At 38.6% G+C, this 230,686-nt stretch carries 187 protein-coding genes, 1 tRNA gene and 1 pseudogene (1 of these 189 cut by a window edge); 103 read left to right on the forward strand and 86 right to left on the reverse strand.

Annotation, left to right across the window (positions count from 1 at the left end):
* The first annotated feature begins 718 nt into the window (after positions 1 to 718).
* From KYH19_RS22815 to KYH19_RS22845, 7 genes are all read left to right on the forward strand, one after another.
* Positions 719 to 1,780 carry a helix-turn-helix domain-containing protein gene (locus KYH19_RS22815; RefSeq protein ID WP_219076899.1) on the forward strand — a complete coding sequence of 354 codons (1,062 nt, stop codon included), beginning with the start codon at positions 719 to 721 and terminating at the stop codon, positions 1,778 to 1,780.
* 211 nt (positions 1,781 to 1,991) lie between these two features.
* A complete protein-coding gene (locus KYH19_RS22820) occupies positions 1,992 to 2,561 on the forward strand; it encodes a hypothetical protein (RefSeq protein WP_219076900.1) in 570 nt (189 codons plus the stop codon).
* Between the two features lie 158 nt (positions 2,562 to 2,719).
* The gene (locus KYH19_RS22825) at positions 2,720 to 3,334 is read left to right on the forward strand and encodes a hypothetical protein (RefSeq protein ID WP_219076901.1); all 615 of its coding nucleotides are present in this window, start codon (positions 2,720 to 2,722) and stop codon (positions 3,332 to 3,334) included.
* A 308-nt stretch (positions 3,335 to 3,642) separates the two neighbouring features.
* On the forward strand, positions 3,643 to 5,778 hold the full coding sequence (locus KYH19_RS22830; RefSeq protein WP_255562503.1) for a S9 family peptidase: 2,136 nt from the start codon (positions 3,643 to 3,645) through the stop codon (positions 5,776 to 5,778).
* A 563-nt stretch (positions 5,779 to 6,341) separates the two neighbouring features.
* Positions 6,342 to 6,707 carry a hypothetical protein gene (locus KYH19_RS22835; RefSeq protein ID WP_219076902.1) on the forward strand — a complete coding sequence of 122 codons (366 nt, stop codon included), beginning with the start codon at positions 6,342 to 6,344 and terminating at the stop codon, positions 6,705 to 6,707.
* Between the two features lie 109 nt (positions 6,708 to 6,816).
* Positions 6,817 to 9,843, forward strand: coding sequence for a SusC/RagA family TonB-linked outer membrane protein (locus KYH19_RS22840; RefSeq protein WP_255562504.1), 3,027 nt, complete (start codon positions 6,817 to 6,819; stop codon positions 9,841 to 9,843).
* Positions 9,844 to 9,861: 18 nt separating this feature from the next.
* Positions 9,862 to 11,370, forward strand: coding sequence for a RagB/SusD family nutrient uptake outer membrane protein (locus KYH19_RS22845; RefSeq protein WP_219076903.1), 1,509 nt, complete (start codon positions 9,862 to 9,864; stop codon positions 11,368 to 11,370).
* 132 nt (positions 11,371 to 11,502) lie between these two features.
* Here the strand turns inward: KYH19_RS22845 and treF are convergent, their stop codons facing one another.
* The gene (gene treF, locus KYH19_RS22850; RefSeq protein ID WP_219076904.1) at positions 11,503 to 13,077 is read right to left on the reverse strand and encodes an alpha,alpha-trehalase TreF; all 1,575 of its coding nucleotides are present in this window, start codon (positions 13,075 to 13,077) and stop codon (positions 11,503 to 11,505) included.
* Positions 13,078 to 13,214: 137 nt separating this feature from the next.
* Between treF and KYH19_RS22855 the strand changes: the two genes are divergently transcribed.
* Positions 13,215 to 13,886, forward strand: coding sequence for an NAD-dependent epimerase/dehydratase family protein (locus KYH19_RS22855; protein ID WP_132398121.1), 672 nt, complete (start codon positions 13,215 to 13,217; stop codon positions 13,884 to 13,886).
* 87 nt (positions 13,887 to 13,973) lie between these two features.
* Here the strand turns inward: KYH19_RS22855 and KYH19_RS22860 are convergent, their stop codons facing one another.
* Positions 13,974 to 14,732 (reverse strand): M57 family metalloprotease, encoded by a 759-nt coding sequence (locus KYH19_RS22860; RefSeq protein ID WP_219076905.1) that lies wholly within the window; start codon positions 14,730 to 14,732, stop codon positions 13,974 to 13,976.
* A 309-nt stretch (positions 14,733 to 15,041) separates the two neighbouring features.
* On the opposite strand from KYH19_RS22860, the gene KYH19_RS22865 reads away from it, so the two are divergent.
* Positions 15,042 to 15,359, forward strand: a complete 318-nt coding sequence (locus KYH19_RS22865) for a hypothetical protein (protein WP_132398125.1) — start codon at positions 15,042 to 15,044, stop codon at positions 15,357 to 15,359.
* A 219-nt stretch (positions 15,360 to 15,578) separates the two neighbouring features.
* Positions 15,579 to 15,818: a phage tail protein gene (locus KYH19_RS22870; protein ID WP_132398127.1), complete on the forward strand. Its 240-nt coding sequence runs from the start codon at positions 15,579 to 15,581 to the stop codon at positions 15,816 to 15,818.
* 54 nt (positions 15,819 to 15,872) lie between these two features.
* Here the strand turns inward: KYH19_RS22870 and KYH19_RS22875 are convergent, their stop codons facing one another.
* Both KYH19_RS22875 and KYH19_RS22880 read right to left on the reverse strand, forming a co-directional pair.
* The gene (locus tag KYH19_RS22875; RefSeq protein WP_090765130.1) at positions 15,873 to 16,052 is read right to left on the reverse strand and encodes a hypothetical protein; all 180 of its coding nucleotides are present in this window, start codon (positions 16,050 to 16,052) and stop codon (positions 15,873 to 15,875) included.
* Positions 16,053 to 16,307: 255 nt separating this feature from the next.
* Positions 16,308 to 17,009, reverse strand: coding sequence for an SAM-dependent methyltransferase (locus KYH19_RS22880; RefSeq protein ID WP_219076906.1), 702 nt, complete (start codon positions 17,007 to 17,009; stop codon positions 16,308 to 16,310).
* A gap of 278 nt (positions 17,010 to 17,287) precedes the next feature.
* Between KYH19_RS22880 and KYH19_RS22885 the strand changes: the two genes are divergently transcribed.
* Positions 17,288 to 18,967 (forward strand): DUF6600 domain-containing protein, encoded by a 1,680-nt coding sequence (locus KYH19_RS22885; RefSeq protein WP_219076907.1) that lies wholly within the window; start codon positions 17,288 to 17,290, stop codon positions 18,965 to 18,967.
* A gap of 275 nt (positions 18,968 to 19,242) precedes the next feature.
* Here the strand turns inward: KYH19_RS22885 and KYH19_RS22890 are convergent, their stop codons facing one another.
* Positions 19,243 to 19,869 carry an HAD family hydrolase gene (locus KYH19_RS22890; RefSeq protein WP_219076908.1) on the reverse strand — a complete coding sequence of 209 codons (627 nt, stop codon included), beginning with the start codon at positions 19,867 to 19,869 and terminating at the stop codon, positions 19,243 to 19,245.
* 79 nt (positions 19,870 to 19,948) lie between these two features.
* Here KYH19_RS22890 and KYH19_RS22895 point away from each other — a divergent pair, with 79 nt between their 5' ends.
* The 3 genes from KYH19_RS22895 to KYH19_RS22905 all read left to right on the forward strand — a co-directional run bounded on the left by KYH19_RS22895 (position 19,949) and on the right by KYH19_RS22905 (position 22,688).
* Positions 19,949 to 20,176 (forward strand): YtxH domain-containing protein, encoded by a 228-nt coding sequence (locus KYH19_RS22895; RefSeq protein WP_121287508.1) that lies wholly within the window; start codon positions 19,949 to 19,951, stop codon positions 20,174 to 20,176.
* Between the two features lie 63 nt (positions 20,177 to 20,239).
* On the forward strand, positions 20,240 to 21,640 hold the full coding sequence (locus KYH19_RS22900; RefSeq protein WP_219076909.1) for an MBL fold metallo-hydrolase RNA specificity domain-containing protein: 1,401 nt from the start codon (positions 20,240 to 20,242) through the stop codon (positions 21,638 to 21,640).
* Positions 21,641 to 22,001: 361 nt separating this feature from the next.
* Positions 22,002 to 22,688, forward strand: coding sequence for a bifunctional 2-polyprenyl-6-hydroxyphenol methylase/3-demethylubiquinol 3-O-methyltransferase UbiG (locus KYH19_RS22905; protein WP_219076910.1), 687 nt, complete (start codon positions 22,002 to 22,004; stop codon positions 22,686 to 22,688).
* A gap of 69 nt (positions 22,689 to 22,757) precedes the next feature.
* Here KYH19_RS22905 and KYH19_RS22910 read toward each other — a convergent pair whose 3' ends face one another.
* From KYH19_RS22910 to KYH19_RS22940, 7 genes and pseudogenes are all read right to left on the reverse strand, one after another.
* Positions 22,758 to 23,897 carry a M28 family metallopeptidase gene (locus KYH19_RS22910; RefSeq protein ID WP_219076911.1) on the reverse strand — a complete coding sequence of 380 codons (1,140 nt, stop codon included), beginning with the start codon at positions 23,895 to 23,897 and terminating at the stop codon, positions 22,758 to 22,760.
* Positions 23,898 to 24,109: 212 nt separating this feature from the next.
* Positions 24,110 to 25,467: pseudogene (locus KYH19_RS22915) on the reverse strand (IS3 family transposase).
* Positions 25,468 to 25,688: 221 nt separating this feature from the next.
* A complete protein-coding gene (locus KYH19_RS22920) occupies positions 25,689 to 26,627 on the reverse strand; it encodes a DUF6607 family protein (protein WP_219076912.1) in 939 nt (312 codons plus the stop codon).
* 23 nt (positions 26,628 to 26,650) lie between these two features.
* Positions 26,651 to 27,856 (reverse strand): PepSY domain-containing protein, encoded by a 1,206-nt coding sequence (locus tag KYH19_RS22925; RefSeq protein WP_219076913.1) that lies wholly within the window; start codon positions 27,854 to 27,856, stop codon positions 26,651 to 26,653.
* A gap of 73 nt (positions 27,857 to 27,929) precedes the next feature.
* Entirely contained in the window at positions 27,930 to 28,640 is a 711-nt protein-coding gene (locus KYH19_RS22930) for a DUF4198 domain-containing protein (protein WP_219076914.1), read from the reverse strand.
* Between the two features lie 66 nt (positions 28,641 to 28,706).
* Positions 28,707 to 31,124: a TonB-dependent receptor gene (locus tag KYH19_RS22935; protein WP_219076915.1), complete on the reverse strand. Its 2,418-nt coding sequence runs from the start codon at positions 31,122 to 31,124 to the stop codon at positions 28,707 to 28,709.
* Positions 31,125 to 31,148: 24 nt separating this feature from the next.
* A complete protein-coding gene (locus KYH19_RS22940; protein ID WP_219076916.1) occupies positions 31,149 to 33,587 on the reverse strand; it encodes a TonB-dependent receptor in 2,439 nt (812 codons plus the stop codon).
* Between the two features lie 469 nt (positions 33,588 to 34,056).
* Here KYH19_RS22940 and KYH19_RS22945 point away from each other — a divergent pair, with 469 nt between their 5' ends.
* The 4 genes from KYH19_RS22945 to KYH19_RS22960 are packed head-to-tail and all read left to right on the forward strand — an operon-like array spanning position 34,057 to position 40,511.
* Positions 34,057 to 37,266 carry a SusC/RagA family TonB-linked outer membrane protein gene (locus KYH19_RS22945; RefSeq protein WP_219076917.1) on the forward strand — a complete coding sequence of 1,070 codons (3,210 nt, stop codon included), beginning with the start codon at positions 34,057 to 34,059 and terminating at the stop codon, positions 37,264 to 37,266.
* A 12-nt stretch (positions 37,267 to 37,278) separates the two neighbouring features.
* On the forward strand, positions 37,279 to 38,796 hold the full coding sequence (locus tag KYH19_RS22950; protein ID WP_219076918.1) for a RagB/SusD family nutrient uptake outer membrane protein: 1,518 nt from the start codon (positions 37,279 to 37,281) through the stop codon (positions 38,794 to 38,796).
* Positions 38,797 to 38,823: 27 nt separating this feature from the next.
* Complete coding sequence (locus KYH19_RS22955; RefSeq protein WP_219076919.1) at positions 38,824 to 39,510, forward strand: hypothetical protein; 687 nt, start codon at positions 38,824 to 38,826, stop codon at positions 39,508 to 39,510.
* Between the two features lie 17 nt (positions 39,511 to 39,527).
* Positions 39,528 to 40,511: a DUF5007 domain-containing protein gene (locus KYH19_RS22960; RefSeq protein ID WP_219076920.1), complete on the forward strand. Its 984-nt coding sequence runs from the start codon at positions 39,528 to 39,530 to the stop codon at positions 40,509 to 40,511.
* A gap of 113 nt (positions 40,512 to 40,624) precedes the next feature.
* On the opposite strand, the gene KYH19_RS22965 is transcribed toward KYH19_RS22960, so the two are convergent.
* A complete protein-coding gene (locus KYH19_RS22965; protein ID WP_219076921.1) occupies positions 40,625 to 41,326 on the reverse strand; it encodes a DUF4397 domain-containing protein in 702 nt (233 codons plus the stop codon).
* A 272-nt stretch (positions 41,327 to 41,598) separates the two neighbouring features.
* Here KYH19_RS22965 and KYH19_RS22970 point away from each other — a divergent pair, with 272 nt between their 5' ends.
* From KYH19_RS22970 to KYH19_RS23055, 18 genes are all read left to right on the forward strand, one after another.
* Complete coding sequence (locus KYH19_RS22970) at positions 41,599 to 42,141, forward strand: hypothetical protein (protein ID WP_193422163.1); 543 nt, start codon at positions 41,599 to 41,601, stop codon at positions 42,139 to 42,141.
* A gap of 364 nt (positions 42,142 to 42,505) precedes the next feature.
* Positions 42,506 to 43,207, forward strand: a complete 702-nt coding sequence (locus tag KYH19_RS22975; RefSeq protein WP_121287544.1) for a GNAT family N-acetyltransferase — start codon at positions 42,506 to 42,508, stop codon at positions 43,205 to 43,207.
* A 1-nt stretch (position 43,208) separates the two neighbouring features.
* Entirely contained in the window at positions 43,209 to 44,399 is a 1,191-nt protein-coding gene (gene argG, locus KYH19_RS22980) for an argininosuccinate synthase (RefSeq protein ID WP_219076922.1), read from the forward strand.
* 87 nt (positions 44,400 to 44,486) lie between these two features.
* Entirely contained in the window at positions 44,487 to 44,837 is a 351-nt protein-coding gene (locus tag KYH19_RS22985; protein WP_219076923.1) for a cupin domain-containing protein, read from the forward strand.
* Positions 44,815 to 45,300, forward strand: a complete 486-nt coding sequence (locus tag KYH19_RS22990) for an N-acetyltransferase (protein ID WP_255562505.1) — start codon at positions 44,815 to 44,817, stop codon at positions 45,298 to 45,300. The genes KYH19_RS22985 and KYH19_RS22990 overlap by 23 nt, the downstream gene beginning before the upstream one ends.
* Before the next feature lie 2 nt (positions 45,301 to 45,302).
* Entirely contained in the window at positions 45,303 to 46,286 is a 984-nt protein-coding gene (gene argC / locus KYH19_RS22995; protein ID WP_219076924.1) for an N-acetyl-gamma-glutamyl-phosphate reductase, read from the forward strand.
* Between the two features lie 59 nt (positions 46,287 to 46,345).
* Entirely contained in the window at positions 46,346 to 46,714 is a 369-nt protein-coding gene (locus tag KYH19_RS23000) for a four helix bundle protein (protein WP_132398163.1), read from the forward strand.
* Between the two features lie 52 nt (positions 46,715 to 46,766).
* A complete protein-coding gene (locus tag KYH19_RS23005) occupies positions 46,767 to 47,915 on the forward strand; it encodes an aspartate aminotransferase family protein (RefSeq protein WP_132398165.1) in 1,149 nt (382 codons plus the stop codon).
* A 71-nt stretch (positions 47,916 to 47,986) separates the two neighbouring features.
* Positions 47,987 to 48,292 carry a four helix bundle protein gene (locus tag KYH19_RS23010; protein ID WP_255562642.1) on the forward strand — a complete coding sequence of 102 codons (306 nt, stop codon included), beginning with the start codon at positions 47,987 to 47,989 and terminating at the stop codon, positions 48,290 to 48,292.
* A gap of 29 nt (positions 48,293 to 48,321) precedes the next feature.
* Positions 48,322 to 49,293 (forward strand): acetylornithine carbamoyltransferase, encoded by a 972-nt coding sequence (locus KYH19_RS23015; RefSeq protein WP_219076925.1) that lies wholly within the window; start codon positions 48,322 to 48,324, stop codon positions 49,291 to 49,293.
* Positions 49,294 to 49,387: 94 nt separating this feature from the next.
* Entirely contained in the window at positions 49,388 to 50,218 is an 831-nt protein-coding gene (argB, locus tag KYH19_RS23020; RefSeq protein ID WP_132398169.1) for an acetylglutamate kinase, read from the forward strand.
* A gap of 359 nt (positions 50,219 to 50,577) precedes the next feature.
* Positions 50,578 to 51,390, forward strand: a complete 813-nt coding sequence (gene proC, locus KYH19_RS23025; RefSeq protein ID WP_132398171.1) for a pyrroline-5-carboxylate reductase — start codon at positions 50,578 to 50,580, stop codon at positions 51,388 to 51,390.
* Positions 51,391 to 51,508: 118 nt separating this feature from the next.
* Positions 51,509 to 52,576: a M20 family metallo-hydrolase gene (locus tag KYH19_RS23030; protein ID WP_132398173.1), complete on the forward strand. Its 1,068-nt coding sequence runs from the start codon at positions 51,509 to 51,511 to the stop codon at positions 52,574 to 52,576.
* A 158-nt stretch (positions 52,577 to 52,734) separates the two neighbouring features.
* Positions 52,735 to 54,066, forward strand: a complete 1,332-nt coding sequence (argH, locus tag KYH19_RS23035; protein ID WP_219076926.1) for an argininosuccinate lyase — start codon at positions 52,735 to 52,737, stop codon at positions 54,064 to 54,066.
* A gap of 20 nt (positions 54,067 to 54,086) precedes the next feature.
* Positions 54,087 to 54,275 (forward strand): hypothetical protein, encoded by a 189-nt coding sequence (locus tag KYH19_RS23040; RefSeq protein WP_132398177.1) that lies wholly within the window; start codon positions 54,087 to 54,089, stop codon positions 54,273 to 54,275.
* Between the two features lie 153 nt (positions 54,276 to 54,428).
* Positions 54,429 to 54,605: a hypothetical protein gene (locus KYH19_RS24280; protein WP_255562643.1), complete on the forward strand. Its 177-nt coding sequence runs from the start codon at positions 54,429 to 54,431 to the stop codon at positions 54,603 to 54,605.
* Positions 54,606 to 54,708: 103 nt separating this feature from the next.
* The gene (locus KYH19_RS23050) at positions 54,709 to 55,962 is read left to right on the forward strand and encodes a pyridoxal phosphate-dependent aminotransferase (RefSeq protein WP_219076927.1); all 1,254 of its coding nucleotides are present in this window, start codon (positions 54,709 to 54,711) and stop codon (positions 55,960 to 55,962) included.
* Positions 55,963 to 56,032: 70 nt separating this feature from the next.
* Entirely contained in the window at positions 56,033 to 56,884 is an 852-nt protein-coding gene (locus KYH19_RS23055; protein WP_219076928.1) for a hypothetical protein, read from the forward strand.
* Positions 56,885 to 57,045: 161 nt separating this feature from the next.
* On the opposite strand, the gene KYH19_RS23060 is transcribed toward KYH19_RS23055, so the two are convergent.
* The 4 genes from KYH19_RS23060 to KYH19_RS23075 all read right to left on the reverse strand — a co-directional run bounded on the left by KYH19_RS23060 (position 57,046) and on the right by KYH19_RS23075 (position 61,455).
* Positions 57,046 to 58,470, reverse strand: coding sequence for an RtcB family protein (locus KYH19_RS23060; protein ID WP_219076929.1), 1,425 nt, complete (start codon positions 58,468 to 58,470; stop codon positions 57,046 to 57,048).
* Between the two features lie 12 nt (positions 58,471 to 58,482).
* Positions 58,483 to 59,544 (reverse strand): DNA polymerase beta superfamily protein, encoded by a 1,062-nt coding sequence (locus tag KYH19_RS23065; protein ID WP_219076930.1) that lies wholly within the window; start codon positions 59,542 to 59,544, stop codon positions 58,483 to 58,485.
* Positions 59,534 to 60,295 (reverse strand): nucleotidyltransferase domain-containing protein, encoded by a 762-nt coding sequence (locus tag KYH19_RS23070; protein ID WP_219076931.1) that lies wholly within the window; start codon positions 60,293 to 60,295, stop codon positions 59,534 to 59,536. The genes KYH19_RS23065 and KYH19_RS23070 overlap by 11 nt, the downstream gene beginning before the upstream one ends.
* 62 nt (positions 60,296 to 60,357) lie before the next feature.
* Positions 60,358 to 61,455 (reverse strand): slipin family protein, encoded by a 1,098-nt coding sequence (locus tag KYH19_RS23075; RefSeq protein WP_255562506.1) that lies wholly within the window; start codon positions 61,453 to 61,455, stop codon positions 60,358 to 60,360.
* A gap of 1,026 nt (positions 61,456 to 62,481) precedes the next feature.
* Here KYH19_RS23075 and KYH19_RS23080 point away from each other — a divergent pair.
* Positions 62,482 to 63,528 (forward strand): YafY family protein, encoded by a 1,047-nt coding sequence (locus KYH19_RS23080; RefSeq protein WP_219076932.1) that lies wholly within the window; start codon positions 62,482 to 62,484, stop codon positions 63,526 to 63,528.
* Between the two features lie 17 nt (positions 63,529 to 63,545).
* Here the strand turns inward: KYH19_RS23080 and KYH19_RS23085 are convergent, their stop codons facing one another.
* Positions 63,546 to 64,526 carry a thiol-activated cytolysin family protein gene (locus tag KYH19_RS23085; protein WP_219076933.1) on the reverse strand — a complete coding sequence of 327 codons (981 nt, stop codon included), beginning with the start codon at positions 64,524 to 64,526 and terminating at the stop codon, positions 63,546 to 63,548.
* A gap of 160 nt (positions 64,527 to 64,686) precedes the next feature.
* Complete coding sequence (locus tag KYH19_RS23090; protein ID WP_121287591.1) at positions 64,687 to 66,270, reverse strand: peptide chain release factor 3; 1,584 nt, start codon at positions 66,268 to 66,270, stop codon at positions 64,687 to 64,689.
* 834 nt (positions 66,271 to 67,104) lie between these two features.
* Here KYH19_RS23090 and KYH19_RS24320 point away from each other — a divergent pair.
* The 3 genes from KYH19_RS24320 to KYH19_RS23105 all read left to right on the forward strand — a co-directional run bounded on the left by KYH19_RS24320 (position 67,105) and on the right by KYH19_RS23105 (position 70,510).
* Positions 67,105 to 69,372 carry a helix-turn-helix domain-containing protein gene (locus KYH19_RS24320; protein ID WP_219076934.1) on the forward strand — a complete coding sequence of 756 codons (2,268 nt, stop codon included), beginning with the start codon at positions 67,105 to 67,107 and terminating at the stop codon, positions 69,370 to 69,372.
* A gap of 97 nt (positions 69,373 to 69,469) precedes the next feature.
* Positions 69,470 to 69,823 (forward strand): GxxExxY protein, encoded by a 354-nt coding sequence (locus KYH19_RS23100; RefSeq protein WP_255562644.1) that lies wholly within the window; start codon positions 69,470 to 69,472, stop codon positions 69,821 to 69,823.
* A gap of 78 nt (positions 69,824 to 69,901) precedes the next feature.
* Positions 69,902 to 70,510 (forward strand): SprT-like domain-containing protein, encoded by a 609-nt coding sequence (locus tag KYH19_RS23105; RefSeq protein WP_255562507.1) that lies wholly within the window; start codon positions 69,902 to 69,904, stop codon positions 70,508 to 70,510.
* A 107-nt stretch (positions 70,511 to 70,617) separates the two neighbouring features.
* On the opposite strand, the gene ade is transcribed toward KYH19_RS23105, so the two are convergent.
* The 20 genes from ade to pdxA all read right to left on the reverse strand — a co-directional run bounded on the left by ade (position 70,618) and on the right by pdxA (position 89,007).
* Positions 70,618 to 72,255, reverse strand: a complete 1,638-nt coding sequence (ade, locus tag KYH19_RS23110; RefSeq protein ID WP_219076935.1) for an adenine deaminase — start codon at positions 72,253 to 72,255, stop codon at positions 70,618 to 70,620.
* Positions 72,256 to 72,346: 91 nt separating this feature from the next.
* Positions 72,347 to 74,323 (reverse strand): thiamine pyrophosphate-dependent enzyme, encoded by a 1,977-nt coding sequence (locus KYH19_RS23115; protein WP_219076936.1) that lies wholly within the window; start codon positions 74,321 to 74,323, stop codon positions 72,347 to 72,349.
* 30 nt (positions 74,324 to 74,353) lie between these two features.
* Positions 74,354 to 75,742 (reverse strand): LutB/LldF family L-lactate oxidation iron-sulfur protein, encoded by a 1,389-nt coding sequence (locus KYH19_RS23120; protein WP_219078992.1) that lies wholly within the window; start codon positions 75,740 to 75,742, stop codon positions 74,354 to 74,356.
* Between the two features lie 138 nt (positions 75,743 to 75,880).
* Positions 75,881 to 76,267, reverse strand: a complete 387-nt coding sequence (locus KYH19_RS23125; protein ID WP_219076937.1) for a type II toxin-antitoxin system VapC family toxin — start codon at positions 76,265 to 76,267, stop codon at positions 75,881 to 75,883.
* A complete protein-coding gene (locus KYH19_RS23130; RefSeq protein WP_132398207.1) occupies positions 76,267 to 76,476 on the reverse strand; it encodes a DUF2281 domain-containing protein in 210 nt (69 codons plus the stop codon). Before KYH19_RS23130 ends, KYH19_RS23125 begins: the two co-directional genes overlap by 1 nt.
* A 105-nt stretch (positions 76,477 to 76,581) precedes the next feature.
* On the reverse strand, positions 76,582 to 78,216 hold the full coding sequence (locus tag KYH19_RS23135) for a M28 family peptidase (protein WP_132398209.1): 1,635 nt from the start codon (positions 78,214 to 78,216) through the stop codon (positions 76,582 to 76,584).
* A gap of 27 nt (positions 78,217 to 78,243) precedes the next feature.
* Positions 78,244 to 78,681, reverse strand: a complete 438-nt coding sequence (rpiB, locus tag KYH19_RS23140) for a ribose 5-phosphate isomerase B (protein WP_132398211.1) — start codon at positions 78,679 to 78,681, stop codon at positions 78,244 to 78,246.
* Between the two features lie 45 nt (positions 78,682 to 78,726).
* Positions 78,727 to 79,608, reverse strand: a complete 882-nt coding sequence (tatC, locus tag KYH19_RS23145; protein ID WP_219076938.1) for a twin-arginine translocase subunit TatC — start codon at positions 79,606 to 79,608, stop codon at positions 78,727 to 78,729.
* A gap of 116 nt (positions 79,609 to 79,724) precedes the next feature.
* Entirely contained in the window at positions 79,725 to 79,910 is a 186-nt protein-coding gene (locus KYH19_RS24300) for a Txe/YoeB family addiction module toxin (RefSeq protein ID WP_370630321.1), read from the reverse strand.
* Between the two features lie 69 nt (positions 79,911 to 79,979).
* Positions 79,980 to 80,048 carry a hypothetical protein gene (locus KYH19_RS24435; protein ID WP_370630322.1) on the reverse strand — a complete coding sequence of 23 codons (69 nt, stop codon included), beginning with the start codon at positions 80,046 to 80,048 and terminating at the stop codon, positions 79,980 to 79,982.
* 8 nt (positions 80,049 to 80,056) lie between these two features.
* The gene (locus tag KYH19_RS24440) at positions 80,057 to 80,176 is read right to left on the reverse strand and encodes a DUF2683 family protein (protein ID WP_370630268.1); all 120 of its coding nucleotides are present in this window, start codon (positions 80,174 to 80,176) and stop codon (positions 80,057 to 80,059) included.
* A 96-nt stretch (positions 80,177 to 80,272) separates the two neighbouring features.
* Positions 80,273 to 81,613, reverse strand: coding sequence for an acetyl-CoA carboxylase biotin carboxylase subunit (accC, locus tag KYH19_RS23155; RefSeq protein ID WP_132398213.1), 1,341 nt, complete (start codon positions 81,611 to 81,613; stop codon positions 80,273 to 80,275).
* 217 nt (positions 81,614 to 81,830) lie between these two features.
* The gene (accB, locus tag KYH19_RS23160) at positions 81,831 to 82,307 is read right to left on the reverse strand and encodes an acetyl-CoA carboxylase biotin carboxyl carrier protein (RefSeq protein ID WP_121287613.1); all 477 of its coding nucleotides are present in this window, start codon (positions 82,305 to 82,307) and stop codon (positions 81,831 to 81,833) included.
* A 109-nt stretch (positions 82,308 to 82,416) separates the two neighbouring features.
* The gene (locus KYH19_RS23165) at positions 82,417 to 83,415 is read right to left on the reverse strand and encodes a beta-ketoacyl-ACP synthase III (protein WP_219076939.1); all 999 of its coding nucleotides are present in this window, start codon (positions 83,413 to 83,415) and stop codon (positions 82,417 to 82,419) included.
* 18 nt (positions 83,416 to 83,433) lie between these two features.
* The gene (gene plsX / locus KYH19_RS23170) at positions 83,434 to 84,372 is read right to left on the reverse strand and encodes a phosphate acyltransferase PlsX (protein WP_121287617.1); all 939 of its coding nucleotides are present in this window, start codon (positions 84,370 to 84,372) and stop codon (positions 83,434 to 83,436) included.
* A 101-nt stretch (positions 84,373 to 84,473) separates the two neighbouring features.
* Complete coding sequence (rpmF, locus tag KYH19_RS23175) at positions 84,474 to 84,665, reverse strand: 50S ribosomal protein L32 (RefSeq protein ID WP_025143959.1); 192 nt, start codon at positions 84,663 to 84,665, stop codon at positions 84,474 to 84,476.
* A gap of 15 nt (positions 84,666 to 84,680) precedes the next feature.
* On the reverse strand, positions 84,681 to 85,211 hold the full coding sequence (locus KYH19_RS23180) for a DUF177 domain-containing protein (protein WP_121287619.1): 531 nt from the start codon (positions 85,209 to 85,211) through the stop codon (positions 84,681 to 84,683).
* 294 nt (positions 85,212 to 85,505) lie between these two features.
* Positions 85,506 to 86,345, reverse strand: coding sequence for a sulfurtransferase (locus tag KYH19_RS23185; RefSeq protein WP_219076940.1), 840 nt, complete (start codon positions 86,343 to 86,345; stop codon positions 85,506 to 85,508).
* A gap of 197 nt (positions 86,346 to 86,542) precedes the next feature.
* Entirely contained in the window at positions 86,543 to 87,715 is a 1,173-nt protein-coding gene (locus KYH19_RS23190; RefSeq protein ID WP_219076941.1) for a nitrate/nitrite transporter, read from the reverse strand.
* Positions 87,716 to 87,927: 212 nt separating this feature from the next.
* Entirely contained in the window at positions 87,928 to 89,007 is a 1,080-nt protein-coding gene (pdxA, locus tag KYH19_RS23195) for a 4-hydroxythreonine-4-phosphate dehydrogenase PdxA (RefSeq protein ID WP_219076942.1), read from the reverse strand.
* A gap of 170 nt (positions 89,008 to 89,177) precedes the next feature.
* Here pdxA and rsmA point away from each other — a divergent pair, with 170 nt between their 5' ends.
* Both rsmA and KYH19_RS23205 read left to right on the forward strand, forming a co-directional pair.
* Complete coding sequence (rsmA, locus tag KYH19_RS23200) at positions 89,178 to 89,963, forward strand: 16S rRNA (adenine(1518)-N(6)/adenine(1519)-N(6))-dimethyltransferase RsmA (RefSeq protein WP_193422102.1); 786 nt, start codon at positions 89,178 to 89,180, stop codon at positions 89,961 to 89,963.
* Positions 89,964 to 90,322: 359 nt separating this feature from the next.
* Positions 90,323 to 90,922 carry a thioredoxin family protein gene (locus tag KYH19_RS23205; protein WP_219076943.1) on the forward strand — a complete coding sequence of 200 codons (600 nt, stop codon included), beginning with the start codon at positions 90,323 to 90,325 and terminating at the stop codon, positions 90,920 to 90,922.
* Between the two features lie 132 nt (positions 90,923 to 91,054).
* On the opposite strand, the gene KYH19_RS23210 is transcribed toward KYH19_RS23205, so the two are convergent.
* Complete coding sequence (locus KYH19_RS23210; RefSeq protein ID WP_029274160.1) at positions 91,055 to 91,336, reverse strand: ATP-dependent Clp protease adaptor ClpS; 282 nt, start codon at positions 91,334 to 91,336, stop codon at positions 91,055 to 91,057.
* A gap of 170 nt (positions 91,337 to 91,506) precedes the next feature.
* Here KYH19_RS23210 and KYH19_RS23215 point away from each other — a divergent pair, with 170 nt between their 5' ends.
* The 3 genes from KYH19_RS23215 (at position 91,507) to KYH19_RS23225 (ending at position 94,136) form a co-directional block, all read left to right on the forward strand.
* Positions 91,507 to 92,553, forward strand: coding sequence for a 3-oxoacyl-ACP synthase III family protein (locus KYH19_RS23215; protein WP_219076944.1), 1,047 nt, complete (start codon positions 91,507 to 91,509; stop codon positions 92,551 to 92,553).
* Between the two features lie 148 nt (positions 92,554 to 92,701).
* Entirely contained in the window at positions 92,702 to 93,199 is a 498-nt protein-coding gene (locus KYH19_RS23220; RefSeq protein ID WP_219076945.1) for a hypothetical protein, read from the forward strand.
* A gap of 376 nt (positions 93,200 to 93,575) precedes the next feature.
* Positions 93,576 to 94,136, forward strand: a complete 561-nt coding sequence (locus KYH19_RS23225; RefSeq protein WP_219076946.1) for a DUF4256 domain-containing protein — start codon at positions 93,576 to 93,578, stop codon at positions 94,134 to 94,136.
* Between the two features lie 7 nt (positions 94,137 to 94,143).
* On the opposite strand, the gene KYH19_RS23230 is transcribed toward KYH19_RS23225, so the two are convergent.
* Complete coding sequence (locus KYH19_RS23230; protein ID WP_219076947.1) at positions 94,144 to 94,644, reverse strand: GNAT family N-acetyltransferase; 501 nt, start codon at positions 94,642 to 94,644, stop codon at positions 94,144 to 94,146.
* A 358-nt stretch (positions 94,645 to 95,002) separates the two neighbouring features.
* Between KYH19_RS23230 and KYH19_RS23235 the strand changes: the two genes are divergently transcribed.
* The 7 genes from KYH19_RS23235 to KYH19_RS23265 all read left to right on the forward strand — a co-directional run bounded on the left by KYH19_RS23235 (position 95,003) and on the right by KYH19_RS23265 (position 104,893).
* The gene (locus KYH19_RS23235) at positions 95,003 to 98,266 is read left to right on the forward strand and encodes a TonB-dependent receptor (RefSeq protein WP_219076948.1); all 3,264 of its coding nucleotides are present in this window, start codon (positions 95,003 to 95,005) and stop codon (positions 98,264 to 98,266) included.
* Between the two features lie 57 nt (positions 98,267 to 98,323).
* Complete coding sequence (locus KYH19_RS23240) at positions 98,324 to 98,671, forward strand: FAD-binding oxidoreductase (RefSeq protein WP_219076949.1); 348 nt, start codon at positions 98,324 to 98,326, stop codon at positions 98,669 to 98,671.
* Positions 98,672 to 98,875: 204 nt separating this feature from the next.
* Complete coding sequence (locus tag KYH19_RS23245; RefSeq protein ID WP_219076950.1) at positions 98,876 to 100,057, forward strand: thiol-activated cytolysin family protein; 1,182 nt, start codon at positions 98,876 to 98,878, stop codon at positions 100,055 to 100,057.
* A 22-nt stretch (positions 100,058 to 100,079) separates the two neighbouring features.
* Positions 100,080 to 101,324: a thiol-activated cytolysin family protein gene (locus KYH19_RS23250; RefSeq protein ID WP_219076951.1), complete on the forward strand. Its 1,245-nt coding sequence runs from the start codon at positions 100,080 to 100,082 to the stop codon at positions 101,322 to 101,324.
* 8 nt (positions 101,325 to 101,332) lie between these two features.
* Positions 101,333 to 102,955: a S41 family peptidase gene (locus KYH19_RS23255; RefSeq protein WP_219076952.1), complete on the forward strand. Its 1,623-nt coding sequence runs from the start codon at positions 101,333 to 101,335 to the stop codon at positions 102,953 to 102,955.
* Between the two features lie 2 nt (positions 102,956 to 102,957).
* On the forward strand, positions 102,958 to 104,589 hold the full coding sequence (locus KYH19_RS23260; protein WP_219076953.1) for a thiol-activated cytolysin family protein: 1,632 nt from the start codon (positions 102,958 to 102,960) through the stop codon (positions 104,587 to 104,589).
* Between the two features lie 227 nt (positions 104,590 to 104,816).
* Positions 104,817 to 104,893, forward strand: a tRNA-Asn gene (locus KYH19_RS23265).
* Positions 104,894 to 105,223: 330 nt separating this feature from the next.
* Here KYH19_RS23265 and KYH19_RS23270 read toward each other — a convergent pair.
* From KYH19_RS23270 to KYH19_RS23310, 9 genes are all read right to left on the reverse strand, one after another.
* On the reverse strand, positions 105,224 to 106,117 hold the full coding sequence (locus KYH19_RS23270; RefSeq protein WP_219076954.1) for a serine protease: 894 nt from the start codon (positions 106,115 to 106,117) through the stop codon (positions 105,224 to 105,226).
* Between the two features lie 2 nt (positions 106,118 to 106,119).
* On the reverse strand, positions 106,120 to 107,211 hold the full coding sequence (locus KYH19_RS23275) for a thioredoxin family protein (RefSeq protein WP_219076955.1): 1,092 nt from the start codon (positions 107,209 to 107,211) through the stop codon (positions 106,120 to 106,122).
* 19 nt (positions 107,212 to 107,230) lie between these two features.
* Positions 107,231 to 108,577 (reverse strand): TlpA disulfide reductase family protein, encoded by a 1,347-nt coding sequence (locus KYH19_RS23280; protein ID WP_219076956.1) that lies wholly within the window; start codon positions 108,575 to 108,577, stop codon positions 107,231 to 107,233.
* Positions 108,578 to 108,634: 57 nt separating this feature from the next.
* Positions 108,635 to 109,555, reverse strand: coding sequence for a hypothetical protein (locus KYH19_RS23285; RefSeq protein WP_219076957.1), 921 nt, complete (start codon positions 109,553 to 109,555; stop codon positions 108,635 to 108,637).
* Positions 109,556 to 109,566: 11 nt separating this feature from the next.
* Positions 109,567 to 111,147 (reverse strand): RagB/SusD family nutrient uptake outer membrane protein, encoded by a 1,581-nt coding sequence (locus KYH19_RS23290; RefSeq protein ID WP_219076958.1) that lies wholly within the window; start codon positions 111,145 to 111,147, stop codon positions 109,567 to 109,569.
* Positions 111,148 to 111,159: 12 nt separating this feature from the next.
* Complete coding sequence (locus tag KYH19_RS23295) at positions 111,160 to 114,825, reverse strand: SusC/RagA family TonB-linked outer membrane protein (protein ID WP_219076959.1); 3,666 nt, start codon at positions 114,823 to 114,825, stop codon at positions 111,160 to 111,162.
* A 132-nt stretch (positions 114,826 to 114,957) separates the two neighbouring features.
* Complete coding sequence (locus tag KYH19_RS23300) at positions 114,958 to 116,112, reverse strand: FecR family protein (RefSeq protein WP_219076960.1); 1,155 nt, start codon at positions 116,110 to 116,112, stop codon at positions 114,958 to 114,960.
* A 68-nt stretch (positions 116,113 to 116,180) separates the two neighbouring features.
* Entirely contained in the window at positions 116,181 to 116,774 is a 594-nt protein-coding gene (locus KYH19_RS23305) for an RNA polymerase sigma factor (protein ID WP_219076961.1), read from the reverse strand.
* A 528-nt stretch (positions 116,775 to 117,302) separates the two neighbouring features.
* On the reverse strand, positions 117,303 to 117,716 hold the full coding sequence (locus tag KYH19_RS23310) for a VOC family protein (RefSeq protein WP_219076962.1): 414 nt from the start codon (positions 117,714 to 117,716) through the stop codon (positions 117,303 to 117,305).
* Between the two features lie 255 nt (positions 117,717 to 117,971).
* Between KYH19_RS23310 and KYH19_RS23315 the strand changes: the two genes are divergently transcribed.
* On the forward strand, positions 117,972 to 119,126 hold the full coding sequence (locus KYH19_RS23315; protein ID WP_219076963.1) for an aspartyl protease family protein: 1,155 nt from the start codon (positions 117,972 to 117,974) through the stop codon (positions 119,124 to 119,126).
* A gap of 346 nt (positions 119,127 to 119,472) precedes the next feature.
* Here KYH19_RS23315 and KYH19_RS23320 read toward each other — a convergent pair whose 3' ends face one another.
* Positions 119,473 to 120,087 carry a hypothetical protein gene (locus tag KYH19_RS23320; RefSeq protein ID WP_219076964.1) on the reverse strand — a complete coding sequence of 205 codons (615 nt, stop codon included), beginning with the start codon at positions 120,085 to 120,087 and terminating at the stop codon, positions 119,473 to 119,475.
* A gap of 279 nt (positions 120,088 to 120,366) precedes the next feature.
* Here KYH19_RS23320 and KYH19_RS23325 point away from each other — a divergent pair, with 279 nt between their 5' ends.
* The 16 genes from KYH19_RS23325 (at position 120,367) to KYH19_RS23400 (ending at position 147,309) form a co-directional block, all read left to right on the forward strand.
* Complete coding sequence (locus tag KYH19_RS23325) at positions 120,367 to 121,428, forward strand: sensor histidine kinase (RefSeq protein WP_219076965.1); 1,062 nt, start codon at positions 120,367 to 120,369, stop codon at positions 121,426 to 121,428.
* Positions 121,425 to 122,117 (forward strand): LytTR family DNA-binding domain-containing protein, encoded by a 693-nt coding sequence (locus tag KYH19_RS23330; protein ID WP_219076966.1) that lies wholly within the window; start codon positions 121,425 to 121,427, stop codon positions 122,115 to 122,117. Before KYH19_RS23325 ends, KYH19_RS23330 begins: the two co-directional genes overlap by 4 nt.
* Before the next feature lie 17 nt (positions 122,118 to 122,134).
* On the forward strand, positions 122,135 to 123,889 hold the full coding sequence (locus KYH19_RS23335; protein WP_219076967.1) for a CocE/NonD family hydrolase: 1,755 nt from the start codon (positions 122,135 to 122,137) through the stop codon (positions 123,887 to 123,889).
* Between the two features lie 594 nt (positions 123,890 to 124,483).
* Complete coding sequence (locus tag KYH19_RS23340; RefSeq protein ID WP_132398275.1) at positions 124,484 to 126,019, forward strand: SulP family inorganic anion transporter; 1,536 nt, start codon at positions 124,484 to 124,486, stop codon at positions 126,017 to 126,019.
* A 524-nt stretch (positions 126,020 to 126,543) separates the two neighbouring features.
* Positions 126,544 to 129,558 carry a SusC/RagA family TonB-linked outer membrane protein gene (locus tag KYH19_RS23345; RefSeq protein ID WP_219076968.1) on the forward strand — a complete coding sequence of 1,005 codons (3,015 nt, stop codon included), beginning with the start codon at positions 126,544 to 126,546 and terminating at the stop codon, positions 129,556 to 129,558.
* A 34-nt stretch (positions 129,559 to 129,592) separates the two neighbouring features.
* Positions 129,593 to 131,098, forward strand: coding sequence for a RagB/SusD family nutrient uptake outer membrane protein (locus KYH19_RS23350; RefSeq protein WP_255562508.1), 1,506 nt, complete (start codon positions 129,593 to 129,595; stop codon positions 131,096 to 131,098).
* A gap of 11 nt (positions 131,099 to 131,109) precedes the next feature.
* Complete coding sequence (locus KYH19_RS23355) at positions 131,110 to 132,219, forward strand: discoidin domain-containing protein (protein WP_255562509.1); 1,110 nt, start codon at positions 131,110 to 131,112, stop codon at positions 132,217 to 132,219.
* 3 nt (positions 132,220 to 132,222) lie between these two features.
* The gene (locus KYH19_RS23360; RefSeq protein WP_255562510.1) at positions 132,223 to 133,347 is read left to right on the forward strand and encodes a DUF5007 domain-containing protein; all 1,125 of its coding nucleotides are present in this window, start codon (positions 132,223 to 132,225) and stop codon (positions 133,345 to 133,347) included.
* Between the two features lie 21 nt (positions 133,348 to 133,368).
* Entirely contained in the window at positions 133,369 to 136,515 is a 3,147-nt protein-coding gene (locus KYH19_RS23365; protein WP_219076970.1) for a SusC/RagA family TonB-linked outer membrane protein, read from the forward strand.
* An 11-nt stretch (positions 136,516 to 136,526) separates the two neighbouring features.
* Positions 136,527 to 138,047, forward strand: a complete 1,521-nt coding sequence (locus tag KYH19_RS23370) for a RagB/SusD family nutrient uptake outer membrane protein (protein ID WP_219076971.1) — start codon at positions 136,527 to 136,529, stop codon at positions 138,045 to 138,047.
* A gap of 19 nt (positions 138,048 to 138,066) precedes the next feature.
* Complete coding sequence (locus KYH19_RS23375) at positions 138,067 to 138,807, forward strand: fasciclin domain-containing protein (protein ID WP_219076972.1); 741 nt, start codon at positions 138,067 to 138,069, stop codon at positions 138,805 to 138,807.
* A 34-nt stretch (positions 138,808 to 138,841) separates the two neighbouring features.
* On the forward strand, positions 138,842 to 140,461 hold the full coding sequence (locus KYH19_RS23380) for a DUF5008 domain-containing protein (RefSeq protein WP_219076973.1): 1,620 nt from the start codon (positions 138,842 to 138,844) through the stop codon (positions 140,459 to 140,461).
* A gap of 39 nt (positions 140,462 to 140,500) precedes the next feature.
* The gene (locus tag KYH19_RS23385) at positions 140,501 to 142,195 is read left to right on the forward strand and encodes a DUF4983 domain-containing protein (RefSeq protein WP_219076974.1); all 1,695 of its coding nucleotides are present in this window, start codon (positions 140,501 to 140,503) and stop codon (positions 142,193 to 142,195) included.
* A 31-nt stretch (positions 142,196 to 142,226) separates the two neighbouring features.
* Positions 142,227 to 143,663, forward strand: a complete 1,437-nt coding sequence (locus tag KYH19_RS23390; protein ID WP_219076975.1) for a PA14 domain-containing protein — start codon at positions 142,227 to 142,229, stop codon at positions 143,661 to 143,663.
* Between the two features lie 13 nt (positions 143,664 to 143,676).
* The gene (locus KYH19_RS23395) at positions 143,677 to 144,510 is read left to right on the forward strand and encodes a PKD domain-containing protein (RefSeq protein ID WP_193423078.1); all 834 of its coding nucleotides are present in this window, start codon (positions 143,677 to 143,679) and stop codon (positions 144,508 to 144,510) included.
* 324 nt (positions 144,511 to 144,834) lie between these two features.
* Positions 144,835 to 147,309, forward strand: coding sequence for a glutaminase family protein (locus KYH19_RS23400; protein WP_219076976.1), 2,475 nt, complete (start codon positions 144,835 to 144,837; stop codon positions 147,307 to 147,309).
* Positions 147,310 to 147,762: 453 nt separating this feature from the next.
* On the opposite strand, the gene dinB is transcribed toward KYH19_RS23400, so the two are convergent.
* Both dinB and KYH19_RS23410 read right to left on the reverse strand, forming a co-directional pair.
* Positions 147,763 to 148,863: a DNA polymerase IV gene (dinB, locus tag KYH19_RS23405; RefSeq protein ID WP_219076977.1), complete on the reverse strand. Its 1,101-nt coding sequence runs from the start codon at positions 148,861 to 148,863 to the stop codon at positions 147,763 to 147,765.
* A gap of 242 nt (positions 148,864 to 149,105) precedes the next feature.
* Positions 149,106 to 149,465: a PleD family two-component system response regulator gene (locus tag KYH19_RS23410; RefSeq protein ID WP_219076978.1), complete on the reverse strand. Its 360-nt coding sequence runs from the start codon at positions 149,463 to 149,465 to the stop codon at positions 149,106 to 149,108.
* A gap of 293 nt (positions 149,466 to 149,758) precedes the next feature.
* On the opposite strand from KYH19_RS23410, the gene KYH19_RS23415 reads away from it, so the two are divergent.
* From KYH19_RS23415 to KYH19_RS23465, 11 genes are all read left to right on the forward strand, one after another.
* Entirely contained in the window at positions 149,759 to 150,775 is a 1,017-nt protein-coding gene (locus tag KYH19_RS23415) for a LacI family DNA-binding transcriptional regulator (protein WP_219076979.1), read from the forward strand.
* A 429-nt stretch (positions 150,776 to 151,204) separates the two neighbouring features.
* Positions 151,205 to 154,192, forward strand: coding sequence for a SusC/RagA family TonB-linked outer membrane protein (locus tag KYH19_RS23420; RefSeq protein WP_219076980.1), 2,988 nt, complete (start codon positions 151,205 to 151,207; stop codon positions 154,190 to 154,192).
* Between the two features lie 15 nt (positions 154,193 to 154,207).
* Entirely contained in the window at positions 154,208 to 155,791 is a 1,584-nt protein-coding gene (locus KYH19_RS23425) for a RagB/SusD family nutrient uptake outer membrane protein (protein ID WP_219076981.1), read from the forward strand.
* Between the two features lie 18 nt (positions 155,792 to 155,809).
* On the forward strand, positions 155,810 to 156,820 hold the full coding sequence (locus tag KYH19_RS23430; protein ID WP_219076982.1) for a SusE domain-containing protein: 1,011 nt from the start codon (positions 155,810 to 155,812) through the stop codon (positions 156,818 to 156,820).
* A 71-nt stretch (positions 156,821 to 156,891) separates the two neighbouring features.
* Positions 156,892 to 158,826, forward strand: a complete 1,935-nt coding sequence (locus KYH19_RS23435; RefSeq protein ID WP_219076983.1) for a glycoside hydrolase family 13 protein — start codon at positions 156,892 to 156,894, stop codon at positions 158,824 to 158,826.
* Between the two features lie 88 nt (positions 158,827 to 158,914).
* On the forward strand, positions 158,915 to 159,601 hold the full coding sequence (gene pgmB / locus KYH19_RS23440) for a beta-phosphoglucomutase (protein ID WP_219076984.1): 687 nt from the start codon (positions 158,915 to 158,917) through the stop codon (positions 159,599 to 159,601).
* Positions 159,602 to 159,702: 101 nt separating this feature from the next.
* Positions 159,703 to 162,021, forward strand: coding sequence for a glycoside hydrolase family 65 protein (locus KYH19_RS23445; protein ID WP_219076985.1), 2,319 nt, complete (start codon positions 159,703 to 159,705; stop codon positions 162,019 to 162,021).
* A gap of 20 nt (positions 162,022 to 162,041) precedes the next feature.
* Positions 162,042 to 163,862, forward strand: a complete 1,821-nt coding sequence (locus KYH19_RS23450; protein ID WP_255562511.1) for an alpha-amylase family glycosyl hydrolase — start codon at positions 162,042 to 162,044, stop codon at positions 163,860 to 163,862.
* A gap of 955 nt (positions 163,863 to 164,817) precedes the next feature.
* Positions 164,818 to 166,194 (forward strand): MFS transporter, encoded by a 1,377-nt coding sequence (locus tag KYH19_RS23455; RefSeq protein ID WP_219076987.1) that lies wholly within the window; start codon positions 164,818 to 164,820, stop codon positions 166,192 to 166,194.
* A 309-nt stretch (positions 166,195 to 166,503) separates the two neighbouring features.
* A complete protein-coding gene (locus KYH19_RS23460; protein WP_219076988.1) occupies positions 166,504 to 168,063 on the forward strand; it encodes a S10 family peptidase in 1,560 nt (519 codons plus the stop codon).
* 496 nt (positions 168,064 to 168,559) lie between these two features.
* Positions 168,560 to 169,522, forward strand: coding sequence for an acetyl-CoA carboxylase carboxyltransferase subunit alpha (locus KYH19_RS23465; RefSeq protein ID WP_121287702.1), 963 nt, complete (start codon positions 168,560 to 168,562; stop codon positions 169,520 to 169,522).
* 201 nt (positions 169,523 to 169,723) lie between these two features.
* On the opposite strand, the gene KYH19_RS23470 is transcribed toward KYH19_RS23465, so the two are convergent.
* The 3 genes from KYH19_RS23470 to KYH19_RS23480 all read right to left on the reverse strand — a co-directional run bounded on the left by KYH19_RS23470 (position 169,724) and on the right by KYH19_RS23480 (position 176,809).
* Positions 169,724 to 170,278 (reverse strand): transposase, encoded by a 555-nt coding sequence (locus KYH19_RS23470; protein WP_219076989.1) that lies wholly within the window; start codon positions 170,276 to 170,278, stop codon positions 169,724 to 169,726.
* A gap of 249 nt (positions 170,279 to 170,527) precedes the next feature.
* Positions 170,528 to 173,566 (reverse strand): DUF2723 domain-containing protein, encoded by a 3,039-nt coding sequence (locus KYH19_RS23475; protein ID WP_219076990.1) that lies wholly within the window; start codon positions 173,564 to 173,566, stop codon positions 170,528 to 170,530.
* Positions 173,567 to 173,782: 216 nt separating this feature from the next.
* On the reverse strand, positions 173,783 to 176,809 hold the full coding sequence (locus tag KYH19_RS23480) for a DUF2723 domain-containing protein (RefSeq protein WP_219076991.1): 3,027 nt from the start codon (positions 176,807 to 176,809) through the stop codon (positions 173,783 to 173,785).
* Between the two features lie 370 nt (positions 176,810 to 177,179).
* On the opposite strand from KYH19_RS23480, the gene KYH19_RS23485 reads away from it, so the two are divergent.
* The 3 genes from KYH19_RS23485 to pth all read left to right on the forward strand — a co-directional run bounded on the left by KYH19_RS23485 (position 177,180) and on the right by pth (position 179,633).
* Positions 177,180 to 178,121 carry a ribose-phosphate pyrophosphokinase gene (locus KYH19_RS23485; protein ID WP_029278327.1) on the forward strand — a complete coding sequence of 314 codons (942 nt, stop codon included), beginning with the start codon at positions 177,180 to 177,182 and terminating at the stop codon, positions 178,119 to 178,121.
* Between the two features lie 154 nt (positions 178,122 to 178,275).
* Positions 178,276 to 178,860: a 50S ribosomal protein L25/general stress protein Ctc gene (locus KYH19_RS23490; protein WP_121287705.1), complete on the forward strand. Its 585-nt coding sequence runs from the start codon at positions 178,276 to 178,278 to the stop codon at positions 178,858 to 178,860.
* A 212-nt stretch (positions 178,861 to 179,072) separates the two neighbouring features.
* Positions 179,073 to 179,633 carry an aminoacyl-tRNA hydrolase gene (pth, locus tag KYH19_RS23495; RefSeq protein WP_025144146.1) on the forward strand — a complete coding sequence of 187 codons (561 nt, stop codon included), beginning with the start codon at positions 179,073 to 179,075 and terminating at the stop codon, positions 179,631 to 179,633.
* Between the two features lie 1,029 nt (positions 179,634 to 180,662).
* Here the strand turns inward: pth and KYH19_RS23500 are convergent.
* Together KYH19_RS23500 and KYH19_RS23505 are read right to left on the reverse strand one after the other, a co-directional pair.
* On the reverse strand, positions 180,663 to 181,328 hold the full coding sequence (locus KYH19_RS23500; RefSeq protein WP_121287707.1) for a tetratricopeptide repeat protein: 666 nt from the start codon (positions 181,326 to 181,328) through the stop codon (positions 180,663 to 180,665).
* Between the two features lie 123 nt (positions 181,329 to 181,451).
* Complete coding sequence (locus tag KYH19_RS23505; RefSeq protein ID WP_219076992.1) at positions 181,452 to 181,859, reverse strand: hypothetical protein; 408 nt, start codon at positions 181,857 to 181,859, stop codon at positions 181,452 to 181,454.
* 105 nt (positions 181,860 to 181,964) lie between these two features.
* Between KYH19_RS23505 and KYH19_RS23510 the strand changes: the two genes are divergently transcribed.
* Positions 181,965 to 183,068: a DNA replication/repair protein RecF gene (locus tag KYH19_RS23510; RefSeq protein ID WP_219076993.1), complete on the forward strand. Its 1,104-nt coding sequence runs from the start codon at positions 181,965 to 181,967 to the stop codon at positions 183,066 to 183,068.
* The gene (locus KYH19_RS23515; protein WP_121287710.1) at positions 183,061 to 183,351 is read left to right on the forward strand and encodes a DUF721 domain-containing protein; all 291 of its coding nucleotides are present in this window, start codon (positions 183,061 to 183,063) and stop codon (positions 183,349 to 183,351) included. The genes KYH19_RS23510 and KYH19_RS23515 overlap by 8 nt, the downstream gene beginning before the upstream one ends.
* A 98-nt stretch (positions 183,352 to 183,449) precedes the next feature.
* Here KYH19_RS23515 and KYH19_RS23520 read toward each other — a convergent pair whose 3' ends face one another.
* The 3 genes from KYH19_RS23520 to KYH19_RS23530 form a co-directional block, all read right to left on the reverse strand.
* Complete coding sequence (locus KYH19_RS23520) at positions 183,450 to 183,623, reverse strand: hypothetical protein (protein ID WP_255562512.1); 174 nt, start codon at positions 183,621 to 183,623, stop codon at positions 183,450 to 183,452.
* Between the two features lie 269 nt (positions 183,624 to 183,892).
* A complete protein-coding gene (locus tag KYH19_RS23525) occupies positions 183,893 to 184,663 on the reverse strand; it encodes an FKBP-type peptidyl-prolyl cis-trans isomerase (RefSeq protein WP_132398339.1) in 771 nt (256 codons plus the stop codon).
* Positions 184,664 to 184,797: 134 nt separating this feature from the next.
* On the reverse strand, positions 184,798 to 185,217 hold the full coding sequence (locus KYH19_RS23530) for a nucleoside-diphosphate kinase (RefSeq protein ID WP_025144153.1): 420 nt from the start codon (positions 185,215 to 185,217) through the stop codon (positions 184,798 to 184,800).
* 244 nt (positions 185,218 to 185,461) lie between these two features.
* On the opposite strand from KYH19_RS23530, the gene KYH19_RS23535 reads away from it, so the two are divergent.
* The 3 genes from KYH19_RS23535 (at position 185,462) to KYH19_RS23545 (ending at position 188,682) form a co-directional block, all read left to right on the forward strand.
* The gene (locus KYH19_RS23535) at positions 185,462 to 186,472 is read left to right on the forward strand and encodes a bifunctional oligoribonuclease/PAP phosphatase NrnA (protein ID WP_219076994.1); all 1,011 of its coding nucleotides are present in this window, start codon (positions 185,462 to 185,464) and stop codon (positions 186,470 to 186,472) included.
* Between the two features lie 48 nt (positions 186,473 to 186,520).
* On the forward strand, positions 186,521 to 187,516 hold the full coding sequence (locus tag KYH19_RS23540; RefSeq protein ID WP_132398343.1) for an FKBP-type peptidyl-prolyl cis-trans isomerase: 996 nt from the start codon (positions 186,521 to 186,523) through the stop codon (positions 187,514 to 187,516).
* A gap of 197 nt (positions 187,517 to 187,713) precedes the next feature.
* Positions 187,714 to 188,682, forward strand: coding sequence for an FKBP-type peptidyl-prolyl cis-trans isomerase (locus KYH19_RS23545; RefSeq protein ID WP_219076995.1), 969 nt, complete (start codon positions 187,714 to 187,716; stop codon positions 188,680 to 188,682).
* Between the two features lie 294 nt (positions 188,683 to 188,976).
* Here KYH19_RS23545 and KYH19_RS23550 read toward each other — a convergent pair whose 3' ends face one another.
* The 10 genes from KYH19_RS23550 to eat form a co-directional block, all read right to left on the reverse strand.
* Positions 188,977 to 189,447, reverse strand: a complete 471-nt coding sequence (locus KYH19_RS23550; protein ID WP_219076996.1) for a CYTH domain-containing protein — start codon at positions 189,445 to 189,447, stop codon at positions 188,977 to 188,979.
* Positions 189,448 to 189,495: 48 nt separating this feature from the next.
* Positions 189,496 to 191,445 (reverse strand): beta-N-acetylhexosaminidase, encoded by a 1,950-nt coding sequence (locus tag KYH19_RS23555; RefSeq protein ID WP_219076997.1) that lies wholly within the window; start codon positions 191,443 to 191,445, stop codon positions 189,496 to 189,498.
* A gap of 362 nt (positions 191,446 to 191,807) precedes the next feature.
* Positions 191,808 to 192,197 carry an STAS/SEC14 domain-containing protein gene (locus KYH19_RS23560; RefSeq protein WP_132398351.1) on the reverse strand — a complete coding sequence of 130 codons (390 nt, stop codon included), beginning with the start codon at positions 192,195 to 192,197 and terminating at the stop codon, positions 191,808 to 191,810.
* 3 nt (positions 192,198 to 192,200) lie between these two features.
* Complete coding sequence (locus KYH19_RS23565) at positions 192,201 to 193,565, reverse strand: aldehyde dehydrogenase family protein (RefSeq protein ID WP_219076998.1); 1,365 nt, start codon at positions 193,563 to 193,565, stop codon at positions 192,201 to 192,203.
* Positions 193,566 to 193,592: 27 nt separating this feature from the next.
* A complete protein-coding gene (locus KYH19_RS23570) occupies positions 193,593 to 194,312 on the reverse strand; it encodes a gamma-glutamyl-gamma-aminobutyrate hydrolase family protein (RefSeq protein ID WP_132398355.1) in 720 nt (239 codons plus the stop codon).
* A gap of 120 nt (positions 194,313 to 194,432) precedes the next feature.
* Complete coding sequence (locus tag KYH19_RS23575; RefSeq protein WP_219076999.1) at positions 194,433 to 195,581, reverse strand: iron-containing alcohol dehydrogenase; 1,149 nt, start codon at positions 195,579 to 195,581, stop codon at positions 194,433 to 194,435.
* A gap of 243 nt (positions 195,582 to 195,824) precedes the next feature.
* On the reverse strand, positions 195,825 to 196,742 hold the full coding sequence (locus KYH19_RS23580; protein WP_132404431.1) for an IS3 family transposase: 918 nt from the start codon (positions 196,740 to 196,742) through the stop codon (positions 195,825 to 195,827).
* Positions 196,685 to 196,975 (reverse strand): transposase, encoded by a 291-nt coding sequence (locus KYH19_RS23585; protein ID WP_132404428.1) that lies wholly within the window; start codon positions 196,973 to 196,975, stop codon positions 196,685 to 196,687. Before KYH19_RS23585 ends, KYH19_RS23580 begins: the two co-directional genes overlap by 58 nt.
* A 174-nt stretch (positions 196,976 to 197,149) precedes the next feature.
* Positions 197,150 to 198,511, reverse strand: coding sequence for a glutamine synthetase family protein (locus KYH19_RS23590; protein ID WP_132398359.1), 1,362 nt, complete (start codon positions 198,509 to 198,511; stop codon positions 197,150 to 197,152).
* The gene (gene eat / locus KYH19_RS23595) at positions 198,511 to 199,824 is read right to left on the reverse strand and encodes an ethanolamine permease (protein WP_132398361.1); all 1,314 of its coding nucleotides are present in this window, start codon (positions 199,822 to 199,824) and stop codon (positions 198,511 to 198,513) included. The genes KYH19_RS23590 and eat overlap by 1 nt, the downstream gene beginning before the upstream one ends.
* A 210-nt stretch (positions 199,825 to 200,034) precedes the next feature.
* Here eat and KYH19_RS23600 point away from each other — a divergent pair, with 210 nt between their 5' ends.
* The gene (locus KYH19_RS23600) at positions 200,035 to 202,107 is read left to right on the forward strand and encodes a M48 family metallopeptidase (RefSeq protein WP_219077000.1); all 2,073 of its coding nucleotides are present in this window, start codon (positions 200,035 to 200,037) and stop codon (positions 202,105 to 202,107) included.
* 36 nt (positions 202,108 to 202,143) lie between these two features.
* On the opposite strand, the gene yiaA is transcribed toward KYH19_RS23600, so the two are convergent.
* Positions 202,144 to 202,551, reverse strand: a complete 408-nt coding sequence (yiaA, locus tag KYH19_RS23605; RefSeq protein WP_132398365.1) for an inner membrane protein YiaA — start codon at positions 202,549 to 202,551, stop codon at positions 202,144 to 202,146.
* A 325-nt stretch (positions 202,552 to 202,876) separates the two neighbouring features.
* Between yiaA and KYH19_RS23610 the strand changes: the two genes are divergently transcribed.
* Positions 202,877 to 204,373, forward strand: a complete 1,497-nt coding sequence (locus tag KYH19_RS23610; protein WP_255562513.1) for an NAD(P)H-hydrate dehydratase — start codon at positions 202,877 to 202,879, stop codon at positions 204,371 to 204,373.
* 128 nt (positions 204,374 to 204,501) lie between these two features.
* Positions 204,502 to 205,203 (forward strand): AIM24 family protein, encoded by a 702-nt coding sequence (locus KYH19_RS23615; protein ID WP_219077001.1) that lies wholly within the window; start codon positions 204,502 to 204,504, stop codon positions 205,201 to 205,203.
* Between the two features lie 522 nt (positions 205,204 to 205,725).
* Here KYH19_RS23615 and KYH19_RS23620 read toward each other — a convergent pair.
* The 4 genes from KYH19_RS23620 to KYH19_RS23635 form a co-directional block, all read right to left on the reverse strand.
* Positions 205,726 to 206,583: an anti-sigma factor domain-containing protein gene (locus tag KYH19_RS23620; RefSeq protein WP_219077002.1), complete on the reverse strand. Its 858-nt coding sequence runs from the start codon at positions 206,581 to 206,583 to the stop codon at positions 205,726 to 205,728.
* Positions 206,584 to 206,585: 2 nt separating this feature from the next.
* Positions 206,586 to 207,137, reverse strand: a complete 552-nt coding sequence (locus tag KYH19_RS23625; RefSeq protein WP_132398371.1) for an RNA polymerase sigma factor — start codon at positions 207,135 to 207,137, stop codon at positions 206,586 to 206,588.
* 109 nt (positions 207,138 to 207,246) lie between these two features.
* Positions 207,247 to 208,140 (reverse strand): lipoyl synthase, encoded by an 894-nt coding sequence (gene lipA / locus KYH19_RS23630; protein ID WP_132398373.1) that lies wholly within the window; start codon positions 208,138 to 208,140, stop codon positions 207,247 to 207,249.
* Positions 208,141 to 208,333: 193 nt separating this feature from the next.
* Entirely contained in the window at positions 208,334 to 208,765 is a 432-nt protein-coding gene (locus KYH19_RS23635; protein WP_219077003.1) for a GNAT family N-acetyltransferase, read from the reverse strand.
* Between the two features lie 495 nt (positions 208,766 to 209,260).
* Between KYH19_RS23635 and cysS the strand changes: the two genes are divergently transcribed.
* The 6 genes from cysS to KYH19_RS23665 all read left to right on the forward strand — a co-directional run bounded on the left by cysS (position 209,261) and on the right by KYH19_RS23665 (position 215,165).
* Positions 209,261 to 210,721 carry a cysteine--tRNA ligase gene (gene cysS / locus KYH19_RS23640; protein ID WP_219077004.1) on the forward strand — a complete coding sequence of 487 codons (1,461 nt, stop codon included), beginning with the start codon at positions 209,261 to 209,263 and terminating at the stop codon, positions 210,719 to 210,721.
* A gap of 37 nt (positions 210,722 to 210,758) precedes the next feature.
* Positions 210,759 to 211,439, forward strand: a complete 681-nt coding sequence (locus tag KYH19_RS23645; RefSeq protein WP_219077005.1) for an aspartate/glutamate racemase family protein — start codon at positions 210,759 to 210,761, stop codon at positions 211,437 to 211,439.
* Positions 211,440 to 211,628: 189 nt separating this feature from the next.
* On the forward strand, positions 211,629 to 212,018 hold the full coding sequence (locus tag KYH19_RS23650; protein WP_219077006.1) for an endonuclease domain-containing protein: 390 nt from the start codon (positions 211,629 to 211,631) through the stop codon (positions 212,016 to 212,018).
* A gap of 135 nt (positions 212,019 to 212,153) precedes the next feature.
* Complete coding sequence (locus KYH19_RS23655; RefSeq protein ID WP_219077007.1) at positions 212,154 to 213,134, forward strand: M28 family peptidase; 981 nt, start codon at positions 212,154 to 212,156, stop codon at positions 213,132 to 213,134.
* An 89-nt stretch (positions 213,135 to 213,223) separates the two neighbouring features.
* Entirely contained in the window at positions 213,224 to 214,081 is an 858-nt protein-coding gene (locus tag KYH19_RS23660; RefSeq protein WP_219077008.1) for a nuclear transport factor 2 family protein, read from the forward strand.
* Between the two features lie 196 nt (positions 214,082 to 214,277).
* Positions 214,278 to 215,165, forward strand: coding sequence for a glycerophosphodiester phosphodiesterase family protein (locus tag KYH19_RS23665; protein ID WP_219077009.1), 888 nt, complete (start codon positions 214,278 to 214,280; stop codon positions 215,163 to 215,165).
* Between the two features lie 67 nt (positions 215,166 to 215,232).
* Here KYH19_RS23665 and KYH19_RS23670 read toward each other — a convergent pair whose 3' ends face one another.
* From KYH19_RS23670 to KYH19_RS23695, 6 genes are all read right to left on the reverse strand, one after another.
* Positions 215,233 to 215,421 (reverse strand): hypothetical protein, encoded by a 189-nt coding sequence (locus KYH19_RS23670; RefSeq protein WP_090502258.1) that lies wholly within the window; start codon positions 215,419 to 215,421, stop codon positions 215,233 to 215,235.
* Between the two features lie 141 nt (positions 215,422 to 215,562).
* A complete protein-coding gene (locus KYH19_RS23675) occupies positions 215,563 to 216,084 on the reverse strand; it encodes a hypothetical protein (protein ID WP_219077010.1) in 522 nt (173 codons plus the stop codon).
* A gap of 259 nt (positions 216,085 to 216,343) precedes the next feature.
* Complete coding sequence (locus KYH19_RS23680; protein WP_219077011.1) at positions 216,344 to 216,790, reverse strand: DinB family protein; 447 nt, start codon at positions 216,788 to 216,790, stop codon at positions 216,344 to 216,346.
* 521 nt (positions 216,791 to 217,311) lie between these two features.
* A complete protein-coding gene (locus KYH19_RS23685) occupies positions 217,312 to 218,274 on the reverse strand; it encodes a MoxR family ATPase (RefSeq protein ID WP_132398392.1) in 963 nt (320 codons plus the stop codon).
* 5 nt (positions 218,275 to 218,279) lie between these two features.
* Positions 218,280 to 219,638 (reverse strand): peptidylprolyl isomerase, encoded by a 1,359-nt coding sequence (locus KYH19_RS23690; protein ID WP_132398394.1) that lies wholly within the window; start codon positions 219,636 to 219,638, stop codon positions 218,280 to 218,282.
* 54 nt (positions 219,639 to 219,692) lie between these two features.
* Positions 219,693 to 220,217 (reverse strand): hypothetical protein, encoded by a 525-nt coding sequence (locus KYH19_RS23695; RefSeq protein WP_255562514.1) that lies wholly within the window; start codon positions 220,215 to 220,217, stop codon positions 219,693 to 219,695.
* A gap of 167 nt (positions 220,218 to 220,384) precedes the next feature.
* Between KYH19_RS23695 and KYH19_RS23700 the strand changes: the two genes are divergently transcribed.
* Both KYH19_RS23700 and KYH19_RS23705 read left to right on the forward strand, forming a co-directional pair.
* Positions 220,385 to 221,038, forward strand: a complete 654-nt coding sequence (locus KYH19_RS23700; protein WP_132398396.1) for a hypothetical protein — start codon at positions 220,385 to 220,387, stop codon at positions 221,036 to 221,038.
* 117 nt (positions 221,039 to 221,155) lie between these two features.
* Positions 221,156 to 221,728 carry a non-canonical purine NTP diphosphatase gene (locus tag KYH19_RS23705; protein WP_219077012.1) on the forward strand — a complete coding sequence of 191 codons (573 nt, stop codon included), beginning with the start codon at positions 221,156 to 221,158 and terminating at the stop codon, positions 221,726 to 221,728.
* A gap of 132 nt (positions 221,729 to 221,860) precedes the next feature.
* Here KYH19_RS23705 and KYH19_RS23710 read toward each other — a convergent pair whose 3' ends face one another.
* Entirely contained in the window at positions 221,861 to 224,281 is a 2,421-nt protein-coding gene (locus tag KYH19_RS23710; RefSeq protein ID WP_219077013.1) for an OstA-like protein, read from the reverse strand.
* Positions 224,282 to 224,346: 65 nt separating this feature from the next.
* Here KYH19_RS23710 and tilS point away from each other — a divergent pair, with 65 nt between their 5' ends.
* From tilS to KYH19_RS23730, 4 genes are all read left to right on the forward strand, one after another.
* The gene (tilS, locus tag KYH19_RS23715; RefSeq protein WP_219077014.1) at positions 224,347 to 225,678 is read left to right on the forward strand and encodes a tRNA lysidine(34) synthetase TilS; all 1,332 of its coding nucleotides are present in this window, start codon (positions 224,347 to 224,349) and stop codon (positions 225,676 to 225,678) included.
* Positions 225,679 to 226,167 carry a hypothetical protein gene (locus tag KYH19_RS23720; protein ID WP_029282618.1) on the forward strand — a complete coding sequence of 163 codons (489 nt, stop codon included), beginning with the start codon at positions 225,679 to 225,681 and terminating at the stop codon, positions 226,165 to 226,167.
* Between the two features lie 189 nt (positions 226,168 to 226,356).
* On the forward strand, positions 226,357 to 227,499 hold the full coding sequence (gene bshA / locus KYH19_RS23725) for an N-acetyl-alpha-D-glucosaminyl L-malate synthase BshA (RefSeq protein WP_219077015.1): 1,143 nt from the start codon (positions 226,357 to 226,359) through the stop codon (positions 227,497 to 227,499).
* Between the two features lie 254 nt (positions 227,500 to 227,753).
* Entirely contained in the window at positions 227,754 to 228,200 is a 447-nt protein-coding gene (locus tag KYH19_RS23730; protein WP_029279950.1) for a KTSC domain-containing protein, read from the forward strand.
* 286 nt (positions 228,201 to 228,486) lie between these two features.
* Here KYH19_RS23730 and KYH19_RS23735 read toward each other — a convergent pair whose 3' ends face one another.
* The 3 genes in view from KYH19_RS23735 to KYH19_RS23745 are tightly spaced (at most 18 nt apart) and all read right to left on the reverse strand, a layout consistent with a single transcriptional unit that may run on beyond the window.
* Complete coding sequence (locus KYH19_RS23735) at positions 228,487 to 229,218, reverse strand: phytanoyl-CoA dioxygenase family protein (RefSeq protein WP_219077016.1); 732 nt, start codon at positions 229,216 to 229,218, stop codon at positions 228,487 to 228,489.
* A 4-nt stretch (positions 229,219 to 229,222) separates the two neighbouring features.
* Entirely contained in the window at positions 229,223 to 229,717 is a 495-nt protein-coding gene (locus KYH19_RS23740) for an SRPBCC domain-containing protein (RefSeq protein WP_219077017.1), read from the reverse strand.
* Between the two features lie 18 nt (positions 229,718 to 229,735).
* On the reverse strand, positions 229,736 to 230,686 hold the 3' portion of the coding sequence (locus tag KYH19_RS23745; protein WP_219077018.1) for a lactonase family protein. The gene runs 159 nt beyond the window's last position; 951 of the gene's 1,110 nt are visible here — the last part of the coding sequence; its start codon lies off the right edge, out of view — the gene reads right to left on this strand; it ends in the stop codon at positions 229,736 to 229,738.

Consider the following 230,686-nt stretch of genomic DNA (forward strand, 5'->3'; position numbering starts at 1 on the left):
TCTTTATCATTTCTCAAAATTTTGCATCATTTTTTTCTGATTTCCGCTACGCATGATTCCATTAAATAGGAATTTTTTAATGGCTTGATTGTATTTAAAATCTGATCAGTTCTCAGGAATGTGCAATATTCAAGATAAAATAATATTTATGCTTCATTATTTTAATTTAAATGAAATCGATTTAGTAAGCTGTATTTGATTATATTTATTAAGGTTATTGACCTTTATCAACAATTGCTTTGATATAAGTCAATATATATTGGTTTTTTATTGACAACCTTTGAGAATAACTATCATTAAAACTGAGTTAACCAAATGGATAGTTTAAATAAAATAGCTCCACATCAAAAAAAATAAGTTATCAAATGCGCGCCAGTCAAGATAGACAGATACTCTTTAACTCCGATTTTTAGCCTACCCCGTCAAAGACACTTCTCAGCGGAGTTAAATGCCCAAATTTTCACATCAAAAGTGCATATTGTAGGCTTGCTATGTTAGATTGTCTGAAGTCGTTTTAAAGAAACCCTATCATCACGCCAGGCTTATTAAAGTGAGTTGTTTTGATGCTGAAAAGAGTAGTTCTGTTAGGGTTTTGCCTATTCAAAGGAACTTTGCTGTCGTCGGCAAAAAACTCTTCATCAGGTAGTTTTGATCAGTAATAAACAATCACCGATATCGCAAAGTGATTGGCGGTCCAAAAGATAAAAAAAAATATTGAATGGAAGGATCTAAGATATTGATTATTCTCAAAGATTCCGGGCTAAGGTCCAAAATTTCAGACATACTACTGTTCAGTAAGTATGTAGTTGAATTAACTGATAGTGGAAAGCAAGCGATGGAGATAGTTAAAAGCCACCGTATCGACTTAATTATCTGTGGAATTGAGTTATATGGAATTGATGGGTATGGCGTTGTGAGAATGCTAAACAAATTTGTGGATACTGCAGGGATTGGGCTGATTATGTTATTAGAAACCGGGGATCAGACCGCATTGCGCAGGGCAATGGAAATCGGTGCAGACGGTTATCTGTCAACTAGTTTTGATGATGCTGAACTTTTGAACCAGGTGGAGGTAAGGTTAAAGAAAAAGAGATTTCAGCAAGAACTTTTTTTAAAACAGCATTTTCAGGAAAGAAGCATGATCAAATCTAGCAACGAAATGTTTTGGCTGGATGAGAAATTGGACCGGCTGAAAGCTCGCTTCTTTAGAAAGAACCAGACTATTTATTATCAGGGGGAATATCATTCAGGTCTTTACTATCTGGTATCTGGCAATGTTAAGACATTTATCTCAGATAGCTCAGGAAATCTCTTAATCACCGACATCTATGGACCAGGGGAGTATTTTGGACTTCAGGATTTTGCTCTGGGTTCTCATGCTTTTCACACCTCAAAGGCGATATCAGACGCTGAAATTATCGCAATTCCGCTGAAAGATGTTAATGAGCTTATAGTTGAATATCCGGATATACTAAGAGTTTTTGTTAAAAAACTTGCAAAGTCGGTAAGGGATATGGAAGAAAAGGCAATGGCACTTGCTCATGCCTCAGTACGAGAGCGGGTGGCAGCTGCCATTATCAGACTTGCAAAGCAGGGGAAGAACTCTTCAGATAAAATTCGTGTCAGTCTCCCCAGAACTGATCTGGCAAATATTGTTGGCATAGCTTCAGAGACTTTGAGTAGGATTCTTAGTGATTTTGCCAGGGATGGGCTGATAGAAAAAGACGCGAATGACATTCTCCTTAATAGTATAGAGAAACTTCGGAAAGTAAATAAGTAGTAGAATCATGGGGTGTATTTACAGATTTTAACCAAAATTTTCCAGTTAGGTGTAATTCTGAAAAGAATCAAGGTTTCAATTGTCGATGGTCATGTTATCGCCTTCGCTAGATAAGGAACTTAGATCAATTGACTTAAAGCCCCATATACATTCAAAGGGAAGAGAATTGTTTTTGCAGTTGTTGAGCATGCTAACAGATAGGTTAAATACAATGAAAATAAAATCAATAAAAGAAATTAAATTATTCCTCAATTTTTTTCTGCCAATTATAAACAATAACCACCGCCACGCATTGCGTTATGTTTTCAGGCATTCTATCTTTGCAGAGATTCCGACTGGTAATAAAATTTCCGTAAGTAGCTTTTTGGGTTATTCAGATAGCTTTATTCTAGTATTACAGGGATTTGTGAGTGGATATATTCTTGAGTTTCCGATGCCAAGACGTGATGTTTGGTTAGGAGTATCTGGTAGCGTATACTTTAACGAAAGCCTGATAAACGAAGTTAAGGGATTCAATCTTGAGGCTCTGGAAGATTCCTGGCTATTGATAATACCCCGCAAAGAACTTGAAAAGGGCTGTGATGATTACCCAATATTAAACCGACTTTTTAGTCATTTGTTATTTCCAAATGCAATAAGAGATCTCAACAACATAACACTGCTCTCTAAACTGGATGGCCCCGAAAACAAGTTAAGGTATTTCAAAACGATTTATCCTAAGGTCTGGAAACAGGTGCCTGAAAGGATTTATAGAACTTACCTCATTCAGCCAGACCTTTAGTCGTGAGCTTGGAAAAAGCAAATTTGATTCTTTATACGCTATGACAATTTTACTTTGTTTTAATGGCTAATTAACATAACCTGAAGTACTTCCAGTAATCGATATTATCTACTATGACCCGGCTATTCTTTACCTATTTTTTTTTATCCATAGTGTTTTTGGCAGCACTAAATTTTTATGGAGAGTTACATTATTTCCGAAGTTTTAAAATCGACATTCTAGGTTTTGCCGACACCACTGATCTTTTGATCTCTGAAAGGGGTTTCTCCATAACAAAAGAGTTAGCAATTTCATTTTTAATGCCCTTTATTATTTGTTTGATATTTATTGGTTGCAGTTGGGCTAAAGACACATGCTCCGAACTGGTTTTTAGAAATTTATGCTTAATTATCGGACTTGTTCCAATTATACTTTTTTTCTGCTTATCCTTTCAGTCTGGTTTAGAAGAGGTCTTAGTTCCATTCCTTGTTACCTTGGTGTTATTCTTGTTTTTGTGGATTGTTGTATTTCATGTAAGGCTATTTCAACTTAAATGTGTCTGCATGCATCTATTTTTGAGCTCATGTATTTTAGTGGGATTTTTTAAAATTGCCAGTATTGACAGGCATATCAGCACCAAAATGACTTCAATTAAAGTATCTCTACCATATAATGATATGGTTACGGCTGAATTTTACAAACACTCAATTTTTTTGGGAAGTACTGAGGATTTTGATTTTTATTACGATATAAGTAATGAAAGGGGGATAATTGAACCAAAAGGCAATATGTAGCCAGGAGTTTTGCAGCATATTTTTTGATATCATTTGTCCATGTTGTACCGGAATGAGTGTCCTGTTGTCGAATATCTGGATTCATTTTGTTTATCAATACCGCTTTTATCGCTAAATACAATGTTTTTTAGTCAACATATATAGTTGAAAAGAGAAATTGCAGTTAAGTATCAGGTCAGGTGTCCAAAAGTCTGAGGTAATTTGTCTGGCTCTTTGCACGCTCCTCTGCGGCCTATGCCCATTTTGTATCATGATTAATACCAATCGTTTGCCAAAACAGTATTATTTTTATCGCAAGATTAACTAACATGATGAATAAATATTGGCTTACCGTAACGGCTTGTACTTTGGCCATTACGGCAAATGCTCAGCAGAAGGCTTTAACCGTTAAAGATTATGAAAAAGCGGAAAGTTTTATGAGCTATAACACCGCAAAGTATATCGACCACGCCAATGTACAGCCGAACTGGCTCGAAGGTGATAAATTTTGGTATAGCACAAAAAACAATGGTACTGAACAGGCTTTTCTGGTAGATCCTGCAAATAAAACCAAAACAGCCACTACTGATTATAAAGGAGGCGAAATGCCATCGCGACGCATGGGTGGCCACAACGAGGTATTATCACCTGATGGAAAAAAAGCCATTTTAATTAAAGATTATAATCTTTTTGTGAAAGATGTGGCCTCAGGCAAATTAATACAGCTCACCACCGATGGCATTAAAGACTATGGTTATGCTACCGATAACGCAGGCTGGAAACACAGTGATGCCCCAATTTTACGTTGGTCGCCCGATTCAAAAAAGATAGCGACCTTTCAGCAAGATCAAAGAAATTCAAAAGATATGTACCTTGTAACCACTAATGTGGGTGCACCGGTACTAAAAGCCTGGAAATATCCTTTGCCTGGCGATAAGCAGATTGCAACCATCCGTAGAGTGGTTATCGATGTAGAAAACCCGAAAGTAATTTCGCTTAACATTCCTGCAGATCAACATCGGGCAACTTTGAGTGATGATATATCAAGCAGTGGTACTTTTGATGATATCGATTGGAAAGCAGATGGATCGGAAGTTGCTTTCGTGTCGACTTCACGAGATCATAAAAACGAAAAGTTCCGTATTGCCAACGCCACAACAGGTGCTGTTCGCGAAGTTTTCGAAGAGACTGTAAAAACACAGTACGAATCGGGGCAAGGAGCTATCAACTGGCGTTATCTTCCTGCTTCAAAAGAAATCATCTGGTATTCGGAAAGAGATAACTGGGGACATTTGTATTTGTACGATTCAAGTAACGGAAAATTGAAAAACCAGATTACCCAAGGCGATTTCGTAGTTTCTCGTTTGATTAAAGTTGATGAAAAGACACGTACGCTTTACTTTTTTGCAAACGGCCGTGAGAAAGGAAATCCTTATTTTAGTTACCTGTATAAAATTGGTTTCGACGGGAAAAATTTAACCAACCTAACTCCTGAAGTAGGAAATCATGTTGTATCACTATCTCCTTCAGAAAAATATTTTATCGATAGCTATTCGCAGCCTGATGTGCCAGCAGTTACTGTTTTGAGAAGCATTGACGGAAAACTGATCAATACTTTAGAAAAAACAGATGTTTCGAGATTAATCGCTACAGGTTGGAAAGCGCCCATTTCGGTTTCGGTGAAAGCCAAAGATGGTAAAACAGATATCTATGGTCTGGTTTTTACACCAACAAAAATGGATGCCAGCCAGAAATATCCTGTTATCGATTATATTTATCCTGGGCCACAGGGTGGTAGCGTAGGCAGCTGGGCATTTGCAGCTTCGCGTGGCGATAATCAGGCCTTGGCCGAACTGGGTTTTATTGTTGTGGTAATAGAAGGAACCAGTAACCCCGACCGCTCTAAAAGTTTTCACGATATGAGCTACGGCAACATGGCAGAGAACACCTTGCCTGATCAGATTGCGGCCATCAGACAACTTTCTGCAAAATATCCTATCGACACGACAAAAGTAGGTATTTGGGGGCATTCTGGTGGTGGTTTTGCTACTGCTGCGGCAATGTTCCGTTATCCGGATTTCTTTAAAGTGGGTATTTCTGAATCAGGAAACCACGACAACAGAAATTACGAGGACGATTGGGGCGAACGCTATAACGGCCTGGTAGAAAATTCAGATTACGGAGTTCAGGCGAATCAAAATTATGCTAAAAATTTAAAAGGTAAATTGATGCTGGTTCACGGCTTGATGGATGATAATGTGCCACCATACAATACGTTATTGGTAGTAGAGGCGCTTGAAAAAGCAAACAAATCATTTGATCTCGTTATTTTTCCAAACAGTGCACATGGTTACGGTGCTTACTCGCCTTATATGATGCGCCGCCGCTGGGATTACTTTGTACAAAACCTTTTAGGTGCAGAACCACCTAAAGATTACCAGATGAAAGGCCCAACAGCAAGATAATTTTTTTGAGGCTGTATGCAACTGCATATAGCCTCAATGTTTTTTAACATCACCCAAATCCGCTCACCACAAAAACAGATTCTTCAGTTATGTTTTCATGAAACAGAATTTTCTGAAAAAGCATCACCTTTTTAAAAGACTATTTATAATTTAAATGCTCAATTAAAGGATATCCCAAATCTTCTCAATCAGGTCAATTGGCTAATACTCTCCTTTCCTAATCATTTATTAAGCTTTTGATTCCATATTTCTCAAGTGTAGTCTTTGTAGGTTTCGATAGTTCTATCTGTATCGTTTAACTGTTTTCTCGGCTAAAAACAGGTGTCTTTTTGCAACCCCAACATCAGTTTCTTGCGGGTCGTAAAGAATACATTATGCAATTTATAGCTACAAATAATTTTAATTTTTATGGTTTTATATGATTTATGAGTTATATTCATACTATAAATTTGATATTTCGGGTAATTTTAACTGCTCGCTTTTGACGATTAATCATTATACTAAACTAAATGACAATAGCTTTGGAGCCATTATATGGACCGGACTTATTGTATCAAAAAATTATGGGACAACAAGAACTGTTTATCATTTTAGAGCCCCCATTCTATGTCATTACAGGCCAGCTGCAGGCCATAGCCAAAAATATAGTATATCCAAAAACAAAAATACCAGCCTGGCAGAAAGATGCCGTAGTTTATTGCCTTAACAAGATAAGTTTTATAGTCCATCGAAATGGTGTTAACGATTACCAAAATGTGCTCGTGGAATCCTATTCGCCCATTAATAGGAACCGATATGAGTTAAAAACAGCTTATTGTTTTGATGTCATAAATATCGGGAACGATCCCAGAGATTTTGAATTGCCAAATCAAGAGCGGGCATTTATCATTGGAGTTATTCATTGGCACCAGTTATCAATTACAGTGTAATCAAGTAAATATCAATATAAAACCAAAAACCATGAAAAAGAGTCCGCCCTAAATTCCAGCACTAACACCTCTTAAAAAACTAATTTCTAACCAATTATAATAAATTACTATGAACATCACTTTACCAGGCAATTGGTCTGTTTTGTCTTTGAAACAGAAATTGTATTCACTAAAGAAACTCATCAGTTTAAGTCTCTTAATTCTTTTATCCAGTACGGCAGCTTTTGCCCAGATCACTGTAAAAGGTATGATATACGATACCGATAAAACGCCTTTAGCCGGCGCAACCTTGCAAATAACGGGTACGAACACCAGAACACAAAGCGATGCAGAGGGTAAGTATCAGATCACTGCCCCAAACGGAACAAGCCGGCTAACGGTAAGCTTTGTAGGTTACGAATCGCAAACGGTAAGTATCAACAATCAAACCCTGCTTAACATTACCTTAAGTTCGCTTAATAACCTCGAAGCTGTTGTGGTTATCGGTTATGCTTCAGTAAGAAAAAATGATTTAACAGGTGCCGCAACAACCGTATCGGCCAAAGATTTTAATAAAGGCCCGCTAAATGCACCTGATCAATTGATACAGGGTAAAGTTGCAGGTGTACAGATGATCAATAACAGTGGACAACCGGGTGGTGCCTCTACTGTTAGGATAAGGGGTAATTCTGCCATTACCGGAACAGGGCAGCCCCTTTATGTAGTAGATGGGGTAGCGCTTGACGGAAGATCGGCCAGGCCATCAACAAGCGCAGGTATTGGTACAGCGCCTGATGGCAATCCTTTAAACTTTATCAATCCGGCTGATATTGAGTCGATGGAGATATTGAAAGATGCATCGGCTACGGCAATTTACGGTTCGCGTGCTGCCTATGGTGTGGTTTTAATTACCACAAAAAGAGGAAAATCCGGTGAGACCAAAATCGATGTAAGTGCATCTGCAGGCGTAAGTAACATTGCAAAGCGGGTTGATGTTTTAACGGGCGATGAATACCGTGCAGCACTGCAGAAATATAGCCTTACAACCGGTAATTTCGGAAACAGTGTTGACGCTTTGGATGCGATTACCAGAACAGCATATAACCAAAATTACTCAATTGGTATTAGCGGCGGTACCAATGGTAATACATTTCGTGTTTCACTTGGCTACCAGGATCAACAGGGGATCATCAAAACAACCGATTTTAAAAAATACAGTGCCGGCTTTAATGGTAATTTCAAATTTCTGGAAAGTAAAAAGCTGGGAGTGGATATTAACATGATCAGCAACCAGTACCTGGAAAGTGTAGCGCCAATTACCACTGATGCGGGGTTTACAGGAAGCTTAATTTCGCAGGCATTATCGTGGAATCCCACACAATCTTTCTATAATCCCGATGGTAGTTTATTTATAGATTACGGTTCTACCACCATCAATCCTCTAGCTGCCCTGGCTGCAAATAACGATAAATCGAAAGTGTCTACCATTTTGGGCAGCGTTTCGCCATATTACAAAATTACGCCCTGGTTAGAGTACCGCATGCTTGCCAGCGTAAATTATAGCGCGGGTATCAGAAGGGCATCTACCAGGAGCACTTTAAACCTGCAGGGCATCCAGCCATCCGGAACTTTTCTCGGCGGTTATGCCAGCTACTCCAACAACGAATTGATTACCCAACAGTTTACCAATACCTTAAACTTTAATAAAGAAATTGCAAGCAAGCTAAACCTGAACGCGATTTTAGGTTATGAGTATTCAAACTTTATCAACAAAGGGGCAACCAATACCGCAACAGGTTTTGGCGATATCGCTGCCGATTATACCGATGCTTTTCAAACCACGGCACCAGCCAACCGTACATTTTCGACCTTTAATAACCCTATAACAGAATTACAATCTTATTTTGCAAGGGCAATTTTTAATTATGATAACAGGTATATCTTAACTGCCACTTTCAGGGCAGATGGTTCTACCAAATTTGGTAAATCTAACCGTTATGGTTATTTCCCTTCTTTTGCCGCCGCCTGGGATATCAGAAAGGAAAGTTTCATGTCTGATACCCAATGGTTAGATCAGTTAAAATTACGTTTAGGTTATGGTAAAACGGGTAATCAGGACTTTCCATCTGGTTCTGCCCAGCTCCGTTACGATTTTGGAAATGCGAACGGTTCGCCTATCCTAACGCCGATCAATAATGAAAATGCCGATTTAAAGTGGCAATCGGATAAACAGGCGAACGTAGGTATCGATTTCGGACTGTTTAAAAACAGGTTAACTGGATCACTAGATTATTTTAATAAAAAAACAAACGATTTATTGTTCCCGCAAATTGCATTTTCTCCGGCAGTTGGTGGTAATGTGCCTACCTGGGTAAATTTACCGGGTCAGATCATCAATAAGGGATTGGAGTTAACGTTAAATGGTACAATTATCGATAAAGATAACTTTACATGGTCTTTAGGCGGTAATGCCACTTTTATCAACAATAAAGTTCAGAACATAAATGGCATTATTAAAACAGGTTCGCTAAACGGCCAGGGTTTAAGTGGTGTCACAACCGAAGTGATCCAGAATGGTTTACCACTTTTTGCCATGGTTACCCGCCAGTATAATGGTTTGGATGCGAGTGGCTTTTCGCAATATACCGATGATGGCTTTACCGCTTATTATGTGGGTAATCCCAATCCGAAAGTGATTTTAGGTTTAAGTACCAATTTAAGGTATAAGAAATTCTCGTTTACGGCAAACTTAAATGGTTCATTTGGTCAGGATATTTATAACAACACCGCAAATTCTGTATTGGCCATTTCCAACCTGGGTGCCCAGCGGAATATTTCTGCCGCCTTGGTTAACTCACCTATTCAAGAGTCGCTTGCAAATCCAATTGCGGCTTCATCAAGGTATATCGAAAAAGGTAATTACCTAAAGTTGGCTAATGCCACCCTTAATTATAATATCGGGAACATCGGTAAATCAATAAAATCTTTAAACGTTTATGTTAACGGCCAAAACCTATTTGTAATTACAAAATACACCGGTTTTGATCCAGAGGTGAATGTAAACAAAGGTGTTAGCGGGGTTCCTTCTGCCGGGATAGATTATACGGCTTATCCAACAGCAAGGACCTTCAATTTTGGTGTTAATTTTTCCCTTTAATCTTTTAACTATAATAACATGAAAAATAAATATATTTTCAGTTTCGCTGTGGTTGCCCTAAGTTTTTCAGGCTGTACCAAGCTGGATGAAAACCTGAATGGCCAGGTTGGTAGTGGAGCAGTATCATCAAATAATGTTGCCGGGGTATTGGGTGCTACATACGCCGCAATGATCGGTCCTTACCAGGCACCATGGAATTGGGCTGCTTTGCAGGAAGTAACGTCTGACGAAATTATAGTGCCCACACGTGCAGGCGATTGGGACGACAATGGTGCATGGCGCGCATTACATTTACATAAATGGGCACCAGATCATACCCGGATCTCGGATGTGTTCAGGGATTTAAATAGTATTTCTTATGTGGCTACAAGTGTTTTAAATGCAAGTCCAAATGCGGGGCAGGCCGCGCAGGCGCGTTTTTTACGTGCATTTGCCCAATTTTCTGTGCTGGATGGCTGGGGGCAGGTGCCTTATAGGGATCCCGGTGAAGGTGTTACCAAACCATCCCGTGTAAGAAATGCAGCATATGAAATTACTTACCTCATTAGTGAGTTAACGGCAATAATTCCCGATCTGCCTGCCGGACCTGCAAATGTTGCCAATAAAAATGCGGCCAGAACACTTTTAATGAAACTTTACCTTAACAAAGGAGCTTTCCTGAACCGCAATACACCAACTTTTGATGCTGCAGATATGGCCAGGGTAATTTCGCTTGCCGATGAAATAGCAGCCGGAGGTTATGTGCTCACGGCAAACTACTTTGATAATTTTGCCCCAACAAATGATGTGCTTTCAACTGAAAACATTTTTACTGCACAAAATTTAGGTGGTGTAAATGGCAGCGATCTGGATGGTCAGTGGAAATGTACCACACACTATAACCAGGACCCGAGCGGTTACAACGGTTTTTCGACCCTATCAAACTTTTACGCAAAATTTGAAGCTGCTGATAAACGAAGAGGCGGATCTTATACTGGCCAAACCAATATTGCAGGTGTTAGGGTGGGGTTTTTAGTTGGTCAACAGGTAAACCAGAATGGGGTAGCCTTAAAAGATAGAAAAGGCAATCCATTGGCCTTTACGCCAGAGGTAAGCATTATAGAAAGAGACCCTAACCATTTGGAAGTGGCAGGTATCCGTGTGATCAAATATCCGATTGATTATGCCAACTCCGGATCTAAAAAACCTGATAACGACTGGGTTTATTTCCGTTATGCCGACGTATTATTGATGAAAGCCGAAGCCCTGTTAAGAACATCGCAGCCAGCAGCTGCCTTAACCATTGTGAATTCGATCAGAACGGTTAGAGGTGCTTCAATTTTACCAAGTTTAACATTGGATATATTATTGGATGAGCGTGGCCGTGAGTTATATTGGGAGAGTTTTAGGAGACAGGATTTAATCCGTTTTGGTAAATTCCTTGCTGCATGGCAGGAAAAACCGGCAAGTGAAGCTAAATACTTACTTTTTCCTATCCCCGATAATCAGCTTGGTAATCCAAATCTTATACAAAATCCAGGATATTAAAATTTAGTAGACATCGACGGGGCCTAACCCTTAACAGGTTAATTATTTCTGTTAAGGGTTAGGCCTCTTCTTTTTATTAAAACCGATAGTATTTATCAAAATGGATGAAAAGAGTAATTCTCATCTCAATAGTTATTTTTTCATCAGTTTTAAAAGTACACCATTTGTCCAGCCAAAACCATCCTGTAGTGGATATTCGCCACCACCACCCTTACTGTCCGTTTCTACCACATTATACTTTTCCATTAATTTCCCGGTTTCTTTAAATACCGAAATATTAAGGCTTATCCACCTTGTACTAATGGTATCAGCCAGTTTATCATAGCCATAATTGCGCAACCCAATAATGCTGATATATTGCAGCGGTGCCCATGCATTTGGCGCATCCCACTGTTGTTTTGTTGTGGTTAAGGTTGTAATTAAACCGCCGGTTTTAAAAAAATCCTTTGCTAACTTCTCTTTAACAGCTTTCGCCTGTTCGTTTGTTGCCAGCTTAAAATAAAGAGGAAAAGCTGCCGCAAGCGTAAGCTGATTGGATAAAGAGCGTTTTTTCCAGTTATAGTCGGTAAAAAAGCCCTGTTTTTTGTTCCAGAAATATTTAAGGATAGCAGTTTTACGCTTAAGCGCCTTTTTGGCAAATGCAGCGGCCTTTGCATTATTGCCCGCCTCTATGTTTGCCGCCGAAATTGTAGTTTCCAGATTGTACAACAATGTATTTAAATCAACAGGAAGCAGATCTGTAGTAATAATCTGGCTATAGTTTTTACCGTCGGCAAACCACCTGCTGCTAAAATCCCAACCCGATTCTGCAGCAGAACGTACATTTCTCAGGAATGTGGATGGAACTTGCTTTGTTGATTTTGCTGCTTCAAAATCTTCCCTGTACGATTCTTCACGTGGCTGATCGCCGGCATCGTAATAGCGGTTTAAAATGGTGCCATCTGTTAATTTTACCACGTGGTTAATGGCTTTTCCGTTACCTATATTACTGGCACCTTTCATCCAGAAATTGTACTCTTTCTCCAATGCATCCCTATAATCCCTAAGTTTTACATCCTTACTATGCTTTGTTAGCAGTTGAACCATAGCAGCAAAAAACGGGGGTTGCGAGCGTGTTAAGTAATACGTGCGGTTCCCATTCGGGATAAAACCATATTTATCGATAAGGAAAGCAAAATTATCAACCATATCTTTTATGGTTTCTGTTTTATCTGCCTTTTGCAGGCCCAACATGGTGAAATAAGAATCCCAGTAATAAACTTCCCTAAAACGGCCACCCGGAACAATGTAGGGTTTTGGCAATGGCAGTAACGAAGTTTGATAAGTGGAAACCGTATCCGGATTTCTTTTTAAAACCGTCCACAACGTGTCTAAATGTTTTTCGATACCTGCATTGATATCCGAATGGTAAGCTGCGTGATGGTTTTCGGGCAGGCTAAAGTATTCGCTTACAAATGCTTTTAAATCAAAATTTTTGTCATTTTTGTGCGTGATATAAGCGTTCATGATTTCTGAAGGCTTCCTTTTTGGGATGGCATCCACGAAAGATTTACTATCAGGATAAATTCCTGCCATCTGAACTTGCTCAAATAAATTAGGATAGGTTTGCCTCGGACTCAATTCCTGCTGTGCAAATAACTGACAGGAAATAAATAATAACCAGGTAAGTACCATTATTTTAATGCACGGCAGGTTCTGACTTTTCATATGGCTGGTGTTCTTAATAAGAATTAATTATCATAAAAATATCTCTTTTTTGACATAATCAGGTGAAAAGAATCTATCTGGATCTTATTAGCAAACAAAGATTAACTTACATTCGTTTTAATTATTAAACAACTTTCATGGGAAAAACCAGAGATCAAAATAATGTTATCATTACCGGTGCTACTGGAATGGTTGGAGAAGGGGTATTGATGCAATGCTTAAATAGCCCTGAAATAGATGGGGTTTTAGTCATCAATCGCAAACCTTCTGGTTATAGCCATGCAAAGCTGAAAGAGATTATCCATCCTGATTTTTTCGATTTCTCGGCGATAGAAAGTCAGCTGATTGGTTATAATGCCTGTTTCTTCTGTTTGGGCATTACTTCAGTAGGCGCTGATCAGGAAACCTATTATAAAATGACTTATACACTTACCATGCATGTTGCACAAACGTTGAGCAAACTCAATAGCGATATGACTTTTTGTTATGTTTCTGGTGGAGGAACCAATGCGCATAGCCGTTTGAAATGGGCACAGGTAAAAGGCAAAACGGAAAGCGATTTAACAAAATTACCTTTTGAACAGGTGTTTAATTTCCGTCCGGGTTTTATCAAGCCATTGCCAGGTCAGAAATATGCACATAAATTTTATACCTATATCAATTGGTTATTTCCGCTTGGAAGGGCTGTTTATCCAGGTGGATTTTGCACAATGGCTGAACTGGGCGATGCGATGATCAATACTTTGAGCCACACTAATGAGCGGCGGATTTTAGAAGGGAAAGACATCATTGCCTTATCAAAAGAATAAGCCCGGGCGCTACAATGTGCTCCCGGGCTTATTAATTATCAGCCCCTTACAGATCGGTTTAGGTTTGTTTATTGTTTTTAGCAAATTTTAATATAATACAGCAGTGGCATCTTTATCTTTTTGTGATAATACCGTGGCACCTGAGCCACATTGGCCGCCATTCATGATCGACGATGCATCGGTTCCGGTTACGCCAGGTACATTTGTTGCACTTGATTCACCGATAGCTGACCAGTTAGTATGTCTGAATGAGATACAGTGACCAAACTCGTGACAAATTGTTCTGGCACGTTGTGCAAAAGAATTACCGGCAATGTAATTTTTATTGATTTTAACCAAAGCACCTGCACTTCCTCCCGAAGGGAACTGTCCCTGGCCACAAACACCATTTCCTAAATTTTCATTTTTGATCAGAATGTCGTAAGGTGCTGTTGTTACAACGCTAAAGCGTAAGGTCGAATTTGGAACAGCATTCCATTGGGCAATGGCACTATTGATCTCACTGCTCATAGAGGTCATAGATGCATCTACAAAAATCCTGATATTTAATTTTTTCGTTGCATTTACGATGCTTCCGGTATAATACTGTTCGGTTTTTAGCCCCGTATTTGCAGGAATTTCCATGTTTTTAGGGAATATAATATCTTCCTCAACAACATATTCATTTCCATTATCAACAATACTCGATTCAGGGAAGCCTAAATTTTTAATGTGCTGTAAAACCTCATCGGTGTTTTTTACAGTTTCTTGTGGTTCTGGTGTTAATGTTTCCTGGTTTTTTTTACATGCTGCAACTACTACTGCAACCATCGCTACGATCGCGATTCTTTTTAGGTTTTTTTTCATGGGATATAGGTTAGTTAATCCTTAAGAGCTGATGAAACAAATGTAACAGAACATGTTACATTATTTTTTACCTGTAGGGTAATTTTACACCAAGACTTAACCAATATGCTTTGTAATGTTTTAAAGCTGTATTTGTATTTAAAAATTTACACAAACAGTCTGTTTTACGGGTGTTTCTTTGATTTAAATTAAAGTTTTAAAGAAGATGAATAGTTAATTCCATATCGCTCACTAATTAAAAAAGGGCACTACCAGTTTTATTCTTCTTACCTTACCGAATTATGGCCAGAAAGGCCCAAATTTTATAGTATGCAAAATGAGAGTATAGCCTTACAGGCGAAAGTGTTTTTATATCATTTAAATAATGCTAACAACGAAAATGGTTTTCGGGCTACAGAATCGTGGAAATTTAGCCAGGTAAATGAGGAGGGAAAGGCCGCAATCGAGCACGATTTCTTTCCTACAGTTTCTTTTCATGTAGATCCCAAAAAGATACACGATTTTACAGCCAGTGTATTATCGCAGCTCAAAGAGCAGCCCAAAGTTAATGTGCCCGATCTTAATGTTAGTATCCAAACCGGGTCTGAATATTTTATTGCCTTTTCTCCTAATAGGGTGATTAGATAAGATTGGTATTGCTTAAAGTAGATTAGCGCATTCTTTTAAAGAATATATCTTCAATTGGAGGAAATTTAGCTGGTGAATAATATTTTCAGCTAAGTTTTTACGCTATTATAATTTAGGAATAACCGGTGCACTCACGACGGATTATAATCTTTATAATGTAATGGCGAAATAAGAATTATTTTATTTATTTAGTAGTATAAAACAATAAATAAAAACGCTATGAATTTAATGCTAGGGGCAATAACCCTTTTTGCCGGCGATTATGCGCCTGTAGGGTTTGCGATATGTGATGGCTCGCTGCTATCAATCACTAAAAATACGATGTTGTTTTCTATCCTCAAAACAAGGTATGGCGGCGATGGCAGGTCGAATTTTGCCCTGCCTAAACTTCCGTCGGTAGAAGGTGCAATATATATCATTGCTACAGAGGGCTATTATCCCGCACATCCCATGGATTAGAAATTTATGATTTAACAAAAAAGGTGATGATCTTGCAAGATCATCACCTTTTCATTATTTCTTATTATCGTATTTCCGCTGGTTGTCCTTGTTCGAAGTCTGATCAGATCGTTGTCCGCCGCCGTTGGTAATGCCCTGGATTTTTTTATCCGTTTTAACATCATGATTTGCCCGATCTGCTATTGAACTGCCCTGAACTGTGGGGTTGTTTTTTGGTGTGCCCGTATTTTTCATAATTATAAAATTTAGTGAATAATATTACAGAACGCTACATTAACAACCAATCTGGTGCGGGATATGTTTTGATTTTTTTGAGTTATTACTTCAATTAATCGTCATTTCGAACAGAATGCATTGCAGCCGAGAAATCTAAGAAGAATAGATCTCTCCATTTCGCTACGCTTCAGTCGAGATGACGAAGATTTGAAAGGCATACGTGACCAATGTAAATCACCAATGAACCAATGGCTACTGAACGAATGAACAACTTTAGTACAACAAAAATATAGTTGGCTGTTTATGCAAGTCTATTTCCTCTTTTCGCCAGTTGTAAACACTTTGGGTCTTAATAAATTCATCTGCTGCGGTAAGGTTGCTAGCTACACACACTTGTGTATTGGGTTTGCAGCTTTTCAGCACTTCTTCAAAAAGCTGGTTATTGCGGAAAGGTGTTTCGATGAATATCTGTGTTTGTTTATAGCGGCTTGCCGATAAATCCAGGTCTTTAATCCTTTTGGTGCGTTGCTCTTTATCGATTGGCAAATAACCCCAAAAGGCGAAACTTTGTCCGTTAAAACCTGAAGCCATTAAAGCTAACAAAATTGAACTTGGTCCTACCAATGGTACCACTTTAATACCGCGTTTATGTGCTTCGGCAACAATATCGGCTCCTGGATCGGCAATGCCAGGGCAACCTGCTTCGCTCATCAAACCTACATCTTTTCCGGCATTAAGCTCCACAAAAAACTGACCTAAATCGGTACGGTTATGTTTTCCATAATCGTGTACGATCAGATCTTTTTGAGGGGTTTTTAATCCAGCCTCCTTTAAAAACTTACGGGCTGTTTTACTGTTTTCTACAATGTAGGTGTCAATCTGGTTAATGGTATCAACCAAATAAGGGGTAAACGTTTTGTGTGCTACCTCTTCAGCCAATGGTACGGGAATAAGGTATAAAGTGCCTTTTTGCATGCTACAAAAATACTCACAATAAATAGAATTTAAGTTCTAAAGTTTGCGGTGCTCGCAATATAATCTCTTTTATAAGCAAAGGTGTAGCAAATTTTATTTCTAACTGACTAATTTTCTGCACAATTAAACTTCACTTAAAACGTTAAATATTAGTTAAATATGCCCTGCAACGCAATATTTGAAGGAAAACGCTAAAACTATGCTTGCATATTAAACCTTCTGTAATTTTGGTTCTCTAATTGATACACACACGTTAGGTTATTAAAATAAACACACAAATGAAAACACTGAAATCTACGGCACTTGTGCTGGGGCTCTTTGCGCTCCTTGCCGGAACCACAACCCTTGTCAGGGCACAAGACTATCAAAACGATTACCAGAATGATGGTTACAGTACTGGCAATATCTCTTTACAGACTTTTTACGACGAACTTTCGCCCTATGGTACCTGGATTCAGGATCCACAATATGGTTATGTTTGGCGACCAGATGTAGATCAAAACGAATTTCGTCCATATTACACAAACGGGCGTTGGGCAATGACAGAATATGGCAATACCTGGGTTTCTAATTACGATTGGGGCTGGGCGCCTTTCCACTATGGCCGTTGGGTAATTAACAGTTACAGGCAATGGATCTGGTTACCTGATACCAATTGGGGACCGGCTTGGGTAGATTGGAGAAGTGGCGATGGTTATTACGGATGGGCACCTATGGCACCAAGCATCAGTATTAATTTAAGCTTTGGCCGCCGCTATGCAGTACCAGAATTTTGCTGGAACTTTATTCCACAACGTAATATTTATATCAATACTTTCCCAAGATATGATTACGGTCGCAATAATGTATACATCCGCAACACCACCATCATCAATAATACTTATGTATATAACAGAAGAACTTATTATGGCGGTCCAAGGGTTGAAGATATCAGACGTGCAACCAATAGAGATGTAACAGTTTATCGTTATGCGCAAAGTTCAAGGCCTGGCGCAAGCAGGGTTGGTGGCAGAGAGGTTTCTATTTACAGACCAAGACCTGAACGTAATGCACCAGATAACCGTAATGCTGCACCAAGAAGATTTGAACAAGGTAATGCTGGTATTAGCAGAGGCGGAAGAAACGAAGGATATACCAACCGCGATCAAAGAGGCGGTAACCCGGGCAATAACGACAACCGTTTTGGATCAAGAGATAACCGTACTTCTACACAACCAAATAATGGTAATGTAGGTCGGGATAATAACAATCAGCCAAATAACAGGGGCGAGGCTTATAATAGGGATGCAAACGGACGTATTAGTCGTGGTGGCACTAACGGAATTGATAATGGAAACAGGCAGGATAATGCAAATCGTGGCCAGGATCAACAACGTTTAGATCAGATCAGACAGCAGCGTAATCAAGACCGCATGAGCACAGATCAACAACGTAACCAACGTAATATGCAGCCACAGCAGAATGATCAGCAACGTGCTCAAATGGATCAACAAAGAGCACAACGTAATGAACAGATGCAACAGCAACGTGCGCAACAAGTGCAGCAGGAAAGAACCCAACGCGATGCACAGGCTCAGCAACAACGTAACGAGCAGATGCAGCAGCAACGTACACAACAGGCTCAACAACAACAGCAGGAAAGGACTCAGCGCGATGCTCAAGCTCAACAACAACGTAATGAGCAAATGCAGCAGCAGCGTGCGCAACAAGCCCAGCAGCAACAACAAGAAAGAGCACAACGCGATGCGCAGGCTCAACAACAACGTAATGAACAGGCACAACAGCAACGTGCCCAGCAAGCGCAACAACAGCAACAAGAGCGTGCACAACGTGATGCTCAGGCTCAACAACAAAGAGCTCAGCAGCAGCAACAAAGACAAGAACAAAGAAGAGAAGCTCCACCACAACAAAGAGGTGGAGGTGAAAGTGGAAGACCATCAAGAGGTGGTAGAGGATAAATGGAAAGTCCCGATGAAAATCGGGACTTTTTTATTGATGAACTTTTCTGAAGTGTGTTTAGGTGTCTAAGGTGGTCATAATAATGCAAAAACTGTTTAGTAATATCTGGTTTTAAGCATTTCATTTTAATGTTGACCACCTGAGTCACCTTAGAACATTTAAGTTTTAAGTACGATTGTCATCCTTAGAGTACAGCGCAATGGAGGGATTTATATAAGTTAGTTTTAATATTTAGATTTCTCGGCTACGTTGCACTCCGCTCGAAATGACGTAACTAAGCTTGTCCTGCGGCTGCATGAAGGCCACTTAAATCATTCCCCCTAAAAGTGCTTTCGGCATTTGGGTGCAGGTTTTCGGGATCGAGTAAAAAAGTGCTGATTCCCAGTTCCAGTCCAAATTTGATTTCCGATTCGGCATCATCGCCAATAATTAAAATATCATTTTTATCAAGGTGATGTTGATGGATCAATTTTTCAAAAGTTTTTTTCTTGTCCGCTATAGAAACATCTACCACATGCACTTCTTCAAAATCATCTGCGATGCCCAGCATCTTTACTTTTGAAAGCTGTTGTTTTGGAAAACCGGCCGTTACAATAAATTTCCGTCCGATTAAACTTTTGATGTGGTGATAATCGTCGCCCGGCTTTAAAGGCCTGGTTACTTCTCTGTTTTGGAGATAAGAAATCAAATCAGGCATTACTTCTTCTTTAAAACCGTATTTTTTTGCCACTTTCAGAAACGGCGTTTTTAACATTTCCTGCTTGGCAAGTTGGAAATCATCTTTACTAATGCCTAAATCCATACTTTCCAAGAAACGGTATAATTCACCCATCAACTGTTCTTCATTCGGTTTGGTAAAATAAATGGTATTGTCAAGGTCTATAAAAAATATGCGCTTCATTGTGGATTGGTTTTTGTAAGATGAAAAAAATAAAAACACCTGTGGGTTAAATATGTTTAATAACTAAATCACTAAGATCATGAAAAAAGAGACAAAAATTATAGTAGGCGTATTAGCCGGAGCAGCATTAGGAGCAACCATCGCATTGGCATTATCATCAGATTCGACCAGCGATCTGAAAAGTAAAGTATCAGATTTTTTTGCTGATCTTTTAGATGCTTCTAAAGATAAATTAGCAGGTTTGGCAGATAAAGCCACAAGCGTTGCAGATAAGGTTAAAGATAAAGTAGCAGAAATAAATGCGTAAAGAATTGGAAGTGCCGGAAATATCCGGCATTTTTATTCTATATATTTTCTAACCAACATCTTGATGAACATTGCTTTTCATGGTGCTGCCCGTACGGTTACGGGGAGTAAGCACCTTATTACCTTAAAAAACGGTACCCAAATATTATTAGATTGTGGCTTATTCCAGGGAATGGGCCATGTTACCGATAAATTAAACGATTACTTTGGTTTCGATGCCAAAAAAGTTACCTATCTCGTTTTATCACACGCCCATATTGATCATTGCGGTTTATTGCCCAAACTGGTTGCAGAAGGTTTTGAAGGTAAGATTTTTTGTACCCCGGCCACTATGGATCTCGCCCGCATTTTAATGATGGATTCTGCCAAAATCCAGATGCAGGACGCTGAATATGCAAACCGCCACCTCCGCCACGGCGAAGAAATGGAAGAAGCGCTTTATACAGAAGAAGATGTTATCAAAACACTTAGTCTGATGAAGATTGTGGAGTATGAAGAAGATTTCGAGATTGAGGAAGGCATTCGGCTGAAGTTTACTGATGCAGGTCATATTTTAGGCAGTGCTGCAGTCCACCTTACCATTACGGAAGATGGCAAACCAACCCGGATTACCTTTTCCGGCGATGTTGGCCGTTATGGTGATCTGCTTTTAAAAAATCCCCAGCAGTTTGATCAGGCCGATTATATTCTAATGGAATCTACTTATGGCGATTCACTGCATAAAGATCTCGATCCGATCGAAGATCTGCTTTTGGAAATCATTAATAATACCTGCAAAGTAAAAAAAGGGAAAGTAATTATTCCGGCTTTTGCTGTTGGCCGTACACAGGAACTGCTTTATGCTTTAAACGGATTGGAACTAAAAGGTAAATTACCTGATGTTCCTTACTATGTAGATAGTCCGTTATCGTCAAAAGCAACCGAAATTCTTAAGAATCACCCAGAAGTGTATAATAATGGGGTTAAAGAAACCTTAAGAATAGACCATGATGTGTTTGGATTTAAGGGCCTGCGTTTTATTGAGAGTGTAGAAGAATCGAAAGCTTTAAATGAAGATCCAAGGCCATGTGTAATTATTTCTGCATCGGGTATGGCAGAGGCTGGTCGAGTGAAACACCACATCAGAAACAATATCGGTAACCAGAAAAATACGATTTTAATGGTGGGTTATTGTGAGCCAAATTCACTTGGCGGCAGGTTAATCGCCGGACAAAAAGTAGTTGAAATTTTCCGTGATGAATACGAAGTGAAAGCTGAAGTACAATCGATAAAATCGATGAGTGCACATGGCGATTATGAAGATTTATTACACTTTTTATCTTGCCAGGATCCGGCGAAAGTGAAACAATTGTTTCTGGTTCATGGAGAGTATGAGGTACAACAGCATTTCGCAACGAGGTTAAAAGATAATGGTTTTAAACATGTAGCCATACCAGAATACCATCAGGTGTTTGAACTTGAGTAACGGTTAAGCGTTGGTCTGGATTTGAGATCTATACCCTTATTCTCCATGTTTACGTTTGATTTTACTAGGATTACAAATCCTTAACTCTTTTAGACGGGATTACAAATCCCGACTAGCAATGAGTTTGATTTTATTAGGATTAATCGTTGGTCTGGATTTATAATCCAGACCGTTGTTTGCCAGATTTCAATCTGATTTTATAAGGGTAACAAATCTCCTAGTCGGGATTACAAATCCCGACCAACTGCGAGATGCTTCGTACCTCAGCATGACAACTTAATTTTTGCCTCGGGATGATCATCATATCATTCCATTTCCCATCTTCCCTCATACCTCTTCCATTTTCCCTATCTTTGCTCCCATGGATGTTTTTGGTAAAGCGCTAACAGATATTTATAGAACGGGAGAGGCAGAAACTCTTTGGCTGCATAATTCGTATGGTGAACCAGAAGAAATGCCTTTAGAGTTTTTCTTTCGTGATGATGAAGACATGCCTGTTTTAGAACTTCAGGCTTTGCACATGTGCAGTGGCAAGGTGTTGGATATTGGCGCCGGTGTAGGTAGTCATGCCCTGCTTCTACAGGCTTTTAATATTGATGTTACGGCTATTGATATTTCTGAAGCAGCAGTGAACATTATGAAAGACCGTGGTGTGAAAAAAGCATTCGTACAGGATGTTTTTACCTATGAGGAGAAATTCGATACCATTATTATGCTGATGAACGGTATCGGTTTAACAGGGAATTTGCCTGGTTTTAAAGATTTTCTGATCAAGTTAAAAGACCTGATCAATCCTCAAGGGCAGGTAATTTTCGATTCTTCTGATATTGCTTATTTATATGAAGATATGCCCAAGCCGCAAAACCAATACTATGGTGAGGTATCTTACCAGTATGAATATAAGGGCGAAAAAGGCAATTGGTTCAACTGGATTTATATAGATGAGGGAACTATCAAACGTACCGCAAACGAAACGGGATGGAATGCTGAATTGATTTTTGATGATGGAGAAGATCAGTATTTGGTAAAACTAACGCTAAAGGCATAATCAAAAACTAATTTTTACGCTTCTGCGGATACTAAACGAGAAATTACATTGACTAATCCAAAAAGAGAACTATTCCATCAGTTTTTGATAAAATCCAACAATTAATTTGAACAGATCTTTGTACTCGGTAAGGGGTAATGTTTCAGGTTTATCGAATACATCGTGGTAGGCTGAAGGGCCGCCTTGAGTGTAAATAAAGAATGCAGGAACACCTTTTTCAGTAAAGAAATAATGATCACTGTTGGCTGCTTTACCTCTCTGGTTTATTTTTGAGATATACTGATTTTTATTGTTAATGGCGTTGAGCATAGCAAATGCTTTAGGGTAAACAGATGCATTAACCACGGTCATCCCAGCTTCGCCAGTTCCAACCAGATCGAGGTTAAGGAGGAATTTTATATTACTTAAGGGAACCAAAGGGTTCTCTACAAAATATCTTGATCCTAATAATCCGGCTTCTTCAGCTGCAAAACAGATGAAACCAATGGAGTAGGGTTGAGGATGGGCAGCATAATATTTGGCTAAACTTAATAGGGTAGCCACGCCAGCCGCGTTATCATTTGCTCCAGGGAAAAAGGTATCAGCCCCCATACCACCCAAATGATCGTAATGTGCGGTAATGATTAAAATGGAATCGGGGAATTTAGTGCCCTTAACTAAACCGCAAACGTTAGCAGCCTCAAAGTTTCGAATGAATTTGTTTTCAATATCAACACTGATTTTTTTTGGTATTGAGGTAAAATTCTTCTTATCGAGCTGGATGGTGGTTACTTCTCCAACTTCAGTAGCTACAGACCAGGTTAATTTATCTTTTAGTGAAACTTGTAGTGATGACGAAGCCCGATAATTAAGGCTATCATTTGGAGTTAAATTTGCTACTTGTTTAATACCCGGACTTTCATTATTTACAATGAAATCTTTACCAGGAACAAGTTTTTGTCCATTGATGGCTACCATCATTTTTCCAGGGAAGGTGTTTACAGGAAAATTAAAAGGCTGCGTATAAGAATTACCTATTGGCAGCAGACCAATTTTTTGATATTCTGCTGTAAGATATTCTGCTGCTTTTTTCATCCCATCTTTGGTATAACCTCTACCCCAAAATTCTTTTGAGGTAATGGTATTTACTACATTTCTGGTATAGGTAGAATCTTGAGCGAAGCTGTTAACGGTTAGAAATAAAAAGAAAATGAAGCCAAATTTTTTCATCCCGAAATTTAATAAAATAAAGTAATTGTTAGTCGGGATTTGTAATCCCGATTTTGGAATCAAAAATTCATCTGGTCGAGATTACAAATCTCGACTAACATTACATTTGGTCTTTAATCCAAAGAACTACAGATCCAAGTTAAATAAACCTGATAGAGCGTAAAGCCCGGAACGAGGCACGTGGACTGCCCCCAAAAAGTTGGACAAACTTATTAATTATTTAAGACTTGTGTCCGGTATTCAACCGGGCTCATTCCATTTAAGTTCAATCTTATCCTTTTATTGTTATAATAACTAATATACTCATCAACATCACCCTTCAGCTCCTCCACCGACAGGTATTTTTTGCGGTAGAACATCTCAGACTTTAGCGTACCAAAAAAGTTTTCCATTACAGCATTATCCAGGCAGTTGCCCTTTCTCGACATACTCTGTATAATTCCATTCTTGAGCAGGATTCCCTGGTAACTCTTCATCTTATATTGCCATCCCTGGTCGGAATGCAGCATGGGTTTGGCATTACCTGGCTTTTTTTTCAATGCCTGGTCCAGCATATCAGTAACCTGCCCGAAGTCCGGCCTTAGGGATTGCGAATAACTTATAATCTCTCCATTGAACAGATCAATTATGGTAGAGAGATACAGTTTCTTACCGGTTACATTGAATTCTGTGACATCGGTCGCCCATTTTTCAAACGGCCTGTCAACGTTAAACTCCCTGTTGAGTATATTTGGGACTGTTTTGTTCTCTTCTTCTTTATATGATCTGTATTTCTTAAGTCTGACGGCACTTTTCAGGCCCATCTCTCCAGTCAGCCTCAATACCGTCTTATGGTTGATGATGTGCCCTTCCTTTTTCAGCTGGAGCAGCATCCGCCTATAGCCATATCTACCTTTATGCTGCTTGTAGAGTTCATTGAGGCGGCCCCTAACCACTCCGTACCTGTCGGCCGTACCATTACATTTCATATGGTAATAAAATGAGCTCCGTGCCATACCGGCCACCTCTAAAAGCACTGGCAGGTCAAACATATTCCTTAATCCGTGAATGATCAGCGCTTTTTGTTTTTCTTTGATTCTTCTTTCTGGATTAAGGCCCGTAACTTTTTTAAAAACGCGACCTCCGCACGTAAACGATTGTTTTCTTCCAGGACCTGTTCATGATCTGTCAACAGGGAAGGTGCTTTTTTCGGAATCTTTGGCTTCATGAGTCGATGTTTTCCTCTTGTTGTTTCAGACAGTCCCTCGGCTCCAGCAGATTCGTATATCCTTAACCAATTGGATAGGACACTGTTACATCTGATGTTAAAATGAAGGCATGCCGCCCTCAAAGATACCTTATTGGAAATAAAGTAACGGATAACCTCAAGTTTGTTTTCCAGTGAATAGTCTGTCGACTGGGGGATTAGTCCGGCCTCGCCAAAACGTTGATAGAACTGTACCCACTGATAGACCATACGCCGTTCGATACCATTTTCCCTTGAGATTGAATCCAAAGGTTTCTCTCTACTTAAGACCTGACCGATGATAGCCAGTTTAAATTCCAAGCTATACTTAATTTTTCTGCTCATAAAATGCTCCTCTTAAAGTGTCCAACTTTTTGGGGGCAGTCCAACGAGTGAGGACTTGCAACGATAGCAGGACTTTAGTAACCGAAGTGCGCCAGACTTCGATTTTCATAAAATATTACCTACACACCCAAGTGATACGGCATCGTTTAACATGAAAAATGGCTGACAGTTAATAGACCATTGCCATTAACCATCAACCATTCATTATAATTTTAACTGCTTTACTTTACCAAATATGGCTGTAAAGCGGTTTTAATTTTTTCTTTGTTCTGGTTTGCTGACCATTTTTCTTTAACAGATTGATCGCCCAAGCTAAAAAGTGTTTCGTAAAGCAACTTGCCATTGGCCGTGGTTTGTACTTTGAAAGTGTTTTGAGATCCGATAATATCGGCCCAAACGCCACGTACATCAGCCCAGTAAGATTTTTGGCTGGCCCACCATTTTTGTGCATTGGCAAAAGTTTTAGGGTCTATTTTAGTAAATTCCTCATAACCTTTTTCAACGGCTAAAAGTTTATCGCCACTGGCAGAGCGCACAATTTTTTTATTGTCCTGCTCAAACATCCAACCATCTTTGGTAACGGTTATTCTGCTGCCGCGGTTTAATACATTGTAATCTTTACGTACGGTAGATTCTCTTCTCGGAAGTGGGGAATCGGTTTCGCTAGACCAGGAATCGTGACCACCAACATGGCTCCATGTTCCATAGCCCTGGTAACGTGGACTATCATCAACCTGATAAACTTTTTGGGTCCATTTGCCTTTTACATCTGCTGGTGTTAAATTGCCTTTTTTCCATGCATTACCTTCGGTATAAAGCATAATGTCGGTATCTTCATAAGTCCAGTCCTGACGCCAGTGTTTAATAACCGTAGTATCGTTAATGGCCAGCATGTGTTGTATCACAATTCTTTTCGGTTCGTCAACAATAATTTCGGCCCATTCGTTACCATGGCTTTCGTAAGGTTTGCTGAATTTGTAATTTGGATCAGGTGCGGTTACTTCGCCATAATTGAAATTCACCTCATAAAAACCGGCTAAAGATTTTATTGCTTTCCGATCCTTTTCCAGCTTTTCTTCCGGCGAGTCAACTTTTGTTTGCGCATTAGCATTAAGGGTAATTAAACCGCTTAAAACTAAAAATAGATTTAAAAATTTCATGTTTATTAATAATTAGGATGTACTTATTTTTCCGCTATTGTGGGATTTTTTTTCTTTTTTCCTTTTCCCCACCAGATAATAAATCCGGTTATAGGTAAACTTGCTGCAATAAGACTGGCAAAAAATGCCATTATTTTTCCGGGAAGGCCTAAAATAGCACCAACGTGGATATCGTAATTCATGCCAATTATAGTTTCACCTCCGTTTTTTTCTGATTGGTTTGTTCTATGTAATAATTTGCCCGAGTACTGATCGAACTGTAAAATATCATAATTCCAGTAAGTTTCTTCACCACGGTAACCTGTGGCATAAATAGTTGCTGTACCGCCACCCGCCAGCGACATACCAATGCGGTCTTCGTTTTTAAAAATCTTTTTGGCCTGATCAAAGGCAATATCGAATGGAACAGCATTACTGGTTTTTGTTGAGTCAGATTTTATTTCTACCACTTTTGGTGGGGTAGTGGTTCCTGATGCGACAACATAAACTGCTCCCTGAAACCATTGAAAAGCCCACACCAGGCCCGTTAAAGCCAGCATCAGGGATATGATCATGACATAAAAGCCCAGTACATTGTGCATGTCGTAATTAATGCGCTTAAATTTGGCTTTCCACTTTACTTTAAAACTCTTATCGAAGTTCGATTTTTTGAGATTTTTTGGCCACCACATCACCATGCCTGAAATGAGCAGGAACACAAAAATAAAAGTAGACCAACCGATAACCTGTTGACCAACCGGATGATTGATCAGCAAACTCCAATGAATCATTTTAACTACTGCAAAAAACTCATATTTATGATCGGCCACCAGGGTTACTTTTCCTGTGTAAGGATTTACCAGTACCAGATCGTAATAATCAACTGAGTCGAAGTACCAGAAGGCTTTAGGATTACCAGCTTTATAAGTGCCAAATTCCCATGCTCGCTCCGGCGCTTTATAAGTAGAAATAAAATCAATTTTCTTTTTATTTCCCAATGCTTTTTCGGCATTGGTTTGCAGCAAACTTAATGGCAGGGTTTTAGGGTTTGACGGAACATTAACAAAATATGCTTTGCGGTGAATCAGCTCAGTAATTTCCTTTTGAAAAACATATATACATCCGGTAATGCCCAACATCAATACGATCAGACCCGATGCGATACCTAACCACAGGTGCAGCCAGTCACTGATCCGTCGTAACCGCGATTTTTTATTCTTTGATTTTATTGATGTTTTTGTTAGTGTCATTAGCAAGCTGAATAAAAAGAACCAATTAGGCTTTTTCAAGACGAATTGGCTTTAAATTTTGTAAAATTTACGACTACTTAACCTCAGTAGTATAAGTCACTAAATGCCAAACTTTGTCGTAATCTTTTCCATTTAATTTTCCAGGTGTTTTATCTTCTGTAAAGGCTTCCAGAAAATAATTTCCTTTTTGTTCTGGCTTGAAAGTGAATTTTCCTTCTGCATCGGTTTCGGTAGGCTGTGCTTTTCTTTCAGCATTTACAACCGTTAACTGCTGTTTTGCAAAAGGTGTTTTGTTATAAATTACCTGATGAATTGATGTTTCGCCTACACTTAAAGCATGTTTATCTGGTCTGATGGTTAGTGCTGCGGTAGCGGGGAAAGCGGTATTAATTTTTGCATTTCCTACTGCAACATCTGCAAAAGCATAATATTCAATTTTAGCTTTCTCATAAATGTCAGCAACTTCATGAACCACAGAAAGTTTATAAGTGCCTTCCTGATCTGGAGTGAAGCTTGCTTTAAAGAAACTTACATCGGCAGCAGTAGTTAAAACTTTCGTTGTTCCGTTTGGAGCAGTTACAACCAGCTTAAATTCTTTTAAGTTGCTAAACCATTTTGCGGCAGAATCAGGTTCGTTGCTTTCATATTCTCCGAAGAAAACTTTCACTTCCTGTACCTGCCCTTTTTTGCCTGTTGAAGCTGTTTCTATCCATAAAGCATGTGCAAATGCACTCGAAATGCTAAAGGCTAGAAATAAAAATAGTAATGAGATTTTAGTTTTCATGTTTTCTAGTTGGGTTTTAAAACCAGGAGAAACTGATCTGATCCAGCTTCTCCTGATTAATTTAATTTAAAATTTATAGGCTACGCTTACTCTGTAGTTTCTTGGTGCTTCGGCCTGCCATGAGTAAACCGGTTGGTTGTAAGTTGGGGCGTTCCAATAGTTGGTATAATACGCACCGCTGTATAAATACTTATCCAAAATGTTAAATACATTTGCAGTGACTTTTATTTTTTTATTCGACCAGAATAAACCTCCATCAAGTTTAAAATAGTCGGGAAGATTTTCATTTGCATTTTCTCCACTGTAGGTGCCAACAGCCCTGTCGACAAGATAGGTGAAGCCTCCTGAGATGCCGAATCCTTTAAGCACTCCGTTCTGTAATGAGTAGGTTAACCATGCGTTAGTGGTATGTTTTGAAAAACCCGGTACCACCTGACCAACAAAAACGCCTTCAACTCCATCTGCTGCCTTTGTTACTTTCGCATCGGTATAGGCATAGTTTGCAATTAAGTTTAATCCTTTGGCCAATTCGCCACGAACATCAAACTCTACGCCCTGTGCTCTTTTTTCGCCAATTACGATGCTAAAAGTTTCTCCTGCCTTATTGGTAGGATCCCCGGTAATCTCGTTTTGTTTGGTAATCCTGTAAAGGGATAGGGTGGTGTTCCAACGGCCGTCAAACCAGTCTTTTTTGATGCCAAATTCTTTATTGTTACCGGTAATGGGTTTTGCGGTACCAACATCGCGGAAAAAGCCGGTTTGTGGAGTAAAGGCTTCGTCATAAACCGCGTAAACAGAGGTGTTTTTATCAACTGATACACTTAAACCTACCCTTGGGGTAACATGCTTTGCTTTATCTGCCGGGCTTCCGTATGCCGATTGGTTAACATAGGTATAACGGCCGGCAAGGGTTAAACGAACAATATTATCGAAAAATCCTAATTCATCCTGCACATAACCACTCAGGTATTTTTGATCCATTAAACCGCCTGCTGCAATTGCCCTTTCTTCTAACGGAGTAACACGGTCGAAATTTGGATACCCGTTTGATGGAAAGCCATAATCAGGGTTATATACATTAAATGGAGAACTGGCCAGGTCTAAATCGTGAGATTGACCCCAATCGGCTATATAATTTTTCTTGCCCCCATCAAAACCAGCTAAAATCCGATGTGTAATACCTCCGGTTTTAACTGTTCCATTCACAAATAACTGCGCTAATTTCATGCTGCTTTCGGCATCCCATATCCCAACATTACGAATGATAGTGCCATTTGGATATACCGCTGATGGCCATGAACTTGTACCATTTTGTAGATATTTGTAATAAGCTGCCTGAGCAGTTAATTTCCAATTTTGACCTAGTTGTTGTGTTAGGTTTAATGTTATACTATGATCATTGATTCGGGTAGGCTGTACCCCAGGTTGTGTTAAGGTAAATTCTCTTGGTAAGCTGGCATACCCGGCGGTATTAAAAATGTAATAAGACCCCACTTCGGTCATTTTTGCATTTTGCAAAGTATATTCTGCTGTTAGCTTAGTGCCTGGCGTGATCTGATAGCTCAGTACAGGTGCAAAACTATAACGGTCATTTTTTTCGTATGGTCTAAATGAAGCTTTGTTTTGCGCCGCAGCGTTTAACCGGAATAAGAATTTGCCATCTGCTGTTAGCTTATGGTCAAGGTCGATTGTTGTCCGGTATAAATCAAAGCTTCCGGCAGTAAACGAAACCTCTCCCTGGTTTAAACCAGTAGGCTTTTTGGTTACCACATTATACATTCCGCTTGGATCGCCATTGCCAAGCATAAATCCGGCAGGGCCCTTAACAAACTCAATATGATCAACAAAACTCATGTCTTCCGTCAGTGGTCCCCAGGAAGAAGAAACTACATTAAAACCATTACGCATGGCCTGAATTTGTGATCCACGCATTAAAATATTGGTGTACATGTCTCCCCAGTGTTCAAGGCGAACTGCGCCGCTTACATTTCTGATCAATCCATCACTCATACTAATGATCTGCTGGTCTTTAAGGATTTGATTACTTACGATTTGAATGTTTTGTGGCGCCTCTAGTAATGGCTCGTTTAACCTAAGTGTAGCAGAAGGTAAGCTTACTTTGTATTTTTGATTAATACCTGCTATTGTAATTTCCTCCAGCGCCTGATCATTTTCTTTTAATACGAAATCGATAACTTTCGTTTCTCCTGCAGCGATTGTAACGCTTTTTTCTGAGGCATCGATACCAACTGCAGAAGCTTTAATTGTATAAGTACCGGCTTTAACACGGTGAATGGTATATAAGCCATTATCATCTGATGTAGTGCCCTGCCCCTTGCCCTTTAATCCAATTGAAATATAAGCAGCAGGTTTTCCGTTAGAGGTGGTAACCTTTCCCTTTATTGTTCCAAATTGTTGTGCAAATGAAAATAAGCTAAAGAGAGAGAGTAAGAACGTTAAGCCAATAGGTTTAATTTTATTCATTTTTTAATTTTATTGTTGTTTTTATTAAAATTTATAAGTCATGCTACCGGTAAAGGTTCTTAAGTCCTGTGGATTCATTGTGCTGTAGCCTGTCCAGTATTTTTGGTTGGTAAAGTTGTCTACTTTGGCACCAATCCTGAATCTTGGGTGATCATAGAATACTGATGCATTAAAGATTTCGTAAGCTGGCAATATAAATACACCCTGACTTAAGCTGTTTACAATTTTGTTATCGCTGGCGTAGTTACCACCGGCACCTAAACCAAAGCCTCTTAGCGAACCTGCAACAAATTTATAACTGATCCATAAGTTTGCAGCGTACGGTGAAGCTGAATAAGCATCTCGTCTTCCTTCAACATCAGCAGAAGCATTTTGTAAGTGGTTATCGTTATAGGCAAAACCCGCAATAATGTTTAAACCATTTAAAGGGTTGGCTACAATTTCGGCTTCTATACCTTTGCTGATTTTGTTACCATCCTGGATCTGGGCATTGGGATTACTGGCATCTTGATTATAACCCCTTACAATATCTTTTACTTTGATGTAATAATAAGATACCGATCCTGTCAGCCTACCATTAAACAGGTTGCTTTTAACACCGCCTTCTATTTGATTAGCTCGCTCTGGCCTAAACGCATCACCTTTATAATCTATGCCGTTAATGTTGTTAAAGCCGTTTTGGTAGTTAGCAAATAGCGATAACTGATCTTTAATAGGTTGAAATACCAAACCGAATTTTGGCGAGAAAACGGTCTGTTTATAGGCACCAACTGGTGCAGCACCCGCTCGGTTTGAATTTCCTTTGTTATCAAAACGGTCTACCCTTATAGCCGCCAAAGCAATTAACCTGTCTGTTAAATTAATCACATCAGAAGCATAAGCACTATAAGTGTTCGATTTAAAATTAACCGGATATTTAGAATAAGCATTAGCTGTATAAAAGGCAGCTAAATTGTGCTCGGTGAAATTATTATAGTTGGCACCGGTTCCGTTTTTGTTGGTTAGATCGAAAGTATCGATCGAGTAAAATAACTGATCAGAATTTTGGCGTAAATAATCCAAGCCCAAAACTAGTCTGTTCTTGATTGAACCCAGGTTAAAAGTACCATTAAAGTTTTGTTGGATTTCGTAAGTATAAGCCTTACTGTTGTCGGTAGATTGATCTGCCCTTGATATTAAATCGGCACCTGGAGCAGCTGTTGGATTGCCCAAGGGCGGATAATTGTTTGGAACTAAGAACAGATAAGTACCACGGCCGTTAGAAAAACTATAGCTTGATGAAAAACTGGTGTGTGATGACCAGTTGTCATTAAATTTATAATTGGCCTGACCGAAGAAATTTGTACTGTTATATTTTTGCTTCATTGCATCACCGGTGAAGGATTTATCGTAAGGTATGCCAGATTGATCAGCCCGATCAAATCCAAGGTCTTTTACCGGGAAATAGAAGAATACAAATGGTTTTAAGGTGTTTTTACCATTTGCAATTTCAGCATCAAAAGTAAAATCTAACTTATCGTTTACCTTATAGGCTAAACTCGGTGCAACAAAGAAACTCCTGTCAAATACATTTTCCTGAAAAGAGCCTTTGTAGTTATAAGATGCGTTGATGCGTGCATAAATATGGTTGGCTTTATCAATCGGAAAATTGAAATCGGTACTAACCCTGTTTAAATCATAGCTACCTGCCGAATAGGTAACCTCTCCGCCTAATCCTTCAAAAGGTTTTTTGGTGATGCGGTTAATCAAACCTCCGTAAGAGGTTAGCGTACTGCCGAATAAGGTTGCAGACGGACCTTTAATTACTTCAACACTTTCAATGTTTGCCGCATCGTTACGGCTGGTTACGTTACCTGCAATTCCGTTTCTCAGTTTCGATTGAACAATAAAGCCCCTTGATGCATAGTATGCGCCACCGTCGCCTCCACGGCCGGTTGATTCCCACATCTTTTGGATTCCTACTGCGTTACGTGTTGCATCGTCGACCGAGAATATCAATTGATCGTTAAATGTTTCTTTAGTAATGGTGGTATAAACCTGTGGGTTTTCTAAATTGCTTATTGGCATTTTAGATACATAATCGCTCTTTTGAGCGCCATATTTATTGGCTTTGCCTTTATTGATATTGACCTCACTAAGCTGATTTGAATTTTGGCTGATCACAAAATCAATTGTTTTGTTTTCTCCTGCTGTGATTATAACTGGTTTTTCTATGCTCTGAATGCCAACACCCGATGCACGGATGATGTAAGAACCAGGTTTAACTCTTTGTATTTCGAAAACACCTTTATCATTGGTAACATTTCCAAGTCCTTTTCCTTTTAAACCTACCGATATATAAGCAGCAGGTTTTCCATCAGACGTAGTAACCGTACCGCTAATCGTCGAGAACTGCTGGGCGAAAGAAATTAGGCTGATAAAGGTTAATAGAAATGTTAAACTGGATAGTTTGATTTTAAACATGGTAATATTTATTTGGATTAATTCTAAACAGTTGCAAAATAACGTTAGAAAATTGTATAATCCAAATTATTTTGAACTATTCTAAATAGGGTGAAATAGTAGGTGTTTATGGGAAGTTTTAGTTTTTGGAACTTTTTTGTGCTAAAAAAACAGTTTAACGTTTTAGCTGCTATTCTCATGCAGATTTTACTTGATATTTCTTTATTAAAATCTATCTGATAAGTAATTAGCTATCCCTATTCTAAAAATGACTGAAAATGTGATTTTATTTGATTTAAATATGCCGTTTGGTGCAATAGCGCCATGTTTTAAATTGCAAAAGTCAGGTGTTGAAGAGTTAAATGTTAATTAATGTTAATTTTTTAAGTTAAAATATGGTTTTAGTTAGCTAAAAAGCAGCTAAATAAGAGGTAAAAATGTTGATACTTTTAGGTTATAGTCAAACTAACTAACCACTAACTAATCATCAATGGAAAAAACTTCTACAAAACATTGCTATGTGAAATTTTTAACGGCAACATTATTTTATCTACTCATCCCCTGGCTGGCCTTCGCCCAGAAAACCATTAAGGGAACAGTTGTAGATCAAGCCAACAAACCCATACCGGGGGTTTCAATCATCGAAAAAGGTACCAAGAATGGCACCGCTACCAATGGTGATGGGAAGTTCAGCTTAACGGTACAAAATAATAATGCGATAATCACGGCCAGGATTGTAGGTTATCGTTCACTGGAAAAACCAGCATCCACAAGCGGTACATTAAACTTTTCTCTGGAAGAGGATAATAATACACTGAATGAAGTGGTTACGATCGGTTATCAAAAAATTACCAGAAAGAAAACTACAGCTGCGATTTCCAGTATTTCAGGTAAAGAGCTGGCTAACTTACCTGCGGCAAGTTTTGATCAGTTGTTGCAAGGTCGTTTATCCGGAGTAAACGTTCAAAACTTTACTGGTCAGCCGGGTGTAGCCCCTACAGTATCTGTAAGGGGTAACTCTACAGGTAGCACAGGTTACGATCAATATAATGTAGTGAGATCACCGCTTTATGTGGTAGATGGTGTTCCTCAATCATCTGACGATCTTGTTCCGCCAGGAACTGGTACGGGCACCAACTACATGGCCGGCCTTAATCCGAACGATATTGAATCTATTGATGTGTTAAAAGATGCCTCAGCAGCAGCTATTTATGGTTCAAGAGCAGCCAATGGTGTAATTTTAATTACAACGAAAAAAGGTGTTGGCGGCGATACAAAAGTAAGCTTTAACTCTTATTACGGTATGGTGCAACGTCCTAACTTAAGGCAGGCTACCATGGGGACTACAGAACGCAGGCAAAAAATGGAGGTACTTCAAAGACAGCTTAGTTACGATCAGCGTGTACAACTGCCCTATATACTCACAGATAGCTTAAATCCGGCTTTTAATGGCCATACCGATTGGCAGGATTTATTTTTTCAGACTGGTAAAATCAACGATAATAACCTGAGTATAAGCGGTGGGAGCGATAATGGAACAACTTATCGCTTTAGTGGAGGTTATTATGATGAAGATGGTATTGTAAAAGGAACGGGCTATAAACGTTACACTACACGTTTAAACCTTACCTCAAGAGCAATGAATAAAAAATTGATGATCAACCCAATATTTTATTATTCAAGTTCCAGCAGGGGTAGAGGAAACGAAGATCCAAACGATCCGTCCAAGCCTACTAAAATTGGTTCGGGGAATTTACCTTCCTCGCTTTTCAGCATATCTCCGGAAAAATTGGATTATTATGTAAGTAAAGATGGTGAAAACCTAAATAAAAATGTGGCAAACCAGTTTGGTGTAAATCTGAATTTATCCTATGAGTTCAGCAAAAATTTCACTCTAAACTCACAATCTTCTTACACTAATGACAACACCCGAAGAGATGTGAGCATGAGTAATGTGCTAAACAGTGGTTTTGGCAACAGTTCTTCCAGTTTCTCTTCGAGTGCAATGGGCTTAAGAACATCGAATTATCTGGCTTATAATGGTTCGATTAAAAAACATTCTTTTAGTGCGGTAGCCGGTCAGGATATTGAGTATAGTTTGTTTCAAACTACCCAGGCCAGTGGCTACGGTGGTGCATCAGATTATATTCAGACCGTTAGTGGTTTTAAACAGGAGAACATTTATGGCTATTCAAATTACATAGCACATGGACTAGTAGCTTATTATGGTCGTTTTAATTATGATTATGATGGCAAGTATCTTTTATCCGGAACAATACGGACGGATGGTTCATCTGGTTTTGGTGAAAATAATAAATATGGAGTATTTCCTTCCATTTCAGCAGGCTGGCTTCTTTCAGAAGAAAATTTTATGAAAAACTTATCCAATAACCCTTTCACGCTAATTAAAATTAGAGGAAGTTATGGGGCCACAGGTAATGAAGATCGCAGAAATGCTTATGTACAATACAACCGCTATCTTGTAAATAATGGTGGATTTGAGGGAAATGGGACTGCTAACGGTGTGTTCTACGGCATTACGGGAGCTACTTCTTACAACGGTGTTACCGCTATCACTCCTAATTTTGTAAATGGTGTTGCGCAGAAGGATTTAAGCTGGGAGAAATCTACACAATGGAATATCGGTACCGATATGGAAATTGACAACGGTAGGTATGCCATTTCATTCGATGTGTACAATAAAGAAGTAAAACAAAAGCTTTTCAATGTTGATTTGCCGGTTACATCAGGTTATAGTAATGCCTATACTAATGCTTTTGCAGTACGTAATGCAGGTATGGAGTTGACTTTAACTGCTAATCCTATCCGCAAGGAATTTAAGTGGTTTAGCTCTTTTAATATTTCCTACAATAAAAACCAGATCATGAGTTTGCCAAACGGTGGCCGTGACATTATCTTAAGTGGAGATCGATTTGATAAAACCCATGTGCTTTCTGTAGGTAGTCCAATCAACGCCTTCTATTTATACCGTACAAAAGGTGTATTTTCTACTTCAGCAGATATTCCTCAGAATCCTTATACGGGAGAACTATATAGAAATAGTAACGGAACGTTTAATGCAGGAGATTTTTATCTTGCTGATTTGGATGGAGATTATTTTCTGGATGTTTTCAATGATGGTATTAATCCGGATAAAGCGCCAGTTGGTGATCCAAATCCACGTTTTACCGGTGGTTGGACAAATAACTTTTCGTATAAAAACTTTTCTTTGGGGATTTTTGTATCCTTCACTTTGAAACGTGATGTATTAAATCTATTTGATTCAGATCGTTTTGCAAATTCTCAGGCTGGTGGAGCAGTAAACAATTTTGCCTACTTCTCAACACCGGATTTGGATCGCTTGAATATCTGGAGAAATCCTGGAGATCAGGCTGAATATGCCAAGTTCGACTTGGGAACCTATCGTTATTATTACACAGGCGCACAAACCTTCTTCCTGGAAAAAGGTGGTTATGCAAGGATCAGAAGCATCAATCTTGGTTATGATTTTAGCCCTAAACTTGTAAGGAAATTGGGTTTAAGTCAGCTGAAATTATACGCAATTGCTGATAACGTATATATGTTCCAGCAATCAAAAAAATTACCAGATGCAGAAGCCGTAAACGGATATGGGGAGTATAATGGAACAGGGTACCCTATTCCAAGAAAATATACGCTAGGTGTACAAGTTCAATTTTAATATCGTCAATAAATGAAAAATATAATCACAAAAATCGGTGTACTTATTACAATAGCTACGATGGTTACCGTAAGTTCCTGTAAAAAGTTATTGTATGAAGAACCTAAAGATGCACCTTATGAGCAAACATTCTGGCAATCATCCAGGGATGTTAAAAGTGCTATCGCTGGTAATTATGCAATAATGCGTAGTGCTATTACCAGTAAAAATAATCGTTATTTTATGTATGGTGATGCTATTGCCAAAAACTATTTTACGATACAATATGGAGGAGACGGTTTAGAAGGGATTCAGGGCGGAGATTTTACCTTTCAATACAATATCAATACGCTGGCAAATTATACGTTGTACTATAAAAGTATTGCGATGTCTAATCTGCTTTTGAAAAAAGTTAATGCCATGAGCGATGCGCAATTTTCAACTGAAGACGATCCTGCTCAATTCCGAAATTCGGCGATTGGTCAGGCATATTTCCTTCGTGCATTAAGTTACTTTATGATGGTGAGGGTATGGGGCGATGTACCATTGGTTACAGAGGTTTATGAAGATCCGATCAATGCACCTCAATTGCCAAGAAGTCCAAAAGCTGAGGTCATGAAATTGATTGAAAATGATTGCCACAAAGCAATTAATTTATTAAGCTGGAGTTATGCCAATACCGGAGACGCAAAGGTTACTGCAAATAAGGGCTCGGCATATGCCCTTTTAGCTCATTTGTATCTTTGGAGAGCAACAATGTCTGATGTTTCAGTTGATGCGCCTAATTTGACTGATGTAAATAATGCTGATACGACAATAAATACATTAATTAACAAGGGAGGTTATGCTTTAACAGATACGGCTAATTATAAAAATACTTTTATTGGTCGATCTTCAGAAGGAATATTTGAAATTAACATTAGCGAGAATACATTGGAAGGTTCTAATAGTTCTATAGGCGCGTATTTTTTAAATGAGAATTATATAAAAGGTAGTGGAAACAATCCTCGTTTTTACACCAATCCTTCGTATCTTAAAGATCATTTCAAAACCAATACCGATATACGTTATAAAAAGGGCTTTGACTTAACCAATCCGGATAAGCCAATGAGTGTAAAATACAGTAATGTAACGTACAGAAATCCTGGAGAGAAGTTAAACCCTTATCTGAGTAATAACATTATCATTTTCAGATTGAGTGATATGAAACTACTTAAGGCCGAGATTGCGCTTTACAAAAAGGATGCGGCTACAGCAGCTGGTATTATTAATGATTTCAGAAAAAGAAATGATCCAAATCCGGTATTAATCCCTGTCGGGAGCTCTGTAGATCAGGTAATGGATGAATATGCTTATGAGCGTGGTAAAGAAATGTACCTGGAAGGACATCTGTTTTATGATTTGCTTAGGACCAGAAGATACGGCCTCATTGTGGATTGGCTTACAGAAAGCAGGTTCAGAAAAGAAGGTTTTTATTGGCCTGTAGATCCTGCATTGTTTAGAAACAATACCTTATTGAAACAAACACCATATTGGTTGGGGAAAGTATAAGTTGTTTTTATTAGAGATTAAAAAAATATGAAAAATAATATATTAGTATATCTTTCATTACTATTACTGGCGCTAACGGCTTGTAAAAAAAATGATTATAAAAGGGATGGCGGCCCAAGTGATCCTAAAGTAAACTTAAGTACTTACGATTACTTAAAGTCTAACCGCAATTTCGATTCCTTAGTGAAAGTGATAGACAGGGCAGGTTTAAAAGAAGCTGTAAATGGTGATGTAACCTTTTTTGCAACAACAAATTATGGAATAGCAGAGTATGTAAAAGCCAAAAAATATCAGAAATCGATCGAACTTGGCGAGGAAAATTTTGATTTTGGTATCAAAGACATTCCAGTAAAGGAACTGAATGATTCGTTAAAGACCTATTTATTTGCGGGTAAGATCAACAGAGACCAGATGACAGTTGGTGGTAAACTTTATAATAGTTTATTGGGGGCTGTTCCAAATGTTCAATACATGATTAAATTAAGACGCTCTTATGACTACACAGAGATTGTTAATTATGTAGATTATGTAACTTATACTAAAGTAATCGGAACCCGTGATGATAAGGAAACGGATCAAAGTGCTATTCCCGACTCAGAAAAAGACAAGGCTGTGGATTGCCAGACATCAGGAATCATAACAACCACTGGCATTGTCCATGTATTAAATGGATATCACAGGTTGTTTTTTAATGCGCAATCGTTGGGCAATTAATTTAATCGCAATTAATTATGAAAATTAGATATATTTTAGGCTTATTACTCTTATCATTAAGTGTAATAGCATGTAAAAAAATAGTAAATGGCTTTCTAAGTGATTCCATTCGATATAAAGACAACAATATTTATGCAAAGAGAGGATTGCCTCTTTTTCAATCAGATAGAATTAATGCAGATGGTTCTACGCCACCGTTTACCTATAAATTGCTCAATTTGAGAAACGAAGATGGTTCCCCTGCGCCTGCCGAGTTCTCTAAAGAATATGAAATCACTGTTTTTAAAACTGGTGCCAATTTTGATCCTGAAACAGATGTAACCCTGGAGTTGTTAAATAAGAAAAGAGAGGTAGTTAAAAAGAAACCAATGGAGTTTAATGAGTTGAGTGGTCAGCTTACCTTTAACAAAGCGTCTGGTTTCTTACCCTTGGGAAGATATGTATATGATGTAGAAATGACGAATGGTACTGGTACTAAGTTGTTTCCTAAGCTAGCGACTATTAACGTGGTGGAGCCCGCAATAGATGATTTATTCGAAATTACTGATAATGTTGCTAATGCATTTAATGATGATACTGGTGTTGCGACACTTATGAAAAAGCCAACTATTACCTGTACAAAAATTTCATCTTCAGGTGCAAGAGCGATACTGAAAATGGTAGATAAGAACGGAAAAGTCTTTAATCCGAAAGCAGGAGAAATCATACAAAGAGGTGATCGACCGGTTTTTGAAAACTATGCAAAGTTTAACCCGGTTATAAAGACTGATACAGCAATGATCTGTGATTTTGAATTAGCGCCTTTTCCACTTACCAAATATGTAACACCAACAACAGATTGGGGATTTTTAATGTATTACCGTATTCCAAGCCAATTTGTAACTGTTGATGGTTTTCCTTCATCGCCAGGTTTTTCTGTAAACCCAAGGTGGTCTTGGAGACTTAAAATGGAAGGTACTTATATTGTAGAAGTTAAATTCCCTGATGTAACTAAAAAATAGAGGAGAATACCATTTTCCTGAAAGGAAGATAGTTCCTGTTTAATACAACTAAAAACGGCAATTTTCGATTTGAAAATTGCCGTTTTTATGAAAGGCGAATACTACAAATTATTTTATTTGATCGGAATAACCTGTAAACTTAGTGGTCGTTCTGTATCATTTGCAGGTGCTACCAAACCACCACAAATAATGTCATAATGATACCCTGCTGTAAAACTGGTACTCTCGGAAGTAGCTTTAACTGCTCCCGATGAAGTTTCTTTTGCATCCAATGTGTAAGTTCCGGCATCTACAGCAACGAAACCGCTTGCGTTTTTGTAAGCTTTATTGGTAACCAGCATGGTCGTTGCGCTGGTTTTTGCCAGATCCAGAGCAGGGGCATCAGGCGATAAGTTAATAAAACGGATGTAAGCTTTATCGGTTGATGGGATAGAAAGGTCATCACTAATGGTATAAACATCCAATGCAGCAGGTTTATTAATCAAATAAGAAGAGTAATAGGTGCTTGCATTCAAGGTAATCGTTTTGGTTAATAAGCTCTCGGTACTGCTGGCCGTTGTAAATTTTAAACTGTAAGCTTCAGCTGCGTAGGAAACATAATTAACAGTGCCTCCAAATGGTAAAGCTGCTGAATTAACCATATTACCGTTAAAATAAGCATTGTATGTTGCCAAAGATGGTGATGCATTGATTATCCTTAAATAAGAGATGATAGGATCGGCAGTTTCGGTTTTTTTACATGAAGTTAGTGCGGTGAAAGCAATTAGAACAAATAAAGTGATCGATTTGAAATGAAATGTGGTAAAATTCTTCATTGGTTTAAATTTTATTTAATATTTAAGGAGTACCCATAAAACGATAGTCAGACCGCATTCGCTACAGGCATGTAAATATTAGATTTAAGCAGCATAGAAGGATGTTAAATGTTGTTAAACAGATGTTAAAATTATTAACGGAATGATGAAGGTGAGATGAAAACAAAAAATGGAATTAACTGTTCATATGGAGTTTACATAAACGTTTAATAATTTTAATGTTAAATAACACTTATAAGTTTAATTTTGATTAACCACTAAACCTTTTAAAAATGATAAAGAACATCTCAAAATTAGCAATCATCTCTGCTGGCGTATTTGCATTTTCTTCTTGCAGCAATTCGTCAAAAGATAAACCGGCGGATACAACCATTACTAAGACAGAAACAACAGTTAGTATTCCGGCGAAAGAAGAAAATGCGCCTGACGGTACTGAATTCACTGTTTCTCCTGATAGCGCAATATTAGGTAAATCAAAAGAGGCGTTAGTTAAGGTTACTTCTGCATCATCTATTGATTTAAAAGATGCAGAAGGAAAAGCGACAGGTGCAGAGTTGACAATTAACTTACAGGTAACAAATAAAAGTACCTTAGAAGCTAAGAAATTTTTTGCCGTATCGAGCTCTGATGCAAGATTAGAATTGGATAATGGAACTTCAATAACGGGAACAGAGCGTTCAGGAAGTACCAATCCTGAACCTGAAGCATCATCACAAGCGGTATGGTCGTTTCAGCTTCCACCAAATTCCAGCCCTAAAAAATTAAATTTCTTTTTGGACGGAACGAGGGTTTCAGTCGGCCTATCCAAAAAATAACAAATCAAAGCCCCGAAATTTCGGGGCTTTTTCTTTTCCCGTAATAATTATAAAAATGTAAAAAAGTTAAAAAATATTGTGTAACTCGATTTTTATTTAAACCTTTGCACCTCAATAGAGTTAAAGCCGTTTTAATACGCAATAAATGATTAAACAGATTTTATGTAAACTTTCAGTTTCCTCAACACAAATGGTGTCTGGGAAAGGCTTGTTTATTAATCATTTTCAACCCGTATTTTATTGTCCCGCAAGCCGGCAAAATTTCACTCCACGTATTTAGTACCTACGCTAAACGTAACGAGGAATTGATCCTCTCTAAAAACCCAATTAACAAGAATACTTATAATTTTTCGTTAGAAAACGAATGGATATTAACGAATTTATAGTGCAGGTTGCACTTCCTGAACATCGTGTATTTGCAGAAGAAATAGTAACCGAGATGGCCGAATCGGCAAAAGCTCGTGGAACAGGCATTGCCAAGCGCTCGCCTGAATACATTTCCAATAAAATGCAAGAAGGTAAATCGGTTATTGCTTTCAACAAAGATGGTTCCTGGGCAGGATTTTGCTATATCGAAACCTGGAGCCACGGCCAGTTTGTAGCCAATAGTGGTTTGGTAGTAAGCCCTAAATACCGCAAAGCCGGATTAGCAAAAGCCATTAAAAATGAAATTTTCGGTTTATCGAGAAAGTTGTATCCAAAGGCAAAAATCTTTGGTTTAACAACTGGTTTAGCGGTGATGAAAATAAATTCAGACCTGGGTTACGAACCAGTAACTTACAGCGAACTTACCCAGGATGAAGAATTTTGGAAAGGCTGCCAGAGTTGCGTAAACTTCGAAATTTTAAAAATGAAAGAACGTAAAAACTGCATGTGTACTGCCATGCTTTACGATCCGGCTGAGAAAAAACACGAAGTAGCTAAGCAATTTGCTGAAGAACTGCAAAAGAAACCTAAGTTATACGAGCGCTTTATGCGCATTAAACAACGTTTAGTTGTTAAACCTAAGCCCAAAACAGGCTTAAAAGCCCTTTTATTTTTATTTACCTTTTTATTTAATAAATAGCATGAAAAAAGTTGTTTTAGCATTTAGCGGAGGATTAGATACCTCATTTTGTTGTATTTACCTAGCACAGGATCGCGGATTGGAAGTTCACTCGGTAATTGTAAACACCGGTGGTTTCACTGATGAAGAATTGCAGGAAATTGAGAAAAGAGCATATGCTTTAGGCGTAAAATCTCATGCTGTTGTAGATGAAACTGAAAGTTATTATGAAGGTTGTATTAAATACCTGGTTTTTGGTAACGTACTAAAAAATGCAACTTATCCATTATCGGTTAGTGCAGAGCGCGTAAGTCAGGCTACTGCAATTGCAAACTACGTGAAAAAAATCGGTGCAGATTATGTGGCTCATGGTAGTACAGGTGCAGGTAACGACCAGGTACGTTTCGATATGATTTTCAATATCCTTATTCCAGAGGTTGAAATCATTACGCCAATCAGAGATTTAAAACTATCCCGCGAAGCGGAAATTGAATATTTAGCACAACATGGTGTAGAGTATAGCGCTGAAAAAGCAAGATACTCAATTAACAAAGGTTTATGGGGAACTTCAGTAGGAGGAAAGGAAACTTTAACTTCTCACGAAACGTTACCGGAAAGTGCCTGGCCAACCCAGGTTTCTGAAACCGAATCGCGTAAAATTGAACTTACTTTCGAAAAAGGTGAACTGGTAGCGATTGATGGTGAAACATTAGCACCTGTAAGGGCAATTCAAAAATTACAGGCCATTGCGCAACCTTTTGGCATTGGTCGTGATATCCATGTGGGTGATACCATCATTGGTATTAAAGGTCGCGTAGGTTTTGAGGCTGCTGGTCCTATTATCATTATCAAAGCGCACCATACTTTAGAAAAACACACCTTAACCAAATGGCAGTTAAGCTGGAAAGAACAATTATCATCTTTCTATGGCAACTGGTTACACGAAGGCCAGTTTCACGATCCGATTATGCGGAATATTGAGGCTTTTTTAGCTGACACCCAAAAATTTGTGAGCGGTAAAGTGTTTGTTGAATTGTTGCCATACCGTTTCCAGATAATTGGTATTGAATCTAACCACGATTTAATGAGCAATAAATTTGGTAGCTACGGCGAAATGAACAACGCCTGGAGCGGAGAAGATGTTAAAGGTTTCTCTAAAATATTTGGTAACCAGGTAATGATCTGGCACAAGGTGAATGGTGAAGAAGCCTAGTTTTATGTAAGATGTATGATGGAAGAGGTAAAATGTAAATCCATATCCTCTCTTGATACTTGGTACTAACTACTTGATACTTAAAAAATGAGCGAAATCCTTTCTAAAGATAATTGTTTAAGCCACTATAAATGGGGCGATAATTGTGATGGATGGAATTTTGTAAGCAAGCCTGATGCAGTAATTAAACAAGAGTTAATGCCGCCTCAAACTGCTGAGAAATTACATTTTCATACTTATGCAGAACAGTTTTTCTTTATATTGAAAGGGAAGGCAACATTTTTAATTGAAGGCGAAACATTTACTGTTGACACCAACAAAGGTTTACAAATTAAAGCGGGCGATAAACATAAAATTTTGAATGATGGCGTAGATGATTTAGAATTTATACTTTTTTCCTATCCATCAACCCAAAATGACAGAACTGATTGTGAATAATATAAAGATAAAACAAATAGGATTAACAGAATCCCATCTCGTAGTTGGACTGTTTAACCAGTATCGCATATTTTATAAACAGTTTTCAGATATCGGCATGGCCAAAGCTTTTATTGATGAGCGCTTGCAACATAATGAATCGGTCATTTTTATAGCGATAGACGAGGATACTGAAAAATCGGTGGGTTTCACGCAGTTATATCCTAAATATTCTTCAATAAGATTAAGCAAAAATTGGATTTTGAACGATCTGTATGTTGATGAGGTTTACCGCAAGCAGGGAATTGGCGAAAAGTTGATTAAAACTGCTATGGATTTTGCCAAAGCCAATGGATCTACGTTTGTACAATTGGAAACTGCTGTAGATAATTACACCGCACAGCACTTATACGAAAACATAGGCTTTGAAAAACAAGGCAATGACGAAGAATTTTTTCTTTATAAAATAGCATTAAACTCATAGAGATGAATAAAATTAAAGCAGGAATAATTGGCGGGGCGGGTTACACTGGCGGCGAAATGCTGCGTATTTTGGTTAACCACCCAAATGTTGAAATTGCTTTCGTAAATAGTACCAGTAACGCCGGAAACCTGATCTCAGATGTACATACTGATCTGATCGGTGATACAGATTTAAAATTTGTAAGCGATATTCCACAAGATATTGACGTATTATTTTTATGTGTTGGCCACGGCGATGCTAAGAAATTTTTGGCTGCTAACCCAATCAACGAAAGCATTAAAATTATAGATTTATCTCAGGACTTTAGGTTACATGAAAAAGCTAAATTCGAAAACCGCGAATTTGTTTATGGATTGCCAGAACTGAACCGTGATAAAATTAAAGCAGCTAAAAATATTGCAAACCCGGGTTGTTTTGCAACTTGTATCCAATTGGGTTTGTTGCCATTGGCCGCTAAAGGCTTGATTCAAAATGAGGTTCACATCAATGCTACTACCGGATCTACCGGTGCGGGACAGAGTTTATCTACTACTTCGCACTTCAGCTGGAGAACTAACAACCTTTCTATTTATAAAGCTTTTGAGCATCAGCATTTAAACGAAATCAGCGAGAGTTTGTTGCAGTTGCAACCCTCACTATCTGAAGCTTTAAATTTTATCCCACAGCGTGGTGCATTTACCAGAGGTATTTTAGCTGCCATGTACCTGGAAAGTGATTTAAGTTTAGAAGAAGCGCAAAACATTTACGAAGATTATTATAGTGCTCATCCTTTTACGCACGTAAGTCGGAAAAATATCGATCTAAAACAGGTCGTGAATACCAACAAGGCATTGGTACATACAGAAAAACATGATGGCAAATTATTTATCATTAGTATTATTGATAACCTGTTAAAAGGTGCCAGCGGACAAGCGGTTCAGAATATGAACTTAATGTTCGGCTTAGATGAAACAGCGGGACTTAAGTTAAAAGCAGCCAATTTCTAGGCAGAGGGCAGGAAGGCAGAAGGCAAAAAGGTCTGGATTCAGATCTAAAATTTAAATGTATGAGAGATTATCAAAAACTAGATGTTTGGAAAAAGGCTCACTTATTTACTTTACAGGTTTATAAGGAAATCCTCCCTATAATGCCTATTGAAGAAAAATTTGCTTTAACCCAACAAATTCGGCGGGCCACCTATTCTATCCCTTTAAATATTGTAGAAGGAAGCGGTAAAAACACAGATAAGGATTTTGTCCATTATCTTGATAATGCACTTGGCTCTACAAAAGAAATAGAATATACTTTTATTCTCATCCGTGATTTAGCTTACATCAGTTTAGCGGTTTATGAGGCTGTGAATAAAAGTGTTAATGAAGTTAAGGCGATGTTAATCGCATTTATTAAATTTTTGAGAGGCGGTGGAAAAGGTTAGGCTATACAAACCCTCAACCTTCCGGCCCTCAACCTTCAAACCTTATTAAAAAATGAACTTATTCGACGTTTACCCACTTAACGATATAGAAATTACCAAAGCAGCCGGCAGCAATGTTTGGGATGCTAACGGACAACAATATTTAGATTTGTATGGCGGTCATGCTGTAATTTCAATCGGGCATACTAACCCACATTATGTAAACCGTTTAACTGATCAGTTAAATAAAGTTGGTTTTTATTCAAATTCAGTAAAAATTCCTTTGCAGGTACAACTGGCACAGAAACTGGGCGAAGTATCAGGCAAAAAAGATTTCCAATTGTTCCTGTGTAATTCGGGAGCTGAGGCAAATGAAAATGCTTTAAAACTGGCTTCATTTTACAATGGAAGAAAAAAGGTAATTGCTTTTACGGGGGCTTTCCACGGACGTACCTCTTTAGCGGTTGCCGTAACCGACAATCCTAAAATTGTAGCACCGGTTAATCAGACCGAAAATGTAATCTTTTTGCCTTTCAATAATGAAGTCGCTTTAGAAGAAACTTTCAAATCACAGAGTAATGATATTTCAGCGGTGATTATTGAAGGTATTCAAGGCGTTGGTGGCATTAAAGAAGCCTCTAAAAGTTTCCTTCAAAAAATACGTTCACTTTGTGATGAATATAATGCCGTTTATATTGCCGATAGTGTTCAGTGCGGTTACGGACGTACAGGGTCGTTTTACTCGCATGATTACTCAGGTGTAGAAGCAGATGTGTATACGATGGCAAAAGGAATGGGTAATGGATTTCCGGTAGCGGGAATCTCAATTGCACCGAAATTTAAACCTTGGCACGGAGAGTTGGGTACAACTTTCGGTGGTAACCATTTAGCTTGCGCTGCGGCTTTAGCTGTTTTGGAAGTGATGGAAAAAGATAACCTGATCAAAAATGCTGAAGAAGTTGGGAACTATCTCATTACTGAATTAAAGAAATTTGAGCAGGTGAAAGAAGTTCGTGGCCGTGGCTTAATGATTGGTATCGAATTGCCAGAAGAACTTGCCCATGTTAAAAAGGAACTTTTGTTTAAGCATTTTATTTTTACTGGGGAGGCAAAACCCAATGTAATCCGTTTATTGCCGGCATTAAATTTAACGAAAGCACATGCTGATGAGTTTTTGGTAGCTTTTGAAAAAGCGGTAAAAGGCGTAGGGTATAAGGTTTAAGGTGATGAGAGACTATAAAAAACTTGACGTTTGGAAAAAAGCACATGAATTAAATACTTATTAAGAAGGATATTGCTGTTAAATTTCCAAAAGAAGAAAGGTTTGAATTAACGTCTCAACTTACTAGAGCATCATTATCTATTCCTTTAAATATTGTTGAAGGATGTGGGAGATTTACTGATAAAGATTTTGCCCATTTTTTAGATACTGCGTTAGGCTCAACCAATGAAATTGATTATTGTTGTTTATGTGCCTCAGAATTAAAATACATAAGCGAAGAAGAATATTTAAAAGTTAACCAAGCAATTAATGAAGTTAGGGCAATGCTAATTTCTTTTTTGAAATTTTTAAGAGCGGGTGGAAAAGAAAAACCTTAAACCCTACACCTTAAACCTTATACCTTAATATGAAACTTTTCACTTCCGTACACGATGTCCCAAGCATCAAACAGTTTGTAAATGATGCGCTTGCATTAAAAGCGAATCCTTATGCGCACCAGGATTTAGGTAAAAACAAAACCTTAGGTTTAGTTTTTATGAACCCAAGTTTACGTACCCGCTTAAGTACCCAAAAAGCGGCCTTAAATTTAGGTATGAATGTGATGGTAATGAACATGGATAAAGAAGGTTGGGCATTAGAAACGCAGGATGGAGTGGTAATGAATGGCTCTACTGTTGAGCATATTCGTGAAGCTGCTGCGGTAATGGGCCAGTATTGCGATATTTTGGGCTTGCGTTCTTTTCCAAAGCTGAATAACCGTGAAGAGGATTATAGCGAAGATTTCTTCAATAAATTTGTGAAATATTGTGCAGTACCTGTGGTGAGTTTAGAAAGCGCAACACGTCACCCTTTACAAAGCTTCGCCGATATTATTACCATTCACGAAACCTGGACAAAGAAACCGGATGGCCGAAAACCTAAGGTAGTTTTAGCCTGGGCACCCCACGTTAAGGCATTACCTCAGGCGGTGCCAAATTCTTTTGCAGAGTGGATGTGCAAAGCTCAGGCAGAAGGAATGATCGATTTTACCATCGCCCAGCCAGAAGGTTATGAACTTTCCAATGATTTTACGCCTAATGCCGATATTCAGTATAATTTGGAAGAAGCTTTAGTTGGTGCTGATTATGTGTATGTGAAAAATTGGAGTAGTTATAAAGAGTATGGGAAAGTATTAACTTATCCTGATGGCTGGATGATGAACAACGAAAAGTTAAAATTCACAAATGATGCTAAAGTGATGCACTGTTTGCCTGTTCGTCGTGATCTGGAATTATCATCAGAGATTTTGGACGGACCAAATTCATTGGTTATTCACGAAGCCGGAAACCGTTTATGGGCAGCACAGGCGGTAATTAAAGCGATGTTGGAGGAATTGTAAGTGATGTCCCTTTGCCTGGGTTTGTGTCCTCACGAACCGAAATTATTAACTATTAATATGGTTCGTGGAGACACGAACATGGTAAGAATAAACTATGAAACAACTCACAATCATAAAAATCGGTGGAAACGTAATCGATAATTCAGAAAACCTTCATCAGTTTTTGCTGGATTTTACTGCATTGCCGGGAGATAAAATTTTGGTTCATGGTGGCGGTAAAATTGCAACTGAGCTTGGCGAATCGCTCGGCATTGAAGCCAAAATGGTTGAGGGCAGAAGAATTACCGATATTGAAACATTGCGGATTGTAACCATGGTTTATGCCGGACTGATCAATAAAAATATGGTTGCCCAGCTACAGGCCAAGGGTAGTAATGCTATTGGTTTAAGCGGTGCTGATGGTAATGTGATCAAAGCAAAAAAACGGCCGGTTAGTACCAAAACTTATGGTGCGGATGCGGGACCAATGGCAGGAGCCGTAATTGATTATGGCTTTGTGGGTGATTTGGATGAAAATTCTGTTTCTTCAACGACTTTAGATAGTTTGCTTCAGGCCGGATTGGTTCCTGTTTTATGTGCCATTACACACGACGGTGCTACACAACTTTTAAATACCAATGCCGATACTATTGCATCTTCTGTTGCGGTGGCGATGTCTGCTTTATATGAAACACGTTTGGTATATTGCTTTGAGAAAAAAGGTGTACTTAAAGATGTGAATGATGACGGTTCTGTAGTGAGAGAAATCAAAGCTGATGAGTTTGAAAGTTTAAAAGCAGATGGAACGGTGCAGGGTGGAATGATCCCCAAATTACATAACGCTTTTGAAGCAATTAAAAAAGGAGTTTCGGCAGTATACATCGGTAAAGCCGATGAACTTTCTGAACTTGCAGAAGGCACTTTTGGAACCAAGATGCTGAAGTAAGGTTTGAGGGAAAAGAGGTAGAAGGTAGGAAGGCTGAGGGTGTAAGGTTTTTGGTTAAGTGCATAAACTCATCGCTAAAAGATTTTAACACCAAGATACAAAGACACTGATTGAATTTGTAATTCTTTGTTTTGCTAGCTTTATGAATGTAGATTTATAGGCATTTATAGGGGGAAAGAAACCGATTAACCGCTGCTTTTGCAAACTAAACCTGATAGTAGTAGAAAGCTCCCGATTTTTCATCGGGACTTGTAACGGATAGCAGGACTGAACGTCAATAGCATTACTGCAATTGCTTTTCGAAAACCGAAGAAAAAAAATATAATCTGTGTAATTAACCCGAAGGAAAATTAGTAATCATGTCAAAAAAAATAGCCATAATTGGTAGCGGAAATATTGGTTTATCTTTAGCAAAAGGTTTGGTGAAGGCCGACTTTGCTCAAGCAGGCGACATTACGCTTACCCGTAGAAATACCGATCATTTAAAATCATTTGCAGAAGTGGGTTTTAATATCAGCAATAACAATAAACAAGCCGTGGTTGATGCTGATGTTGTAATTTTAGCCGTTCTACCCCAGCAATTAAATACGGTTTTAGACGAAATTCAGCCTTCAATTATTCCCGCTAAACATTTGGTTATTTCGGTAATTTCAGGTGTAAGCTGCGCTGCGGTTAGGGAAAAATTAGGCGAAAATGTTGAAGTGGTTCGTGTAATGCCTAATACGGCAATTGCCATCGGGCAATCCATGACTTGTATGGCCAGCGATAATGCATCAGTAGAGCACATTGCAGATGTGACGAAAATGTTTGAAACGGTTGGTTCAGTTGTTAAAATCAATGAAGATTTAATGACTTCTGCAACGGCATTATGTGCTTGTGGAATTGCGTTTTTCTTAAGGGCAATCAGAGCAGCATCACAAGGTGGTGTAGAAATTGGTTTCCATGCCGATGAGGCTTTGAAAATGGCCGTTCAAACGGCTAAAGGAGCAGCCGATTTGCTTTTATTACACGGCACACACCCGGAATCAGAAATAGATAAAGTAACTTCGCCGAAAGGTTGTACCATTGCCGGTTTAAACGAAATGGAACACAATGGTTTTAGTTCTTCCTTAATAAAGGGTATTAAACTTTCAGCTTTAAAAGCAGGAAATTTATACACTAAAGAAGGTTAGAGGTGTAAGGTTTAGGGCATAAGGTCTTAATCGCAAACATAAAATTGAAAGCAAAATAAAAGGTAGAAAGTTTAAAGATGAGGTTATTCATGATACTTGCTACTAATTACTTGATACTATGTTACTAGAAAATATACAAAAAGAAAGTCTGGATTTATTGCGACAGTTGATCCGTATTCAGTCTTTTAGCAAAGAAGAAGACCGGACGGCGAATTTAATTGCGCAGTTTTTGGAGGAGAGAGGGATTAAAACTCAACGTAAAATGAACAACGTTTGGGCTTACAACAAACATTTCGATGCGACAAAGCCAACATTACTTTTAAACTCGCATCACGATACGGTTAAGCCTAATTCTGGTTATACCCGCGATCCATATGACGCTGCGATTGAAGGAGACAAACTGTTTGGTTTGGGTAGTAACGATGCAGGTGGTTGTTTAGTTTCGCTAATTGGTACATTTTTATACTACTACGAGCAAGAAAATTTAAAATATAACATCTGTTTGGCCGCAACTGCCGAGGAGGAAATTTCGGGTAACAATGGTTTGGAATTGGTGTTGCCTGATTTGGGTGAGCTTGAATTTGGCATAGTAGGCGAACCAACAGAAATGAATTTAGCCATTGCTGAACGGGGTTTATTGGTATTGGATTGTGTATCACATGGAAAAGCCGGTCATGCGGCACGTGAAGAAGGCGAAAATGCCATTTACAAAGCATTAAAAGATATCGAATGGTTCAGAAATTATCAGTTTCCTAAAGTATCTGAGGTTTTTGGTCCGTTGAAGATGACGGTAACGATTATCAATGCAGGTTCGCAACATAATGTTGTACCTGCAAACTGTACTTTCACAGTTGATGTACGTGTAACTGATGCTTACACCAACGAAGAAGTTTTAGAGATTATCCGGGCGAATGTTGATTGCGATGTTACCCCGCGTTCTATCCGTTTAAAGCCATCGTCGATTGATAAAAACCATCCGGTTGTTCAGGCTGGTGTTGCACTGGGAAGAACTACCTATGGTTCGCCAACTACATCCGATCAGGCTTTGTTGGATATTCCTTCCGTAAAATGTGGACCGGGTTTTTCTGGCCGCTCGCACATGGCTGATGAGTTTTTATATGTACGCGAAGTAGCTGAAGGTGTTGAAGGATATGTAAATATGCTCAAACCGGTTATTCAAGGTTGATGGTTTTAAGGTTGAGGGCGTAAAGTTCGGATGTGTAACTTAAATGCCCCTTTATCTTTTAAAAGATTCAAAACCTTTGTGCTTAGTGTCTGTGTGGTAAAAATAGCCTTGTGTGCTTTGTGAAAAACTTAGCGCCCTTCGCGGTTAAATAGATTATAATGAAAATTTGGCAAAAAAATATAGATGTAAACAAATTCGTAGAAACCTTTACGGTTGGTAAAGACCGCGAACTGGATCTGCAAATGGCAAAATTTGATGTTTTGGGCTCTTTGGCACATACCCAAATGCTCGAAACCATTAATTTGCTAACTGTTGAGGAATTGAAAACCGTTCAACAAGAGCTGAAAAATATTTACGCTGAAATTGAAGCTGGAAATTTTACCATCGAAGACAGTGTAGAAGATGTACACTCGCAGGTAGAATGGCTGCTTACCCAACGCATTGGCGAAGCGGGCAAAAAAATTCACAGTGGCCGTTCGCGTAATGATCAGGTTTTGGTTGATTTAAAATTATTCTTCAGGGCTTGTATTGAAGATATGGTTAACCAAACTTCAACTTTGTTCAATCAATTGATCGAACTGAGCAATACACATAAAGACAAATTAGTGCCGGGTTATACGCATTTGCAGATTGCCATGCCATCATCTTTCGGTTTGTGGTTTGGTGCTTATGCTGAAAGCCTTGCCGATGATATGGAATTGATGCTCGCCGCCTGGAAAATCACCAATAAAAATCCATTGGGTTCTGCTGCTGGTTATGGTTCATCATTTCCTTTAAACAGAACTTTAACAACCGAATTATTGGGCTTTGAAAGTTTAAACTATAATGTGGTTTATGCACAGATGGGCCGTGGCAAAACCGAAAGGATTTTGGCGCAGGCGATGAGTGCTGTAGCTGCAACACTAGCTAAAATGGCGATGGATGTTTGTTTATTCATCAACCAGAATTTTGGCTTTATCAGTTTTCCGGCAGAACTGACCACAGGTTCGAGCATTATGCCGCACAAAAAAAATCCGGATGTTTTCGAACTGATCCGTTCGCGTTGTAATAAAATTCAGGCTTTGCCAAATGAAATAGCCATGATGATTACCAATTTGCCGTCGGGTTATCACCGCGATTTACAACTGTTAAAAGAAAATTTATTCCCGGCGATTACTTCTTTAAACGAATGTTTGGAAATCGCCACTTTTATGTTCCAGAACATCACCATCAAGGATGATATTTTGAAAGATAAAAAATATGACTACCTGTTTAGCGTTGAAGTAGTGAACGATCTGGCGCTACAAGGTGTTCCATTCAGAGAGGCATATAAAATTGTTGGCGAACAGATAGAAAATGGTACTTTTGCACCTTCTGGCCAGATACATCATACACACGAAGGAAGCATCGGCAACCTTTGTAATGAGCAAATTGCTGCAGCAATGCATGATGTTTTGTCTCAATTTGGTTTCGGAAAGGTGAATAAGGCAATTGAAGATTTGGTTAAATAAATTTTGCTAATTTTGTAATTATGACAACTTTAACAATAGAAATTAAGGATAAAGACGCAGGTTTCGTAAAAGAGTTCCTAAGCAAAATTGGCGCTAAAGTTAAAGTAGAACCAACAAGTCAGATTACTTCTGAAATTGCTCAGGCTTTAAAAGAAATTAAGGAAATGCAGCAAGGAAAACGTAAGCCTTTAAGCCTAAAAGATATTTGATGGCTAATGAGGTTATCTATTCCGCCGTTTTTATCAAAAAAGCTAAAATTTACAAAAAGAAATATCTTTCTTTAGTAGACGATCTACGAACTAGAAGAAAAACTTTTAGAAAATCCTGAACAGAGAAATGATCTGGGTGCAGGTTTATACAAAATTAGACTTGCTGTAAAAAGCAAAGGAAAAGGTAAAAGCGGAGGATTTAGGATAATAACTTATTTAGTTTCAAATATGCCAGATGGCGTCATTATCAATATGCTTACTCTATATGATAAATCAGAGGAAAGTACTATTAATAAAAAAGAACTTCAGAAAATAATTAAGGCATTATAATTTCCTAATAACAGTTTTAATATACATGAAGCCATCCTGATTTCCACAAGGAATAATTACAAATCATGATCGTTTCATCACCAGAGAAATAAAATATAAACAAATGAAAGTTTCAGTATTGGCCAGTTCATTAATCGGCTCAGAAATTATAAAAATCGGTAATGAAGTTAACGAAATGAAGCGCAAAGGTGCTTCGATCGCTAATTTAACCATAGGCGATTTTGACGCAAACATTTATCCGATCCCAACCGAATTAAAGGCTGGAATCGTTGATGCTTACCATGCCAACCAAACCAATTATCCACCAGCTGATGGAGTTTTGCCTTTACGCGAAACGGTTTCAGAATTATTGAAGGATAGATTCGGATTGGAGTACAACACCAATAGCATTTTAGTTTCTGGTGGTTCGCGCCCTTTAATTTATGCTACTTATCTGGCGTTGGTTGATCCGGGAGATACCGTGGTTTTTCCTGCTCCATCCTGGAACAACAACCATTATTCTCATTTAACATCTGCCAAAACCATCGCAGTAGAAACCGATGCTGCGCATAATTTTATGCCAACAGCTGCGCAATTGAAACCGCATTTAAAGGGGGCAACTTTATTGGCTTTATGTTCGCCATTAAATCCAACCGGAACCATGTTCGATGCAGATTCGCTGGCTGAAATCTGTGATGCGGTATTAGCAGAAAATGCTTCGCGTGGTGCCAACGAAAAGCCATTATACATGATGTACGATCAGATTTATTCGCTTTTAACTTTCGGAAAAGAGCATGTAAATCCAGTTTCTTTGCGCCCGGAGATGAGACCGTTTACCGTTTTTGTTGATGGTAGTTCGAAATGTTTAGCGGCAACCGGTGTGCGTGTAGGATGGGGCTTTGGTCCGGAGGATATTATCAATAGAATGAAAGCTTTGGTAGGTCATATGGGTGCCTGGGCGCCAAAAGCCGAGCAGGTTGCCATGTCTAATTATTTTAACGATAAAGCACAGGTTGATACTTTCTTAACCAGTTTTAAAGGTCAGATTCAAGATAGCTTAAATGCACTTTATAATGGTTTTAACGAATTAAAAGCAGAGGGTTTTAATGTTGATGCTGTTGAGCCAATGGGCGCAATTTATCTGACTATTAAAATCGATTATATCGGAAAAACCACTGAAGATGGTCAAGTTTTAAAAGACAGTGCAGATGTGAATTTCTATCTGATTAAAGAAGCTGGGGCAGCTTTAGTTCCATTCTCTGCATTTGGGAATGAAGATAGCATGCCTTGGTTCAGGGCATCAGTAGGGGCTTGTACTTTACAAGATATTAAAGATATGTTGCCAAGGATTAAAAAAGCATTAAGCAAGTTAAAATAGATAAAATTGGACACCCATTCAAACAATTACGGGAGATGGGTGTTCAAATAAAAATCTCATTTTACGCTTTATGGAACCCAAATATACGCCTCAAGGATACGCTTCCCCATCAGCTATTCTTACTTCTCTTGCCATCGGTATTTTGGCATCTTTTATTCTGCCTCTTTTTTATATTATTCTTGGTAGACTGATTCCCAATATTTGGTTCATCGCTATTATCGCTGTGTTTTTGGGAATGGGATTGGGTTTTAGTATTGATATTGGTGTCAGAATCGGAAAGCTCAGGAATAAAAAGATCGTTACCATCATTGCAATCTTCTGTGGACTGTTTGCCTTTTATATTCAATGGGTATTCTTCGATACCTTAGCCTACAGTAATAAGGGTTTTACCTTTAACCTGGATAGCGCAGATTTAAAGATTTTGGCTTCTGATTTCTTTTTCCTTTTTACCCATCCTAATATTTTGATTCAGGAAATTATTAATCTGAATAAAATAGGTACATTTCGCATCGAAAGTACAGGTACCATTAGTGGCGTATTGTTGTGGATTATTTGGGCTGGAGAGTTTGTCGTTATTCTTGGGGGCGCCATTTTTGCCGTTCTCAATGGTCAGGCAAGCATGCCATACTCGGAAATAAATGACCAGTGGATGAAAAGACGTAAAATCCATAACCGTATTCCTGTAGTTGTAAATAAAGAAGAAATTTTAAATGAGCTTGTTAAAAGAGATTTTACAGTCTTGAATGATCATCCTTCCTTGCATAGCGAAACAAATTATGCCGAAGTAATTATTTTCGAATCAACAGGAGATTCGACAAAGTATATCAATATAATTAACGTGACCAACCTAACCGGTAAACCAAAAGATAAAAAAGTGAAGAGTATAATTAAATATTATGCGCTTCAGAATGCGAATATTTAAATAAGGCTATTTCAGGTCAAAACCATAATTCTAGGCAAGAACCAATGTTTTTCTATTTTTTTTATTCGATATAACATAAAAAACCTCGCAGGTTTTAAAACCAACGAGGTCAATTTACAATTTTGACTAAGGACTAAGGACTAAGGACTAAGGACCCCCAACTAATCTTCCCTGCTTCCATCATCAGCCATCCTTACCATTTTAGGCTCAAATTTAGCCACTACATCAACAAGTTCAGTTTGTGCGGCCATTACTTTGTGGATGTCTTTATAAGCCATTGGTGCCTCATCTAAGCCGGCTCCAATTAAAGTAACATTATGATCCTTTAAAATGGCTTTCATATCCGATTTGGTAATCGATTGAATCGCTTTGGTTCGGCTCATTTGTCTACCTGCGCCATGTGATGCTGAATTGATTGCATTCATATCACCTTTTCCCCTAACCAGAAATCCTGGTGCTGTCATACTGCCGGGGATAATCCCCATTACGCCTTTACCAGCCGGTGTAGCTCCTTTACGGTGAACAATCACTTCTTCACCATTAAACATTTCTTTCCAGGCAAAATTATGGTGGTTTTCTACTTTCGCCAAAACTTTAGCACCAATGGCTTTAGTCAACCTTTTATGGATCACTTCATGACAGGCAGAAGCATAATCACCAGCTAAATTCATGGCAATCCAATACTCTTGTCCTTCGGCAGAATTTAAATCCAAATAAGCAAGGTTTGCAGCCTCTTTAGGAAGTTTACAGATATCTTTTGCCAGCTTGGTATAATGTCCTGCAACAGTCGCACCAAATCCACGGGAACCTGAATGGGTTAACAATGCTACGTAACGGCCCTTATCGATATTTAAAACCTCATCACGTTCCGCAAAGTCGATAATTCCCCATTCTACAAAGTGGTTTCCACCACCCGAAGTGCCCAATTGAGCCCAGGCTTTTCCATGTAGATTTTTTAGGAAAGGGGTGCTGCTGAAAGCCTCATTCTCTAAAACATCATGATCAGCTTTTTCATTACCTGTAAAATTTTGACCTGCACCAAATTTGGTAAAGGCAATTAATTCACGTTTGTACATCGCATCCTTCCCGAAATAATGTTTTTCTGGGATATCGAAAATACTCAAAGCCATACGGCAACCGATATCTACTCCGACACCATATGGAATAATCGCATTTCTCGTAGCCAATACGCCGCCGATGGGCAAACCATAACCTTGGTGGGCATCAGGCATTAATGCACCTGCTACAGTAACCGGTAATTTCATAGCAATATCCATTTGATTTCGGGCGCCTTCTTCAATATAATCAGGGCCAAATACCGAGTAGGGTTTCACATGGTTTACCAGTTTTATAGTTTCATCTTTTTGTGCATTGGCTTCTTCAATCACAGCAGTTGCAAGTGGGTTTAATACTTCGTCATCCAAAAAACTTTCCGGATAATCTTTTACTTTTTTAAATAAGGCTAATAATTCTTTTTCTTCAATATCCGCAAAATTTTCTTTCAGGATAGCTAAAGCCAGGCCTACTACTTTTCCTTCGGTATAACCTATTTCGATCAGGTTATTACCTGTTATGTTGTTGTTCATTGTTTTGTTTTTTTAATTGGCATAAAGTGCTGCTCGCATTTCTACAAGTAAACATTCAATTTGTCGCTCATCTGGTTTATCCTGAAGTTTACTTGTAAGCGTTTCTTGCTCAATTTGTAGCATCAGTTTTTCTGCCATTTTTAATACTTCATCATAATCAAAATCTCCTCTTTTTATCGAAAGAAGTTCATCTCTGTTTTGCCGTTTCACGGTAAGTTTTCCATCACGCGCAATTTCTAGTGCCACTTGCAAAAGCCTTATGGTATGCATCATGTTTTTCGCGTCGTAATCTTTGCCATGTGTCTTATTTAACTTATATCGTTCCTCATTCCGTTTTTCTACCCATTCCCAATATTCGTTATGTTCCTTGCAATAGGAGGAATAACTATCCTGATTGAAAAACAAATACCCAATTTCTTTTTCTCCGTTAGGTATAGAGGATACTGAGACATCATTAGCGTTTTCCTTATTTGCAATCCCTTTGTAACCAAATCTCTTTTCTGCATCATAAAATAGCGCATAAAGGTTTTTAGCATTTGGAATTTTAGATAAGCCGCAATCCACCTTAGAAATATTATGTTTTTTAATCCACGTATTTGCTTTAACCGATGAATAATTCTCTGTAATGAAACAAAAATCCAAGACCGTTTTTCTCTTTTTTGGCATCGGGTTTAATATTTTCTTGTTCAAGCCCTTTGCTTTTCTGATCTGTGTCAAGGCATATCCACCAAAGGTATCTTTGCATAGTTTCGACAAAATCATATCGATATTTAGCCTATTCATTATGGGATGCTTGTATAAGATGCATTCTTCTGGAGTAGCTAAAATTTCTACGATGTTTGGGTTGTTCTTGATCAATAACTCGACAAACCGGCCGATTTCATAATATACTTCGTCGTTGCTTTCATTGCTGATCTGAGGGATATATCTCAACCCAAAAAACATTTCTTTTGGCATATAATATATTCCTTTAAGATCAGTGTCTGACTGTGGCGTATCCAATCCGTAAGCTTTGCTGCCGCTTAAACATTCAAATAAAAGTAGGTTCTGATCTTTTAAATCTTTAATCGTCATAATGGCTTATTGTATTTCTAAAAAAGGTATCGAGCATTTCGGTATCAAAACTTTCTTTCGGCAAATCTTTAGCTCCTTCAGTACAGCTTTTAAATTCATCATCAATATACCTTCGCAAGTTGGGGTCTATTTTGATGATAAAAGCCTCTGCGGAAGTAGATTTTAGCACAATCAGATCTTTAACCAATGTTTGAAGGTACTCTGGCATTATCGTTAAAAGTGGACCAATGGTCATTGGAGCAATTGTATTTTTCTCTAAACACCATTTTGCCGAAAGTAAAGGTCGCAGTACGTAAAAAAGTTTTTTGATCTTAATTTCGTCACCATTTATTATCGTATCCAATGCACTATGTGCTATTCCTAAATAATGATTAATATTCGTTTTTCTATAAAAATAAGACTGGCACAATGTCCATAGTTCGTTTCTAAAATCATCTTGTTCTCCGTATATAATAGGCGATTGCAGCCATTCGAAAGGAGTAGTGTTCGATTTCCGGATCAGTTTAAGTACCTTTTTTATATCCCAACCATAAATATCAAGTTCGTCGTTGATCGGAAAACCCAATTGATCATCCTTTTCTGAAACAGAAAGATAGTAGTTAAGCGGGCGAACATAAATAAAGCGAACATCAAAATCGCTGTCCGGTGATGGAAATTCCCATCCGCGACTTCCCGATTCGCAGGCAAATAATATTTTGATATCATTTGATCGTTCGATTTCTGCAAGTCTGTTTATTATGTTGGTTTTCATTTCATTCTTAATTAATCCCCGGCAGGCAACATTCACCTGACCGAGGGGTTTCTAAATTTAGTTTATTTTACGAAAATCTGTTTCAATTGATCTACAATTTGTCCACTGCCCGATAAGCTGATGTTATTGATTTTCTCCGCGATTTTCTCAACGTATTCCATCTCTTTCAACTTATACAACATGTTATTGTCTTCCATCAATTTAGCAGTATTCAGCAAACTTCTGGTCGAGGCCGTTTCTTCTCTTCGGGTAATGATATTGGCTTGTGCCCTTTTTTCGGCAACTAAAACCTGGTTCATAATCTCCTTAACGTCACCAGGTAAAACAATATCTTTAACACCACAGTTCGTTAATTTTACACCCAGGTTTTCAACTTTATCCAAAGTGATGGCCATTACCATTTCGGCAATTTTTTCTTTGCTTTCCATCAATTCGTCAAAAGTCATAAGGCCAATAGATTCTCTTAACGCTAATTGCATAGTGATATACAATTGTTTTTCGAATTCTTTGTTCTCCAATAAGGCTTTGATGATGTCATCAACTTTATATTGAGTGCTGAAATTCACCCTCAATTGTGCTTTATCCTTTGTTAAGATTTCTTGTCCGATGATTTCCATATTCAATTGCCTCATATCGGTTTTCAAAACTTGAATGGTGGTACTGTTTTTCCAGTAAACATAGTTTCCGGCTTCCAATACGTGTTCAAATTTACCATCAATAAATAACAAGGCCTTTTCGAAAGATTCTACCTTATAGGCTCTGATGTAATTTAATAATGGTGCTTTCTCCAACAAGTTTTTATCAATTGCTTGGTCAATATTAATGTTACTGATGTCTACCTTAACAAAATCATATGTTGACAAACCTTTCCAGATGGCATGTCTGCCAGCGGTTAAAACAGATTTGAAATTTTTGTTTTGATAAAGCAAGGCCAATTCGTTGTCGGCAACGCTTACTAAGTGAATCAAATTCACAAAATCTGCATTTTCCAGCAAAATATCCAATTCGGCAACCGAGTAATAGTACTCCTTGGCCATGTCGTATAATGTCATACTTTCGCCAAAACCTAACCAGTAAGTTCCAGCTGTTAAAACGTTTTTTAATTTTCCTTTTTTAAACACCAATCCAACATAATTGGTGTTAATACTTACTCTTTTCATGTTTTTTGATGTTAAGATTTATAATTATTTGATTTTTTCTTTACAAAGCATTGCAAAAGCGCATTCATTTGTTTCTTGCGGAAGTAAGAAGAATTATGATGTTTTTAAGAATGAAATCAAGCTTTATTAAGTAGGTAAATCCGAGGATTTAAATAAATTTTTCGGCGAGATTTGATTTTTAAATCAGCTCTTTCATCGTTTTTACTTACAAAGCAAAAGGCAAATTGCGTTTCAGATTTATCAAAAATCTTAAAGCCGAATTCGGTTTTACAATGCTGTTCTTTCGAGCGATTTTAAAAGTTGCTCCTCTTTTTGTTTTGGAGTTTAAGTCCTAAACGCTTACCAATTAGCTATTCCAAGTGACGGTTGGAAGCAGGATTCGAACCTGCATGGTTTGGTTGTTATTCTACCCCTGAATTATTCCGATTGCTCGGAAGTGGGATTCGAACCCACGACACACAACGTGTTTAGACAGTCTATCATAATTCTTGTCAGCATATTCTACGCAAATTGCCCGAATACTTTGGGGCTATTCTGAAACCCGCAACAATGGATAAGTTTTATTTAGTATTGCCATTCCGATTATTCATCGGAATTTCTTTATATATATTGATTTACCTAAACTGTTTAATTGCTGCCATTAACCCTGTTCCGCATATACGGAACAGGGGCTTCATATTTTGCTGTTCTAATTGATCAGCATGGCGGAGAGCGCGTATTATTGAAACAGTTTAATTGTATTGTAAATCAGTTATTTATTATTCATATTTTTCAAAGAACTTCATTATCGACTGGCGACATTACAAAGATGCTACTACCACTACGCGGCTGATTTGCGTAGTAAAAATTATTTTGCCTATAATGTGTCAATTGCTTGATAACTAGAGTGATAATTTTAATTTTTCCATCATATTATTTCTTTTATCCTCCAATTGCGCAGTTGTATTGCGTAGATGATAAATGCTTTGCTATATTTAGTTAAGTTTTCCGATCAGATTTTTAGCTTTAAACTCAAATTGATTAAAAATGGCAGTAAATAAATTAGCACTTATCCGGTATAAAACCATCGACGATTGTTTGAAAAACCGTTTTCGTAAATGGACATTGGAAGATCTTATAGAAAAGGTGTCTACAACCCTCTACGAACTCGAAGGCATTACCTCAGGAGTAAGCAAGCGGACCATCCAGGCGGATATTCAACTGATGCGAAGCGATAAGTTGGGCTACAATGCGCCGATTATAGTGAAGGATAAACGCTTCTATGCATACGAAGATGCTGGTTTCAGTATTACCAAAGCGCCGATCAATAACGCTGATGTAGATAAGATGAAAGAAATTGTTGGTGTACTGAAACAATTTAATGCTTTTAATTATTTCGACGAAATGAGCGATATGATTGCCCGATTGGAAAATAACCTCTACAAATCAACCAAACAAAGCGGTAATAACATCCAGTTGGAAAGTAATAAGTTGGTAAAAGGATTGGAATGTATTCCGCCATTGTACCAGGCGGTTTTAAATAAGCGTTCGTTATTGATTGAATATAAATCGTTCAAGGCGCAACAATCGCAACAGGGGATTTATTTTCCGTATCTATTAAAAGAGTACAGAAACAGATGGTTTTTGATCTGTAAAGCAAAAAAAAGAGCAGGAATTTTAAACTTAGCTTTAGATCGAATCATAGAATTTCAGGAACTGCCCAACGAAGAATTTGTTGCTTACAAAGGGGTAGATTTCGACCGCTATTACGATGATTTAATCGGCGTAACCAAAAATGAAAGCGACCGGGCTCAAAAGGTCATTCTGGAATTTACCAATGACCATGCGCCTTATGTGGTTACCAAACCTTTACATTCTTCGCAGGTGGTGTTAAGTAAAAACGACAAAACAACAACGTTTAGGATTGATGTGGTTTTGAACTACGAACTGGAGCGTGAAATTCTGGGCTTTGGTGAGTGTGTTAAGGTGCTTTCCCCAAGATTGTTGATTTCGAAAATTAAAAGAAGATTGGCGCAAACTTATAAGCAATACGCAATGAATGAAAGTACCAATGCCGAAATATTGAACCCCTAAGATTCGGACATTAACCGTTAATTAATAATGTTAACCGTAATCTGATGTTTAAACAAGGTAAAATCCTTCACCGAGTGTAATGAATAAGATACGGGATAAGCAATAGCTGTATTGTTAAATGCCTCAAATTCCTGCACCAGTGCTTTGATCTCGTTCAGATTTTTAGCAATCCTGATAAACGATTTTTCGCTTCCTCCCCTGGCATAAAAAGTAACTTTTGCTGTGCTTAAAGATTGAATTTGTGCGGATGTTAACTCCTGTTTTAAAAGCACGGCTTTTAATGCAGTTTTCAATGCGGCAAAATCGGCATCGGCTTCTGCTAAAATCAAGGTGTTATTGCCATATACAACACTATTAATGTAATACGCATTGTTCGTTTCATTAATTTTGGCTGCATCTTCTACAGATAACAATTCTGTTTTACCGGGAAGGTTCATATCAAGCGAAAATTTCCCATTATTGGAGAAAAAATAAGTAGCATGCTTTTTGGCGATCCTGGTGGATGTAGTGATTCCGATTTTTTCAAAGATTGCTTTTACATCTTCATTGTTTGAAAGGAAGTATTTTACTACATTATAATCCTTAAATTCTTGTTCCGAATAAGCCTGGCTTTCAGAGGTATTTTTGAAGACCAGATTTTTCGTATAAGCAGAAATCTTTTCCGCAGACGGAATATCGTTAAAGAATTTGTTTGCCGTGCCAGTAATTGAGGTTGAGGCCGTTATGGGCAATTGAGTGTATTTATCTTTTAGGGAAACGAATTGAAGATCGTTTCCGTTTTTTTTGATGTTAAATATTGCCCCGGGAAATATCTGTGCTACATTACTGTCATCAACAATAAAAGAATTGAACTCCCAGGTTAAACTTTCTGTTTTATCTATTTGGGTAGGGATGACAGGATCAGGAACAGGATCAGGAATTGTATCGTTAGTTTTCTTACAGGAAACAGCAAATAAAAGCATAGATACAGCCAAAAAGTAATTTATTTTATTTTTCATCAAGCTAAGTGTAAATGCCCGAATCTACACAGTTTTTAGGTTCGGGAAGTTGTTTTTAGGTTATGATTGTGTTGCCATTGCGTAAACAAATAAACCTCGCAGGTTTTGAAAAACCAGCAAGGTTTATGTTGTTATTAAAAGCTCTTCCGGCAATCTTGAATTAGCTTTTAAACTCGCTCGTTTTGTGGAATTCGATATCAGGATAATCCTGTTTTGTTAAATTAATCATATACTCACTATCGGCCAGATAAACCGGGTTGGCTTCTTTATCAAAACCGATGTGCTGTTGTTTACGTTTCACAAATTCATCCAGTTTTTTTCTATCAGTAGAGGTTACCCAGCTCGAACGGGTATAGCTCAAGGTACGGAAACGACATTTTGCGCCATACTCATGCTCTAACCTGAAGTTGATTACCTCAAACTGAAGTTCACCAACTGCACCGATTACTTTCCTGTTTCCGGGTTGCATCACAAATAACTGTGCAACTCCTTCATCGGTTAGCTGTTCAATACCCTTTTCCAATTGTTTGGTACGCATAGGGTCCATGTTTTCTACTTCTTTGAATATAGATGGAGAGAAACTAGGGATTCCTTTAAACTGCAGTTTTTCACCTTCGGTTAAAGTATCGCCGATTTTAAAGTTTCCACTATCGTATAAACCTACCACATCGCCCGGCCAGGCCTCTTCAACAATACTTTTCTCATTGGCCATAAAATCCATCGGGTTAGAGAATTTTAATTTCTTATCCTGACGGGTATGGTAGTAGAATTTATTGCGCTCAAACTTGCCGGAACAGATCCTTAAGAAAGCAATCCTGTCGCGATGTTTGGGGTCTAAGTTGGCGTGAATCTTAAACACAAAACCACTAAAATTTTTCTCATCTACCAATACATCACGTTCTTCCGCTTCTCTATGACGTGGGCTTGGTGCAATATCGATAAATGTATCTAAAAGTTCTTTTATCCCGAAGTTGTTAATCGCACTGCCAAAAAAGACAGGGGCAACCAAACCATCGGTATATAAATCTTTATCAATTTTGCCGTAAATGCCGTCAACCAGTTCTACGTCGTCTTTCAACGTATTGATCTCGTTTTCTTTTAAGTAATTCAATAAAGATGGATCATTTAAATCGCTTGCCGCCACAACCGAATCGGTTACTTTAGTTTTGTCGGAATTGAATAAATTTAAATGTTTGTTGTAAATGCTGTAAACGCCTTTAAAGGTATGTCCTTGGCCAATTGGCCATGAAAGCGGGCATAGGCTGATGTTTAGTTTTTCTTCAATTTCATCCAATAAATCGTAAGCCTCTTTACCTTCACGGTCCATTTTGTTGATGAAAATGATTACCGGAGTATTACGCATACGGCAAACCGACATCAGTTTTTCAGTCTGTTCCTCCACACCCTTTACACAGTCTACCACCAAAATCACACTATCCACAGCCGATAAAGTTCTGTAAGTATCTTCCGCGAAATCCTTGTGACCAGGCGTATCCAGAATATTGATACGTTTACCGCTGTATTCGAAACCCATTACAGAAGTCGCAACCGAGATACCACGCTGTTTTTCAATCTCCATAAAATCGGAGGTATTGCTCTGGTTCGCTTTGTTCCTTTTTACCGCACCAGCAGTATTAATGGCACCACCAAAAAGCAGAAATTTTTCTGTTAGTGTGGTTTTACCTGCATCGGGGTGACTAATAATGGCAAAGGTTTTACGTTTTTCTATTTCAGGGTTAAGCATAATAAAATTTTGGGTGTAAAAGATGATGAAACCGGGTTAAAGGAATTTAACAGCGATAAGATTTGAATATTGTTGTTTCATCAGGACGCAAAGATAATAAAAAGCTTTATCATTAATTGTTAGGTTGTTGTATTGTTTTATTGTTGAGGTGAATAGATTTAAAGAATGATTTGGAAAAGTAGTGATAGCTGTTCTTTCGTTATTGCAGTCCTGCCATACACTCTAATCCCGACCTTTCTTCCTTCTGTGTGGCTCCATCTTTTTAAGGCGTTACGCTAGCTTGCTTTGAAAGTAAACAGGTTTTACCGAAGAAGGCCCGTCAATCCCAAGAGCCGGGAAATCAAAAAAACAGTTGCATTTCAGGTAAATTGGCACTAACAAACCTGAAACGCAGTGGTTTTGTGTTTCATGTTTTCAAAACCTTTCACCTCCCCCGTAACTAACAAAACAAAGTGCCACTGTTTTTTTGATGCGTAAGGGATTTGTGTAAAAGGCCCCTTGCCGGATTGACAAAGCGCTTTGGGCACTTTGGCGCTCCAAAGTACCATGCCCCGCGGCATAGAGCGGTAGAAGAATGTTAAAATTAATTGTTTTCACACGCTAGGATGTAAACTCGGAACAGAGCTACCGTTTCTGTCAGGTTTAGGTTGCTTCTGCAGTAATTCTATTAAGGTTTTTTATTCCGCTAATCAAGAAATTATTGATTAAATAAACGTGGTGACGAAAAATATCCACTTAAAATTAAAATTTCTCATCAATCATTCTTTAGTTTTGTGCTAAAATGTTTAGCTTTATTCATCCCTCCGTTTATTGCTAACTAAAATTTTACTGCCGATGCCTACTTTGGAAGAAACTTCTATGCCCGCAGAAATTGCGGCTAAATTTGTTAATTATACCTCAAAACACGTTTTCTTGACGGGAAAAGCCGGAACAGGTAAAACAACTTTTTTGCGGAAACTCATCCAGCTTACGCATAAAAAGGCGCTAATTGTTGCACCCACGGGTATTGCAGCCATTAATGCATCAGGAGTAACCATTCATTCCCTTTTTCAGCTTCCTTTTGGAGCATTTTTCCCTGATGCTGCCGGAGCTTTGATCAATGAAAATATCAATTTTAACTTCAATACGCCCAAAACTTTAGTAAAACACTTAAACATGCAGGGCAATAAACGCCGCATGTTGCAGGAACTGGAATTGCTGGTAATCGACGAGGTGAGTATGTTACGTGCCGATATGCTCGATGCCATCGATTTCGCTTTACGCTATGTACGCCGTAACAGGAATCTTCCATTCGGTGGGGTACAGTTATTATTCATTGGCGATTTACACCAGTTGCCACCCGTGGTAAAAAATGATGAATGGCGTATTATGGCCAAGTTTTATAAGAGCATTTATTTCTTCGATGCCTTAGCCCTGCGGGATAATCCACCGGTTTATATCGAACTGGATAAAATTTACCGCCAGGATGATGCTGTTTTTATTGATCTGCTGAACAACCTGCGGAACAATAAAATTACTGCTGAAGATACCGCATTGCTCAGGCAACATTTTAAGCAGGATTTTAAACCTTCTGCCGATGAAAATTACATCACTTTAACCACCCATAACAATAAAGCCGATAACATTAACCGCGAAAGGTTGACCCAACTGAAAACAAAATCATATTTTTTCGGAGCAAAAGTTCAGGGAGAATTTAATGAATATGCTTACCCGAATGATAAAAGTTTAGAGCTCAAGGTTGGCGCGCAGGTAATGTTCATTAAAAATGATATGACGGCCGAAAAGCGCTATTACAATGGTAAAATTGGCGTGGTACACCATATCGAAAAAGATGTAATTGAAATTGAGTTACCGGAAGATAAAGTGGTGATCCAGATTTCGCCCTACACCTGGGAGAACGTAAAATATAAACTGGACGAAGCAACGAACGAAATTAAGGAAAATGTTGCCGGTTCATTTATCCAATATCCCATTAAACTAGCCTGGGCCATCACCGTGCATAAAAGTCAGGGTTTGACTTTCGATAAGGCCATTATTGATGTAGGTGATGCTTTTGCACCTGGTCAGGCTTATGTGGCCTTGTCGCGTTTACGCTCATTAAAGGGTTTGGTTTTAACTTCTCATCTTCGCGATAGTGGTTTGCAACAGGACCAGAATGTACATTACTTTTCTAAAACAAAACAATCTTCTGAAGTGCTGAATGAGCAGATTAGTATAGAAAGTTATACTTTTATCCGCAGTTACCTGCTCGCGGCATTCGATCTGAACCTGATCCGCTACTACTTAAAAGAACACCGTCAGACCTTTGATAAAAGCGAAAAATCGGCCAAGCAAAGGCACGAAGATTGGACCGATGCTGTGTATACGGATTTTCAAAAAATTACTGCTACGGCCGATACATTCGTTAATCAGCTGAAAAACCTTTTCGCACAGCAAACCGAACATACTTTGTTTAATGTATCGAAAAGAGTAGAGGCTGCCTTAAAATATTTTAATCCATTGGTTAAGGAGATTTCAGACCGTTTTCTGGCTCAAATCGAAGTGATAAAAGAAGAAAAGCAAATTAAAACCTATGTTACAGAGCTTTTAGAACTTGAAATTTTAGTGTATGAGCAATTGAAAAAAATGCATAAAAGTAAAGCATTGTTGCAAGCGCTCATTGCAGGGAAAGAGTTTAGCAAAGCTGATACCGATGCGCTGTTGAATACGGTTGAAAGAAACAACCAGCTCCAAAAAGCGATCCAGTTAAAGGGAGAAACACTGAAAGTAAAATCTGCAGCCGAGAAGAAGAAAAAAGAGCCAAAAATCGACACCAAACTGGTCAGCTTCGAGCTTTATGAGCAGGGTAAAACAATTGACGAAATAGCCAAAGAACGCGGTTTTTCTGCCGGTACCATTGAAGGCCATTTAGCCTATTATGTTTCAACACAACAATTGGATGTAACCAAATTGGTAAAAGCCAATAAGATCAGAAACATCAGTGATGCGGTGGAAAGCCAGAAAACAAAGTCGATGGCTACGATAAGGGAGTTTTTGGGAAAAGATTATTCATTCGGCGAGATCAAGCTCGTATTGGCATCGTTGTTCCCGTCGGAGGAATAGGTTTATGCATTAACCATATAAGACATATAAGAACATATTAGCCATGGTGAATAAAGAATATCTAAAATCGTTAATTTATAAAATTAACTGAGCAGCAATTGAAGTTCATAAAACACTTGGGCCAGGTTTATTGGAAAGCGTTTATCATAAATGTTTGAAACATGAAATGGATATTCGTGGAATAAGTTACAAATCTGAAATGTTAGTGCCGGTTTATTACAAGGAAATTTTAGTTGAGGCAGAATTATGGTGTGATTTGTTTGTGGAAAATAGTGTAGTTGTTGAGTTAAAGGCTGTCGAGAGGGTATTGCCTATCCATGAAGCACAAATTTTGACCTATATGAAACTTTTAGAGGTACCAATGGGATTGATAATTAATTTCAACTGTTTGAATATTTATGAAAGCGGACAAAAAACATATGTAAATGACCTCTACAGATTCTTACATTAGCATCGTATCTGTAATCTCAAATGTTCTTATATGTCTTATATGGTTAAAAAGATTTAGCAAATTGTTACCTTAGCAATTGTGGAGAAAGTTAAAGTTTTAGCGCAGTACATGCCGGAACCAGCGGCACCGCTAATTGCAAAATGGATCGATTATTTTCAGTGCGAATTTAAAATCGCTAAAACCCGTTCTACCAAACTGGGCGATTACCGCCATCCTTATCAGGGCAAAGGCCATCGCATCTCCGTTAATTTCAATCTTAATCATTACGCCTTCCTGGTTACTACTGTACACGAATTTGCGCATTTACTCACCTGGAATGATTTTAAGAATAAGGTAAAACCACATGGATCAGAATGGAAAAAGAATTTCCAACGGATGATGGTCCCTTTTTTTGAACTAAATATCTTTCCTGCCGATATCTATAAAGCAATAGATAACTATATGTCGAATCCGGCAGCCTCAAGCTGTTCTGATCTACACTTATCGCGTGCCTTAAAAAAATACGACAGTAATAAAACGGAGACTTTACATTTAGAGCAGCTTCCCATTAATACCAACTTTAAAATCAAAGATGGCAGACGTTTTACCAAAGGCGAGCAAATTAGGAAACGGTACCGTTGTGTTTGTTTAGATGATAAGCGGTTGTATCTGTTTAATCCTTTGGCCGAGGTTTTTGTGGTAGAATAATGAAAGTCGTCATTTCGAGCGGAGTGTAACGAAGCCGAGAAATCTAACTCGATAGATCTCTCCATTTCGCTGCGCTTCAGTCGAGATGACGATTTTCAATATTTTATCTATACAAACTTAAACTCATCGCCATCAAATAAACCTTTGTCGCTTAGTTTTAATCGTGGGATCACCAATAAGGCCATAAAAGAAAGTGTCATAAATGGAGCAAGTAAAGTAGAACCTAAATCTTTCGCAAATTGATCTATAGAAGTATAGCTTTCCGCAACTTTATAACCATTATGGTTGCTCATTAAGCCTGCAACCGGTAAAGCTAAAACTTCTTGTTTTCCATTCCCCAGTGCCACTACACCACCAGTTTCTTTAATTACCAAATTTACCGCTTCACAGATGCTCTTGTCATCGGCACCAACAGCAATAATATTATGACTATCATGTGCAACACTTGAAGCAATGGCTCCCTGTTTTAAACCAAAGTTCTTCACAAATGAAATAGCAAGAGGAGCATCATGGTAGCGGTTTACCACCACCATTTTCAAAACATCGTTTTCCAGATTGCTGATAATGTTATTATTTAAAACTTTTGGTTTGGCCACTAATCTGTTGGTGATCAATTGTCCATCTAAAGCTTCGATTACTGGAATTTCTTCTTGTCCAATGAATGGGTAAACAAAATCTTCTTCTTGTTTCAAGCTGCAATCGAAATGATTTACCGATTCGCGATCTTCTACATGTTTTACCCAATTGCCAACTGTTTTGCCATTTTCGGCAAGCAACAGTCCATCAATATAGGTTTGTTTAACCTTAAATGTTTTTAAATCTTCAAGCACGATAAAATCTGCATCATCATTGATTTGAAGGGAGCCAACATCTAATTTGTAATGAAGAATAGGATTGATACAGGCTGCTTGCAAGATATTGAAAATATCAATTCCCTTTTCTACTGCTCTTGCACAAAGCTGATTGATGTGGCTTTCTACTAAACTGTCGGGATGTTTATCATCACTGCAAAACATCATCATTTCCGGCCAATCGTTCAGCAAATGGATCAGTGCTTCAAAATTTTTTGCTGCACTTCCTTCACGGATGAGGATTTTCATGCCACGTTGCAATTTATCCAGCGCTTCTTCGGAAGTAAAACATTCGTGATCAGTAGAAATTCCAGCATCTATATATTGCTGAACCATATCACCGCGTAAACCCGGAGCATGCCCATCAACAGGTTTACCGAGCGCGTGAGCCGCAGCAATCTTTTTCAAAACCTCTTCATCTTTATAAAGTACGCCGGGGAAATTCATCATTTCGCTCAGGTATTTTATTTCCGGACGCTCTAAAAGTGATTTTACATCATCATGATCCAATTCAGCTCCTGCGGTTTCAAAAATGGTAGCAGGGACACAGCTTGGAGCGCCAAAATTGAATTTAAAAGGAACGGTATTTCCGTTTTCGATCATAAATTCAACGCCTTTCATACCACATACGTTGGCAATTTCGTGCGGATCGCTAATTGTAGAAACCGTTCCATGAACAACCGCCAATCGTGCAAATTCACTTGGAATTAACATACAGCTTTCGATGTGCACATGACTATCTATAAAACCTGGTGAGATAAAATATGCTCCTTCTTTCTGTTCAGAAATTTTTGAGATAGATTTTATTTTTCCATCCTCAACCTCTACCTCGCCAAAGAAAATATTCCGCTTTGTGATGTTGATGATATTCCCTTCGACTTTGAAATTGCTCATGCTGTTTATAAATTAGCCACGGAAACACGGATTGGCACGGAATTAATAATTAATGTTCTCTGCGATTTCTGTGTCTCCGTGGCAAAACTATTTAATATTTCAATAATTTATCAATCGTTTCTACTAATCTTGCTTTAGCCAAAAAATCTTCTTCTAATATTTTATTCATTGGAATAGCGGTATCTAAACTTGCACAGCGCATTACCGGGGCATCAAGATGAGAAAAGCAATGTTCTCCAATCCAGGCAGATAGTTCGGCGCCAAAACCATTTGTTAACGTATCTTCATGCAAAATTAAAGCCCTTCCTGCTGCTTTAACCGCTTCCCTTACAGCTTCTTTATCCCAGGGCTGTAGTGTCCGCAGATCAATTAACGTGGCATCACTTTCTGGATATTGCTGCAGGTAATCTAACGCCCAGTGTACACCTAATCCGTAGGTAATGATCGCGAACTTGCTTCCTTCGGCAAGTGTGACTGCTTTACCGATTTCTGTGGTATAATAACCATCCGGAACAGGAGCCGTTAAACTTCTGTAGAGGTATTTATGCTCAAAATATAATACAGGATTTGGATCTTCGATCGCGGCTAACAATAATCCTTTTGCATCTTCAGGGAAAGCCGGATAAACGATTTTTAAACCTGGTGTTTTGGTAAACCACGCTTCATTACTTTGTGAATGAAACGGACCTGCCCCTGTTCCGGCACCAGTGGGCATACGCACTAATACATCGGCCTTTTCGCCCCAACGGTAGTGTGTTTTAGCCAGGTTATTCACAATCTGATTAAAGCCGACGGTTACAAAATCGGCGAACTGCATTTCTACAACAGCTTTATAACCATTTATAGATAAGCCCAAGCCTGCACCCACAATAGCTGATTCGCAAATTGGGGTATTACGCACCCTGCCTTTTCCATATTTAGTGGTAAAACCATCCGTAATTTTAAAAGCCCCGCCATAATCTGCAATATCCTGTCCCATTAAAACCAGATTCGGGTATTTCTGCATGGCCAGGTCCAAGCCATCTGTTATTGCGTCAAGATATCTTTTTTCAGTAGCAGATGGATTGGGTGCAATAACTTGTTGTGTGTAGGGAAAATACATGTCTGCCTCTTCCTGATTGGCATTTGCAATCGGCTCCACTTCGTTAAAAGCTTCTTCAATTTCCAGCTCTATATCTCTTTTAACCTGAATTTTGATGTCGGTAATGGAATCTGAGGTTAAAACACCCTGCTCAATTAAATAGGCTTCATAATTACTCAAAGGATCTTTCTTTCCCCACTCATCCAACAGTTCTTGCGGAACATATTTAGTGCCGGATGCTTCTTCATGACCACGCATCCTGAAAGTCAGGCACTCTACCAAAACGGGTCTAGGGTCTTTTCTGATTTCCTTTGCCAGTTGATCAATGGTATTATAAACTTCCAGAATATTATTTCCATCTATCTGAATACCTTCCACACCATAACCAATGGCTTTGTCTACCAGGTTTTTGCACCTAAACTGTTCAGACTTTGGAGTGGAAAGGCCATAGCCATTATTTTCGATTAGAAAAATAACAGGCAGATTCCAAACTGCAGCCACATTTACGGCTTCGTGAAAATCGCCTTCACTCGTGGCACCTTCACCGGTGTAAACTAAAGTAGCGTGTTGTTTATTGGCTAAAAGATCAGCCAGTGCAATACCATCAGCCAAGGCCATTTGCGGCCCCAAGTGAGATATCATCCCCACAATTTTATAATCTTGTGTGCCGAAATGGAAGGAGCGGTCGCGGCCTTTGGTGAAGCCGGTAATTTTGCCTTGCCATTGGGCCATTAATTTTTTTAAAGGAATATCTCGGGATGTAAAAACGCCCAGATTGCGGTGCATCGGCAAAATGTATTCATCGCTTTGCATGGCTAAGGTGCTGCCAACCGCAATGGCTTCCTGACCAATGCCCGAAAACCATTTGCCAATTCTACCTTGACGCAGCAGCTTGAGCATTTTGTCTTCAACCATCCGGGGGTAAAGCAATCTTCTGTATAAGTTCAGTAAGAACTTGTCGTCTTTATCACCTCTGTTAAATTGCATATCTGGTTATTTTGACTAGTGACTCTGGACTCAGGACTTCCGGCTTTTCTTCAGCTCTTCCCATTGTTTAGCAAAAGATTTATCGGCAACTTTAGGCATCTCTCGGTATTTGCCCCAGCTTTTTTTGAAAAAACTTTTGAGCATAAAATTTTTAAACTTTCCACCGAAGAAATCCATCCATTTGCGTTTTTGCATCATTTTGCTGAACATGCTCCAGCCAATTTCTTCTTTTTTTTCATTTTCGTGACCTGCAGCGGCATCTCTACGGTTAAGTAAGAGCATTTTATGAATATCGATTTTTACCGGGCAAACCTCCGAGCATTTACCGCAAAGACTTGACGCATAACTTAAGTGTTTAAACTCTTCCATACCCTTTAAATGAGGCGTAATTACCGAACCGATTGGGCCACTATAGGTGGTGTTATAAGTGTGACCGCCAATGTTTTTATAAACCGGGCAAGCATTTAAGCAGGCACCACAGCGGATGCAGTACAAGCCTTGTCTCTGGTCTTTTTGTGCCAATAGATTGGTACGTCCGTTATCCAGCAAAATCACATACATTTCCTCCGGTCCATCAGTTTCATTTGCTTGGCGTGGACCACTTAAAATAGTATTATAAACCGTTAAGTTTTGCCCCGTTCCATGCGATGCCAGTAAAGGCCAGAACAGATCAAGATCTGCCATCGAAGGGATTACTTTCTCAATACCCACAATAGCAATGTGGACTTTAGGGAAAGTGGTGCTTAAACGTGCATTGCCTTCATTTTCTGTTAAGGCAATACTTCCGGTATCGGCAATTAAAAAATTCCCGCCGCTAATACCAATATCAGCATTCAGGTATTTATCGCGAAGTAATTCTCTTGCTTTTTGTACCAGCTGCGGAGGAGTGGCATCGATAGGCGTGCCAAATTTATCGTGAAATAACTGCGCTATATCTGTTGCACTTAGGTGCATGGCCGGGGTAACAATATGGTATGGCGCCTGGCCAAGCAACTGGACAATGTATTCGCCGAGGTCACTTTCTAAAGATTCGATGTTGTTCTTTTCCAGGAAATCGTTTAGATGGATTTCCTCAGTGGTCATCGATTTTGATTTAATAACTGTTTTGCCGTTGTTTCTTTTGATGATGTTGAGGATTTCCTGTTGGGCTTCTTCAGCATCGTTGGCCCAGATTACCTTACCGCCACGGCGTTGGAAATTTGATTCGAATTCTGGTAAGAATTTATCTAGGTTTTCCATCACACGCCATTTAATTACGTGCGCCTTTTTTTTCGAGGCTTCGAGGTTTTCGAATTTTGATAAACCGCGTTCAACTGCAGCATTGTATTTACCAATATTATAATTTATGGTTTTACGGTGCGGTAAATCGAAAGCTTTCTCATCAGACTTCTCTAAAAATTCCTCGGCAGTTTTCATCAATGGCAATTTCATTATAGGGGTAACGAAGAATAGCTGCTTTTAGTTTCAGGCTATTCTGTTAAAAACCAAAGATAGGAAACCCTGTTGAGTTTATTTTTAGAAAATTGAAACAAAGGCGATTATTGCGGAGGGAGATGTTTACCAAATTACACTAGTAATATATTTTTTAGCTATTTCGTCGCTCGATATAAGATCTAAATCTAATTCCATACTTGTTGCAATAATAATTCTGTCAAATGGATCGCAGTGAATAAAAGGAAGCGTCTTAAGGATTTTTAATGTCTCAAAATCAATTGGGAGAATATTGATTTTATTGGCATTACACGAATCTATTAATTCTTCAAGTGAATATTGTAATTGCAATTTGCCAAGAGATTGCTTTATGGTAATCTCCCATAAGCTTGCAATGCTTAAGTAAAGTTGTGTGGTTGAATCTTCTAAAATTTTTCTCGCGGCTTTAGATAATGCAATATTATCATCTTGCATCCATAGTAAAACATGAGTATCAAGCAAATACTTATTCACTACATATAATCTTTGAAATCATCCAATGGTGCATTAAAATCATCACTCATCTTCATCTTCCCCTTAAGTAAACCGAGTTTTCTGGGGCTATTTCCCTCATCTTTTTTATTTACTTTCTTTTGTAAAATAAAATCAATAAAGTCTTCTACCTCTTGCTGATACGCAACAGGGATCATTTTAATTTTTTCTAAAATATTCAACTGATCCATAAACACGCTTTTATCAAAAATAACATTTTAATCTTGAAATATAAAGTTGCAAATCACTGTGCATAAAAAAGTCCCGGTGTAAAACCGGGACTCTATTTTTAATCATTATTTCTTTGGATTTCCTTTTCCGTCCATATCTACTGCCGGTCGTTTTGGTCTATTTGCCAATTCCCATGCGGTAAAGTAGGTCAGTTTTGCTCTTTTAGCCAAAAGTGGGAAGTTAATTTTGCTTACTTCATCGCCAGGTTTGTGGTAGTCTTGTTGTAACATGCCGTCATAATAGAAGATAATTGGAATACCCAATTTAGCAAAGTTATAATGATCTGAACGGTAATAAATCTGCTCAGGATCTTTTGGATCGTCGTACTTATAATCCAGTTTCATTTTGGTATAAGTAGCATTTACCTGCTCACTTAAATTAGCCAGGTCGCTACTTAACATTCTAGAACCCACTGAGTAAATGTAGTTTGCTGAATCTGGTTTGCCCAAATACTCTTCACCAGTACGGCCAATCATATCGGTATTTAAATCAGCAATGGTATTGGCTACCGGGAAAACAGGATGCTCAGAGTACCATTCAGAACCCCAAAGACCTTTTTCTTCTCCAACAACAGTCATGAAAAGGATACTGCGTTTAGCGCCCTTACCTGCTTTTTTGGCATCGGTAAAGGCTTTCGCCATCAATAATACACCAGTAGTTCCCGATCCATCATCATCTGCCCCATTGTTTATCTTGTCTTTTGCGTTTGGATCAGTTTCTAAGCCAATATGATCGTAGTGCCCAGTTAAAATTAATACTTCTTTTTTAAGTATCGGATCAGAACCTTCTAAATAACCCAAAACATTTTCACACCTAACTGATGCTTCATTTTTAGCGGCACTTGCTGAAAAAGGAACACTCACTATTTGCGAAGCAGGAGTAAGGCTTTCGGTAATTTTCTTTTGTAAATCTGCTACGGTAGTACTGGCTGATTTTAACAGATCATTTGCCAGTGCTACAGAGATTGAAATGCGCGGAATTTCGTTTTGCTTCTGAGCCTCAATAGCTGCATTGGTTTTTACCATTACACGACCGTTATTTTGAGCTTGTTTGCTATTCTCAGTAATTCTATCTACACTTGGATCGATCAGGATAATGGCTTTAACATTATTCTCTGCGAAATATTTTGCTCTCGCTTCTAACATAGCACGGTAAGCTGCCCTGTCAATTCTGGTACCTGGTTTAATGGTCGGATCGCCGCCGTTAAACATCATCACTACTTTGCCTTTAATGTCAGTTCCGGCAAAATCGTTATAATTGTCTTTTTTGATTCCGTAACCAATAAATACAATCTGATCAGTAGAAAAAGTAAAACCCTTATCGCTGATTAAGCTTGGTGAAACGATATAATCTTTTTGGTATTCTTTCGGCTGACCGTTAACCGTTACATGGCTTTCTTTTAGCGTAACGTTAACAAGATCGATCTTTTGGAAATAGCTGCCATTTACAGGGGCTTTTAGGCCTAAAGATTTGAAGTAGTCACGGATATAATCTGCTGCCATCCAGGCACCTTTAGTACCTGTTTCACGGCCTTCATATTCATCAGACGCTAAAACCGAAAGGTGTTTGTAAGCATTTTCCGGATTAATCGCCTTGCTGAATTTTATCGCATCCTGATTAGGCTTAAGGGGCGTGATTTGGCCAAAGCAACTCGCTGATACGAGCGAAGCCAAACCAATGGTTAAAAACTTTTTGTTCATTATGATAATAGTTAGTTGAGTTTGTTGTTAACACGAAATTTTCTCTACCCTGTTCTGATGGCGACCGCCTTCAAATGCAGTGGTTAAAAAAGTTGTCGTTATTTCTTTTGCCAGTTCTTCTGAAACAAACCTTGCTGGAATGCACAACACATTGGCATTATTATGCTTGCGCACCAAAGAGGCAACTTCATTTTCCCAGCATAAACCTGCTCTGATATGCTGATGTTTGTTCGCGGTGATGGCTACACCATTTGCCGATCCACAAAGTAAAATACCATAGGTGAATTCTCCACTTTCAACAGCGCTGGCAACAGGATGTGCAAAATCAGGATAATCAACAGAATTTTCTGAATGAGTACCAAAGTCTTTTACTTCGTAATCCTGTAAAAAATCTTTTAATATTTCCTTGTAATCAAACCCGGCGTGATCCGCTCCAATAGCAATTTTAATTTTTGTATCAGACATTGTCAAATTTATAGAGAATTATAAAATCTATTCGTAATGTTTTTGTTAGTTAGCGTAGAAAGCAGCATCAGCCTTTTTCTTCTTTTTTTCGATGTAGGCCGATACAAAAATACTCGCCTCATACAATAAGAATAGTGGTGCTGCCACCGTCAACATCGTTAAAATATCTGGTGTTGGGGTTACAATGGCTGCTATAATTAATATAATTACGGTTGCATATCTTCTACTTGATCTCATTAATTTGGGTGTCATAAGACCAAGTTTAGAAAGAATGAATATAATGATTGGCAATTCAAAAATAATACCTGTTCCGAGGGTTAATGTAGCTATTGAAGACACGTATGAATCGATAGTGAAAGTATTCTTAATTTCACTACTAACCGTATAGCCAGTTAAAAAATTGATGGATAATGCACAGATTATAAAATATCCGAATATAATACCTATTATAAATAGAACAGAGGCGAAAAATACAAAGCCACTTGCAGATTTACGTTCATTTTCGTGTAGTGCCGGTTTGATAAAACGCCAGATTTCCCATAATAAATAAGGAAAACCAAGAACAATACCACACATTACACAGACATTTAATTGCAGGTTAAACTGTCCAGCCATTTCGGTATTGATAATTTCACCATTAATTTTAGTGATACACATATCCTTACCCAATGATGGAAAATGCTCTACCAGTTTACACATCATGCGGTAGGTCCAGAAATCTGGCTTTTTAGGGCCAAAGATTATTTTATCAAGGATTTCCTCGTTAAAATAAAAAGCGATACCCGTAAAAACGGCAATGGCAATTACGGCTCTGATTAAATGTTTACGGAGAACATCCAGGTGATCGAAGAAAGACATTTCTGCCTCTAATGTGGTGCTCTTTTGCCCGATAGCTTTTGTAAGTAGATTTTTTTTAGTGTCGCTCATGTTGAAAACAAAAATACCATTCTATTTGAATAGAATGGTATTTACGTGTTAAATATAGAAATAGTTTATATTATTATGAGAAATGCTTTGACATATTAACTAAGTCAATTTAAAAATTAGTTGTAATGCCCTCTCAATGAATAGATCTTAACGATATGTTCTGTTTCCAAAACCTCATAAATAATTCTGTGTTCTGAATTAATCCTCCTAGACCACTTACCCGTGAGATTATATTTTAATACCTCGGGTTTTCCAATGCCTTCAAATGGAGAATTTCTTATGGCGACTAAAAGACTATGGATTTTCTTTGTATAATACTATTACCTGATTTCTTCCAAAATCTAAATCATCATTTGCTCTTGGAAGGAAAACTATTTCCATAGATTTTCTAAATCAACTTTTGTGACTTTTCCCTCTTTGAAATCTTTATCTCCTTGCAAAATTTTTTCTACAAATTCTGGATTGTAGGGTTTACCTCTTTTTCAAAAGGAATCTTCATGGCTTTTAAAACCTGCTTTACAGCATTTAATTGAGCCTTGTTTTCCGGATGTACAATTAATGTTTTCATAATTCAAATTACTGAAATAGTTCTAAAATTTTTAATAAAGAAAAAATCCCATTCTGTTTTACCAAAATGGGATTTAAATTTTTATAATCGTTTATATTATTCCGTAAACTCGAAAGTTTCCATAAACTTTGTGGTGAAATTTCCTGCCCTGAAGTTAGGATCTTTCATCAATTGTAAATGGAAAGGAATGGTAGTTTTAATACCTTCAATTACGAATTCGCTTAATGCACGCTCCATCGTACAAATAGCCTCTTCCCGTGTCTGCGCTACACAGATCAACTTGGCGATCATTGAATCGTAGTTAGAAGGAATCGAATATCCTGCATAAACATGTGTGTCAACACGAACACCATGGCCACCCGGAGAGTGGAAATTAGTAATTCTACCTGGTGAAGGACGGAAGTTGTTCGCTGGATCTTCTGCATTGATACGACACTCAATGGCATGCATTTCCGGTGTATAGTTTTTGCCTGAAATCGGGATTCCGGCAGCAACTTTAATCTGTTCTTTAATTAAATCGAAGTTGATTACCTCTTCAGTAACCGGGTGCTCTACCTGGATACGGGTGTTCATTTCCATGAAGTAGAAATTACGGTGTTTATCAACCAAAAATTCGATTGTACCTGCTCCTTCATAATTTACAGCCATAGCGCCTTTAATGGCGGCTTCACCCATTCTAACACGAAGTTCATCAGTCATAAATGGAGAAGGAGATTCCTCAACCAATTTCTGGTGGCGGCGTTGAATTGAACAATCGCGTTCCGATAAGTGGCAGGCTTTACCAAACTGGTCTCCTATAATCTGGATTTCAATGTGGCGTGGATCTTCGATATATTTCTCTAAATATAAACCATCATTACCAAAAGCAGCACCAGATTCCTGACGGGCACTATCCCAGGCATTTTCGAAATCTTCATCTTTCCAAACTACCCGCATCCCACGACCACCACCACCGGCAGTTGCTTTCAGAATTACAGGGTAGCCCATTTCATTTGCAATTGCAATACCTTCTTTAACACTGTTAAGTAAGCCTTCAGATCCCGGGATTGTTGGAACACCCGCAATTTTCATGGTTTCTTTTGCTGAAGCTTTATCGCCCATGCCATTAATCTGCTCTGGGGTAGCACCAATAAATTTGATGTTGTACTCGCGGCAAATGTTAGAAAACTTAGCGTTTTCTGATAAAAAACCATAACCTGGGTGTATGGCATCGGCGTTAGTTAATTCTGCAGCCGAGATAATATTTGGGATATTTAAATAAGAATCTTTACTAGGTGGGGGGCCAATACAAACAGCCTCATCAGCAAAACGTACATGTAAACTCTCGCGATCTGCGGTAGAGTAAACAGCAACCGTTTTGATGCCCATTTCCTTACAGGTACGGATAATACGCAAAGCGATTTCACCCCTGTTGGCAATTAGTATTTTTTTAAACATAATTTTTTAATTGATGATTACACCGATGATATGATTACACTGATCATTTAGCGTAATGTAAACCGATATATTCAAATTTTAAATTAAATGCCATGGTTCGTGTCGCCACGAACCATTTATATTTTTCAGTTTGTTAAATGCAAAACTGAAGATCATCGTAATTTTACGGTATTCCGGTTAGTGAGGACACAGACCGAGGCGTAAGGTAACGTTATTATTAAATAGGTTCTACTAAAAATAACGGTTGGTCGTATTCTACAGGTGATGCATTATCAACCAATATTTTGACAATACGGCCTGAAACTTCACTTTCAATCTCGTTAAAAAGTTTCATTGCCTCAATAATACAAACTACTTTACCTGTGCTAACCTCATCGCCAACGTTAACAAACATTGGTTTTTCCGGACTAGCTGAACGATAAAAGGTACCGATCATTGGCGATTTAATAGTAATGTATTTTGAAGTGTCTTCTGCAGCAGGTACAGCAGGTGTTGCTGCATTTGGAGCAGTAGGAGCTGTTGCAACAGGGGCAGCAGCCTGTACAAGCGGAGCTTGTGGTACGGTAGCATGCACAACTGTTGGTGCCTGGTTTGTTTTGATCGTGATTTTGAAGTTTTCCTGCTCAATAGCAACTTCATTTACTCCAGAACGAGAAACAAATTTAATCAGTTCCTGTATTTGTTTGATATCCATTTTTTAGGCTTTTATGTAAAAAATAGTGTTTATTGAATTAACTAAGTTATACTTTTTTTGTTTTATTTTTTATCTGAGTCGTCTATGACTTCTGACTAAAGACTTCTGACTAATTTGTATCGTAAGCCCATTTAAGGTACACTGAACCCCAGGTAAAGCCGCCACCGAATGCAGCTAAAACGATGTTATCGCCTTTTTTCAACCTGCTTTCCCATTCCCATAAACATAATGGAATGGTTCCGTTAGTTGTATTTCCGTAACGTTCGATGTTAATCATCACCTTATCAGTTGTAACGCCCATGCGGTTTGCAGTAGCGTCAATAATGCGTTTGTTGGCCTGGTGCGGTACTAACCACGCCACATCATCAGCGGTTAGGTCATTGCGTTCCATAATTTCGGCAGCAACATCAGCCATATTGGTTACGGCAAATTTAAATACCGTTGGTCCTTCCTGGTGAGCAAAATGCTCTCTGGCATCAATGGTTTCGTGGGTTGCAGGTTTAACTGAGCCACCGGCTTTCATGCCTAAGAAATCTCTTCCGGAACCATCTGTTCTTAAAATAGAATCCTGGATACCCAATCCTTCTTCATTCGGCTCTAATAGGGCACAGCCACAACCGTCACCAAAAATAATGCAGGTTGTACGGTCTTCATAGTTAATGATTGACGACATTTTATCGCCACCAACTACTAAAACTTTTTTGTGTCTTCCTGATTCGATAAATGATGCACCTGTAGAAAGTCCGAAAATAAAGCCAGAACAAGCGGCCTGTAAATCGTAACCCCATGCGTTTTTAGCTCCGATTTTATCTGCTAAAACGTTTGCTGTTGCAGGAAAAGTAAAATCAGGAGTAGTGGTGCAAAAGATAATCAGTTCAATTTCACTTGCATCAATTCCCCTCTTTTTAAGTAAACCGTTTACGGCATGAACAGCCATATCTGAAGTACCTAAACCTTCTCCCTTTAAAATTCTACGTTCTTTAATTCCCGTTCTGCTGGTAATCCATTCATCCGAAGTATCAACCATGGTTTCTAACTCTGTGTTTGTAAGCACATAGTCGGGAACGTAACCATTTACTGCTGTAATAGCAGCGTGAATTTTACTCATTTTAAGAATTTTAATAAATTATTTAAATGCCATTCTAATTTTTTCTACCAATCCGGTAGTAATCATTTCCCTAGATTGGAGAACCATATTTTTAACAGCTAGCGGACTGGAAATTCCATGTCCGATAACAACAGGAGCGTTAACACCCAGAACCGGGCTTCCACCGTATTGTTCATAATTAAAACGATCAAAGAACTCATCTTTAAGCCCTTTTTTGATGGTAAGCACGTAAAACGATTCTGCTAATTTTAGCATTATATTTCCGGTAAAACCATCGCAAACAATCACATCGGCTTTATCATTAAATAAATCCCTACCTTCCACATTTCCAACAAAGTTGAACAGGCTGGTTTCTTTCATTAACGGGAAAGTAGCCATGCTTAGCATATTTCCTTTTTCATCTTCTTCGCCAATATTTATCAGGGCAACTTTCGGGTCATTGATCTGCAACAAATTTTCTGCATATAAACTACCCAAAACGCCAAATTGTAATAAGATATCAGGTTTACAGTCGGCATTTGCACCTACATCTAACAGTAAGCCGGTACCGCCTTTAATTTTTGGAAGAATTGTACATAAACAAGGTCGGATAATGCCAGGGATGGTTTTAACGCTAAAGACTGCGCCAACCAACATGGCTCCAGAGTTACCAGCACTTGCGAAAGAGTCGATTTTACCTTCTTTTAAAAGGTTAAAACCAACAGCTATGCTCGAATTCGGTTTCTGAACGATTGCTTTGGTGGGATGTTCGCCCATACCAATTACTTCATCAGTATGAACGTATTCAAAATGATCTGGATTAAAACCTTCTTCTGCAAGAATGGGTTTAATCTGTTCGGTATCGCCAATAAGAACTAAATGCTCTCCAGCGTTAAGCGATTGATGAGCAGCTATTGCTCCCAAAACAATTGCTTTGGGAGCATAGTCTCCGCCCATTATGTCGAGGCCTATTTTCATAGAAAAAATCTGTTTGTGTTAAGTCAGGTGTAATCCTGAATTTTTCAGTTGACTAAGGTATGACTAAAGCCGCTGAAAACACAAACAATTTTTTAAGAAAATTACCCTATCTGAGTATTTTCGATAACCAGTTTGCCGTTGTAGTATAAGTTACCATCAACGTTGTAAGCACGGTGAGGTACGTGGATAGCACCTGTTGCCGAGCATGTTGCTAAAGAAGGAGTAACAGCTTTATAGTGCGTTCTTCTTTTATTTTTTCTCTGTTTCGAGATTTTCCGTTTTGGATGTGCCATTGCTGTATAATCTAATTATTTTTTTAACTTATTAAGGGCTTCCCAACGTGGGTCGCTTGTTTGTTCATTTTCTTCAGCCTGCTTTTGGATAGATAACTGATTTAAGCGATCAATCATTTCCTGATCGCAATCTTTACCTGCCTGCTCGCAGTTCTTGATATAAGGTACCGCTACGTTAATCATTTCGTATAAAGGCCCCGATATATCAATCTCGGTGTCTTTTCGGCTTAATGAGATAATTTCTTCATCATCACTTTCCATTTCGGCTTCTGCAAACTTTACGATCTGACGTTCGTAAAGATTTACCGGGAATGAAAACTCAGATAAACATTTATCGCAATCTAAATTTACGGTGCCAATAACTTTGAATTTTAGAAGCAACATAGTCTCTTGTTTATCAAGTTCCAGGTCTACTTTTAAATTTCCGCTTTTGATTAACGAATACTCAAATGCATTAAAAAAGGTGTCATCAAGCTCATAATCAAACTGATGGGTTCCCAATTTTAATCCGGTAAACGGTAATGAAAATTGTTTTAGTGGGTTCAAAGTACTGTAAAATTTTAGCCTGCAAATGTAGGGATAAAAAAATTAGATTAAAAATGTTTTTTAAAAATTGTTAGCGTTAATCGGACAGGTTTTCAGAAAGTTAATCCAAATACGGAGAGACCTTAAAGGTTTCTGCTAGTTGGGATTTGTAATCCCGACTTAGAAGACAGGATTTTTATTCATTAAGTGGATTGTAAATCCACAGTTCATTTTGCCGGGATTGCAAATCCCGATCAACAAAAAGTTAATTGAAAGACCTTACAGGTTTCGAAAACTGTAAGGTCTGTAAGAAAGCTAGTCAGCCAAAACCATTTCCTTCTTATTTCTGCTCCATTCGCTCCATGAGCCAACATAAAGTTTTGGAATAGGCAGGCCTGCGTAATCCATAGCCAGTAGCGTATGGCAGGCGGTAATGCCCGAGCCACAGTGAACAATTACATTTTCGGGTTTTACATGGGCAAGGGCTTCTTCGTATTTTTCTTTCAATATTTCGGGCGCCAGGAAAGTACCGTTTGCGTCTAAATTTTCGGTGTAAGGAATATTTGCCGCACCAGGGATGTGGCCTGCAATTAAATCGATAGGTTCGGTGAGGCCTGCAAAACGGTTGGCATCGCGTACGTCAATCACAATGTAATCGTCGGTTTTGGCTACTTGTTCCACTTCATTGATATCTGATAAAGGTAAGTTCCATGCTGTGATTTCGTATTTTTCGACAGATTTTGGGATTTCTACTTTATCAGTGGTTGGGAAACCTGCTTTAACAGCCGCCTGAAAGCCTCCATCAATTACCTGCACTATTTCATGACCGATCGCTCTTAGCATCCACCAAAGCCTTGCCGCTGCGTTACCGCCGTTTTTATCATCGTAAACAATAACGTGACTATGCTTTGTAACTCCGAGCTTCTGCAATACGGAGGAAAACTGTTCAGAAGTTGGTAAAGGATGACGTCCGCCAATTGCAAAATCACCAATGTTGGCTAAATCACTGTTTACATCAGCAAAAAGTGCACCTGCCAAATGTTGTTCATCGTATCTCGGTTTTGAGCCTGCACTGGCATCTATAATTACGATTTCGTCATCCTGGTTTAACCAGGTTAATTCTTCAGGTTTTATAATTGGTGATAGTGATTCCATTTTATTTTTTTATTATTCTTGCAATTATAGTAAGGATGGTTCCAATAATCAAAACAGGAAGCCATAAAACAATTGAGTATTCTCTGGGATCTTTTAAAATGAAGCTTAAGTCTCCCCTGTAGCTAAATAATGAGATGCCGTATATAAACATTATAATGCCAATTATAACTAAGGATATTCCAAATTTTAAAAGCATATTATTTTGCTTTTAATGCCCACAATCCCAAAACCGGTCCAATAGCCAATACCATATAAAGATATTGAATATTTAGCTGTTTTGATAATGAGCTGACTACCTGAATGCTAATGATGGTAATGGTAAAACCGATACAATTGACCATCGTTAATGAGGTTCCTCTTAAATTTTCTGGTGCATGTTTAGCAATTAAGGAAGAGAATAGTGGCGAATCGGCCGTGCCGGATAAACCCCAGCAAAATAAAAAGATAAGAAAAGGATAAACAGAACTGCTGAATAGGAAAACTGGAGAGAGCAGACAGCATAACCCTGAAATGGAAAGGGCAATAGTGGCAACTCGTTTTGCACCAAATTTTTGTGAGAGCAAACCGCCAATCATGCAAGATAAACCTCCCGATGCGATAATTAGGAACGAAAACAGCGGTATATATAAAGTTGCATGCATATGTTTAGTGTTGTAAATCAACAGCATGCCGGGTAAAAAAGCCCAAAAGGTGTAAAGTTCCCACATGTGCCCGAAATAGCCGAAAGCAGCAGATCGAAAATCAGGATCTTTAAATCCGTTAAAACAAGAACGGAAATCAAATTTTTGTCCGGTAGTTCTAAATGGGCCGTTTGGCACAAACCAGAAAATAGCAATTGCTCCAGTTAGAGATAAACCCGAAGTAGCAAAGATTACATATTGCCAGGCAAAATTTGCTGTAAATGTTTTTAATAAATGAGGGAAAGCAGTACCCAAAACCAAAGCACCAACTAAAAAACCTAAGGATTTTCCCAGTCCGTCTTTAAAATAATCGGATGCTATTTTCATGCCAACGGGGTAAATTCCAGCCAGCATAAAACCAGTTAAAAAGCGAAAGAGCAATAATAAATGGACATCGGTTAGTTCTAAACAGATGCCAAGATTAAACAAGGCGGCTGCAATTCCGCAGATAAAGAACACTTTTGAGGGTGAAAAAATATCAGAAATGGCAAAAAATGCAAATACTAAAGTTCCGCTAATAAAACCAAGCTGCACCATACTGGTCAGATTGGCCAAAAGGTTGGTTTCAGCTGGGAAATTTTTAACAATATCAGGTAATACCGCATTGCCAGCAAACCACAAAGATGTACAGAGAAACTGCGCAATAACAATTGTAGGAAGGATGTAACTGGTTTTTTCAGTGCTGCTCATTTTTAATTTGCTGCACAATTTTAACTAAAATAAACCTGATTGGACGAAAAGCCCCAATTCTTCATTGGGCTTGTAGGAAAAGCAGGACTTTCGGAACCGATGGAAAACAAGACCTTGCTTTGCAAAAAAAAAGTTGACCACCTAAGCCACCTTAGTGCATCTGAGTTTAATGTATCTTTGGTCTTTCAGCTTTAGTCTTTCTGCCTTTTACCTTAAGAAGCATCGTCTTTAATATCAAACTGCGTTTCCACTACCTTTCCGCCTGAACGCAACTGGTTAGCTAACATTTCTTCCTGCTCCCGACGGTTTTTTACAATGTGAATGGCTGAAAACAAAGCCTCTGTAAATGAAGTGGAATCAGCCAGGTCCTTACCTGCAATATCGTAGCCTGTTCCATGATCAGGAGAGGTACGCACGAAGTTTAAACCAGCGGTATAGTTTACGCCATTGTGAAAAGCTAATGTTTTAAAAGGAATTAAACCCTGATCGTGGTACATGGCTAAAACGGCATCAAACTGTTTGTAGCTGCCATTGCCGAAAAAGCCATCAGCAGGGTATGGTCCAAAACAAACAATACCTTTATCGTAGGCTTCCTGAATGGCTGGTGTAATAATTTCAGCTTCCTCTGTCCCTAGCAATCCATTATCGCTGGCGTGTGGATTTAAACCCAGAACGGCGATTTTTGGTTTTTCTATCCAAAAATCTTTTTTCAGACTTTCGTTAATCAGCTTTAACTTACTGATGATTTTCTCTTTTGTAATCGAGGTTGGAACATCTTTTACAGGAATGTGGCCAGTAACTACCCCAACCCTTAAATTTTCACTGATCAAAAACATCAGCACATCTCTACTTCCGCTTTTTTCCTGAAGATATTCTGTATGGCCCGGAAAAGCAAAAGTTTCTGATTGAATGTTGTGTTTATTGATTGGCGCAGTAACCAAGGCATCGATATCGCCATTTACCAGGTCGGCCGTTGCGCGTTCCAGAGATAAAAGGGCATATTTTCCGCCTGTAGCCGTAACCTGACCCAATTCGATTTTTACATCTTCTTCCCAGCAATTAATCATGTTTGCCTTTTTTGGCTGTGCCTGGTTGGCATGGTTAACTACATTAAAACTGAAATCGCCCAGATTATTCGCCTTTCTATGAAAAGATGAAACCTTGGTGTGGCCATAAACAATTGGAGTGCAATAATTTAAAATAGCAGGGTTGGATAATGTTTTAATGATTACCTCTAAACCTATGCCGTTTACGTCGCCTATACTGATGCCAATTTTAAGTTTATCGCTCATAATTACTGGAAAATTTTAGCGCAAATTACTGATTTTCGTTTAAACCCTTTAAAAAAAATGAAACCGCAAAGCATGCAATGTGATTTGCAAAGAAATAATAAGCCTATCTTTGCGTCCATAGCGTCGAATCTTAGCACCTTTGTAGTTAAATATTCGATTAATTTTAAGGTATGAGTTTAGTAAAAGCGAAAAAACATTTAGGACAACATTTTTTAACTGATAAAGGCATTGCCAACCGCATTGTAGAGGCTTTGGTAAATACCGATAAATATAATCAGGTTTTAGAGGTTGGACCGGGAATGGGAATCTTATCTGATTTTTTGCTGCAGCGTACAGATCTGGAAACTTATCTGATCGATATAGATACAGAATCTTTCCATTTTTTAAATGAAAAATACCCTCAGCTTGGCGATCGGTTGATTAATGGCGATTTTCTGAAACTTGATTTCGATGCTATTTTTCCAGGGCAATTTGCCATAATTGGTAATTTTCCGTACAATATCTCTTCGCAGATTTTATTTAAGATTTTAGATAATCGCCACAAGGTTGTAGAAATGGTTGGGATGTTTCAAAAAGAAGTAGCCCAACGTTGTGCCTCGCCTGCAGGAACCAAAGACTATGGAATTTTAAGTGTATTTCTTCAGGCCTATTATAAAATTGAATACTTGTTTACGGTTAAACCTGGTACATTTAATCCACCGCCCAAAGTACACTCTGCAGTGATCCGTTTAACCAGAAATGAAGTGGAGACTTTAGATTGCGATGAAAAATTATTCTGGCGTGTGGTTAAGGCAGGTTTTAACCAACGGAGAAAAACTTTGCGTAATGCTGTTTCTGCTGTGATGCCTAAAGATAAAATGGACGATCACATCTACTTCGAGAAACGTGCCGAGCAGCTAACTGTTGCAGATTTTGTGGCACTAACACAGCATGTGAGTAAGTTGATGGAAGTTTAATATATCTGTTGTCATTCTGAATGCAGTGGAGAACCCGACGACTCTGCACAGCAATTTTTTTTTAAGCGCAAATCCTGTAGTTGATAGGAGGGGTTCTGTCCTGCTGTACATTGCAATCCTTTTGGTAAATTATCTGGATAAACAATTTATATTATCCAAAAGGGATTTCCATTGCCATCAGGGCTATTTAACGAGGTAAAATTTCAAAGACCCAGATGCTTCGTGCCTCAGCATGACAAAAGTGAAAAAATATCACTGTAATCCTAAAACCTGTGTAATTATCCGCTAAGCGATTCTTGCAAATCCGTGATTATTTTCATTGAATTTCTCCTTTCCTTTGCGACATAATTTTAAACATCATGGTTAATTACAGCGAAATTTTCAGCGAACAAGGAATGGATTATCAAACCTATCGTGCATTGATTGATCAACTTCTGTTAGAGGGAAAGGCTACTGGTGATGTAACTTACGATTTGCACTATACTAAAATGAATGTGCAAAGGATGAGTCGCGTGGATAAAACAGTTAGTTTAACTGATGAGTTGACTTCAACCATTGATCATCTTAAAGAAAATTATAAATTTTTAGTGATTACTGAGGGCTGGTGTGGTGATGCTGCCCAGATTGTTCCGGTGTTCAATAAAATTGCGACTGCATCATTAGGTAAAATTGATCTGAAGTTTGTGCTTAGAGATAAAAATTTGCCCTTAATTGATGCGCATTTGACTAATGGAGGACGAGCAATTCCTGTTCTTTTAATTTTAAATGAAACTGGCGATAAAGTTCTGGCGACTTGGGGTCCAAGACCACAAATTTTGCAGGAACTTTTAAAAGAATGGAGAAAAGAAAGTACTGAAATGCCAGTTTTAGCGGAAAAACTTCATGGCTGGTACGCTAAAGATAAAACGCAGACTACACAGGCCGGGTTAAATGATGTATTAAAAAGATTAGAGAGTTAATTTTACAGAATAAGTCGTCATCTCGACTGTAGCGAAGCGAAATGGAGAGATCTGCCTAGATAGATTTCTCGACTGCGTTGCACTCCGCTCGAAATGATGTTATTGCGAGGATTGTTCGCACAAGAAGTAGCCTTAATCAACAGAAACAGTTAAGCCTTCCTGCTGTAAAATTTTACGATAAACTTCCATTTCGGTAAATGAGCCTTCTAAAACCGGACATTTCCCATCATTATGCACTTTCCATGCAATTTTTTCAGCCTGCGATTCGTTATAATCCAGGTATTTCATCATGCAGTAAATCACATGATCAAAAGTGTTGATATCATCATTCCACAAAATAAGGCGATGTACGGTTTTTAGGGAAGTTAAAATTTCTTCGAGCGTAAAGGTCTCTTCTTTGGTTTCTGTAGACATGGTGCAAAAATAACTATTTTTATGGAAGATGTAATATGTTAAATGGAAGATGGTTGTGATTATTTTGGACTATAGAAGTAGACTTTTTGGCCTTTGCATTACATTTTCCATCTTACCTCATACATCTTACATCCCTTTTAATACATTTGTTAACCAAATAATATACGAGTATGCACCAGTCTAAAATAGCCGGAATAGGTTACTACGTTCCGAAAAATGTATATACCAACGATGATTTAAGCCGTTTTATGGATACCAACGATGCGTGGATCCAGGAGCGTACCGGTATTAAAGAGCGCCGTTTTGCCGACCGTAATGAAGAAACCACTACTACAATGGGCATTGAAGCAGCCAAAATCGCAATCGAAAGGGCGGGAATTACCGCAAAGGATGTCGATTTTATTGTTTTTGCTACCCTTAGTCCGGATTATTATTTTCCAGGTTGTGGTGTATTGTTGCAGCGTGAAATGGGCATGGGCGAGATTGGTGCTTTGGATATCCGGAATCAATGTTCGGGTTTTGTATACGCACTTTCGGTGGCTGATCAGTTTGTAAAAACTGGTATGTATAAAAATGTGCTGGTAGTGGGAAGCGAGAAACACTCATTTGCAATGGATTTCGAAACCCGAAGTCGTAATGTATCGGTGATTTTTGGTGATGGTGCAGGAGCTGTGGTATTGCAGCCAACTGATGAACCGGGGAAAGGGATTTTAAGTACACATTTGCATAGCGATGGTGCAGATGCCGAAATCCTGGCCATGTATTATCCAGGTTCCCATGCCAATAAATGGTTGAAAGATAAACCTGCCTATCCCGAACAGGAACTTGGCGGTTTGTTTATGACACAGGAAATTTTAGAAAGTGGTGCCGCATTGCCTTACATGGATGGGCCATCGGTTTTTAAAAAAGCAGTGGTAAAATTTCCTGAAGTAATTAAGGAAGCTTTAGCTGCAAATAATTTAACGGAGAAAGATATTGATATGTTAGTACCCCATCAGGCAAACTTGCGTATCAGCCAGTATGTACAGCAGTTGTTGGGCTTAAACGACGAGCAGGTTTTTAATAATATCCAGAAGTATGGCAATACTACAGCGGCTTCTGTTCCTATTGCCTTATGCGAAGCCTGGGAAGCGGGTAAAATTAAAGATGGCGATCTGGTATGCCTCGCCGCATTCGGATCGGGATTTACCTGGGCCAGTGCACTGATTAGGTGGTAACTATAGGTTCGTCATTTCGAGCGAAGTACAACGAAGCCGAGAAATCTATGTCTAAAGATTCCTCCATTCTGCTATGCTTCAGGAGAGGAGTACTTGTTTGTGTGAACCATCTACTCTTTTCTCACCACATTGATTACCAAACGGCGATATGGATACTTCATTTTACTTAGAGAAATTTAAAAAAGCAGCTGATCAGCTCGATCAAAAAATGCTTCATGAAAAAGAAATCGAGGCTGCTGTTGGAGTGGTTTTGGATGCTGTATTTTTAAAACTCTATAAAAAATCGTGGGCAAGTTCTGCACGGGATCCCTTAACTGCAGTTTCGAGGATTTTCTTTTCCATTTGGATAAATGATACCGCCATACAAGAGCAAAAGATTTATTATAACATTCATGCATTTAAACTGAGGCATCTCAAAGGCTACGCCATACAAAGCAGACAGTTTGCGGATCTATTTAGAAGCAGCTTCAATATTTTTGAAACCCAATGGCCAAATGTGAGGGTTAGTTATGGTCCGCTAACTTTAATGCAGGGCTGGGTAAGGTGTGATGCAGACGATTTTCAAAATGAAATTTTATCACTGGCTAATAATTTTCTATCGATAGCACATTTGGTTGATGATACACTAATTCAGTTTAAAAAGTAAAGCTGGATTAGGAGTTTTGAACAAATATAAGCTTATATGTTCCCTTAAATGGTTTAGTTTTTATAGGAAATGAGTGGTTTGTGGCTCTTGGCGAACTTTAGCCCCGCCATTCGCTGTAGCTCCGATAGAAAAAATCGGAGGCTGCCGCTACTGTCGGGTTTAGGAACAAGGGTTTGTGCACCCTGCAACCTTAAAAATGAAAGACTGGTTTTGCCTATTAGCCCCGGTTGAAGCGTTACCCTGCAGCAACGAGGCACGAGGCAGCGAAGCGTATAAGCGTAAAACGGGAAGAAGCTTTTTATTTAGTACAAGCCTTGCGCTCCAAATATAAATTGGTATTTTTAAAACTAAGAAACTATTCGATTGAAACTTTAATATGAGCAAAAAAGAACTATCTGTAGAACGGACGCATGAATTGCTGTATACATTGAAAACCCGTTTCGAGAAAAACATGGAGCGCCATAAAGGTATCGAATGGATTAAAGTACAGGCAAAACTGGAAGCGAATGCTGACAAACTCTGGGTACTTGATGAAATGGAAGTAACCGGGGGCGAACCCGACATTGTGGATTATGATGAAAAAACAGGCGAATATATTTTTTACGATTGTTCGGCAGAGAGTCCAAAAGGTCGTAGAAGTATTTGTTATGATTTGGAAGGACTAGAATCAAGAAAGGAGCATCAGCCAGAAAATAATGCTATTGATATGGCTGCTGCAATGGGTATTGAGCTGTTAACAGAAGAGCAATATCGCTTTTTGCAGCAACTTGGCCAGTTTGATACGAAAACATCCAGTTGGATTGTTACTCCTTCCGGAATCAGAAAATTAGGGGGTGCTCTTTTTGGTGATCGGCGCTACGATCATGTGTTCGTGTATCACAATGGCGCACAATCGTATTATGCTGCAAGGGCATTTCGTGGTTTGTTAAAAGTGTAACTAAGGGTTACAATAGCTTTTGATAACAAAAGAAACGCAGTCCGGGGCGCTTGGCCAGGTTAATTTCGCCACTAAACTGATAACCAAGTTTTGGGAAAAGCGCTTGTGTGGCCATGTTTTTACTGTTGGTGTCTACTCTTAAGATAGAGATTCCCGAAGTTTTTGCTACCTGTTCGGCCTGGTTCATCAAAGCTTTGGCAATGCCCTTGCCCTGGCAATCCGGATCTACGGCTAAACGATGTGTAACAATGGCTTTTTCCGTAATGTTCCAACCAGCATCTGCATATTCAGGATCCTGATCTGTCGTAATTGCTGAAACACCAACAATTTCATTTTCCATTTCAGCTACCCATAACTGGCCAATCGTAATATCTTTTGTAAATACTTCAGGGTTCGGATAATCATCTCCCCATTGGAAATTTCCTGAAGCACGCATCAAAGGAACAACCTTGTGCACCAGTTGCATAATTAGTGGTATATCTTCTGTAACGGCTAATCTTATTGTCATGAGTGCAAAGATAATAGATGGGTTTATTCGTTCAGTTGTTTGTTGGTCATTTGTTTGTTGGTATCATTTTAGGGAGCTTGAGTGGCCGTCAACTGAAAATTGTTAACTGAAAATTGACTTCAGGCTTTCGACTAAAGACTTCTGATTTTTTAAATCTTCATCAAATCTTCATCTTTCTATCTGATATTTGGGCATATCGCTCTTCATCATATTCCGGCTTCTAAAGAGCTGTTAAGGAATTGTTTTCCTATTGTTTAATTCTGATTTTCATATTGTTAACATAAGGTTAAACTTAATTTCAAGTTAATATTCAGTTAACATTAAGACTGTTGTTTTGTGCCAAATAAAATAACAGAAAATGAAATCACGTATACTATCGCTAGTAAGTATTCTTGTACTCCTGGTCACGTTTGCTCAGGCGCAGGTTACAACGTCTAGTATTAATGGAAAGATTAAGGATAACAAAGGTATCATCCCTGGTGCAACCATCGTTATGGTACACGTTCCTACAGGAACAGTCTCCAAAGGTTCGTCAAACGAATCCGGGCTTTACCGTATTGGCAACTTAAATCCTGGTGGACCATACAAAATCACCGTAACTTTTGTAGGTTATAGTCCAGTAGTAAAAGAAAACATTTATTTAACCCTTGGCTCAGATCTAAAACTTGATCTTGATCTTCAGGAGCAGGGTAATCAACTTGCTGATGTAAGTATTAAGGGTCAAAAGGGCGGAACAAAATCTGGCGCAGGTACCAGCATTGGCGAAGGTCAGATTAAAACCTTACCTACCATGAACCGCAGTTTGCAGGATGTTACCCGTGTAACGCCTCAAGGTAGTAAAGACAATACCTTTGGCGGTACCAACTTTAGGTATAACAACGTAACCATTGATGGTGCGATTAACAATGATGCCATTGGTTTTAGTCCTTCTTTGGGTGGCCAGAGCGGAAGTTCGGGCATGCCGGGAAGCAGTACACGTACCAACCCGGTTTCGCTTGATGCGATCCAGGATGTTACCGTTCTACTTTCTCCTTACGATGTTAAAGTGGGTAACTTTTTAGGTGGTAGTATTAACGCTGTTACGCGTGGTGGTACCAACGAGGTAGTAGGATCGGTTTATGGTTATGGCCGTAACGCTTCATTGATCGGTAGAAATAAAATCGGCGATAATGCAAAAGAGCCTTCTGCCTTTCACGATTATCAAACCGGTTTCCGTGTAGGTTTCCCTATTATAAAAGATAAGTTATTCTTCTTTACCAACGAGGAGATTACCCGCCGTCAGGACCCTGTTATTTTAGGTGCAGGATCATCTGACATGAAATTACTTACTTTATCTGACGCACAGAAAATTTCTGACCGCATGAAAAATGCTTATGGTATTGATGCGGGTTCATTCGGAGATTATAATATTTATTCGCAGTCTAACAAATTTTTTAACCGTTTAGATTGGAATATCAGTGAAAGTACCCAGTTAACCATCAGAAATAACACCATTGTTTCGAAAGCAACAAACTTAGAAAGAGATCAGTCTAACTTCAGGTTTGGCGGTATCGATTTTAAACAGAATAACAACCAATCGTCAACCGTTGCCGATCTGAAAACCCGTTTCGGAAATTCAGCCACAAATAACCTGATTTTAGGTTACTCAACTGTACACGATTTCCGTACACCTCTTTCTGATCCTGCTATCCCACAAATTGAAATTGGCTCTAATGGTGGTACTATTTTCCTGGGTACAGATAGAGAAGCAAGTATTTTTAATATGAAGCAAAATACTTTTGAACTAACGGATAACTATTCATTCAGCAAAGGCATACATAATTTTACAGTGGGTACCCACAATGAATTTTATAAAATCAATTACGGTTTTGTAAATGCCTGGAACGGTAGGGTAGCTTATGATAGTGTTGATGACTTCTTAAACAACAAGCCAAAAAGAGTACGTACAAGTTTTGATTATGCTGATAATACCCGCGATAATATTATTGCGAATCCGACAGCTAAATTCAATGTTAATCTTTATAGCGCTTATGGGCAGGATGAAATGCGTTTGAGCGATAAATTTAAACTGACATTAGGTTTGCGTTTCGATATGGCTGATTTACCAACCATGCCAACTTTGAGTAGTAAAACAACTAACTCACCAGTTGATCCTAACTATGCTACAACATATACCTATACCCAACCTTCAAACATTAATAATAAGTTTTTAAATAAAGTTCAGATTTCACCAAGATTAGGCTTTAATTTCGATGCATTGGGTGATCAAAGTTTGATTGTACGCGGTGGTAGTGGTTTATTTACCAGTCGTGTACCTTTTGCCTGGTTAGGTTATGCGTACTACAATAATGGTGTAAACTATGGTTCTTATGATCTTAAACCTGCAACAGGAAACAAGGTTGTGACGCAAGTGCCTGGTACCGATCCAATTAAAGATGCATTAGGTGGAAATGGCGAAGCAGGATACGCCGCCAAACAAGGCGTAAACATTAACGATGCAAATGGCGCAACACAAGTAGATTTAGTGGATAATAATTTTAAAATGCCAAAAGCATGGAGAAGTAATCTAGCCTTTGATTTCAAAACACAGGATAACTGGAAATTTACTGTAGAGGGTATTTATAGCAAGGTTATTAAGGATGTTGCTTTCCAGCAAATTAACTACGTAGATAATCCAAAATACATGGTTTATGATACTCAAAAACAACAGCCCATTTATTCAGGAACGAAAATCAATCCATCGTACACCAATGCCTATTTATTATCAAACACCGATCAAGGATATAAATATTCCTTAACAGGACAGATTAGTAAATCTTTACCGTTTGGATTAGATGTAATGGTGGCTTATACTTATGGTCAGTCAAAAGATATTGCAAACGGTATCCGGAACTCGATGGAATCTAACTGGCAGTTAAATCAGGCTTTAAGTCCAAATAACCCAGGTTTGGCTTATTCTAACTTCGATATCCGCAACAGGATTATCTCTACCATCAATTATAGGTTAGATTGGGCTAAAAACGGTAAGTATGTCTCTAACTTCTCGTTATTCTTCAGTGGTCAATCAGGTTCTCCTTATTCATTGGGTTTAGTGAACAGTACAATCAATGGAACCGGACAAACCGTAAGTTTAATGTATATTCCGGCAGCTGGCGAAACACAGAAATTTTTTGCCAATACAGCTGATGGAATTGCACAGGCAGCAGCGTTTGATAGCTACGTCAATAGTGATAAATACCTAAGCACCCGTCGTGGCGATTTTACAGAACGTAACGGCGCACGTACCCCTTGGAACGTTCAGGCTGATTTCCGTTTCTCTCAGGATATTCAGGTTACAAAAGGTAAACACCCACATGTACTTACTTTAACTTACGATATTGTTAACCTAACCAATCTGGTAAATAAAGATTGGGGAATTCAATATTTTTCTCCTAATACGTTCAATTCAATGGCTAGTGTTGGTTTATCACTTGCTAAAGATGCTACAGGAAAAGTAATTTCTGCAGGTAGCGCTACTACTTATCCTACTTATAGCTTCAAACAAAGCGATGTAACTTCTTATTCAAGAGATTTCTTTGCGTCACGTTACCAGATGCAATTGGGAGCGAGATATAGTTTCTAATCTTTTTTTTAAACTAATATATAGCGGTCTGGCCTAAATAAGGTCAGGCCGTTTTTTTTGGAAAGCGGTTTTTTGGCTCACATCCTGTTTAAAAAAGCAGCGGATAATACCATCATCATCGGCGATTCGCACGTATATACTGATGTAAATCATTTTGATGATTTGGGTTTCGACTTAAGTACCCACATTAACGAGCTGATGTTAGCCGAAGCTGCCCGTATAGTGGATTTTGATGTACGCAAACTGCAAAGTACCTGGGCCGGCTTTTATCCGCAGCACCCTACGAAACACATTGTAACTTACGATCTGGACGACCGTATCCATATCCACACCGCCATTGGCGGCAAAGGAATGACCGCAAGTGCCGGTTATGCCGCAGAAAGCATCAAGGAAATATTCAGTTAGTTTAATTTGCAGTTGAGCAAATAATACTTCTTTAAAAAACATAATAATTTCTTAACACAGTTGATCATTAGCGTATTGTAACAATTACTAATTTTATCTACTGTGTTTTTAGTTAATAGTCTGTCACCTTAAACCTTATCCTACTGAGAAAATCAGCATATAAAATATCACATCTACTATCTATCACCATTAACATTTAATCCTATGAAAAAAAAACATCTATTAACGCTTGCGTTGGCGCTAGCCGGCGTGACATTTTTCAACGCGTGTAAAAAATCGCAATTGGAAAAAAGTCCACAGGAAAACACTCCTAAAGGGCCAAAAGGTTACATTTCGCAATTTAAAGGGGCAAAACGCTTACCTACCGAAGTGATCAAGGTTAACGTATCCGATACCAGAACGATAGCCGAAATACTAGAGCAGAAAAAGCAGAATACGGTTGAGGTGCTCAGAGACAGTGTATGGGCGAGTGGAAATGGTAAAACACTTTTTCTACAGTCTACAGAGATGCCAGCTGTTTTTGATAACATCCGTCGTCAGGTTTACCTTGGTGCGATAATCAAAGCCGAAAATGCTGGTAACCCTTCCAACTTCTTGCCCGTTTTTGTTACTGCGGCAGAGCGGAACCCGATTACCATTTATGCTTCATTTCCTACCGATAGCATTTCTAAAACACTTGCTTCTCCTAGTCCAACTGCCGAAAGGGCCTATCTTCAGGCTGCGCTAAAAGTGGGTAGCGGCCAACAGCTTTCTTCTTTCAGGTATGAAATGGAATCATTCAAAAGATACGAGGAACTAAAACTGTCATTTGGAGCAAACGTCTCAGTTGCAGGTTTGTTCAAACTTGATATCAAAGATTCTACTGCACTATCAAACAATAAAACCAGGGTACGTGCTGAATTTACGCAGGAGAATTTTTCTGTCAATCTGGAGCCGCCTATCGACAAACCTTTCTTAAAAGATCCTATTGATAAAAGCAAATTTGGCCAATACGATCCATTAATCGTTAGTTCGATAACTTATGGTAGAAAGGGAATTATGACAATAGAGTCTGATTCCAGTTTCAAATCTGTTACCAGCAGTATAAAAGCGGTATTCAATTTACCATTGCCTGTGCTTAAAGATTCGTTGAATATTTCTGCACACCTTACAAAAAGTCAGATCGACGTATTGAACAACGCAAAGATCAGTATCTATATCATTGGTGCCGAAGGTAAAGATCTGGCCAAAATCATACAGGGGATTCCCGGTTTTGCACAGATCATTGCTGGTGGAGGCGAATTCTCATGGCAGGCTCCAGGTGTTCCGCTTTACTACACGCTTAATTACCTGAGTGATTTCAGTACCTATTGGAATAAATTTCAGGTTCAGGTACATAGTAACTAAAAAACAGAATATTTACGAGTAGATGATGAATAAACAGGAGGCTATCTGGCTTTGCCAGGCAGCCTCATTGTTGTTTAACCCAAATCTGAAATATATGTACAACAATAAACTCATACTGTTGCTAAGCCTTGCTATATGCCTGCTTTCCTGTAAAAAAGATATTGATCGCGCTGAAACTTTAACCGAAAATACCCAACTGAAAAAAGGCCTGCCCTTATCTTCGGTATATGGTAATCTTAAAATAGAACCTTTGGGCATGATCACGATTGAAGGCGGCCGAAACAAGGAACTAAAGGATTTTCTAGACAGAGCAAAACAGAATACCACTACTTTTTTGAGAGACAGCAGCTGGACTGATGGTTTTTCCAAAATATACCAGTCTGATGAAATGGTGGTAACCCCAGATAACGAATCCTATGTTTATCCTGGTTCGATTATTAAGAGTGCCTCTGTAGCCAGTGGAAATTTTTCGCCCTTAAAAGGTTATGTAAAACTTCCTATCGATATTTTGGCCTCTTTTCCATCTGATAAGGCTGCAGGTAAAATCGATACACCGTCGCTTTCTAAAACAAGGGTTTTTTTAAGAAATGCACTGATGGATCCTTTTTTTTCGGGCAGGCAGCTGGAAGATTTCTCTTATGCATCTTCGTTTTTCAATTCTTATGAAGAATCCAAGCTCTCTTTTGGCTATAACCTGAACGAAAAAAGACTATTCTCTTCGGTAAATAGCTCCTTTAATTCTGCAAATTCCAGAACTTCTTATTCAACCGGGCTGATACTGACTTACCTGGTCAAGAATTTTACCTTGGCCATGCCTTCCGATCCTGTTACAGGTCAGCTGATCGATTACACAAGAACGCCCTCAAGTGTATATGAAGGGGTTTCTCCTGTGTATATCAATTCGGTAACCTATGGCCGTTTCGGTTTTCTGATGATCGAAACCAACTCCAACAGCGCTGCAACCAAAACGGCATTTGAAAAGGTGGTGAAGAAAATATTCAAAAAAACAACGGAAACATTCACCTTTGAAGAAGAGAGTATATTCAATTCCAGCAGGCTAACCGTATACCTGATGGGAAGTAATGGAGGGGCCGTAACCCAGCTAATCAACAATCCCGGAAGTTATGATGGCCTTTCAAATTTTATCAGCGAAAGCCTGGGCGAATTTACAGCAAACGATCCGGGCGTACCGGTTCAGTTTTCCTTAAAATACCTGAAAGACAATTCGCCCTACAAACCCATATTCAAGGTTGATTATTACTATTAACAGTTATTATGGAAAAATTTAACATTCCGCTCCGTTTTATAGCAAAAAATGCCAGTTCTGTTATGGTGTTGATGTGCTGTTCGACCTTGTTTTTCTCCTGTAAAAAAGATCCGTCAGATCCACCTGTCGAAACCCAGGTAGAAGTTAGAAAAGAAAAGATCATGAGCAATCTCGATTCGCTCTATGCCTATGCGCAACAAATCTACCTATGGAACAGCGAACTCCCGGCTGGTAAGGATTTTAAACCAGCCAGATTTTATGACGGGGGAGCCGGTAATGAAATCGATATTTACAAAAATGAAATATTTGCGCTAAGCAGGTTTGCGATAAATCCTTCCAATAACAAGCCTTTCGAATATAATGCAAACGCTGCCGGGATTCCCAAATATTCATCATTGATTGAGACAGGTTCTGCCGGTACAGTACCCAGATACAATAGTGACGATAATGGGTTCGGTCTGGCATTTGTGGGTACTTCGGATGGTATCAGGATATTATATGTTGACATGAATGCTCCCGCCTGGCAGGCAGGGCTAAGGCGTGGACAAAAAGTAGTTAGCATCAATAATGAAAAAGCAGTTGCCTCAACGGGCTATTATAGCTATATATCTTCTGCACTGAATGGCAGTAACCTGTCTATAGTTACCGAGACCTTGGAGAACAATCTTCCGGTTAACAGAACAATACAACTCAAAAAACAGTATTTCGTGCCTAGTCCCGTACTGAAAAGTGCTGTACTGAATGTTGAAAACAAAAAAATCGGCTATATCGCTTACAAGAGCTTTACCGACGAGGAAAATACCAGGCAATTTCTCGGTCCGGTACTAAACCAGTTTGCTGTTAACGGAATATCGGAACTGATTGTAGATTTACGTTATAATACAGGAGGATACCAAAATACCTGCAGATACCTCGCAAATTGCATAGCCCCGCAGTCTGCAGATGGAAAAATGATGTTTACTGAATACTACAACAGCCAGATGCAGGCCGGAAAAGCTGATCTTCTTGCCAACCAGCCAATATTGGGTTTTGATAATAAGCCTGTTTATATTAATGGGAAGATTGCCACGCTGCACGATATTGATTATAGCCCTGCTGCAAACAGGAATAATTTTGAGATCGAGGGAAATGCACTGCACCTGGAAAAAGTAAGTTTTATCGTTAGCAGTCAAACAGCATCGGCAAGCGAGCTTCTGATCAATGTATTAAAGCCTTACCTAAAGGTTCAGCTGGTAGGCGTATCTGCTGATGGTTCGGGCAATGTAAGTACTTATGGAAAGCCTGTGGGCTTTTTTGATATAAAAATAGATCGTTACAAAGTTTATCTAGCAATGTACCAGACCAGGAATGCCAATGGTGAAGGCGACTTTTTTGATGGTTTGCCTGCTGGTATTTCAACCATGGATGATGTAACGGTCGACTTTGCCGATATTGCCGATCCTGCAGTTAAAGCCATCGTTTCTCCTACGACAAAATCATCAGGTAGCGCAATTAAGAAATTGGGAACAGTTAAACAGGTTCCTGCCGGCGGAACCGTAGAAAGCCCAAAGATTAAGAAATACATCGGACTTTCTTCTACTGGAGAAGGGCTGATAAAAGCATACAGTGATTTTAAACTTAAAAGAAATTAACAATGAAAAAAATCAATATTTTATCAGGAGTCATGCTCCTGATCCTTTTTATTGCATCGGGTTGTCGCAAAATGGAATCGGATGCATTGTTTAGCGCTGCTTCAAAAGATTTTAAGGGCCTAAAAAAATCTGTTCTTAGCCCTTTTAGCGTTAAAAATAATGAATATTCCAACCTTGGAAGTTTGGGCGCGGTACTGGAAAGGCGTAAAATGGATGGCGGTAGTTTCGACGGACCTCCATTAATCGCTGGCACTTACCGCACTGGCGAACTGGTTAGTGATTTTGGTGCTGATCCGAATAAAGTAATGTTCGTGGAATCATTCAAATCAAATGTTTTTGTAATATCCCCAGAAATGGGACTGAACATTTTTCCGGGCGCCATACTGAATGGCAACAGCATACGGGCCGATGTTTTTGCCCCAAGTATCATTCCGAATATCTCGGCTAATATCCGTCCCGTTAACCTGTCAACCAGTTTGCCCGTAAGTGGAACAAAAGTAGCCAAAACGGTAATGGCCAGGCCAAGCAGCGATAGGGCATTTGTAAGGGCTGCGCTTAAAGATCTTAACGACATTAATCCAGGAAGAATTGGTGCAGCAAGGCTCCAGTTCGAAATGACATCATTCTCTAATTACGATATGATCAAAACCCTTTACGGTTACAATAAAAACCTTGATCTTTTTCTCTACAAACAGGGAAATACCACCACTGGAGGTTCTCAGTCTGTTACACGTAGCACTGGCTTTATTCTAAAATTTTATCAACAGAATTTTACAGTAGATGTAGATGTTCCTTCAGATTATAACGAACTTTTTGATCCTACCGGACTTGATACCGCTACCGTATTCGGCGGTAAAAGCCCATATTATGTTAGTAGCGTAACCTATGGAAGGATGGGCATTATGACTATTGAATCCAATAGTGACTCCGCTTCGGTTTATAATGCGGTAACCAAGCAGATCGGAATACTGCAGGGGCTGGTGGGGATAGGTACTTCGCTTAGTGATTCGGAAAAACAGATCCTCGAAAGTTCTGAGATTAAATATGCCATAACAGGGCCAAACGGGGATAAAAATGTAAGCGATCTGAAAACCATCAGCAGCCTGGCAGGTTTTGTAGAGGTACTTTCTTCAAATTCGACTTATTCAATGGACGATCCCGGGGTTCCAATCAGTTTCAGGTTAAGGTACCTTGTTGATGATACTAATGTAGAAGCGCCATTTGAAATCAATTATGGGCCATTTAATAAACCTTATGCCAGGATCGAATATAGGAATATTGTTGCAGGACAAAACAATGCCTATTCTTACCATACCTCCGATATCACCCTGGTATGCTATCCTACTCAAGATTGTATCCCGGGAACAGAGGTTCCTCCATTGAATTTTATTTCCTTTGCCTGGAATTTTACCTCGAAGATAAGTAGGGGAAAAAAAGGCGATCCAGTGACCCCGATTATCCATTCCCGGCAGGATGTGGTTAGAAATTCAAAAAACAGATCACTTCTCCTCATTCATTCAGGTGAATATAAGCATCAGCAGAATTTTGCAGGAGATGACAGGGAACAGTATGAGGAAGATTACAGCCTGTTATCCGGAAAGGGATACTATGCACTGCCAAGCAAATATTTTTAGTAGGAAAAATATGTAAGTTTAAATACCATTTAGGGTGGCTTTTTGATTATGCCCGGCAATTTACTCTGGAAAGATTTTTTATCTGGTTAATTATTAGTGTGTTTTAATAATTCTTTAATGTTTTTTTGCATAAATAATTTAAAAGCGCTAATATTGCACTCCCAAAACAAACAAGCTTTATTGTGCCGAAAAGTACAATGCAGCCCGTTTTCGGAAACAACCAGCACTCCTTCTTAGCTCAGCTGGTTAGAGCATCTGACTGTTAATCAGAGGGTCGCTGGTTCGAGCCCAGCAGAGGGAGCCAAAACCTACAACGAAAGTTGTAGGTTTTTTGCATTTAGGGCTTGGTGAGAAGTTTATCTTGAGCGCATCACGAGTATGTTTAATTCTGACTGGCCAGTCTAATGGCTTGATCAAGGATTTCATCTTTACCTTTCTGTATTCCTGGAATACTATTCTTTACCATAATTCACTTCTTTAAACATTATTACATGCATAATAACGAGCAAAATTTTTAATTAATTTAAATATTAAAATTGTGGTACTAGCAAAAATCCAAAAAGAAGAAATACCATTTCAAGGCATTTCTCTTTTTGGATTTAACTGTATTAGATTACTTATGTAAAGCGCTATTTTAAGGCTTTATAAGTTTATACAAAGATTCCACCGGCACCGTATTCTTCAATACCATCTGCAATCCCGGATTCATCTCGCTGTGTATCAAAGGATGTGTATTCGAAACGGTAGCAACAATAGCACCATATTCATTCATCACCGGGCCTCCGCTTGATCCTGTAGCATAATCCGCTGAAATAACGACCATTTCACGAAAGAACTTTCTATTTGGTTCTCCCGCTTCCTCCAGGTATTTGTCCATCACGTTTCCCTGTGAAAAAAAGTAATGCATCCCTTTTGGATGTCCCAATACGAATACCTTTTCGCCCACTTTTGCACCTTCTGCAAGCGGTAAGGCAGGCAAAACCTCACCATTTGTTTCCAGTTGAAGTAAGGCTAAATCGTTTTCTTTTGAGGAAGTCAATACCGATTTTACAGCATAGGTACGTCCATTGGCCATACGAACAACGAAACCTAAAGGCTTATTGCCGTCAGCCATATTCGCATACTGGGCGATTACATGATAATTTGTTACCATTATCCCTTTGGGATCAATAATGTAACCTGAAGATTCGCTGATATGTGCATTAGAACACCTGGGACATAAATAAACACAACCTGTAATTACAGTAGCCGCTTTTGCACGTTCGTAGATGGCATTGGCCGTTAAAGCTTTTTTAGAAGGTTTAACAATTCCAACAGCAGCTGATTTAGATGGATTAGCCAGCATCTGTTTGGCATCCTCTAAAGTAACCGTCTTCACTTTTAAAAGCAAAGAATCTACAGATTTCTGATAATCGGCTGCTATTTTGGCATCATTGGTGAAAACCTGGGCATGAGCAATACCGGCTATCAATAAATTGATCAGTAAAATAGCGATTTTCTTTATGCCACTATGTTTTTTAAAATTCATTTTCATTTAATTTTCTCCGTTATGGCGTCATACTGGCGGGCTGTTTTCCCATAGGATTCTGATGCCGACTTAAAGTAATCTTTTATGGCTGCTTTCTGAGCTTCCGTCGCTTTCGGAGTCTGCTTAAATAAAACATCTTCCAGAATGCCTTTAAAAACGGTGTTGGTTGGCAATTGCTGAATATACCGTTTATAATAAGCGATCATTCCATCCAGATCTTTATTGACAACAAACAAAGCAATCCTACAAATATGATTTTCAGGTTCCTGTGGATCTAATTTCAGCAAGGAGATGGTATAGGCGATGTCCTCCACCTCTTTTGGCGTAAAAAAAACATTATACCGAGCACCATTTTCGTAAGCAATGATATACATATCTTTACGAACCTTATCAAAGAGGATTCTATTAATTACTTCCGTACCCATAGCAAGATCCAAATGTTGTTTCTCTAGCATTATCTTTCTGAAAAACGGGCTGCCAAACTTTACCGTTCCTAATGCCATTTCAAGAAAATCTACGCTAAAACGCTCGTATTCCTCGGCATGATCAAATATCTCTTCCAAAACAGGTGATGGGTCTTTAGAATTTTGATATAAAGCTTTAGCATAAGGCAACCCATTTGTCAAGTCTTTTTTTGCCTCATAAGCCGCTTTTAACCCTGCGAGCGAATTTTTGGGATCTAGTGCCGCTTTTACTTTTTCAATAAAATCTTCGGCACCGGCTTTTCCCACCACCCTGTTAATTTCCTGTCCCGAAGCACTAAGAATTAAAAAAGTCGGGTAAGCACTGACGTTGTATTTTTTCGCAAGCTCCTTCCCCTCTCCCTTTTCCATGTCGAATTTTACAGAAACGAACTTTGGGTTGAAATAATCGCCCATTACCTTTTTGGGAAATTCCATTTTAGCCATCTCAATGCATGGAATGCACCAGCTGGTGTAGCAGTCCATAAAGATCAGTTTAGGGCTGGCAGGGTCGGAAGCTTTAGCCATCGCTGCACGCATTGTCAGCTCCTCAAATTTTATACCCTGGCCAAAGGTTGCAGTATGGCATAGGGTAATCAATCCAATATATGCTGAAATTAAAAATAGTCTCATAGTAAATCCCTGGGATGTATTATAATTTTGAATTGATTAATTCTGCTAGTTTTGGATCTGACGGTCTCGGAGCGTCAATAGCTACTGTTTTGCCGTTTTTATCAAATAACATGTAACGAGGCACGGTTTCCAACTCATAGTCATCTGCAATCGGCCCCTTGCGGTTAGAAAACAAATGCAAGCCAGACATTTTCTTACTTTCTACCATTTCCTTCCATTTTGCTTTATCGGTATCAATGGAGAGGCTGATAAATGTCACATTCTTTCCCTCAAAAGCTTTTTCCATAGCTTCAAGGGCCGGTAGCTCGTCCAAACATGGTTTACACCAGGTTGCCCAAACATCAACAAGCACCACTTTACCAAGGTTTTCTGACAGACGGTGCATTTTTCCATTCAGATCGGGATATGAAAAATCTATCCAATCTCCTCCTGCAACCCTCATTTTAGCGCGGGCCTCTAACACTTTCATTTTTGCCTTCTGTTTCTCAGTAACCATAGAAGACCGATAGGTAGCCAGATAACCTAAAAGATCGAAAGTTGCGCCTTTTTCAGCTTGAGCTAAAGCGAAATCTGCTTTTAACTCTTTATCAGTGATCTCAGGTACAAGTAATTGGCCTCCTATACCTTGTTCGTTGTTGTATATAATGTGTTTTGCAAAACCAAAGTACTGCATTAAGTTAAAACCTATAGGTAAAGTCCAGATTTGCTTATCAGAAAAAGTCTCATTTTTAAACCAATTAACCAGATAAGGAGGATATTCATTTTTATTACCTACATTTAAACCAGTCGCAATCGGCACTAAAACATCAAACTTATAGCTGTATGGCAGGAGGAATTTAACTTGTTTATCAAAAGAAGCGTTTCCAGTATTGATGTTTTGAACAAAATCGGCAACTGGCTTTTCCAACGAATCCAACACCTTCACATAGCCTTCACTAGGTAACGCATATCCCTTTGGGGTATAACCATACTTTCTAAGCGGAAGTAACATTTTATACCAGTCGGCAAAAACCTTATTTTCTTTATTCACTTTTCCGGAATACGTAATGGCCCCATCGCCAGCGTCAATCATCAGATTTTCTCCTTTATGAAGGTAAAATGGATAGAGCTCTCCATACATGCCAACATACCTGATCACATCCAGATCCGAAGCACTCAATTCAGCAGTAAAAGTTTTCGTTACTTTATCGATTTTTGGTTCGGCGATTAAAGTTAAATCTGCATTTTCTGGTTTGGCGATAAGCATACTCTCAGCTAGTGCACCATTGGGAAGAAGCTTCTTAAATTTACCTGTAATGGTAGCACTCTGTGCAAATGCCGTCAGTGACATCGTCGCCATTAAAATAGCAATAATTGATTTTTTCATGTATTTATTTTTGAATAGGATGGGTATGGCGTGCATTCGCCACACCCGTTAAGTAGTTTATAAAGTTGGGATGCCTAAATCTGTTAATATTTGGCGTATTAAATTATATTTTATCATGATTACAGGATTTGTGCCATATAAAGCTTTAAATTCTGCATCCGTACGCCCAAGTATGGCTTCCACGTACATATTTGCATCCATAGAAGGCGTTGCAGGCGTTATATATGGATTTGTTGGCTCCGCATCAATAAAGCCTATGGCTTGTAATGATGGACTTACGCCGGCAGGTAAACCAGTTACCCTGGAGTTGAGGTAAAAGGTAGCCAGGTCATAAGCGTCACTAACGGTAACAAATTTCCTGGTAGCGTTGGCAAATTTGTCCAGTATATCGGCGTATTTAGGCCTAAGCATAGCATTTGTAAGCATGGCCCGCAAGATTGCTCCTTTATACTGTACTTTTGTAGTTTGATCCATGGTAGGAATGTTCGCAATCTGACCGATTACTACGGTATTTAAACCCTTAAAAGCATATTTAAAACCATTGGTATTCAGGTTGGCGACCAATAAAATACTGGGCACATAAATGCCTTTCGGTAATACAGGCAAAATTTCGCTCTTTAAATAAGCAAGTGCAGCAGGTACATCCGCTTTGTTGCAATAACTAAATGAATAAACGAGGGGTGGCGCTCCAGCCTGGAGACCGCCAATGGAGTAACTTAAAGACAATTTCTCATAATGGGTGAAATTTCGTCCAAAAACATCTACACGGGCTTGTGTACCAATTGTATCATTAACGTAAACCGGGATACCAGTCTCTTTAAAGAAGAGATAATTGCCATGAATGGTGGGGTCGTTGGGATTATCATCCACAACCAGCCAGTTTTTATCATAGTCCGGAAAAACGGTTACCTCCTCTTTCCGGCATGCAGTTGCCAATAAAATAAGGAATATACCTGCGATATAAATTTTATGATTCATATTAAATGATTTTATAAAGGTTGAACAGTACGTACACTTCTAACGGGATTTGTTAATGTACCCCTGTTGAATTCTATGGCATAATTTGGAATAGGAACCTGCCAGCCCGCCGCATCCTGTGCAAAAGATTTTAATACATAATTGCCAATGGGGGTATATGCATTGGTTTGCGCATTATAGCTGTAAGCAGGATGCCTGATGTTAAAATCCTGTGGAAGCGGGTATTTGGAATTTACCGCGTACCGCCGTAAGTCAAACCATCTATGTCCTTCAAAACACAATTCCCGTCGTCGTTCTGCCCTGATAAATTCAACCAACTCACGATTTGCTGCTGGTATTTGATCCATACTGGTATTACGAAACCGTTTCAACCGCAGTTTCTGGATTTCATTTCTTGCCTCTTCAGTCGCTCCAGCCATAGCTAAGGCCTCTGCATTGTTTAAAATTACTTCTGCATAGCGGAGCGAAAAAATACAGGATACCTGTTCCGGATCATTGGAGGTTTGCCAGCCACGGTATTTCGCAGGCAACCAGGATTTAGTTTTAGCAGACTTTTGAAAGAAAGCATTAAGTCTCAGATCATCTGAAGCATAAGTACTCATTAAATTAGTTGATGCTTTAAACGATGAAGCCCTACGGTCGTCTCCATTCCATGCAGATGTAGAATCATTCAGAAATACAGTAGCAATTGTATGCTGTCCCATGGTGAAAATGGATTCACCGGAACTCCGGGAAGTGAAATTGGTATTCGGTGAATATTGGTTCAGGTCATTAAGCGTGTAACCCATTGCGTCAAAACTTTTACCTGCAGCGATTGCTTTATCATACTGTTCCGTATATAAATATACCCGGCTTTGCAGGATTTTCACCGCTGCAATCCCAACCCGTATTTTGGTGCCCGGATCATAGCCCTGTAAGTATTGTTCGGCCTGTTCCAGATCGGCAACAATCTGTTTATAAATCTTATCATTGTTGTCTCTTTTAAAATAATTGTCTTCTACTTTTTCAGAGATCTTCAATGGAACACCTTCATCTGTAGCAGCGGAGCTGACACGGTATGGACTGCCATAAACATTTTGTAGAAGAAAATAATAATTGGCCCTTAAGAAATAGCATTCACCACGAATATGTTTTAAGGTTGAATTGTCGGATGTCTCAGCCAATTTTGACGCTTGAAATAGAATGGCGTTTATTGCACCAATATGCTTATATATCCTCTTCCAGAATAAATCATCCCAGGAAAGGTTTAAGATATTTACGGCGGGGCTCTGCGCCCAGTTGTGGAATCCAGAAAGCTTATATAGTGGTGTCGCCTTGTCGGTTTCCACAAAGTCAAGCGCAAACTGTTCGGAATCGTCGTCCATCACATGGAGCCATGGTGCGATGGTTATACCATTATCTGAAAGATCGCTCAATGTTTCCTGACCGTTAATATTAATTGTAGGGCTATTCATGAATGCCTCTCCGATCATCAGTTTGTTCAGATCATCTGTGTTTTGAACATATTTCAGATCTGTTGAGTATTCCTCCAAAAATTTGCTGCAGGATGACATCAGCAACAATACAGGAAAAAAAATATAAATGTATTTCATAATGCGTTGGGTTTAAAATGAAACATTGATGGTGCCTGAATAAGTAGGTGTTAGTGCCAGATTGATGTTTGGAGTGGAACCTGACTGTGTTGGGTCCTGTCCTTTCAGCATTTTACTGCTGATAATGAAAAGATTGGTGCCGGTTACACTAACATATGCTGAACTCAGGCCCATTTTTTTAACTAATTTTTCAGCAAAGTTGTACCTGAAAGAAGCAGACTGAAGCTTCAGATAATCTCCGCTAACCAGCCTGATGTCCGAATTGTCATACAGCTCATAAATACTTCCCCCAAATTGATACGCTGATGCCGCAGATTGAGTCCACCAGGGCGAATTTAAATAGTTGTTTGCCAGTAGTCCGGGTATATTGGTGTAAGCTTCATCTCCGGGTCTGCGCCAGCGGTCTACAAACTCTTTACGAAGGTTTTGCTGTGGATAGGCAATTGCCGTTCCGTAACCTGAAGCGATTTTCATCAGGCGAATCTTGTTGCCCAAAGAGTAGGTTAAATTGAAGGATAAGCCAAAGTTTCTCCAGCCGAAATAATTGGATAAACCACCTTGAATAAAGGGTTCGCGGCGTCCGGACTCGCTCATTACCTCCAGATACACGTCTTCTTTTTTCATTGAACCATATTTTTGTTGATAAGCGGTTGCCTGTTCCGCTTCTGTTCCGTAAAAAATCGGTGAACCGTCTACCGGGCTCAGTTCCTTAAACTTGTAAGAGTAAAATGTATTTAGTGGCGTGCCTGCAAGCTGAACAGTTCCTGCCAGAAAGTCATTATAGCTTAAATTATCAACCAAAACATTATTTCTGTTGTTAATTGTACGATTTAAAACTTTGTTCAATACCTGCCCAAGCTGTGGGTCAAAGTGCCAGACAAATCCCCGCTTTGAACCACTCACTCCCACATTATCAATGGCTTTAATACTTAAGCTAACTTCAATGCCCTTATTTTCCAGTGTACCACTATTGATCACATACTTTTCTACACCATTAATCTCTGATACCGTTTTATCAAGAAATGCATCTTCGGTCTTTTTATAGAAGTAGCCAACCGATCCGGTTATTTTATTTCCAAGCAAGGAGAAGTCCAGTGCAACGTTAGAGGAAGAAGTCCGCTCCCATTTCAAATCCGGATTTGGAAAATTGGCAATTTCCGCATACTGTGAATTGTAATAAATGTTTGAAATAAGACTTTGTTTAATGACCATATTGGCAGATTGGCCGGGCAACATATTTCCCTGCCAGCCCCATGAAGCTTTCATAGCAAGATCATTTACCCAGGAAACATTTTTCAATAAATCATCTTTCATATTCCATCTGCCAGAAACGGCCCATATTGGCAGGAATCTATTGTTCGATCTGGAACCGAATAAGTTTGACTGCTCACCCCGGATATGTACATTCAGGATATAACGGTTGTTCCAGGAGTAACCCGTGGTACCGTACCAGGCAAGGGTATTTGTTAATTGACGGTTATAGGAGCCAAGGGCATCTACGGTAGACATCCATTGCTGATAATATGCTGTATTGGTTGTGGGCACAACATCGAAATAACCGCCCATTTCAGGGAAATATCCTCTCCTGGTGATGTTGAAGCCTTTATATTCAGAGGAAATGGCCTCGATACCGGCACTTGCATTGATCGAATGTTTAGCATCTTTTCCAAAATAAGTGCTGTAATTTGTCTGTAAACGGGCAGTATACCCGTTGTTATGCGTTTCACTTCTTTGCAATTCACCGCCGACAGGTGCAAGATCTGATCGGAGATTCTGGTTCCCCCTTATTTTATAAATGTAATAAGTGTCTTTCGTATAATATAGCTCTCTGTTGTTGCTGCTTGCATTGTAAGCAAATGTACCATCTACATCCAGGCCACTCATTACCTTGTATTTTATTGTTGCCCTTATGTTGGCCGAAATAAGGTCGGTACGGTCTCCTGAATTTTCCTTTTCTTTAAGAATGTTGTAGTTATAAAAGGGGGCTCCGCTAATCTCTTTCGGATAAAAAAAATAACTGCCATCTGCATTGAAAGCCGGGATCGTTCTGCTGGTATTGTACGCATAATCCATCAAACCCAATTTTTGTGGGGTATAATCTCTGGTCGAATAGTTACCGGTAAAAGAGATTTGAGCCATAAATTTTTTATAATCTGCAGTGATGCTCATGAGCGAAGAATAGCGTTTATTGTTCTCTCCCTTGATTGCACCATTTTCATTCTGATAGCCTAGAGAGGAATAATATTTAATTCCACTAGCCCCACCAGAAAGGCTTAAATTATGATTCTGGGAGATGGCATCCTGCGTTAAAAGTCCCATCCAGTCTGTATTTACATTTGCGTAATAATCAGTTAACCGTTTAAACTCATCGTACTTTATATTGCCTGCATAATAGTCCTGAAGCGCTTTTTCGTAACCCGTAAACTGCGTTACATTGTTGTACTGCATCCCTCGTTCAATCATCTCTTTAGACACGTCTATACGTTCCTGCGAGTTCATCATATACATGGACTTATCCGAATACCTTGGGTGCCTTGAAAAGCTGGTTGTGCCCGAATAAGAGATTGTAGGCTTGCCAACTTTACCTTTTTTTGTTGTGATCACAATCACGCCGTTACCAGCTTTTGCACCATAAAGTGCCGTCGCCGACGCATCCTTAAGCACATCTATCTGATCAATATCCTGAGGATTTAGTCCCGCAATTGCGTTGCCTAATAAATTTACAAAGTCGAGGTCATTGATATCTTTTGGATTAACATTAACCGGATCGGTCAATACAATTCCATCTAATACCCATAGCGGCTCTCTGTTTCCTAAAATCGTTGTTGTGCCCCGAATCCTTAATCTGGGTGCGGCACCCACCTGGCCCGAATTCTGCATAAAGATCATCCCGGGAACCCTACCTTCCAATAATTTATCAATGGTATTGATTCCAGGGGTGATTATACTGTCCATTTTAATGGTAGTTATTGAACTTGTCAGTTTTCTGCTGTCAATCTTCTCATAACCCGTGTTAACAATCGTTACTTCATTCAGGGCTGAAGAAACAAGTTCCAGTGTAATCGTTCTGGCCCGCATGGCATTGACTTCCAATTTGGCATAGCCAAGGTGATGGATCTCCAGAGTGGCGTTGGCGTACTGGGTTGGAATTACAAATTTCCCATTTTCGTCCGTCCTGGTCGAAAAATTTGAACCTTTAACTTTAATTGTAGCGCCGTCCAGGGGCTTGCCGTCCTCTGCAGTCACTCTACCCTCTACCGGAGTCTCTGTCAAACCAGAAGGAGCAGATGCGCTCTTATCCAGTATGATAATTATACGGTCTTTGATCTCGTAGGTGAGCGGTTGTTCAGCGAACAATTTCCGTAATGCATTGATTAACGGTTCGTTAATAAGTTTTAAGGTTACCGGTTTGGCTTTTTTTAAAATCCGGTCGTTGTATGAAAAATCATATTTCGTTTGCTTACTGATGGCCTCTGCTGCCTGTACGAAAGGCGCATCTTTTAAATTAATGGAAACCGTTTGCGCACTTAATTTACTACTTAGTTGTAGCACAAAAAAAGCCAGGAAGATGAAGATAAATTTAACAATAAATGGTGATGTGCTGCTGTTGGTAACAGTATCGCCTGGTTCAGACGGCACACGCCTCCCTTTGTCCTTGTGGATAAGGAAATAGTTCATATTTTTGTAAGGTTAGTTAGTTTGTTTGAATGGTTTGTTGATTATTTCTCTGAATCGGATCTATCTATCACAGCTGATGGTGTGCCCACACCGTCAGCTTTTTAACAGACGCCGAAAATTACATGGTAAATTCTAGCGCATAAGCTTTACACTCCTTCCTTTGATCTCAAATTTTAAATCCGTTATTTTTTCGAGTGCGTGTAATACGGTAGATAATTTTTTATCCCTGCTGATTGATGCATGAATCTGGATATCGGCAGGGATTCCAGTGTAATCGACATCCAGGTTATACCAACGTTCAATCTGCCGCATCACTTCGGTTAATGGGGTTGCTTTAAAACGGAACTGACCGTCTTTCCAGGCAACAAATAAACTTGCGTCAACTTCAGCAATTTCGAAACCAGCGCCTGTGAGTACAGACTGTTCTCCGGGATGCAGTTGCGGTGCCTCGTTTTTGCCATCTCTGCTAAGTTGTACGCGACCATTGACTAAAGTGGTAACCGTTTTATTTTCATCCTGATAAGCGTTGACGTTAAAACTGGTTCCCAAAACCCTTATCTGCTGTCCCCTGGTGCTCACAATAAATGGCTGGCTGGCATTATGATGTACTTCAAAATAAGCCTCACCAACAAGTTCAACCCTTCTTTCTTTACCGGTAAAGCTTGCCGGATAAGATAATGACGAGGCTGCATTAAGCCATACTTTGGTACCATCACTTAGGGTAACAGAATATTGTCCCCCTTTTGGGGTACTTAATGTAAGATGCTGATCTGACTCTTCATTTTCAACCAGTGTTCCATCTTTATAGCGGACAATTCCATTTTTGGTAATAATCTCTTGTTTTTCGCCGTTCAACTGATATACGGTACCTTTCGATGAAATTAAAGATGCGCGGTTGGTTCCAGGTTGTATATCAGTAATGTAATTCTTTGAGGCTAGTTTATCAGCCGAATCATTTTTTAAAATAAAATATACAGATAAGGATACAAAAATAAGCACCGCAGCGGCTACTTTAGTGATCCAGGAAATTCTGCCTATCAATGTGGGTTTTTTCAAGCCTATGTTTTGTTGAATTTCAATCCAGGCCAAATCCGCTACTTCAGCAGATCTTTCATTAAGTATATCTGAAGGAACATCAGACGCAAAATGCGCTTGAAGTAATCGGTTTAATTGCTCCTCGTTATTTCCTGTCTGAAAAAATGAGTGTAATTGAAATAATTCCTCATCATTGATGGTATTATCTATGTATTTTTCAAATAAAAGTTCAACTTTAATCTTTTCGTTCATCTAAATAGGCTGTTTTATCCACAGCATATAATGAATACACATGAAAAATAAAAAATAGCACCCCTAAATCAATTATTTTTGAAAAAAATTGGAAGTAAACATAATAAAAGTTCAAAATGCTTGGATTTTAGTGCAAGCCTCACCCTTTTATTAGCCTCCTGAATATGATGATTGATAGCAGATGCGCTGATCTTCAACTCATCACTAATTTCCTGATAACTCCGCCCTTCTAACTTATGCATGACATAAACCTTTCGCTGTCGCTCCGTCAGTTTACTCAAAGCCATGTCCAGCAATGCTTTAGTTTGCGATGCATCGTCTGCATCATCCATAGGATTGTAAGCTACATCCGGATCGATTTCGCTCCGCATAAGCTGGTCATAAATATTTCTCCTAAAAGCATTTTTTGAAAGGTTTGCTGCCATTTTATAGAGCAACGCGCCAAAACTAAGTTCGGGATCTATTGTTTTACGAATTTCCCATATCTTCATGAAGATGTCCTGGAGGATGTCTTTAGCTATTTCTTCTGATTTTAAAATCTGAATCAATTTTGAAACCAGGCGCTGTGCATAACATTTATATATTTCTTTAAATGCAGATTCGTCCCCATCCCGCAACTTTCGCAGCAGTTCTTTTTCATCAGTGATGGCTATTTTTCTCAAGAAAATCAGAAGTTAGTTGAAATCGAAGGTAACAAAAAAGTAACTTAAACACAATAACCTGGCTTAACACTCGAAGTAGGACATCAGTGTAGAGCGAAACGGCTCGTTATTCGTTCAGCTTACAGAAGATAAGTACCGCATACAGAACAGTTCAAACAAAAAAAGCAAACCCGGTAAAATCCGTCGCTTGCTTTTATACTTAACGCCTGTTTAAAATTAAAATAAAAGTTATTTCATATGTCAGTCTGAAGGATAATTATTTCATAAAATCAATATTAAAGACAGATCTTTTTGGCAAATAGTAGGCTGCGCGAGATCGTCATTCCCAACTTGATTGGGAATCGTAATGCAAGTGCTTTAAGATTCCCGCCTGCGCGGGAATGACGGTCGTGCTAGTGAATTCTGTCAATGGAAGCGTAGTCGAAGGCCATTCAACACATTAATAAAGCAATCGACTACCCTCATTGTGATAGCAAAAGGCTAATTTTTTTATAAAAATTTAAACAGGCTCTTAAAATCGCATATAAATTAACCCTGCTGTTCAGGCATGCCGTTCGGGTCCATCCATACATATTCCCAATGGTGACCATCAAGATCATCAAAACTATGCTGATACATAAAACCATAATCGGTAGCCGGATTAGGTATCGTTGCGCCAGCTGCTACTGCTTTGTCTACCATTTCGTTAACCGCATCTTTACTATCAGCCGATAAGGCAATGGAAGTTTCTATGGTTTTGTGTGCATCTATAATTTCTTTTTCGGTAAACGTTTGAAAAAAGGTTCTGGTCAGCAGCATGATATAAATAGTATCGCTGATGATCATGCAGGTTGCTTTCTCATTGGTAAATTTGGGATTAAAAGTATATCCGAGTTTGGTGAAAAATTCCACCGATTTGTCAAGGTCGTTAACAGCCAGGTTTACGAAAATTTGAGTTGCCATATGGTTTTTATGATTTAGTATATTTCAAAGATATGCTAAAGTTACATGGGGATTAACGTGCAAAAACGACAAGTTAAGGGGTTGAACGCGACTTATTGATGACTTGCCCGTTTGAGAAAGATTATGGAAGAGAAAGCACTCAGAAAATTAAATCAATAGCGGCTTATAATCAATTGTAATTATTTTTATCTTTAATTTTTGGTAGTGGCCATCAATTTTTTGCAAAACTTAAACCATTACATCTACTAGCCGCTCATGAAACGAATATTACTCCTTCTAACCGCCTTACTGCCCATTTATACTTTCGCTCAAAAGAAATTGCCAGTTGTAAAGGCAAGTGTTGGCCAGGCAAAAATTTACGAACAGGAGAACGCAGTATCAAACTGGTACATCAATCCCAAAATAAAACCAGATGTTTTTACAACCGGTAAGTTCACAAAATCTAAACGCGTAAAATTTAAAACCGATATTGATTCAATCGTTTTTAGCATCAGCCCGGGGCAGAAAAAGGAATTTATTGTTTTATTAAACGGCAAAGATTCGTGCCTTACTCAAATTACCGCTCTTGCGCTAAAAAACTTAAATAAAGTATCACCCGAAATTCACGACTCAATACCTTTTTTCGTTAATAAATTCAATACGAATTTTTTGCCGGTCGTTTTAAATGGCACTGACTCGCTGTTGTTGAATTTTGATTCAGGTGCAAATGACATAGACCTTACCAACGCCGCACTGTCGAAAAAGGTGAAATCGAAACTCAAACTTTACGACACAGAATACGGTATAAAAATTGGAAACCATACCTACAAGAGCAAGATTTTTGACATAGAATTAGCAGGCAACGAAACCGACGGACTGCTGGGGTGGGATATATTCGACGGCATGATTGTAGCTCTGGATTATGATCAGAACAAAATGATGGTGCATTCTACCATGCCAAAGGAGATTTTACAGGATAAACAATACACCCGTTTTAAGATCACCTATATCAAAAACAAACCTTTTATCGAAAGTGAAATTTCGCAAAGCGGAATTAAAAATAAAAGCCTTTTTATGGTTGATTTAGGTTACCAGCGTACGGCTATGCTTGATAACGATTTGCTGCGGGAAATGAAGTTTCCAACCGAAAAGATGGAAGTGATCAAAAAGGTAATGATGCATGGAACAAGGGGTAACGAAGTGCCGGTAACCACAGTAAAGCTGCAAAGTTTGAAGATTGGCAACTTTGAACTTAAAAATGTTCCTGCACAAGTGATGGAACAAAATAAGCCCATGCCTGGCGTTAGCGTTCATTACTTTGGAACCGATATTCTGAAGAGATTTAATACGGTTTTTGATTTTCAAAATAATGTGATCTATTTAAAGCCAAATCATCTTTATGATGTTGCGTATGCAGATCAAAAGAGCTAATATCATTTGTTTTTTACCGCAAAGATCGCTAAGTAAGGGCGCAAAGAGGCAAAGTTAGGGAGTTCTCTCGCTCTGCTATCGGATAAAGTACAACGAAATGCAGAGACCTTTTGAAGTGTGAATTTATATCAATCTTTTTTACCACAAAGATCACAGAGTGAAGGCACAGAGTTAGGGTAAGGGTGGAATGTCATTAAGTTAAGGTTTTAACCACAGATCTACACGGAATTTTATATCTGTGTGCATCCTTTTTATCTGTGGTTAAATGGCATTGGAGTAAGGGGGATAGATACAGGCTTTAGATCCATCTTACATCATCCATTTTACATAAGACTCCGGTTTTTCGTTAATTAATAAATTGTATCTGCTGTACCAAATAGGCCTTCCCAAATTGCTGCGGATCGTGTACCACTGTAGCTTTAATGGCCTTCCATTTTGGCCTTTGTCCATTTTGCCAGTTCGCACGGATTTCCTGGGCGTTTAACCAGATTTCCTCCAGCTCATTCTGAACGGTGCTGTTTGAATAAGTGAGCTGTAACTTACCTGGAATCATATAATAATCATTTTCTGTTTTGCTCAGTGTTATTACTGGTCCTCCAGGTACATAAGAAGTAATCAGCTGCAAGGTAAAAGATTCAGTTCCTTTATACTGCTCTTTGCTGATTATCTTTTCGAAAATAAAGTAGTATTCAGGTCCGTCTTGGAGGGGCACTTCATCGCGGTTGAACCTCGCTTTAACACGGTAAGTATAACCAGGCTCCCGCTGATCAAAACCGGAAAGCGAAGCACCGGCATCTACATTACCAGGCAATTTTAACAGCTGATCGTTATCTGCACCGTAGCGATGACTTACCAGTAGTTCAACTTCTTGTCCGTTTTTTAAGTTAAGCGGGCCATATCTTTCTGATTTTTTACAAGAAACAAGTGCGAAAACGATGAATAAAAGAAGTAGGTTTTTCATAGAGATGCTATTTTTAGATAATTTCTACTCCTAAAACGTAAAGATAAAGACAGACGCTACACCAGATTGACCATTTTATTTCTCCCGCAGATTTAAAAGATTAACGCAGAGCGCACCAGGATATGTTTTGTTCCTTTTGCGCAATTGACTCCCGACTTCGGACTATTTCCATTCTATTATTCCAATCTAAAAAACACTTATCCCCCAAAAGCCTACGCTCGTGTACTTTGTCTTTTTTCTTAAAATTAGTTTTCGTTGCTTTGTTCAGCGCAGAAAATTTTGGTAAAGAAATCCTACATATCACTTTATTGGAAATGTCAGCTGATTGGCTGGTCGGTGGCGGCTTTATATTGGGCATTCCAAGGCTGGTCTGCTGCAGGTAATTTTAGATTCGATTTGGCTGTTGTGCAGTTTGTTTCGGATGTGGTGATGTACATTTTGATTACCCACTTATACCGTAATTTTGCAAATAAAAACCGTTGGCAGGATCTTTCAATAGAGAAACTGATCTGGCGGATGTTAATTGTTATTCCGGTAATGGGTATTTTTTATCTGCTTGTTACCACTGGTAAATTGTACCTGATGAGGCTGTTGTTTCTGAGCCATCCGCCACAGTCGTTTACTGAATTTTTTAGTGTAAATGCAGCAGGTATTTTTGTTGCTGGTATCCGTTTAATGGCCATATGGCTTTTGGCCTATCATCTTTACCATTACGCAAAAAGAGAAATCAGGTTATCGGTAGAAAATGCCAGACTGGAACTTAGCTTTAAACAATCGCAGTTGAACAATCTTTCTGCTCAGTTAAACCCCCATTTTCTATTCAATGCACTCAATAATATAAAATCTTTGGTGTACACCCGCCCCGATGCTGCAGGTAGGGCAATTGACCTGTTAAGCGAACTGTTACGCAGCGGATTATATAAGGGTAGTGCCATGCTCATCAGGTTAAATGAAGAAGTAGAGCTGGTTAGAGATTACCTCGAGCTGGAAGGTTTGAGGATGGAAGAAAGATTACAATACGATTTGGACATCGATATTTCGCTATCTGGTCTGATGGTGCCACGTTTGTGCATTCAAACATTGGTAGAAAATGCGGTAAAGCATGGAGTTGCCTTAGAAAAACATGGTGGAAAGATTGAAGTAATAATTAAGGGATATGATGGATTTGTAAATATCCGTGTCTTAAACCCGGGCAAATTGGAACAGGATAAAACGACTACAGGAATCGGACTTCATAACCTGAAAGAAAGACTCGATCTCAGTTATCATCACCGTGCGTCTTTTAACCTGTATGAAATGGAGCAAAAAGTTTGCGCCGAAATTAAAATTCCGATCAGATGAGAAATATTAGGACGCTGATTGTTGACGATGAACGTGGCGCAAGGCAGGAGCTGATGAGGATGTTAAAAAGCTATCCTGAGATTACCGTATTGGGAGAGGCTACTAATGCTGATGAAGCTGAACAGCTCATCGGACTTTTAAAACCCGAACTGATTTTTTTGGATATACAGATGCCTGGTCGTTCGGGTTTCGATCTGTTAGAAAATCTGGTACATGTGCCACAGGTGATTTTTGTAACCGCTTTCGACAGTTATGCGGTGCAGGCTTTTGAAGTAAGCGCCATGGATTATCTGATGAAACCTGTACGTGATGAACGTTTTAGAAGTGCAATGGATAAAGCCATACAAAAGATTGGTGCGAATGATGGCACAGCTATTTTTGTGAAAGACAGGGGCAAACATCATCTCATCAAGTGGAAAGATGTGCATTTGATCGAGTCGGTAGAAAATTATGCGCGACTCTTTTTCGGCAAGGAGCAGGTATTGCTCAAAACCTCATTAAATAAATTGGAAGAAAACCCCGATTGCCAAAGGTTTTTTAGGGCAAGCAGAAGTATATTATTTAACCTCGACTACATCAGTTCAATAAAAAAAGATGATGAGGGGATGTTTGTAGAGCTTAAGATGGGAAATTTAATCAGGATATCAGAACGGCGGGCCGTTAAATTAAGGAGCCTCATTAAAATATAAACTATAATTTTTTGATCATGAAAATAAACTTAGTAAAACTAGGTGTGGCTGTGCTATGCCTCATCATGGGCCTGGAAACTTTTGCACAACAAAAACTAACCTTGCCCGATAGCAGTAATTACATCATCAACGATAGTGTGATGATTAAAACAAAATACGGCATTACTTTATCTGCTGTAGTGGTGAGGAAAAAAGGTGTTCGACAGAAATTACCAGCAGCACTCTTTTATTTTATCTATTCCAATACCAATAGAAGTTTGATGGAAGCCAAATATGCAGCTGATCATGGTTATGTTGGTATTGTTGCAGATGCCAGAGGAAAACGGCTCAGTCCCGATATGCCGGTGCCTTACGAAAATGAAACCAAAGATGTAAATGCAGTTATTGACTGGATTATCCAACAATCATGGAGCGATGGCAGGGTGGGGATGTATGGTGGAAGTTATTCAGGCTTTGCACAATGGGCAGCGGCTAAACACTTACATCCAGCATTAAAAACCATTGTGCCCTATGTTGCAGCTATTCCAGGGCTTGGCTTGCCCATGGAAAATAATGTTTTTTTAACTGCCAATTACCAGTGGGCCTTTTATATTACCAACAATAAATATACTGATGATGAGGTAAATAACGACAAGGTCCGCTGGCGCAACATGAGGTTTAATTGGTGGAATAGCGGGGCTGCTTATAATAAGATCGATAGCGTTGATGGAACACCAAATCCATTGTTGCAGAAATGGCTTAGCCACCCTGATTATGATACCTACTGGCAGTCGATGGTACCCTATGGTAGCGATTTTAAACACATCAATATTCCGGTGCTCAGCATTACCGGTTATTACGATGATGGACAGGTTTCGGCATTAGAATATCTCCGCGAACATTATAAGTATAATCCATTAGGTGAGCACTATTTAATTATAGGTCCTTATGATCATTTTGGATCGCAGATAGGTGGAGTAGCCAGGCTAAGAGATTATGAGGTAGATTCAATAGCGCTAATCAATACCCGTGAAATCACTTTCAAGTGGCTCGACTATATTCTTAAAGGCGGAAAGAAACCTGCATTGTTAAAAGATAAGATCAATTTTGAGGTAATGGGCGCAAATAAGTGGAAGCATGCTTCTTCATTGGCAAAGATGGAGGATTACCACATCCGCTTTTATCTGGACAGTGCTGAAAACGGGATGATGCTATCGGAGCAAAAGCCAGCCAAAGAAATTTTCATGCATCAGCAACTTGATCTGGCAGATAGAACTAAGTTCTACAACGATTATTATCCTGATCCGATCATCAAAAAAGAAATCGATAGATCCAATGGATTGTTTTTTATCACGAAGCCAATTAATCAAGCCGTTTCAGTGTCAGGCGCACTAGAGGGGCAGCTTAAAGCCATCATCAACAAAAAGGATATGGATGTAGGCCTCATTCTGTACGAAATTACTCCATCAGGCAAATATTTTCAGCTCTCTTATTATTTAGGAAGAGCCAGTTACGCATATGATATGAGCAAAAGGAACTTGCTTAAACCTGGGAAATTAGAAACTATACCTTTTTATAGGTCGAGAGTATTCAGCAAGCAGTTGCAAAAAGGCAGCAGGTTGCTTTTAGTGCTTAATATTGATAAAAATCCTTTTGCACAGATCAATTATGGAACCGGCAAGGATGTGAGTACAGAAAGTATAAAAGATGCAGGCAGCCCACTCAAAATTGAATGGTCTACACAGAGTTTCATTGAACTTGGTTTTTCGGCGGATGTTAAAGGTTTGTTTTAAATAAATATTACCGCTTGTTGTAGGCTATATCATATTTGTAATTCCATTCGAATTTGTTCACGTTGAGCTTGTCAAAAACGCCTTTCTAGATATTTAAACAGATCCTTCGACAGGCTACCATTGACGTTGCTTTACAAATTACTATTAATCAACACTTTAATTACTTTAGTGTTTCCGCCCAGCTAGGCCATAGCACGATATCCCCGTTCTACTTAAATCCGGCCTAACAAATTTTTCGGGCTGCTCTGTCCAAGCCACCCTACTAGCTTCGAAAGAAAAATTTTCAGCCGGCAGTTTTTGTTTCTTTTTGATGCCAAAAAGAAAGAGCCCTTCGGCGGCGGCGAGCCGAGGCAAGACCGCGCCCTGGGAAAAGAAAAGACAATTATATGTCACTCATATTGATTTTAAACAATTAATTAACCCTCAGGATGACAATTCTATATTTATGATACAGTCTCTTGAGCACTACGGATTTATAATCAATTTATAAATATTTAATAGCCCCACCGATTCTGAACTTATCCAGCGCTGATAGTTTATTATAGCACTATTGTTCTCATAATTTAGATATTTGCAGCTGCTAACAATTAACTGATGAAACCTTACCTGCAACTATTCGATTTTTCAAAGAAAATAAATTACAGAACTGAAATTCTTGCAGGTTTAACGGTAGCCATGACAATGATTCCCGAATCTTTATCGTTTGCTATACTTGCGGGTTTCCCTCCTTTAACCGGTTTGTATGCTGCTTTTATTATGGGCTTGGTTACTGCAGTTTTGGGCGGCAGGCCAGGCTTGGTTTCCGGTGGGGCAGGTGCAACGGTAATTGTACTTATTTCTTTAATGAAAAGCCAGGGCATAGAATATGTTTTTGCGGCGGTGGCTTTAGCAGGGCTAATTCAAATTGTGGTTGGTTTGTTTAAACTTGGGAAATTTGTCAGGTTGGTTCCACAGCCCGTAATGTTCGGTTTTGTTAACGGTTTAGCGGTTATTATATTCATGTCGCAGTTAGAACAGTTCAAAACCCTTGTTAATGGTAAGGTAGAATGGTTGAGTGGTATGCCTTTATATATCATGTTGGCTTTGGTATTATTCACTGTTGGCATAGTGGTTATCCTCCCAAAAATAACCAAAGCCATTCCATCCTCACTGGTAGCCATTATTGTGGTTTTTCTCGTTGTTTTATGTTTTGGGATTGATACCAAACTGGTTAAAGATATTGCATCAGTAAATGGTGGCTTTCCTCCCTTTCATATTCCGAAAGTACCGCTGAATCTGGATATGCTCAAGATCATTTTCCCTTATTCACTTATTATGGCTGGTGTGGGCTTAACAGAAGGCCTGCTTACGTTGAACCTGGTTGATGAAATTACAGAAACCAAAGGCAATGGAAACAGGGAGAGTATTGCACAAGGAATCGCGAATATTACAAATGGCTTTTTTACCGGGATGGGCGGTTGCCCGATGATTGCACAAACGTTGGTTAACCTTTCGGCAGGAGCGAGGGCAAGGTTATCGGGTATTATTGCGGCATTAACCATACTCGTTATCATTTTGGTAGGTGCTCCGGTAATCGATCGTGTACCTATGGCCGCGCTGGTTGGTGTAATGATGATGGTAGCGATTGGCACTTTTGAATGGATGAGCTTTAAAGTGATTAATAAAATGCCTGTGCAGGATATTCTCATCGGGATTCTGGTGGCTGTAATTACCATTTGGCTGCATAACCTGGCACTTGCCGTATTAATAGGAGTAATTATTTCGGCACTTGTTTTCGCCTGGGAAAGTTCTAAACGGATACGTGCCAGCAAATATATTGATGCTGATGGTATAAAAACCTATGAAATATTCGGTCCCTTGTTTTTTGGATCAATTGCCCATTTTAATGAGCTGTTTGATGTAGTACACGATCCGCAGCATATTATTATTGATTTTAAGCATAGCCGCGTTTTTGATATGTCGGGCATTGATGCGCTGAATAAACTAACTGAACGCTACCGTTCGGTTGATAAAAAACTCCAATTAAAACATCTGAGTAACGACTGTAAACGCCTGCTGAAAAATGCTGATCAGATTATTGCAGTAAATATTATAGAAGATCCTACTTATCGGGTAGCCACTGAACAATAAATTAGGTTAAGCTTTTGTTTAAGGTATACCACCATTTTAACCATACTCACTGCAGAATATAATAAGGGGTAATTACTGTGCACAGACCAAAACTATTGCTGGTAGTTTAATGGTAACGCTTTGTCCATAATCAAATTTTTTACTAAAACGTTTAAGTGTTTTAAGAAATTGTAACCTAAAATTGTTCGGATTATTGTTGAAAAATATCCTTATATGCTGTTTTATAGGATGTTAATTTTTTAAATTATTTTGATAATATTTACTTTTTACTTGTCTGGCTGACAGTTATTTTAGTATAATTAAATATTATTGTGCTATTTAATAAAAATTTCATAAAAATGACAATTTATTGTTAAAACGTTTTAGTATATTATATATTTGAGTTAACCAAATACTAAATTTTATGAGAATCCCTAACTATTACTACCAGAATTCCTGTCTTTTTAACCTAGGACATATCTTGCCGTTTCCGAAAAAATAAGTTTTAGAAATCATTTTTTTACCAATTAAAAGATCCATTAACTATGCGATACTTATGGGCGTGCCTTGTTTTTTTTGCCGCGTTTACGTTAAACGTTTTACCGGTTTTTTCGGTAGGTAGAAAACTTCATAAAGGCCTAACGATTAATTATTTGATCCTTCAGGATACGACGAAAATTAAGATCGTGTCGGCTAAAGATTCTTTGCGAAAAGATAGTCTTGAACAGATCAGGAAAAAAACACTTTACAACAAATTGGCTGGTGGTGTACAAAAAGACACCAGAGATTTATCGCTCTTCCCTGCTATTTCATTGCAGCAAAATTTAAAGGGCAATTTTGCTGGTCTTTATGTTCAGGAACCCTCAGGCGAACCAGGTTCTATTCAGAACATGTTTATTAGAGGAGCTGCAATGCCGCTATTATCTAAAAAGGATTTGTACGATGCTCAGCCTCTGGTAGTTCTCGATGGAATCCCCTTGGTGCGGGAGCATCCTTTTGCTTTTGACATACAACAATTCGATTTTAATAGAATCGGTCCTGCAACTAATTTATTGTCCGGTATTGATATGAATAATATTGCATCGGTAGAGGTACTTAAAGATTTAGGTTCCACTTCTGTTTACGGACCAAGGGGTGTTAATGGGGTAATTGTTTTAACCTCAAAAACAGCAGTGGGTAAATACCGCGCTATATCTTTCAACTCGTATATAGGTATGGTACAAAAACCATTTGTAAATACCATCAATGGTAAATATGAGAATGAGTTCAGGCAGCGCTTTTATGATGTATATACCACAAATGGCAGGTATTCTGATGATGAAGAGTATCCGGTATATTTAAGCGATTCGCTAAATAATGTGTACAGTGGAAAATCAGACTGGACAGATTTATACTATAAAAATGCGCTGGTATATGGCATTAATTTCTCACTTGCCGGCGGTACGGATAGGGCTAATTTTAGGTTTGCATTGGGCAATACCAAAAGTGAAGGTGTAGCAGATCAAACGGGTATCGACCGGTATAGCGCCACTTTCAATATCAATATGAAACCAACCAAATGGTTGTTGTTTTCGACTATGATTAATGCGAACCGTTTAAACCGCGATAGAAATAAAACCTTGCGTGACCGCTTTGCACAACTTAATTATTTTCCTGATTTAAGTGCGCCTCTACCACCAAATAAAGATTTCTATGGTTCATACCTGCAAGAATATAAGAAAGGTTTTGATGATAATAAAACAAACTCTATTCAGGGCTATGCCAAATTAGAAGGGATTTTTGGCCGGTTTAAGGTGGTTTCATCTTTTAATGCCGATTACAGTGAGGGCTATAGAGATGTTTTTTATGCCAGAACGCTTTTGCAGGGAAACAGTTATGCATCCAATTATTATGGCTTTAGCCAAAGATTAATGATGGATAACAAGGTAACTTACGATTTAAACCTGAATAAGATTCACGATTTTCATTTTGCCTTAGGGCAATCCATGCAATGGGATATTTATAAATATAGTAACGCCTACGCTTATAAAGGTGTTAATGATTATATTAAAATCAATCTGCTGGATTCTAAACCTAAAAATGACGATGGTACGGATAATGGAGGTTATTTAACACCAGTTGCCTTTCCAAGAGAATTGACTTACCGGTTTTTAGATAAAACAGAAGATAACTTATTGTCTTTTTATGGAAAAGCCGATTACTCATTTAGCGATAAATACTTCTTATCAGCCATATTACGTTTAGATGGCTCTTCAAACGCACAACCAACAAGCCGTTGGTTTTATTCGCCAACTATTTCTGCCGCCTGGAATATCAAAAACGAGTTTTTGAAAGATAACAGCTCGGTTGATGATTTAGTATTGCGTGCAAGTGTTGGTAGAATGGGGCGCACCTTTAGTTACGATAATTATACACAGGGACCACAATATACCGCTTCAGTTGGTTATACCGGTAATTTAACGGTGCCCGGATATAATGCATTTGGTGTTTTAACACGCCCTTATCAATTTGGCTGGGTAGGTTATGGTGTGCCATGGTCGTATTCAGATCAACTTAATGTTGGTGCTGATGTGGCGATGTTGAAAAACCGTCTTCACGTTTCTGTTGACCTTTACAGCAAAACCGATAAAAACCAATTAATTGGGATCCCTGCTTATGCCGAATATGGTTATAAACAATCTATCGAAAGCGGAATGTCTGTTAACAACATGGGTATCGATTTTACAGTAAGTGCTCAGATCATCGCAAAAAGTAAGTTCTCATGGAATTCGGCCTTAAACTTCAATCACAACAATAACGAATTGAAAGCATTGCCAAGAGGATTGGATCAGTTGGTAGTAGGGAACAGATTTTTAAAAGTTGGCCAGCCGGTAGATCAATATTGGTTATTGGAAAATAATGGCATTTATACTTCAGATGCTGATGTGCCAGCGGTTAACGGGCAAAAATTAAAATATAAGGGAATTGTTTTAAAAGCCGGCGATCCACGTTGGAAAGACCAAAACGGAGATAATACCATTGATGATAACGATAAAGTATTAAAAGGCCATTCATTACCAACCCTTGCAGGTGGTTTCGATAACAATTTTAGATATGGCAACTGGAGTTTAGGTACAAGTTTCTATTTTAATTTAGGAAGAAAACTGATCAACCAGGAGATGGCTAATCATTTTGATTTTGTTAACCGCGAAGGCAATACCGATATCAGTTCTGTTAAAGAAATTACCTTCTGGGAGAAACGTGGCGATTACACAAAATATCCACTTTACAATCCATGGAGTACAGTAATCCCATACCGCGCAGATCAGGATCTTTTTTTAGAGAATGCTTCATTCTTAAAATTAAGACAGGTTTCATTAGGTTACGAACTGGGTAATTTACTCAACAAGAGGAACATCAAAATCAACAAATTCTTCGTATACGGTGCAGTGAGTAATATTTTCACCATCACGCCTTACACCGGTCAGGATCCAGAACTGGTGAGCTACGATGGCGTTGATACAGGTTATGGCCAACCCATTCCGAGAATATATACCCTGGGTGTTAAAATGGAGCTATAAGATGAAAACAAGAACTAATAAAACATCAAGTAAGATGAAAAATATATTATACACACTTCTGGTTTCTATAATTGTCTTTTCGAGTTGTAATAAAGCTTTAGAAACCGATTCCACCAGGGTTGTAGGCGAAAAAAATGCCTGGAATACAGTAGAGGATGCCCGATCGGGAATTTTGGGGGTTTATGCTTTAACACGGGCTGCTTTATCAGATAACAACGGTCACTGGATTTATGGTGATGTTAGAACAGGAGAGTTTTTAAGTCCAAAAAGACAGGATTTAAAGGCTGTAATCGGCAATAATTTAAATGCATCATATCCCGTAATGGAGGCGTTATCTGATTGGACAAGGTTTTATGCCATTGTAAACGGCGCCAATGTTTTCTTAGAAAATATCGGGCATGTAAAAGAAACAGATAAACGATACACGGGCAATAACATGACCGTGGATATTGCGCAAGCCAGGTTTTTAAGGGCTTTTGCCTATTTCTATATGGTGAGAATCTGGGGCGATGTACCATTTATTACCTCATCAGACGAAGGTAAATTTACCAATAAACCCCGCGAAAGCCAGGCCAGGATTTTAGCATGGGCTGAACAGGAAATGCTAAAAGCAGCAGCTGATCTGCCATTTATTTATAGCGGTGGCGATGTGCAGCAGCCAACTGATTATTATAATGAAACTTCAGGCAGATGGGGTGGTGCTTTGGCTACAAAAGTTACGGTATATGCGGTTTTAGCTCATTTGGCAGCCTGGAATGGCGATTATACCAGCGTTTCTAAATATGCTAAATTTGTTGAAGATAATTATGGCAGAAGTGCCGGCAGTTTTACGGGAAGCGCTGATTTATCGAACTCCAATGGGTTCTTCTACAATAAAAACACCAGGCAGATGTTTGGTTTTAACTCCGATTATGGCCACGTGGATGGTTCATCTACCGGGCATATTGAAGAGTTAACTTTAGCTGAACCGGTTATGACCAAGTCAGTTCCGGATATTTATCTTCCGAAAGATTCGATTCTGAAATATTTCAATGTTGCCAAAGATCAAAGGTTTGCCGTTGATACATTAGGTCAGGCAAAATATGATGGAAGATATTTTACGAACATAAACGGTAAGTATCCCATTTTCAGCAAAATCAAAGTGATTCAGGGCGGAGGAACAGATCCGAACTTCAGGTATTTTACCAGTGCTTTGGTTTTTACCCGCTTAGAAGATATCGTGTTATTAAGAGCAGAAGCGCTGTCTGTCTTGGGCGACCAACAGGGAGCTTTAAATGAACTGCTTTCTGTGATGGGTAGAAGGTATGATGACGGGCTTTCTATAAACATAGACGACGTCATAAAATTAATCTTCGAAGAGCGCCACCGCGAATTGTTGGGTGAAGGCTCAAGATGGTATGATTTGATCCGTTACAACAAGATCAAACAGAACGACGCCAAATTTATGAATCTCATCAATTCTGGTGGAATTTACTGGCCTATATCAAGAAAACTCCTTTCCCAAAATAGTTTATTAACTCAAAATGCTTACTGGCGCTAATGATAACGGATATGAAAAATTCAATAAAATATATGGGTGCGCTGGCAATCTTATCATTGCTTACGCTCATCAATTCGGCCTGCAAAAAGAATGGAGGATTTTACGATGCGCCAGATCAGAATGTAACCTTTGCCGGCAATACTTACGATTATTTGAAAAGCAAACCAGGGGTTTTCGATTCGCTTATTGTAGCGATTGACAGGATGGGTTTGAAAAAAACATTAACCGATAGTAATGTTACGTTATTTGCAGTCAGCAATCCAAGTTTCCAACTGGCTTTACGGAATCTAAATACGTTAAGGAAACTATCTGATAAAGACCCGCTTTTTTTGGCCAATATTGATGCCATTCAGTTAGATACGATGACTTCGTACTACATCATCAGAGGTAAGAAAACAACCGATTCATTAAAACTTCAGGATGGCTTAGACTTGAAAAGTGTACATATTGGTTATCCGATGCATGCGAGTGTAACCAAAATATCGGCTTCTGGCCAGGTTGGTGCCGGACCGGAGGTTATTAATTTTGATAATACCAAAAAAAGCAAATTCGTTCGCAACTGGGCGACCAGTACAACCTCATCAAATAACATTAAAACCAAAAATGGAATCGTACATGTAATCAGTGCCGATCATGTATTTGGCTTTAATGAATTCGTTACCCGATTAACTTTTGTACCACCACCGCCAAACCTTTACCTGGAAATTGGTGGGATATTTTCATCAAACCGCGAAAATGGCGGAGGTATAACCAGTGGGGAAAATTCGAGAAAAGTAATTGATGGTGATGACCATACCAAATTCCTGGCCGACTTACAAGGCGAACTATGGATGAGGTTTGAACTTAAAACACCTGCTGTTTCATCTGTATATACCTTAACATCTGCAAATGATGCCAACGAAAGAGATCCTAAAGCATGGACTTATGAAGGCTCTATGGATGGTTCAACCTGGGTAGAATTGGATAGAAGATCTAACTTCTTCTTTGAAGAAAGATATCAGCAAAAAGTATTTAGGTGTACCAATACGGTTGCCTACAAATTTTACCGCATTGTGATTACCGAACTCAGAAACAGTGGCACATTCCAGTTGGCTGAGTTTACCATAAACAAAACGAAATAAGTAATGCAAAATAGAAACATTAAAATAAATAGCCCGATGAAATCGATCATATATAAATATTTTGCGCTCCTTTTACTTGCTTTAACCGTTTGCAGTAGCTGTAAAAAGATTTTCGATTTACCCGATGAGAAAGATTATATCAGCAATAATGTGAATTTTAGCAATAAAATTCTGGAGCCAATAATCGGAAGAACCAATCTTATCGGTGGCTTTAACAGCGATAACTCAACCAACCCCATTACGTTCGAAATTGTAAACGTCAGGTTTGGGGATGGAAAGCCGGTGAGCGATCTTTTTACAACGGCACCAACATACGTATGGACAGCCCCTTACACCGGTTTGGAAAAAAGCCTGGCTGAAATTGAGGCAAAAAGGAAAATTGAAGCACATCCGATATTCGAAATACGTTCATCAGGCGAATTCATCTTATGGCCATCAGCTACCAACCAGATATTGAAACCCCGTCCGACGGATAGTACCAACTTTTCTCAGGATACACGCTTTTTTGATGTAAAGGTTAAAAATACCGGTGGCGAGCGCCTGATCAGGGATTTTCAGATCAGACCTTTTAGAGAGCGCCCTTACGAGCCATCGAATGATTTTAATGCTTATACAGGTTTGCCTGCCCCTGATCCAAAATTTCCGTTAGACAAAAATCTGAGAGATTATATCCGTCCTTATCTGAATAATGTTATCGGGGCTACTTCTAATTTAAACTTAGTGAGCAACAATGATAAAAAGGATGCAATTGTTTACATCCGTCCGCTAACATCAGGAGGTAATGGCCATTCGTTACGCATTGTGGTTTTGGGTAAAGATTCTTTACCGATCGATCCTAAGTTTTTCAATGAAACGGTTTGGGATAAAATGATCCATGGTTTCAATATACAAAAAACCGATCAATATGTTCAGTATGATGTTGCTTATCCGATACCATTGGTAGAAATCCCTACATCTTATGCTAGAGGCGGATCGAGGGCAAAAGCAGAGCTGAGTTACTCCCGGATTGGTTTTGGGGGTACACGTACAGTGGCCAATTTCGGTGTCGATTTCGCTATTTATAAGGCTGGCGACTGGGAAATCGTCTTTTATTTCAAAAATGAGAACCCAAAATTTGCTAACGAATAGTTGATCAATAAAGTTAATATTATGAAAAGAAATATACTTTTATATACATTACTTATTGTATGTATAATCTGTTGTACGAATGCCTATTCGCAAGAAAAAAATATTATTGTAAATGGCAGGGTTCTGGATAAAGACACCAAACAGGGGGTGCCAGGCGTATCTGTTGTTCTGCAAAGCACCAATAAAGGCTTAACGCAAACCAATGGCGATGGAAGGTTTTCGGTTAACGTACCTGTTGGAGGAACACTTTTATTTAAATTTTTAGGGTACAATACCTCATCGGTTAAAATTACCAATCAAACCAATATCACCGTAACCATTAGCGAAGATCGTAAAGATCTGAATGATGTTATTATTGTGGCTTACCAAAACAGGCCAAAAGAAACAACTGCCGGATCGGTAACGGTGCTTAACGCTAAGGATGTATCCGATATCCCGGTATCAAACATTGAAACCCTTTTACAGGGTAAAGTACCAGGGTTAAATATCCAGAACAATACCGGTGCCCCTGGTTTTAGGGGATCGGTACAGCTTCGTGGTTTATCGAGCTTAAGTATTTCGGGTAGTGGTAACGATTCATTTTTACAACCTACATCGCCATTATATATTATTGATGGCGTGCCTTTAGATGCAGATAAGGCAGCAGAGTTTGGTTTTCAAACGCAAGGTCCCGGGGTGAGTCCACTTTCGCTAATCCCTCAGGAGGATATCGAAAATATCCAAATCCTGAAAGACGCGCAGGCCACTTCCATGTACGGCTCAAGAGGTGCTTATGGGGTAATCATCATCACCACAAAAAGAGGTAATTCTAAAGTGCCGCGTATTAAATATGTATCGAACTTTTTCGTTAATGCTCCGCCTAAATTACGCGAAACATTAGGCGGTAATTCAGAACGCCAATTAAAAATTCAGCAAATTATTTTAAACGCAGAAACCATTAATCAAATCAGAGGAATTAGCAATACACCTTTTCTTGCCGATAGTTTAAATGCGTATTATAATAACTCTACCGATTGGCAGGATGTATTTTATCAAACTACCTTTAACCAAAGTCATAACCTGGCTTTAGATGGTGGTGACCAAAAATTTAATTACAAAGCCAATATGGGCTATTATGCCGAAAAGGGTGTAATTAAAAACACGGGTTATAACCGTTACAATTTAAACATGAACATGGAGTTTAAGCCGAATGATAAATTTAGATTTTTCGGTTTTGTTAATGGTTCGGTAGGTAAGCAAAATAAAGGTAACGGTGCGGGTTTACTTCAATCGGGTGTGGCTTCAAACGGTCAGGCATCAACACTTTTGCCTCCTCCGTCTTTTTATCAGGCATCTGGCGGGGTGTTATCTGCTTTGCAGACGCTAAACGATAATAATTCCAGAAATTTGAGAGCTAATATAGATGCACGTTACGAATTTATCCCAGGTTTCGCAGGATCTTCTACTTTAAGTTATGATTATACCTCAGATACTGAAACTACATTTACGCCAGCTGCAGCCAACGGATCATTTGCCAAGCTTTATGATTACAACGGCAGAAATTTCCAGTTATACAATAGAAATGCAATCACTTACGCCAAAACACTAGGTGAAAAGCATAATTTCTTTATCAACACATTTAATGAAATTTATAAACAAGGCTCCCAATCATCAATTAGCCGGCAGGAAAGAATTCCAAACGATCAGCTTCAGGGACCAGTTGGGTTCGATGGTTATTACTCAAGAGGTGGCGGTGTTTTAAGTAGCTATAAAAATGCTACAATTGCCTCTTTCGCTGGATCGCTATCTTACGATTACGACAAAAAATACGTAGCTGAGTTCTCTTACCGTTTAGATGGTACCTCATCAAGTGGTTTGGAAAATCCATATTCCAAAAACTCTTCAATAGGTTTAAGATGGAATTTCAACAAAGAAAACTGGTTAACCGATCAAAAATGGTTAGACTATGGTAGTTTAAGGTTAACGTGGGGCCAAAATATTGTGCCAACAGGTAATCTTCAGAGTATTTATGGTATTTATAACCTGAATGGAAATTACAACAATACGCAAACCATTGGGATCAATTACGATTTAATTCCAAATCCGGCTTTAAAGCCAACCACTACAAGTCAGTATAACCTTGGTTTTGATATTGGTTTCTTAAACAGATTTTCGATCGTTGTGGATAGTTATTTTAAAAAGGTTGATAATTTATTGTTCGATCGTGTTTTATCAAATACTACAGGCTTTAATAAACTATCGAGTAACGATTTGGGGATCGCCAACTATGGTACCGAGATTAGCTTAATTGTTAAAGCCGTTACCAGCAAAGATTTTGACTTATCTTTTTCGATAAACGGTGCATATAACCGAGATGTGCTGTTAAAATTACCTGAAGAGTATAACGGGCAATATATCCGCTTTGATGGTTCCGGTTATCTGCAGCATAATGTTTTCCGCGTAGGCAGAAACACCCTGTCAAACTATTTAAGAATTAACCAGGGAGTTTACAAAACAGATGCGGACGTACCTGTAGATCCGGTTACCGGAAAAAGATACCAAACAAACAATACCTTCTTTTACGGAGGAGACCCGATCTTAAAAGATGTAAATGGCGATTATATTCTGGATGGCAGAGATTACGAAATTACCGGAAACTCACAGCCATTGATAACAGGTGGTTTATCGTTCACCATGAGGTATAAAAAATGGGGTCTAAATATGTACGCCAGTTATACAGCCGATAGAACGATCTTAAATAATGCGCTTGCCGATCGTATTGCCATCATGAGAGATCCTTATGCACTAAATGCCGTAGTACCATTAGGCGATTTAAATATCTGGCAGAGACCCGGCGATGTAGCCAAATATCCATATCCTTATGATTTTAGCCGTTATGGAAATATCCAGCCATTAAGAGCTGATCAGACCTTATGGCAGGAAACTGGTACGTATCTGAAAATTAACAACTTAACGCTTTCTTATATGTTCGATAAGAAGTTGATAAGCAGATTCGGACTGGCCAATTTAAGGATATTTGGTTCTACCAATAACCTGATTACATTTTCTAAGTATAGTGGCCCTAATCCAGAAAACGTAACCGCATTGGGTCGCGATATTTCTAACGGCTATCCTGTGCCACGTACCTATAACATTGGTTTAAACTTAGAACTTAATACAGGCAACTAAAAATATTGATTATGAAAAAAGTTATTATTTATACTTTGGTTATTGCAGCATCTTTTTGCTTGCCTTCATGTAAAAAGTTTTTAAACGTACAGCCTTTAGATAAACTAACAGGGAACAACTTTTTCCAGACTAAAGAAGATGTTGTGGCCAATATTTACGATTTGTCGAGGATTGTTTTTAGCAAAATAAACGAAACACATTATGTTGGTGCGGTTGGAGAATACAGGTCAGGTGAGGTATTACACGAAAGCCAGTCTGATAATGCCGCCTCACGCGAATATGTGGAGTTCTTAGGTCGGAATGATTTATTAAACCTGATCAGAAGAGGGCAGCCCTGGGACTATTATAATTTTGACAGAATAACAGATTGGACTGGTTATTACAGGGCAATTCAAGGTGCCAATATTCTGATTGCGAAATTAGATGAAGGTGTTCCAGGTGTTTCTGAAACAGAAAAAGGTCAGTTTAAGGCTGAAGCCGCATTTATTCGGTCACTTTGTTACTTTACCATGGTGCGGTTATTTGGCGATGTGGTGTATTATACAGATGCATTTCATTCTACATCCTTACCCCGCGAAAATTTTGTATCCGTATTAAATAAATGTATTGCCGATTTAAATGGTTATAAAAATCAAATTCCATTTACCTATAGCGATCCTGCTTTAAAGGGCGTTCGGGCAAGTAGAGGCAGCATCATTGCCTTAATGATGGAGATGAATATGTGGAACGCAGGTTTCGACGGCGCTAACGCAAGAAAATATTATCAGGCTACTGCAGATCTGGGTAAAGAATTGGTTGCAAGTAATGCCTATCGATTATTGCCGATTTCAGACTGGTCCACAGTGATCAAGGGCCGTTCGGATGAAAGTTTGTTCGAATTTTATCAAAGTATCAATTATGGAGATGCCGTACTGAATGTTGCACCAATTGCCGATATGTTTTTGCATTACCCATACAAAAGACCCGAATATACCCACCGTGTAAGTTTTGCTTATTACAGGGGCGAATACATGCAGAAACTCTTTCAGGATGGGGGCGACAAAAGGATCACCACCTGGTTTAACGAAGATATTTTTGCAGACAATGGTAAGTTCATGTTATTAAAATATGCGAAGAACTCTTTCATTGTAGGTGAGGAAGATGCCAATCCGGATAATACCTTTATGATTTTTAGGTATGGTGGAGAACTCCTGCTGGCGGCAGAGGCGCTTGCAAATATAGAAGAAGATGCCGAAGCCATAAAACTGGTAAATATGGTAAGGAACCGTGCCGGTGCATCTCCATATACGTCTTCAAATGGAGATCTTAAAGAATTTATTTTTTACGAACGTTCAAGAGAACTTATCGGTGAAGGGCACCATTACTTCGATTTGGTTAGAACGAAGAGAATTTTAAATAGCCAGTATTCCTACAACGTGCTTACATCCGATAAATTTAGTCGTGGTGCCTGGACCTGGCCAATTAACTCAGGTGCACTAAACAACAACCCATTCATGAAATTGAATGATTACTGGGTAAATGGTGGTAATTAATTTTTATAATAAAAGATATATGAAAAAGCTAATTTTTGCTTGTGCTGCTGTACTGCTGATATTAAATGCTTGTAAACGTGATGAGTACTACCGCGATGGAGGTTTGGCTAACCCTAACTTTGAAGGCAATATGCTTCAATATTTGCAGGCTAAAAAAGTACCTTTTGATACCATAGCTCAAATTGTAAAACTGGCGGGTATGGAAAGTGCCTTTTCTAATGAAGACTTTACTTTTTTTGCGCCCGATGATGAGGTAATTAAAAAAACAATCGGAACAGTTAAAACCGATGGATTAAATAATTTTCTTTTTTATTCAGGAAAAGATACCGTTAAAACGCTGGATCAGATTAGTCCGGTAATCTGGAGGAGATATCTGCAACGCTACATGTTTAAGGGTGTGAATAGGTTAAAGGACTATCAGCAAATCGATTTCGATGTTAAGAGTGTTTATCCGGGCGGTTTGTATTATTCTCTTGGTGGTAACATCTCAAATATCGGGGTAACCTATGGTACCGCAAACAATATCAAATATATCGGGTACCGCCAATTGAACTTAACTTATATCCCTGACGCTTCAAAACCTAATGACAATTGGTACATCAACAAGGTGGCATCATCTGATATAAAACCTACCAATGGCGTTGTACACACTTTGGCCTATAATGACATAAGAGGCGGCGCTTATTTTGGCTTTAACGAGAGTGATTTTTTTAGTGATGTGTATTATAGTGGGTTAATGCCTTCTGATTCTTCGAAATAAAATCACATCTGGTGTTACCTCAAGAAATTAAACGATGAAAAAAATTAAATTAATATTCGCAATAATCACTTTGATTGCTTTTAGCTTTCAGGGATGTAAAAAAGCAGATGAAGTGATCCCTGATCCTTATGCTGATGCTAAATCACCTTTAGGTGTTGCCATTTCCCAAACTGATGTACCTGTTCCTGCTGTTGGGATTGTAGGTACATCTGTAGTCATCAAAGCTTCAGGTTTTGATAAATATAAAAATCAATTAACCTTTATGTTTAACGGTGAAAAGGCTGAGGTAGTTAGTGTAACGGCCACAGAAATTACAGTTAAAGTTCCCGAAACCGGAAGTACGGGTGTAACATCAATCGCTATTGGCGACCAGTTATTTATTGGTCCAACCTTTACCGTAACGGGGCTGATTCAGATCGATCCTACTTTCAAAGCCATAGCAGGTACCAACGGGTTTGTCAGTCAGGTGTATGAAATGCTTGATGGAAGGAACGTTGTGGTTGGTAATTTTACAAATTTTGATAACAAAGGTGGGGTGGTTCCCATCAATAGGATCGCAAGAACATCATTAGATGGAGAATACGACCGTACTTTCCGTACAGGAAGAGGGTCCAATGGTGGCTTAGCCAGTATTGTAGAAATTGGTAACCGTTTTATTATAGCAGGTGGCTTTTCAGGATTTAACCAACGGACTGAAAACATCAGCAACATTACCAGTTTGTTTACAAGCGGAGCAATTGACACTGTAAAAATTCAGACAAGAAGAAAGCCAACAGTAACCGACACTGTTACACAAAAGTGGTTTCCGAAGTTTAACGGTGGTACAAATGGTTTTATTGACCATGTATACGCCCACCAAGGAAAAATTTTAGCAACCGGCGATTTTAGGTTTTATGTAAAAAGAACTTACGATAAGTTTAATTACGATTTATCAAGGGATACTGTAATATTGGACAGTACAGAAATCCGACAGATTTTACGCTTTAATTTAGATGGCAGTCTTGATAAAACATTCCGTTTTAACACTGCTACCAATAAAGGAAAAGAAAGTGCAAACGGACGTGCATATACTTACATGCATACCGAGGCAGAGAAGCTGGAAAAACTGGTTGTGTTTGGTAATTTTACCACTTTCGATGGTCAGCAAGCTAACCGCATTGTGAGGTTAAATGTTGATGGTAGCATCGACCCTACTTTTACACCAGGTACAGGTGCCGATAATGGCATATATTCTTGTACTTATAATGTAACAACCAAAAAATATGTGATCACCGGAAGTTTTACACATTATAATGGTAAAGCAGCAGTAGGTGTTGCCGTTTTAAACGATAACGGAACTTTAGATGAATCATTCGCATCACTCTCCTTCGAAGGTGGGCAAGCTAATTTTGCCAAACAGCTTAATAATGGGTTAATAGTAGTAAGCGGGTATTTTATTAAATACAATGGCATCACCAGAAATGGGTTTATGGTTTTAACCCCAACCGGAACATTGGCAAAAGGATATAATTCTACAGGCCCTTTTAATGGTAGCCTGTCTGATGTAATCGAAACCAAATCGGCAGATGGTAAAAAAGCACTATTGCTAATCGGTGGTTTTAGTCGTTTTGATAATTTACCATTATACAACATTATTAGAGTAACTATCGAATAATAGATTAAGCTAACCAGGATATAAATTAAGATGAGTATGATGAAAAAATATAAATTATTGATTGGCTTAATCGCAACAATAATTACCACGGCCATATTTTCTTGTAATAAAGAATTCGAAAGAACAATTGGAGATAAGAATGCCAGCGACACAACAACTGTTAAATACGGAAACCGTAAGGTACTTTATTTGGTTGTTGACGGAGCAAGGGGGCAATCGGTTTTAGATGCAAATACGCCAAATATCGATGCGATTTTGCCACACGCGATCTACACATGGGTAGGTTTAAGTGATGCTGAGGCAACCGGAAATGCAACCAATTGGGCAGACATGTTAACCGGCGTTAAAAAAGATAAACATAAAGTTACTACTGATGCATTAACGAATAACAATCTGCAGAATTACCCAATTATCTTCAACAGGATTAAAGAGGCCAGTGCAAAATCGAAAATTGTTACCTATACCTCATCAGCGGTTTTTAAATCATTAAATTCAGGAGCCGATGTGAGTAGCCTGGTGGCAGATGATGATGCGGTAAAAGCCGGATTGATCAGCAATTTAACTAGTGATACTGCAACGGTTGTTGTAGGCCATTTTACAGGGGTTAATGCAGCAGGTGCAGCATCCGGGTATGATGTTTCTTTTCCGGCCTATAAAGCAGCTATCGAAAAATTCGATACTTCTGTAGGTGAAATCCTCGCTGCATTAAAAAAACGTCCTGATTATAATAATGAGCAATGGCTGGTGGTTATTGCATCAAGTGCAGGTGGGCAATATACCTTGCCCTCAAATGCCGACGACCAAACTATTTTTAGCCAGCCAAAAGTAAATTCATTTGTCATTTATTATGCACCAACTTACAACAAACGAATTTTAACAAAGCCATTTACCGGTAACAGGTATTTAGGCAAAACAATCCGTTTTAAAGGGGAAGATGTGAGGGCGCAGGTTGATGCTGCTGACGCAGATATTTACAATATAGATGACACTACAAAAGTGACCATAGAACTTAAGGTTAAAAAGAACGAAGACAAATTTTTCTGGCCAAGTGTTTTAGGTAAACGTAACGAGTGGTCTGGCGGACACCCGAGTGTAGGCTGGGTAATTTATTTAGAAGAAGATTATTGGTATTTTGAGTGGCGGGGTACTAAAGATGCAGATTACCAACAATGTAGAGGGGGGAGTTTTGCCAAGGGGAAATGGACAAATTTAACAGCAAAAATAGAGGTGCGTAATGGACAAAGGTTTGTGCGTACCTATACCAATGGCAGCTTTAATAATGAGCTCGAAATTACAGGTTCAGGTTCGTTGGCAAATTCGAATCCTTTAAAACTGGGATTTTTAAACGGAAATGGACACGGGGTACCAGATGTATATGTAAGTGACATCCGCTTTTTTAAATTTTCTGTTCCGGATGGAATGATCGGCAACTATGCCTGTCAAACTTCAATCGACCAAAGTCACCCATACTTCAATTTTCTGGTAGGGTATTGGCCAGCAACGGATGGGAATGGTAATATCATGGCAGATATAAGTTCTCAGGCGCATGATTTTAAATTTCAGGGAACCTATGCCTGGGAGAGTTTTAACGATTTAATTTGTCCTCCGGCACCCGAAACACTGGCCATATTTGTTCCTCAAACATCAGATATCCCTGCACAGATTATAAACTGGTTAAAGATTGCCAATAAACAAACATGGGGGCTTGATGGCCGGGTTTGGTTAGATCAATAACAGATTTGCTGATCATTTAAAATATCATAAAATGAAAAAAATTATATATATCGCATTGATAAGTTTAGCCATCATTGGTGTTTATTCTTGTCGCAAATCACAAATAGATGATTTAAAATTGCCGGATCCCAATACCAGAAGTGTAACAGGAGAAGGGATTGTTGCAGGAAACGTTTCTATAGATAACGAATACATTAAAGTTCCTTTTAAAATTTCTTTAACAGGTGTTGCAGAAGAGGCTTTTCAGGTAGGTTTAACTTTAAATAACGATACCGTTACGCAGTTAATTAATAACGGAACCATTACAAATGCAATCCTGATGCCATCTGCAGGGGTGGAATATCCCAATGTGATCAATGTGGTTTATGGCACCGATAACAGTGAAGGTGTTGCTATTGTTCGCCGGTCAGTATTGGAACGTAATTATGGTAAAAAAGTTGTTTTCGCGCTAAAGCTTTCAGCTCCCGGTAAAGGAAATAAGATTGCCGCCGGCAAATCTACCATCTTGGTTATTATTAATACTACCGATCTGCTAAAACCTACTGACCTCCATTATTTAACTTTAAATGGAGGTGGTACCTATAATGTAGTGTACCAGGGCGATTACATTGTAGGCCCTGCCGGGGTAACAATTCCGCTTATTGTAAGTTTAGAAAACCAACCCTCAACAGCTTTCAATATTAAAATTAAAGAAAACATAGATACCATTGCTACTTTGGTTGGGCGGGGAACTTTACCTGCAGATGCAATACACCTGGATGCTAAAGATTATAGTGTTGATACTTTGGTTCGGTTTGCTACAGGGGCTTCGAGTACAATCGTCAGACTTCAGATCCCATGGCCGGTTTTCGACGCCAACATTGTTGCAAATAAAAAATTTGCATTCGCTTTCAGCATTAGTGAGGCTAGCAATCATGTAATTCACCCAACCAAGAGTAAATTAATAGTGATTGTAGATCCTAATGTAAATTTGGATAACAACTCTTACATCACCGGAAACGGTACTGGTTTAACAGCAAAATATTATACCAACACCCAATTAGACCCGGATGATGGACGTGCGCCATTTGTAACCAGAGTTGATGAAACCATAAACTTTAGTGGTGATGGATGGCCAGACAATGTGAAAAATGCAGCTGGAACTCAATTAAGCAGGGATAACTTTGCCAGTAGATGGAAAGGCGAGTTTTTGGCACCAGTACGTGGTACTTATACTTTTTATCAAACCCGCTGGGATGATGGCTCAAGATTATATGTTAATGGTGTACCATTAGTAGACGATTATACCACCCAATGGGATAAAGATACACGTAAAGGCACCATATTTTTAGAACGCGGAAAACGGTATACCATTGAAGCGCATCACCGTGAAAATGTAGGCGGGCAGCAGGCTTATCTTGAAATTGAAGTGCCGAATATTTTATCAAAAAGAGTAATACCAAAATCTCAATTGTTTCCAACGCCTTAAATATTAATAAGATATGAAAAATAACGTAAAAAGATTATTCAGTATTCTATCTCTTTTAATACTTATTGTAATTACAACAGTAAAGTGTAAGAAAGATGCAGAAGAGATTGCTCCTGTGGTAGATGAACCTAAACCAACTGCAGGTTTTGATTATGCCGTAGCCAGTCCGACAAAGTTTTTAGAATACCAGTTTACGGGTACCTCTACAAACTATAAAACTTTGTTATGGCAATTTGGCGATGACAGTACATCTGTAGCGGTTAATCCAAAACACGTGTATCGTTTTCCAGGCAAATATAAAGTTACTTTAACCACCAGAAACAGCCAGGGCTATTCGGCTGCAAAAGAAGTGCTTCTAAATATTGTAGATCCAAATTTCGATCCAACAAAAATTGGGGAGAATTATATGCAGACAGTTGGCGGCATATTCTCGGTAAATTTAGAGGCTGGCGCTGGACCTAATTCTGATGAGGGATCAAAAAAACTGGTTGATGGCGATACCAAAACCAAATTTTTGCAGGCAGGTTTTGATGGTACTCAAAGATGTACTTTCGAGCTTGCAACACCACAGGTAGTTGGTGCTTATACTTTAACTTCAGGAAACGACGCTGAAGACAGAGATCCCAGGTATTGGATTTTACAGGGATCATTAGATGGTATTCAGTATACAGACCTACATACGGTAACCACTTGTCCATGGCCAGCGCAAGGTGAGAGAAATGTTACTAAAAGGTATTATTTCGACAACTTTGTTGCTTATAAATTTTACCGTCTTTATATCAAAGCCAACAGGGGAAGCAGGGTTTTCCAATTATCTGAGTGGACCATCAATAAAAAACAACCTTAAGTAATAAGCGCTCCACACAATTTGAAGAATACATGAGGCTTAAAAACTTCATGTATTTTTTTAAAGAAGTCAAGTTAGAATAACGGACAGGCCATAAAACTTGACTTCTTTGAGATTTATTTTTAAATAAAAGAAGTCAAGTTTGCCGGCATTCTGTTCGTTAAAACTTGACTTCTTTAGACTCTGTTTTAAATGTCGTTCAGACAATTAAAAATCGGCTTCTCTTGCAAAAAGTAAATTATATTTTATACATTAGTAAAACGTTTAACTAAGCGTTACATCTAACCAGAATATAACATCATATTTTCGATACACACACAAATTATGAACAAAACCAACACTTTAAAATTCTTAGGCATACTAGGCTGCATGTTTGTAGGCAGTTTGCTAAAGGCGCAGGAGCGCAAAGCCCCGGCTTATCCCCTAATTACGCACAATACCTATTTCAGTATCTGGTCTAACACAGATAAATTAAACGAGTCTTCAACCCAACATTGGACCGGGGCCGATCATTCTCTTTTAGGTATGATTAATGTTGATGGAGGGATTTATCGTTTTTTGGGTAAAGAAACCACTACCTATAAAACGGTTGTACCTGCATCAGATGAAAAAGGATACGTTGTAAAATATACAGAAACCGAACCTCAGGGTGATTGGAAAGCTGCAAACTATACCACGAGCAATTGGCAAACAGGTAACGCACCGATAGGAGATGATGCCAAAAACGTAAAAACATTGTGGAAATCGCACGATATCTGGGTTAGAAGAACCTTTAATGTAGCCAATCCGGCATCAATAAACGAACTTTTTTTAAAGATCAACCATGATGATAATATTGAGGTTTACCTAAACGGAAAGAAAATCTACACTAAAGAAGGCTGGACCAATAACTTCCAATACATTGCCTTAAGCAATAGTGATAAAAGTGCTTTAAAAGCCGGATCGAATGTAATTGCCATTCACCTCATTAATACCGCCGGTGGCCGTTTCCTGGATTTTGGTCTGGTAGAAAAACTAAAAGACAATGCCGAAAAGGTACAGCTGGCTAAACAAAAAAGTGTTGATATCAATGCCACGCAAACCATTTATAACTTTACCTGCGGTAAGATCGATCTAAAATTAACTTTTACCTCTCCCTTGTTAATGAACGATTTGGGTTTATTTGCACGCCCGGTTTCTTATGTTTCCTATCAGGTAAAAGCAAATGACGGTAAAACACACCAGGTAAAGGTATACCTGAGTGCATCGTCAAATATCGCAGTTTACCGTCCTACGCAGGAAGTAACGGCGAGCAAATACAGCACGGCCAAATTATCAGTATTAAAAACGGGTACCGTAGAACAACCCATTTTGCAAAAGGCAAGTGATGATATGCGCATTGATTGGGGTTACTTTTATGTGGCAACGCCGAAAGCAAGCAATGCCATCCAGTTTGTAACGGACGAGAAAGATGCAGCCGATGCTTTTAGAAAAGGCAATTCTGCTTCTACAGCTAAACAAGGCAAAATGCTTGCATTGAATACCGTTATTCCGTTTGGTACAGTCGGTAAGGCTGCGGTAGAAAAATATGTTGAATTAGGCTATGATGAAATTTATTCGGTTCAATATTTTAATAAAAATTTAAGACCATGGTGGAATACCTCAGGTAAAGAAACCATCAAGGCACAATTGACCGCTGCGGCCGATGAGTACAAAACTGTGATTCAGAAATGCGAGACATTTAACAAAAAATTATATGCCGATGCCTTAAAATCTGGCGGTAAAGAATATGCCGATTTATGTGTTTTAGGTTACCGCCAGAGCATTGCCGCTCATACGTTGGTAAAGAGCCCGCAAGGTGAGATTTTGTGGTTATCTAAAGAAAACAACAGTGGTGGTTTCATTAACACCGTCGATGTAACTTACCCTTCGGCACCATTATACCTGATTTATAATCCTGAATTGTTACAGGGCATGTTGAACGGCATTTTCTATTTCAGCGAAAGCGGAAAATACCCTCACCCTTGGGCCGCGCACGATCTGGGAACTTATCCGTTAGCAAACGGGCAGACTTATGGCGAGCCAATGCCGGTTGAAGAATCGGGCAACATGATTATTTTAACCGCAGCAATTGCCAAAGCACAGGGGAATGCCAATTACGCCAAAGCGCACTGGAAAACTTTAACCACCTGGGTTGATTATTTAACCAAAGAAGGCCTGGATCCGAAAACACAGTTGTGTACCGATGATTTTGCCGGTCACCTGGCCCGTAATGCCAACTTATCGGTAAAAGCAATTGTAGGCATTGCCTGTTATGCGCAAATGGCACAAACCCTTGGTTATGATGATGTAGCCAAAAAATACCGTGCAATAGCCGAAACTATGGTGCCAAAATGGATAGAAATGGCTGATGCCGGCGACCATTATGCCTTAACCTTTGATAATAAAAACACCTGGAGCCAGAAATATAACCTGGTTTGGGATAAGGTTTTAAATTTAAACCTGTTCCCTCAAAAAATATATGATACTGAAACTAAATATTACCTGACGAAACAAAATAAATACGGTATCCCATTAGATAGCAGAAAAGCTTATACTAAAAACGACTGGATTTTGTGGACTGCCACTTTTGCACCAACCCAAAAAGAATTCGAGGCTTTGGTGCACCCTGTTTATAAACACGCCATCGAAACCGAATCAAGAGTGCCTTTAAACGATTTTTACGATTCGAACACCGGTATCCGCGATAACTTTAAAGCGCGGAGTGTAGTTGGCGGTTTTTATATGAAGATGCTTGCCGATAAATTAGCTGGCAAATAAATTTACCCTTTTAAATTAACAATCAAAGGTTCTACATATAGTTTGTAGAGCCTTTTTTATTTCCCCATAGACTGAATAAGCAGGTATTATTCTATCGGTTGGTGTCGCATCGACCGAAATAAAAGATGTTTTTATTAGGAAATGGGCGTGCAGTGGTTCTTAGAGTCGCTCAGTCCCGCCATTCGCTATAGCTCCGATGGAAGGAATCGGAGGCTGCCGCTGCTGTCGGGTTTAGGAACAATGGTTTCTGCATCCTGCAACCCCGAAAGAAATGCTGTTTTGGTCCAATAGCCCCGGTTGCAGCGCTACCCTGCAGCAACGAGGTACGAGGAAGCGAAGCGTATAAGCGTAAAACGGGAAGGAACTGACTGTTTAGTACAGGTATTGCGCTCCAAGTGCAAAATGGTGTTTTATCCTTTTGTAGTTTATCCTTGACTTGCGCTTATGTTTTCATCAAAACTCAAACTCCAGTTGATTACTTTCGGGCTTTTCGATTCCCACATCATCATAAAACCGCGATAAGGTAATGCCTAAAAGCCTCACCTGCGTTGTACCGATAGCTGCCTCTTCCAAAAGTTTAATCGCCTCGGCATAAATGACTTCGGCTTTGTTTATGGGTATAGCAAAAGAACGGCTGCGCGTAATGAGTTTAAAATCTGCAAATTTAATTTTTAAGGTTACGGTTTTGCCTTTTAATTGATGTTTTTCCAAACGTTTAGCTACGGTTTCACTGATCTGTTTTAGCAGATCGTGCATCACCGAATCTTCATTGGTATCTTCCGAAAAGGTGTCTTCTGCGCCTACTGATTTGGTTTCGCGATGCGACTGAACTGGACGTTCGTCAATACCACGAACAATTTTATAATAAAACCTCCCTGATTTACCGAATTGGGCAACAAGCTGGGCTTCTGTTAATTTTTTTAAATCGGCACCGGTATTAATCTGCATGGCCTTCATTTTGGCACCGGTAACTTTGCCTACCCCAAAGAACTTTTCAACAGGAAGTTTTTCCATAAAAGATTCAATCTTCGATGGGCCAATAAAAGTTAAGCCATCAGGTTTGTTCATGTCTGAGGCTACTTTAGCCACAAATTTATTGATCGATACACCTGCAGAAGCCGTTAAGTTTAGCTCATTTTTAATGGCATCTTTTATTGATTGTGCAATATCAATTGCTGATCCAATTCCGAGTTTATCTTCCGTAACATCGAGATAAGCTTCATCCAGTGAAAGGGGTTCTATGATATCGGTGTACCGGCTAAAAATTTCCCTAATTGCTTTAGAAACTGCGGTATAAGCATCAAACCGTGGGTATACAAAAATTGCTGTGGGACAAAGCTGATAGGCTTTGCTGCATGACATTGCCGAACGGATTCCATATTGCCGCGCTTCGTAACTTGCTGTTGCCACCACACCACGGCTATCGGGTTTGCCACCAACCACTAAGGGCTTTCCACGGTATTCAGGAAAATCGCGTTGCTCTACAGATGCATAAAAAGCATCCATATCAATATGAATTATTTTTCTTAAAACCGGTGGATTTAAATCAGACATGTAATGATCTAAATTTCGTGATTTTTATCAGGATTATTGAGCTAGATTTTTTTTCTTTACAAAATATGGAGGGAGTACCGACTTTGTTTAAGCAATTGCCTGAACGGTTTTATTTAAGGGGATTGAATAATAAGATTTTGAGCGAAGCTAAATTTATGAAGGCAGATCTCTCCGTTCTGCTGCGCGCCAGTCGAGATGACGATCGTTTCGGAAAGCCATACACCTTAACCTTACACCTTTATCTAGTCCAACAATACTTCCACCTTATTCAGCAGCGAATCCATCTCGAATGGTTTCTCCATAAAATCATTAGCACCTGCATCGATTGCAGATTGCCTGATGTCTCTACTGGCGGAGATCATTAAAATTGGAATTTTACTAAATTCCGGATTGTTTTTAAGTTGCCTGCATATGTCCCTGCCATCATATCCACTCATCCAAATATCGAGCATAATCAGGTCTGGCTTGTTTTTTACCGCATCTATTACTGCCCCACCGTCATATGTAAATTCAACATCATAGCCCATTACTTCCAAAATCATAGTCACAGCATCAACAATTCCTTCGTCATCATCGGCGATGAATATTTTCTTATTTCCCATTTTTTAATTTTATTTCATCTAGTTTTGTTTGCAATAGGTAAATGAGAAGGTGATTAATAGCGTATAATGATTAATGCAGTAAAGATGCTTTTTGTTTTAAAAAAAATGAATATTTATTTAAAGAATTTTACCAATTGGCGATTATATATGGTTTTTAGACTAGATTTCTTAGCAAAATGCTTAGCTATGTAATAGAATGCGAAACGCAGAATTTTAAAGCTTATAAATATTTCGGACATTTATCGTTTATATTTACAGCGTTTATTCGACTTAATTGGGTTTAACAGCCAAAAATGGATAGTATTAATATAAAAAAGTTAGCAGAAGCATTAAAATTATCTACTTCTACAATTTCGAGGGCTTTTAGGGATAATAGTGACATTAATAGTGTTACCAAAGAGCGTATACTGGCCAAGGCGAAAGAGTTAAACTACCAGCCCAACCATTACGCCAGTAATTTAAGGGAGCAAAAAAGTAAAACCATTGCCGTCATCGTTCCCGAATTAGCGAACAATTATTTTTCGCAGGCCATTCACGGTATTGAGCGGGTAGCCAGAGAAAATGGTTACCATATTCTGATTTACGTAACCGATGATGATTATAAAAAGGAAGTAACTTTCATTCGCCACTTACACAATGGCAGGGCCGATGGCATTATCATGTCCGTTTCAGGAGAAGCCAATGATCATAATTACCTCAATAAATTTGGCACCAAAAGGCTACCTCTTGTGTTTTTCGATCGTATTTATGAAGACATTGATACTCCAAGGGTCATTACAAATGATTATAACAGCAGTTTTCTGGCAACAGAACATTTAATAGAGCAGGATTGTAAAAGAATTGCTTACCTGGTGGTGAATAAAAGTTTATCTATAGGTAAGACCCGTATGCAGGGCTATCTTGATGCACTGGCCAAACACCAGATTCCTTTCGAAGAAAATTTAATTGTAGATTGCAGTAACAGCTATGAAGAAAATAGTGTGATCATTAAAGAGGCTTTAATGCAATTGAAACCAGAGGGTGTTTTTACCTCGGTAGAGCGCTTGGCTTTTGCTACCTATTATGCTTGTTACGATCTCAATATTAACATTCCGAAAGATTTAAAGGTGATCAGTTTCTCGAGTTTGGAAATCGCCCCTTTGTTAAATCCTTCACTTACTACGATCACCCAACCGGCCACCGAAATAGGAGAGGAAGCGGCTAAATTGTTGTTTACTATTTTAGATGATCATGCCGATAAGAACCTGCCAAACGAGGTGGTTTTAGCATCTAAAATTATCAAGCGGAATTCTACCGTAAATGGTAAATAAAGCCCTTGAAAACGGACTGATTTTTAGCCCGAAATTTTCAAAAAAATTCTTCACTTAGTGTAAAATAAGCAGAATTCTGATTGATTTTCGGGAACGTTCCCGAAAGATGACTGAATTTTGATCTAATTTTTTCGGGAACGTTCCCGAAAAAAGCCTTAAAAATGGCTTAGTGTAATTATTACACTTAAAATTAAAAATTTATGTTTTTAATTTATTGATTATCAAATAAATATTAATTTATTAATTAATTAATGTTGTTTTTGAATTAGCGAAAAAAGTTGGTTTTTACGAATATTTTCTTGTCAATATTTTAGCCAAAAATATATTTTTTAAATAAATTTTGAAATATCATTAACAGCTGTAAATTAGGCCTGTGTGTAAATCACTATAATATTTAACCAAATTTTTATACTTAAACGAGCTTCAAATATGAGAGTATTTTACCTGTTAAAACAGGGGCTTTTGGTGCTGTTAGTTTTTTCAGCATTAATGGTAAAAGCGCAAACCGGATCTATATCTGGTAAGGTGCTTGATGAAACCGGCCTACCATTACCTGGCGCTTCTGTAGTTGTTAAAGGAACAACAAGAAGTACATCAACCGATGCTAATGGTAATTTTAAACTGGCAGGATTATCGAATGGTTCGATAACGCTATCTGCAAGTTTTATCGGCTATCAAACCCTTGATAAAGCTGTAAGCATTTCAGCAAATGCTACCGTAAATTTTCAATTGGTGCCTGATGCACAAAAACTGAACGAAGTTGTGGTAATCGGTTACGGTACTGCCGAAAAAAAGAATCTAACCGGATCAATCACTACGGTAGGTGCTAAAGATTTCCAAAAAGGAACAATTACAACCCCTGAGCAACTTATCCAAGGAAAAGTAGCAGGGGTTAACATTATTAGCAGTAGCGGTCAGCCAGGGGTTGGTAGTCAGATCCGTATCCGTGGCGGAGCCTCATTAAATGCCAGTAACGATCCTTTAATTGTTATTGATGGAGTTCCTTTCAGTGGAAAATCAATCGATAATGCACCTAGTCCTTTATCATTGATCAACCCGAACGACATCGAGACCTTTACTGTATTAAAAGATGCAAATGCTACAGCAATTTATGGTTCCAGAGCATCCAATGGTGTAATCTTAATTACCACCAAAAAAGGGGGTACAGGTGCGCCGGTAATTAATTTCAGTACCAGTAATTCTGTTGCAACCATTGCAAAAAAGGTAGACGTGCTTTCAGCAGATCAAATCCGTACTTTTGTAAATGCCAATCCAACCGCTGCTTATGATGTGGGCAAAACATTTGTTTCGCTTTTAGGAAAAGCAAATACTGATTGGCAGGATGAAATCTTTCAAAATGCTTTTGCAAGTGATAATAACCTCAGTATTGCAGGTAAATTTCATAGTGTTCCATATCGTGTATCAGCAGGTTATTTAGATCAGCAAGGTTTGTTAATTACCGATAGGTTTAACCGGGCAACAGGTGCTATTACCGTTTCCCCAAGATTATTTACCGATCACTTAAAAATTGATTTAAGCCTGAAGGGTACATTAACCGAATCCCACTTTGCCAATGATAACAATAATGCCATTGCCAATGCCATCCAGTTTGACCCTACGCAACCAGTTACCGCAAATAATCAGTTTGGGAATTATTTCGAATGGTTAAGAGCAGACGGATCCTTGAATCCCAACGCACCAAGAAATCCGGTAGCGCAGATCATGTTAAGAAATAATAATGGAAATGCCGCCCGAAGCTTCGGAAATGTAAGGTTCGACTATTCTTTCCATTTTTTACCAGAGTTGCATGCTAACTTAAATTTAGGTTATGATGTTTCTAAAGGCACAGGACGTATTTTTGTTCCGGCATTTGCCGCCACAAGCTTTTCAACTAACGGATCTTCTACTCAATCTCTGAATACATCCAACAATAAGGTATCAGAATTTTATTTAAATTATGCCAAAGATGTGGCCAGCATCAGAAGTCGTTTTGATGTAACTGCTGGTTATGGTTATTATGATAATGCGAAAACAAACTATAGTTTTAATGAATATAGCGCAACAGGGGTATTAAGAACAACGCCTAAGTTTCCATTCTCTGTTGACCGCAACAAACTATTATCCTACTACGGAAGGTTGGTTTACACCTTAGCCGATAAATACATCCTTTCAGGAACCATGCGTGCAGATGCGTCATCAAGGTTCGCCGAGGAAAACCGTTGGGGTTATTTCCCTTCAGTTGGTTTTACCTGGAGAATTGCGGGCGAAAACTTTTTAAAGGAAAGTAAAGCGGTTTCAGATTTAAAACTGAGATTAAGTTACGGTGAAACGGGTAATAAAGATGGAGATACCGTGGGCGATTACAGTTATTTAGCTAAATATTATTCGAACAGTAATACGGGACAGTATCAGATAGGCAATACTTTTTATGATTATTACGCACCATCTGCCTATGATCCGGACTTGAAATGGGAAACCACTACTACCTATAATGCTGGTTTAGATTACGGCTTTTTCAAAGGAAGAATCTACGGAGCAATAGACGTTTATTATAAAAAGACAAAGGATTTATTGGCTACGGTGAACATTCCTGTAGGAACAAACTTTAACAATAATTTGATTACCAATGTGGGTAATATGGATGTAAGAGGCGCTGAGTTTAGCTTAAATTTTGCAGCTATCAAAACGGAAAACATTTCATGGGATTTTGGCTTCAATGCAGCTTATAACAAAAGAAAAGTAACCAATTTAACCTTAAATCCTGATCCGGGAAGTAAGCAAGGTGCTGGCGACATTACTGGTGGAACAGGGGTTACCATTAAATACAATGCGGTAAATCAACTTCCTGGTGCCTTCTACGTTTACAAACAGGTTTATAACAGTGCCGGAAAGCCACTGGAAGGTGTATATGAAGATTCAAATGGCGATGGTGTAGTGAACTCAAGTGATCAGTATTTTTATAAGTCGCCAGATCCTAAAATTACTTTGGGATTCAATACTGCCTTCAGCTATAAAAAATGGACCATTACTACGGTACTGAGAGCTAACTTAGGCAATTATGTTTATGATAACGTATCATCAAACTTTGGTATTAGAAACAATATCCTTAGCTCAGCGGGCTTAATTAACAATGCTGCTGTAGATTTCTTAAATACAAATTTTACTACAAGTCAGTATTTAAGTGATTACTATGTTAAAAATGCTTCCTTCTTAAAAATGGATAACCTTGGCCTGGCTTATGACGCCGGTAAGTTATTTAAAAATAGCAACACCAGTTTAAGAATTACGGCCAATTGCCAGAATGTGTTTGTAATCTCTAAATATAAAGGGCTGGATCCTGAGTTAACAGATGGTATCGACTTTAAGTTATATCCCAGACCAAGGACATACACTTTAGGTTTAAATGTTGGTTTTTAATAAAGATAAAGAGAAATGAAAAATTCGTTTAAAATAATATTGGCAACCACAGGTTTATTACTTTCTTTAAATTCTTGTAAGAAAGATGCCTTAAATTTAAAGCCTACGAATGATGTAACTGCCGACGTGGTATATGCTACGCCTGCAGGATACAAACAAGAGCTGGTAAAATTGTACGCTACATACGCATTAACCAGTCCAACAGGATCGGATAATAGTGATATTGGTGGCTTAAACGCTGGTTTTGCAGATTTCTTCCGTTTATTCTGGACTTCCCAGGAGCTGGTAACCGATGAAGCAATTTGTGCCTGGGGAGATACAGGTATTCCGGAATTAGATTATGCTACCTGGAATAGCGATAATCAATTTTTAAGAGGTTTATATTCTAAAAGCATTTTGCAGATTACGATTTGCAATGAGTTTCTTCGCGAAAGTACACCAGAGAAGCTGGCAAGTCGCAATATTACTGGTGCAGATGCTTCAGCCATTCAACGTTACCGTGCAGAAGCCCGTTTCTTAAGAGCATTTCAATATTGGGTTTTATTGGATGGTTTCGGAAATCCCCCTTTCGTAACAGAAGAGGATGCGATTGGCAAAACCAATCCTAAACAAATTCAAAGAGCAGCTTTGTTCGCTTATGTAGAATCAGAATTAAAAGCGATTGAAGGCGATTTAGCCGATCCTCGTACCAATGATTATGGCCGTGCAGATAAAGGAGCCGACTGGGCGTTGTTAGCCAGATTATATTTAAATGCCCAGGTATACACGGGAACTGCAAAATATACAGAAGCCATTACCTACTCAACTAAGGTGATCAACTCTGGTTATTCATTAAAAGCCAATTACAAAGATTTATTTTTGGCCGATAATAATGTAAATAATACAGAAAACATTTTAACCATTAATTACGATGGTGTAAGAGGAACAAATTTCGGAGGAACTACCTTTTTGGTTAATGCTGCAATTAATGCAGACATGAGCCCTGCATCATATGGAGTACCTTCAGGTGGTTGGGGTGGTAACAGGACCCGTCAGAATTTACCGGCATTATTTCCTGATCCTAACGGAACGGCAGATAAACGCGGGATATTTTTTGGTACGAAAAGCAATGTAGATGACATTGGTGTATTTACAGATGGTTTAAGGGTAACCAAATTTAAAAATGTTACCTCCGAAAAAGTTACACCTCCATCGTTAAACGGAATATTCAGTTCATTGGATTTTGCATTATTCCGTTTAGCGGAGCAATACTTAATCTATGGTGAAGCCGTAATGCGTGGTGGTTCTGGCGGTAGTACAGCACAAGCACTTACTTATGTGAATAATTTACGTCGCCGTGCTTATGGTAACAATAGTGGAGATGTAAGCACCCTCTCTGTAGACTTCTTTTTAGACGAACGTGCCCGTGAATTGTATTGGGAAGCACACCGTCGTACCGATCTGATCCGTTATGGCAAATTTACTGGTTCCAATTATTTATGGCCGTTTAAAGGAGGCGTTAAAGCAGGCGCAAGTTTACCGGCTTACCGTAACTTATATCCAATTCCGACAGCAGATTTAATTGCCAATCCGAATCTGGTTCAGAACACAGGTTATTAATCTTAATATTTTATAAAGATGAAATCAATATTCTTTAAATCCTTAGCCTTTAGCTTTATCACGCTCTCGCTATGGTCATGCAAAAAAGACGAAATCCGTGCCATAGCCAATGCAGGTACCGGAGGTTCTTTAAAAAGTTCAGCTACATCGGTAGTTTTGGATAAAAGCATGCTCACTACCAATGTGGTTACTTTTACTTTAAGCAATGCCAATTTTGGGTATCAGGCAGCTGTTATCAATACTTTACAATTGTCTCCAAAAGGAGCAAACTTTGCAGCAGATAAAACAAAAGAAGTAATTATTGATCCAAATGCGACTACTAAAAGTTACAACGGGTTGGATTTTAATAATTTACTGCTTTCTTTAAATCTATCTACTGCTGTAAATTCTGATGTAGAAATCAGGGTAAAAGCGGCCATCTCCAATGCGATAGCCCCGGTTTACAGCAATGTAGTTTCTATAAGTGCAAAACCATTTCCTTTAACTTCCTGGGTGTACGTACCGGGGGCATATCAGGGATGGAGTCCGCCAACGGCTGATAGCTTAGTTTCTGTCGCCGGAAATGGCATTTATACCGGAATTATCAAGTTTGATGGTGGTAATTTTAAGATTACTGCTGCTAAGAAATTTGACTTAGCTTATGGCGATGCAGGAGGTGGTAAACTCAGTACTTCCGGTGGTGATATCAGCTCCGTTTCGGCGGGTTTTAAACTGCTAACTGTCGATCTTAATGCGAATGTCTACACCATCGCCGATGCAGATTATTGGTCAATTATTGGTAATGCCATTCCCGGAAGTAACTGGTCTGTTGATACTGACCTTAGTCCGGTAAACGATGGTAAAAACACATGGACTGCAACAGTTGCTTTAACTCCTGGTGTCTTTAAGTTCAGAAGAAATCACGATTGGGGAACCAGTATTGGTGATAATGGTGGAGATATTAATGTTACTGTCGCTGGTACCTATAAGTTGATCTTAACACTTAATGCTGATGGTAAGACAGGTGCTTACACCTTGGTTAAAATTTAATTATTAACTATACTATTCCTGTAGAGATTTTTGATCTCTGCAGGATTTTTAAAATATTAAAAAGTTTTAGCATGATAAAATCGCCTACCTCTGCTACCTTTCCTTCCGTTAATTCTTCTGTTTTAAATGCTCAAACTAAATTCCATGCAAATGCACGGGGATTTAAAAAAACGTTGACTATTCTTATTGTACTGTTTAGCAGTATCAATCTTTTTGCCCAAAAGTTAGAGCGGGTAGAACCAATGTTCTGGTTTACAGGTATGCTCAATCCTAAGTTGCAATTGCTTGTTCATGGCGAAAACATTGCTTCAAGCTCGGTTTCATTAACTTATCCAGGGGTAAAACTCGTAAAGGTTAACAAAGTAGAAAACCCGAATTATTTATTTCTCGACTTAACAATTGCTCCATCAGCCAAAGCCGGCAAATTCCCGATTAACTTTGCGCTTAACGGAAAAAAGACATTTACTTACACCTACGAATTAAAAAACCGCGATAAAAGTGCGGGCAGGATTCAGGGCGTAACCAACAAAGATTTTATTTACCTGCTCATGCCCGATCGTTTTTCGAACGGGGATAGAAGCAACGATGTTGTTCAGGGTTTAACCGAAACCGCATTAAACCGCGATAGCATGTACTACCGCCATGGCGGTGATATACAAGGTGTAATTGATCACCTAGATTACCTTAAAGATTTAGGCATTACGACAGTTTGGATGACACCAGAGGTAGAAAATGATATGCCACAAGCTTCATATCATGGCTACGCAGTAACCGATCATTATAAAATAGATCCACGTTATGGCACAAATGCACTTTACAAAAAGTATGTAGAGATTGCCCATGCCAAAGGATTAAAAGTGATTAAAGATATTGTACACAATCATATTGGTACCCAACATTGGTTTTATAAAGATTTACCGATGAAAAGCTGGTTAAACCAATGGCCAAAGTATACGCAAACGAGTTACCGGGATCAGACTGTGATGGATATACATGCCTCTGCGGCAGATCGTAAACAAATGTTAGATGGTTGGTTTGTACCTTCAATGCCCGATTTAAACCAACGGAATCCTTATGTTCAGAATTACCTGACCCAAAACCACATCTGGTGGATAGAATATGCTGGTATTGATGGTTTACGTTTGGATACTTATGGATATAACGATCCGGTTTACATGGCCGATTGGGCTTTGAAAGTTCAGGCAGAATTCCCGCACTTATCTGTTTTTGGCGAAACATTGGTAACTGCAGTGGCCAACCAAGCCTTTTTTACAGGTGGTAATACGGTTAACCGCGGTTTCGATACCCACTTGCAGGGTATTACCGATGCCACTTTAAAAGATGCTATTTACGAAGGAATAAACGGGAAAAACGGTTGGGTAGACGGGATTAACCGTTTGTATGCTACCTTAGCGCACGATTTTCTTTATAAAAACCCTAATACCAACTGTATTTTTTTAGATAATCATGATATGAGCCGTTTCTATTCGATGGTTGGTGAAGATTTCGATAAATACAAAATGGGAATGAGTATCTTGTTAACCATGCGGGGCATTCCGCAGATGTATTACGGAACTGAAATTTTAATGAAAAATTTCTCCAATCCAGATGGATTGATCCGTTCTGATTTTCCTGGGGGATGGGAAGGCGATAAAAAAGATAAATTCATTGCCGATGGACGTACAAACAAAGAGAATGAAGCGTTCAACTTTGTAAAAACCTTAGCGAATTTCCGCAAAAACAGTCCGGCGTTGCAAACAGGTAAATTGATGCAGTTTGTACCGCAAGATGATATTTATGTTTATTTCCGCTACAATGTAGAACCAAAAGGCACTGTAATGGTTATTGTAAACAATACTGAAAAAGAAAAAACATTAAATACCGATCGTTTTGCAGAAAGAACAGCAGGAATTACTTCTGCTAAAAACGTAATTTCGGGCGAAAACATCGAATTCAAAAACATTAAAGTACCCGCTGAGACCACTTTGGTGCTTGAATTAAGGTAGAAGGTTAAACGGTATAGGATTTAAAATGCAGGGCTTTACATCTCGATACTTGATACTCACTACCTGATACAAAAAAATATAATAAAAGATGCAAGAAAATCTCAAATCTCAAGTCTCAGATCTCAAATCTCAAATCAAAGCTTGTCTTTTCGACCTCGACGGTGTGCTGGTAGATACTGCCGTTTACCATTATAAAGCCTGGAAACGTTTAGCCAACACTATGGGTTTCGATTTTACAGAAGAGCAGAACGAGCAGTTAAAAGGCGTTAGTCGGGTAGAAAGTTTAAACAAGATTCTCGCCTGGGGCGGAGTAGATAAAACCGATGCCGAAAAAGAAGAACTTGCCAGTTTAAAAAACGGCTGGTATGTAGATATGATTACCAAAATGACACCTGCTGAAGTTTTACCTGGAACGGTTGATTTCTTAACCGCGATTCACAAAGCCGGTTATAAATTGGCATTGGGCTCAGCCAGCAAAAACTCAGGGATCATTTTAGAAAAAACAAATTTGGCCCATTTCTTCGATGAAATTGTTGATGGAAACATGGTCACTAAATCAAAACCCGATCCGGAAGTATTTTTAAAAGGAGCCGGACTTTTAGGTTTTAAACCCGCTGAATGTGTGGTTTTTGAAGATGCTGTTGCCGGTGTAGAAGCAGCAAAAAGAGGCGGAATGAAAGCCATCGGTATCGGCGAAAAAAGCGTACTCACCGATGCAGATGTGGTAGTAAGTGGATTAGATAAATTAACAGTTAAAGATTTAGAAGAGTTGTAAAGGAGTAGCAAGTATTAAGTAGTGAGTATCAAGTAGTGAATTTATCTTGATACCCGATACTAATTACTTGATACTAGTAATTCGCTACTTGATACTAGAATATGAAAAATTACATTAAAGCAGATGAGTGGAATATTATCGAAGAAGGCTTTGATCCACATTTAAATAAAATTTCGGAAAGTATTTTCAGTTTGGGTAATGGACGTATGGGCCAGCGCGCCAACTTTGAAGAAACGTATACCGGAGAAACCCTACCTGGAAATTACGTTGCAGGTGTTTATTATCCAGATAAAACACGTGTGGGATGGTGGAAAAACGGTTATCCCGAGTATTTTGCGAAAGTATTGAACGCTGCAAACTGGGTTGGTATCGAAGTAAAACTAGATGAAGAAATCCTTGATCTGGCAACAGCTGAGGTAAGCGATTTTAAACGTGTGCTAAACATGAATGCGGGATACCTGGAGCGGACGTTCACGGCAAAATTAAAAAGCGGTAAAACCCTAAAAGTTAAATCAACCCGTTTTTGCAGCATTGCTGATGATGAAGTTGGCGCCATCCGTTATAGCATTACGCCATTAAATTTCGATGGTAAATTAACATTAACGCCTTTTATTGATGGTGATGTTAAAAATCAGGACAGCAACTATGATGAAAAATTCTGGGATAAAGCTGCAGATGAAATTTCTGGAACCGAAGCTTATATCAAACTAAGAACAAAGAAAACTGAATTTGAAGTTTGCACAGGGAGTAATATCGAGCTGTATAAAAACGCGGAGAAATTAAATCTCAATCCAGAGGCTGTTCGTAAAGAGAAATTTGTGGGACAAACTTTTTCTCTTGAGGTAAAAGCAAATGAAGAGATCACGCTGGTTAAAATTGCGGCGAATTTATCTTCAGAAAATTATCCCAAAGAATCACTTTTAAAAGAAACAAAATCGGTAATAGCTAAAGCATCTGCTAAAGGATTTGATACCTTGTTAAAGGAACAAACTGAAGCATGGGCAAGCAAGTGGGAAGAAAGTGATATCATTATCGAAGGCGATGTTTCTGCTCAGCAGGCTATTCGTTTCAATATTTTTCAGCTTTTTCAAACCTATACCGGTAAAGATGATCGATTGAATATTGGTCCGAAAGGTTTTACAGGAGAGAAATATGGTGGTTCAACCTATTGGGATACTGAGGCCTATTGCGTGCCTTTTTACCTGGCAACAGCTCCACAGGAAGTAAGTAAAAATCTGTTGGTGTATCGCCATAAACAATTGGGTAAAGCCATAGAAAATGCAGCAAAATTAGGTTTTAAAGATGGTGCAGCACTATATCCCATGGTAACGATGAACGGTGAGGAATGCCATAATGAGTGGGAAATTACTTTCGAAGAAATCCACCGTAATGGTGCCATCGCTTTTGCCATTTTTAATTACATCCGTTACACTGGCGATGAAAGTTATCTTTCTGATTTTGGTTTAGAAGTATTGATCGGCATTGCACGTTTCTGGAAACAACGCGTTAACTGGAGCAACGACAAACAGCAATATGTAATGCTTGGTGTAACCGGACCAAACGAATATGAGAACAATGTAAATAACAATTGGTACACCAACATTTTAGCAGCCTGGTGTATGAAATATTCAACTGAAGCTGCAGAAATAGTAAAACAACAACAACCGGAAAAATATAACAGCTTATTAAAAAACTTAAATTTCGATCAAAAGGAGTTTGCAGATTGGGCTGATATCATCGAGAAAATGTATTACCCACAAGATGAAAAACTGGGTGTTTTCTTGCAACAGGATGGGTATTTAGATAAAGAACAAACTTTGGTGAAAGATCTTCCTGCCAGCGAACGTCCGATTAATCAAAAATGGAGCTGGGACAGGATTTTACGCTCGTGTTTCATTAAGCAGGCCGATGTCTTACAGGGCTTATATTTCTTTGAAGAAGATTACGATCTGGATACGTTAAAACGCAACTTTGATTTTTATGAGCCACGTACCGTGCACGAAAGTTCCTTATCACCTTGCGTACATAGTATTTTAGCAGCGAAATTAAACGACGAAGCACGTGCATACGAATTCTACTTACGTACTGCACGTTTAGATCTGGATGATTATAACAACGATACAGAAGATGGTTTACACATCACGTCTATGGCAGGAACCTGGATGAGTGTGGTAGAAGGTTTTGCCGGCATGCGTGTGCGCGATGGTAAATTGCAGTTTAATCCTTTCTTGCCAGGTAAATGGAAATCTTTTTCATTTACCATCGGCTTCAGAGGCGCTACCCTAAAGATAAATATTACCGCGAGCGGTATCAGTATTAAAAATAATGCCGCTGTTGATTTAGAAATTGGTATCAGAAACCAGTTTTATAAATTGACTGGAAATACTGAAATTGAAGTAAACAACACAGCGTTGGTATGATTGTAGAGGTAAAATGTAAAATGGAGACAGGACGGAGATTTGCCTCGACTGATCGTCATTGCGAGGAACGAAGCAATCTTAATGCGGTAGCCTATATTTTGGCAATTTTCTTTTTACTTATTTCATCATCATCCTTTGCACAAAAACAAAGTACAAAAATGGACGATAAACAGATCGTTATTTACCAGTTATTGCCCCGCTTATTTGGGAATAAAAATAGCACGAATATACCCTACGGTACCATTGAGCAAAATGGTTCGGGTAAGTTTAACGATATTACCGATAATGCCTTAGATGGCATAAAAGAACTCAGCGTAAATTATGTTTGGTATACCGGAGCACTTGCCCATGCAAGTTTAACTGATTATTCTGCATACGGAATTAAACCTGATGATGCCGATGTGGTAAAAGGAAGAGCAGGTTCGCCCTACGCCATCCGCGATTATTACGATGTGGATCCTGATCTGGCTGTTGATGTTAATAACAGAATGAAGGAGTTTGAAGCGCTAGTGAAAAGAACACATGCTAAAAACTTAAAAGTGCTGATCGATTTTGTACCCAATCATGTTGCCAGGAGCTATCATTCCTATGCAAAGCCAAAAAATGTAATCGATTTTGGTGCCCAGGATGATGTAACAAAAGCATTTAGTGCTCAGAACGATTTTTATTATACTCCTGGTCAGCCGTTTGCCCCGCCAACTGGTGGTGCAAAGCAAACACCAATTACGAGTTTGCAGGATGGAAAATTTGATGAAAATCCTGCTAAAGCAACAGGGAACAATGTGTTTTCGGCGCAGCCTAAATACGACGATTGGTACGAAACCATTAAGTTAAATTACGGCGTAGATTATCAGAACGGAGAAAAACAATATTTTGATCCCATTCCGCCAGTCTGGCGGAAAATGTGTGATATTTTAACCTATTGGACCAATAAAGGAGTGGACGGTTTTAGATGCGATATGGCCGAAATGGTACCCATTGCTTTTTGGAACTGGGTCATTCCACAGGTTAAAAAAGTGAATCCTGATTTAATTTTTATCGGAGAGGCCTATAATCCAAAAGTTTATAAACAATATTTAGATGAAGGTAAATTTGATTACCTCTACGATAAAGTGGGTTTATATGATGGTTTAAAAAGATTGATCAGGAATGAACCAAACGCAGATGTAAAAGATATCCGTTTCGTTTGGCAGAAAGAGAGCGCCGGTTTTGGCCATCGCATGTTACGCTTTTTAGAAAACCACGACGAAGAACGCATTGCATCTGCCGGATTTGCAGGTAAGGCCGAACTGGCGCTACCCGCAATGGTAGTTTCGGCAACTTTAGGTAGCGGTCCGGTAATGCTTTATTTTGGTCAGGAAGTTGGCGAACCGGGAAAAGGTCAGGAAGGATTCGGCGGAGATGATAACCGGACGACCATTTTCGATTATTGGGGCGTTCCGAACCACCAGAAATGGATGAATAATGGTGCTTTTGATGGTAAACAGTTAAATGAAAATGAGCAGAAATTACGCGCTTACTACCAACAGTTATTAAAAGTTACTTCCACAAGCGATGCTGTAATAAATGGCGAAATTTATGAAGTGCCTGTTGCTGGGAACATGAACAACCGCATGTATGCTTTTATCCGTTACTCTGACAAACAGCGTTTATTGGTCGTGGCCAATTTCGATCGGACAGAAACTTTAACCGCCAATATTGAAATCCCTGATAAGATTTTAAAAGTTAAACATTCATCGCCGGTTACGGATCTTTTAACAGATAAAAAATTGAATATCCCGGCAGGAACTAGCATTCCAGTAACCTTGGCGCCGGTTAGCGCTCAGGTGATAGAATTTTAAAGATTTTTGCTATGCGTCTTGCGTTATGCGCTTAGCGGAAAAAACTAAAACTAACCACAGCGAACATAAAGTAACAGTACAGAGAAACACGAAAGATATTTATTCTCGGTGAACGCTGTGTCAAAACTCTGCGTTCTCTGTGGTGAAAAAATGAGGCACTAGTTAGCGCACAGGTGATAGAATTTTAAAGGTTTTGCTATGCGTCTTGCATTACGCGCTTAGCGAAAAAACTAAAACTAACCACAGAGCACATAAAGTAACAGTACAGAGAAACATGAAGGATATTTATTCTCAGTGAACGCTGTATCAACTCTGCGTTCTCTGTGGTGAAAAATGAAGCACTAGTGAGCGCACAGGTGATAGAATTTTAAAGATTTTTGCTATGCGTCTTGTGTTACGCGCTTAGCGGAAAAACTAAAACTAACCACAGAGCACACAAAGTAACAGCACAGAGAAACACGAAGGATATTTATTCTCGGTGAACGCTGTGTCAAAACTCTGCGTTCTCTGTGGTGAAAAAATGAGGCACTAGTTAGCGCACAGGTGATAGAATTTTAAAGATTTTTGCTATGCGTCTTGCGTTACGCGCTTAGCAGAAAAAACTAAAACTAACCACAGAGCACACAAAGTAACAGCACAGAGAAACACGAAGGATATTTATTCTCGGTGAACGCTGTGTCAAAGCTCTGCGTTCTCTGTGGTGAAAAAATGAGGCACTAGTTAGCGCACAGGTGATAGAATTTTAAAGGTTTTGCTATGCGTCTTGCATTACGCGCTTAGCGGAAAAACTAAAACTAACCACAGGGCACACAAAGTAAAAGCACAGAGAAACACGGAGGAGATTTATTCTCGGCGCACTCTGTGGTGAAAAATGAAGCACTAGTGAACGCAGATTTTATTAATGCAATAGAAAATAACGCCATGCACCCCGCGCTAAGCGCATAAACTAAACAAAATGAGCTTAAAAACAATATTCGAGAACCCCAAATTAACAATCGCACAGATCATCAACATGAGCATTGGTTTTTTCGGGATTCAGTTCGGTTGGGATTTACAAAGGGCCAACATGGGGCGTATTTACGAAAACCTCGGTGCCAATCCCGATCAGGTTCCATTGTTGTTTTTGGCAGCACCTTTAACAGGATTACTCGTTCAGCCGGTAATAGGTTACCTAAGCGATCGTACCTGGCATCCAAAATGGGGTAGAAGAAGGCCTTATTTTATGCTTGGGGCCGTTGTGAGTAGTATTGCTTTAATTTTTATGCCGCATAGTAGTGTGCTTTGGATGGCGGCCGGACTGCTTTGGGTTTTAGATGTTTTTGGAAACATTGCCATGGAACCTTTCCGCGCTTTTGTTACCGATAAATTGCCCGATAGTCAGGTTAACCGTGGTTTTATTATGCAAAGCATGATGATCGGTTTGGGTGGCAGTGTAGCTTCGGCCTTACCGTGGATTATGAATAATATATTCCACTTAACCAATACAGCAGAAAAAGGGAGTATTCCGGAAAACGTGAAGTTTTCTTTTTACATCGGTGCCTTTTTCTTTTTCGCAGCAGTACTGTGGACAGTGCTTACTACTAAAGAATACCCTCCGCAGGATGCAGATTTTAAAGAAAAGTTAAAAGAAAGTAATAAAGGTTTTGGTGGTGGCGCCAGGGAAATTTTTCATGCCTTAAGGAATATGCCGAAAAGAATGCAGATTGTTTCTTTGGTTCAGTTTTTTACCTGGCCAGGTTTGTTTTTAATGTGGTTTTATTATACCACGGCAGTAGCCGTGAATGTTTTTGGCGGAAAAGATGCTGCCGATCCGGTTTATGCACATGGTGCAGATTTTGGCAGTTTAACACTCGCTTATTACAGCGTTATTACTTTTCTGTTTGCTTTGGTGCTGCCAAAAATTGCCGATGCATTGGGCCGTAAAACTACACATGCCCTTTGTTTAGTCTGCGGAGCCATTGGTTTAATCAGCGTAGCCTGGGTGCACGATAAAAACATGCTGTATTTATGCATGACAGGAGTAGGCATTGCATGGGCCAGTATTCTATCGATGCCTTATGCCATGTTAAGCGGCTCGCTGCCCAAAGATAAAATAGGGATTTACATGGGCATCTTCAACTTCTTTATTGTATTACCTGAAATTATTGCCTCCCTTGGTTTTGGATGGCTCATGCGCAATGTGCTCAATAACGACAGGCTTTTGGCAGTACAATTAGGCGGTGGATTGATGATTTTAGCAGCTATAATCTGTTATGTATTCATCCGTGAACCAAAGAAAACAGATGAGATTCTGACTTCTAAACTGGAAGTAGAAGAGAATAGATCGGTGTAAAGATATCCATGGTCTGTGCCCATATTCCGTGGTGACCCAGTCCGAGGCGGATAAGTTATTTATGTCTATCTCCCTGGTTACATATTCTAGTAAAATGGCTTAATTTACAAATAGAGGCTGTATCCTAATCATAGGATTATCATCCTGTGTAGTTTAAGCGTAATTTAAATAAGAGTCTACTGCAGTATTGCTGTATGTTTTTGAAGAATTGGCATACTAAAAGCAGTGCTGGCTTTTATAGTAACATTTCTAATGCGCTTTTTGATTAACGCTACAATAGTTTGATATTTAGCAACCAAACCAAACTAGATGAAATTCAGATTTATACTCGCTACATTTTTAAGCATGGGCATTTTTGCGTATGCACAACAAGGACCAAAAAAAGCCCAATCAAAAGAAACCATAACCACTACGCAGGTTACCGTTAAAGACGAAGCTAAATCTTCCGCAAACGAAAGGAACATTAATGTGGAGAGCTCGGTAATTACCAATCATTCGGTAAACATTGATGGCAAAGCTGTTCCGTATAAAGCCACTGCTGGTACATTACCGGTTTGGGATGAAGACGGAAAACCGATTGCTGGTTTGTTTTATACTTATTATGAACGGAGCGACGTGCAAAATCGTGATAAGCGGCCTTTGGTAATCTCTTTTAACGGTGGCCCGGGCTCGGCTTCTGTTTGGATGCACATTGCCTATACTGGTCCGGTGGTGCTGAATATTGATGATGAAGGTTATCCTGTACAGCCTTATGGTTATAAAGAAAATCCATATTCTATTTTGGATGTTGCCGATATTATCTACATAGATCCGGTTAACACGGGTTATTCCAGAGCGGTGAGCAAAGATATTCCAACCAATAAATTTTTTGGTGTACGTGCCGATATTAAATACCTGGCCGAGTGGATCAATACTTTTGTAACCCGGAATAACCGATGGGCTTCGCCAAAATTTTTAATTGGCGAGAGTTATGGTACCACACGTGTTTCAGGTTTGGCTTTAGAGCTGCAAAACAGTCAATGGATGTATTTAAATGGTGTGGTTTTGGTTTCGCCAACCGAACTCGGTATTGAGCGTAGCGGCCCTGTTGATGCCGCCTTGCGTTTACCGTATTTTGCGGCTACCGCATGGTACCATAAAGCTTTATCCGCCGATTTACAGAGCAAAGATTTAACAGCCATGCTTCCTGAAGTAGAAGGTTTTACCATTAATGAGTTAATTCCGGCTATTTCGCAGGGCGGGATGCTGAGTGCCGATAAAAAGAAAGCCATTGCCGTAAAAATGGCGCGTTACTCCGGTCTTTCAGAAAAAGTGATACTAGATTATAACCTCAACGTACCTACTGATTTCTTTTGGAAAGAGCTGTTGAGAGATAAAGGTTTTACTGTTGGCAGGCTAGATTCGCGTTATCGTGGCATAGATAAAATGAGTGCAGGTGAAGGACCCGATTATAATGCAGAGCTAACTTCCTGGCTGCATTCCTTTACGCCAGCTATCAATATGTATATCCGCAACGAGCTGAATTATAAAACCGATTTGAAGTACAATATGTTCGGTTCCGTTTACCCATGGGATAAAAGTGGGGATCAGACCGGAGACAATCTCCGCCAGGCTATGGCTCAAAATCCGTATCTACATTTATTGGTACAATCTGGTTATTACGATGGAGCCTGCGATTATTTTAATGCGAAATACAGCATGTGGCAGTTAGATGCCGCTGGTAAATTGCAAGACCGTATTAGCTGGGAAGGTTACCGTAGTGGACACATGATGTATTTACGTAAGGATGATCTGAAAATGGCAAATAACCATATCCGTGAATTTATCAAAAAAGCATTACCAAAAGCAGGCGAGGCCGCTAAGTTCTAAAATTTTAGCGTTGACAAATTCCTGTGCACGTTGCTATTAAATTTGTCAACGCTTAGGTTTATTGAAGCGCAGTTGCAGAACAATAGTTAACGTTCGTCCTGCTTTGCATTGCAAGTCCGCGCTCGTGCCTCGCTTGCGTGCTTTCCATTGCAATCAGGGCTAGATAGGTTAGGGCGGTGGCATGGAAACCCCTCATAGTAGCCACAGGCAGGTGTAATCTAAACCTGACAGCCGCGGCAGCCCCGGATTTTTCATCTGGGCTAAAGCAAATGGCAGGACTGTTTCAAAAAAGAATTACTGCAATTGCTTTTCAAATTATAAAGACTGATAATAAAGCATCGATACATTCTAATTTGAGATTCTAGAGTTGACAACTTTACCACCACCGTGCCGATGAAAGTTGTCAACTCTTTTAAACGATTTATCCCCTCAAAAACGCAAACAAAAAACTGTTCACTGCAAACTAAAAATAATTACTTATTTTTGTGGTTCAATTATGCAGCAAATAAAAACATCATTCGATTTTGAAAAACCTATTGCCGATTTAGTTCAGCAGATAGAAAAGGTTAAGCAAGTTGCCGAAAAAACTAAGGTAGATATGTCTGCCACTTTAGACGAGCTTGATGGTAAATTAGATGAAACTACCAATAACTTATATAAAAATTTAACCGGTTGGAATAAGGTTCAGATGAGCCGTCACCCAGATCGTCCACAAACTCTTGATTACATTAACATGATCTGCGATGATTTTATCGAGATGCATGGTGACAGAACGGTTAAGGATGACAAGGCGATTATCGGTGGTTTTGCTTCCATCAATGGTCAAACGGTAATGGTTATTGGTCACCAAAAGGGTAAAAACACCAAAGAGCGTCAGTTCCGCAATTTTGGTATGGCCAACCCCGAAGGTTACCGTAAAGCTTTACGTTTAATGCGCTTGGCTGAAAAGTTTAATAAACCGGTTGTCTCATTTATCGATACAATGGGTGCTTATCCTGGTTTAGAGGCAGAAGAGCGTGGACAAGGTGAAGCTATTGCCAGAAACTTACTGGAAATGTCTATCCTTCGCGTGCCGATTATTTGTGTTGTAGTAGGTGAAGGTGCTTCCGGAGGTGCTTTGGGCATCGGTATCGGTGATAAGGTATATATGTTAGAACACACCTGGTACTCGGTAATCTCTCCTGAATCTTGCTCATCTATTTTGTGGAGAAGCTGGGATTTTAAAGAGAAAGCTGCTGAATGTTTGAAATTGACTTCCGATGATATGTTTGGCAACAAATTAATCGATGGCATTATCCCAGAACCCCTTGGTGGCGCTCACCAGGATCCGGAGTTAATGGGTAAAACTTTAAAAGATTACCTAATTAAAGATTTAGCTGCTTTAGGTAAACTAAAAACAGATAAACTGATCGAACAACGAATTGATAAATTCTGTGCGATGGGTGTTGTAAACGAATAATCATTAACTAAAATAAATTTGAATCCTGTTTGGCAATGCTAAACGGGATTTTTTTGTGCGCTCACGCTCGTTTCTAACGAGCGTGTAAATAGTTTACCGTATTTTACGGTGTTAGTATCGATATATTTAGCTTGCTTTACGATATAATCGTAAAGCTATTGCTGCACTCGTTTCTAACGAGCGCAAGCAATTCAATAAATATTAATCAATGTCTAGTAATTCAATTTCTATTAGTCCTCCAAGCCCGTGATAATTAGACGCTGAACTATAAATATAATGTTCAGCTTCAGATACTATTCCAGCTCTAATTGGATTTTGATGAATGTAATTTAACTTTTGGAATGTAAAATCTGAACTGATTAATTCAACAGCATGGTAACCGTCTTGCCAAACCTTATAATTCTCAATTCTTGTCAGGTATTTGCCTGCAAATTCAAATTTATTCAGCAGCCACTTTTTCCTGCTTTCATTTCCTGAAGTAATCTCTTCGATAATCGCCCTATTCGTAAACTTCTTAAAATCTCTAATAATTTCAAAAAGCTTTACATCTCCACTCGCAGAGGCAATGAGATGTATATGATTGGTCATCAGGCAATATGTGTAAAGTGTTAATCCTTTGTTGGATTGGCAGTATTTCAGTGAATTAATAATAATTTCTTTATACGATGAACGGGTGAATATATCTACCCAATCCACAATCGTAAAAGTTAAAAAATAAATGCCTTCCGGATCTCTTGCTTGGTATTGGTTTGACATATATTAAAAGTATTTATTTATTCAGAAAAATCATAATTGCTCACGCTCGTTTCTAACGAGCGTGTAGATAGCTGGTTGTGTTTATGACCTATCCGAAATTTAGATTTATATCATCCTTACGATAAAATCGTAAGGCTATTACTGCACTCGTTAGAAACGAGCGCAAGCAAAAAACGAACGCAAACGCAAATAAAAAAAGCAGCTACAAATTAATGCAGCTGCTTTGTAAAGTATTTTAAGATTCGCTTATTATTGTGGACCCTGTTGAGGAAAAAACATCGACAAACGGCTTTCTAAACTGTTGAAGGTTTTCTGTAGCTTATCGCTCAATTTATCCTGACCTGCAGCTTTACTTGTTTTAATCATTCTGTCCAGATAATATAAGCCGGTTTGAATGTTCTGAGATCCGGTTAAACCTTTTGATTGTGAAATATCAGCCAGATAGTTTAATTCCTTATTGATATAATCGCCAGATTTTTCTAAAATATCATTCGCTCTGGTAGTTTCACCTAGTTTATATAGATTTTCAGCCATATAGAATTTCACTACAACGGTACGGATGCCGAAGAATTTATCAGGCATTACCGCGAAATATTTATCTACTACTTTTTTAGCTTCGGCAGTTTTACCTTCTTTAATTAGGCTGTTGGTTAAGCTACTAAAGAGATTCGTGAAAATGAAAGTATCATCTGATGATTGCGGATCTAAATATTTAGCGGTTTTCATATTTCCCCACTTAAATTTAGTCATCACGTTATTATACAAAATCGGGGTATTTAATTGCTCTGGTCTATCCTCAGATGCTGTAGTATCAGCTTTAAGCGGCAATAAACGCATGGCCAAACCTTCGCTGTATAAATACTTGTCTAAGCCGTTATATTGCTCTGAAGGAACAGTAGAAGCGAAATAAATCGGACGTTTCCAGTTGTTATGTGCAAGGATATCGAACATGGCCAAAGTTCCTTTAGTAACATAACCTTTATTAAATTTCCAATCCATGGTGGTGGTAATTTTTGAAGCATCAGCTGCAGGCACTGTTCCTGTGCTGATTACCTGCTGCGGATCTACCGTAATTTTAAGGTTTTTAGTTGGCAGGAAGTTCGATTTTGATCCATCCTGCATCGCTACTTTATCGCTCTCATCGTTTGATAACAATAAATCAACTACATTTTTAAGCTCAACATTACCTGCAATTTTATAATCATCATATGGCATTACATCTCTTTCACCCTGTACATATTGTTCAGGTTTCATGGTAATTGGCAATGGCGCAGATTCATTTTGTTTTTGTCTTAAGCCATTGATGTACCAATCTGTATCAAATAAACTTAAGTTTACAATACGCACATCAGGACGCACATTTTCTACCTCCTGGATATACCAGAGCGGGTAGGTATCATTATCGCCATAAGTAAATAAGATGGCATTTGGTGCGCATGATTGTAAGTAATCCAAGGCAATATCATGAGGAACCATTTTGGTAGAGCGGTCGTGGTCATCCCATCCTTGCTCGGCCATAATTACCGGTGCAGCCAATAATCCAATCACCGTTGCACCAATGGCACCGGTAGTTGGGGTTAGTTTTTTAAACAGCCATTCTTTAATGGCGAGTGCCCCGAGCCCAATCCATATGGCAAAGGCATAAAAAGATCCTACATAAGCATAATCCCTTTCGCGGGGTTCTAATGGTTTTTGATTTAAGTATAATACAATCGCTATACCTGTGAAGAAGAACAGCAAAGCCACAACGCCAGCATCTTTCTGGTTGCGTTTAAAGTGCCAAAGTGCGCCGATTATTCCCATAATCAACGGTAAAAAGAAGAAACGGTTATATGCTTTATTATCAATTGTTGATGGCGGCAAATGACTTTGATCCCCACGTAACCAGCTGTCAAATGGTTTAATACCACTAATCCACTCGCCTTCAAATCCGCTTCCCTGACCTTGCTCATCGTTCTGGCGACCAACAAAATTCCAGAAAAAGTAGCGCATATACATGTAGCCGATCTGGTAGCTGGCCAAAAAGCCAACATTATCAACTAAGTTCGGGTGTTTACTATCATCCAAATGCATCCATTCTTTATAAAAACTGGCATGTTTAGGGTCGTCGCTATACATACGAGGCAATAAAGTGTTGTTGCTATATTCGTAATCGGTTTTTTTACCCGCTACCTCGTATTTTTCTTTTCCTTTTCTCCAGATGGTTTTACCTTCTGTTACACCTGTTCTTTCAGAGTTATAATTAGGACCGTAACCCAATGGCCTATCACCATATTGCTCACGGTTCAGGTAGCTTAAGAAAGAGAAAGCATCTTTAGGTGCACTGTTGTTTAAGTTCGGATCTGCTTTTGCCCTGATGATGATCATCGAGAAAGATGCATAACCGAAAATGATTAAAACGGTAGAGATTAAACCTAAGTTTAATAATCTCTTTTGATGCTTGATCGAATAACGGATCCCCCAAACCAGGGCACCGATTAATAAAATAGCGAAGAATAAAACGCCCGTTCCGAAACCTAGTCCTAATGTGTTAACAAAGAATAAATCGAAATAAGCACCGAATGAAACCAGGTATTGGATAATACCATATTGGATTACCGCTAAAATTAAGATACCAACAATAAGTGTTTTGAAAATACCTGCTGTGGTTGCTTTATCTGTTCTTTTAAAATAATAAATAAAAGCAAGAGCCGGGATGGTTAATAAGTTTAATAAGTGGATGCCAATTGATAAACCCATAATATAGGCAATAAACAATAACCAACGATCGGCACGTGGCTCATCGGCATGCGCTTCCCATTTAAGGATAGCCCAGAATACAATCGCGGTGAATAACGATGATTGTGCATAAACCTCAGATTCTACTGCCGAAAACCAGAAACTATCAGAGAAAGTATAAGCCAAAGCACCAACGGCACCCGCACCCATAATACTGATCAATTTATCGGTTGTTAATTCTTCACCAGCTTTTAATACTGTTTTTTTAGCCAATGCAGTGATGGTCCAAAATAAGAATAAGATAGTTGCTCCGCTTGAAACAGCCGAACCAACGTTCATCCAGTAAGCGATTTTAGTTAAATCTCCAGCTGCGAAAATGGAGAAAAAACGTTGGATCATTAAGAATAATGGTGCGCCAGGCTGGTGAACAACCTGCATTCTGAATGCCGATGCGATAAATTCACCGCAATCCCAAAAACTGGCAGAAGGCTCTAAGGTTAAAACGTAAGTTAGTGTAGCAATTAAAAAGCAGATCCAGCCTACTATATTATTAACTTTTGAATAATTCATTGGTTTATTTAATGATATTAAAAATTGTTTTCACATAAAAATGCTGCCGAAATTAACTATTCTAGTCGATAAAACAGGTAAATTTTTGGATTGATTTAACAATTTTTAACGGCTTAAGGCCTTTAACATAAAGGATTTTAATTTATTGGAGAAGCAAAAACCCATAAGCGGAAAGGTGAAATCTGCCTATGGGTTTAAATTTAGAATGTTTTTTGACTAACCCGTTGCGAACGGCGTAAACCTGGTGATTAGATCGTTATATTGTTTTTCGAGATTTTTACTCAACGCACCTTGCTTAAAAGCCTCAGTTAATTTTACCATTTGCCCCAAATAACCAAGGTAGAAACGAACATCCTGCTCTGATGACAACTGACTTTTGCTTTCCGAAACATCAGCCAGGTGGATGAGTTCCTTACCTACATAGTCAGCAGTTTTTTTGATCATTGCATTGGCTCGGTTCAAATCATTTAACCGATACAGGTTTTCAGTAAAATAATAGGTGCTCATTACCTGGCGCATACTGTAAAATTTAGCCGGAATTACCTCAAAATATTTATTTGCCACGTTTTTGCTCTCTGCAATTTTACCTTCGTTTATCAAGCCAGTTAATAAGCCATTAAACATATTCGACAACATGGTTACATCATCAGCAGATTGCCTGTCTAAATAGTTGGCATTTTTAATGTTGCCGAAACCATATACATTCATCAGATTCTTGTACAAAGGTTTAATGTTGATGCGCTCATAATCTTCTGTAATGGCTGTATCTGGTTTTAATGGAAGCAGCCTTTTGTTCAATCCTTCCGAATAAAGGTATTTGTTCAATCCTACGTATTGCTCATCTGGCATGCCTCCGGTAAAATAAATCGGTCGTTTCCAATTGTTATGCATTAAAATGTCAAATAAAGCCAGCGTACCTTTGGTTACGTAATTTTGGTTAAATGTCCATTCCATACTGCTCGCAATTTTGCCTGCATCCTCTTTGGGTACGGTTCCGGTATCCAAAACCTGCTGCGGATTCACCGCCAGTTTAAGGTTTTTGGCTGGCAGCACATTGTATTTAGAACCATCTGTCATGGTTACTTTATCTTCGTCGTGATCAGATAAAAGCACATCTAAAATTTCCTGTAACTCAATATGCTGTGCAATCTTATAATCCTGATAGTACATAATATCCCTCGTGCCTTCAACGTATTGTTCATGCTTTAGCGTAATAGGCAAGGGGGCTGATTCATTTTGCTTTTTTCGCATCCCATCGATGTACCAATCGGCTGTAAATAAACTTAAATTCACCACGCGCACATCCGGACGGATATTTTCTACTTCCTGTGCATACCAAACCGGATAAGTATCGTTATCACCATAAGTAAATAAGATGGCATTGGGTGCGCACGATTTTAGATAATTGACAGACATATCCCTCGCTACGTGGCTATCAGAACGGTCATGATCGTCCCAGCCCTGGTTGGCCATTAGAATTGGGGCTCCAAACAAGGCAATGACTGATGCGAAAATACTTGCGCGTGTTGGCGTTAGTTTTTGGAAAATAAAATCCTTTAATCCAAATACTCCTAAGCCAATCCAGATTGCAAAAGCATAAAACGAACCCACATAGGCATAATCCCTTTCACGCGGCTCAATCGGAACTGAGTTTAGGTAAACTACAATAGCAATACCAGTAAAAATAAATAGCAAGCCGATGATACCTGCGTCTTTTTGGTTTCGTTTAAAGTGCCAAACGGCACCAATTAAACCAATAATTAATGGCAAGAAGAAAAATCTATTGTATGCTTTATTTTCTACAATTGATGGTGGGAGGTTTTTTTGACTGCCAAGCCTGATGGCATCCAATGGTTTTACTCCACTAAGCCAATTGCCATCTTTTCCGCCAAACTGTCCATCTTCGTTATCCTGCCGGCCTACAAAATTCCACATAAAATAACGCATATACATCTGTCCGGTCTGGAAAGAGAATAGATATTTTAAATTATCGATAAGTGTAGGTTTATGTTCATCATCAAAACCCATATAGCTTTTGTAAAATCTTACATGTTCGGGTTTATCGCTGTACATGCGTGGCAGTAAAGTTTTATCAGCAAAAACATATGCCGATTTTGTACCGGCCGGTTCGTATTTTTTGTCGCCTTTACGGATAATTTTGCCCGTTTCTTCAATGCCAGTTTTTTCTGAATTGTAATTCTCCCCATAAAGTAAAGGCCTGTCGCCATATTGGTCGCGACCCAGGTACCTCGAAAGTGAGAATACATTATCCACATTATAATTGTTCAGATTAGGTTTGGCCTGTGCCCTGATAACCAATAACGCAAAAGAACTGTATCCAAATAAAAGTAGTACAGTGAATAACAGGACCAGATTTAAAGCCCTTTTGTTTTTAAGGATGGAATAACGGATGCCATACACCAGGCCTCCGATCAATAAAACAGCAAAAAACAATATACCCGAACCAAAGCCAAGGTTCATGGTATTTACAAAAAAGTAATCGAAGCTTGCTGCAAGCGATACCACGTATTGGATTAAGCCAAATTGTACTACAGCCAAAGTCGAAATGGAAACAAAAAATATTTTTATAACACTTTGCCAGCTTGGCGATGGATTCTTTTTAAAGTAATAAACAAATATTAATGCAGGAATGGTAAGCAGGTTTAAAATATGCACACCGATAGAAAGCCCCATAATATAGGCTACAAAAAGTAACCATCGGTCTGCTTTTGGTTCATCAGCCTGCGATTCCCATTTTAAGATACCCCAAAATACAATGGCACTGCAAAGCGACGACATGGCGTAAACCTCAGCCTCTACAGCCGAAAACCAGAAACTGTCAGAAAATGCATAAGCCAAAGCCCCAACCAAACCGGCACCCATAATGCCGGTGATTTGCTGTTTGCTAATTTCTTCACCTTTTTTAATTACTGTTTTCTTTGCTAAAGCTGTAATAGTCCAGAATAAAAACAAAATGGTTCCTGCGCTTGCAAGGGCCGAAGCAATATTGATAAAGTAGGCTACTTTAGTTTTATCGCCAAAAGCGAATACCGAAAATAACCTTTGAATCATGGAAACTATTGGAGCGCCAGGCTGATGCACTACCTCCATTCGGAAGGCTGAGGAGATGAATTCGCCACAGTCCCAGAAACTTACGGATTGATCTAAAGTTAAGATGTACGTGAGTGCGGCAATGCTAAAGCAGAGCCAGCCTCCAATGGTGTTGATCCTTGAGTAATTCATAGTTTAATTTTAGTCTTTGATAATAAATGATTTAAGTGGTTCGCAGTAAAAAAAGTCGTAGAAAAAAATAAAATGTTGCACGCTATATGATGATTTTTTTATCTTTGCATCGCAAACAAAGAACAGCAGGAAAGAAATTAAAAATATTTTAAAATCACTCTTGCATATTTAAAATAAGGTTCCTACATTTGCATTCCCTTTCGAGGAGAATATCCTTGAGAAGTTTTTGTCCGATAGTATAAGGGTAGTACAACGGTTTTTGGTACCGTTTGTCTTGGTTCGAATCCAGGTCGGACAACGAAAATTTAATAACGGATCATGTTTTAAATAGACATGATCCGATTTTTTTTAACCGTAACTACACGAACCCATGCCATTGCAGTTTAACCCGGTAAAGCTTTTTTCCGGAACAGGTTCTAAAGGATTATCACTTAAGATTGCCGAGCACTACGGCAAGCCACTTGGTAGCGTAACCATTCACAAATTCAGTGATGGAGAGTTTCAACCTTCCTTTGATGAGTCAATCCGTGGTAGTGATGTTTTTCTAATCCAGTCTACTTATCAGCCAAGCGATAATTTAATGGAGCTTTTGCTAATGGTTGATGCTGCTAAAAGAGCATCTGCACATTATATTACGGCAGTTGTTCCTTATTATGGTTTAGCACGTCAGGATAGAAAAGATAAACCGCGTGTAGCAATCGGTGCCAAATTGGTGGCTAACTTATTGAAATCAGCAGGTATTCACCGCATCATGACGATGGATCTACATGCTGCACAGATACAGGGCTTCTTTGATATTCCGGTTGATCACTTGGATGGATCGGTAATCTTTGTGCCTTATATCAAAAGCCTGGGCTTAAAAAACTTAACTATCGCATCGCCAGATATGGGCGGTTCGTATAGGGCACGTACTTTTGCGAAATTTTTTAATGCTGAAGTAATTATTTGTGATAAACGCCGTAAACGTGCCAACGAAATCGAATCGATGTCGATTATCGGTGATGTGACCGGACAGGATGTGGTATTAATCGATGATATTTGCGATACAGCCGGAACCTTATCAAAAGCTGCGGCTTTGATTATGGAAAACGGTGCAGCAAGTGTAAGGGCAGTTTGTACACATGCTGTATTATCAGGAAAAGCGATAGAAACGGTAGAAAATTCGGTATTAACCGAACTGATCGTTACGGATACAATTCCATTAAAACAGGAAAGTCCGAAAATCAGGGTATTAAGCACAGCCAGTTTATTTGCAAGGGCAATTGCCAATGTAAATGAACACGGGTCGATTAGTGATCTGTTTAGGGTTTAGTGTAAAGGGTTTAGTGATAAGCGGTTAAAACGCCAGCCGCCAAACACGAAGCGATAAAAAGAGTTTAAATAAAGTTGAAGGTAGAGGGTTGAAGGCTTAAGGTCTTGATACTCGATACTTAATACTGACTACTAATAAATAAATATAAATAAAAATGAAAACAATCGCAATTAGCGGTTCTCCAAGAGAGAACGTAGGGAAACGCGATGCCAAGGAACTTCGTTACGAAGGTAAAGTTCCGGCGGTATTGTATGGTGGAAAAGAGCAACAACACTTTGCTGTAGTTATTGCTGACTTAAGAGATGTTATTTATACCCCGGATGTAAACTTTGTGGAGATTGATGTTAACGGTACTAAAACTAAAGCTATCGTAAAAGACACTCAATTTCACCCACTTACCGACGTATTAATGCACATCGATTTTCTTCAGTTATTTGACGAGAAAGAAATCGTTATGGAGATCCCGGTTAAATTAACAGGAACTTCTCCAGGTGTTAAAATGGGGGGTAAATTAATCCAGAAATTACGTAAACTACGTGTTAAAGCATTACCAGCTAACATGCCACAAAACGTAGAAGTAAGCTTAGAGAAATTAGAAGTTGGTAGTTTATCTCGTGTTCGTGACCTTAAAGGTGATAAATACGTAATCACTAACACTCCTGAAGATACTATCGTTTCTGTTGCAATGTCTAGAGCATTAAAACAAGCAGAAACTGAAGCTGCTAAAGGTAAAAAATAGTACAAGGATTTCACAGATTAATGTGATTTCACAGATTTTAAAAGCGGTGCAAAAGCAATTTTGCACCGCTTTTTTATTTATCAAGTTTAATCCACTAATCGCTAACCGTTCCTATATTCATTAGGAAGCTATTTGGAATGAATCAGTTAAATTCTTATTATACACTCCCGACTTCGGACTCCTGACTTCGGACTTTTTTTTATCTTTGCCCCATGAAATATCTTATAGTTGGCTTAGGGAATATCGGACCGGATTATGCGCACACCAGGCATAATATTGGTTTTGATATTGCTGATGAACTGGTTAAAGGTTTAGGTGGTAGTTTCGATAATATCCGTTTGGCATATTATGCTGAAGTGGGCTTTAAAGGTAAAAAACTGCATGTAATTAAGCCTACTACTTTTATGAACCTGAGCGGTAAGGCCGTTAACTATTGGATGAAGGAGCTGAAAATAGCACCAGAAAATGTACTCGTTATTGTTGATGACCTTGCATTGCCTCTGGGAAAGCTAAGATTAAAACTGCAAGGCTCAAGCGCTGGCCACAATGGCTTAAAAAGTATCGAAGAAGTTTGTGGTGGGCAAAACTACGCACGCCTTCGTTTTGGCATTGGTAACGATTATCCGAAAGGCAGGCAGGTAGATTTCGTTTTAGGTTTATTTGATAAGAATGAACAATTGGAACTCCCTGCGTTGATTGATAAAAGTGTAGAATTGATTAAAAGCTTTGTTACTATTGGGCCAGCCCATACTATGACGGCTTTTAATAAATAGATGGTTAATTGTGTAAATCATGCTGTCATCCTGAGGGTTAATTTATTTAATAAAAATCAATATAAAATGACAGTATTAATCTACGCGTAAAAATCCCTTGAGTTAACGTCATTTCGAGCGGAGTGCAACGCAGTCGAGAAATCTAACTAAATAGATCTCTCCATTTCGCTGCGCTACAGTCGAGATGACGACCTTTCTATTGGTGTCCTGTCAATGGTAGTGTGGCCAGAAAGATTGCTTGAAGAGCAATTGCAGACGCACTTCTTAATGTTTGTTCCTGCTTTGCATTCCAAGTCCTCGCTGCGCTGTGGGCTTTCTATTTCAATCAGGTCTAAAAGGCAGTGTCTATACTGCTATTCAGGGTAGATTATATAGATTTCCTTTCCTAGTCCAATACCTTTGTCCTCATATATCATTTTGACTGATTTTATATCTTCTATGAACGATATCACGGATCAAGCTGTTGTCATCCTGAGTTTAACGAAGGATCTTTTATTGGCTAAGAATTAAATAACCATATAAGAACATTTAAGCTTATATGCCCTTAAATACCTTAACGGTAGATAAATAGGCAACTGTCTCTCTCTACACGATACAACCCAAAATAGTAGTATTGCCCTTGCTACCTAAACCCGATCGCAGTGGTTCCGATTTTTCATCGGAAGGAACGGAGAGCGGGACTGCACTAACCTAGAGCATCTGCACCTGATTTCCAAAAAAAAGATAATGGTTCTTGTTATGAGACTGTCTATCGTTTTGGTGAGCTACAAAGTACGAAATAGAATGAATAGTCTTGGAGTGTCGTCATTTCGAGCGGAGTGCAACGCAGTCGAGAAATCTATTTTCCAATTTAATCAGGCTCATAGATCTCTCCATTCCGCGATGCTCCAGTCGAGATGACGATCTTTCTATAAGAATCTTTTATTTATAACTTAGTCGAAAGGCCAGCGCTTGCAATTACGAAAAGCTTTAAACAAAAAAAAGACCATCTTTCGATGATCTTTCCTGTAAATATGTTTTAGTTAGTGTTTATTTAACTTGTTCTTGAGCCCTTGCAATGTAAGCATCAATTAACTGTGCTTCTGCGCTCTCAGGATATTGAGTTTTAACTTTAGTGTAAGCATCAACTGCACCTTTAAAATCTTTCAGGTTTTCATTCACTAAACCTAATTTCTTTAAAAACATTGGTGAAGTAAATTTACTAGCTTTATCAGCTGCTTTTTTATAATACGTAGAAGCTTGTTTGTAGTCTTTCAACTCGCTATAGGCATCACCTAATAAACCTAAAGCCAATGGATCTGCAACTGGGCTACCAGTAGCACTATATTTGTTTAATGATTCTATAGCTTGTTTATATTCGCCCTTACGTAAGTAAATACCACCCAAATAAAGATTAGCTAAGTTTGCAGATTTAGTATTATCGTACTCTTTAGCAATCTGTTCTAAGCCTGGGTAACCACCTTCGCCTTTAACAGCTCTGTTCGATAGCGAATCTACTCCAACAGATTGTTCTGCTTTGTACATTTTGCTAGCGGCTTCTTCAGCACGACCTTTTAAATACACGCCTTGATACCAAAGATATATTAAAACTAATAAAACTACAGCGCCTGCAATAAACAGTAAGCTTTTATTATTCTCTTGTAAAAATGAACCTTTTTTAGTTGGTTGAATTGTCTGGTTATCTGTTGTAGACATGTTTGTTTAAAAAATTTAAGATTGCAAAAATACATTTTTCAATCAAAGTATCAATCTTTATTTTGAAGTATTTGATTAAACATTAGTTATTTAGGCTTGCAGATCGTAAAATGATTACGATCATTAGCGCAACAAGCTAATTAATGTATTAAACCAGGTTTGGTTGTCGCTAAAAATACCACTGTGGTTAATCACCAGGTATACGGTTTGACTTTCCGAGCGGCTCACAGTCGATCTAATTCTAATGGGTTGCCAGAATGCACCGAAATTTTTTGCAGATGAAGCTGGGAATAAATCGTCGAAACCCATATAAACCTCTTCTATATTTGATAATGGGAGTTCCAATTGTTCATCTCCGGTAATAAAGAGACCATTGGAGGCCAACAAAATATCGCCCTCGTGATTGTGAACTGGCTTTAAAAACGAAAATAGACCTGCGATTTTTCTAATCCAGTTCGAATTTTTATCATTGGTCAGTTCGTGGTCATAAGACCATAGAACATTCCCTTCTAACATTTTTTGTGCAACCATTTATTTTTCCTTGCGATGAAAGTACAATTTTTTTAAATGTTATTAACGTTTATTTTAAACAATGGATGTTAAGAGGCTAAAAAAGGGTAAATTTGTGACATATTTATGTGGTTAAAAAATATTACCCTTCTAAATTTTAAGAACTATACCGATGCAGATCTCCGTTTCTCGGAAACTGTAAACGTTTTTACGGGTAACAATGGCTCTGGAAAGACGAATATGCTCGATGCGATTCACTACCTCTGCCTTTGTAAAAGTTACTTTAACCCCATTGATAGCCAGCAGATCAAAACCGGTGAAGAGGTTTTTATGATCCAGGGCGATTTTGACCGCAGTGAAAAAAACGAAAAAATTTCCTGCGGTGTAAAACGCAATCAGAAAAAGCAATTCAAACGCAATAAAAAAGAATACGAGAAATTGGCCGATCATATAGGTCTTTTTCCGGTTGTAATGGTTTCTCCCTATGATGTGAACCTCATTATGGAAGGTAGTGAAGAGCGAAGAAAGTTTATCGATAATGTGATTTCGCAGACTGATGCACATTACCTGGATCAGTTGATTACCTATAACCGCATTTTGTTAAACCGGAATGCTTTGCTAAAGCAGATCGCCATTACCAGAAAGTATGATCCTACGCTGCTCGAAATTTTGGATGAACAATTGGTTATAGCCGGCAACAAGATATTCGCCATCCGAAAAGCTTTTATGGATGAGTTTATTCCATTGTTTAACCAATATTATACCTACCTTACCGAAAATAAGGAAATTGTTGAGTTGAATTATCAATCGCAATTGAACGATGCGGCTTTTGAAGAGCTATTGAAAAAATCAGTAGAAAAAGACCGTGTGCTCGAGCGGACCACAACTGGGATTCATAAAGATGAGATGGCTTTTATCATCAGCGGAATGCCTTTAAAAAAGTTTGGATCACAAGGACAGCAAAAGTCTTTTTTAATTGCCTTAAAACTTGCACAATACGCTTATCTCGCTAAAAACAAAGGATTTAAGCCATTGCTTTTATTGGACGATATTTTTGACAAGTTAGATGATAATCGTGTTCAAAAATTAATGCAAATGGTTTCTCACCACGATTTTGGGCAGATATTTATTACAGATACAGGAAGAGAAAGAGTAAAATCAATTTTTGAAAAAATAGAAGTTGATGTAACTTTGTTCGAAGTAGATAACGGAACGATACAAAATGCGTAAACCCAATGATGTTACCGTAAAAGATGCCATCAGCAAAATGCTGGATGTGTATCGTTTGCGCCGTAAGTTTGATGAAACTTCAGTCTTGTCTATCTGGCCGGAGATTATGGGCACTGCAATTGCCAACCGTACCAAACAGATTTATATTCATGATAAAAAATTATTTCTGAGGATAGAATCTTCTGTCATCAAAAATGAATTGGTTATGGTGCGACAAGGAATAATCCAGAAATTAAATGAGCACGCAGGCAGTGAGGTCATTACCGAAATGGTGTTTTTGTAAGGCATAATAAAAGGGCAAAGTTTAAAAATAATGCCCTTTATATTTTACCAGAGATTAAATGCCGACTAAAGACTGTTGACTTCGGACTCAAGACTAAACTAGCCCCTTCCGCCAAATATCTTCGATAAAATCCAGATCACTATCGCAACCACTACTACAACTACGATTACGCCTACCCAAACGCCGGCTTTAAATATACCTTCTACCAGTTCGCAACTGCTTAAGGTGGTGCATAAAAATGCAATCAGTACTAATGGAAATGCTCTTTTCATATTCATGTTAATTTGTAATAGCTAACATCGAATACCCAAGAAAGTTTTAATTGTGGGCTTATTTAGCCCAATTCTAAAGAAATTCCTGTTTAGTGGTGTCAGATGTTACCATCTGACACATTATCCATCATTTTTTTGATAGGATTATTCAATAAAAAAACAGTCAGATGGCAACATCTGACTGCACATTAAAATGATGACTTTAATTATTTTATTAAGATGGTTTACCTTGCCTCTTCCGTTGCCCATTCTCCATCTTACATTACAATTTATTTTCCGTTAACCTTCAACAGCTCAACTTCGAAAATCAAAGTGCTATAAGGCGGAATGTCTGCTCCTGCACCGCGTTCGCCATAAGCCAGGTTGTAAGGGATAAAGAATTTATATTTTGAACCTGCTGGCATTAATTGCACACCTTCTGTCCAGCCTGGAATTACACGGTTTAGTGGAAAAGAAATCGGCTCACCTCTGTCGTAAGAGCTGTCAAATTGTTTTCCGTTTAATAATGTTCCTTTGTAGTGTACCAGTACCGAGTCCGTTGCCAGTGGTTTAACGCCAGTACCTGCCGTTAAAACTTCGTATTGTAGGCCACTTGCAGTGGTTTGTACACCTGCGCGTTTTTTGTTCTGGTCTAAGAAATCTTGTCCTTCTTTCATAATTGGTGCGTATTTAATTTTATTTGCTGCTTCTTCAGCTTTGTTTTTTACTGATGATGCCTTTGCTAATGCTTCATTTATGCATTGTTGGGCTTGTTGTTGGGTTAAAATAACTTTTCCACCGGTAAATGCATCTTTCAGTCCTTTTAACAATACTTCGTAATTTAAGGTTGAAAGGCCGGTTGTTTTTAAACCGGCACCGATTGAAGTACCAAAAGCATAACTGGTCGAATCTAAAGTAGATTTTAAACCGATGTTAGGAACTGATTTTTTACTGGTTGTAGTCGGTTTTTTTGCAACTGTTTTTTTTGCTGCTGTTTTGGTTTGTGCATAAGATGCAACAGCGATACCAGACAAGCATACCGCTAATAAAATTCGTTTCATTATTTATGTTATGGAGTAATTAATTCCAACAGGTTTAAATGGTGGATTGTATTTAAGGCCGAAAGATACAAAATAGATAAAACAATAAAACCCCGAATATTCGGGGTTTTATTGTAATTTTTTTGTGTAGGAAACTAGAAACGTTCGTCTGCTTTGAAGAAGAAATTACCTTCAATTTCTGCATTTTCATCAGAATCTGAACCGTGAACTGCATTTGCATCGATCGATTTTGCGTATTTCTGGCGGATTGTACCTTCTGCAGCTTCAGCCGGGTTAGTAGCACCAATCAATTTTCTGAAATCTTCAATCGCATTGTCTTTTTCTAAAATAGCAGCAACAATAGGTCCTGAAGACATAAAGCTTACTAAATCTTTGTAAAAAGGACGCTCAGCGTGAACAGCATAGAACTGACCAGCAGTTTCATCTGTAAGTTTAGTATATTTTAATGCAATGATTTTGAAACCAGCATTAGTAATGTCGTTAATGATTGATCCGATATGGCCGTTTGCTACTGCATCAGGCTTGATCATGGTAAAAGTTCTGTTAGTGCTCATTGTGCTTTTGATATCAATTTTTTTGCAAAAATACGTTTTAATTGATGAATAATCAATATAACTTGTTTTTCAGTCTTGAATGGATGATGATAAGGATCAAAATAGTAATTAACCTTGTTCTGATTACTAATTTAGCTGATGTTACCAGGTTTATATTTCAATCTATCATCCTGCTCATTCTAAAATCTTTAAATCCTAATCAATCCTAATCTAAATTTACTTAGCTTTGCAGCGCAAAAAATATATGCTTACATTAACTGAATTAAAAACATTATTGGCTACGCCACAACGAATTGTGATCACTACGCATCACAAACCCGATGGCGATGCAATGGGATCATCTCTGGGTTTATATGGATATTTAATTCAAAAAGGCCACCATGTTAAGGTAATCACCCCAACCGATTACCCTACTTTTTTGCATTGGATGCCTAACAATAGCGACGTAATTATTTTTACAGAAGCGCAGGAAAAGGCAGCACAATTGGTTGATGAAGCCTCGCTCATATTTTGCCTTGATTTTAATACCCTAAGCCGCATAAATGAATTAGGCGAACTGGTTAGGGCTGCAGGTGCTAAAAAGATCATGATCGATCATCACCTCGAACCAGAAGATTTTGACGATTACCGCCATTGGGATATCAATGCCTGTGCTGCTGCGCAATTGGTTTACGATTTTATTGTAAATCAGTTACAGGATGGCGAGTCGATCAATAAAGATGTAGCTTCTTGCCTTTATACGGGGATAATGACCGATTCGGGATCTTTCCGTTTCTCATCAGCAACCTCGGAAGTATACCGTATTGCCGCAAATTTGATCGATTTAGGGGCCGACCAATCGAAAATCCACGAATTGGTATACGATAACTCGAGCGAAAACCGACTCCGCTTTTTAGGCTATTGCCTATCTAATAAACTGGAAGTTTTAAGAGACTATAATACAGCCATCATTTCGGTTACCAAAGAAGAATTGGCGCAGTACAACAGCATTACCGGCGATACAGAAGGAGTGGTAAATTATGCCCTTTCCATCAACGGTATCCGTTTAGCCGCGCTAATTATAGAACGTACCGATAAAGTGAAATTATCTGTCAGGTCTACAGGCGATTTTCCGGCTAACGAAATCTGTAAGAAATATTTTAATGGTGGTGGACACAGAAATGCGGCTGGCGGTGCATCAGAAAAACCTTTAGCTGATGTAGTAAACGAATTTAAATCGATATTAGCAGAATATAAAGAACAATTGATAGCTTAGGAAAAAGAAATAAAACAATAAAAATTTAAAAAAAAGTCAAATTAATAAATGAAAAAGGGAATTATTATTCTAGCAGCAGCCACTTTAGGTTTAGCAGCATGTAAACAAGAGAAAAAGGGAGCTGGTGGCTTACTATATACCATTCACCACTCGGCAGGTAACGAGAAAATCAAAGAAGGCGATATCGTTAAAATGAATTTTATTCAGAAAAACGATAAAGATTCAGTTTTATCAAGCACTTTCGACAGCGAAACGCCTGCAGTATTTCCTGCTCAGAAAAAAATGTATGCTGGTGATATGAACGATGTTTTAACATTGTTTGGAGAAGGCGATAGCGCTACTTTTAAGGTAAATTTAGATACTATGGCATTTCATAGTAAACAACCTAAACCAGAGCAGTTCAAAAATGATAAATACATCACTTTCACGGTAAAAATCGAGAAAGTATTCAAGAAAAAAGCTGGTGAAGCTGACTCTACTTTTAACAAAAGAGCTCAGGAGTTTTTCCAGGCTGATTATAAAGCTACTTCAGAAAAAAAGAAAGCCGCTGAACCTGCTAAGTTAAAAGCTTATTTAGATGATACTAAACTGGCAACTAAAACTACTGCAAGTGGTTTACACTACATTATCGAAAACGCAGGAAGTGCAGAAAAACCAGCTTTAGGCGATACCGTACTAATTGAGTATACTGGTAGAGTAACTAAAAAAGGTAAAGATGGTAAGTACAAAATCTTCGATACAAGTGATGAGAAACTAGCTAAAGCAGAAAACGAATTTAAGGCAGGTAAACCTTACGGTCCTCAGAAAATGCCTGTTGGCGGAACAATCCCAGGATTTACTGAAGCTTTACAGTTAATTGGAAAAGGTGGTAAAATTAAAGTAATTATTCCTTCTAACTTAGGTTACGGCGAGCAAGGTGCACCACAAGTTGGTATTATGCCTTTCAGCCCAATTGCTTTCGATTTAGAAATTAAAGATATTATCAAAGGAAAACCAGGTGCAGCAGCTCCAATGCAAATGCCTGCTCCGGTAGTTAAAAAATAATTTTTTTTAAAAAAATTTATAGTCCTGCTTATTCATTTAAGCAGGATTTTTTTTGCTCAGCTTTTTATCAACTCATCAAGAAATAAAACATTCCAAAGATTTATAAAAACTTATTATAACCTATCTTTGTAGTGATCTAATAAAACAGTATGCATTTTGAAATAGGATCTGCAGACTGTTTTTTAATAAATAAATAAATGAAAAAAGGAATAATTATTCTCTTGGCAGCAGCATTAGGACTAGCTGCCTGTAACAAATTCGAAAAGGGTGAAGGAGATATGACTTACAAGATCTATAAAAGTGAAGGTAAGCCAAAAATTCAGGATGGCGATTATGTAAAATTAAACGGAGTTCAAACGGTAGAAACCAATACCAATCCCGATTCGGTAATGGTAAATACCTACGACAATGAACGTCCTGCTTTCTTTGCCATTAGCAAATCGATGTTCAAAGGCGATTTAGCCTCTGGATTGAAATTACTTGGTGAAGGAGATAGCGCCGTTTTTAAATTGAACCTCGATTCGATGGAGAAATATTCAGGTCAGCCAAAACCAAAAGGACTAAAATCGAATATTGCGTCATTTACCATTAAAATTGAGAAGGTTTTACACAAAGGAAAAGATGCTGATTCTGTTTTTGAGGCAAAGAAAAGACTTTTTTTTGAGGCTGAATACAAAGCGCTAAACGAGAAAAATAAAACAGTAGAACCTGCTAAAATAGCTAAATACGTTGAAGAGAATAATCTGAAAGTAACTACTGCGCCATCCGGACTACAGTATGTAATTTTTGCACCCGGCAATTCAGAAAGAGCAACTTTAACGGATACGGTATTAATGGACTATACGGGTCAGTTTACCAATAAAAAATCAAACGGAAAATTAAATGTTTTTGATACTTCGGATGCTAAAATTGCAAAAGAGGCTGGAATTTTTTCTGAAAGTGTACAATATGTGCCGCGTAGTTTGCCTTTAGGGCAATTACCACAAGGTGTTATCCAGGGAATTCAGCTGATCGGTGTTGGCGGTAAGATTAAAATGATTTTGCCATCAAAACTAGGTTTCGGAGAAAACGGAGGTGGACCAATTAATCCGTTTACGCCATTGGTTTTTGATGTAGAGCTGAAAGGTATTATTAAACCAGGTGCAGGTTTGCCATTGGCTAAATAAAGTTGATCATATCTTATAGGTTTTCGAAATCATTAGACCTCGCAGGTTTTTAAACGGCATCGCCCTCAATAAGGCCGCTAAAAAATAATATAAACTACAAGCTAAACCTGCGAGGTTTGCAAAAGAACTGATTACTGAAAATTGTAAACTGATAACTGATTTGGGCGTTACCCAAGCTACGCAAGGGGCGGGCTTTTCAGGGCTACGCTTCGCTCCGGTACCAATGAAGGATTGGTACTGAACCCTTACCATCCCTAACGCAAACCTAACTTTTATAAAACTGAGTTCGAAAACTTAAACCCAATCTTTAAAAGGTTTAACCGTGAGGTTAGAATTGTAATATTTTGCCTCTTCGGTAACTTCAGTGCTTGCCCAATCCGGTAGATCGAAAGTTTCTTCTTCACTTTCCAGTTCAATTTCGGCAACAATAAGGCCTTCATTGTCACCAGAAAATACATCCACTTCCCAAAGCTTACCGTTAAATTTAATTTCATAACGTGTCTTAGAAAGTTCAGAAACAGCAAAATTGTCTAATAATTCTGTTGCTTCAGTTACCGGAATTTCATATTCATATTCTAACCGTGTCGCGCCAATGGTTTGGCCTTTTATGGTTAAAAAACCTTTAGTTTCTGTTGCCCTTACCCGTATCGTTTTAGCTTTATCGGCAAGTAAATAACCCTGTCTAAAAAGTTTTCCTTCCGGTTTATTCAGGTTATCCCACTTTTGCTGATCGATTAAAAATTTGCGTTCTATTTCTTTTCCCATTGTAGATGTTCGTCTTTCCCGCGAAGCAGGAATCTTAATGCTGATTGGTTAACGTGCTCTTTTCTGTAAATCTGCAACGGGCATACTAATCAATCTTCCGATAGGCTGTTTACCGCGATAGGTAATTACGCGCAACATACTGGCATCTTTTGGTACCTGTAATGCTGCTGTATATTTGGGGTAAAAACGGTCTGGAGTAGAGTTGTCAAAGCTATAGTAGATGTCCAAACCATCTATTTCTGGAGTTAATTCGATCATTAACTGTTTATCTGCACTGCGTTTTACCGTAAAAATCGGATCGTAAATAGCAGGAGAGTATTTAATCTCAGCAAAATCTAAACGTTTGAAATGCTGTTGCGTACGATCAACAAAGTTTGTCCAGTTTTTCTTTTCAATCGGGCTCCATATTGATTCTGCAATAGCAAAAGCACGTGGATAAACCATGTATTCAACCTGGCGGAAAGTGAAAATCTGTTCCGTCCAGAGGTTGGCCTGTGCACCAATCACATACTGTGCATTTACGCCTGCCGGAACAGGGTTAAATTGGTAAGCTTTATTTAATCTTAACGATGCATACACCTTTGGCTCAGTAATGGCATCAGCCTGCATGTAATCTAAATAAGCGAAATCGGTCGGGCTCATCACTACATTGTGTTTTTCGTTAGCGGCCTGGATGCCATATTTCATTCCCCTCCAGCTCATCACTGCCGCTGTTGGTGATACGCCTCCTTCAAGAATTTCATCCCAGCCCATAAATTTTTTACCTTTCGAAATCACGATCTGTTCTACACGTTTTTCAAAATAGGCCTGAACTTGCGGAATGGTTTTTAAGCCTTCGCGAAGCATTAAAGCTTTAACCTGATCATTCTTTTCCCAAAAATTATGAGGGGCTTCATCGCCACCCATGTGAATGTAATCGAAGGGGAAAAGTTTAGCTACCTGTGTAAGTACCGAATCTAAAAATACATACACTTTCTCGTTTGCCGGACAAAGCGTATTATCAACCAAAGCTGTTGGCGGTGCACCACGGCTCCAATCCATAATTTTTTCACCCGAGCGCACTTTATAATTGACCGCATCTGGCGTACATGATAATTCGGGATAAGAAGCGATAATGGCCAAGCTATGCCCTGGAACGTCAATTTCTGGTAATATATTTACAAAGCGTTCCTGTGCATACTGAACGAGTTCTTTAATATCTTCCTGTGTGTAAAAGCCGCCATAAGTGCGGGGTTCATCTGGAGTTGGTGGGGTGAAATCGCCGAATGTACCGGTTTTTTTAACACTCCAGGCACCAACTTCAGTTAATTTGGGCAAACCTTTAATTTCGATTCTCCAGCCTTCATCGTCTGCTAAATGCAAATGCAGTAAGTTAAATTTATAACGAACCATGTCGTCTATAAACTGTTTTACTTCCTGTTTAGTGAAAAAGTGACGGGCCACATCGAACATTAAACCTCTCCAGCCCAATTTTGGATAATCTACCACATCAACACAAGGAGCTTTCCATTTAACATCTTTCACCAGTTCTTTGCTTTCTATTTCGGCAGGGAAAAGCTGAAGCAAGGATTGAACACCATAAAAAATCCCAGCTGGCTGGTTTGCTGTGATGACAACCTGGGTAGGGTTAACATTTAGTTTATAACCTTCTTTACCGAGTTGAGCATCCTCTTGCGTATTTAAAATCAGTTTGATCGTAGGATGGGTCGAATTGCTTACGGTGCTTACAAATTTACCTGTGGCTGTGGTTATCCGGTCAGAAAGATAAGTAATTGGTTGTTTTAACTCTGCGCTTTTAACCGCTTGTATAATTACATTTTCAGGCAAAGTAAAGGTACCTGCCTTTTTCATTAAAGATACAGGCTCAGGTATAATGGCAATTGGTGTTTTTGCAACTTCGCTTTCGGCCTCACCGATTTCAGTTTCTGTAACGATAGATTGGGCGAAAGTATTGGCTGCAAAAAAACAGCAGGAGATGATCAGGACTAATTTTTTCATTAAAATAATTAAAGCGGATTAACCGGATAAGTATAATCCGCAATTTATTAAAAAAGATTTTAATCGGAGGTATTTGTGCGAAAGGAAATGTACAAGAAGTAAGGCGCGGAGCGTATGGCGGTTGGCGGTGAGATAAAATTGTGACGGGATTTATGCCATTATTTGTCAGTCTGAGCGTAGTCGAAGACTAATTGCAAATCTTTCTACTCCAGATACTTCATTATATTATCAATGACGGATTTTAAAAAGATCGGTCGTCATTGCGAGGCACGAAGCAATCTTACAACCATCGCTACCAGCGTGTGCTTTAAGATTGCTTCGTCGGCTGAAAAAGCCTTCTCGCAATGACGACTTCTCGTAAATTACAAAAACTGCGTTAGCCATGCTCTGGCTTTCTGATCATCCGTAAATGATTTTATTGGGATAGGCGGGTTTTGAAACTTAAACATGATCTTCATAATCAATTGTGATAAACCAGGTTTCGAAACCATTGCCATAGCAGTATAAATTTGAGGTAACTGCTCTGTTGAAAATTTTCGTGTTTCTTTGTCCGGAACAGGAGGATTTTTCAAATAAATTAACAGTGGAACTTTCTTATTCCCCGTAATTTTCTTCACCAGCGCAACATTGGCCGAAATATTTTCTACAGTACGTAAAATGCTTTTGTTGTACGAAATCAGTATTCCGGTATCTGTTAATAAATAATCGGGAATCTCGCCTTCGATAAGGTTGTTATCTCTATCATTACCCATATTTTATCCCCTTAAATGATAACCTTTTGGTTTGGTAAAAGCCCTTAATCCCTGGTGGGATAAAGTAGCACCGATACCTGAATACTTTCTTCCGCTCCAGGGCAAGGCTGCACTCACCCGATCGCAGCAATTCCAATAACCCGAACCTGCATCAATCTGAGACAGTATTTTTTCAGCCCTTTCCTGATTGGCTGTATAAACCGATGCCGTTAAGCCATAATCGGTATCTTTCATCATTTTAACGGCTTCAATATCGTCTTTTACCTTCATAATGCCGATAATCGGGCCGAAACTTTCTTCCTGCATCACCAGCATATCATTGGTAACGTCCGTTAAAACTGTTGGCTCAAAATAATAACCTTTTCCTACAAGCGCTTTGCCTCCGGTTAACAATTTAGCACCTTTATTTAAAGCATCTTCCACCTGTTTTTTCAAGACCGCTATTTGTTCTTTCCTCGTTAAAGGGCCAATATAAGTGCCGTCGGCTGTGGGTGAACCACTTTTCCAGCTTTTAACTTCGGCAACAAAGGCATTTAAATAATCGTCGTAATTTTTCTCATGGACATAAATGCGCTCAACGGAACAACAACTTTGGCCATTATTGTAAAAAGCGCCATCAGCTGTACCAACCGCTGCAACGACTACATCGGCCACGTCATCAGCAATATATAAAGGATCTTTTCCACCTAACTCCAACTGACAGGGAACCATTTTTGAAGCTGCTTTTTCGTAGATGAATTTTCCTGTTTTATAGGATCCTGTAAAAAAATAACCATCGAAGTTCATTTCTAATAGAGCTGCGCCTGTTTCTTTAGCACCAATGGCGATTTGGAAAACATCATCAGGTACACCTGCTTTTTTTAACAGTTTTTCGATCTTTAGTCCGGTTAAAGTAGCATATTCTGATGGTTTGTACATCACTGCATTACCACTTAAAAGTGCCGGAATAAAAACATTTACACCAACCAGGTAAGGATAATTCCATGCCGAAATGTTGCAGACCACACCTAAAGGTTCGTATTTAATAACCTCTTTCAAACCCGGTTCCTCAACCATCACCTCATCAGCCAGATATTTTTCGGCATTAGCCAGCATCCATTTAATGCGTGCCCTTGCGCCGTTAATTTCATTACGCGATTGTTGTAAAGGTTTGCCTACTTCGCTGGTTAATACCGCCGCCAGTCTTTCTATTTCAGCTTCCAGTAAATCACTGAACTTAGCGATCACTAAAATTCTTTCCTGAAGAGTTTTATTTGCCCATAGCGGCTGCGCTTCTTTTAAAGCATCAAATTTTAGCTGAAGTGTAGATGAATTATCCTCCTCCAAACTGGTAATGATTTCTTCTGTTGCGGGGTTGATGATCTGCATTTTAAAATGATTTGTAGATTAAAACGATTACACAGATTGATGTTTTATTTGTGAATTGACTGCATGAATAAATGCCTCGTGTATATTTTTGCTAAATGGACTGTGCTGATCTTTCAAACGCTCGGGATGCCATTGCACAAATAACAAAAATGATTTTCCTTCCGGTTCCAATCGTTCCATGGCTTCGGTAACCCCATCAGGAGAAATTGCGCTCACCACCAATCCTTTTCCGGTTTTATCGGTACTTTGATGATGGTTGCTGTTTACCAATCCTTTATCCGTATTTACAATCTGGTTGAGCCATGAGGATGAATTCACCAAAATTTCATGGTAGCGGTCTGATTTATCGTGTATTTTAGAATGATCGAATTTTCCCCAGGTTGCGATGTCGGGAATTAAAGTGCCACCAAAAAATACATTTCCTACCTGCATGCCGCGGCATATACCTAAAACCGGGATTGAATGAGCTTCGGTATAGGTTAAAACTTTAAATTCAAACTCATCTCGTTTTTCATCGATATCATCCTCATAGCAATAAGAATAATATTCGGGCTGGTTATAAAATCTCGGATGCACGTCCTCTCCTCCTGTTAAAACAATGCCATCACATTTTTTAATCTCGTCGAAATTGTTAAGCTTGTATCCGAGCTGGATTACCTCTACATTTTGGTTGTAGGATAAGACCCAATCCCGGTAAATGGCGTATTTACTGCAATCGGTAACGCCAATAATTATTTTATCAGACATAGTCCATTATGTTTTGCCACAGATTTTTACAGATGAACACAGATTTGGATTGTGACCTTTTATTTAAGTAATACCACCTTTATCTGTGCTCATCCTCTTTATCTGTGTTTAATGATTACTTTAAAGAGCACTTAAGTACAATTGTTTAAAATCTTCTCTGCTTACTGGTTTAGGATTGTTTGGATGTGCGAAATCTGCAAATGCTAAATCGGCAAGTGTTTCTATGTGTTCATTTTTAACGCCAATATCACTCAATTTATGCGGAATATTGACTTTCTTGTTCAAATCGAACAGATATTTTACAACGGCTTCGCCATTTTCCTCTTTAAGCTCGAGTGTTCGGGCAATTTTTTTAAACCGGTCTTCAAAACCCGCAATGTTGAATTGCATACCATAAGGAATATTCACTGCATTTGCGAGGCCGTGGTGGGTATCTAAAAGGGAAGAAAGCGGATGCGCCAACGAGTGGACTACGCCTAAACCTTTTTGAAAGGCAATGGCGCCCATCATCGAGGCCATTAACATTTTGCTCCTGCTTTCTAAATCGGGCTTATTGGTGGCGCGTTCCAACGAATCTTTGATCAACGAAATACCTTCTAAGGCAATTCCATCGCACATTGGGTGGAAATTTTTGGCCAGATAAGCTTCCATATTGTGTGTTAGGGCATCCATACCTGTTGCTGCCGTTATGAAAGATGGTAAATCCATGGTTAACTCCGGATCTGCGAAAACGATCTGCGCCATTAATTTTGGCGAGAACAAGATTTTTTTCAGATGGGTTTCATCATCGGCGATTATGGCACTGCGGCCCACCTCACTTCCCGTACCTGATGTGGTTGGGATGGTAATAAAATGGGGAACATCGTTGGTTACGTAAATATCACCACCGATTAAATCATCATATTTAAATAAATCTTCGCGATGGTTAACACGCAGTACAATGGCACGAGCAACATCCAAAGCTGCACCTCCTCCAATACCAATAATGCTATCGCGATGGGTAGCATCCCAGGCATCGGTGCCTTTGTAAACATCGCTTTTTATCGGGTTTTTGTGTATGTCGCTAAAAACCTCGACAGAAATGCCTTTTGACTTTAAATCTTTTACAATGCTTTTAAAAAACGGAAGCTGGGCAATGGTTGAATCAGTAACAATCAATGGCGCTTTTAATTGGTTTTTGCTTAAATAAGCCGGTAATTCTTTTACGGCACCTGCACCAAAACGGATGGTTGTGGGGAAATTAAACTGATGGATTTTATCAAATATCATGATATTCTATTTTACTATTTTAGGTATTTAAGGCCTCTTCTTTGTAATTTATTTTCAAAATATTAGGCACCTAAATCTATGTCATTTCATTAATAAACTTAACAGTCTACAATTGCTAAGATGTTCTAAGGTGACTTAGGTGGTGAACATTTTAGCTTGTTGGAATTGCAATAGTCTACTGGAGATTTTTTTTTGTCATATTATTTTTATTGAGAAGCATTACTTTAGATATTTTTCTTTCTTTTAAGCTGCGATTTTAGGATTTATTGAGCTGTTTGCAAACTCTAATGGCGATAAGTACCCTAAGTATGAATGTCTTCTTTTTCTATTATACCAGACCTCTATATATTCAAAAATGGCTAAACTAGCCTTCGCTCTTGTTTTATATATCTGCTGGTATATCATTTCTGTTTTTATAGTTTTAAAGAAACTCTCTGCAACTGCGTTATCCCAACAGTTTCCTTTTCTGCTCATGCTTTGCTTTATCCCTAAGCATTCTAATTTTTTTCTGAACTCGGAACATGCATATTGTATACCTCTGTCTGAGTGAAAAATTAACTGTTGGGTAATAGGTCTATTCTTTATAGCCATTTCTAATGCCTTTATCGTGGTGTTCTCAGCTTCCATATTTTCACTTAATGACCAGCCTACAACTTTTCTATCCGCCAGATCTATAACTGTTGTCAGATATAGCCAACCTTCCCCAGTTTGTATATAAGTGAGGTCTGAAACCCATTTCTCTCTAATATTGGCGGCATAAAAATCTCTATTAAGGAAATTTTCTGCTAAGGAGTAAGTGTGCTGTGAATCTGTTGTCTGTACCCATTTCTTACGGATGGTACTCTTTATACCCAATCTGCGCATCAGCCTGGCAACTCTGGGCCGAGAGATAAAGATCCCTCTGGAACATAATTCGGCAGTAATACGCGGACTCCCGTAACACCCTTTACTCTCTGCGTAAATCTTGCTTATCTCTATCATAAGATAATTATCATCGGTAAGCCGCTTACCCTGGGGGTTTTTTAACCAGTAATAAAAACTACTGTTGTTTATTCCAAATACCCTACACATCCTTTCAACAGAAAATATCTTTCGGTAATCTTTTATAAATCCGAATATCTCCCGTCTCCCTTGGAAAAGATGCCTACCGCCTTTTTTAATATATCACGTTCTAGCTGGGCTTCTTTAAGCTCCTTTTGAAGTTTCCGAATCAATTGCTGCTCCTCGCTAAGGCTTGTAGTATCAGCTTTTGCAATTCCTTCGCGCTCTTTCCATTTACTTAAAAGGTTCGAACTTATACCCAATTCTATTGCAACATCCTTTATCGAACCCCGCGCATGGGCCAGATCCAAAGCCATTCTTTTAAAAGGCTCATCAAATATTCGTCTGCTCATATATTCAAATTTAAAGTTTAATGTTTAAATCTGACAAATAAAACCCTCCAGTCAAATGTAGCAACTCCATGTTTTATTTTTACCACCTTAGTCACCTGAGCCCACCTAAGGTTAGATGTTAAATATCCCCCTAAGGCATTAGTATTCCCAATCAAGTTGGGAATGACGACTCTACTAAATAATTTCTAAATACCTTTTCAACTCCCAATCGGTTACTACTTTGGCATATTGTTTACATTCCCATTCCCGTGTCATCGTAAAATGATCAACGAAATTTTCGCCCAATAATGTTTTGGCCAGATCAGAATTTTTCATCTTTTGTGTTGCCTCGAATAAATTACTGGATAATACACCGTTTGATAAATCGGCATATCCGTTTCCTTTGGTAGCAGGTTGTTCCAATTTAAGTTTGTTTTTAATACCGTACATTCCGGCGGCTAAACAAGCAGAAAGTGCCAAATATGGATTGGTATCAGATCCTACTATTCGTGTTTCTAAACGTGAAGCTTTTTTACTTCCCGGCAATGCGCGCAATGCCGTAGTGCGGTTGTCGATGCCCCAGGTCACGGTGGTTGGTGCCCATGCTCCCTCAACCAAACGCTTATAACTGTTTATGGTAGGGGCAATCATCGGTAATAGGTGTGGCAGGCAATGCAGCTGACCAGCGATATAACTTTTCATCATTTCGCTCATTTTATCCGGATCCTTTTCCTCATAAAATAGGTTGGTTTTGTTTTTACTGTTCCATAAGCTTTGATGCACATGTCCGCTACAACCAGGTAAGTTTTCGCTTATTTTAGCCATAAAAGTGGCAAGGATACCATGTTTATAGGCAATTTCTTTTACGGCTGTTTTAAATAAAATAGCCTGGTCAGCAGCTTGTAAAGCCGGAGCATATTTGATAGCTGCTTCGTAGACACCTGGTCCGGTTTCGGTATGCAAGCCTTCAATCGGGATGTCAAATTTATTAAGCAGTTCGAACAGGTCGCTCATAAATTCATTCCGGTAAGTGCTTCTTAAAATGGAATAGCCGAACATGCCCGGACTTAAAGGTTTTAAATTGGCAAACCCTTTCTCATATATGGTTTCTGGTGTTTCCGAAAAATTGAACCATTCAAATTCCTGTGCAAAAAGTGGTGAGAAGCCTTCATTTTCACATTCTGTGATCAGTTTTTTTAGCAGCTGTCTTGGGCAAACAAAATTTGGTTGATCCTGGTCATCAATAAAATCGCCTAAAAAGAATGGTACCTCATTTTCCCAAGGGATTTTTCGAAAGGTTTTTAGGTCGATTTTCACCTGGGCATCTGGATAACCTGTATGCCAACCCGTGTATTTTCCATTTTCGTAAGCTACATCACCAGCATCCCAGCCGAAAGTAACATCACAGAAACCCAGGCGACCTTCAACCAGTGAAGCAAACTTTTCGGCAGCGACATATTTCCCTCTTAAAATGCCGTCAATATCAGCAACAGCCAATTTAACTTTTCCTGATGGATGATGTTTTACATAATCAAGAATTTCTTTGCTCGTACTCATTAATCTGCCTTTTTAAAGATTTTATATAGAAGAAATATGCCTAAAATAATGCTTGAGTAAATTAAACCTAATTTAAGATTATAAATCAGCATTGCGATGAAAGAAACACAGGAAATAATTAATGCGACTATGGGAAATAGCGGGTAAACAGGCGTTTTAAAAGGTCTTGCCATTTCAGGACTGTTTTTTCGGAGTACCATTACTGAAACCATCGATATGATATATAAAGTTAAGGCACCAAATACAGAAATAATGATAATTTCGGCGGTTTTGCCAGATAAAAGTGCGATGATGCCAATGACCATATTACCGATCAGAGCATTTGCCGGTGTTTGAAATTTTGGTGAGATTTTTCCCAATATTGCGGGGATGCTTTTCACTCTTCCCATTTCGTAGGTAGACCTGCCAGCTGCTAAAACCAATCCATGGAAGGAGGCGACCAAGCCAAATAGGCCAACCGTAATGAGTAAGTGGTACATTAAATGATTATCGCCCGTAATCATCGAAAGGGCTAAAGGTAGAGGTGAATCGGAAGTCTCGCCCGATTTCCCGTTTTTATATACAATAGCTTCCCAACCACCGATTCCAATGGTGGAGATAAAAACCACTACGCATAATACAACCAAAGTAAATATACCCCAGCCAAAACCTTTGCTGATATCGCGCTGTGGGTTCTTGGTTTCCTCGGCTACATTGGCAACCCCCTCAATGCCCAGGAAAAACCAGATGGCAAAAGGGATAGCTGCGAAAACACCACTCCAGCCATTTGGAAAGTTGTTATGCACCAGGTTTTCAGCATGAAACTTGGGTAAGGTAATGCCTGAAAACAGCAACAGCTCGCCAACAGCCAAAATGGTGATAATGACTTCGAACGAAGCAGCAGCCTTTATACCATAAACATTTAAAGCCGTAAAAATGAAATACACCGCAATTGCACTGGTAAGAATGGGTACCTGCGGGAAAAATGCATTAAAATAAGCGCCTATGGCGAAGGCAATGGCAGGCGGCGCAAATATAAATTCGACCATTTGGGCAATACCCGCAATAAAACCAATGTTTTTGCCCAACGCTGTATTGGCGTAATCGAAAACACCTCCAGCTTTTGGTATGGCGCAGGCCAGTTCGGCATAACTGAAACTAAAGGTAATATACATCACCATGATGGCAACCGTAGCAATGGCCATGCCCAACGTACCCCCTTTTTCGAGACCTAAATTCCAGCCGAAATACATTCCCGAAATTACATAACCCACGCCAAGCCCCCAGAGCATAAAGGGGGTAAGCGTTTTCTTTAAGCCATCTTTTTGTTCCATGGATAGGATTATATAAGATTTAAATAGGTTTATAAAATTTGCTCGAAAATGATAAACTATTAGCCTCGGTATCTGATGTTTAAAGTAGTAATTATTTTCGAATCATTTCACTATCACTCGTAATTGCTGCAATAATTTATTGTTAATTTTTTTAAAGCGCTTTTGAGCATTTATCCGTTTTGTTATCTTGCATAACCAAACAATATCTTTATGCACGAAAACGCTCTTCGGCCTTCTGAAAATTTTAAGAAGATGGCAGCCAAGTCTGTACAGGCTATTACCTTATTTGTTGCCACCTATATAGTATTAATAATATTTACATTGGCGCTAACCGCAGTTTCCTGTTATTTGGGGATAAAGCTCATGGAATATATCAGCTCTTCCGTTACTTTTATTTTGGGCATTGGTTTGATAGGTTTTGGTTTTATGATCCTGTTTTTTCTGGTCAAGTTTATGTTTAAGAGCAATAAGCTGGACAGGTCTCATTTATTGGAAATTACCAGGGCCGATCAGCCTGAAATCTTTAAAATGATTGATGAAATTGTTTTAAGTGTACAAACAGATTTTCCGAAAAAAGTATACCTATCTAATGAGGTTAATGCTGCAGTTTTTTACGATTCGAACTTTTGGAGCATGTTTTTCCCGGTGCGTAAAAACCTGATGATCGGATTTGGTCTGATTAATACCACCACTGCTGATGAACTGCGTGCAATATTAGCCCATGAGTTTGGCCACTTTTCGCAAAAGAGCATGAAGGTTGGTATTTATGTATACCAGTTTAACAAGGTTATTTACGATATGCTTTATGAAAATGAAAGTTATGATAAAGTAACGCGTGGCATAGCGAACGCAAGTTCTTATATTGGTATTTTTGTGCTGATTTCTGATAAGATAATCGGTTTAATGCAACAGATTCTAGTGCGTGTTTATCAGGTTTTAAGTGAGAGTTATAGCAAACTTTCGCACGAAATGGAATTTCATGCCGATGCAGTTGCTGCAGTTACCGTAGGTTCTAAACCCCTTGTTGATTCGTTATTGCGCATGCAGCTCGCAAGCCGTTCTGTAGATATTATCTATAACTATTACGAAAGAAAAATCGATGATTGTGTTATTTCGGCAAATATTTTTCCACAACAGATTTTGGTAATGAATTTTTTGGCTCAAAGGAATAAACTGCCTTTCGAAAATGGATTCCCGCAGGTGAGCATTGGTTATTATAACCGCTTTAACAAATCAAAAATATCCTTTTCCAATCAATATAGTTCACATCCAGAAACCGATGAGCGTATTAAAAGATTAAATGACCTCAGAATTCCTGTTGGAAAACCATACAATGAGATGGCGAACACACTACTTGTAGATCAGGAAAGAATAGCTGAAAAATTTACAGCACAGATATTCCAGCGTGCAGTTTACCGAGAGCAACCATCGGTACAGCACTTAAGTGACTTTGAAGTAGATTTTTTGAAAGAAAATGATCAAAATTCTTATCCAGATATTTTTAATGGTTATTTCGATTATAGAAATCCCTATCATCAGTTTAATATAGATTCATTTGATCTGCCAACAATTCCATCTGAATTGAGCGTTGAAGAGTTTTTTGATGATACCAACTTAAGCGTAATGTATGAGTTGAAGGCATTGGAATCAGACCTGGCTACAATAGATAATATAGATTCACAGGTGATCAATGTTAAAACATTTAATTACGATGGTAAAAAGTATTCGCTGGCTGATTGTAGGGCAATGATTGATTATTTGAAGGATGAAATAAGCAAGAAAAATGGGCAATTGGCTCTGCTCGATGTAAAGGTTTTTGAATATTTCAGGTTTTTGGCAAAAGAAAATCAAATTGAAGCAACATTTAAATCGCTTTCGATCAAATATAAGCAGGTAGCCGAAGAATTTACGGTTCAAGAGAATGCTTATTTAGATCTGGCCAATGCAACAAGATTTATGCATACATCAGCATCCAAGGAAATGATCAAAAGAAAGATGGTGGTGGTTAAAAAAGAAGAGAAAAAATTTAAGGATTGTTTGATTGCAATCGTTAATGATGATGCGTATGCCAGTTTAATAACAGAAGAGGCAAAAACAGTCCTCACTGAGTACTTAAAACACAATTACAAGTATTTTGGAGCAGATCTTTATTTTGATGAAGAGCTTAAGGACTTATTTTTTGCCATGAATTTTTTTGGAGTAGTTATATCCGAAAGGCATTTTCTTACCAAAAAAGAACTTCTGGCGTTTAGCGCAAAATTGGCAAATCCGGTGTTTAGCTGAATAAAAAGCCAGTAATTAATACCACTGGCTTAAATCTTACTCCGAATCGCGGTTTTTATTTACAATCTGGCTGTCTCTCGTGTTTTTCTGCACCGTAATAGCGCCAAACAAGGAGAGTAAAAAGGCAAAGGCATAAAATCCTTTTTCGCTAGGCAATAGGGTGGCATTCCACAAACCAATTACCAATAAAGTGATGGTTAATAGTGTAGAGAACCAACTGATGCCATAATAAATTTCTGTAACAGGAATTCCTTCCAATTTATCGCGAACAGCTTTTTGTAAAGAGATTACGGCGAAAAGGCCAAACATTAATACGGTGAAATAATATCCTTTTTCATTAAGAAGCATATCAGAACGCCACAGACCTACAATAAAGCCGATCATTCCGATACCTAATGCCATCCAGGCAGCTGCCACAAATGCATTTGATGGTTTTTGATTCATTGTTTTGAGATTTAATTTAATTCAATAGTCAACGCTAAAGATTGGCAAAAGGTATAAAAATTAAAAGAGAGTATTTCAAATTATTTTTTGAATGCTGAGTCTGGGAGATAATTTTTATGGGATTGGGCTAACTGATATCAATAAAATAATCTGGGTAAAGATAGAAGGGGTGTACAGGTGGAATAGAATATAAAAATCTGTGTTTATCTGTGTGTGCATCTGTGGTTGGAAATTCCTGATGGATTTAATTACAATGCTTTAAAGAAAGAAAATCAAACAAAATCCCATCTTTTGCATTATAGCTGTATAATCTTACCTTAGTTATATGCGAACATTGCTTACTTCTGCCCAAATGCGCAGTGCTGATCAGTTTACGATTGCCAATAAACCCATTGCTTCTATCGATCTGATGGAAAAAGCGGCGAGAGCTTTTGTTCAAGCTTTTTTAAGAGACGAGTTCGATACCAATAAAAGCCTGGTTATAATCTGTGGGAAAGGAAATAATGGGGGAGACGGACTTGCTATTGCACATTTGCTTATCGCTAATGGATATGAGAATTTAAAAGTCTACATCATTAACTTCGATGAAAAGCAGAGCGACGATTTTGCAATTAACCTGCAACGGATTGAGGAAACACGCTGTAAAAAAACGATTATTAATCAGGCTTCTGATCTAAAGCATTTGAAAGCCGACTTAATTATTGATGCCATTCTAGGCTCCGGCTTAAATAAGCCTTTGAGTGGAGAATTTGAAACGCTTGTGCAGGCCATAAATAAGCTGAATAAAAAAGTATATGCGGTTGATGTACCAACAGGTTTTTTTGCTGAAGGTAAACTCCCGAAAGATTATAACGGTATAAAAGCCTACAAAACAATTTGTTTTCAAAGACCGAAAATTAATTTTTTCTTCCCTGAGTCGGCCTTGGCGACTGAAAAATATGAAGTGGTTGATATTGATCTGGATGAGGCTTTTATCCAGAAACAAGATGCTGATTTCTATTTACTTGAAGAAAGTGACATTGAGAAGATTCTGCAGCCCCGAAAATTGTTCAGCCATAAAGGTACTTATGGTCACGCACTTGTTATTGCGGGAAATACCAATACCATGGGCGCGGCTTTGCTTTCTTCTATGGCTTGTTTACATACAGGCGCGGGATTAACCACTGCTTCTATTCCACAGAGTGGTTTAGCCGCTTTAAATACCACCTTACCAGAAGTCATGGCCCTGCCAAGAGATGAATACACAAGAATAGAGAACCCAAAGAAATATCAGGCCATTGCTATAGGCCCAGGTTTAGGTACTGAAGCGGAAAATGAAAAACTGCTCGAAAGCCTGATTTTGGCTAACCAGATGTTGATTATTGATGCAGACGCTTTGAATATTTTGAGTGAAAGGCCCGATCTGATCGATAAACTTGTCGCAAATACCATTATCACCCCGCACATGAAAGAGTTCGATCGCTTATTTGGTGAACATGATAATTGGTGGGATAGGGTACAAACAGCCAAAGAAAAGGCCATCAAGCAAAAGATTGTTATCGTTCTTAAAAACCAATATACTTTTATTTGCCTGCCAACAGGCAAGGTACTCATCAATCCTACAGGAAATCCGGCGATGGCGCAAGGTGGAATGGGCGATATTCTCACCGGCATTATTGCAGGTTTTGTAGCGCAGAAATATTCGGCAACAGATGCCGCTCTTCTGGCTTGCTACATTCATGGAAAGGCAGGCGATCATTTAGCACAGGAACAATTTGTCGTTACCGCATCGCATCTTACCGCCAGGATATCAAAAGAAATTAAAGCACTCATCTCAACCTAGTTTGTGATGCGCTTAGCCACAATTGTGGGAAAAAAACCTTTACTAAACTACTATTTTTTTAGTTTATAATTAATAGTTTACACAATATTTAAATAACAGATACTTTAAAAACGGAAAACAAAATTATTATGGCACAAAAAGAGTACACGCTGAACGAACTCATTAAGGAATCAGCAGAAAACCCGGCAGAAAACGATTTTTTTGAACTGGAAAAACCGGCCATGCTGGAGGTAAATCTTAAAAATCAAAAAATCCTGGCAAAAGCAGGTTCGATGGTTGCTTACATCGGAAATATTGATTTTAAAAGAGAAGGGCTATTGAGCAAAGGTTTGGGGGGGTTGTTAAAAAAAGCCATATCTGGTGAAGGTACCTCACTGATGCACGCTACCGGAACTGGCAAACTATATCTGGCCGATGAAGGAAAGAAAGTAAAGATCATCAAACTTCAAAACGAAGCCGTTTTTGTAAATGGTAATGATGTATTGGCTCTGGAAGAGAGTATTAAAAATGATATAAAAATGCTAAAAAGCATCGCAGGGATGATGAGTGGTGGTTTATTTCAGGTTAAACTTTCGGGCAGCGGTTATATTGCCATAACCACGCATGGCGAACCAATTTTATTAAGGGTTACAGCCAATCAGCCTGTATATACCGACCCGAATGCTACAGTAGCCTGGTCTGAGAATTTAACACCTAACATTAAAACCAATTTAACTTTCGGTTCCTTCATTGGAAGAGGAAGTGGCGAATCTTTCCAATTAGAGTTTTTTGGCGAGGGATGGGTATTGGTACAGCCTTACGAAGAAGTGAAGTACGCAGCTAAGTCTTAATAGTAGAATCGTCCTCGACCGCAGTGGAGAGATCTTAATCGATAAGGTTTCTCCATTTCGTTCACTCGGGGCAACAAGATTTATGCGTTAAATATATAGGCGTTTTTTTGGAAAGCAGTTTGCAAAAGCATTTGTGTTTAGACAGTCCTGCCATTCGCTTTACCTCTCTGCGTTCGGTGCCCGCTCCTGTCAGGTTTAGGTGGCGCGGCCAGTATTACTATTGAGGGTTGCAGGAACCAAAATCTCTGCCTTAAGACTATCCCCTCTTATTTGCAAGAGGGATGGGTATTCGTACGGCCTTGTGAAGAAGTGAAATATGCAACTAAATATTATATTTTAATCGTCATCTCGACTGAAGCGCAGCGGAATGGAGAGATCTATCTATACAGATTTTGCTTCGCAGAGCCTCGGGTTCTCGACTTCGTTTCACTTCGCTCGAAAGGACGATTCAGGGGTATAAAAACAAAAAATCCCGGCATTTCATCAATGTCGGGATTTTTTATATTGATTAAAAATTTTAAATTAAACGCCACCCATTACGGTTAGCTTATCCATTGTAGGGTTAACGCTTCCGCCCATAGGCTCTAAAGTTACAGCAAATGCCTGTGCTTCCTGAATGGTTTGCATTTTTAATAGTGCCTCATTATTGGTTGAATCTGTTTTTCCAAAAACACCCAAGCTTACCGGTTTACCATTTACCAAGGCCCACAACTGATATTGATGTTCGGCATCGGTTTTTGGTAAATCCATAGCCACATAGTTAATCAGCACACTTTTATCTTTTTTGTTCCAGTACACCTTCATTTTAGAAGTTGGGCTAAAAGCCTGCCCTGCCATACGGATGGTTGCCCACTCTTTGCTATCGGCCATGGCTGCCATATTATCCAAGCCCTGGTTCTCAAACTCCAGTTTGCTTACAACTCCGGCAAACTTTTGTTTATCCAGGTTTAAACTTGCAATCTGGTCATGCGCAGCGTTCAGTTTGTTATAAGTAATAAACAATGCGGCTGTACTTACTACCAATAAAGCTATACAAGCAACTAAGGCGTAACGTAAAGTTCTCACTTTCGCATCGCTTCCATCTAAACGTATAATTTTTGGTTCTTCTGTATAAAGTGGTTCGGGTTGAACATTCACATTCTCTTCAACTTCACTTAACCCCAACTTTTCGAATAATCTTGTTTCTACATCTGCAGATGGTTCTACCGCATTTTGAATAGCATATTGCTCCATAGCTTGCTCAATGGCCGCTATTTCATCTCTTACCTCAGGGTTTTGAGATGCCATTTCCTCAACCTGCAACGTTTCTTCAGGTGATAAATCACCTAAAACGTACAGCTCAAGTACTCCAGATTCGATATATGCTTTTAAATTTTCCACGCTCAATTAAAATTCCTTCTCAATTCAATAATAGCCAACCGGATCCGGGTTTTCACCGTACCTAATGGCAGATCTAACTTTTCTGCGGCCTCCACATGCGTGAAGCCCTTGTAATAAACTAAATCAAGAACTGCTTGTAAATCCGGTTTAAGGTTATCTACAAGTTGCTTAACACCAAGAACATCGGGGTTAAACGTAACCTTGTTTTGTTCATCAACGAAACTTACGTTATTTTCTATATCTTGGTTTTTGAGTGAATTCTTAAAGTCTTTAGAACGGAGTTTATCGATCGATAAATTGCGGGCAATATTCATCATCCACGTAAACAAACGTCCTTTAGTATGATCATAGTGTGTTGCAGACTGCCATATTTTTACAAAAGTTTCTTGTAAAACATCTTCTGCAAGCTCTGTGTGGGTAATAATGCGTGAAATGACACCGTAAAGCGCCGACGAATACATGCTGTACAGTGTTTTTAGTACCGCTGGATCTTTCGATTGCAGTGCTTGAACAAGTTCAGGCTCGGTTAGAGTTAATTTTTTAAATGCAGTCACTATTGATCACTAAGATACAATACAGAACATTAAAAGCAAAAAAAAGTTTTATAATCGTATTCCATTTCGGAATACGATTATAAAACTTTTGAAGTTATTAATAAGTGAATTAGACTATTCCTTCAATTGGGAAAAGGTGTTTTTCAGCATGGTAAGATGAACGTACCAGTGGGCCGCTCTCTACATATTTTAACCCTTTTGCCAAGCCAGCTTCTTTGTACATCGCAAAAGTATCCGGGTGGATCCAATCAACTACAGGATGATGATTACGGGTTGGTTGTAAATATTGACCTAAAGTTAGGATGTGCACGCCATTAGCCACTAAATCGTCCATGGCTTCGAAAATATCTTCTTCGGTTTCGCCCAAACCAAGCATAATGCCTGTTTTTGTTCTTAAACCAAATTCCGAAATTCTTTTTAAAGCTTCTAAACTTCTATCGTATTTAGCTTGGATGCGTACCTGTCTGGTTAAACGCTTAACGGTTTCCATATTGTGCGAAACCACTTCCGGACGTTCTTCTAAAACGCGGTATAAATTATCCCACTGACCTTTAAAATCAGGGATTAAAGTTTCTAAGGTAGTGATTGGGCTTTCTCTGCGGATAGCCTGTAAGGTTTCTGCCCAGATGATTGAACCGCCATCTTTTAAGTCATCACGATCTACCGAGGTAATTACGCAATGTTTAACCCCCATTAATCTTACTGAATCTGCAATACGGTTAGGTTCATCAACATCAACAGCCAACGGCCGGCCTGTAGCAACCGCACAGAAAGAGCAACTGCGGGTACAGATGTTACCCAAAATCATGAATGTTGCCGTACCTGCACCCCAACATTCTCCCATATTAGGGCAGTTGCCGCTTTCGCAGATCGTATGGAGCTTGTGCGTGTCTACTAAACTGCGAACTTGTGCATATTCTTTACCAACAGGTAATTTTACACGTAACCAATCTGGTTTACGTTTAACTTCAGTCACAGCAGGTACTACCGGTAAATCAATCATGCTACAAAGTTAACGAATAGGATTGAAATGTTACAACGTAGAAATGTTTGAAGGTTGTAATAATTGGAGGCGATCCTTAATTGCGGGTTAGCCAACTTGCGAAGTCTGGCTGGGAAGAGGCAGAGCTAGACTTCGCAAGTTTAGCAAGGGCCTGCCTGTAGTGTCAGATAGAATATCTGACACTATTGAAAAATTAAACCAAATTCATTTCAAAAGCAATCTGCCGTTTATTCTCTTTAAAGCCTACCCGTTCATAAAATTGATGACTTTCAATACGCTTAGTGTTGCACCTTACCTTTAGTTTTTTCACTTGAAGCTGTTCTGCCCAAAGTTTTACGCGTTCAATTAACTGTTTTCCAATTTTTAAGTTGCGATAAGCAGAATCTACAATCAATCCTCCAATTTCGACAAATGGATCAGATTCTATTCTTAAGGTATAAAAACCATGAATCCAGCCTACTACTTTGTCGTCAACTAAAGCAACAAATGCACAGTTGTCGTTGCTGTTATTAATCTGTTTAATTCTGGCTAATATTTGCTCAATGTCACTCTCGTAACCCAATTGTGTGGACAGCCAGGCAACACTTTCTGCATCTTTTTTGGTTATTACTCTGATTTCGACCATCGTTAATAAGGTATTATGTTGAACTAAATTAGGATTAAAAAATTATTCTCCCATCAGATGGTATCATTTGACGGAATGCATGCCCGGCGCTGGCCAACTTACGAAGTTGCATGGGCAGGAGCTAGGGCTAACTTCGTAAGTTTACGGTCCCAAAAGCATCAAGCCGTGCCTCCTAAACCCTATTGCAGCGGCAGCCTGAGCCTCTTCGGCGAAGCTATAGCGGAAAGAGGGACTGCTATTGCCGATGAGCTATAACGTACTTTTTCATATAACCTTTAAAAAGCAAATTTTAATTTTCAGTGAGATGGTAAAATTGGCAATAGGGAAAATAAAACACCCCGTCCTGCGGCCCCCCTCTGATAGAGGGGAATGATATACCTCCAAATGAAAAACTAACCAAGCATTAATTGCCTTTCAAATGTTACTTAAAAATCATAACCTTAACATTGCAACTTTTAAGGTTTTAACTTTCTAACTTAATATTACATTTGCAATATGAATACTGGCTTACAGCTTTATAATACGCTTTCGCGCAAAAAAGAACTTTTTCAACCCTTAAATGCACCCAACGTTGGGATGTATGTTTGCGGTCCTACTGTTTATAGTGATGTGCACCTGGGTAATTGCCGCACTTTTATTTCTTTCGATTTAATTTTTAGGTACCTTAAATATGCTGGTTATAAAGTACGTTATGTACGTAATATTACCGATGCAGGTCACTTAGAAGGTGATAGGGACGAGGGCGATGATAAATTTGCAAAACGTGCGAAACTGGAACAGCTTGAGCCAATGGAAATTGTACAGAAATATACTTTGGGTTTCCATGATGTAATGCGCATGTTCAACACGCAGCCGCCAAGTATCGAGCCTACCGCTACCGGACATATTATTGAGCAGATCGAAATGATTAAGGTAATTATAGCCAAAGGTTATGGTTACGAAGTTGACGGCAATGTATATTTTGATGTAGAAAAATACAGTAAGGAATACAATTATACCATTTTAACCAACCGCAATCTCGAAGATATGCTGAACAATACCCGGGAACTGGGTGGTCAGGATGAGAAACGCGGAAGGTTAGACTTTGCCTTGTGGATAAAAGCAAAGCCAGAAACCTTAATGCAGTGGCAATCGCCATTTGGCATGGGCTTTCCGGGCTGGCATATCGAGTGTTCGGCCATGAGCGCCAAATATTTGGGTGCTGAATTTGATATTCATGGTGGTGGAATGGATTTAGCAGCAACGCACCATACCAATGAAATTGCACAATCTGAAGCCTGCAGCCATAAACAGCCTGCCCGCTATTGGATGCACACCAATATGCTTACCGTAAACGGTACGCGCATGTCTAAATCTGCCGGCAATGGTTTCCTTCCTTTAGAATTGTTTACTGGTGACCACCCTTTACTGAAGAAAGGCTTTAGCCCGATGACGGTGAAGTTTTTTATGTTACAGGCTCACTACCGGAGTACATTAGATTTTTCTAATGAAGCTTTAGACGCCTCGGAGAAAGGTTTTCGCCGCTTAATGGCTGCAATTGGCTTGTTAGATAAGTTAACAGTTTCTGAACAGAACGATTTCGATATTGATGCATTGAAAGAAAAATGTATTACTGCGATGAATGATGACTTTAACAGTCCGATTTTGGTTGCAGAGTTGTTTGAAGCAGTTCGGATTATCAATACTGTGTACGATGGTAAAGGGAAAATCTCTGCAGAAGCACTGGAAAAGTTAAAGCAACTGATTAACGATTTCGTTTTCGATATATTAGGACTGAAAGATGAGGATGCCGGGGGTAACGACTTGAACGGCGTTTTAGATATGGTGATTAACTTAAGAACGGAAGCAAAAGCGAATAAAGATTATGCCACTTCTGATCGTATCCGTATTGGCTTACAAGAGTTGGGAATTCAGCTTAAAGACGGCAAAGAAGGGACCACCTGGAGTAAGGCTTAGGTAGTTCTAAGTCTATAGTTCAAAGTCGATTTTAGCAATGAGAAAAATTGGTTTAGTAGGTGGTATCAGTTGGGTATCTACTATAGATTATTATCGTTTTATAAATGAGGGTGTAAATGAGCGTTTGGGTGGGTTAAATTTCGCTGAATGTTTAATTTACTCCCTTAATTTTGGCGATGTTCAGGATAAAACATGGGAAGGATCGTTTGATCTTTTACTCAATGCTTGCGAAAGTTTAAAACGAAGTGGGGCAGAAGCAATTGTACTCTGCGCCAATACGGCACATCTTTTTGCAGATCAGTTACAAGAAAAAATAGCTCTGCCTATTATCCATATCGGTACCGAAACCGCTAGAGCCATAAGTGTTACTGGAATTAAAAATATAGGACTCTTAGGGACCGTATTTACTATGGAAAAGGACTTTTATATTAAAAAGCTCGAAGACCATGGGTTAAATGTTTTGGTGCCTTCTAAGAAAGAAACCCGCGATTATATACAGTTTACCCTTAAAGAAGAATTAGGTAGAGGTGTAATATTGGAAGAAACAAGGGCACAATATATCCAGATAATTAATGATCTGATCAAGGAAGGAGCTGAGGGGATAATTCTGGGATGTACCGAAATCCCTATGCTGATCAATCAGGATGACTTTGAGATTCCGGTATTTGATACTACCAAAATCCATTGCGAGGCGATTGTGGATTACATGCTTTCTTAGATCACACTTTATTATACTAGGGCTGAAAACAAATCTCATAAGTTTTCAGGCTCACCAAGAATTTGTCCCCCTTTGAAGGGGGCAGGGGGATGAAGAAAATCATATTTAATTTAAAGATGAATAATAACAGCAAATTGTTTTCTATATTTCATTTTTCTACTTTTCAATTCTAAGAAAGGTTACGATATCATGCATAACAACCACTACAACTCTAAATTAAAAACCTTTGCCAGAGACCATCGAAATGATAGTACCAAGGCAGAGATAAGAATTTGGTGTGAATTGTTGAGGAATAAGAAAATGTTGGGATATTCCTTCTTAAGACAGCGACCAATCGGGAATTATATTGCAGATTTTTTCTCAAAGGATTTAAAGTTGGTCATTGAGGTTGATGGACTTAGTCATGAACGAGAAGGACAATTTGAAAAAGATAAAGCTCGTGAACTTAACCTGAACGCATTGGGCTTTCATGTCCTGAGATTTAATGATGATGAGGTAATGAACGATATTGAGAATGTGAATATGACCATTCAGCATTTCATAGCAGAATGGGAAAAAGATCATCAGAGACCTTGTTAAAGAAACAAGTTTTCGCATAGTCATCCCCCTACCCCCTTCAAAGGGGGAATGGACTATTTCTAAGCAATTAATTCTTCCCCCAGGGGGATGAGAGATAATTACACTACTTTGAACAATTTTCCGTTAGATTAAACAATGAATAAAAAACTTTTAATACTGCCTTTATTCGCATTAATTGCATTTTATGCTTGTCAGAACAAAACAAACCGAAATGTTGATGAAAATGTAGAAAAGGCAACAGGTTTAGTTTCTCCTGATTTTAATGCCGATAGTGCTTATGCTTATACCAAAGCTCAGGTGGATTTTGGTCCAAGGATTCCAGGTACCACGGCTCATCAAAAATGTGCAGATTATTTGGTGGCAAAATTAAGGTCGTTCGGTGCAGAAGTAAGTATCCAGGGTGAGCAAACGCAAACTTATGATGGGAAAAGCTTTCTGCTGAAAAATATCGTTGCCGTTTTTAATCCAGATCAAAAAAAGAGGGTTTTAATTACTGCACACTGGGATGCCCGTCCATTTTCTGATCAGGATACCGACCCTGCAAATCATGCAAAACCTTTTGATGCGGCAAATGATGGTGCGAGTGGGGTGGCGGTGATTTTAGAAATGGCACGTCAGATTCAACAGAAACAGCCAAATGTTGGAGTTGATTTTATATTGTGGGATTTAGAAGATTATGGCAAAGCCAATGATGAGACACCAGATGAAACTACATGGTGTTTAGGCTCTCAGTACTGGGCTAAAAAAGCAATTAAGGCAGGATATAAAGCTTTGTACGGCATTAATCTCGACATGGTTGGTGGCGGTAACGCACAGTTTACGCAGGATGAAATCTCCCGTCAGGCTGCTCCAAATGTAGTGAACAAGGTTTGGGACATTGGTAATGAAATTGGTTATGCTTCTTACTTTACGAAAATTCCGAGTGGGAAATTAGTTGATGATCATCTTTGGGCGAACAAAGCAGGCATTCCATCTATCGATATTATCCATTACAATGATAATAGTGGCTTTTATATCAATTGGCATACGCAATTGGATAACTTACCCAACATTGATAAAAATACGTTGAAAGCCACCGGGCAAACTGTTTTAGAAACTATTTATAGAGAAAAATAACTGTCCTTAATGTGTAATTGTTAATTACTTTTAAGTCCATACATTAAAGAAAATTCTATATTCGCCAAACAATATTATCTTAATTAATAATGAAACAATTATTTTCAACTGCAATAGCTTCGCTTTTCGCCCTGGGTGCTTTTGCCCAAAAAAGCGACGGAACAACCAAATCTTTAGTAAATGCTGAAAAGGATTTTGCTAAGTCAATTGCCAAAAATGGAGATAAAGAAGCTTTTACAGACTATTCGACAACAAGCACTTTAGTGTTTAGGCCAAACCCAGTTAATGCTAAAACTTTTTATGCTGGCAAAGCAGATGCTGAAAAGGATGTAACATGGACGCCAAACCTTGCAAAGGTATCACGCAGTGGCGATTTAGGTTTTACCACAGGGCCATATGAAGTTGGAACTTCTGAGAAAAAATACGGTCAATATCTATCGATCTGGAAACCGGAAAACGGCAGGTGGAAACTAGCTATTGATTTAGGAACGGAAAGCAATAAACCTTTAGCTAAATCTAGCCCACAGTTTACTGAACCTAAAGATCATGTTGCTCCAAAGTTCTTAAATGAAAAAGAAATTAAGGCTGGTAAAGATATTATCTTAACTACCGAAAAAACACTAAATACCTTGTTAAAAACACATGGCATTGCAGCATTTGGGGGCTTTTTAACTAACGATGCACGTTTACTTTTTCCGGGTAACGAAGCCATTGATGGAAAAGGAAAAATTATTTCTTTTTATAATGGAATGGTTAGCAAAATCAATTTGAAAACAACAGGGGTAGATAAGGCAATCGGTAGTGATTTGGCCTATACTTATGGTGTGGCTACGATTGATTACAAGGCCGATTTACGTGAAAGTTTTAATTACGTTTTCGTATATGAAAAGGCCGCCGATGCCAGCTGGAACTTAATTGTACAGGCTTTTGTGCCAGCAGAAAGATAAAAACAAATGTGAATTAAAGAAGGGCTATCCATAAAAAGAAGCCCTTTTTTTATTTTAAGTTTTGCCATTACCTGTAGTTGGGATCAGATTTAGCTTAATATTATACCCTATTTTTGAGAGTTGACAACTTCCGTTCCTATTCGTTATTAAAGTTGTCAACTCACTAATAAAATAGCTTATTTTACGTTTAAAATTCATGCACAAAAAATTACTTCTATTATCTGTTCTCATTTTATTTGTCTTTCATGTTTCTGCCCAAAGGAAGAAATTCGATGTACAGGGTAAAGCCGGTGCACGTGGCATTATGCCCGAAAATACCATCGAAGGAATGTTAAAAGCTATCGATTTAGGCGTTACCACCTTAGAAATGGATGCAGTGATTTCGAAAGATAAACAGGTTGTACTTTCGCAAGAGCCTTATTTCAATAACGAGATTTCTTTGCAGCCAAACGGTAAACCGATTACTTTAAAAGATCAGAAGAATTATAACATCTATAAAATGGATTATGAGGAGGTTAAAAAATTTGATGTAGGGAGTAAAGTCCATAGTCGCTTTCCCGGGCAGATGAAGTTTAAAGCTTACAAACCGCTACTCTCTGAAACCATAGATGCAGTTGAGGCTTACGTTAAGGAACACAAACTAGCCAAACCGGTTTATAGTATCGAAACGAAAACGATTAAAAACGGCGACAATGAATTTCATCCTGAGCCTGCAGAATTTGTGGAGTTGATTATGGATGTCATTAATTCGAAAAAAATTGCGAAAAGAGTTATTATTGAATCGTTTGATATGCGCACGCTGCAGTACCTGCACGAAAAATATCCAAAAATACAAACTTCATTATTGATTGATGAAAAAGAACCCTTTGAAGATTATATTGAGAAATTAGGTTTTAAGCCTACTATTTACAGCCCTTACTCGGTTCTGGTTGGTAAGGGTTTGGTAGACCGCTGCCATGAAATGGGTATTAAAATTATCCCCTGGACGGTTAATACGGTGAAGGAAGTAAATTATTTTATGAGTTTGGGGGTAGATGGCATCATTACCGATTTCCCAAACATCATGGGGCAAATCAAAAAATAAAGAAGTATAAAAAAAGCGTTCAGATTTGAATCGGAACGCTTTTTTTATGCTTTCTGAAAAGAAGGCCCTAATGGTGTGCTTCTGGTTTTTCGTGCGCTGCTTCAGTTTTTTCATGATGAGCAGATGCTTCTTCGTGGTTAAAGATTGGTCTGGTGAAATAGACACACAGTAATAAAACCAGAATCCATGCAGCCAATGGTAAAGCCCAAATGCCTTTTGTTTGCTGAGCCGGTGCGTGTGAATCGTGAGCTGACATATCGAATATTTTTGATTTAAAAATTTATGCTTTGTAATTGTGTGGTAAAGATAGTAACAAAATTAAAATAATAAGAGCAATTTGGCGAATAGTATTTTAAGGTCATCCAGCGTATTAGAAAGGGATAAAAGGCACTGCCTTTTATCCTTGTAAATCATAAATCATTGCTTTTGTGCTATTCATTTTGCTTTTAATACGGTTTTGATGCTCCTTTAAAGTGCTTTGTTCATCCTGAACGGCATTAAACAGTTCGGCTTTTTTGAAATGGTTTGCCGCTTCTTCAAAATTTTGCTGTTGCTCAGCATGTAAGCCCAAACATTCGTATATATGTGCTTCGCAAACACCAGGAACAAGTAAAGCCTTCTCTGCAACCTGTTTCACCAGTTTGTGCATTTTGAGCGTAATAACAAGTTCCAGATAGGGTTTATATACTTCTGGAAAATCGGAATCTAGCTCAATGCAGCGTTTATAATAATAACCCGCGGTTTTGTAATCTTTAAAGTGGTTTTGATAAATATCGCCCAATTGAAAATATGCTCTTGCATAATCAGGGTCGAAAACAATAATTTCGTTAAAATACTGAAGTGCCTTGGCTAGTTCGCCCCAGTGCAATTCTTCAATGGCCTGTAGATATTTTTCTTCTACAGTGGTATAAATGTCCATAACGGATATAATTAATTTTGATAAGCGGTTAAATGCTTAGCAAATACGTAATAATTGATTTTTAAATTTGGGTTTTGTTTGTTAAAACTTAAAACCGCGTTAAGGGTTGGGAAGGAAATTTAAGTCAATACCCAAGCCCTTTATGCCACAAGACGGGCTAAAGCTTAATCGTTGGATATGTAGTTGACGTAGCATTTCTGTAAATGATGTTGCAAAGATATTTATTTTCAGTGAATTGCAAATTATTTTTTTCAATCGATCAGCTTTTCATATTGACCAACGCATTTTTAATCTGTCTCCTATGCCTTAAAATATGAACAATGGCATGTTCGAGCATCTGTTCTACATCGTATTGTTGCCCCCACCTCGTGTTGATCTTTTTTGATTGATCGAACTCTTCCATCGTGATGTCTGGATTTCTGTTGAAAAAGTCCTGGTTATATTTAAACGCTTCCCGGAGCCTTGAAATATAGGGTGCCACCTGATCAAATTGCAATCGTTCCGGTCTGACTGTTTTCACTCCAATAGAATTTTCGATATATACCGCATAACTGAACATCGATGCGGTTACATGTGTCAAAATAGTTTGGATGGAAATACAATCTGTATTTGAACTTTCTGGCTCAATGGTTTTTAGTAGTTGCTGTTGGCTGATTGGTTCAATTACTGTAATCACTTCATCAACCGCCTTTTTATATTCATCCATTAGTGCGGCTATAGCACCGGTAAGTTATTGGTATCCATTGCTTATTTTTGAAATGGTTTTTCCTGATGCTTTTATCAATGCTTTTACTTTTTTATTTCTATAGTCAGATACTTTTTCAATGTGAATATGCTTGATTAACTTTCCTGTCCCCCAAAAAACAATTCATTGCTTTCTGAATGGATTTCGAATATAAAACCCCTTAAGTCTTTTTAAAGTTGGATAAAGCTACATTCCTTAGATTTAAAAAAGTGTAAAAAATCTAAATGTATTTCACGATTGCCACTCATTCGTTTCTCTGAATATTTACACGAATATAGCTTGTAGAGTTGACAACTTTAATAGCAAAGAGGCAAGAAAGTTGTCAACTCTTGCATTAATTTTCTAATATTTTGAAATAGGATTTTATGTTGGTCGAGATTTGCAATCTCGACCTGCTGTATTGTGGATTTGTAATTCACTAATAGAAGTTAAAAATTCTGGCTCATCAGACGGGATTACAAATCCCGACTAGCTTAATGCTACTACAATAAATCTTTAATGATTTTCTCGATTGATAAACCTTCAGCTTCTGCGCGGTAGTTACGCACAATACGGTGACGTAATATAGGCTCCGCTACAGCTTTTACATCTTCAATATCAGGAGAATATTTTCCGGTTACAGCGGCATGGCATTTTGCGCCCAGCACTAAAAATTGCGAAGCACGCGGGCCTGCACCCCAGCTAATGTATTTATTAACGGCATCGGTAGCAAACTCACTGTTTGGACGGGTTTTAGCAGCCAGTTTAACTGCATATTCCAATACGTTATCGGTTATAGGAATATCGCGGATCAGTTTCTGAAAATATTGGATATCATCTGCGTGGATAATTTTCTGCAGTTGAGTGGTTTTATTGCTTGTGGTGTTTTTTACGATGTTCAATTCATCTGCAAAGGCAGGATAGTTCAATTGAATGTTGAACATGAACCGATCTAATTGAGCTTCGGGTAGGGGATAAGTTCCTTCCTGTTCAATTGGGTTTTGTGTGGCCAAAACAAAGAATGGTTTTGGTAAAGTATGGGTCTGGCCAGCTGCGGTAACCGATTTTTCCTGCATGGCTTCTAACAAAGCCGCCTGGGTTTTTGGCGGTGTACGGTTAATCTCATCAGCGAGGATAATATTAGAAAAAACAGGCCCTTTTATAAATTTAAAATGCCTGTCTTCTCCTAAAATCTCTGCGCCAATAATATCGCTGGGCATTAAATCGGGTGTAAACTGGATCCGGTTAAAATCGAGGTCTAAAACAGATGCAACTGTTTGTACAAGTAAAGTTTTAGCCAATCCAGGTACGCCAACCAACAAACAGTGTCCGTTACTAAAAATGGCGATTAAAACAGATTTTATGATGTCATCTTGTCCAACTACTACTTTGCCTATTTCGGCTTTAATGTTGTTGAAAGATTGATGAAGTGCATCAACAGCTTCTACTTCGTTCTTATACTGCATTGGTATTATTTTGCGGCTGTGGTTTTAGTCCAGATTTTTAATTCATCACAGGTATTAAATTCGTCGTCGATTTTAATGTAAGTATTTTCGCGACGTTTTTGAAACCATTCGCTTAAAGTACGATTAATTTTATCACTCTGTGCAGCATCTCTGATTTTTGGAAAATCCTGAGCTAAGTTTGCTTTGTGCGGTGGAATTTTAGATTTTAAATATAAAATGCGGTATCCTTGTTTTCCATCAGCTGCAGTAAATAAATCTGGTTTAGAAATACCACCGATTTTCATACTATCGATTACCAGAAACACAGAAGGATCTAATTTGTCAACAGGAATAAAGGTACTTCTTGCCTGAACATTTTCTGCATTAAGCATCATACCACCATTGTACTTGCTCTCTTTATTGTCTGAATAAAGATTTGCCGCAGCAGCGAAACTTATTTTTTTACCAATAATGTTATTGTAAATGCTATCTGCATGTAATTTTAAACGAGTTAAACTTTCTGGGGTAGTTTTAGGCGAAATCAAAATATGTCTAACGTGTACCTGCTCACCTCTACGCTCTAAAACCTGTAAAAAGTGAAAACCATAATCTGTTTCGAATACTGGCGAAATTTCTCCGGCTTTTAACTTAAATGCCCAGGCCGTAAATTCTTTAACCATGGTGTTCCTGTCGATAAAACCGTAATCACCACCATCGGCAGCAGAACCTGGATCTTCAGAATAAGTTTTTGCTAAAACACCCATATCCTCGCCACTCTTAACCCTTAAACGAAGCGCTTCAATTTTATCGCGGAATTTCTGTTTTTCTGCTCTGGTTAACTGTGGATTTAAAATCACTTCACCAACTTCAACCTCGGTATTAAATTCCGGAACGCTATCACCCAAAGCTTTGAAATACTTTTCTACCTCCATTGGCGTAACATTAATGTTTTCGGTAATTTTTTGTTGCATTTTTTGTGCAATCAATTCATCTTTTACTGATGGTCTGATTTCATCTTTGTACTGCAAAACAGATTTGTTTAAGAATTGCTCTAAACGCTCCTGGCCGCCTGCACGCTGCATACTGTAACGCATACGTTTGTTAACCTCATCATCAACCGCACCATCTTCAACCATTACCGAATCGATTTCAGCCTGTTGTTTGAGCAGCTTTTGGGTTAAGGTTTGTTGTAAAATTTTACATTTAATCTCACTGTTAGGCTGGTTGCCCTGATAAAGATATTGTGTGTATTGTTGGTTTAAATCTGATAGCAGGATAATATTATTTCCTACAACAGCAGCAACTTTATCTACAGTATGCTTTTGAGCGAAACTGTTTAAAAACAGGCAAATTAAAGCGGTTGCTACTAAAAAAACTTTCTTCATTCTATTTATTATATTTTGCAAATTTAATACTTATGGTCAAAAAAATCAGGTTGGTTATAACTTGGCAAGCTTCTTCAACTCGTTTTCGTTAATTTTGATCTGATATTTTTGTTTTAGGCCTTTAAGCCATTTTTCTTCTAAACTTAGTTGGTAATCGGCAATTACCTCTCCTCTAACTTCGTTTAAAGGTTTATTGTAATTTTGTTGGTTTTTTGTGTAAAATTCATTTATCGCCTGCTCGTCTTCCTGTGCCTTGTTCCATATTTTTTGTTCAGAAACATTGAACATTAAAACACCTTCGCGGTATTCGTTCAACAGGAAATCATGATCTTTGCTACTCACCCCAGCTTTTTTATGTGTGGTCAATGCATCCTCATAAGTTTTAATTTCTTCCTGGTAACCAGCGTTTTTATCCAATCCCATTTCACGGGCATCTAAAACCTTAAGCTTAAAATTTATATACAAGTTTAAATAAGCCTGTAAAGTATCATACGCAGCACTAATGTTTCCGTTATGGCTTTTTTTGTATGCCCACATAAATTCTTTAGCACTTATTGATTTACCGTTTATCACAGCCACGTTTTGTGCAAACGAAAAGCTATAAATAAAGCTGAAAATAAATAGGCAATAAGCTTTCCTCACGCAGAGCACTCTATAAATTTTAAGGGATAAAAGTAACAATTAGCGACGCTATTATAAGATATTTAACTAATTTTAACAGAAATTATTATCCAACAAAAATACGAATGGAAAACCAGGTTACCAACAATGCGAATGCTTTACGTTTATTTTTTACCGAAGAGGTTTTTTTGGTAAAGGATGAAAGCGTAGAAATTCTGCCTTTGCGTAATCCAGAGGCAGTTTCGGCTGTCGAAAATGCTTCCGTTAATGAAGTAAAAGAACCTGTTTTAAAACCAGAAATAACGCAAATTCCTGGGATTAATCCTACAAATTCTCCTAAAGTTTATCCACAAGCGCCTGAAATTCCGCATATTGTGGCCGAACCAGCACCTGAAAAAACGTTTAAATTTTTGGGTGGAAATAAAAAATCAGTACTCATTTTAGTTAATGATAGTGAGCATGACGTAAGTACCGAACAAGGCAGAGAACTGTTGCGGAAAATTGTTAAAGCTGTAGATTTAGGTACCCCCGATTTTGCCATCCTAAATTATTCTAATTATAAAGGAACGGATTTCGTAGAATTACGCCGGTTTTTTAAACCTGCCATCATGTTATCTTTCGGAGTAGCATTTGCAGACTTGCGACTGAACCTTACCTGGCAGAATGAAATCATCGTTCACGAAACCACCAGAATTATTTTTGCGCCTAACCTCCATCATCTCGATAGTGATTTAACCGCTAAAAAAATACTTTGGGGGCATCTGCAGAAAATTAAATAGCGATTTCGCAAGCGTATCAAGTATTGAGAATCAAGTATCAAGTGCCGGGATATGGCATTTTAATTCGGCTCCAAAAACCTTAAACCCTACACCTTAAGCCTTTTACCCTTCCCTAAAATGAAAAAACTTGTATTCGCCACTAACAACCAACATAAAACTGAAGAAATTCGCGCTGCACTTGAAGGTAAATATGAAGTATTGAATTTAGAAGATATTGGTTGTTTGGTTGATATTCCTGAAACTGCTGATACTTTTGAAGGCAATGCAACTTTAAAAAGCAGTTATGTGGCTGAACATTTTAATTTAGACTGTTTTGCCGACGATAGTGGCTTAGAGGTAGATGCTTTAAACAACGAACCGGGCGTTTATTCTGCCCGATATTCAGGAAGTCGTGATAGCCTGGAAAACATTCAACTGGTTTTAACTAAGCTTGAGGGGAACCCTAATAGAAAAGCAAGGTTTAAAACCGTGATTTCTTTAATGCAGGGTGGTGAAAATCACATTTTTGAAGGTACAATAGAAGGTACAATCAGAACAGGATTATCAGGTTCGAAGGGTTTTGGTTATGATCCCATTTTTCAGCCGGATGGTTACGATATTACTTTTGCTGAAATGGATATGGCAGAAAAGAATAAAATCAGTCACAGGGCTATTGCACTAAAAAAGATGTTGGATTTTTTGAAGAGATAAAACTATAGACTTTCCCAGACTATTAAATTATGATGGGTCGTCATTTCGACCGTAGTGGAGAAATCTTTGAACTTTTCATCAAAAGATTTCTCCATTCCGCTGCGCTTCAGTCGAAATGACGATCACACTTATTTACATTTTACCAACTGCCTTTTTCACTTGAGCAGAATCTTTTTTCACTTGTACTGAGTCCTTTTTCGGTAGGATGGGTTTAATGCCAGAATTGGTTGCGTCTGCCTGTTTAGTTTGAGGTAATTTCTTATCTACATTTAAGCTGTCTTTTCCCAATGTATTTTTCGGTTTAACCGCTGGTGCTGATGATTTATTTGCCGGAGTTGTGGTTTTAGCACCAGCCACAGTTTTACCTGCAATTGCTTTTGCCTTTGCTTTAGGCTTAGTTTTACCCGAAGAGCCTATGGCATCTTTTTTTGATTTCGGACGTTCAGTCGGTTTCCATGAAAATCCTTTCAAAACATGATCTTTTGCAATCGTATTTTCGGGATTCAGCGCCCCTTCTATCCCCTTGATATAAACAATTTCTTCAATGGCATTTTCATTATCCTTAAAAAGGAACTTTATCCTGCTGCTTAGGGTTTGGTTCATTTCTTTATACACCTTGGTGCTGTCATCCTGGGTATAATAAATACTTTCGGCATTACCATCTACATAAAGGGTCTTAAATTTTCCATTCGTAAAGAAACCCGTCATTAATCTTCCTTTTATTTGATTAAACCTTAAAGAATCTTTTGGTGTATTTACTAAAAATGCGTTCCTGAATGCCTGTAAGTTATTCAGTTTTTTATTCTTGAACTGTACAAATATCGTGTCGCCAACTTGCTGAGAGCCTTCCGACCAGAGGATAGGGTTGCTGTAGCAACGTAAGGTAGAATCGGCACTGGTGTAGAACAGACTATCGGTTTTGGCCTGTATATTCGTTTTAAAAATTTTAACGCCGTGGTAAGCCTTGATAATACGCGTTTGAACAGTGTCTGCTGGGTTAAATTTGGTCGTGTCAGTTAATGCTCCGGCTTTTAAATTCCCCAGAACTTTTGTTAAGCTATCTTTAGCGCCGTATTTTGTTAGCTTCTTTTGCTGGCTATCGATTTTTGTTTTTGAAATTTTCTTTACAATTGGTGAAGCCCCGTTGGTAATCTTTTTTTGCAAACTATCGATTGTGCTTTTCGATACATTTTTTGTAATCGCATTGGCTTTATCAGCCAGCTTTTTCATACTATCAGTTTTAAGTTTAGGCAGGTTTTTGATAATGGAATCGGCCTTGTTCTTTAAAAGATTATTTTTATGTAAACTATCGGGATTAAGCTTGGGCATTCCTTTGCTAAGTGAGTCTACTTTCGATTTTAAACTATCGACGCTTTTATCCTTCAGGTTAAGCAGGTCTTCCGTATCGGCATCGCCTTTGTTCTTTTTCTTTTTATCAGCCTTGCCATTTTTACGCTTATTTCTGTCTTCTTTTTGGATAGATTCAGCTTCAGGTTTATATTTTGGCTCCCCTTTTCCTTTCTTTTCTCCGGTATCTTCATCATCCTCGCCAACCTGATTGTCGGCTTTAATCGAAATTTTAGGGACTAGCTTCAAGGTTTTTTGCAGTACCATCTGCGTTTCTAAGGTATCGGCGCCCATCCATAAACTGTCTGGTCTTTTTTTATTCTTCACCATGACCGAATCTTCGGTGCCAATTCCCAGGTAAGCATTTCGGGTAACCAATGTCCTTTGATCCAGTTTATAGTAATAGCCCAAATCGCCGAACATTTTCATCTTATCTTTCGTGTCAGAAAAAACAATGTTTTTAACCGCCTTGCCAACCCCCTGCTTACCATAGTAATATAAGCTATCGCCTTTTAAAGAACGCGTACCTTGTGTATAAAGATTTTTCTTTCCAAAAAAGGCATCTTCCGTTGCGGTATTGTATTGGCCATTCTCTGTATACAGGTTGTCATCCTTGCCCTTGATATTGGTTGGCCCATAAAAATAGGTCCATTTATCCTGGGTATTGTAGCTCATGGTATCAGATTTGATGGTTGATTGAGGCGTTACTACCACCACATCATATTTAAAATAAGCTACGTTTCTTCCGCTAAAATAATAACCGTTTTTACTGGTAAGGGTTACATCTTTATTTACAATTTTGCCTCCACTGGTATAAGTTCCTATTTTGGTGAGTGTGTTGTAATCTAAAATATTAGTGGTTAAAGTTGAGGTTGGGTCTCTCATCACCACATTTCCTGTTAAATGTGCCTGCTTTTTATTTCCATCGTATTCGAGCTGATCGGAATAGATATCTGTATTTTCTTGATGGATATGAACACTTCGATAAGCCTCAAAATAATTTCTTTCGCTATAAAAAATAGCGCTATCGCAAGTTAGGGTCGCATTGTCTTGTTGGAAAACCGGATTCCGTAAATAGCTTACCTTATTTTTAACATCTCCTGTTATCTTGGAAAACGAAACGATTTTAATCTTCGAAGCAGGTTGCTGGCCGAATAAAAATACTGGACTGATTAGAAAGAGTAAAAAGACAAATAGTTTTTGCACACTACAAAGTTAGTTTTTTGTTCCGAACGTTCGGAATACCAGTTAAAATTAAATATTTTTGGTGGATGTTACCCGTTAAACAATTTCAGGATTTTATTGAACAGCAGCAGCTGTTTGTTCGGGCTAACAAGATTCTTTTGGCCGTAAGCGGAGGAGAAGATTCGGTATTAATGTTGCATTTGTTTAAAGCAATAGGCATTGATGTTGGTGTGGCACATTGTAATTTCAATTTACGGGCTGATGAAGCACAACGCGACGAAAGTTTTGTTGCACTATTGGCCAAAAATTTGGAGTTACCTTTTTATGTAACGCATTTTGATACCAAAAAATATGCGGCCGAAAATAAAATTTCTACCCAGATGGCCGCACGCGATCTCCGCTATAACTGGTTTGAAGAAATTAGAAGTAAAAAAGGCTACGATTACATTGCCCTGGCACAACATCAGAACGATGCGGTCGAAACGGTACTCATTAATCTTACCCGCGGTACCGGTATAAGTGGATTGCACGGTATTTTACCTAAACGGGATTTACTGATCAGGCCCTTGCTCTTTTTAAACCGGCGGCAGATTGATGAGTTGGTAAAGGTTAATAATTTAGATTTTGTAGAAGATAGCTCGAACGCAAGTATAAAATACACCAGGAATAAAATCAGATTACAGGTAGTACCGCATTTGCAGGAAATCAACCCTAATCTCGAAAAAACATTTGCTGAAAATATTGCACGCTTTGCTGAGCTGGAGACTTTTTTAAATATCCAGGTCCAGAAAATTGCAAATAAAATTCTAAATAAAAGGAATGATGGCATTTATATTCCTTTGGATGAGATTTATAAATTAAACCCGCAAAAGCTACTGCTTTACGAGTTGCTTAAGCCTTTTAATTTCGGCGAAAATGTAGTGCAGGAAATTTTAGATAGTTTAAAGGCATTAAGTGGTACACACTTTTTTAGCGCTACCCATCAAGCCATTATCAATAGAAATGATCTGGTTATTGTTGAAAAAAATATATCGGTCACTGCTAATCAATTTATCCATCCAACAACAGAAAACATTGCTTTTGCCAATGATGAAATTTCGCTGACGTTTACCGATATGGTAGAATTCGAAATTAATTCGAATAAAGCATTTGTTAATGCCGATAAATTAATTTTTCCTTTGGTACTAAGGAATTGGCAAAATGGAGATAAATTTATTCCACTGGGCATGCGTAATCTTAAAAAGGTAAGTGATTATTTTATCGACGAGAAAGTTCCCCTACATCTGAAAAGCGTCACCCCAATTCTGGTTAACGGGAACGGTGAAATTGTTTGGATTGCAGGTATGCGGCAAGACAACCGATATAAATTAACTACAGCAACAAAAAAAGTTGCTATATTCGAACTCAAAATTAAATAAGTGGAAAGCAAATACGCCTATATCGAAAAACAATACATCGGCCGCGATTATGTGCGCATTTTCATCAGGCTAATTATGGCTGCTTTCTGTTTTGCCGCTTACGTTTACGAGCGCGATCGCGACAATACGCAAGATTTGTTCCTCGTCGTAGGCTTCGGGATTATTGGGGTTTCTATGCTTTTGCTTTTCCTTATTCAGTACAAAATTGTGGTGGATAATGGTAGCATGATCCTGGATGGCCTTTGGACAACCAAGCGTGTTAAGATCGATCTAAATAGCATTGTTGATGTGCGTAAGGCAACTTATAGCCGTTATTTTTTCAATAATCCGGTTTACAACCTGCACACAAAAGGTACAATCCGCTTTTATTCATCGGGTAAGGATGCAGTGGTTTTAACCGATAGAGATGGCCTGGAATATTTTATTGGTACCCAAAGGCCAAATGAACTATTCCTTGTTATAAAAGAAGAAATGCGCAACCTTAAATAACTTTATTTCATTTTCCGTCTACTCATTTTTATATAATTGTTTCTGGTTTTGGCCCTGATGTGATACCTATCTGATGTATCGCATTGTGAAGGAAAATTAATAATCGCATCTTATTACATTATTGCAATAAACCGACACGCATTATAGATTAAAATCGGCTACATTTGCGGTAACAACAATACATTTACGATGAAGATAGGAATTGTTTGCTACCCCACTTTTGGCGGTAGTGGAGTAGTTGCAACAGAACTTGGTAAAGCACTTGCTAACGAGGGACACCAGGTTCACTTTATTACTTATAGTCAGCCCGCGAGGCTCGATTTCTTTTCTTCCAATCTGTTTTATCACGAGGTATCAGTAAGGGATTATCCACTTTTTGATTACGCCCCATACGAATCGGCGCTGGCCAGTAAACTGGTAGATGTTGTTCGGTTTGAACAATTGGATGTGTTACACGTTCATTATGCCATTCCACATGCATCTGCAGCTTTTATGGCGAAGCAGATTTTAGCGAGTTATGGCCTTCATATTCCGGTAGTAACCACTTTACATGGTACCGATATTACTTTAGTGGGTAAAGATCCAACCTATAAACCTGTGGTTACTTTTTCTATTAATCAAAGCGATGGGGTAACTACAGTGTCGGAAGATTTGAAAGAAGATACCTATAATCATTTTGAGATTACTAAAGAAATTAAGGTCATCCCAAATTTTATAGATTTTTCGCGATTCAGTTTACAGGCAAAAGGACACTTTAAAAAAGCGATTGCACCAAATGATGAACGCATTTTAATCCATACCAGTAATTTCAGAAAAGTGAAACGTACAGCTGATGTGATCAGGATTTTCGAAAAAGTACAAGCAGTTATTCCATCAAAACTATTAATGGTAGGGGATGGGCCAGAACGCGCCTATAATGAGCAGCTTTGCAGATCGTTGAATATTTGTGAAAATGTAAGGTTTTTAGGTAAGCAAGATGCCGTAGAAGAAATCCTGTCGGTTTCAGATCTTTTCTTAATGCCGTCAGAATCTGAAAGTTTTGGTTTGGCAGCATTAGAGGCTATGGCTTGTAAAGTGCCCGCAATTACCACCAATGCCGGCGGTTTACCCGAACTTAATATTGATGGCTTTTGTGGTTACATGAGCAATGTTGGTGATGTAGAATCGATGGCGGCCCATGCCATTGAAATTTTAAAAGATGATGAAACGCTTAACCGTTTTAAAGAAAATGCGTTTAAAAGGGCACAGGATTTTGATCTGAAAAAGATCCTGCCGATTTATGTTAGCTATTATAAGGAAGTAATCGAAAACTCTTTGCAAGCTAAATATTAACAATAAGGCTCACTTTATATTTAACCACAGATAAAAAGGATGTTTACAGATGATAAATCCGTATTTATCTGTGGTTAAAAAACTTAAGTATTGTATTGGGAATTCCCTGGCTGATGATCCATATTAGTAATATTTAAGAAAAGTAAACTTTCTCTAAATCAAATGATTATAAATCGTATCTTTGCAGCCTGAAACGGTTTGGAGGATAAATATTCCTAAATCATTTCGACAAAATTAAAAATAGGTTATCCCAAATGAAGAAAATAGTTGATTACAGAAAGCTTTTGAGTGTAGATAAAAATGCTGAATTAAAAGAGCTTAAATCTGTGTACCGTACATTGATGAAAGATTGTCACCCTGATAAATTTCAGCAGGAAGAAGAGAAATTAGATGCAGAAGCCAGAAGTAAAGAAATTATCGAAGCTTACCATTTCCTGGTAAGTATTGCGCCAGAAACACGCGAACAGAATATCGAAACGTACACGCAAACTACAACATTATCGAATATTCAGGATTTTGAATACAAACAACAGGTTTTAAATATCCAGTTTTTTGATGGAAGTGCTTACGAATATTTCGATGTTCCAAAAGCAATCTATGTGAAATTGGTTAACGCCGATTCGCCAGGTCGTTTCGCCCGCAGACATATCTTTAATGAATTCCCATACCGCAATGTAGCCAGAGTTGCAGAACCGGCATAATAAGCGATATTTATAATATTTAAATGGCTCCAATGACAATTGGAGCTTTTTTTTATTCCTTAATAGCCGATAATATTAGTTTTCTATATCGTTTGGTGCTATAAAGATACTGAGCTAAACTACCATTGAAAGGTTTAGGTAGAACGGTCGTCATCTCGACTGGAGTGTAACGGAATGGAGAGATCTTTGAAGCCAGTTAATTTAAAAGATTTCTCCACTGCGGTCGAAATGACGATTTATCTTAACCTGTCATCCCAAGCCCCTTGTTTTTTCTAAAACTGAATTCTCATGATGACGTGCGATCAAAATCAAGGTATTCCGACCATTGTAATTCTTTGGGCAGCGTCTGATTGCTAAATTCAAGATGAATTACCCTTCTTTTTTGATTGTTTGTTGTTCTGCTCGAGCTATGCAGGAGCAACGGTTTCATAACCATAAGGCCACCCCGCGCTACATTGCAGCTAACTTCTTTTTCGATATTCCAGTCGATCGTTTCGGGCCTGTAGATGCCTTTACTGTGCGAATTCGGAATTACTTCTAGCGCACCATTCTCTTCATTGGTATCATCAAGGTGAATGCGGATGGTAAAATTACTTTCAAGGATATTTAGCGGTGGCTGTACAGCGAACTGATCATGTTTCTTAGTGTAAGGGCCAAATCCTGGAATTTCTACTTTCTGGTTAACAGAAATAGTCAAATCCTGATGATAAGAAACAAACCAATTCGAAGTTTCGGGTTTGTCGAAGTAGATTGATTTAACAAGAAAATAATCTTTGCCAAAAATCTCTCGTATGATGGCTTTTAGTTTTTTATTGAAAATTAGCTCAATAGTTCCTGGAACTTCTTTTAAAAATTGGCGTATTGCAAAAAGATCGTCTGATTTCTTAAATGTTTCTTTTTTGGTATCTGCTCCGTTAATAGCCGCCTGGATATCTTGAATTTCCTGATCTGTAAATACATTATCAAGCACGGAAAATCCTGATTCCTTAATTTCTTTTTCCTTAATTGTTGAATCCATCACCTCAATTATTCAACATGGGTTTAAAGCGGTTATCTTTATTTCTCAAATCCAAACCGCCTTCATAAACGGATTTAAAATTAACCAGGTAAAAACTCCAACCATTATGACAACCCAGGCGGATGTTCCGTTTTGAATGATCATCTTCAGGGATATTCTTTTGGGTCAATTCTACAACGGTATATTCAAATTCTTCATGCAGCTTGATCTCAACCAAACAAGCTCCGGCAAAAGTAAACTGAAAATAATCCTTGCCATTTGCTTCGGTTACCGTTCCATTTTCGATATGCTCATAAAGGTACCAGATCCATTTATACCGATCGCCTTTAAGTGCGTTCTGCGTTTTACTGAGCAGTACTTTATTCTCGTCAGTAAAGGACGCATCGCTTAAAAACCATTTTTCAATTTCAATTGCTTTTGTCCAGGCGTTGTAGATGTCCTCAACTTTTGCTTTAATGGCGATTCTGATAGTGAATTTCGTCCAATCGAAGTTTTCCATTGGCTAAATTTTGGGTGATTAATTAAATACTAAACAAACCGGAGCACCAACATCGATCCTTTTGCCGCTATCGGTTAATTTACCGGTTGTTTTGTTTCGGTTAAAAATAACAATGTTATTCGTATACTGATGTCCGATCAATAAGAATTTTCCGGTCGGATCAATCGTAAAGTTTCTTGGCCCTTTTCCCAGGGTACTTACCGTTTCAATAAATTTCAATTTTCCGGTAGATAAAATAGAGAATGCAGAAATGCTATTGGCATCGCCACGGTTGGTTTCGTATAAGAATTTTCCATCAGCCGAAACATGGATATCTGCGCCATCAATTTTTCCTGTAAAATCTTTCGGCGTGGTGCTGATCTCCTGGATTTTGGTCAAACTTCCATCTGCATAAGCAAAAACAGTTATGTTGCCGTTAAATTCGTGCGCTAAATAGGCAAATTTTCCATTCGGACTAAAAGTAATGTGCCTCGGGCCAGTACCTGCATTGGTTTTTATAACCGACTTTACCGTTAATATTTTTTCTTTCGCGGTTGGATTATAATTGTAAATATAAGTTTGATCTTCGCCCAGATCGTTAACAATTAAGTATTTATGATCTGGTGTAAATTTTGTCATGTGTACATGAGCGCTTTCTTGTCTTCCTTTCGGATCAATGCTTTTTCCGGTATGTTTGATGATCTGCAAAGCCTCTGTTAAAGCCCCGTCAGCTTTTCGTGAAAATACCGCTAAGCTACCACCACTATAATTGGCTACAATTACATTTTTGGCATCAACGGTAATAAAGCAGGGATCAGCACCATGACTGTCAACTTTGTTTAAAAAAGTTAAATCGCCTGTTTTGGCATCATATTTAAATGCGCTTACCGTACTGGTAGCTCCGGTTTCGTTAACGGTATAAATAAATTTGTTATCAGGTGAAACGGCTATGTAACTTGGATTAGCAGTGTTTTTTGTAATGCTTTTTAT

This window comes from Pedobacter sp. D749, from assembly GCF_019317285.1.
Classification (GTDB): Bacteria; Bacteroidota; Bacteroidia; order Sphingobacteriales; family Sphingobacteriaceae; genus Pedobacter.

Bases quoted from the DNA above. Each gene is read 5' to 3' on its own strand.
- KYH19_RS22820 (WP_219076900.1), top strand. From the start codon at position 1,992: ATGAAAATAAAATCAATAAAAGAAATTAAATTATTCCTCAATTTTTTT.
- KYH19_RS23560 (WP_132398351.1), bottom strand. From the start codon at position 192,197: ATGGGTAATGATAGAGATAACAACCTTATCGAAGGCGAGATTCCCGAT.
- KYH19_RS23185 (WP_219076940.1), bottom strand. From the start codon at position 86,345: ATGGAATCACTATCACCAATTATAAAACCTGAAGAATTAACCTGGTTA.
- KYH19_RS23085 (WP_219076933.1), bottom strand. From the start codon at position 64,526: ATGAAAAATAAAATAAATTACTTTTTGGCTGTATCTATGCTTTTATTT.
- KYH19_RS23285 (WP_219076957.1), bottom strand. From the start codon at position 109,555: ATGAATCATAAAATTTATATCGCAGGTATATTCCTTATTTTATTGGCA.
- KYH19_RS22985 (WP_219076923.1), top strand. From the start codon at position 44,487: ATGAGCGAAATCCTTTCTAAAGATAATTGTTTAAGCCACTATAAATGG.
- KYH19_RS22840 (WP_255562504.1), top strand. From the start codon at position 6,817: ATGAACATCACTTTACCAGGCAATTGGTCTGTTTTGTCTTTGAAACAG.
- argB (WP_132398169.1), top strand. From the start codon at position 49,388: ATGAAACAACTCACAATCATAAAAATCGGTGGAAACGTAATCGATAAT.
- KYH19_RS22830 (WP_255562503.1), top strand. From the start codon at position 3,643: ATGATGAATAAATATTGGCTTACCGTAACGGCTTGTACTTTGGCCATT.
- KYH19_RS23270 (WP_219076954.1), bottom strand. From the start codon at position 106,117: ATGAATTTTAAAAAACATAGTGGCATAAAGAAAATCGCTATTTTACTG.
- KYH19_RS23690 (WP_132398394.1), bottom strand. From the start codon at position 219,638: ATGAAGAAAGTTTTTTTAGTAGCAACCGCTTTAATTTGCCTGTTTTTA.
- KYH19_RS23680 (WP_219077011.1), bottom strand. From the start codon at position 216,790: ATGGATGAATATAAAAAGGCGGTTGATGAAGTGATTACAGTAATTGAA.
- KYH19_RS22860 (WP_219076905.1), bottom strand. From the start codon at position 14,732: ATGAAAAAAAACCTAAAAAGAATCGCGATCGTAGCGATGGTTGCAGTA.
- KYH19_RS23290 (WP_219076958.1), bottom strand. From the start codon at position 111,147: ATGAAATACATTTATATTTTTTTTCCTGTATTGTTGCTGATGTCATCC.
- KYH19_RS22835 (WP_219076902.1), top strand. From the start codon at position 6,342: ATGGGACAACAAGAACTGTTTATCATTTTAGAGCCCCCATTCTATGTC.
- KYH19_RS23435 (WP_219076983.1), top strand. From the start codon at position 156,892: ATGATAAAATCGCCTACCTCTGCTACCTTTCCTTCCGTTAATTCTTCT.
- yiaA (WP_132398365.1), bottom strand. From the start codon at position 202,551: ATGAATCAAAAACCATCAAATGCATTTGTGGCAGCTGCCTGGATGGCA.
- KYH19_RS23445 (WP_219076985.1), top strand. From the start codon at position 159,703: ATGAAAAATTACATTAAAGCAGATGAGTGGAATATTATCGAAGAAGGC.
- KYH19_RS23280 (WP_219076956.1), bottom strand. From the start codon at position 108,577: ATGAAAAAATCAATTATTGCTATTTTAATGGCGACGATGTCACTGACG.
- KYH19_RS23490 (WP_121287705.1), top strand. From the start codon at position 178,276: ATGAAAACAATCGCAATTAGCGGTTCTCCAAGAGAGAACGTAGGGAAA.
- KYH19_RS23500 (WP_121287707.1), bottom strand. From the start codon at position 181,328: ATGTCTACAACAGATAACCAGACAATTCAACCAACTAAAAAAGGTTCA.
- KYH19_RS24440 (WP_370630268.1), bottom strand. From the start codon at position 80,176: ATGAAAACATTAATTGTACATCCGGAAAACAAGGCTCAATTAAATGCT.
- KYH19_RS23650 (WP_219077006.1), top strand. From the start codon at position 211,629: ATGCATAACAACCACTACAACTCTAAATTAAAAACCTTTGCCAGAGAC.
- KYH19_RS23210 (WP_029274160.1), bottom strand. From the start codon at position 91,336: ATGTCTACAGAAACCAAAGAAGAGACCTTTACGCTCGAAGAAATTTTA.
- KYH19_RS23255 (WP_219076952.1), top strand. From the start codon at position 101,333: ATGGAAAAATTTAACATTCCGCTCCGTTTTATAGCAAAAAATGCCAGT.
- KYH19_RS23685 (WP_132398392.1), bottom strand. From the start codon at position 218,274: ATGCAGTATAAGAACGAAGTAGAAGCTGTTGATGCACTTCATCAATCT.
- KYH19_RS22905 (WP_219076910.1), top strand. From the start codon at position 22,002: ATGGATGTTTTTGGTAAAGCGCTAACAGATATTTATAGAACGGGAGAG.
- KYH19_RS23215 (WP_219076944.1), top strand. From the start codon at position 91,507: ATGCACCAGTCTAAAATAGCCGGAATAGGTTACTACGTTCCGAAAAAT.
- KYH19_RS23535 (WP_219076994.1), top strand. From the start codon at position 185,462: ATGCTTACATTAACTGAATTAAAAACATTATTGGCTACGCCACAACGA.
- KYH19_RS23050 (WP_219076927.1), top strand. From the start codon at position 54,709: ATGAAAGTTTCAGTATTGGCCAGTTCATTAATCGGCTCAGAAATTATA.
- KYH19_RS23335 (WP_219076967.1), top strand. From the start codon at position 122,135: ATGAAAATAAACTTAGTAAAACTAGGTGTGGCTGTGCTATGCCTCATC.
- KYH19_RS23330 (WP_219076966.1), top strand. From the start codon at position 121,425: ATGAGAAATATTAGGACGCTGATTGTTGACGATGAACGTGGCGCAAGG.
- KYH19_RS23345 (WP_219076968.1), top strand. From the start codon at position 126,544: ATGCGATACTTATGGGCGTGCCTTGTTTTTTTTGCCGCGTTTACGTTA.
- KYH19_RS22885 (WP_219076907.1), top strand. From the start codon at position 17,288: ATGAAAACACTGAAATCTACGGCACTTGTGCTGGGGCTCTTTGCGCTC.
- KYH19_RS22900 (WP_219076909.1), top strand. From the start codon at position 20,240: ATGAACATTGCTTTTCATGGTGCTGCCCGTACGGTTACGGGGAGTAAG.
- KYH19_RS23670 (WP_090502258.1), bottom strand. From the start codon at position 215,421: ATGTCAGCTCACGATTCACACGCACCGGCTCAGCAAACAAAAGGCATT.
- KYH19_RS23235 (WP_219076948.1), top strand. From the start codon at position 95,003: ATGAAATCACGTATACTATCGCTAGTAAGTATTCTTGTACTCCTGGTC.
- KYH19_RS23370 (WP_219076971.1), top strand. From the start codon at position 136,527: ATGAAAAAAGTTATTATTTATACTTTGGTTATTGCAGCATCTTTTTGC.
- KYH19_RS22990 (WP_255562505.1), top strand. From the start codon at position 44,815: ATGACAGAACTGATTGTGAATAATATAAAGATAAAACAAATAGGATTA.
- KYH19_RS23315 (WP_219076963.1), top strand. From the start codon at position 117,972: ATGAAACGAATATTACTCCTTCTAACCGCCTTACTGCCCATTTATACT.
- KYH19_RS23425 (WP_219076981.1), top strand. From the start codon at position 154,208: ATGAAAAATTCGTTTAAAATAATATTGGCAACCACAGGTTTATTACTT.
- KYH19_RS23555 (WP_219076997.1), bottom strand. From the start codon at position 191,445: ATGAAAAAATTAGTCCTGATCATCTCCTGCTGTTTTTTTGCAGCCAAT.
- KYH19_RS23470 (WP_219076989.1), bottom strand. From the start codon at position 170,278: ATGTCAAACCAATACCAAGCAAGAGATCCGGAAGGCATTTATTTTTTA.
- KYH19_RS23430 (WP_219076982.1), top strand. From the start codon at position 155,810: ATGAAATCAATATTCTTTAAATCCTTAGCCTTTAGCTTTATCACGCTC.
- KYH19_RS23735 (WP_219077016.1), bottom strand. From the start codon at position 229,218: ATGGATTCAACAATTAAGGAAAAAGAAATTAAGGAATCAGGATTTTCC.
- KYH19_RS23675 (WP_219077010.1), bottom strand. From the start codon at position 216,084: ATGGACATTTATACCACTGTAGAAGAAAAATATCTACAGGCCATTGAA.
- KYH19_RS23065 (WP_219076930.1), bottom strand. From the start codon at position 59,544: ATGACGATTAAAGATTTAAAAGATCAGAACCTACTTTTATTTGAATGT.
- KYH19_RS23565 (WP_219076998.1), bottom strand. From the start codon at position 193,565: ATGCAGATCATCAACCCCGCAACAGAAGAAATCATTACCAGTTTGGAG.
- KYH19_RS23030 (WP_132398173.1), top strand. From the start codon at position 51,509: ATGTTACTAGAAAATATACAAAAAGAAAGTCTGGATTTATTGCGACAG.
- KYH19_RS23130 (WP_132398207.1), bottom strand. From the start codon at position 76,476: ATGGATCAGTTGAATATTTTAGAAAAAATTAAAATGATCCCTGTTGCG.
- ade (WP_219076935.1), bottom strand. From the start codon at position 72,255: ATGAGCAATTTCAAAGTCGAAGGGAATATCATCAACATCACAAAGCGG.
- KYH19_RS22880 (WP_219076906.1), bottom strand. From the start codon at position 17,009: ATGCAAAAAGGCACTTTATACCTTATTCCCGTACCATTGGCTGAAGAG.
- KYH19_RS23360 (WP_255562510.1), top strand. From the start codon at position 132,223: ATGCAAAATAGAAACATTAAAATAAATAGCCCGATGAAATCGATCATA.
- KYH19_RS23415 (WP_219076979.1), top strand. From the start codon at position 149,759: ATGGATAGTATTAATATAAAAAAGTTAGCAGAAGCATTAAAATTATCT.
- KYH19_RS23730 (WP_029279950.1), top strand. From the start codon at position 227,754: ATGAAGAAAATAGTTGATTACAGAAAGCTTTTGAGTGTAGATAAAAAT.
- KYH19_RS22865 (WP_132398125.1), top strand. From the start codon at position 15,042: ATGCAAAATGAGAGTATAGCCTTACAGGCGAAAGTGTTTTTATATCAT.
- argC (WP_219076924.1), top strand. From the start codon at position 45,303: ATGAATAAAATTAAAGCAGGAATAATTGGCGGGGCGGGTTACACTGGC.
- KYH19_RS23660 (WP_219077008.1), top strand. From the start codon at position 213,224: ATGAAACAATTATTTTCAACTGCAATAGCTTCGCTTTTCGCCCTGGGT.
- KYH19_RS23570 (WP_132398355.1), bottom strand. From the start codon at position 194,312: ATGTCTGATAAAATAATTATTGGCGTTACCGATTGCAGTAAATACGCC.
- KYH19_RS23225 (WP_219076946.1), top strand. From the start codon at position 93,576: ATGAGCAAAAAAGAACTATCTGTAGAACGGACGCATGAATTGCTGTAT.
- KYH19_RS23300 (WP_219076960.1), bottom strand. From the start codon at position 116,112: ATGAACGAAAAGATTAAAGTTGAACTTTTATTTGAAAAATACATAGAT.
- KYH19_RS23070 (WP_219076931.1), bottom strand. From the start codon at position 60,295: ATGAAAACCAACATAATAAACAGACTTGCAGAAATCGAACGATCAAAT.
- accC (WP_132398213.1), bottom strand. From the start codon at position 81,613: ATGTTTAAAAAAATACTAATTGCCAACAGGGGTGAAATCGCTTTGCGT.
- KYH19_RS23540 (WP_132398343.1), top strand. From the start codon at position 186,521: ATGAAAAAGGGAATTATTATTCTAGCAGCAGCCACTTTAGGTTTAGCA.
- KYH19_RS23545 (WP_219076995.1), top strand. From the start codon at position 187,714: ATGAAAAAAGGAATAATTATTCTCTTGGCAGCAGCATTAGGACTAGCT.
- KYH19_RS23395 (WP_193423078.1), top strand. From the start codon at position 143,677: ATGAAAAATAACGTAAAAAGATTATTCAGTATTCTATCTCTTTTAATA.
- KYH19_RS23420 (WP_219076980.1), top strand. From the start codon at position 151,205: ATGAGAGTATTTTACCTGTTAAAACAGGGGCTTTTGGTGCTGTTAGTT.
- bshA (WP_219077015.1), top strand. From the start codon at position 226,357: ATGAAGATAGGAATTGTTTGCTACCCCACTTTTGGCGGTAGTGGAGTA.
- KYH19_RS24320 (WP_219076934.1), top strand. From the start codon at position 67,105: ATGCCTACTTTGGAAGAAACTTCTATGCCCGCAGAAATTGCGGCTAAA.
- rpiB (WP_132398211.1), bottom strand. From the start codon at position 78,681: ATGTCTGATACAAAAATTAAAATTGCTATTGGAGCGGATCACGCCGGG.
- KYH19_RS22935 (WP_219076915.1), bottom strand. From the start codon at position 31,124: ATGAATAAAATTAAACCTATTGGCTTAACGTTCTTACTCTCTCTCTTT.
- KYH19_RS23375 (WP_219076972.1), top strand. From the start codon at position 138,067: ATGAAAAAGCTAATTTTTGCTTGTGCTGCTGTACTGCTGATATTAAAT.
- argH (WP_219076926.1), top strand. From the start codon at position 52,735: ATGAAAATTTGGCAAAAAAATATAGATGTAAACAAATTCGTAGAAACC.
- KYH19_RS22950 (WP_219076918.1), top strand. From the start codon at position 37,279: ATGAAAAATATAATCACAAAAATCGGTGTACTTATTACAATAGCTACG.
- KYH19_RS23575 (WP_219076999.1), bottom strand. From the start codon at position 195,581: ATGATATTTGATAAAATCCATCAGTTTAATTTCCCCACAACCATCCGT.
- pdxA (WP_219076942.1), bottom strand. From the start codon at position 89,007: ATGAGCGATAAACTTAAAATTGGCATCAGTATAGGCGACGTAAACGGC.
- dinB (WP_219076977.1), bottom strand. From the start codon at position 148,863: ATGTCTGATTTAAATCCACCGGTTTTAAGAAAAATAATTCATATTGAT.
- KYH19_RS22920 (WP_219076912.1), bottom strand. From the start codon at position 26,627: ATGAAATTTTTAAATCTATTTTTAGTTTTAAGCGGTTTAATTACCCTT.
- KYH19_RS22875 (WP_090765130.1), bottom strand. From the start codon at position 16,052: ATGAAAAATACGGGCACACCAAAAAACAACCCCACAGTTCAGGGCAGT.
- KYH19_RS23700 (WP_132398396.1), top strand. From the start codon at position 220,385: ATGGAAAACCAGGTTACCAACAATGCGAATGCTTTACGTTTATTTTTT.
- KYH19_RS22845 (WP_219076903.1), top strand. From the start codon at position 9,862: ATGAAAAATAAATATATTTTCAGTTTCGCTGTGGTTGCCCTAAGTTTT.
- proC (WP_132398171.1), top strand. From the start codon at position 50,578: ATGTCAAAAAAAATAGCCATAATTGGTAGCGGAAATATTGGTTTATCT.
- KYH19_RS23600 (WP_219077000.1), top strand. From the start codon at position 200,035: ATGCACGAAAACGCTCTTCGGCCTTCTGAAAATTTTAAGAAGATGGCA.
- KYH19_RS23550 (WP_219076996.1), bottom strand. From the start codon at position 189,447: ATGGGAAAAGAAATAGAACGCAAATTTTTAATCGATCAGCAAAAGTGG.
- KYH19_RS22955 (WP_219076919.1), top strand. From the start codon at position 38,824: ATGAAAAATAATATATTAGTATATCTTTCATTACTATTACTGGCGCTA.
- KYH19_RS23590 (WP_132398359.1), bottom strand. From the start codon at position 198,511: ATGAGTACGAGCAAAGAAATTCTTGATTATGTAAAACATCATCCATCA.
- KYH19_RS23645 (WP_219077005.1), top strand. From the start codon at position 210,759: ATGAGAAAAATTGGTTTAGTAGGTGGTATCAGTTGGGTATCTACTATA.
- KYH19_RS23655 (WP_219077007.1), top strand. From the start codon at position 212,154: ATGAATAAAAAACTTTTAATACTGCCTTTATTCGCATTAATTGCATTT.
- KYH19_RS23615 (WP_219077001.1), top strand. From the start codon at position 204,502: ATGGCACAAAAAGAGTACACGCTGAACGAACTCATTAAGGAATCAGCA.
- KYH19_RS22970 (WP_193422163.1), top strand. From the start codon at position 41,599: ATGATAAAGAACATCTCAAAATTAGCAATCATCTCTGCTGGCGTATTT.
- KYH19_RS23245 (WP_219076950.1), top strand. From the start codon at position 98,876: ATGAAAAAAAAACATCTATTAACGCTTGCGTTGGCGCTAGCCGGCGTG.
- rsmA (WP_193422102.1), top strand. From the start codon at position 89,178: ATGAGTTTAGTAAAAGCGAAAAAACATTTAGGACAACATTTTTTAACT.
- KYH19_RS22945 (WP_219076917.1), top strand. From the start codon at position 34,057: ATGGAAAAAACTTCTACAAAACATTGCTATGTGAAATTTTTAACGGCA.
- KYH19_RS23400 (WP_219076976.1), top strand. From the start codon at position 144,835: ATGAACAAAACCAACACTTTAAAATTCTTAGGCATACTAGGCTGCATG.
- KYH19_RS23090 (WP_121287591.1), bottom strand. From the start codon at position 66,270: ATGCTTAACCCTGAAATAGAAAAACGTAAAACCTTTGCCATTATTAGT.
- KYH19_RS23080 (WP_219076932.1), top strand. From the start codon at position 62,482: ATGGCAGTAAATAAATTAGCACTTATCCGGTATAAAACCATCGACGAT.
- KYH19_RS23275 (WP_219076955.1), bottom strand. From the start codon at position 107,211: ATGAGACTATTTTTAATTTCAGCATATATTGGATTGATTACCCTATGC.
- tilS (WP_219077014.1), top strand. From the start codon at position 224,347: ATGTTACCCGTTAAACAATTTCAGGATTTTATTGAACAGCAGCAGCTG.
- KYH19_RS23455 (WP_219076987.1), top strand. From the start codon at position 164,818: ATGAGCTTAAAAACAATATTCGAGAACCCCAAATTAACAATCGCACAG.
- KYH19_RS23390 (WP_219076975.1), top strand. From the start codon at position 142,227: ATGAAAAAAATTATATATATCGCATTGATAAGTTTAGCCATCATTGGT.
- KYH19_RS22960 (WP_219076920.1), top strand. From the start codon at position 39,528: ATGAAAATTAGATATATTTTAGGCTTATTACTCTTATCATTAAGTGTA.
- KYH19_RS23380 (WP_219076973.1), top strand. From the start codon at position 138,842: ATGAAAAAAATTAAATTAATATTCGCAATAATCACTTTGATTGCTTTT.
- KYH19_RS23005 (WP_132398165.1), top strand. From the start codon at position 46,767: ATGAACTTATTCGACGTTTACCCACTTAACGATATAGAAATTACCAAA.
- KYH19_RS23355 (WP_255562509.1), top strand. From the start codon at position 131,110: ATGAAAAATTCAATAAAATATATGGGTGCGCTGGCAATCTTATCATTG.
- KYH19_RS23385 (WP_219076974.1), top strand. From the start codon at position 140,501: ATGAAAAAATATAAATTATTGATTGGCTTAATCGCAACAATAATTACC.
- KYH19_RS23480 (WP_219076991.1), bottom strand. From the start codon at position 176,809: ATGAATTACTCAAGGATCAACACCATTGGAGGCTGGCTCTGCTTTAGC.
- KYH19_RS23060 (WP_219076929.1), bottom strand. From the start codon at position 58,470: ATGAACAACAACATAACAGGTAATAACCTGATCGAAATAGGTTATACC.
- KYH19_RS23515 (WP_121287710.1), top strand. From the start codon at position 183,061: ATGCGTAAACCCAATGATGTTACCGTAAAAGATGCCATCAGCAAAATG.
- KYH19_RS23705 (WP_219077012.1), top strand. From the start codon at position 221,156: ATGAAAAAACTTGTATTCGCCACTAACAACCAACATAAAACTGAAGAA.
- KYH19_RS23525 (WP_132398339.1), bottom strand. From the start codon at position 184,663: ATGAAACGAATTTTATTAGCGGTATGCTTGTCTGGTATCGCTGTTGCA.
- KYH19_RS22940 (WP_219076916.1), bottom strand. From the start codon at position 33,587: ATGTTTAAAATCAAACTATCCAGTTTAACATTTCTATTAACCTTTATC.
- pgmB (WP_219076984.1), top strand. From the start codon at position 158,915: ATGCAAGAAAATCTCAAATCTCAAGTCTCAGATCTCAAATCTCAAATC.
- KYH19_RS23320 (WP_219076964.1), bottom strand. From the start codon at position 120,087: ATGAAAAACCTACTTCTTTTATTCATCGTTTTCGCACTTGTTTCTTGT.
- KYH19_RS23165 (WP_219076939.1), bottom strand. From the start codon at position 83,415: ATGAGTAAAATTCACGCTGCTATTACAGCAGTAAATGGTTACGTTCCC.
- KYH19_RS23115 (WP_219076936.1), bottom strand. From the start codon at position 74,323: ATGCAATTTAACAGAGGTGATAAAGACGACAAGTTCTTACTGAACTTA.
- KYH19_RS23055 (WP_219076928.1), top strand. From the start codon at position 56,033: ATGGAACCCAAATATACGCCTCAAGGATACGCTTCCCCATCAGCTATT.
- KYH19_RS23610 (WP_255562513.1), top strand. From the start codon at position 202,877: ATGCGAACATTGCTTACTTCTGCCCAAATGCGCAGTGCTGATCAGTTT.
- plsX (WP_121287617.1), bottom strand. From the start codon at position 84,372: ATGAAAATAGGCCTCGACATAATGGGCGGAGACTATGCTCCCAAAGCA.
- treF (WP_219076904.1), bottom strand. From the start codon at position 13,077: ATGAAAAGTCAGAACCTGCCGTGCATTAAAATAATGGTACTTACCTGG.
- KYH19_RS23635 (WP_219077003.1), bottom strand. From the start codon at position 208,765: ATGGTCGAAATCAGAGTAATAACCAAAAAAGATGCAGAAAGTGTTGCC.
- KYH19_RS22975 (WP_121287544.1), top strand. From the start codon at position 42,506: ATGGATATTAACGAATTTATAGTGCAGGTTGCACTTCCTGAACATCGT.
- KYH19_RS23410 (WP_219076978.1), bottom strand. From the start codon at position 149,465: ATGGGAAATAAGAAAATATTCATCGCCGATGATGACGAAGGAATTGTT.
- tatC (WP_219076938.1), bottom strand. From the start codon at position 79,608: ATGAGCGACACTAAAAAAAATCTACTTACAAAAGCTATCGGGCAAAAG.
- argG (WP_219076922.1), top strand. From the start codon at position 43,209: ATGAAAAAAGTTGTTTTAGCATTTAGCGGAGGATTAGATACCTCATTT.
- KYH19_RS23230 (WP_219076947.1), bottom strand. From the start codon at position 94,644: ATGACAATAAGATTAGCCGTTACAGAAGATATACCACTAATTATGCAA.
- KYH19_RS22815 (WP_219076899.1), top strand. From the start codon at position 719: ATGGAAGGATCTAAGATATTGATTATTCTCAAAGATTCCGGGCTAAGG.
- KYH19_RS23075 (WP_255562506.1), bottom strand. From the start codon at position 61,455: ATGAAAAGAGTAAGTATTAACACCAATTATGTTGGATTGGTGTTTAAA.
- KYH19_RS22855 (WP_132398121.1), top strand. From the start codon at position 13,215: ATGGGAAAAACCAGAGATCAAAATAATGTTATCATTACCGGTGCTACT.
- KYH19_RS23190 (WP_219076941.1), bottom strand. From the start codon at position 87,715: ATGAGCAGCACTGAAAAAACCAGTTACATCCTTCCTACAATTGTTATT.
- KYH19_RS23740 (WP_219077017.1), bottom strand. From the start codon at position 229,717: ATGGAAAACTTCGATTGGACGAAATTCACTATCAGAATCGCCATTAAA.
- KYH19_RS23220 (WP_219076945.1), top strand. From the start codon at position 92,702: ATGGATACTTCATTTTACTTAGAGAAATTTAAAAAAGCAGCTGATCAG.
- lipA (WP_132398373.1), bottom strand. From the start codon at position 208,140: ATGATTGATTTACCGGTAGTACCTGCTGTGACTGAAGTTAAACGTAAA.
- KYH19_RS22930 (WP_219076914.1), bottom strand. From the start codon at position 28,640: ATGAAAACTAAAATCTCATTACTATTTTTATTTCTAGCCTTTAGCATT.
- KYH19_RS22925 (WP_219076913.1), bottom strand. From the start codon at position 27,856: ATGACACTAACAAAAACATCAATAAAATCAAAGAATAAAAAATCGCGG.
- KYH19_RS23040 (WP_132398177.1), top strand. From the start codon at position 54,087: ATGACAACTTTAACAATAGAAATTAAGGATAAAGACGCAGGTTTCGTA.
- KYH19_RS23665 (WP_219077009.1), top strand. From the start codon at position 214,278: ATGCACAAAAAATTACTTCTATTATCTGTTCTCATTTTATTTGTCTTT.
- KYH19_RS23310 (WP_219076962.1), bottom strand. From the start codon at position 117,716: ATGGCAACTCAAATTTTCGTAAACCTGGCTGTTAACGACCTTGACAAA.
- KYH19_RS23585 (WP_132404428.1), bottom strand. From the start codon at position 196,975: ATGAGCAGACGAATATTTGATGAGCCTTTTAAAAGAATGGCTTTGGAT.
- KYH19_RS23520 (WP_255562512.1), bottom strand. From the start codon at position 183,623: ATGAAAAGAGCATTTCCATTAGTACTGATTGCATTTTTATGCACCACC.
- KYH19_RS23205 (WP_219076943.1), top strand. From the start codon at position 90,323: ATGGTTAATTACAGCGAAATTTTCAGCGAACAAGGAATGGATTATCAA.
- KYH19_RS23295 (WP_219076959.1), bottom strand. From the start codon at position 114,825: ATGAACTATTTCCTTATCCACAAGGACAAAGGGAGGCGTGTGCCGTCT.
- KYH19_RS23485 (WP_029278327.1), top strand. From the start codon at position 177,180: ATGCCATTGCAGTTTAACCCGGTAAAGCTTTTTTCCGGAACAGGTTCT.
- KYH19_RS22895 (WP_121287508.1), top strand. From the start codon at position 19,949: ATGAAAAAAGAGACAAAAATTATAGTAGGCGTATTAGCCGGAGCAGCA.
- KYH19_RS22890 (WP_219076908.1), bottom strand. From the start codon at position 19,869: ATGAAGCGCATATTTTTTATAGACCTTGACAATACCATTTATTTTACC.
- KYH19_RS23250 (WP_219076951.1), top strand. From the start codon at position 100,080: ATGATGAATAAACAGGAGGCTATCTGGCTTTGCCAGGCAGCCTCATTG.
- KYH19_RS23510 (WP_219076993.1), top strand. From the start codon at position 181,965: ATGTGGTTAAAAAATATTACCCTTCTAAATTTTAAGAACTATACCGAT.
- KYH19_RS22910 (WP_219076911.1), bottom strand. From the start codon at position 23,897: ATGAAAAAATTTGGCTTCATTTTCTTTTTATTTCTAACCGTTAACAGC.
- KYH19_RS23365 (WP_219076970.1), top strand. From the start codon at position 133,369: ATGAAAAGAAATATACTTTTATATACATTACTTATTGTATGTATAATC.
- eat (WP_132398361.1), bottom strand. From the start codon at position 199,824: ATGGAACAAAAAGATGGCTTAAAGAAAACGCTTACCCCCTTTATGCTC.
- accB (WP_121287613.1), bottom strand. From the start codon at position 82,307: ATGGATATCAAACAAATACAGGAACTGATTAAATTTGTTTCTCGTTCT.
- KYH19_RS23450 (WP_255562511.1), top strand. From the start codon at position 162,042: ATGGAGACAGGACGGAGATTTGCCTCGACTGATCGTCATTGCGAGGAA.
- KYH19_RS23460 (WP_219076988.1), top strand. From the start codon at position 166,504: ATGAAATTCAGATTTATACTCGCTACATTTTTAAGCATGGGCATTTTT.
- KYH19_RS23475 (WP_219076990.1), bottom strand. From the start codon at position 173,566: ATGAATTATTCAAAAGTTAATAATATAGTAGGCTGGATCTGCTTTTTA.
- KYH19_RS23340 (WP_132398275.1), top strand. From the start codon at position 124,484: ATGAAACCTTACCTGCAACTATTCGATTTTTCAAAGAAAATAAATTAC.
- cysS (WP_219077004.1), top strand. From the start codon at position 209,261: ATGAATACTGGCTTACAGCTTTATAATACGCTTTCGCGCAAAAAAGAA.
- KYH19_RS23260 (WP_219076953.1), top strand. From the start codon at position 102,958: ATGAAAAAAATCAATATTTTATCAGGAGTCATGCTCCTGATCCTTTTT.
- KYH19_RS23505 (WP_219076992.1), bottom strand. From the start codon at position 181,859: ATGGTTGCACAAAAAATGTTAGAAGGGAATGTTCTATGGTCTTATGAC.
- KYH19_RS23015 (WP_219076925.1), top strand. From the start codon at position 48,322: ATGAAACTTTTCACTTCCGTACACGATGTCCCAAGCATCAAACAGTTT.
- KYH19_RS23465 (WP_121287702.1), top strand. From the start codon at position 168,560: ATGCAGCAAATAAAAACATCATTCGATTTTGAAAAACCTATTGCCGAT.
- KYH19_RS23350 (WP_255562508.1), top strand. From the start codon at position 129,593: ATGAAAAATATATTATACACACTTCTGGTTTCTATAATTGTCTTTTCG.
- KYH19_RS23135 (WP_132398209.1), bottom strand. From the start codon at position 78,216: ATGAACAAAAAGTTTTTAACCATTGGTTTGGCTTCGCTCGTATCAGCG.
- KYH19_RS23530 (WP_025144153.1), bottom strand. From the start codon at position 185,217: ATGAGCACTAACAGAACTTTTACCATGATCAAGCCTGATGCAGTAGCA.
- rpmF (WP_025143959.1), bottom strand. From the start codon at position 84,665: ATGGCACATCCAAAACGGAAAATCTCGAAACAGAGAAAAAATAAAAGA.
- pth (WP_025144146.1), top strand. From the start codon at position 179,073: ATGAAATATCTTATAGTTGGCTTAGGGAATATCGGACCGGATTATGCG.
- KYH19_RS22965 (WP_219076921.1), bottom strand. From the start codon at position 41,326: ATGAAGAATTTTACCACATTTCATTTCAAATCGATCACTTTATTTGTT.
- KYH19_RS22870 (WP_132398127.1), top strand. From the start codon at position 15,579: ATGAATTTAATGCTAGGGGCAATAACCCTTTTTGCCGGCGATTATGCG.
- KYH19_RS23000 (WP_132398163.1), top strand. From the start codon at position 46,346: ATGAGAGATTATCAAAAACTAGATGTTTGGAAAAAGGCTCACTTATTT.